Origin of the sequence: Hyphomonas oceanitis (assembly GCF_036964545.1) — a bacterium.
Classification (GTDB): domain Bacteria; phylum Pseudomonadota; class Alphaproteobacteria; order Caulobacterales; family Hyphomonadaceae; genus Hyphomonas; species Hyphomonas oceanitis.
Map to the genome: position 1 here is coordinate 230,412 of NZ_JBALTL010000004.1, position 209,336 is coordinate 439,747.

The 209,336-nt window shown below is 59.5% G+C and carries 193 protein-coding genes and 2 pseudogenes (1 of these 195 only partly in view); 82 read left to right on the plus strand and 113 right to left on the minus strand.

The features are described 5' to 3' along the window. The 18 genes from proS to V7651_RS12820 all read left to right on the plus strand — a co-directional run. On the plus strand, nucleotides 1-940 hold the 3' portion of the coding sequence (gene proS, locus V7651_RS12735; RefSeq protein ID WP_035540025.1) for a proline--tRNA ligase. It extends 380 nt beyond the left edge of the window; the window shows 940 of its 1,320 coding nt (coding positions 381-1,320); the start codon falls outside the window, past its left edge; the stop codon is at nucleotides 938-940. Beyond that, nucleotides 937-2,229: an ABC transporter permease gene (locus tag V7651_RS12740; RefSeq protein ID WP_035539978.1), complete on the plus strand. Its 1,293-nt coding sequence runs from the start codon at nucleotides 937-939 to the stop codon at nucleotides 2,227-2,229. The genes proS and V7651_RS12740 overlap by 4 nt, the downstream gene beginning before the upstream one ends. Continuing rightward, the gene (locus tag V7651_RS12745; RefSeq protein WP_035539980.1) at nucleotides 2,229-2,918 is read left to right on the plus strand and encodes an ABC transporter ATP-binding protein; all 690 of its coding nucleotides are present in this window, start codon (nucleotides 2,229-2,231) and stop codon (nucleotides 2,916-2,918) included. Before V7651_RS12740 ends, V7651_RS12745 begins: the two co-directional genes overlap by 1 nt. 79 nt (nucleotides 2,919-2,997) lie before the next feature. Continuing rightward, nucleotides 2,998-6,420 (plus strand): DNA polymerase III subunit alpha, encoded by a 3,423-nt coding sequence (gene dnaE, locus V7651_RS12750; protein WP_051624941.1) that lies wholly within the window; start codon nucleotides 2,998-3,000, stop codon nucleotides 6,418-6,420. A 145-nt stretch (nucleotides 6,421-6,565) separates the two neighbouring features. Then, the gene (rpsB, locus tag V7651_RS12755; protein WP_035539982.1) at nucleotides 6,566-7,366 is read left to right on the plus strand and encodes a 30S ribosomal protein S2; all 801 of its coding nucleotides are present in this window, start codon (nucleotides 6,566-6,568) and stop codon (nucleotides 7,364-7,366) included. A gap of 39 nt (nucleotides 7,367-7,405) precedes the next feature. Beyond that, nucleotides 7,406-8,308: a translation elongation factor Ts gene (gene tsf / locus V7651_RS12760; protein ID WP_035539985.1), complete on the plus strand. Its 903-nt coding sequence runs from the start codon at nucleotides 7,406-7,408 to the stop codon at nucleotides 8,306-8,308. Between the two features lie 112 nt (nucleotides 8,309-8,420). After that, a complete protein-coding gene (pyrH, locus tag V7651_RS12765) occupies nucleotides 8,421-9,176 on the plus strand; it encodes a UMP kinase (RefSeq protein ID WP_035539987.1) in 756 nt (251 codons plus the stop codon). After that, nucleotides 9,173-9,727 carry a ribosome recycling factor gene (gene frr, locus V7651_RS12770; protein ID WP_035539990.1) on the plus strand — a complete coding sequence of 185 codons (555 nt, stop codon included), beginning with the start codon at nucleotides 9,173-9,175 and terminating at the stop codon, nucleotides 9,725-9,727. The genes pyrH and frr overlap by 4 nt, the downstream gene beginning before the upstream one ends. Continuing rightward, nucleotides 9,727-10,488, plus strand: a complete 762-nt coding sequence (locus V7651_RS12775) for an isoprenyl transferase (RefSeq protein WP_035539993.1) — start codon at nucleotides 9,727-9,729, stop codon at nucleotides 10,486-10,488. The genes frr and V7651_RS12775 overlap by 1 nt, the downstream gene beginning before the upstream one ends. Then, nucleotides 10,488-11,306, plus strand: a complete 819-nt coding sequence (locus V7651_RS12780; protein ID WP_035539996.1) for a phosphatidate cytidylyltransferase — start codon at nucleotides 10,488-10,490, stop codon at nucleotides 11,304-11,306. The genes V7651_RS12775 and V7651_RS12780 overlap by 1 nt, the downstream gene beginning before the upstream one ends. A 3-nt stretch (nucleotides 11,307-11,309) precedes the next feature. Then, nucleotides 11,310-12,509, plus strand: coding sequence for a 1-deoxy-D-xylulose-5-phosphate reductoisomerase (gene dxr, locus V7651_RS12785; RefSeq protein WP_035539998.1), 1,200 nt, complete (start codon nucleotides 11,310-11,312; stop codon nucleotides 12,507-12,509). A gap of 5 nt (nucleotides 12,510-12,514) precedes the next feature. Next, nucleotides 12,515-13,684 carry a M50 family metallopeptidase gene (locus V7651_RS12790; protein WP_035540000.1) on the plus strand — a complete coding sequence of 390 codons (1,170 nt, stop codon included), beginning with the start codon at nucleotides 12,515-12,517 and terminating at the stop codon, nucleotides 13,682-13,684. 39 nt (nucleotides 13,685-13,723) lie between these two features. Beyond that, nucleotides 13,724-16,279 (plus strand): outer membrane protein assembly factor BamA, encoded by a 2,556-nt coding sequence (bamA, locus tag V7651_RS12795; RefSeq protein WP_335591841.1) that lies wholly within the window; start codon nucleotides 13,724-13,726, stop codon nucleotides 16,277-16,279. Between the two features lie 28 nt (nucleotides 16,280-16,307). Continuing rightward, complete coding sequence (locus V7651_RS12800) at nucleotides 16,308-16,898, plus strand: OmpH/Skp family outer membrane protein (protein WP_335591842.1); 591 nt, start codon at nucleotides 16,308-16,310, stop codon at nucleotides 16,896-16,898. Nucleotides 16,899-16,911: 13 nt separating this feature from the next. Further along, nucleotides 16,912-17,928, plus strand: coding sequence for a UDP-3-O-(3-hydroxymyristoyl)glucosamine N-acyltransferase (gene lpxD / locus V7651_RS12805; protein ID WP_335591843.1), 1,017 nt, complete (start codon nucleotides 16,912-16,914; stop codon nucleotides 17,926-17,928). A 47-nt stretch (nucleotides 17,929-17,975) separates the two neighbouring features. Continuing rightward, on the plus strand, nucleotides 17,976-18,764 hold the full coding sequence (gene lpxA / locus V7651_RS12810) for an acyl-ACP--UDP-N-acetylglucosamine O-acyltransferase (RefSeq protein WP_335613409.1): 789 nt from the start codon (nucleotides 17,976-17,978) through the stop codon (nucleotides 18,762-18,764). Between the two features lie 10 nt (nucleotides 18,765-18,774). Continuing rightward, a complete protein-coding gene (locus V7651_RS12815) occupies nucleotides 18,775-19,608 on the plus strand; it encodes an LpxI family protein (RefSeq protein ID WP_335613410.1) in 834 nt (277 codons plus the stop codon). Beyond that, nucleotides 19,605-20,762, plus strand: coding sequence for a lipid-A-disaccharide synthase (locus V7651_RS12820; RefSeq protein ID WP_335613411.1), 1,158 nt, complete (start codon nucleotides 19,605-19,607; stop codon nucleotides 20,760-20,762). Before V7651_RS12815 ends, V7651_RS12820 begins: the two co-directional genes overlap by 4 nt. On the opposite strand, the gene V7651_RS12825 is transcribed toward V7651_RS12820, so the two are convergent. Continuing rightward, complete coding sequence (locus V7651_RS12825; protein ID WP_035540033.1) at nucleotides 20,759-22,063, minus strand: citrate synthase; 1,305 nt, start codon at nucleotides 22,061-22,063, stop codon at nucleotides 20,759-20,761. The genes V7651_RS12820 and V7651_RS12825 overlap by 4 nt on opposite strands. Before the next feature lie 40 nt (nucleotides 22,064-22,103). Further along, entirely contained in the window at nucleotides 22,104-23,573 is a 1,470-nt protein-coding gene (gltX, locus tag V7651_RS12830) for a glutamate--tRNA ligase (protein WP_335613412.1), read from the minus strand. 28 nt (nucleotides 23,574-23,601) lie between these two features. Between gltX and V7651_RS12835 the strand changes: the two genes are divergently transcribed. Beyond that, entirely contained in the window at nucleotides 23,602-25,680 is a 2,079-nt protein-coding gene (locus tag V7651_RS12835) for a ComEC/Rec2 family competence protein (RefSeq protein WP_335613413.1), read from the plus strand. Here the strand turns inward: V7651_RS12835 and lexA are convergent. The 7 genes from lexA to V7651_RS12870 form a co-directional block, all read right to left on the minus strand. After that, the gene (lexA, locus tag V7651_RS12840; protein ID WP_035540013.1) at nucleotides 25,671-26,354 is read right to left on the minus strand and encodes a transcriptional repressor LexA; all 684 of its coding nucleotides are present in this window, start codon (nucleotides 26,352-26,354) and stop codon (nucleotides 25,671-25,673) included. The genes V7651_RS12835 and lexA overlap by 10 nt on opposite strands. 61 nt (nucleotides 26,355-26,415) lie before the next feature. Further along, nucleotides 26,416-27,219, minus strand: coding sequence for an indole-3-glycerol phosphate synthase TrpC (locus V7651_RS12845; protein ID WP_335613414.1), 804 nt, complete (start codon nucleotides 27,217-27,219; stop codon nucleotides 26,416-26,418). Next, a complete protein-coding gene (gene trpD / locus V7651_RS12850) occupies nucleotides 27,216-28,247 on the minus strand; it encodes an anthranilate phosphoribosyltransferase (protein WP_335613415.1) in 1,032 nt (343 codons plus the stop codon). Before trpD ends, V7651_RS12845 begins: the two co-directional genes overlap by 4 nt. Before the next feature lie 69 nt (nucleotides 28,248-28,316). Beyond that, a complete protein-coding gene (locus tag V7651_RS12855; protein WP_335613416.1) occupies nucleotides 28,317-29,075 on the minus strand; it encodes an alpha/beta hydrolase in 759 nt (252 codons plus the stop codon). A 10-nt stretch (nucleotides 29,076-29,085) separates the two neighbouring features. Then, nucleotides 29,086-29,667, minus strand: a complete 582-nt coding sequence (locus V7651_RS12860; protein WP_335613417.1) for an anthranilate synthase component II — start codon at nucleotides 29,665-29,667, stop codon at nucleotides 29,086-29,088. A 117-nt stretch (nucleotides 29,668-29,784) separates the two neighbouring features. Continuing rightward, a complete protein-coding gene (trpE, locus tag V7651_RS12865) occupies nucleotides 29,785-31,212 on the minus strand; it encodes an anthranilate synthase component I (protein ID WP_335613418.1) in 1,428 nt (475 codons plus the stop codon). Next, nucleotides 31,209-33,122, minus strand: a complete 1,914-nt coding sequence (locus V7651_RS12870; protein WP_335613419.1) for a peptidylprolyl isomerase — start codon at nucleotides 33,120-33,122, stop codon at nucleotides 31,209-31,211. The genes trpE and V7651_RS12870 overlap by 4 nt, the downstream gene beginning before the upstream one ends. An 87-nt stretch (nucleotides 33,123-33,209) precedes the next feature. Here V7651_RS12870 and tpiA point away from each other — a divergent pair, with 87 nt between their 5' ends. From tpiA to V7651_RS12885, 3 genes are all read left to right on the plus strand, one after another. Beyond that, on the plus strand, nucleotides 33,210-33,956 hold the full coding sequence (gene tpiA, locus V7651_RS12875; RefSeq protein ID WP_335613420.1) for a triose-phosphate isomerase: 747 nt from the start codon (nucleotides 33,210-33,212) through the stop codon (nucleotides 33,954-33,956). 80 nt (nucleotides 33,957-34,036) lie between these two features. After that, a complete protein-coding gene (secG, locus tag V7651_RS12880; RefSeq protein WP_051625005.1) occupies nucleotides 34,037-34,522 on the plus strand; it encodes a preprotein translocase subunit SecG in 486 nt (161 codons plus the stop codon). 63 nt (nucleotides 34,523-34,585) lie between these two features. Then, nucleotides 34,586-36,220, plus strand: a complete 1,635-nt coding sequence (locus V7651_RS12885) for a CTP synthase (protein ID WP_335613421.1) — start codon at nucleotides 34,586-34,588, stop codon at nucleotides 36,218-36,220. Here V7651_RS12885 and V7651_RS12890 read toward each other — a convergent pair. The 6 genes from V7651_RS12890 to V7651_RS12915 all read right to left on the minus strand — a co-directional run bounded on the left by V7651_RS12890 (nucleotide 36,217) and on the right by V7651_RS12915 (nucleotide 42,651). Next, nucleotides 36,217-36,930 carry an SDR family NAD(P)-dependent oxidoreductase gene (locus tag V7651_RS12890; protein ID WP_335613422.1) on the minus strand — a complete coding sequence of 238 codons (714 nt, stop codon included), beginning with the start codon at nucleotides 36,928-36,930 and terminating at the stop codon, nucleotides 36,217-36,219. The two genes, V7651_RS12885 and V7651_RS12890, sit on opposite strands and share 4 nt — an antisense overlap. 117 nt (nucleotides 36,931-37,047) lie before the next feature. Continuing rightward, nucleotides 37,048-37,710, minus strand: a complete 663-nt coding sequence (locus V7651_RS12895) for a hypothetical protein (protein WP_335613423.1) — start codon at nucleotides 37,708-37,710, stop codon at nucleotides 37,048-37,050. Between the two features lie 147 nt (nucleotides 37,711-37,857). Then, nucleotides 37,858-39,081 (minus strand): cyclopropane-fatty-acyl-phospholipid synthase family protein, encoded by a 1,224-nt coding sequence (locus V7651_RS12900; RefSeq protein WP_335591482.1) that lies wholly within the window; start codon nucleotides 39,079-39,081, stop codon nucleotides 37,858-37,860. Further along, the gene (locus V7651_RS12905) at nucleotides 39,078-39,884 is read right to left on the minus strand and encodes a DUF1365 domain-containing protein (protein ID WP_051625004.1); all 807 of its coding nucleotides are present in this window, start codon (nucleotides 39,882-39,884) and stop codon (nucleotides 39,078-39,080) included. The genes V7651_RS12900 and V7651_RS12905 overlap by 4 nt, the downstream gene beginning before the upstream one ends. After that, entirely contained in the window at nucleotides 39,881-41,197 is a 1,317-nt protein-coding gene (locus V7651_RS12910) for an NAD(P)/FAD-dependent oxidoreductase (protein WP_035540528.1), read from the minus strand. The genes V7651_RS12905 and V7651_RS12910 overlap by 4 nt, the downstream gene beginning before the upstream one ends. After that, a complete protein-coding gene (locus tag V7651_RS12915; RefSeq protein ID WP_035540527.1) occupies nucleotides 41,194-42,651 on the minus strand; it encodes a cryptochrome/photolyase family protein in 1,458 nt (485 codons plus the stop codon). The genes V7651_RS12910 and V7651_RS12915 overlap by 4 nt, the downstream gene beginning before the upstream one ends. Nucleotides 42,652-42,867: 216 nt before the next feature. On the opposite strand from V7651_RS12915, the gene rfaE2 reads away from it, so the two are divergent. The 3 genes from rfaE2 to V7651_RS12930 all read left to right on the plus strand — a co-directional run bounded on the left by rfaE2 (nucleotide 42,868) and on the right by V7651_RS12930 (nucleotide 46,363). After that, nucleotides 42,868-44,334, plus strand: a complete 1,467-nt coding sequence (gene rfaE2 / locus V7651_RS12920; protein WP_051625003.1) for a D-glycero-beta-D-manno-heptose 1-phosphate adenylyltransferase — start codon at nucleotides 42,868-42,870, stop codon at nucleotides 44,332-44,334. Continuing rightward, nucleotides 44,331-44,510, plus strand: a complete 180-nt coding sequence (locus V7651_RS12925) for a hypothetical protein (protein ID WP_035540526.1) — start codon at nucleotides 44,331-44,333, stop codon at nucleotides 44,508-44,510. Before rfaE2 ends, V7651_RS12925 begins: the two co-directional genes overlap by 4 nt. 77 nt (nucleotides 44,511-44,587) lie before the next feature. Next, a complete protein-coding gene (locus V7651_RS12930; RefSeq protein WP_335613424.1) occupies nucleotides 44,588-46,363 on the plus strand; it encodes an SLC13 family permease in 1,776 nt (591 codons plus the stop codon). A 20-nt stretch (nucleotides 46,364-46,383) separates the two neighbouring features. Here V7651_RS12930 and hspQ read toward each other — a convergent pair whose 3' ends face one another. Then, nucleotides 46,384-46,662 carry a heat shock protein HspQ gene (gene hspQ / locus V7651_RS12935; RefSeq protein WP_051615695.1) on the minus strand — a complete coding sequence of 93 codons (279 nt, stop codon included), beginning with the start codon at nucleotides 46,660-46,662 and terminating at the stop codon, nucleotides 46,384-46,386. Nucleotides 46,663-46,886: 224 nt separating this feature from the next. On the opposite strand from hspQ, the gene V7651_RS12940 reads away from it, so the two are divergent. Both V7651_RS12940 and V7651_RS12945 read left to right on the plus strand, forming a co-directional pair. Then, complete coding sequence (locus V7651_RS12940; RefSeq protein WP_035540554.1) at nucleotides 46,887-48,020, plus strand: Ppx/GppA phosphatase family protein; 1,134 nt, start codon at nucleotides 46,887-46,889, stop codon at nucleotides 48,018-48,020. Next, complete coding sequence (locus V7651_RS12945) at nucleotides 48,010-48,714, plus strand: RlmE family RNA methyltransferase (RefSeq protein WP_035540523.1); 705 nt, start codon at nucleotides 48,010-48,012, stop codon at nucleotides 48,712-48,714. The genes V7651_RS12940 and V7651_RS12945 overlap by 11 nt, the downstream gene beginning before the upstream one ends. A gap of 8 nt (nucleotides 48,715-48,722) precedes the next feature. Here the strand turns inward: V7651_RS12945 and V7651_RS12950 are convergent, their stop codons facing one another. Next, nucleotides 48,723-48,932, minus strand: a complete 210-nt coding sequence (locus tag V7651_RS12950) for a dodecin (protein ID WP_035540521.1) — start codon at nucleotides 48,930-48,932, stop codon at nucleotides 48,723-48,725. 72 nt (nucleotides 48,933-49,004) lie between these two features. After that, the gene (locus V7651_RS12955; RefSeq protein WP_051625002.1) at nucleotides 49,005-49,298 is read right to left on the minus strand and encodes a dodecin family protein; all 294 of its coding nucleotides are present in this window, start codon (nucleotides 49,296-49,298) and stop codon (nucleotides 49,005-49,007) included. 141 nt (nucleotides 49,299-49,439) lie between these two features. Here V7651_RS12955 and V7651_RS12960 point away from each other — a divergent pair, with 141 nt between their 5' ends. Further along, complete coding sequence (locus V7651_RS12960) at nucleotides 49,440-49,850, plus strand: GFA family protein (protein ID WP_035540520.1); 411 nt, start codon at nucleotides 49,440-49,442, stop codon at nucleotides 49,848-49,850. Beyond that, nucleotides 49,847-50,272, plus strand: coding sequence for a hypothetical protein (locus tag V7651_RS12965; RefSeq protein WP_051625001.1), 426 nt, complete (start codon nucleotides 49,847-49,849; stop codon nucleotides 50,270-50,272). Before V7651_RS12960 ends, V7651_RS12965 begins: the two co-directional genes overlap by 4 nt. 13 nt (nucleotides 50,273-50,285) lie before the next feature. Here the strand turns inward: V7651_RS12965 and V7651_RS12970 are convergent, their stop codons facing one another. Beyond that, nucleotides 50,286-51,611, minus strand: coding sequence for a serine hydrolase domain-containing protein (locus tag V7651_RS12970; protein WP_051625000.1), 1,326 nt, complete (start codon nucleotides 51,609-51,611; stop codon nucleotides 50,286-50,288). Between the two features lie 242 nt (nucleotides 51,612-51,853). Here V7651_RS12970 and guaB point away from each other — a divergent pair, with 242 nt between their 5' ends. After that, on the plus strand, nucleotides 51,854-53,311 hold the full coding sequence (gene guaB, locus V7651_RS12975) for an IMP dehydrogenase (protein WP_035540519.1): 1,458 nt from the start codon (nucleotides 51,854-51,856) through the stop codon (nucleotides 53,309-53,311). A gap of 141 nt (nucleotides 53,312-53,452) precedes the next feature. Next, nucleotides 53,453-53,959, plus strand: coding sequence for a DUF6680 family protein (locus V7651_RS12980; RefSeq protein WP_035540518.1), 507 nt, complete (start codon nucleotides 53,453-53,455; stop codon nucleotides 53,957-53,959). A 37-nt stretch (nucleotides 53,960-53,996) separates the two neighbouring features. Here V7651_RS12980 and V7651_RS12985 read toward each other — a convergent pair whose 3' ends face one another. Continuing rightward, on the minus strand, nucleotides 53,997-54,617 hold the full coding sequence (locus tag V7651_RS12985) for a GNAT family N-acetyltransferase (protein ID WP_335613425.1): 621 nt from the start codon (nucleotides 54,615-54,617) through the stop codon (nucleotides 53,997-53,999). Nucleotides 54,618-54,783: 166 nt separating this feature from the next. Between V7651_RS12985 and V7651_RS12990 the strand changes: the two genes are divergently transcribed. Next, a complete protein-coding gene (locus V7651_RS12990) occupies nucleotides 54,784-55,695 on the plus strand; it encodes an NAD(P)/FAD-dependent oxidoreductase (RefSeq protein ID WP_051624999.1) in 912 nt (303 codons plus the stop codon). A 5-nt stretch (nucleotides 55,696-55,700) separates the two neighbouring features. On the opposite strand, the gene V7651_RS12995 is transcribed toward V7651_RS12990, so the two are convergent. Continuing rightward, complete coding sequence (locus V7651_RS12995; RefSeq protein ID WP_035540515.1) at nucleotides 55,701-56,003, minus strand: DUF1330 domain-containing protein; 303 nt, start codon at nucleotides 56,001-56,003, stop codon at nucleotides 55,701-55,703. A 119-nt stretch (nucleotides 56,004-56,122) separates the two neighbouring features. Here V7651_RS12995 and V7651_RS13000 point away from each other — a divergent pair, with 119 nt between their 5' ends. The 7 genes from V7651_RS13000 (at nucleotide 56,123) to V7651_RS13030 (ending at nucleotide 62,547) form a co-directional block, all read left to right on the plus strand. Beyond that, nucleotides 56,123-57,430 carry an RsmB/NOP family class I SAM-dependent RNA methyltransferase gene (locus V7651_RS13000; RefSeq protein WP_335613426.1) on the plus strand — a complete coding sequence of 436 codons (1,308 nt, stop codon included), beginning with the start codon at nucleotides 56,123-56,125 and terminating at the stop codon, nucleotides 57,428-57,430. After that, entirely contained in the window at nucleotides 57,427-57,885 is a 459-nt protein-coding gene (locus tag V7651_RS13005; RefSeq protein WP_335613427.1) for a hypothetical protein, read from the plus strand. The genes V7651_RS13000 and V7651_RS13005 overlap by 4 nt, the downstream gene beginning before the upstream one ends. A 128-nt stretch (nucleotides 57,886-58,013) precedes the next feature. Beyond that, nucleotides 58,014-59,576, plus strand: coding sequence for a glutamine-hydrolyzing GMP synthase (gene guaA, locus V7651_RS13010; protein ID WP_035540510.1), 1,563 nt, complete (start codon nucleotides 58,014-58,016; stop codon nucleotides 59,574-59,576). Nucleotides 59,577-59,610: 34 nt separating this feature from the next. Beyond that, complete coding sequence (gene rpiB, locus V7651_RS13015) at nucleotides 59,611-60,060, plus strand: ribose 5-phosphate isomerase B (protein WP_035540090.1); 450 nt, start codon at nucleotides 59,611-59,613, stop codon at nucleotides 60,058-60,060. Between the two features lie 89 nt (nucleotides 60,061-60,149). After that, nucleotides 60,150-60,863 (plus strand): SAM-dependent methyltransferase, encoded by a 714-nt coding sequence (locus V7651_RS13020; RefSeq protein ID WP_035540087.1) that lies wholly within the window; start codon nucleotides 60,150-60,152, stop codon nucleotides 60,861-60,863. After that, nucleotides 60,860-61,687, plus strand: a complete 828-nt coding sequence (locus V7651_RS13025) for a TIGR03084 family metal-binding protein (protein WP_241767050.1) — start codon at nucleotides 60,860-60,862, stop codon at nucleotides 61,685-61,687. The genes V7651_RS13020 and V7651_RS13025 overlap by 4 nt, the downstream gene beginning before the upstream one ends. Nucleotides 61,688-61,749: 62 nt before the next feature. Then, entirely contained in the window at nucleotides 61,750-62,547 is a 798-nt protein-coding gene (locus V7651_RS13030; RefSeq protein WP_034744287.1) for a crotonase/enoyl-CoA hydratase family protein, read from the plus strand. Here V7651_RS13030 and mmsB read toward each other — a convergent pair. Genes mmsB through V7651_RS13050 form a run of 4 tightly spaced genes read right to left on the minus strand, consistent with a single transcriptional unit; the run spans nucleotide 62,544 to nucleotide 66,243 of the window. Next, nucleotides 62,544-63,434, minus strand: coding sequence for a 3-hydroxyisobutyrate dehydrogenase (gene mmsB, locus V7651_RS13035; protein ID WP_035540083.1), 891 nt, complete (start codon nucleotides 63,432-63,434; stop codon nucleotides 62,544-62,546). The genes V7651_RS13030 and mmsB overlap by 4 nt on opposite strands. A gap of 8 nt (nucleotides 63,435-63,442) precedes the next feature. After that, on the minus strand, nucleotides 63,443-64,219 hold the full coding sequence (locus V7651_RS13040; RefSeq protein WP_035540081.1) for an enoyl-CoA hydratase-related protein: 777 nt from the start codon (nucleotides 64,217-64,219) through the stop codon (nucleotides 63,443-63,445). 36 nt (nucleotides 64,220-64,255) lie between these two features. Then, nucleotides 64,256-64,741, minus strand: coding sequence for a hypothetical protein (locus V7651_RS13045; RefSeq protein ID WP_035540079.1), 486 nt, complete (start codon nucleotides 64,739-64,741; stop codon nucleotides 64,256-64,258). Between the two features lie 5 nt (nucleotides 64,742-64,746). Then, a complete protein-coding gene (locus V7651_RS13050; RefSeq protein ID WP_035540076.1) occupies nucleotides 64,747-66,243 on the minus strand; it encodes a CoA-acylating methylmalonate-semialdehyde dehydrogenase in 1,497 nt (498 codons plus the stop codon). A gap of 107 nt (nucleotides 66,244-66,350) precedes the next feature. Between V7651_RS13050 and V7651_RS13055 the strand changes: the two genes are divergently transcribed. After that, nucleotides 66,351-67,229 (plus strand): LysR family transcriptional regulator, encoded by an 879-nt coding sequence (locus tag V7651_RS13055; protein WP_035540073.1) that lies wholly within the window; start codon nucleotides 66,351-66,353, stop codon nucleotides 67,227-67,229. A 14-nt stretch (nucleotides 67,230-67,243) separates the two neighbouring features. Here V7651_RS13055 and V7651_RS13060 read toward each other — a convergent pair whose 3' ends face one another. The 5 genes from V7651_RS13060 to V7651_RS13080 form a co-directional block, all read right to left on the minus strand. Continuing rightward, entirely contained in the window at nucleotides 67,244-68,443 is a 1,200-nt protein-coding gene (locus V7651_RS13060; RefSeq protein ID WP_035540071.1) for a CaiB/BaiF CoA transferase family protein, read from the minus strand. A 130-nt stretch (nucleotides 68,444-68,573) separates the two neighbouring features. Then, nucleotides 68,574-69,305: a proteasome-type protease gene (locus tag V7651_RS13065; protein WP_035540068.1), complete on the minus strand. Its 732-nt coding sequence runs from the start codon at nucleotides 69,303-69,305 to the stop codon at nucleotides 68,574-68,576. Between the two features lie 38 nt (nucleotides 69,306-69,343). After that, a complete protein-coding gene (locus tag V7651_RS13070; RefSeq protein ID WP_035540066.1) occupies nucleotides 69,344-70,141 on the minus strand; it encodes a transglutaminase family protein in 798 nt (265 codons plus the stop codon). Nucleotides 70,142-70,144: 3 nt separating this feature from the next. Next, entirely contained in the window at nucleotides 70,145-71,086 is a 942-nt protein-coding gene (locus V7651_RS13075; RefSeq protein ID WP_035540064.1) for an alpha-E domain-containing protein, read from the minus strand. A gap of 4 nt (nucleotides 71,087-71,090) precedes the next feature. Next, nucleotides 71,091-72,518 (minus strand): circularly permuted type 2 ATP-grasp protein, encoded by a 1,428-nt coding sequence (locus tag V7651_RS13080; protein WP_035540061.1) that lies wholly within the window; start codon nucleotides 72,516-72,518, stop codon nucleotides 71,091-71,093. Nucleotides 72,519-73,161: 643 nt separating this feature from the next. Between V7651_RS13080 and V7651_RS13085 the strand changes: the two genes are divergently transcribed. From V7651_RS13085 to V7651_RS13095, 3 genes are all read left to right on the plus strand, one after another. Then, on the plus strand, nucleotides 73,162-73,569 hold the full coding sequence (locus tag V7651_RS13085; protein WP_035540058.1) for a winged helix-turn-helix transcriptional regulator: 408 nt from the start codon (nucleotides 73,162-73,164) through the stop codon (nucleotides 73,567-73,569). Nucleotides 73,570-73,683: 114 nt separating this feature from the next. Beyond that, nucleotides 73,684-74,751 carry an alkene reductase gene (locus V7651_RS13090; RefSeq protein ID WP_035540056.1) on the plus strand — a complete coding sequence of 356 codons (1,068 nt, stop codon included), beginning with the start codon at nucleotides 73,684-73,686 and terminating at the stop codon, nucleotides 74,749-74,751. Between the two features lie 619 nt (nucleotides 74,752-75,370). Further along, nucleotides 75,371-76,603 (plus strand): tyrosine-type recombinase/integrase, encoded by a 1,233-nt coding sequence (locus V7651_RS13095; protein ID WP_162174865.1) that lies wholly within the window; start codon nucleotides 75,371-75,373, stop codon nucleotides 76,601-76,603. A 116-nt stretch (nucleotides 76,604-76,719) separates the two neighbouring features. Here V7651_RS13095 and V7651_RS18700 read toward each other — a convergent pair whose 3' ends face one another. From V7651_RS18700 to V7651_RS13150, 12 genes are read right to left on the minus strand one after another with little or no spacing between them, the layout of a single operon-like run. Continuing rightward, nucleotides 76,720-76,914, minus strand: a complete 195-nt coding sequence (locus V7651_RS18700; protein ID WP_034744326.1) for a helix-turn-helix transcriptional regulator — start codon at nucleotides 76,912-76,914, stop codon at nucleotides 76,720-76,722. A 36-nt stretch (nucleotides 76,915-76,950) separates the two neighbouring features. Further along, nucleotides 76,951-77,178, minus strand: a complete 228-nt coding sequence (locus tag V7651_RS13100; RefSeq protein WP_035540054.1) for a DUF2274 domain-containing protein — start codon at nucleotides 77,176-77,178, stop codon at nucleotides 76,951-76,953. Further along, nucleotides 77,175-78,437 carry a TraB/TrbI/VirB10 family type IV secretion system protein gene (locus V7651_RS13105; RefSeq protein ID WP_035540052.1) on the minus strand — a complete coding sequence of 421 codons (1,263 nt, stop codon included), beginning with the start codon at nucleotides 78,435-78,437 and terminating at the stop codon, nucleotides 77,175-77,177. The genes V7651_RS13100 and V7651_RS13105 overlap by 4 nt, the downstream gene beginning before the upstream one ends. Further along, a complete protein-coding gene (trbG, locus tag V7651_RS13110) occupies nucleotides 78,434-79,450 on the minus strand; it encodes a P-type conjugative transfer protein TrbG (RefSeq protein WP_034744333.1) in 1,017 nt (338 codons plus the stop codon). Before trbG ends, V7651_RS13105 begins: the two co-directional genes overlap by 4 nt. 6 nt (nucleotides 79,451-79,456) lie before the next feature. Further along, nucleotides 79,457-80,146: a conjugal transfer protein TrbF gene (gene trbF, locus V7651_RS13115; RefSeq protein WP_034744336.1), complete on the minus strand. Its 690-nt coding sequence runs from the start codon at nucleotides 80,144-80,146 to the stop codon at nucleotides 79,457-79,459. Nucleotides 80,147-80,152: 6 nt separating this feature from the next. Continuing rightward, the gene (gene trbL / locus V7651_RS13120; protein WP_035540113.1) at nucleotides 80,153-81,481 is read right to left on the minus strand and encodes a P-type conjugative transfer protein TrbL; all 1,329 of its coding nucleotides are present in this window, start codon (nucleotides 81,479-81,481) and stop codon (nucleotides 80,153-80,155) included. Between the two features lie 5 nt (nucleotides 81,482-81,486). Beyond that, nucleotides 81,487-82,209 carry a P-type conjugative transfer protein TrbJ gene (gene trbJ / locus V7651_RS13125; protein ID WP_035540049.1) on the minus strand — a complete coding sequence of 241 codons (723 nt, stop codon included), beginning with the start codon at nucleotides 82,207-82,209 and terminating at the stop codon, nucleotides 81,487-81,489. After that, nucleotides 82,194-84,623, minus strand: coding sequence for a conjugal transfer protein TrbE (gene trbE / locus V7651_RS13130; protein WP_034744341.1), 2,430 nt, complete (start codon nucleotides 84,621-84,623; stop codon nucleotides 82,194-82,196). Before trbE ends, trbJ begins: the two co-directional genes overlap by 16 nt. Next, nucleotides 84,617-84,889 carry a VirB3 family type IV secretion system protein gene (locus tag V7651_RS13135; protein WP_035540046.1) on the minus strand — a complete coding sequence of 91 codons (273 nt, stop codon included), beginning with the start codon at nucleotides 84,887-84,889 and terminating at the stop codon, nucleotides 84,617-84,619. Before V7651_RS13135 ends, trbE begins: the two co-directional genes overlap by 7 nt. Beyond that, complete coding sequence (locus V7651_RS13140; protein WP_034744347.1) at nucleotides 84,889-85,200, minus strand: TrbC/VirB2 family type IV secretion system protein; 312 nt, start codon at nucleotides 85,198-85,200, stop codon at nucleotides 84,889-84,891. Before V7651_RS13140 ends, V7651_RS13135 begins: the two co-directional genes overlap by 1 nt. A 14-nt stretch (nucleotides 85,201-85,214) precedes the next feature. Next, a complete protein-coding gene (gene trbB / locus V7651_RS13145; RefSeq protein WP_156950505.1) occupies nucleotides 85,215-86,219 on the minus strand; it encodes a P-type conjugative transfer ATPase TrbB in 1,005 nt (334 codons plus the stop codon). Then, nucleotides 86,212-86,412, minus strand: coding sequence for a hypothetical protein (locus tag V7651_RS13150; protein ID WP_156950504.1), 201 nt, complete (start codon nucleotides 86,410-86,412; stop codon nucleotides 86,212-86,214). Before V7651_RS13150 ends, trbB begins: the two co-directional genes overlap by 8 nt. Nucleotides 86,413-86,533: 121 nt before the next feature. Between V7651_RS13150 and V7651_RS13155 the strand changes: the two are divergent. Next, nucleotides 86,534-87,363 (plus strand): annotated as a pseudogene (locus tag V7651_RS13155) (IS3 family transposase); the annotation flags it as partial. A 249-nt stretch (nucleotides 87,364-87,612) separates the two neighbouring features. Here V7651_RS13155 and V7651_RS13160 read toward each other — a convergent pair. Then, nucleotides 87,613-88,872 carry an IS110 family RNA-guided transposase gene (locus V7651_RS13160; RefSeq protein ID WP_035540783.1) on the minus strand — a complete coding sequence of 420 codons (1,260 nt, stop codon included), beginning with the start codon at nucleotides 88,870-88,872 and terminating at the stop codon, nucleotides 87,613-87,615. A gap of 109 nt (nucleotides 88,873-88,981) precedes the next feature. Here V7651_RS13160 and V7651_RS13165 point away from each other — a divergent pair. After that, nucleotides 88,982-89,302: pseudogene (locus V7651_RS13165) on the plus strand (integrase core domain-containing protein); the annotation flags it as partial. Here V7651_RS13165 and V7651_RS13170 read toward each other — a convergent pair. The 3 genes from V7651_RS13170 to V7651_RS13180 all read right to left on the minus strand — a co-directional run bounded on the left by V7651_RS13170 (nucleotide 89,281) and on the right by V7651_RS13180 (nucleotide 91,483). Further along, nucleotides 89,281-89,694 carry an AAA family ATPase gene (locus V7651_RS13170; protein ID WP_335613428.1) on the minus strand — a complete coding sequence of 138 codons (414 nt, stop codon included), beginning with the start codon at nucleotides 89,692-89,694 and terminating at the stop codon, nucleotides 89,281-89,283. The pseudogene V7651_RS13165 and the gene V7651_RS13170 sit on opposite strands and share 22 nt — an antisense overlap. Then, nucleotides 89,691-90,800: a metallophosphoesterase family protein gene (locus V7651_RS13175; protein WP_035542165.1), complete on the minus strand. Its 1,110-nt coding sequence runs from the start codon at nucleotides 90,798-90,800 to the stop codon at nucleotides 89,691-89,693. Before V7651_RS13175 ends, V7651_RS13170 begins: the two co-directional genes overlap by 4 nt. A gap of 338 nt (nucleotides 90,801-91,138) precedes the next feature. Continuing rightward, the gene (locus V7651_RS13180) at nucleotides 91,139-91,483 is read right to left on the minus strand and encodes a helix-turn-helix domain-containing protein (RefSeq protein WP_084146508.1); all 345 of its coding nucleotides are present in this window, start codon (nucleotides 91,481-91,483) and stop codon (nucleotides 91,139-91,141) included. Between the two features lie 137 nt (nucleotides 91,484-91,620). Here V7651_RS13180 and V7651_RS13185 point away from each other — a divergent pair, with 137 nt between their 5' ends. After that, the gene (locus V7651_RS13185) at nucleotides 91,621-92,235 is read left to right on the plus strand and encodes an RNA polymerase sigma factor (RefSeq protein ID WP_162174914.1); all 615 of its coding nucleotides are present in this window, start codon (nucleotides 91,621-91,623) and stop codon (nucleotides 92,233-92,235) included. A 10-nt stretch (nucleotides 92,236-92,245) separates the two neighbouring features. Beyond that, nucleotides 92,246-93,256, plus strand: coding sequence for a FecR family protein (locus tag V7651_RS13190; RefSeq protein ID WP_335613429.1), 1,011 nt, complete (start codon nucleotides 92,246-92,248; stop codon nucleotides 93,254-93,256). Nucleotides 93,257-93,747: 491 nt separating this feature from the next. Here the strand turns inward: V7651_RS13190 and V7651_RS13195 are convergent, their stop codons facing one another. Together V7651_RS13195 and V7651_RS13200 are read right to left on the minus strand one after the other, a co-directional pair. After that, the gene (locus V7651_RS13195) at nucleotides 93,748-94,686 is read right to left on the minus strand and encodes a nucleotidyl transferase AbiEii/AbiGii toxin family protein (protein ID WP_335613430.1); all 939 of its coding nucleotides are present in this window, start codon (nucleotides 94,684-94,686) and stop codon (nucleotides 93,748-93,750) included. Beyond that, a complete protein-coding gene (locus V7651_RS13200) occupies nucleotides 94,686-95,279 on the minus strand; it encodes a hypothetical protein (RefSeq protein ID WP_335591534.1) in 594 nt (197 codons plus the stop codon). The genes V7651_RS13195 and V7651_RS13200 overlap by 1 nt, the downstream gene beginning before the upstream one ends. Before the next feature lie 494 nt (nucleotides 95,280-95,773). On the opposite strand from V7651_RS13200, the gene V7651_RS13205 reads away from it, so the two are divergent. Continuing rightward, nucleotides 95,774-96,466, plus strand: a complete 693-nt coding sequence (locus V7651_RS13205) for a type IV toxin-antitoxin system AbiEi family antitoxin domain-containing protein (RefSeq protein WP_335613431.1) — start codon at nucleotides 95,774-95,776, stop codon at nucleotides 96,464-96,466. Next, nucleotides 96,459-97,316, plus strand: a complete 858-nt coding sequence (locus V7651_RS13210; protein WP_335594545.1) for a nucleotidyl transferase AbiEii/AbiGii toxin family protein — start codon at nucleotides 96,459-96,461, stop codon at nucleotides 97,314-97,316. The genes V7651_RS13205 and V7651_RS13210 overlap by 8 nt, the downstream gene beginning before the upstream one ends. Nucleotides 97,317-97,502: 186 nt before the next feature. On the opposite strand, the gene V7651_RS13215 is transcribed toward V7651_RS13210, so the two are convergent. The 9 genes from V7651_RS13215 to V7651_RS13255 form a co-directional block, all read right to left on the minus strand. After that, complete coding sequence (locus V7651_RS13215) at nucleotides 97,503-98,639, minus strand: GGDEF domain-containing protein (RefSeq protein WP_335613432.1); 1,137 nt, start codon at nucleotides 98,637-98,639, stop codon at nucleotides 97,503-97,505. 949 nt (nucleotides 98,640-99,588) lie between these two features. Continuing rightward, a complete protein-coding gene (locus V7651_RS13220; RefSeq protein ID WP_034742776.1) occupies nucleotides 99,589-100,254 on the minus strand; it encodes a hypothetical protein in 666 nt (221 codons plus the stop codon). Nucleotides 100,255-100,266: 12 nt separating this feature from the next. Next, the gene (locus V7651_RS13225) at nucleotides 100,267-100,923 is read right to left on the minus strand and encodes a HupE/UreJ family protein (protein WP_335594544.1); all 657 of its coding nucleotides are present in this window, start codon (nucleotides 100,921-100,923) and stop codon (nucleotides 100,267-100,269) included. Between the two features lie 61 nt (nucleotides 100,924-100,984). Beyond that, nucleotides 100,985-101,284 carry a hypothetical protein gene (locus tag V7651_RS13230; protein ID WP_035541531.1) on the minus strand — a complete coding sequence of 100 codons (300 nt, stop codon included), beginning with the start codon at nucleotides 101,282-101,284 and terminating at the stop codon, nucleotides 100,985-100,987. Nucleotides 101,285-101,323: 39 nt separating this feature from the next. Next, entirely contained in the window at nucleotides 101,324-102,652 is a 1,329-nt protein-coding gene (locus tag V7651_RS13235) for an MFS transporter (RefSeq protein WP_335613433.1), read from the minus strand. Between the two features lie 32 nt (nucleotides 102,653-102,684). Then, on the minus strand, nucleotides 102,685-105,858 hold the full coding sequence (locus V7651_RS13240; RefSeq protein WP_034742789.1) for an efflux RND transporter permease subunit: 3,174 nt from the start codon (nucleotides 105,856-105,858) through the stop codon (nucleotides 102,685-102,687). 12 nt (nucleotides 105,859-105,870) lie between these two features. Further along, entirely contained in the window at nucleotides 105,871-107,124 is a 1,254-nt protein-coding gene (locus V7651_RS13245) for an efflux RND transporter periplasmic adaptor subunit (RefSeq protein WP_034742794.1), read from the minus strand. Continuing rightward, on the minus strand, nucleotides 107,121-108,404 hold the full coding sequence (locus tag V7651_RS13250) for a TolC family protein (protein ID WP_034742796.1): 1,284 nt from the start codon (nucleotides 108,402-108,404) through the stop codon (nucleotides 107,121-107,123). Before V7651_RS13250 ends, V7651_RS13245 begins: the two co-directional genes overlap by 4 nt. A 67-nt stretch (nucleotides 108,405-108,471) precedes the next feature. After that, nucleotides 108,472-108,942, minus strand: a complete 471-nt coding sequence (locus V7651_RS13255; protein ID WP_155839373.1) for a hypothetical protein — start codon at nucleotides 108,940-108,942, stop codon at nucleotides 108,472-108,474. A 608-nt stretch (nucleotides 108,943-109,550) separates the two neighbouring features. Here V7651_RS13255 and V7651_RS13260 point away from each other — a divergent pair. Both V7651_RS13260 and V7651_RS13265 read left to right on the plus strand, forming a co-directional pair. After that, complete coding sequence (locus V7651_RS13260) at nucleotides 109,551-112,316, plus strand: TonB-dependent receptor (RefSeq protein WP_335613434.1); 2,766 nt, start codon at nucleotides 109,551-109,553, stop codon at nucleotides 112,314-112,316. A gap of 135 nt (nucleotides 112,317-112,451) precedes the next feature. Further along, nucleotides 112,452-115,007 carry an alpha/beta hydrolase family protein gene (locus V7651_RS13265; RefSeq protein ID WP_335613435.1) on the plus strand — a complete coding sequence of 852 codons (2,556 nt, stop codon included), beginning with the start codon at nucleotides 112,452-112,454 and terminating at the stop codon, nucleotides 115,005-115,007. Between the two features lie 27 nt (nucleotides 115,008-115,034). Here the strand turns inward: V7651_RS13265 and V7651_RS13270 are convergent, their stop codons facing one another. From V7651_RS13270 to V7651_RS13285, 4 genes are all read right to left on the minus strand, one after another. After that, on the minus strand, nucleotides 115,035-116,855 hold the full coding sequence (locus V7651_RS13270) for an asparagine synthase-related protein (protein WP_335594540.1): 1,821 nt from the start codon (nucleotides 116,853-116,855) through the stop codon (nucleotides 115,035-115,037). Between the two features lie 15 nt (nucleotides 116,856-116,870). Further along, nucleotides 116,871-117,569 carry a lasso peptide biosynthesis B2 protein gene (locus V7651_RS13275; protein WP_034742806.1) on the minus strand — a complete coding sequence of 233 codons (699 nt, stop codon included), beginning with the start codon at nucleotides 117,567-117,569 and terminating at the stop codon, nucleotides 116,871-116,873. A 91-nt stretch (nucleotides 117,570-117,660) separates the two neighbouring features. Then, complete coding sequence (locus V7651_RS13280) at nucleotides 117,661-117,807, minus strand: hypothetical protein (RefSeq protein ID WP_162174905.1); 147 nt, start codon at nucleotides 117,805-117,807, stop codon at nucleotides 117,661-117,663. A gap of 202 nt (nucleotides 117,808-118,009) precedes the next feature. Beyond that, on the minus strand, nucleotides 118,010-119,398 hold the full coding sequence (locus tag V7651_RS13285) for a tetratricopeptide repeat protein (RefSeq protein ID WP_335591544.1): 1,389 nt from the start codon (nucleotides 119,396-119,398) through the stop codon (nucleotides 118,010-118,012). A 436-nt stretch (nucleotides 119,399-119,834) separates the two neighbouring features. Between V7651_RS13285 and V7651_RS13290 the strand changes: the two genes are divergently transcribed. From V7651_RS13290 to V7651_RS13305, 4 genes are all read left to right on the plus strand, one after another. Beyond that, nucleotides 119,835-120,563: a helix-turn-helix transcriptional regulator gene (locus tag V7651_RS13290; protein ID WP_051625131.1), complete on the plus strand. Its 729-nt coding sequence runs from the start codon at nucleotides 119,835-119,837 to the stop codon at nucleotides 120,561-120,563. A gap of 75 nt (nucleotides 120,564-120,638) precedes the next feature. Then, nucleotides 120,639-121,289, plus strand: a complete 651-nt coding sequence (locus V7651_RS13295; RefSeq protein WP_335591546.1) for an acyl-homoserine-lactone synthase — start codon at nucleotides 120,639-120,641, stop codon at nucleotides 121,287-121,289. Further along, on the plus strand, nucleotides 121,286-122,302 hold the full coding sequence (locus V7651_RS13300; RefSeq protein ID WP_335613436.1) for a phytanoyl-CoA dioxygenase family protein: 1,017 nt from the start codon (nucleotides 121,286-121,288) through the stop codon (nucleotides 122,300-122,302). Before V7651_RS13295 ends, V7651_RS13300 begins: the two co-directional genes overlap by 4 nt. Before the next feature lie 233 nt (nucleotides 122,303-122,535). Beyond that, the gene (locus V7651_RS13305; protein WP_335613437.1) at nucleotides 122,536-122,883 is read left to right on the plus strand and encodes a helix-turn-helix domain-containing protein; all 348 of its coding nucleotides are present in this window, start codon (nucleotides 122,536-122,538) and stop codon (nucleotides 122,881-122,883) included. Between the two features lie 132 nt (nucleotides 122,884-123,015). On the opposite strand, the gene V7651_RS13310 is transcribed toward V7651_RS13305, so the two are convergent. The 5 genes from V7651_RS13310 to V7651_RS13330 all read right to left on the minus strand — a co-directional run bounded on the left by V7651_RS13310 (nucleotide 123,016) and on the right by V7651_RS13330 (nucleotide 129,906). Next, nucleotides 123,016-123,528: a DUF305 domain-containing protein gene (locus V7651_RS13310; RefSeq protein ID WP_335613438.1), complete on the minus strand. Its 513-nt coding sequence runs from the start codon at nucleotides 123,526-123,528 to the stop codon at nucleotides 123,016-123,018. A gap of 236 nt (nucleotides 123,529-123,764) precedes the next feature. Beyond that, nucleotides 123,765-124,625 carry a ribose-phosphate pyrophosphokinase gene (locus V7651_RS13315; RefSeq protein ID WP_035542105.1) on the minus strand — a complete coding sequence of 287 codons (861 nt, stop codon included), beginning with the start codon at nucleotides 124,623-124,625 and terminating at the stop codon, nucleotides 123,765-123,767. Nucleotides 124,626-124,628: 3 nt separating this feature from the next. Next, nucleotides 124,629-126,149 carry a thymidine phosphorylase family protein gene (locus V7651_RS13320; protein WP_335613439.1) on the minus strand — a complete coding sequence of 507 codons (1,521 nt, stop codon included), beginning with the start codon at nucleotides 126,147-126,149 and terminating at the stop codon, nucleotides 124,629-124,631. Continuing rightward, nucleotides 126,149-127,522: an MBL fold metallo-hydrolase RNA specificity domain-containing protein gene (locus V7651_RS13325; protein WP_035542101.1), complete on the minus strand. Its 1,374-nt coding sequence runs from the start codon at nucleotides 127,520-127,522 to the stop codon at nucleotides 126,149-126,151. The genes V7651_RS13320 and V7651_RS13325 overlap by 1 nt, the downstream gene beginning before the upstream one ends. Further along, complete coding sequence (locus tag V7651_RS13330) at nucleotides 127,519-129,906, minus strand: phosphoketolase family protein (RefSeq protein ID WP_335613440.1); 2,388 nt, start codon at nucleotides 129,904-129,906, stop codon at nucleotides 127,519-127,521. The genes V7651_RS13325 and V7651_RS13330 overlap by 4 nt, the downstream gene beginning before the upstream one ends. Before the next feature lie 194 nt (nucleotides 129,907-130,100). Here V7651_RS13330 and V7651_RS13335 point away from each other — a divergent pair, with 194 nt between their 5' ends. After that, on the plus strand, nucleotides 130,101-131,381 hold the full coding sequence (locus V7651_RS13335; protein ID WP_335613441.1) for a hypothetical protein: 1,281 nt from the start codon (nucleotides 130,101-130,103) through the stop codon (nucleotides 131,379-131,381). 520 nt (nucleotides 131,382-131,901) lie between these two features. Here V7651_RS13335 and V7651_RS13340 read toward each other — a convergent pair. From V7651_RS13340 to V7651_RS13350, 3 genes are all read right to left on the minus strand, one after another. Beyond that, a complete protein-coding gene (locus V7651_RS13340) occupies nucleotides 131,902-132,597 on the minus strand; it encodes a copper resistance protein B (protein ID WP_035542217.1) in 696 nt (231 codons plus the stop codon). 25 nt (nucleotides 132,598-132,622) lie between these two features. Beyond that, nucleotides 132,623-134,230 carry a copper resistance system multicopper oxidase gene (locus V7651_RS13345; protein WP_035542215.1) on the minus strand — a complete coding sequence of 536 codons (1,608 nt, stop codon included), beginning with the start codon at nucleotides 134,228-134,230 and terminating at the stop codon, nucleotides 132,623-132,625. 125 nt (nucleotides 134,231-134,355) lie between these two features. Then, nucleotides 134,356-134,814: a hypothetical protein gene (locus tag V7651_RS13350; protein ID WP_035542212.1), complete on the minus strand. Its 459-nt coding sequence runs from the start codon at nucleotides 134,812-134,814 to the stop codon at nucleotides 134,356-134,358. A 279-nt stretch (nucleotides 134,815-135,093) separates the two neighbouring features. On the opposite strand from V7651_RS13350, the gene V7651_RS13355 reads away from it, so the two are divergent. Genes V7651_RS13355 through V7651_RS13365 form a run of 3 tightly spaced genes read left to right on the plus strand, consistent with a single transcriptional unit; the run spans nucleotide 135,094 to nucleotide 136,436 of the window. Then, nucleotides 135,094-135,411, plus strand: coding sequence for a hypothetical protein (locus V7651_RS13355; RefSeq protein ID WP_335592461.1), 318 nt, complete (start codon nucleotides 135,094-135,096; stop codon nucleotides 135,409-135,411). A gap of 10 nt (nucleotides 135,412-135,421) precedes the next feature. Then, nucleotides 135,422-135,856, plus strand: coding sequence for a Spy/CpxP family protein refolding chaperone (locus V7651_RS13360; RefSeq protein WP_335592462.1), 435 nt, complete (start codon nucleotides 135,422-135,424; stop codon nucleotides 135,854-135,856). A 10-nt stretch (nucleotides 135,857-135,866) separates the two neighbouring features. Continuing rightward, entirely contained in the window at nucleotides 135,867-136,436 is a 570-nt protein-coding gene (locus V7651_RS13365) for an RNA polymerase sigma factor (protein WP_335613442.1), read from the plus strand. Here the strand turns inward: V7651_RS13365 and V7651_RS13370 are convergent. Beyond that, nucleotides 136,433-137,338 (minus strand): DMT family transporter, encoded by a 906-nt coding sequence (locus tag V7651_RS13370; RefSeq protein ID WP_335613443.1) that lies wholly within the window; start codon nucleotides 137,336-137,338, stop codon nucleotides 136,433-136,435. The genes V7651_RS13365 and V7651_RS13370 overlap by 4 nt on opposite strands. 127 nt (nucleotides 137,339-137,465) lie before the next feature. Here V7651_RS13370 and V7651_RS13375 point away from each other — a divergent pair, with 127 nt between their 5' ends. From V7651_RS13375 to V7651_RS13385, 3 genes are all read left to right on the plus strand, one after another. Then, the gene (locus V7651_RS13375) at nucleotides 137,466-137,864 is read left to right on the plus strand and encodes a hypothetical protein (RefSeq protein WP_335613444.1); all 399 of its coding nucleotides are present in this window, start codon (nucleotides 137,466-137,468) and stop codon (nucleotides 137,862-137,864) included. 285 nt (nucleotides 137,865-138,149) lie between these two features. Further along, nucleotides 138,150-138,704: a ubiquinol-cytochrome c reductase iron-sulfur subunit gene (gene petA / locus V7651_RS13380; protein WP_335613445.1), complete on the plus strand. Its 555-nt coding sequence runs from the start codon at nucleotides 138,150-138,152 to the stop codon at nucleotides 138,702-138,704. A 119-nt stretch (nucleotides 138,705-138,823) separates the two neighbouring features. Beyond that, a complete protein-coding gene (locus tag V7651_RS13385) occupies nucleotides 138,824-140,398 on the plus strand; it encodes an oleate hydratase (protein ID WP_335613446.1) in 1,575 nt (524 codons plus the stop codon). 177 nt (nucleotides 140,399-140,575) lie between these two features. Here V7651_RS13385 and V7651_RS13390 read toward each other — a convergent pair whose 3' ends face one another. After that, entirely contained in the window at nucleotides 140,576-141,277 is a 702-nt protein-coding gene (locus V7651_RS13390) for a GntR family transcriptional regulator (RefSeq protein WP_335613447.1), read from the minus strand. Continuing rightward, nucleotides 141,274-142,638, minus strand: coding sequence for a formimidoylglutamate deiminase (locus tag V7651_RS13395; protein WP_418887248.1), 1,365 nt, complete (start codon nucleotides 142,636-142,638; stop codon nucleotides 141,274-141,276). Before V7651_RS13395 ends, V7651_RS13390 begins: the two co-directional genes overlap by 4 nt. A 70-nt stretch (nucleotides 142,639-142,708) precedes the next feature. Here V7651_RS13395 and hutI point away from each other — a divergent pair, with 70 nt between their 5' ends. From hutI to hutU, 4 genes are read left to right on the plus strand one after another with little or no spacing between them, the layout of a single operon-like run. Next, entirely contained in the window at nucleotides 142,709-143,905 is a 1,197-nt protein-coding gene (gene hutI, locus V7651_RS13400) for an imidazolonepropionase (protein ID WP_335592468.1), read from the plus strand. Further along, on the plus strand, nucleotides 143,902-145,440 hold the full coding sequence (hutH, locus tag V7651_RS13405; RefSeq protein WP_335592469.1) for a histidine ammonia-lyase: 1,539 nt from the start codon (nucleotides 143,902-143,904) through the stop codon (nucleotides 145,438-145,440). The genes hutI and hutH overlap by 4 nt, the downstream gene beginning before the upstream one ends. Beyond that, nucleotides 145,437-146,234 carry an N-formylglutamate deformylase gene (gene hutG, locus V7651_RS13410; RefSeq protein WP_335592470.1) on the plus strand — a complete coding sequence of 266 codons (798 nt, stop codon included), beginning with the start codon at nucleotides 145,437-145,439 and terminating at the stop codon, nucleotides 146,232-146,234. The genes hutH and hutG overlap by 4 nt, the downstream gene beginning before the upstream one ends. Then, nucleotides 146,234-147,898 (plus strand): urocanate hydratase, encoded by a 1,665-nt coding sequence (gene hutU / locus V7651_RS13415; protein WP_035541469.1) that lies wholly within the window; start codon nucleotides 146,234-146,236, stop codon nucleotides 147,896-147,898. The genes hutG and hutU overlap by 1 nt, the downstream gene beginning before the upstream one ends. Before the next feature lie 117 nt (nucleotides 147,899-148,015). Here the strand turns inward: hutU and hutC are convergent, their stop codons facing one another. The 20 genes from hutC to V7651_RS13515 all read right to left on the minus strand — a co-directional run bounded on the left by hutC (nucleotide 148,016) and on the right by V7651_RS13515 (nucleotide 170,030). Beyond that, the gene (gene hutC, locus V7651_RS13420) at nucleotides 148,016-148,720 is read right to left on the minus strand and encodes a histidine utilization repressor (RefSeq protein WP_051625112.1); all 705 of its coding nucleotides are present in this window, start codon (nucleotides 148,718-148,720) and stop codon (nucleotides 148,016-148,018) included. A 247-nt stretch (nucleotides 148,721-148,967) separates the two neighbouring features. Then, nucleotides 148,968-150,809, minus strand: a complete 1,842-nt coding sequence (gene nqrF / locus V7651_RS13425; RefSeq protein ID WP_335592479.1) for an NADH:ubiquinone reductase (Na(+)-transporting) subunit F — start codon at nucleotides 150,807-150,809, stop codon at nucleotides 148,968-148,970. Then, nucleotides 150,810-151,523: a hypothetical protein gene (locus tag V7651_RS13430; RefSeq protein WP_335592478.1), complete on the minus strand. Its 714-nt coding sequence runs from the start codon at nucleotides 151,521-151,523 to the stop codon at nucleotides 150,810-150,812. A gap of 80 nt (nucleotides 151,524-151,603) precedes the next feature. Next, nucleotides 151,604-152,584, minus strand: coding sequence for a M78 family metallopeptidase domain-containing protein (locus V7651_RS13435; RefSeq protein WP_335592477.1), 981 nt, complete (start codon nucleotides 152,582-152,584; stop codon nucleotides 151,604-151,606). A gap of 50 nt (nucleotides 152,585-152,634) precedes the next feature. Beyond that, nucleotides 152,635-153,360, minus strand: coding sequence for a cupin domain-containing protein (locus V7651_RS13440; RefSeq protein ID WP_335613449.1), 726 nt, complete (start codon nucleotides 153,358-153,360; stop codon nucleotides 152,635-152,637). Between the two features lie 237 nt (nucleotides 153,361-153,597). Further along, nucleotides 153,598-156,333 (minus strand): TonB-dependent receptor plug domain-containing protein, encoded by a 2,736-nt coding sequence (locus V7651_RS13445; protein WP_035541456.1) that lies wholly within the window; start codon nucleotides 156,331-156,333, stop codon nucleotides 153,598-153,600. 477 nt (nucleotides 156,334-156,810) lie between these two features. Continuing rightward, nucleotides 156,811-157,956, minus strand: coding sequence for an NAD(P)/FAD-dependent oxidoreductase (locus V7651_RS13450; protein WP_035541454.1), 1,146 nt, complete (start codon nucleotides 157,954-157,956; stop codon nucleotides 156,811-156,813). 10 nt (nucleotides 157,957-157,966) lie between these two features. Continuing rightward, nucleotides 157,967-159,031 carry a fatty acid desaturase gene (locus tag V7651_RS13455; RefSeq protein ID WP_051625113.1) on the minus strand — a complete coding sequence of 355 codons (1,065 nt, stop codon included), beginning with the start codon at nucleotides 159,029-159,031 and terminating at the stop codon, nucleotides 157,967-157,969. 69 nt (nucleotides 159,032-159,100) lie between these two features. Next, nucleotides 159,101-159,976, minus strand: coding sequence for a patatin-like phospholipase family protein (locus V7651_RS13460; RefSeq protein WP_335592474.1), 876 nt, complete (start codon nucleotides 159,974-159,976; stop codon nucleotides 159,101-159,103). Nucleotides 159,977-160,078: 102 nt separating this feature from the next. Beyond that, on the minus strand, nucleotides 160,079-160,756 hold the full coding sequence (locus tag V7651_RS13465; RefSeq protein ID WP_335592473.1) for a methyltransferase family protein: 678 nt from the start codon (nucleotides 160,754-160,756) through the stop codon (nucleotides 160,079-160,081). Beyond that, nucleotides 160,753-161,004, minus strand: a complete 252-nt coding sequence (locus tag V7651_RS18705; RefSeq protein ID WP_418887246.1) for a DUF2933 domain-containing protein — start codon at nucleotides 161,002-161,004, stop codon at nucleotides 160,753-160,755. The genes V7651_RS13465 and V7651_RS18705 overlap by 4 nt, the downstream gene beginning before the upstream one ends. 27 nt (nucleotides 161,005-161,031) lie before the next feature. Then, on the minus strand, nucleotides 161,032-161,250 hold the full coding sequence (locus V7651_RS13475; protein ID WP_335613451.1) for a hypothetical protein: 219 nt from the start codon (nucleotides 161,248-161,250) through the stop codon (nucleotides 161,032-161,034). Next, a complete protein-coding gene (locus V7651_RS13480; RefSeq protein ID WP_335613452.1) occupies nucleotides 161,247-163,295 on the minus strand; it encodes a copper-translocating P-type ATPase in 2,049 nt (682 codons plus the stop codon). Before V7651_RS13480 ends, V7651_RS13475 begins: the two co-directional genes overlap by 4 nt. 22 nt (nucleotides 163,296-163,317) lie before the next feature. Further along, nucleotides 163,318-163,527, minus strand: a complete 210-nt coding sequence (locus tag V7651_RS13485; protein WP_335592532.1) for a YHS domain-containing protein — start codon at nucleotides 163,525-163,527, stop codon at nucleotides 163,318-163,320. A gap of 16 nt (nucleotides 163,528-163,543) precedes the next feature. Next, nucleotides 163,544-163,669 carry a hypothetical protein gene (locus tag V7651_RS13490; RefSeq protein WP_335613453.1) on the minus strand — a complete coding sequence of 42 codons (126 nt, stop codon included), beginning with the start codon at nucleotides 163,667-163,669 and terminating at the stop codon, nucleotides 163,544-163,546. A gap of 112 nt (nucleotides 163,670-163,781) precedes the next feature. Continuing rightward, nucleotides 163,782-164,972 carry a thiolase family protein gene (locus tag V7651_RS13495; protein ID WP_335613454.1) on the minus strand — a complete coding sequence of 397 codons (1,191 nt, stop codon included), beginning with the start codon at nucleotides 164,970-164,972 and terminating at the stop codon, nucleotides 163,782-163,784. Further along, nucleotides 164,959-166,023: a bifunctional enoyl-CoA hydratase/phosphate acetyltransferase gene (locus V7651_RS13500; protein ID WP_335613455.1), complete on the minus strand. Its 1,065-nt coding sequence runs from the start codon at nucleotides 166,021-166,023 to the stop codon at nucleotides 164,959-164,961. Before V7651_RS13500 ends, V7651_RS13495 begins: the two co-directional genes overlap by 14 nt. Beyond that, on the minus strand, nucleotides 166,020-167,258 hold the full coding sequence (locus tag V7651_RS13505; RefSeq protein WP_335613456.1) for an acetate/propionate family kinase: 1,239 nt from the start codon (nucleotides 167,256-167,258) through the stop codon (nucleotides 166,020-166,022). The genes V7651_RS13500 and V7651_RS13505 overlap by 4 nt, the downstream gene beginning before the upstream one ends. Beyond that, nucleotides 167,255-169,012 carry a DUF3141 domain-containing protein gene (locus tag V7651_RS13510; RefSeq protein WP_335613457.1) on the minus strand — a complete coding sequence of 586 codons (1,758 nt, stop codon included), beginning with the start codon at nucleotides 169,010-169,012 and terminating at the stop codon, nucleotides 167,255-167,257. The genes V7651_RS13505 and V7651_RS13510 overlap by 4 nt, the downstream gene beginning before the upstream one ends. 388 nt (nucleotides 169,013-169,400) lie before the next feature. Next, nucleotides 169,401-170,030: an RNA polymerase sigma factor gene (locus tag V7651_RS13515; RefSeq protein ID WP_335613458.1), complete on the minus strand. Its 630-nt coding sequence runs from the start codon at nucleotides 170,028-170,030 to the stop codon at nucleotides 169,401-169,403. A gap of 211 nt (nucleotides 170,031-170,241) precedes the next feature. Between V7651_RS13515 and V7651_RS13520 the strand changes: the two genes are divergently transcribed. The 5 genes from V7651_RS13520 to V7651_RS13540 all read left to right on the plus strand — a co-directional run bounded on the left by V7651_RS13520 (nucleotide 170,242) and on the right by V7651_RS13540 (nucleotide 174,737). After that, nucleotides 170,242-171,516, plus strand: a complete 1,275-nt coding sequence (locus V7651_RS13520; RefSeq protein WP_119377442.1) for an SAM-dependent methyltransferase — start codon at nucleotides 170,242-170,244, stop codon at nucleotides 171,514-171,516. Beyond that, nucleotides 171,482-172,285 (plus strand): polyphosphate kinase 2, encoded by an 804-nt coding sequence (ppk2, locus tag V7651_RS13525; RefSeq protein ID WP_273053908.1) that lies wholly within the window; start codon nucleotides 171,482-171,484, stop codon nucleotides 172,283-172,285. Before V7651_RS13520 ends, ppk2 begins: the two co-directional genes overlap by 35 nt. A 291-nt stretch (nucleotides 172,286-172,576) precedes the next feature. Then, entirely contained in the window at nucleotides 172,577-172,789 is a 213-nt protein-coding gene (locus V7651_RS13530; protein ID WP_035542146.1) for a hypothetical protein, read from the plus strand. Between the two features lie 103 nt (nucleotides 172,790-172,892). Next, complete coding sequence (locus V7651_RS13535) at nucleotides 172,893-173,933, plus strand: inorganic phosphate transporter (RefSeq protein WP_119377440.1); 1,041 nt, start codon at nucleotides 172,893-172,895, stop codon at nucleotides 173,931-173,933. A 33-nt stretch (nucleotides 173,934-173,966) separates the two neighbouring features. Then, nucleotides 173,967-174,737: a DUF47 domain-containing protein gene (locus V7651_RS13540; RefSeq protein ID WP_273053907.1), complete on the plus strand. Its 771-nt coding sequence runs from the start codon at nucleotides 173,967-173,969 to the stop codon at nucleotides 174,735-174,737. Nucleotides 174,738-175,828: 1,091 nt separating this feature from the next. Here V7651_RS13540 and nhaA read toward each other — a convergent pair. Beyond that, a complete protein-coding gene (gene nhaA / locus V7651_RS13545; protein WP_418887249.1) occupies nucleotides 175,829-177,007 on the minus strand; it encodes a Na+/H+ antiporter NhaA in 1,179 nt (392 codons plus the stop codon). Nucleotides 177,008-177,451: 444 nt separating this feature from the next. Between nhaA and V7651_RS13550 the strand changes: the two genes are divergently transcribed. Both V7651_RS13550 and V7651_RS13555 read left to right on the plus strand, forming a co-directional pair. Then, nucleotides 177,452-178,492, plus strand: a complete 1,041-nt coding sequence (locus V7651_RS13550) for a hydroxyacid dehydrogenase (protein ID WP_273183375.1) — start codon at nucleotides 177,452-177,454, stop codon at nucleotides 178,490-178,492. Further along, the gene (locus V7651_RS13555; RefSeq protein WP_335613459.1) at nucleotides 178,485-179,522 is read left to right on the plus strand and encodes a type II glyceraldehyde-3-phosphate dehydrogenase; all 1,038 of its coding nucleotides are present in this window, start codon (nucleotides 178,485-178,487) and stop codon (nucleotides 179,520-179,522) included. The genes V7651_RS13550 and V7651_RS13555 overlap by 8 nt, the downstream gene beginning before the upstream one ends. Nucleotides 179,523-179,585: 63 nt before the next feature. On the opposite strand, the gene V7651_RS13560 is transcribed toward V7651_RS13555, so the two are convergent. Then, complete coding sequence (locus tag V7651_RS13560; RefSeq protein WP_045698043.1) at nucleotides 179,586-180,266, minus strand: class I SAM-dependent methyltransferase; 681 nt, start codon at nucleotides 180,264-180,266, stop codon at nucleotides 179,586-179,588. A gap of 185 nt (nucleotides 180,267-180,451) precedes the next feature. Here V7651_RS13560 and V7651_RS13565 point away from each other — a divergent pair, with 185 nt between their 5' ends. The 8 genes from V7651_RS13565 (at nucleotide 180,452) to V7651_RS13600 (ending at nucleotide 188,868) form a co-directional block, all read left to right on the plus strand. Beyond that, nucleotides 180,452-181,825, plus strand: coding sequence for an alginate export family protein (locus tag V7651_RS13565; protein WP_335592525.1), 1,374 nt, complete (start codon nucleotides 180,452-180,454; stop codon nucleotides 181,823-181,825). A gap of 15 nt (nucleotides 181,826-181,840) precedes the next feature. After that, the gene (locus tag V7651_RS13570) at nucleotides 181,841-183,286 is read left to right on the plus strand and encodes a YfcC family protein (RefSeq protein ID WP_335613460.1); all 1,446 of its coding nucleotides are present in this window, start codon (nucleotides 181,841-181,843) and stop codon (nucleotides 183,284-183,286) included. Between the two features lie 66 nt (nucleotides 183,287-183,352). After that, on the plus strand, nucleotides 183,353-184,582 hold the full coding sequence (locus tag V7651_RS13575; RefSeq protein WP_045698049.1) for an arginine deiminase: 1,230 nt from the start codon (nucleotides 183,353-183,355) through the stop codon (nucleotides 184,580-184,582). Nucleotides 184,583-184,623: 41 nt separating this feature from the next. Then, entirely contained in the window at nucleotides 184,624-185,625 is a 1,002-nt protein-coding gene (gene argF, locus V7651_RS13580) for an ornithine carbamoyltransferase (protein ID WP_335613461.1), read from the plus strand. A gap of 3 nt (nucleotides 185,626-185,628) precedes the next feature. After that, the gene (gene arcC / locus V7651_RS13585; RefSeq protein WP_335613462.1) at nucleotides 185,629-186,564 is read left to right on the plus strand and encodes a carbamate kinase; all 936 of its coding nucleotides are present in this window, start codon (nucleotides 185,629-185,631) and stop codon (nucleotides 186,562-186,564) included. A 74-nt stretch (nucleotides 186,565-186,638) separates the two neighbouring features. Next, nucleotides 186,639-187,388: an AlbA family DNA-binding domain-containing protein gene (locus tag V7651_RS13590; protein WP_335592520.1), complete on the plus strand. Its 750-nt coding sequence runs from the start codon at nucleotides 186,639-186,641 to the stop codon at nucleotides 187,386-187,388. Nucleotides 187,389-187,393: 5 nt separating this feature from the next. Then, the gene (locus V7651_RS13595) at nucleotides 187,394-187,891 is read left to right on the plus strand and encodes an acyl-CoA thioesterase (protein ID WP_335613463.1); all 498 of its coding nucleotides are present in this window, start codon (nucleotides 187,394-187,396) and stop codon (nucleotides 187,889-187,891) included. 371 nt (nucleotides 187,892-188,262) lie between these two features. After that, entirely contained in the window at nucleotides 188,263-188,868 is a 606-nt protein-coding gene (locus tag V7651_RS13600; RefSeq protein WP_335592522.1) for a TonB-dependent receptor, read from the plus strand. Nucleotides 188,869-188,939: 71 nt separating this feature from the next. Here the strand turns inward: V7651_RS13600 and V7651_RS13605 are convergent, their stop codons facing one another. The 18 genes from V7651_RS13605 to V7651_RS13690 form a co-directional block, all read right to left on the minus strand. Next, nucleotides 188,940-189,629, minus strand: coding sequence for a DUF6629 family protein (locus V7651_RS13605; protein ID WP_335592523.1), 690 nt, complete (start codon nucleotides 189,627-189,629; stop codon nucleotides 188,940-188,942). 31 nt (nucleotides 189,630-189,660) lie between these two features. Beyond that, nucleotides 189,661-190,767 carry an ABC transporter permease gene (locus V7651_RS13610; protein ID WP_335613464.1) on the minus strand — a complete coding sequence of 369 codons (1,107 nt, stop codon included), beginning with the start codon at nucleotides 190,765-190,767 and terminating at the stop codon, nucleotides 189,661-189,663. Nucleotides 190,768-190,771: 4 nt separating this feature from the next. Then, nucleotides 190,772-191,914: an ABC transporter permease gene (locus V7651_RS13615; RefSeq protein ID WP_335613465.1), complete on the minus strand. Its 1,143-nt coding sequence runs from the start codon at nucleotides 191,912-191,914 to the stop codon at nucleotides 190,772-190,774. Then, nucleotides 191,911-193,644 (minus strand): ATP-binding cassette domain-containing protein, encoded by a 1,734-nt coding sequence (locus V7651_RS13620; protein WP_241767097.1) that lies wholly within the window; start codon nucleotides 193,642-193,644, stop codon nucleotides 191,911-191,913. The genes V7651_RS13615 and V7651_RS13620 overlap by 4 nt, the downstream gene beginning before the upstream one ends. Nucleotides 193,645-193,646: 2 nt before the next feature. Further along, nucleotides 193,647-194,648: an HlyD family secretion protein gene (locus V7651_RS13625; protein WP_035541803.1), complete on the minus strand. Its 1,002-nt coding sequence runs from the start codon at nucleotides 194,646-194,648 to the stop codon at nucleotides 193,647-193,649. 109 nt (nucleotides 194,649-194,757) lie between these two features. Then, entirely contained in the window at nucleotides 194,758-195,186 is a 429-nt protein-coding gene (locus tag V7651_RS13630) for a potassium channel family protein (RefSeq protein WP_035541800.1), read from the minus strand. Next, nucleotides 195,183-195,611: a hypothetical protein gene (locus V7651_RS13635; protein ID WP_035541797.1), complete on the minus strand. Its 429-nt coding sequence runs from the start codon at nucleotides 195,609-195,611 to the stop codon at nucleotides 195,183-195,185. Before V7651_RS13635 ends, V7651_RS13630 begins: the two co-directional genes overlap by 4 nt. A gap of 21 nt (nucleotides 195,612-195,632) precedes the next feature. Further along, nucleotides 195,633-196,964 (minus strand): APC family permease, encoded by a 1,332-nt coding sequence (locus V7651_RS13640; RefSeq protein WP_335613466.1) that lies wholly within the window; start codon nucleotides 196,962-196,964, stop codon nucleotides 195,633-195,635. Continuing rightward, nucleotides 196,961-197,458 (minus strand): DUF411 domain-containing protein, encoded by a 498-nt coding sequence (locus V7651_RS13645; RefSeq protein WP_035541791.1) that lies wholly within the window; start codon nucleotides 197,456-197,458, stop codon nucleotides 196,961-196,963. The genes V7651_RS13640 and V7651_RS13645 overlap by 4 nt, the downstream gene beginning before the upstream one ends. Before the next feature lie 17 nt (nucleotides 197,459-197,475). Beyond that, nucleotides 197,476-199,737: a copper-transporting P-type ATPase gene (locus tag V7651_RS13650; protein WP_335613467.1), complete on the minus strand. Its 2,262-nt coding sequence runs from the start codon at nucleotides 199,735-199,737 to the stop codon at nucleotides 197,476-197,478. Between the two features lie 109 nt (nucleotides 199,738-199,846). Beyond that, nucleotides 199,847-200,098: a DUF5676 family membrane protein gene (locus tag V7651_RS13655; RefSeq protein ID WP_335613468.1), complete on the minus strand. Its 252-nt coding sequence runs from the start codon at nucleotides 200,096-200,098 to the stop codon at nucleotides 199,847-199,849. Nucleotides 200,099-200,196: 98 nt separating this feature from the next. Beyond that, nucleotides 200,197-201,042 (minus strand): sterol desaturase family protein, encoded by an 846-nt coding sequence (locus tag V7651_RS13660; protein WP_335613476.1) that lies wholly within the window; start codon nucleotides 201,040-201,042, stop codon nucleotides 200,197-200,199. 79 nt (nucleotides 201,043-201,121) lie between these two features. Beyond that, entirely contained in the window at nucleotides 201,122-201,847 is a 726-nt protein-coding gene (locus V7651_RS13665; protein WP_335613469.1) for a helix-turn-helix domain-containing protein, read from the minus strand. Then, nucleotides 201,844-202,197, minus strand: a complete 354-nt coding sequence (locus V7651_RS13670; RefSeq protein WP_035541596.1) for a hypothetical protein — start codon at nucleotides 202,195-202,197, stop codon at nucleotides 201,844-201,846. The genes V7651_RS13665 and V7651_RS13670 overlap by 4 nt, the downstream gene beginning before the upstream one ends. A 296-nt stretch (nucleotides 202,198-202,493) precedes the next feature. Next, the gene (locus V7651_RS13675) at nucleotides 202,494-203,579 is read right to left on the minus strand and encodes a DUF2231 domain-containing protein (RefSeq protein WP_035541599.1); all 1,086 of its coding nucleotides are present in this window, start codon (nucleotides 203,577-203,579) and stop codon (nucleotides 202,494-202,496) included. Between the two features lie 10 nt (nucleotides 203,580-203,589). Continuing rightward, entirely contained in the window at nucleotides 203,590-204,423 is an 834-nt protein-coding gene (locus tag V7651_RS13680; protein WP_335613470.1) for a copper resistance protein B, read from the minus strand. Further along, nucleotides 204,423-206,432 (minus strand): copper resistance system multicopper oxidase, encoded by a 2,010-nt coding sequence (locus tag V7651_RS13685; RefSeq protein WP_335613471.1) that lies wholly within the window; start codon nucleotides 206,430-206,432, stop codon nucleotides 204,423-204,425. The genes V7651_RS13680 and V7651_RS13685 overlap by 1 nt, the downstream gene beginning before the upstream one ends. A 72-nt stretch (nucleotides 206,433-206,504) precedes the next feature. Continuing rightward, nucleotides 206,505-206,936: a copper-binding protein gene (locus V7651_RS13690; RefSeq protein WP_335592528.1), complete on the minus strand. Its 432-nt coding sequence runs from the start codon at nucleotides 206,934-206,936 to the stop codon at nucleotides 206,505-206,507. Between the two features lie 569 nt (nucleotides 206,937-207,505). On the opposite strand from V7651_RS13690, the gene V7651_RS13695 reads away from it, so the two are divergent. Continuing rightward, entirely contained in the window at nucleotides 207,506-207,781 is a 276-nt protein-coding gene (locus V7651_RS13695; protein ID WP_335592529.1) for a metal-sensitive transcriptional regulator, read from the plus strand. Between the two features lie 330 nt (nucleotides 207,782-208,111). Here the strand turns inward: V7651_RS13695 and V7651_RS13700 are convergent. Continuing rightward, a partial coding sequence (locus V7651_RS13700) for a heavy metal translocating P-type ATPase (RefSeq protein ID WP_335613472.1) occupies nucleotides 208,112-209,336 on the minus strand: 1,225 nt, incomplete at its 5' end.

Here is a 209,336-nt window from a genome sequence, read left to right on the forward strand (position 1 = left end):
GCTGCCGCTGAACCTTTATCACCAGCAGTGGAAGTTCCGCGATGAGGTCCGTCCGCGCTTCGGCGTCATGCGCGGCCGTGAATTCCTTATGAAGGATGCCTATTCCTTCGACCTGACGGAGGAAGACGCGCGCGTATCTTACCGCAAAATGTTCTGTGCTTATCTCAATGCCTTTGACCGCATGGGCCTCACGGCCATTCCGATGCGTGCCGATACCGGCCCCATCGGCGGCGACATGAGCCACGAATTCATCATCCTGGCCGATACGGGCGAAAGCGCCGTGTTCTGCGACAAGGCCCTGTTGGACCTGCCGCCGCCCGGACTGGACCTGGATTTCGACAGCGACCTGAACGCCGAAGTCGAAAAGCGCACGCAGTATTATGCCGCGACCGAAGAGATGCACGATGAGGCAGCCTTCGCGGCCATCCCGGCTGAAAGCCGGGTGTCTGCACGCGGCATCGAAGTTGGCCATATTTTCAACTTCGGTACCAAGTATTCGCTGCCCATGAACGCGGTTGTGCAAACGGCAGACGGCCAGATGGTGCCCGTGCAGATGGGCAGCTACGGCATTGGCGTATCCCGCCTTGTCGGCGGCATCATTGAGGCCTGCCATGACGAGAACGGCATCGTGTGGCCGGAATCGGTGGCCCCTTGGCATGTCGGCCTGATCAATATGCGCGTTGGCGATGCAGCCTGTGACGCCGCCTGCGACGACGCCTATAAGGCGCTGACGGACGCAGGCATGGACGTGCTCTATGACGACACGGACGAGCGCGCGGGCGGCAAGTTCGCCCGGATGGAACTGATCGGACTGCCATGGCAGATCGTTATCGGGCCGCGCGGCATCGAGAACGGGGTTGTCGAGGTCAAGCACCGCAAGACGGGCGAGAAGACCGAGATGCCCTTTGCGGAAGCGATCAAGAAAGTGGCGCCAAAATGAGCGAGCTGGGTCATCGCGCCGCGCCGTTCGGCATGCTGGAACGCACGCTGGCCTGGCGCTACCTGCGCGCCAAGCGGGAACATGGCGGGGCGTCGCTGATCTCGATCATTTCTTTCGTCGGCATCTTCTTCGCCGTGGCTGCGCTGATCATCACCATGTCCGTCATGAGCGGTTTCCGGGCGACCCTGCTGGATGCGCTGCTCGGTGGCCAACCCCATGTCTATGGCGTGGTCAGCAGCTATACGGAAGACGAGGCCAACGCCCTCGCTGCCAAGATCCGCGAGATCGACGGCATCACGAGCGTGACGCCCTATATAGAGGAATACGTCCTGATCACGGCCAATGGCCGCAAGACGGGCGCTGCAGTCCGGGCGATCCGCAATGAAGACCTGGCGACGATGCCCTTCCTCAAGGACGGTGGCAAAGCCGCCGTCGATGCTGGCTTCGGTGAGGGCCGCAATGGTGGTGACGTCATTATGCTGGGTGCCTTCCTCGCAGCCGGGCGCGAAGGCCTGGGCGTTCGTCCGGGCGACAAGGTTGAGATCATCACCTCGCAGCAAACTGCTGGTCCGATGGGCGGCACACCGCGCAGCAAGTCATACGTCGTCGGCGATATCTTCAAGACAGGCAGCGTCGAACTCGACAGCCTCTATGCCTTCATGCCGATGGAACAGGCGCAGATCCTGTTCCAGTCCAAGGGCCACTATTCCATGCTGGATATTAGGCTGAAGGACCCCGAAAAAACACACGAAGCCATGGCGGCCATCGCCAACGCGACCGGCAATGCGCTCTACACATTCGACTGGAAGAGCCAGCGCGAGAGCTATCTGAACGCATTGCGCGTTGAGCGCACGATGGTGCGCCTCCTGGTCATGGTCATCATGGCGATTGCGACACTTAACATCATCGTTGGCGTGGTGATGCTGGTGAAGAACAAATCCCGTGATATCGCGATCCTGCGCACAATCGGTCTCGGCCGGGGCGGCGTTCTGCGTGTCTTCCTGCTTGTGGGCACAGTGCTGGGCACGGCTGGGGCGCTTCTCGGCGTGCTTGTGGGCGTTCTCGTGGTGCTCAACATCCATTACGTGGAAGCCTTCATCAACCTGTTCGTCCAGGGCGAAGTCTTCGATGCGGAAACCTATGGCCTTGAAGGCCTGCCTGCGATCCTCGACTGGCATGAAGTGATCCGCACTGGTCTCTATGCCCTCTTCATGTCGATGGGCGTCTCGATCATTCCGGCCTGGTGGGCCTCCCGCCAGGATCCGGTCAGCGCCTTGAGGTTCGAATAATGTCCGGTCCCGTCCTCGAACTCATCGGCATCGACCGAACCTACCGGACCGAAGCGGGCGAACTGCCGGTCCTCCGAGGGACCGAGTTACGCCTGAATGCGGGTGAGCTTGTCGGCCTTGTCGGGCCATCAGGGTCAGGTAAATCCACGCTGTTACACACGGCGGGCCTGCTGGAGCGCCCGGAAGGTGGCAAGGTCATGCTCGATGGCATCGACTGCCTCTCACTCGACGATCGGGGCCGCACCGCTGTTCGGCGCAACAAGATCGGCTTCGTCTACCAGTTCCACCATTTGCTTCCGGAATTCAACGCGGCGGACAATATCGCCATGCCGCTGATGATTGCCGGCGTGAAGAAGAAAGCCGCGCGCGAGAAGGCTCAGGCGCTACTGGAAGTCATGGGTCTCGCTGATCGCGGCCATCACCAGCCGGGCCAGATGTCCGGCGGCGAGCAGCAGCGCGTGGCGATCGCCCGCGCACTGGCCAATGACCCGCGCCTCGTGATTGCCGACGAACCGACCGGCAACCTTGACCCTGTCACGACTGAGCGCGTCTTCGCGACCCTCATCAAGATGGTGCGCAATGAAGGCGCGGCGGTTCTGGTGGCAACGCACAATTTCGCGCTGACACAGCATATGGACCGCGTCCTCACCCTACAGGACGGCCAACTGGTCGATTACAAGCCGGAATAAGCTGTGGAACAGCCGTCGCTGACGGGTGGTCTGGTTGCGGCAGCAGCGGCATTGTACACTCTCCGCAGGAGAAATCGCTTTGCCTGAGTCGCCCTTCATCCACCTTGCCGTGCGGTCGAGCTATTCTCTGCTCGAAAGCATGATCACGCCCAAGGGCCTGAAAGGCTGGCTGCTGGAACACGGCATGCCGGCGGTTGCGGTGACGGACCGGAACAACCTCTTCGGCGCACTCGAAATCTCGCTCACCATGTCGGATGCCGGCATCCAGCCCATCATGGCCTGCTGCTTCGACCTGACGGACGGCGCTCATCGCAGCGAACCGAGCCGTATATCGCTCTACGCCCAGGACGAGACCGGCTATCAGCGGCTGATGCTGCTGTCGTCGCGCGCGTATCTCGATGCCGACGACGGTGTGCCGAAACTGCACCGCGACCTGCTGCTGAACGACACGGACGGCCTGATCGTTCTGACCGGTGGCTCCGAAGGAGAAATCGCCCGTCACTTGCTGAAGGGGAGGGTTGCCGATGCCCGCACTGAACTTTCGACGCTTGCGAGCGCCTTTCCCGGCCGCTGCTATGTCGAGATCACACGCCATGGCATGCCGGACGAGGTGGCCGTTGAGCCCGGACTGATCGATCTGGCCTATGAGCTGGACCTGCCACTGGTCGCCACCCACGACGCGCGCTTCATGAAGCCGACCGATGCCACGGCGCACGACGCACTGATGTGCATCGCCAATGGCCAGTATCTTGGTCAGGAAGACCGCAAACGGGTCTCCACGTCGCAATATCTCAAGTCTGCCGCTGAGATGACGGAGCTGTTCGCAGACCTGCCTGAAGCCATTGAGAACACGGCTGAAATCGCGCGGCGCTGCTCGGTCAAATCCGTCACCCGCGCACCGATCCTGCCTTCGTTCAGCAATGAGGGCCGCTCGGAGATCGAGGAGTTGCGCAAGCAGGCAACGGAAGGCCTCGAAGGCCGTCTCGAAGCGGCGAGCAAGCTCTACGCCGAGCGGGAGACCTATTTCAAACGCCTTGATTACGAACTCAGCGTTATCGAACGGATGGGCTTTCCCGGCTACTTCCTGATCGTTTCGGACTTCATCAAATGGGCCAAGGAGCAGGGCATCCCGGTCGGGCCGGGCAGGGGCTCGGGTGCTGGCTCGCTCGTCGCCTGGTCGTTGCTGATCACTGACCTCGACCCGCTTCGCTTTGATCTCCTGTTCGAACGCTTCCTGAACCCAGAACGCGTCTCGATGCCCGACTTCGACATCGACTTCTGCCAGGAGCGGCGCAGCGAAGTGATTCGCTATGTCCGCGACAAGTATGGCGCCGACAGTGTGGCCATGATCATCACGTTTGGTACGCTCCAAGCCAAGGCTGTGGTGCGCGACGTCGGCCGCGTTATGCAGATGCCGTATTTCCAGGTCGACCGGCTCGCCAAGCTGATCCCTTTTAATCCGGCCAAGCCGCCCAAGCTGCAGGAAGCCATCGACGACGAGCCGAAGTTCGATGACGAGATCGAGGCTGACCCGCGCGTCGGCGAGTTGATCAAGATCGCGCTCGCGCTGGAAGGGCTTTACCGGAACGCGGGCACGCACGCCGCAGGTGTGGTGATCGGCGACCGTCCACTGGTCGAGATTGCGCCACTCTACAATGATCCGAGAGCGGACCTGCCGGCCTCGCAGTTCAACATGAAATATGCCGAGATGGCCGGGCTCGTGAAGTTCGACTTCCTCGGCCTGAAAACCCTCACGGTGATCGACCGCGCGCTGAAGCTGATCCGCCGCGATGGCCGCGACGTGGGGCCTGAGTGGGAGAACCTCGACGACAAGGCGACCTATGACCTGATGGCAAGCGGTGACACGCTTGGCGTGTTCCAGCTCGAAGGCGCGGGCATGCGCGACACGCTGCGCAAGGTCCGCCCGAACAATATCGAAGACGTCATTGCCATCATCTCGCTCTACCGCCCTGGCCCGATGGAGAATATCCCGGTCTATGTGCAAGGCAAGGAAAACCCGGAGGGCGTGCGATATGCCCACCCGGACCTGAAACCGGTCCTTGAAGCCACCTATGGTGTTCCGGTCTATCAGGAACAGGTCATGCGGATGGCGCAGGAAATCGCTGGCTACTCGCTTGGTGAAGCGGATCTTCTGCGCCGCGCCATGGGTAAGAAAAAACTTGAAGAGATGATCGCTCAGCGCAAGCGCTTCGTTGAAGGTGCGGCAGCCAGCAAGGACATGGACGAGCCGCTCGCCAACGAGATCTTCGACACGATGGAGAAGTTTGCCGGTTACGGCTTCAACAAATCCCACGCCGCCGCCTATGCACTGATCGGCTACCAGACGGGCTACCTCAAGCGCCATTTCCCGGTCGAGTTCCTCGCTGCCTCCATGAGCCTTGATCTCGGGAATACTGACAAGCTCGCTGCCTTCTTCCAGGAAGCGCGAAGGCTGAAGATTCCAGTTCTGGCGCCGGACGTGAATTCCTCGACCGCGGACTTCGATGTCCGCGACGGCGCTGTGGTCTACGCGCTGGGGGCGCTAAAGGGCGTTGGCCTTGAAGCCATGCGTCATGTGGAAGCCATCCGGAACACAGATGGCAAGTTCGACAGTCTCTATGATTTCGCCGAACGGGTGGACCCGCGTCATATCAACAAGAAGGCCTTCGAATCCCTCTCCAAGTCCGGCGCGCTGGATGGGCTCGACGCAAACCGGGCCAAGGTGCTCGCGGCGGCGCCAATCCTGGCCCAGATGGCCAACAAGTCAGCCGAAGACCGTCAAGGCGGGCAGGGGGGCTTGTTCGGTGAGGCCGAGCCGGCCCTGCGGCCGTCGCTTCCCACGGCCAAGGCCTGGAACGGCCAGCAAAAGCTGGACGAGGAATTCAAATCCATCGGATTCTACTTCTCGGGTCACCCGTTGGACGATGTGCTCGAGGGCATCGACCGGGACCGTGTCACGCTCGCCATCGAGATTGAGGAACGCGCCAGCGACGGCAAGCCGCTCGAACTGATCGGCGTCGTGCGCATGCGTAACGAGAAACCGGCCCGCAATGGCGGCAAGTTCGCCTTCCTCACCTTGTCTGACCCAACGGGCGAAGTGGAGATGATGGTCTTTCCGGAAACGCTGCAGCAAAGCTATGACCTGCTACAGGTGGGCAATGCCGTGGCCATTACGGTCGGCGTGAAGCGCACCGGCGACGAGATCAAGCTGAATGCCGAGCGGATCGTCCAGCTCGAATCAGCGCGCCTGTCCAAATCCATGGGCGCCCTCAAGGTCCGGCTCGCTGTCGGGGCCAAAACCGACGATATCGTGGGTATTATCAGCCATCTGGGACGCCTGCAGGACCATGAACGGGGGGCGATTCTGGTCGAGATGCCGCTTGAGGATGGCCGGATTGTGCTCCTGCGCCTCGCGGATACATATACGATCGGCCTCAAGGCCCAGCGGGCCCTCAAGGATGCCCCCGGTGTCGAGCGCGTCGAACCCATGAAGGCCGCGTGACAAAAGCGCATCTGGGCGGCTTGCCGAAGGTGCGGTTTTCTGTATAAGCCGCCTCATCTGAAACCAATTCCCGGGTGCATCCGGTGCGGAAAGCCATTTTGGCCCAACGTTCCACCCGCGAAGGCTAACCGGATGGAGAAAATTGATGGCACTACCTGACTTCACAATGCGTCAGCTGCTCGAAGCTGGCGTTCACTTCGGTCACCAGACCCACCGCTGGAACCCGCGCATGAAGCCGTACATCTACGGCGAGCGTTCCGGCATCCACATCATGGACCTGTCCCAGACCGTCCCGTCGCTGCACCAGGCGCTCGTTTTCGTGCGCGACACGGTTGCCAAGGGCGGCCGCGTTCTCTTCGTCGGCACCAAGCGCCAGGCGTCTGATCCCGTGGCAGAAGCAGCCCAGCGCTGCGCCCAGTATTACATGAACCACCGCTGGCTCGGCGGCACGCTGACCAACTGGACCACCGTGTCCAAGTCGATCAAGCAGCTGAAAGAGCTGAACGCGATGTTCTCGACCGGTGGCGGCGAAGGCCTCACCAAGAAAGAGCTTCTCGACCTGGAGCGTCGCCGCGACAAGCTTGAGCGCGCCCTCGGTGGTATCTCGGAAATGGGCGGCCTGCCGGCTGCCATGATCGTGATCGACACGAACAAGGAAGCTATCGCCGTCATGGAAGCCCGCAAGCTGGGTATCCCGGTTGTGGCTGTTCTCGACACGAACTGCGATCCTGCAGACGCTGACTACGGCTTTGCCGGCAACGACGACGCGGCGCGCGCCATCTCGCTCTACTGCAACCTGTTCGCAGATGCAGTGCTCGATGGCCTTGCAGAGTCGACGGCTGGCCTCGGTGTTGACCTCGGCGCCCTCGAAGACCTCGATGGCCTGGCCGATGCTGATGTCGCTGCTGCTGATGGCGAAACCACGGAAGATGCAACGGGCGCCTAAGCCCTCCGAGTTGAACTCTTACACTGAAGGATAACCGCAATGGCCCAGATTACTGCTGCGCTCGTCAAGGAACTGCGCGAGAAAACCGGCGCAGGCATGATGGATGCGAAAAAAGCCCTCGTTGAGAATGACGGCGACGAAGAAGCCGCCATCGAGTGGCTGCGCGCCAAAGGCCTGTCCAAAGCTGCCAAGAAGTCGGGCCGCACCGCTGCTGACGGCCTCGTGGCTGTGAAAGTGTCGGCTGACGGCAAGTCCGGCGCGATCGTCGAACTGAACGCTGAGACCGACTTCGTAGCCCGCAACGAAGGCTTCCAGAAAGCCCTCGCCGGCATCGCTGAAGCCGCACTCGGCACCGGTGGTTCGGTTGAAGCTGTCGCCGCTGCGCCTGCACCAGACGGCAACGGCACGGTTGACGACATGATCAAGCGCATGATCGCCACGATCGGCGAGAACATGACGCTGCGCCGTTCGGCCAAGGTCTCGGCTGACAAGGTTGCTTCCTATATCCACAACGCCGAAACGGCTGGCATGGGTAAAGTCGGCGTCCTGGTGGCCCTGTCGGGTTCCGGCGATCTGGAAGATATCGGTCGCAAGATCGCGATGCACATCGCTGCAACGTCGCCGGCTGCTGCCACGACGGACGAGCTCGACCCGGCTCTGGTTGAAACCGAGAAGCGCGTGCTGACCGAGCAGGCCCGCGAAAGCGGCAAGCCTGACAATATCATCGAAGGCATGATCAAGGGCCGGATGCAGAAGTTCTACAAGGAAGTTGTTCTTCTCGAGCAGCCCTTTGTCATGAACCCTGACCAGACGGTTGCCGCCTATCTGAAAGATCAAGGCGCGACATTGACGGGCTTCGTTCACTTCAAACTGGGTGAAGGTATTGAAAAAGCTGCGGATAACTTCGCAGATGAAGTGGCTTCCCTCACAAAAGGCAGCTGATCGGGCTTGCCTTTAGCCCCACGTGAGGCCTTAAACAGTCCCGGCTGCCCATGACAGGCAGCCGGGAATCTTTTAGGAGCTCTATTCAGGGCTTCAAGTGACGGAGAAAGCTATGCCAGGCGAGAATCCGGAGACCAGCCCGCTAAAATACAAGCGTGTGCTCCTCAAACTGTCCGGCGAGGCCCTTATGGGCCCCGGCCAGTTCGGCATCGACATCCCCACCGTTGAACAGTTCGCCAAAGCCATTGCAGGGGCCCGCACAGCCGGAGCCGAAATCTGCCTCGTCATCGGGGGTGGCAACATCTTCCGGGGCATGGCGGGCGCTGCCAAGGGCATGGAGCGGGCGCAGGCTGACAGCATGGGCATGCTGGCCACGGTCATGAACGCCCTCGCCATGCAAAGCGTGCTCGAAAGCCAGGGCGTGCCAACGCGCGTCCAGTCGGCCATCAACATGGACCAGATCTGCGAGCCCTACATCCGTCGCCGCGCCCAGCGCCACATGGAAAAGGGCCGCGTCGTTATCTTCGCCGCCGGCATCGGCAACCCCTTCTTCACAACGGACACGGGCGCTGCCCTGCGCTGCATCGAAATGAATTGCGACGCGCTTTTGAAGGGCACACAGGTCGACGGCGTCTATACGGCCGACCCCAAGCTCGACAGCACCGCGACACGGTATGAGAAGGTGGCCTATCAGGAATTGCTGGCCAAAGACCTGCGAGTCATGGATTCGTCAGCCGTCAGCCTCATGCGTGACAACAATGTCCCGATTGTGGTTTTCTCGCTCAAGGAAGAAGGTTCGCTCCTGAATGTCCTGCACGGGCGGGGCACATCGACAACGATATCGAACGAAGGAGGGGTCGCGAAATGACCTATGAAAAGAAGGATCTTGAACGCCGGATGGAAGGCGCGCTGACGTCGCTGTCGACCGAGTTCAGCGGCCTGCGTACGGGCCGGGCTTCGGTAAACCTGCTCGATTCGATCAACGTGCCCGCCTATGGCTCGACCGTGCCCCTGTCCCAGGTCGCTTCGGTGTCCGTCACCGACATGCGCATGCTGTCCGTCAACGTGTGGGACAAGACCGTTGTTGGCGCTACGGACCGCGCCATCCGCGAGTCCGGTCTGGGCCTCAACCCGATCATGGATGGCCAGACCCTGCGCATTCCGATCCCACCGCTCAACGAAGAGCGCCGCGTGGAGCTGACCAAGATTGCTGGCAAATATGCCGAAGCCGCAAAAGTCGCCGTGCGCAACATCCGCCGCGACGGCATGGACAGCCTGAAGAAGATGGAAAAGGACGGCGAGATCAGCGAAGACCGCCTCCACAGCCTCTCCGATGAAGTCCAGAAGCTGACAGATGCCTTTGTTGGCCGTGTGGATGACGCGCTTAAGGCTAAAGAAACGGAGATCATGCAGGTCTAATGTCTGCCGTATCCGCCTCTGATGTCACCAATGTTGTATCGGGGCAGCAGCCGGGGCTCTCCCATGTCGCGATCATCATGGATGGCAATGGCCGCTGGGCCAAGGCGCGCGGCCTTCCGCGTGCAGCGGGTCATGAGCGCGGCGTTGAGGCCCTGAGGCGCACGGTTGAAGCAGCTGGTGAGATCGGCATCCGCTACCTCACCGTATTCTCCTTCTCCACTGAGAACTGGCGCCGTCCTGCCGCCGAAGTGAACGCGCTGTTCGGCCTGCTGAAAGCCTACGTCCAGCGAGATTTGGCCCGGCTGACACAGGAGGGCGTTCGCGTTCGCATCATCGGCCAGCGCGAAGGCCTGCCGGCGGATGTCGCAGCCCTCGTCGACAAGGCTGAGCGCACGACGGCTGCGAACACCAAATTCTTCCTGACAATCGCCTTCAATTATGGTGGCCGCGAGGAGATCACCCGCGCTGCCCGCCGCATGGCCCGCGCAGTTGAAGCGGGTGAGCTGAAGGCCGACGACATCGACGAAACGCGTCTCGGCCACTTCCTCGATACGGAAATGCTGCCAGACCCCGATCTTCTCATCCGCACCAGCGGCGAATACAGGCTCAGCAATTTCCTGCTCTGGCAGTGCGCTTATGCAGAACTCGTCTTCATGGATGTCCTGTGGCCGGACTTTGATCGTGCCTCCCTCGAGGAGGCTCTGGCGAAATATCAGGAGCGCGAACGCCGGTTCGGCGCGGTCACGCCTGGGGCCTACTAATGGGCGACTGGACGCCGCGCGACCGGCGGTTCTCAGAGCTTGGCCTGCGCCTGATGTCTGCGGCAGTGCTCATTCCCGTGGCCGTTGCGATGGTCTGGGCAGGCGGCTGGTGGCTTGGCATAGGCTGCGCCGTCTTTGCAGCAGCCATGGCCCATGAGTGGAGCCAGATAAGCGTTTTCCCGCGTCCGCGCGCCATGTCGGCTGCGGCGGCGCTGTGCCTGCTGTCGCTCCCGCTCGGCCTCGTCTGGGTCTCAGTGTTGGTTTTCGCTGCCGGGATGGTGTTTTGCGCCGTCGCAGCGGGCGGGACGCCGCGCTTTCGCAGTACAGCCATGTTCGGCCTTCTCTACGTCTCCGGCATGGCGGCCGGCCTCTATTTTCTCCGTTCTGGCCCATGGGATGGTCGCGCCGCGGCCCTGTTTTTCATGTCCCTCGTTTGGGCGTCTGATGCCGCCGCCTATTTCACCGGGCGCGGCCTCGGCGGACCCCGTCTGCTGCCAAGCGAGAGCCCGAACAAGACCTGGAGCGGTGCGCTGGGTGCCGTGACAGCCTGCGGCCTCTGCGGCCTCGCTATCGGCGACATCGAAATGGCGTCTTATCCTGTATGGATTGCAGCAGGCGTGGGCACGTCCATCGTGGCCCAGGTCGGGGATCTCTTCGAGAGTGGCATCAAGCGCCGCTTCAAGGTCAAGGATGCGGGCACATTGTTGCCGGGACATGGCGGCGTGCTGGACCGTGTGGACGGCCTGGGTGCTGTTTGTATTTTCGGATCGCTAGCGCTCTATGCCATACCGGGGTTCGCAGAAACGCTTGGATTCTAGTTTATGGCCCACCCCCGTCGTATTTCCATTATGGGCTCGACAGGCTCGATAGGGACGTCTGCCCTTGATGTCGTGGCGCAGGCCAATGCTGCAGGCGATACATCCTTTGAAATCGTCGTACTGGCAGCGGGCAGGGATGCTGCATCCCTTGCAGAGCAGGCGCTGGCCGTCAGACCGGAAATCGCCGTCATCGCTGACGAGAGCCAATTGCCGGAGCTGCGGGACCGTCTGGCGGGCACTGGCATTGAAACGGCCGGCGGAACCTCGGCCATCACAGAATCAGCGACACGTCCCTGCGACCGTATTCTGGCAGCCATCGTGGGCGCAGCAGGGCTGGCCTCGACGCTCGCCGCCGTGCGCCAGGGTACGGATGTCGCCATCGCCAACAAGGAAAGCATTGTCTGCGGTGGCAAGCTGATCCTGTCAGAAGCCGCCAGGTCCGGCGCGCGTATTCTCCCTGTTGATTCGGAACATAGTGGCATATTCCAGTCCATCGGCGACGGTCGGTCGCTCGAGAAGCTCAGCATCACAGCCTCCGGCGGCCCGTTCCGCACTGCGTCGCTGGAACAAATGGCCGGGGTAACGCCCGCTGAGGCGGCCGCCCACCCCAACTGGGCGATGGGCATCAAGAATTCCATCGATAGCGCGACCTTGATGAACAAGGCCCTCGAATTCATCGAAGCCGCTTACCTGTTCGACGTGGATGCGGCGCAGATTGAAGTCCTCGTGCATCCACAATCCATCATCCATGGCATGGCCCATTTTACGGATGGCTCGGTGATCGCGCAGCTGAGCATGCCCGACATGCGCGCCCCGATTGCTTATGCTCTTGGCTGGCCGGACCGGTTAACCACGAATGTCGCCCGGCTCGACCTGGCGGCGTTGGGGCGCCTCGACTTCGAACCTGTTGATCCTTCGCGCTTTCCGGCCATCGAACTCGCCCGCCGCGCGATAAGTCTCGGTACGGGCGGTACTACGGTATTAAATAGCGCTAATGAATCAGCCGTTTCTGCATTTATTGCGGGTCAATGCGGATTTCTGGACATAAGCTGGGTCGTAGAAGAAGCCTTGAGTCGCTTTTCTTCCGGTAATATGGCCTCTTTGGCCTGTGACACGCTGGACGAAATAGCTTATCTGGACCAGTTCGGCCGTGATACGGCGACCGAATTGTTAAGAATGGCCCCTAGCCGGGCAGGAGGGTAAGTCGTTTGGGTCAGCTGCTTAGCCAGGGTCCGCTCTTCATCGTATGCCTCGTCTTCATGATGGGCATCGTCGTGATCATTCACGAGCTTGGACATTTCCTCGTGGGCCGCCTCTTCGGCGCCGCCGTCGAGTCCTTTTCCGTTGGCTTTGGTCGTCCCATTTTCGAACGCAAGGACAAGGTCGGCACGCGCTGGCGCGTCAACTGGATCCCGCTTGGCGGTTTCGTGAAATTCGTCGGCGAAAGCCAGCTGGCCGGTGATGTCGGCAAGATGGAGCAGGGTCCTGTAGGGAAGGCGTATAAGAGCCTGACCGTCTGGCAGCGCATGCTCGTCAGCCTTGCGGGGCCGCTGGCCAATTTCGTCCTCGCAAGCCTGATCTTCGCACTCATCCTGGGTACGCATGGCCGGACGAATTATTCCATCGGCATCGCTGACGTGGTGGCAGACTCACCCGCTGAACGCGGCGGCATGAAGGCTGGCGACGCCTTTGTCAGTGTCAATGGCCATCCGGTCACGGATGCGAGCAGCATCACCATTCCGATCATGCTCAATCCGAATGAAGAAATGACGTTCGAAGTGCTGCGCGATGGCGCGCCCGTTGCCCTGAAAGTGACGCCGGACGAAGTGGTTCGCGAAAACGAATTCGGCCAGATGGTGCCGCAGGCAACCATCGGCATCGCCATGGCGCGCATCGCGGTTGGCGAACGTGTCAAATACAACCCCGTCCAGGCGCTTGGCGCTGGGGTGGTGGAAACCGGCGCTACGATTGACCGGACCGTGACCATGCTGTCGCGCATCGTGACGGGCAAAATGTCCGTGCACACGATGACAGGCCCGGTTGGGATCGGTGATATTTCGCGGCGTGTCGTCAACAAGGTCTGGGAACAGCCGGACGTCAGCCAGACGGCTAAGCTGGAACAACTGTTCTGGATGCTCCTCAGCATCTGTGCCGCCATTTCCGTGGGTGTCGGCTTCTTCAACCTTCTGCCACTGCCTGTGCTGGATGGCGGACACCTCGTCTTTCATGCTTATGAGGCGATTGCGGGCAGGGAACTGCCAGAGAAAGTGCAGGAGATGAGCCTGACATTCGGTCTGATCCTGTTATTGGGGATGGTAGTGGTGATCACATGGGGTGACATCATGGAGACCGGCTTGTTCGGGGGAACGGGCGGCTGATACGGCTGCCTCAGAAATAACAAGAAAGATTTGTCCACAATGCGTAAGTTCCTTGCAGCAACCCTTATGGCGACCAGCGTCTTTTCGTTTGTCGTCCTGCCGGGACTGACCAATACCGCCGAAGCGCAGGAAGACAGCCGCTATGGCGGTACGATCCGGTCCATTCTGGTTGAGGGCAACCAGCGTATCGAAGCGCGTACTGTGCAATCGTATCTCTTGGTCGAGCCGGGTGATCCGTTTGATCCGGAACGTATCGATCTCTCCCTGAAGACCCTGTTCGCCACGAACCTTTTCGCTGACGTCTCCATTGACCGAAGCGGGGATGACCTGCTCGTTCGCGTCGTTGAAAACCCCATCATCAACCGCGTGATCTTCGAGGGTAACAAGGCCCTCAAGGACGACAAGTTCAAGGAAGAGGTTCAGGCAGCCCCGCGCGGAATCTTCACCGCCGCACGTGTTCAGGCCGACGTTCAGCGCATTCTGGAACTGTACCGCCAGTCCGGTCGGTTCGCCGCCAAGGTCGAGCCGCAATACAAGCCGCTGGAGCAGAACCGCGTCGACCTCGTGTTCGAAATCACTGAAGGCCCCGTCACCGGCGTTCGCTCGATCAATTTTATCGGCAACAAGGCCTATTCCGACTCCCGCCTGCGTAGCGAGATCGTGACGCGCCAGTCACGCCTGTGGCGCTTCTTCAGCTCGAACGACAACTATGACCCTGGCCGTCTCGAATATGACCGCGAGAAGCTGCGCGAGTTCTACCAGAACAATGGTTATTACGATTTCCGCGTGGACTCGGCTGTCGCTGAACTGACGCCGGACCAGAAAGACTTCTACATCACGATGACCATCGATGAAGGTCGTCAGTATGATTTCGGCGAAGTGAAGGTCGAAACCGCGCTTGAGAAACTGGACGCTAACGCGCTTCGTGCGGCCGTGCCGATCCAGACGGGCGATCTCTTCCGCGGCAACCTGATCGAAGAAACAATCGATACGCTGACATATGCTGCCGGTATCGCAGGCTATGCCTTCGTTGATATCCGTCCGCAACTTGATGTGAACCCGGATACGGGCCGCATCGATGTCACCTTCGCCGTGGATGAGGGTCCGCGCGTTTATATCGAGCGCATCAATATCGTCGGCAATACGCAGACACTCGACCGCGTCATCCGCCGTGAACTGCGCATTTCCGAAGGTGACGCCTTCAACCGCATCCTGCTCGACCGTTCCAAGAACCGTGTCCGCGCGCTTGGCTTCTTCAAGGATGTTGAGATCGTCGAAAACCCGGGTGACGGTCCGGACAAGAGCATTGTCGACGTGAAGGTCACAGAGCAGCCAACCGGCGAGCTCTCCTTCGCAGCGGGCTTCTCTTCGGTCGACTCCTATCTCTTCGATCTGAGCGCCTCACAGCGCAACCTGCGGGGCCGTGGCCAGTCGGTCGTCGCCCGTGTGTCGACCTCCAGCCGCCAGCAGGTCGTTGACCTGCGCTTCACAGAGCCTCGCTTCCTTGATCGCAACCTGTCGGCTGGCGTCGATCTCTACGCCACAAAGCAGGACTTCAAGAAGTATGGCAGCTACACCGCCGAGACGATTGGTACCGGCCTGCGCGTCGGCTTCCCGCTCAGCGAGCGGATGCAGATGGGGCTCAGCTACAAGATCCAGTCTGATGACGTTCAGATCCCGGACCGCAACATTATCATTGATACGACGACCGGATTTCAGTCAGGTCGATTGGTCCAGACAGCGGGTGCGGACACACCTAACGATGCGACGGATGATAAATTCCGCCCTGCGACACCGGAAGATTTTCCAGGCGAGCTTCTGATCGTCGACCAGTGTGATCCGCTCTACCTTCTGCGCGATTCCAGCTGCCGCTCCGAGCGCAGCGAACTGTCCAGCATCCTCGGCTACAGTTTCTTCTGGGACCGCACGAACGATCCAATCCAGCCGACGCGCGGCTTTGACTTCCGCTTCAGCCAGGAAGTCGCCGGTCTTGGCGGTGATGTGAAATACCTTCGCACCGAAAGCAGCGCCTCACTTTACCGCGGTATCTGGAAAGACATCATTGCCAGCGCCCGTTTCTCGGGCGGCTATATCTTCCCGCTGGAAGACGGCCAGGGCATCCGGATCAACAACCGCTTCTTCCGGGGCGGCAGTACGTTCCGGGGTTTCGACGTGGCCGGCCTCGGCCCACGTGAGATCGTGCGGGTTTACGACCCGGAGACCGGTGAACTCCTGTCGACGCGTCGCGGCAACTCGCTCGGCGGCAACCTCTACTATCAGGGTACGTTCGAACTCACCCTGCCAAGCGTGTTCCCTGAAGAGTACGGCATCAAGAGTGCCCTCTTTGCAGATGTCGGTGCTGTGGGAACGCTTCGCGGTCCTGATGTCAGCCCAACCGTCTACTACGAGCCAGGCGACGGCACGACCGCTGTCCGCCTGACCAAGGATGCCACAGCCCTGCGGGCATCGGCCGGTCTGAGCGTCTTCTGGGATTCCCCATTCGGGCCCATCCGCTTTGACTTCTCGCAGATCCTTCGCAGGGAAGACTATGACCGAACCGAAACTTTCCGGTTCTCAACCTCTACACGTTTCTAATCCAGAAATGCCAAACAGGAGACGGACCATGTCCCTATTCAAACACATGCTTTTTGCCCTTTCGCTGGTTGTCAGCGCTGCGGCCGTTACGGCCCCTGCAGCGTCTGCCCAGAGCACGACCGTCGTCATGATCGACGAAGGCCGCATTCTCAGCGACAGCAAGGCTGGCAAGGACATCCAGACCAAACTGAAGAACCTTGAGACCCAGATGAAGAACGAACTGGAGCCAACCCGCGCCACGCTCGAAACCGACGGCAAGGCGCTTCAGGCCAAGGTCGAAGGCAAGACCCGTGAAGCGGTTGCTGCCGATACGGCGCTCGTCTCGCAACTCACCGCTTACCAGAACCGGGCCAATGCCTTTGCCCAGAAGCGCCAGACCGTCAGTCAGGAATTCCAGCTGACCGAGCGAGCCGCTCTGATCGAGTTCAACAAGGCGATCGAACCCGTCCTGATGGAAGTCGTGAAGGAGAAGAATGCCCAGGTCGTCATGTCGAAGTCCCAGGTCATCTACAGCTCGGATGCAATCGACGTAAGCGCTGCGGTTATCTCCAAGCTGGATGCCAAGACGCCGACGATCACGGTCACACGCCAGCGCGCGCCTGCCCAACCCGCACAATAGGACGAATGGCTAGGTGACGGTCGATCCACGCTTCTACGCACCGCAAGGCGCACTGACGCTTGGCAAGATCGCGGAGCTGACGGGCGCCGTCCTGAACGGTGATGCGTCAGTTGAGATCACGAGTGTCTCCGCAGCGGCCACAGGTCGCCGCGGAGACCTCGCCTTCCTCGATGGCGACGGCAAAGGCGACGTCTCCGTCGGTGCTGACGTCTCGGCGCTCATTCTCAACGAAGCCAATCTCAAGCATGCGCCCGAAGGTGTTCCTTGTCTGGTAACGCCGCTACCGCGCCACTTTCACGGCCTCGTGGCCTACGCGCTGTTCCAGCCGCGTCACCTGATCTGGTCGGGCGACGACCGGATTTCTCCTGAGGCCAAGGTGCACCCCGGCGCGATTGTATCGCCCGGCGCGGTCGTGGGGCCCGGTGCAACGGTCGGCGAAGGCACGGTGATAGGCGCGAATGCGGTGATTGGTCCGGGTGTCCAGGTCGGTCGAAATTGTCGTATCGGCGCGAATGTCTCGCTGATCTGCGCGCTTGTCGGTGATAAGGTCACGCTCCTGTCCGGCGTACGCATTGGCGAGGCCGGGTTCGGTGTCACCGGTGGCCCGGCGGGCATGGAAGACGCGCCCCATTTCGGCCGCGTCATCCTGCAGGACAATGTCACGATCGGCGCGAACTCCTGCATTGATCGCGGCGTGTTCGACGACACGATCATTGGCGAGCGCACCAAGATCGATAATCTCTGCCAGATCGCCCATAATGTCGTTTTCGGACGCAGCGTCGTCATGGCGGCGTTCGGGGGCATTTCCGGCTCCGTGACTGTCGGCGACGGCGCGCGGATCGGTGGACGCGTCGGCATTGCTGACCATGTCGTCATCGGTGACGGCGTAAACCTCGCTGCCTCGGCAGGTGTTTTCCGCAATATCGAGGCAGGCGAAACATGGGGGGGAACACCAGCCAAGCCCATCCGTCAGTGGATGCGGGAAGTTGCCTGGTTGCAGAAACAGGCAAATCCGAAGAAAACCTCCTGAACGCGGCTGCACCGATCTTCCCTCAACCGCAGCGCCCGGATCCGCCCATGCCCGTCGAAATCCATCCTACCGCCTATGTCGAAACCGGCGCCGAGCTTGGCGAAGGCACACACGTTGGCCCGTTCTGCCATGTCGGCCCGCATGCCGTGATTGGCGCTGGCAGCGAGCTGCGTTCGCATTCCGTTGTCATCGGACACACAACGCTGGGCGAGAACAGCATCCTGCACCCCCATGCGGTCGTCGGTGGCCCGCCGCAGGTAATCGGCTTTCAGGAAACGACTGAGTCGCGCCTGCAAATCGGCAACAATTGCACCTTCCGGGAATATGCGACGGCCCATACCGGCATCCCGAAATTTGGTGGCCTGACCCAGGTCGGCGACAATTGCTTCATCATGATCGGCGCGCACATCGCGCATGACAATCACATCGGCAACAGTGTCGTCATGGCGAACAATGTCTCGCTCGCTGGTCACATCACCGTGGGCGACAATGTCTGGTTCGGCGGGCTGGCAGCCGTGCACCAGTTCACGCGCATTGGCCGCAATGCCTTCATCGGCGGTGGCGCGATCCTCGTTGAGGACGTCATCCCTTTCGGCTCCGTCGTCGGCAACCATGCCAAGCTTTCCGGCCTCAACATGGTCGGCCTCAAGCGGCGTGGCTTTGACAAGGCCCAGCTTCAGGAAATCCGCGGCGCCTACAAGGCGGTCTTCACGGGCGAAGGCCTGTTCAAGGACCGCCTGGCGCAGGCTGCTGTAACCTTCGCGGGCAAACCGCTGGCCATGGAAATGATCGACTTCATTCGACAGGGCGGCGACCGGCCGATCTGCAAACCCTGATGTGCGCGTCATGACTGCCCCTCTCGGATTGATCGCAGGATTGGGCGACCTGCCTGTCAGCATCGCGGATAATGCCGTTCAGACGGGGCAGGGCGTCTATGTCCTTCGCCTCAAGGGCTTCGAGGAACCACGCCTCGCCGCCTATCCGGGCGATGTGGTCGGCCTCGGTGAAGTCGGCAAACTCTACACGCTGCTCAAGAAGGCTGGCTGCAAGGACGTGCTGTTCGCCGGCATCGTGAAGCGCCCAAACTTCAAGGACCTTAAGCTGGACCTTCGCGGCGCGGCTCTGCTCCCCAAGGTCATTGCCGAAGCCGGGAAGGGCGATGACGCCCTCCTGCGCCTGCTGGTCAGGGAAATGGAGAAACAGGGTTTCAACGTGGTGGGCTCCGATGAGGTCAATGCCGGCCTCCTGGCACCTTCTGGCCTGATCGCCGGCCCACAGCCGACTGAGACGGCCCTCGCTGACATCAAGCGCGGCGCACATGTCGTGGCCGCTCTGGGCGATCTCGATATCGGGCAGGGCTGCGTGGTCTGCGACGGCCTCGTGCTGGCTGTTGAGGCACAGGAGGGTACCGACGCGATGCTCGTGCGGATAGTAACCCTCCCGGAAGCGATCCGGGGCACGCCCAACGCGCGGCGTGGCGTACTCGTAAAACGGCCCAAACCCGGTCAGGAACGCCGCATCGACCTGCCCACGGTTGGTCTTTCAACGGTCGAGCATGTCGCAGCGGCGGGCCTTGCAGGCCTCGCGGTCGAGGCTGACGGCGCCCTTATGCTCGGGCGGGACAAGATGCAGGCCGCCGCTGAGCGCCTCGGCGTCTTCATCTATGGCTTCGAGGCATGACGGCGCCCCGGCTATACTTCGTCGCGGCTGAGTCCTCAGGCGACCTGCTGGCCCGCGAAGTGATTGAAGCTATCCGGACCCGCCAACCTGACGTGTATGTCTCGGGCATTGGCGGTACCGAGATGGCGTCCCTCGGCATCGTCTCGCCGCTGGATATCGCACCGCTTTCCGTGCTTGGCCTGCTGGAGGGCCTGAAAGCCTATGGCACAGTGGTGAAGCTGGCTGATGTGGCCGCTGACGCCATTATCGCGGATTCGCCTGACGCCGTCATCCTGGTTGATTCATGGGGCTTCATGTTGCGCGTTGCGCAGCGCGTCCGGGCGCGGGCGCCCCACATTAAACTGGTCAAGCTGATCGGGCCGCAAGTGTGGGCTACGCGCGCAGGCAGGGCGAAAACGCTCGCCGCGACCGTGGATCATCTCCTTTGCATGCACGAGATCGAGGCGCCGTATTACGAGCCGTTCGGTCTGAAGACGACGGTTATCGGCAACCCGGCCCTGTCTCGCCACCAATGGGGAAATGGCGAAGCCTTCCGCGCCGCCCACGGCATTCGTGCCGATGCGCAGGTCGTGCTCGTCTTGCCGGGCAGCCGCTCGAGCGAGATCAAGCGCGTGGCGCCGGCGCTCGTAGAGGCGGCGCGCATCCTCAAGGACTCCGACCCCGAGCGGACGATTGTCATGGCGCCCGCCGCCAGCGTGGCCGCTCAGTTCGCCGAGGCTTTTCCGGATGTCACGGAATGGGCAACCGTTTCAAGCAATCCCGCCGAGCGCTATGACGCGATGGCGGCGGCCGATCTGTCGCTGGCCTGTTCTGGCACGGTGACAAGCGAGCTGGCTATGCAGGGCACGCCAATGATCGTCTCTTACAAGACCGGCTGGGTGACCTGGTCGCTCGCGCGCGGGTTCCTCTACAAGAGACGTCATATCACGCTGCTGAACATCGTCAGTGATGACGAAGAGATCGTGCCGGAATTTGTCCAGACGCAGCAAAAGCCGGAGCTTATTGCATCCCAAGCGCTGCAATGGCTGACCGATCCGGACGCGCTGGCCGAACAGAGGGCCGAGCAGCAAATCGCCCTCTCCCGAATGAAAGAGGGCGATCGCGATGCAGCCGAAATTGCGGCTGAAGTGATCCTTGAGGAAGCTGGCGCCTAGCGCTTGTCCATCGGAACATAGTCGCGCATGGCGTGACCGGTATAGATCTGGCGCGGACGGCCGATGCGCTGCGTCGGGTCGTCGATCATTTCGTTGAGCTGAGCAACCCAGCCAACGGTGCGCGCGAGTGCGAAGAGCACGGTGAACATCTGCTTCGGGAAGCCCATCGCATCAAGGATGATGCCGGAATAGAAGTCGACGTTCGGATAGAGCTTCTTCTCGACGAAATACTCGTCTTCGAGCGCAATGCGCTCCAGCTCCATGGCCACTTTGAGGATTGGCTGATCGCGCAGACCGAGCAGGTCGAGCACTTCGTGAGCCGATTCCCGCATCACAGTGGCACGTGGATCGTAGTTCTTATAGACGCGGTGACCGAAGCCCATGAGGCGGAAGGGATCGTTCTTGTCCTTGGCCTTCTCGATATATTCCGGAATGCGATCAACCGTGCCGATCTCGTGCAGCATGTTGAGGCAGGCCTCGTTGGCGCCGCCATGGCTTGGGCCCCAGAGGCAGGCAACGCCTGCAGCGACAGCCGCGAACGGGTGTGCGCCCGAAGAACCGGCGAGGCGCACGGTGGACGTCGAGGCGTTCTGTTCGTGATCGGCGTGCAGGATGAAGAAGCGGTCCATCGCCTTGGCGATTTTCGGATCAACCTTGTAATCCTCGGCCGTGACCGAGAAGCACATGTTCAGGAAGTTCTCGGCATAGGAGAGCTCGTTACGCGGATCGACGAACTTCTGGCCCATATTGTACTTCAGGATGCGGGCGCAGAGCGTTGGCATCTTGGCGACGAGGCGGATCGAACCGAGGTGGCGCTCCACTGGGTCTTCGCTGTCGATGGCGCCAGGATAGAACGAGGCCATCGCGCCAACTGCGCCGGTCAGCATCGCCATAGGGTGGCTGTCGCGGCGGAAGCCTTCGAAGAAGCGGTCCATCTGCGTGTGGAGAAGGGTGTGTTGCTTGATTTCGGCGTTGAAGACGTCGAGTTCATCTTTCTTGGGCAAAGCGCCCTTCAGGATGAGGTGGCAGACTTCCGGAAAGGTCGACTGTTCGGCCAGCTGGCCAATCGGGTAACCACGGTGGAGCAGCACGCCTTCGTCACCATCGATGAAAGTGATCTGGCTTTCGCAGCTGGCTGTCGACGTGAAACCAGGGTCGAAGGTGAAATGGTTGGATTCTGCGTAGAATTTGCGGACATCGACAACATTTGGCCCGTGCGTTCCGGACAGGACCGGCAGATCATACGATTTGCCAGCGACTTCCAGCTTGGCGGTCCCGGCATTCTTAGTCTTGTTTTCCATCAGCATTTGCCCTTCATGTTCAGTGTCTGTCCGGCGTGGCCTAGCTGCCAGCCTGGACGAGTTGATCGTCAATTCGCCCGAGCGCTTCCTCTTTGCCGAGCCATTCCAGCACCGGCGCAATGTCGGGTGCGGGAAGGCCGCCAGTGAGCGCGGCGCGAAGCGGTTGACCTACCTGCCCCATAGATAGGTCTTGTGCAGTGCAATACGAAGTAATCGTTCCCGAAATTTCTTCAGCTGTCCACTGCGATATCGACGCCAGTTCGTGACGCAACCCGGCGAGCCGGTCAAGCCCTTCCGGGGAAAGCGCCTTTCGGGCGTTCTTGTTGAGATTGAGCGGTCGCTGGACCTGCAGGAATGCAAAAGCGGATGCCAGCTCTGAAAGCGTGCTGCCACGGTCCTTCAAATGCGGCAGTGCCCGGTGAATACGGGCTTCTTGATCCGGTTTCAGCGGGGCTCCGGCCTCGAACAGCGGCTTCAGTAGTCCGAACAGGCGGTCATCGTCTGCAAGGCGCATGAAGTGGGAGTTGATCTGGCCCAGTTTCTCCAGGTCGAGGCGGGCTGGCGCACGTCCGATACCGGCGAGATCGAAGAGGGAAATGGCCTCTTCCTCGGTGAAGATTTCCTGGTCGCCATGGCTCCATCCGAGACGCAGCAGGTAGGCTTTCATCGCTTCCGGCAGGTACCCCATCTCGCGATAGGCGAGTGTGGAGAGTGCGCCGTGGCGTTTGGACAGCTTGGCGCCATCCGGCCCATGGATCAGCGAGACATGCGCGAAGGCAGGAGCCTGCCACCCCATGGCCTCGTAAATCGGGATCTGGCGGAACGTGTTGCGCAGATGGTCGTCGCCGCGGATGACCTGCGTCACGCCCATGTCATGGTCGTCCACCACGACGGCCAGCATATATGTCGGCGTGCCGTCGGCGCGCAGCATGATGAGGTCATCAATCTCGCTGGCCTGAATGCGCACAGTGCCCTGAACACCATCTTCCACGACACGGTCGCCATCATCCGGCGCGCGCAGGCGGATCGTATAGGGGGCGTCTGGCGCAGGCGCGGCGGCGCCATCACGCCATGGCGAACGATAGGGCGCAAGCAGGTCATTAGCCTCGGCCAGCAGGGCCGCGCGTGCCTCATCGCTGAGGCCATCAGCCTTGGCGGCCTGGCGCTTCTCCTCGCCAAGGTCGCGGCGCGCCTGCAGCTCTTCCGGTGTGGCGTAGCATTTGAACGCAGTGCCGCGCGCAAGCATCTCGGCGGCCACCTCGGCATGGCGCGCTTCCCGGCTGGATTGCATCAGCGGCGCCTCATCGGCGTCTAAGCCGAGCCAGGTCATGCCCTCAAGGATGGCGGCTGTCGCTTCGTCCGTCGAGCGGGCGCGATCTGTGTCTTCGATACGCAGCAGGAAGCGGCCGCCATGGTGGCGGGCAAACAAGTAGTTGAAAAGTGCGGTCCTTGCCCCTCCAATGTGCAACATGCCGGTGGGAGAAGGGGCAAATCGCGTGACAACGGTCATAAGGGCGTCAGGCTCCAGGTAAATGCAGGTGGATACTTCATCTGTGGTGCACAAACACAAGGTTGCGCCGGAAGGCAAGGGGGCCGCCCCGGCCTGGCGCACCCGGTGGACAGGCATGTGGTCGCTGGCCGCGATTGATGCACGCCCGCTCCTCTTCGCGTTTTCCCTCTGCGCGGGAGCGGCGACCTATTTTCTGGCCCCCGAAGAGCCGTCGCTTTTGGCCTGTCTTGGCGCGTGGATTGGGGCAGGGCTGCTCCTGCTTGCGGCGCGGCGCTTAGTGACGTGGAGCTTCCTTTATGTGCTGATGGTGGCTGGTTTCGGGGTCGTCACAGGATTCACGGCGGGTGCCGTGCGTGCCCGTTTGGTCGATGCGCCGGTGGTGACTGAAGCGACGCGCCCGGTCATGCTGGAAGGCTGGGTGGCGGGCGTGGAGCCCGGCAAGAAGGGGCCACGTCTCCGCCTCGAAGTCCATGCCATTCAAGGCTTCGCGCCGGAGGACCAGCCACGTTTCGTGCGGCTGACGCATATGGCGCGGCTGGAAGTGGCGCCGGGTCGTTTCGTGCGCTGCTGGGCCGTTCTGAGACCGCCGCCAGCGCCTGTCCTGCCTGGCGATTATGATTTTCAGCGACAGGCCTATTTCGAGCAACTGGGCGCCGTGGGCTATGTGCAGGGCCGCTGCCGAGGCGGAACACTCGGCGCGCCAACAGGCATTGCAGACCGGCTTGGTATCAGCCTCTCGACCTTTCGGCGGAACCTCGCCGCACATGTGAATGTGGCGGCAGGCGAGCGCGCAGGCGGATTCGCGGCGGCGCTGATCTCGGGCGACCGCAGCTTCATGGCGGAGGAGGACCAGGAGGCGCTGAGAGGATCAGGTCTTGCCCACCTGCTGGCCATTTCCGGCCTGCACATGGGCATTGTCGGGGGACTTGTGTTCTTCCTGACGCAAAAGGCCCTCGTCCTGTTCGAGCCTTTGGCGTTGCGCGTGCCGGTCCAGAAGCCGGCGGCCGTGACGGCCCTGCTGGCAAGCCTTGCCTATCTCGTCCTGTCTGGGGCGAGCGTTTCGACGCAGCGGGCCTTTATCATGTCGGCGGTGGTGTTCGGCGCTGTGCTGTTTGACCGGGCGGCGATCTCGATGCGCTCCTTTGCGATTGCGATGATCGCTGTGGTGCTGCTGCAGCCGGAGAGCGTGATGACGCCGGGCTTCCAGATGTCGTTTGCAGCGTCGGGGGCGTTGATTGCGACCTATGAGGCGTGGTCGCACCGCAGGGCGGGGCGGGAACGCGTTCTGGGGCCGATCCCCTTTGCGTGGGCCTCGCTCGTGATGACGTCTGTTGTCGCTGCAGTGGCGACAGCACCTTTTGCACTCTACCATTTTGACAGGCTGGCGGGGCTGGGGCTGATTGCGAACCTTTTGGCCATGCCTGTTATCAGTTTCGTGAGCGCGCCATCTGCGGCGCTGGCACTGCTGCTGACGCCATTCGGGCTGGGCGATGTGGGGCTGAGGCTGTTTGGCTATTCGCTGGAACTGGTGCTGATAATTGCGCATGGGTGCGCCGATATGGCGCCGTCCAAAGTGTCCCTTCCGTCGGCGATGCCGGGGGCAAGCATGGCGCTGTTTGCGGTCTCGCTGGCCCTCGTGACGACCGCTCGCGGGGCAGGTCGGGTACTTCTGTGTGCACTCGCGGTCCTTCCGGCGGTCTATTTGTGGACAGCGAGCCCGCAACTGGTCCTGCACTGGTCTGCTTCCGGCGAGGTCTTCGCCAGAACCAGCGAGGGCGGGATGAAGCGCTTCGACTTCGCGGATGGCGATGGGCTGGCGCCGCTGCGCTACAGCACGCTGGATGCGGCAAGCTGCGGGGAGTTGCCTTGCGAACTGGAGACACCTGCCGGACGTCTTGAACTGAGCAACGAGGGCAATTGCCGGCCTCTTCATGAGGCGGTCCTGCAGTTGTCGCTAACGGCGCCCGGAGAGGCCTGCGCGTTCAACCACAATTGGGAACAGGTTAGCCGAGAAGGCGGGCTTTCCGTTTGGCAGGGCAAGTCTGGAATGGTTGTCCAGGCCGGCGCGGTATGCCGCGACCGGCCATGGAGGCAGTGTCAGTCGTAGCGGCGGACGAGGGCGACAAGGCGACCCTGAATCTGCACGCGGTCGGGACCGAAAATGCGGGTTTCGTAGGCCGGGTTGGCGGCTTCAAGGGCAACAGAGGCCCCTTTGCGACGCAGGCGCTTCAGAGTCGCTTCTTCGCCGTCGATCAGGGCGACAACGATGTCGCCCGTATTGGCGGCTTCGGTGCGGCGCAGGATGACGAGATCGCCCTCGAGGATGCCGGCCTCAATCATGGAATCGCCTTTGACCTCCAGTGCGAAGTGTTCTTCGCCCTCGGCAAGGTCATCCGGCGCAGTGATATGGCCATTGTCCTGCTGGATGGCGGAGATGGGCACACCTGCCGCGATACGCCCAAGAATGGGGATGGCACGGGGGGCACGCGCCTCGGTCGGCAGGCCGGTGGCGACGAGTGCGGGCTTGAAATCCTTGCGACCGCGAGCGGCCTGCGTGGGAATGGCGGACTCAGGCATCTTGAGCACTTCGAGGGCGCGGGCCCGATGCGCGAGACGGCGGATGAAACCGCGTTCCTCAAGCGCCGAGATCAGGCGGTGAATGCCGGACTTGGAAGCAAGATTGAGCGCTTCCTTCATTTCATCAAAAGAGGGGGAAACACCGGTCTCCTTGATCCGCTCATTGATGAAGAGCAGCAGCTCTTTCTGTTTACTGGTCAGCACGGGTGATTCCTTCCGTCCGAATCTATGTTCTCATATGTTCTACATGCGTTCATGTTTCGGGTCAATTGGAACGGGCTTTTCTTAACCCTGTTACCGCGCTTTCGCGTAATTGGTTCATTTTCATCAGGCTTTCCCCAATGAGGAAGCGCCGGGCGCCAGACGCTCGCAGCCGAATGATGTGATCTGTCGTGGATATGCCGCTTTCAGCGATCAGGTGGCGATCTGAGGGGACCAGAGAGGCCAGCCGCTCAGTGGTGGTAAGGTCGGTCACCATGCGCTTCAGGTCGCGATTATTGACGCCGATCAGGGGCGACGGAAGGCGCAGCGCACGTTCCAATTCGGCCTCGTCATGGGTTTCAATGAGAACATCCATGCCGAAAACGGTTGCGGCAGCTGAAAGCTCGCCGGCCAGCACGTCATCAACGGCCGACAGGATGACGAGGATGCAGTCGGCGCCATGGGCGCGGGCTTCGGCGACCTGAATGGTGTCGACGAGGAAATCCTTGCGCAGCATGGGCAGGCTGACGGCGCTGCGGATGGCGGCGAAGTCGGCGAGCGAGCCGCCAAAGCTCGGGCCATCGGTCAGCACCGAGAGACAGGCCGCGCCGCCCCTTTCGTATTCCGTGGCAATGGCGACAGGGTCAGCGCCGGGCAGGATCTCGCCGGCGGAAGGGCTCTTGCGCTTCAGTTCGCAGATCAGGGCGTTTTCATCCTGAGCGGCGATACGGTCCATGGCGGCGGCAAAGCCGCGAACCGGGCTGGCCTCGCTGGCCATGCGCGAGAAGCTTTCGAAGGATTCGGCCTGTTTCAGCGCGGCCACTTCGTCATGCTTGTAGGCGATGATGCGGTCGAGGGCGGTGCTCATGCCGGTTCCTGCCCGTTGGAGAGCGCGGCGAGGCGGCGCAGCGTGTCGCGGGCCTTGCCGGTGTCGATCGCTTCGGCGGCCATTGCAACGCCCTGCTTCAAGTCAGACGCGAGACCGAGGACATGGAGACCCGCAGCGGCGTTCATCAGGACGGCGTCGCGGAACGGGCCTTCCTGGCTATCGAGCAGATCTGTGATGGCCATGGCATTGTCCTGCACGCCGCTGCCTTCAAGGCGGGATAGCGGGCTGGTGTCGAGGCCGGCATCGGCGGGATGGATTTCGAATTCGCTTATGGCGCCATTCTCGACTTCGCAGACATGGGAGGCGCCGGCGATGGAGAGCTCGTCAATGCCGTCGCGGCCGTGAACAACCCAGGCTTTGGTTGTACCGAGCGCGGCGAGCGCCTCGGCCATGGGCCGGGTCCATTGCGGGGCGAAGACGCCGAGAACCTGGAATTGCGCGCCGGCCGGATTGGAGAGGGGGCCGAGCAGGTTGAAGATGGTGCGGATGCCGAGTTTCTCGCGGACCGGCGCGACATGGCGCATGGCGCTGTGGTGGGCGCGGGCGAACATGAAGGCGACACCGGCGCCATTGAGGCAGGCCTGGAATTCGCTCTCGTCGGTTTCGAGGTTCACACCCAGCGCTTCGAGCACGTCGGCCGAGCCTGTCTTCGGTGGCACGGACCGGTTGCCATGCTTGGCGACGCGGCCACCCGCAGCGGCGATGACGAGCGCGCTGGCGGTGGATGTGTTGAGGCTTTTCCATGGGAGGCCGCCGGTGCCGCATGTATCGAGCACGGGGCCTTCGACATGAACCTTGCGGGCGTGCTGGCGCATGATGCGCGCGCCGGCAGTCAGCTCTGTGGCCGTCTCGCCGCGCACCGCGAGGCCTGTCAGGAAAGCGCCGATCTCTTCCGGGGCGGCTTCGCCCGTCAGCAGGAGTTCGAACGCGGTTTCGAGCGTCTCGCCTTCCAGCGTCTCATTGCGGGCGATGGCCTTGATGGCGGTGGTGAGGGCAGTGTCAGTCATCAATCATTTCCAATGAAGAGCGACACCGATAGCGGCCTTGGGGACGCGGTTCAATGCGCCAAACCTGACTCAGTAGCCAAGAAAGGCCAGGATATCGGACAGGATACCCTGATCGAGAGCAAGATCGCGGTGGCTGAGTGTTTCCCGCTCGATCAGTTTGGCGCCCGGCAGGGTTTCGGCGAGGTCGCGGATAAGGCCGAGCGGGGAACTCTCGTCGGCATCTGACCCGATCAGAAGGATGGAGCCTGCATAGTCTGCTAGCGCACCGGTGATGTCCGTTTTGGACATAGGAGCGCCGGTTTTCTCTTCATGCAGTTCGAGCGCCCGTGCGATGACGGATTCATCCTCGCCCTTCATGCGCTGGTAGTCCGCCCAGCCGAGCAGCGGTGGGGCGATCATGACGAGATAGTCGGGCTCGGCGCCAGCAGCGATGGCGAGGGCCGCCGCTTCGCATCCGAAGGAATGGGCGATGATCGTGTCGATGGGGCCTTCAGCGGCGCAGACCGCTGCGACGGACGCAGCCGCCATAATGGGCGTGCAGGCTTCGGCCTTCGAGGCGCCATGGCCCGGCAGGTCCATCAGCAGGAGGGGCCGCGTGTTCTGGAGGAAATCCTGCGCGAAACGGCGCCAAACACGGTGGGTGTCGTCCCAGCCATGCACGAACAGCGTGGCCGGGCCCGTGCCTGCGCGCCAGACGGGCGTGTCGCCGGATTCGCCGGGAATGTCGCTGCGGGTGTTGGGCGGCAGGAAGTTCTGGCCCGGTGCGGCACTGGGGCTGATCGGCAGGGCACCCAGGAGGGCTTCAGCTCTGGCATCCAGATCGCTCATGGCGCGCCTTCTATTTCACCTTGCTGAGGAAGTTCTTCAGCAGGGCGTGGCCGTGTTCGGTCATGATGGATTCGGGGTGGAACTGGACGCCGTAGAGCGGGCGGCTCTTGTGGTGGAGGGCCATGATCTCGCCATCGTCCGTGTGGGCATCGGCGACGAGGCAATCCGGCAGGTCACTCTCACGGACGGAGAGCGAGTGATAGCGGACGACCGTGAAGGTTTCGGGCAGGCCCTCGAACAGGTCGCCGCCGGTCTGGTGGATGTCGGACAGCTTGCCGTGGCGGATTTCCTTCGCCGTGATGACGGCGCCGCCAAAGGCCTGACCGATGGACTGGTGACCAAGGCAGACGCCGAGAATGGGCATGTCGTCGGGCGCGGACTTGATGAGGTCGACGCAGATGCCGGCCTCGTTTGGTGTACACGGGCCGGGGGAGAGGAGGATGCCGTCGGGGTTGAGCGCAAGGGCCTCTTCCACCGTCAGCTCATCATTGCGGATGACCTGTGTGTGGGCGCCTAATTCTTCCAGATAGTGGACGAGGTTCCAGGTGAAGCTGTCATAATTGTCGACGACGAGGATGTGCGGCTTAGGCATGCTGACCTCCAGATGGCCCGGAGCGCTCACCCTGAGCGAAGTCGAAGGGCGGGCGCGGGGCGAACGGAACTCGTCCTTCGACTTCGCTCAGGATGAGTTCCTTGAGTGAGCGTGTCGTCATTGGTCGAACTCGTAGGTGGCGGCGAGTTCGGCGGCGCGGCGGAGGGCGCCCGCCTTGTGCAGGGTCTCGTCATATTCGTATTGCGGCACGGAATCGAGGACGACACCGCCGCCCGCCTGGATGTGGAGCTGGCCATCCTTGATGATGGCGGTGCGCAGGGCGATGCAGGTGTCGAGGTCGCCATTCCAGCCGAAATAGCCGACGGCGCCGCCATAGATGCCGCGGCTGGCGCTTTCCATCTCGTTGATGATCTGCATGGCGCGGATCTTGGGCGCGCCGGAGACCGTGCCCGCCGGGAAGCCCGCGAAGAGCGCGTCCACATTGTCGAGGCCTTCGCGGAGGTTGCCTTCGACATGGGAGACGATGTGCATGACGTGGCTGTAACGCTCGACGATGAAACGCTCGGTGACTTCGACGCTGCCATAGGCGGCGACGCGGCCGACATCATTGCGGCCAAGGTCCAGCAGCATGAGGTGTTCGGCGATCTCTTTCGGATCGGCCAGCAGGCCTTCGGCGCGGCGCGCATCCTCTGCGGCATCGCCCGAGACGGGGCGCGTGCCAGCGATGGGACGGATGGCGACACGGCCATCGCGGACGCGGACGAGGATTTCCGGGCTGGAGCCGACAAGACGGACGGTGCCGAGGTTCATGTGGAACATGAAGGCCGACGGGTTCAGGCGGCGCAGGGCCCGGTAGAAGCTGATCGACTTGCGGGTAAAGGGCGTCGACAGGCGCTGGCTCGGCACGACCTGAAAGATGTCGCCGGCGCGAATGTATTCGCGGCACTTCTCGACGATCTCGAAATAGCGCTCCTTGGTCGTGTTGGAGGTGAGCGTCACCTCGGTCGGCTTCTGGTCCTTGGGCGGTACGACGGGCAGGCGCTCGAGGCGGGCTTCGACTTCGTCCAGCAGCGTGTTGATCGCTGCCTCGTTGCCATTATGGACACGGCCGATGAGCAGGATTTCCTGATAGATATGGTCGAACACGATAACGACCTTGGGGATGACCAGCAGCGCTTCGGGCACGTCGAGCGTGTCTTCAGCGGTGATGGTGACCGGCTCCACGTGCCGGATCATGTCATAGCCGACATAGCCGAAAGCACCGGAGGCCATGGGGGGCAGGGGCGTGTCTGTTTCGGCGCGGGCGCTGGCCACGAAGGCGCGCAGGGCGTCGACGGGGGTGGCGTCCAGCTTCACGCCGTCGCTGAAGGCAGCGTCGGTGGCAGTTTCGGCCACGCCGTCCTGGATGCGGAACCATTGTTCCGGCTCGAGACCAATGAAGGAATAGCGGCCGAGGCGCTGGCCACCGGCAATGGATTCGAACAGGAAGCTGCCGGGCTGGTCGTCGCCCAGTTTCAGCATCGCGCCGACGGGCGTTTCAATATCCCCGATGCGCCTGCGAACAATCAGACGGGCTGTGCTCATTGATCGGAAGCAATCGTTCTCTTGTAGGCTTCAAGGGCGCCCGGATTGGTCTTCAGCTTGATGGCCCGTTCGATCTCGGCCTGAAGGGCGACTTGGAGGTCTTCGTTCAGGGCCTGATTGAGCGATGAGGTGGCGCGTGTGCCAAGCACTTCAAGCGCCTCATCCGACGGCGGCGTGATCTTGTCGAGGCGAACGACCATGTACTTGTCGCCAGCGCGGCTTGGATAGGCATAGACGTCGCCTTCCGCGCCACTGAATATGGCGGTGATGGCCGGCGTGGGCAGGCCACTTTGCTCGGCTGTGACACGCGTCAGCGGCATCGTCGGGGAGTCGACCGCGGAATCGGCAGCTGCGGCGGCGGCTGCGAGTGTCGTTTCGCCTGATTTGATGCTGGCGACGATATCGTCCGTGAAGGTTTTCATCGCCGTTGCGGCGCGCTGGCCGACCAGTGTCTGGCGGATGTCTTCCTTGACCTTCTCGAAGTCCGGCGTGCTCGGCGCGACAACGGTGCTTGGCGATGTCAGGTAAACAGCGTCATTGCCGTCGAACCGGATGGAAACATCACCGGCATTGATCTTGAAGGCATCGTTAAAGGCATCCTGCGCGGCGATCAGGCCGTTCATCATCGTGCCGTCTTCCGTCATGCCATTGGCATCGACCGGCTCGAAGCTGATGACCGGCACACCGAGTTCGGAGGCGATCTGGCTGAGCGGGTAACCGGCGCCGATGGCGCGGTCGAGCTCGTCGAGTTTCTCGTAGAACAGGACCTGGGCGCGCTCGCGGGCGAGTTCGCCACGGATCACGTCAGAGACTGTCTCGATCGGGTAGACCGCGCCGGGCTGGACAGACACCAGACGCGCAACTTGCCAGCGGCCGTCAACCTCACGCGGGTCGAGCAGGGCGCCGCTCTGCTTGCCGGGGCCGAACATGGCGTCGCGGAGGGCGGCGTCGGTGATGCTGTCCTTGTCGCCGGTCTTGGTCTGGCTGGAGAGGACGCCGGGCAGCGTGGCCGGGTCTGCGCCACCTGCGAGCAGGCCGAATGCGGCGCGGGCCGTATCACGGTCGGCGAAATAGAGTTCGATATAGGTGCGTTGTTCCGGCTCCGAGAAGCGCTCGGATTTTGTCGCCTCGTAAATGGTCGCGATTTCCTGTTCGGTAACCGTTACCTGCGATAGGAAATCGTCGGCGGACATTTGCAGGAGGTCAATCGCCCGGCGTTCCGGGTGCTCAAGCGCCGCAAGGTTGGCGTCGTAATAGGCGCGGATTTCCTCATCGGTCGGCGCATCCGGTGTCGGGGCCTTGGACGCATCGAGGATGAACCATGCGACGTCGCGTGTTTCTCCAATATAGAGTGCCTGAATGCCGGCAAGGACCTGCGGCGGGAAGAGCGCCGCTGTGGCGCCTTCGCTCAGCGTCTTGAGAATCAGGTCGTCGGAGACTTGTTGCTCGTATTCTTCCTTGGTCAGGCGGTTCTGGTAGAGGACTTCACGATATGTGTTGAGATCAAGCTCGCCCGTGAGGGGATTCTTGAACGCGTCGACCGTTTTAAGCTGTTCGACCACGGCCTGGGTCGAGGGTTTGATTCCAATGGCATTGGCATAACCGAGGCTGACGATGCGCGACTTTTCCAGTTCGAAGACCTGATCGACAATGCCTTGCTCGACGGCTTCCGACTTGGTGATCGGCTTGTCAGAATTCGTATTGATATTGCGCAGCAGGGTTTCGACACGGCGGTCGAGTGATGTTGCATCAATGCCGCGCGTACCGGCTCCGGCCAGATTGCCACCGAGTCCGGAATTCACCGCCGTCCATGCCTGATCGGCGCCCCAGAGCGCCATGCCTGCACAGATGATCATGACGACGATCTTGCCGAAGATCGAATTCATCAGGCTTTTCATCACGGCTAGCATATTTGACGCAGTCTTTCTGAGGGTTTGCGGGATGGCTCAGTGCTTGCTAGGCGACACGGCTTAGTCTTGCAAGATAGGGATGGCTGCATGTCACGGACACTGATCGCGGGAAACTGGAAAATGAACGGCCTGAAGGCCGGGATTTCGCAGATAGAGGCAGTCGCTGTTGCAGTTGGCGCCGGACGGGACGATGTCACGGCGCTGCTCTGCCTGCCAGCCACGCTGGTGGCACTTGGATCAGCGGCGAAGGGGCATTCTGCGCTGCGAATCGGCGGGGAAGCCTGCCATCCGAACGAAAAAGGCGCGCATACGGGCGATATTTCGGCTGAAATGCTGGCAGATGCAGGCGCGTCTCACGTGATCGTAGGCCATTCCGAGCGCCGCGCAGACCATGGCGAAACCGACGCCGTGGTTGCCTCGCAGGCCAAAGCCGCGCTGCGGGCAGGCCTCGTTCCGATCATTTGTGTCGGGGAAAGTCTCGAGGAGCGCGAAGGCGGACGGACGCTGGAGCGAATTGAAAGCCAGCTCGCGGGCTCGATTCCAGAGGGCATTGGCGCGGCTGATTTCGTGATTGCCTATGAACCAATTTGGGCCATCGGGACCGGAAAAGTGGCCAGTACGGAACAGATTGGCGAAGTACATGGCGCCATTCGGGCCTGGCTGTCGGGCCGGTTCGGACCTGATGCGGCGGTCACACTGATTCTATATGGCGGCAGCATGAACCCGGGCAATGCCGCCGAAATCCTTGCCGTAACTGATGTTAATGGCGGCCTGATCGGCGGTGCGAGCTTGAAGGCCGAGGATTTCCTCTCCATTTACATGTCAGCAATTTAACACAGACTGACGGGAGAGGCTTGGCGTTCGCCTTCATAGGCGATATGCGGGCCCCTTGATTTCAGGAAATTCGGTCCGCCATGCAGAATCTCATCCTCGTCGTCCACATCTTCGCCTGTGTCATCATGACCGGGCTGGTTCTGATTCAGAAATCGGAAGGCGGCGGTTTGGGAATGGGCGGCGGCGGCGGTGGCAATTCGCTGATGTCGGGACGTGGCGCAGCAGGTGCGCTGGTGCGCACCACGATCATTCTTGGCGGCGTGTTCTTTGTTACAAGCCTTGCGCTCACTGCGATTGCCAACCGGACCAGCGATACGCGCTCGGACGTCGAAAAGGCGCTCAGCGTCGACGAAACAGGCGCTCCGGTGGAGCAGAAAGACCTGTTTGACCCGACGACGTCGCTTCTGGACGGACAGGATGCCGGATCGGGAAGCCTGACGAACCCTGACGCGCCTGCGGATGACCTGGTCGATCCGACCGCATCCGAGCCTGTCCTGCCTCAAGGCGACGCGGCAGTAGAGGAAACCCCTGTTCCGGCTGATCCGGAAACGGGCAATCCCCAGTAAATTTGCGGCAAGGGCATTTTGCCCGCGCCAATCATCAACGAATCACGGCATCGGGATAGTCCCATGATCCGCTATATTTTCATTACGGGCGGCGTGGTGTCATCCCTTGGCAAAGGGATTGCTTCCGCCGCACTCGGCGCATTGCTGCAGGCACGTGGCTACAAGGTCCGCCTGCGCAAGCTGGACCCCTATCTCAACGTCGATCCGGGCACGATGAGCCCCCGCCAGCATGGCGAAGTCTATGTTACCGATGACGGGGCAGAGACCGATCTCGACCTTGGCCACTATGAGCGCTTTACCGGCGTCTCGGCACGCCAGTCAGACAATATCACGACGGGGCGCATCTATCAGCGCATCATCGAGAAGGAACGGCGCGGGGATTATCTCGGCGCGACGATCCAGGTGATTCCGCACGTCACCAATGACATCAAGGATTTCGTCCTGTCGGATCCGGGCGAGGACGTGGAATTCGTGCTGTGCGAGATTGGTGGCACGGTGGGCGACATTGAAGGCCTGCCTTTTTTCGAGGCCATTCGCCAGCTCGGCCAGGAACTGGGCCCGGAGCGCGCCTGCTTCATCCACCTGACGCTGCTGCCCTACATCCCCGCAGCCGGCGAGATGAAGACCAAGCCGACGCAGCACTCGGTGAAGGAGCTGCGCTCGATCGGCATCCAGCCGCATATCCTGCTGTGCCGCTGTGACCGGCCGATTCCGGAGACGGAAAAAGGCAAGATTGCGAGCTTCTGTAACGTGCGCCCTTCCTCGGTGATCGAGGCGCGCGATGTGGGCCATATCTATGACGTGCCGGCGGCCTATCATGCCGAAGGCCTTGATACCGAAGTGCTGGGCCATTTCCGGATCACGGACGCGCCTGAGCCTGACCTGACCTCGTGGAACAAGATTGCCAAGACGATCCGCAACCCCGACGGCGATGTCTGTATCGGTCTGGTCGGCAAGTACACGGACGTGCCGGACGCCTATAAATCGGTGATGGAAGCGCTGGTGCATGGCGGCCTCGCCAACCAGGTGAAGGTGCAGGTCCGGCTGATCGATTCCGAGCAGTTCGATGACGAACATGCGCCGCTGGACATTCTCGAAGGCGTGCATGGCGTGATCCTGCCGGGTGGCTTTGGCGAGCGCGGCGCGCATGGCAAGATGCGGGCGGCCCGGTTTGCGCGGGAGCGCCAGGTGCCATGTTTCGGCATTTGCTACGGCATGCAGCTGTCGGTCGTGGAAGCGGCGCGGCACATGGCGGGCATTGAAGATGCCTCGACCAGCGAGTTCGGCCCGACCAAGTCGCCGCTCGTCGGCCTGATGGAAGAGTGGACCAAGGGCAATGAGCGCGTCGTGCGTGACGAGAACACCGACAAGGGCGGCACGATGCGCCTGGGCGCGTATCCGGCCCGCCTGAAAGAGGGCAGCAAGGTCGCCGAGATCTATGGCTCACTGGATATTTCCGAGCGTCACCGCCACCGCTATGAGGTGAATGCTGGCTATATCAAGCAGCTGGAGAAGGCGGGCGTGCTGTTCTCGGGCATGTCGCCGGATGGCAGGCTGCCGGAGATTTTCGAGCTGCCGGACCACCCCTGGTTCATCGGCGTGCAATTCCACCCCGAACTGAAATCACGTCCGTTCGAGCCGCACCCGCTGTTTGCGAGCTTTATCGGCGCGGCGGTGAAGCAGAGCCGACTGGTTTAGGCCGGGATTTCCTTACCGGCCCAGTCGAAGCTCTTGCCGGTGTCGGCGGGGCTCAGGCCTTCAATCACTTTCAAGAGATAGTCGGCCGACTGGTCCGGGCTGAAGAGCTGTGCGTCGGGCACGTTTGACCGGAAAGGGCGGGAGAGGCCTGTGTCGACCGTACCGGGATGCAGGGTGACCGCGATGAACTGGTCGTTCACGCGGGCCTGTTCGATGGCGTAGTTGCGCACCAGCATGTTGAGGGCGGCCTTGGAGGCGCGGTAAGCGTGCCAGCCGCCGAGGCGATTATCTGTGATCGAGCCGACGCGGGCCGAGAGGGCGGCGAAGACGGCGCGCCCCTTGCGGGGCATAAGCGGCAGCATGTGTTTCGCAAGGAGGGCCGGGCCGAACGTGTTGGCGCGGAAGACCTGTTCGAAAGCGTCCATGGACTGGTGGCGGTAGGACTTTTCTGGCTGGAGGTCGGTTTCATCCGAGAGCAGGCCGGTGGCGACGATGACGAGGGCGATTTCGCCTGCGCCTTTGAGCGCGGTGGCAAGGGCGGCGAGATCGGCCTCGCTGGTGATGTCGGCCGTATGCGGCGTGATCTTTTCGGCTGCCTCAGTGCCGGAGCGCGAGACGGCGTGGATGTGGCTGATGCCAGGTCGCGCGGCGAGCTGGGCCACGAGGGCGCGGCCGATACCGCCGGATGCGCCGAAGATGACTGCCTGCATAGTGTTGCTCCTTCAGGCGGGAAGCTAAGGCATCGGCGGCGCAAGGAAAGACCCAGCACAGATAGCGCCACATGCGGGGGGCATGTCGCGTGAGGCGGAGTGGCGATGCAGTTGATATCAGGAGGAGTTCAGGTGCGGCACGAGGGCGGCGATTTCCGCCTGCAGGCCGCTCAGGTTCTCGCGTTCGAGCGTTGAACGGGCACGGGAGCGGAAGGCGGGCGGTGTGTCGGCGCGGACCGGGGCCGGAGCTTGCGGCTGTCCGAGGCGGCGGCGCATGGCGGTGATGTAGAAGAGCGGGTTCTCGAACACGTCATTCAGGGCGCGCAGGCGCTGGATCAGCGGCTTTGCTGGCAGAATGTCTGTCGGCTGCGGCGGATACGCGAAGGGCGCGGGTGGCGGGAGCGGCAGGTCCAGATAGCGAAAGCCGGGGCCGGTGGAGGCGACGCGGCGGGGCGGAAGGCTGTGGACCGCGCGCTTCGGTGGCTCGGCAATGCGGAAACGGGGTTTACGGAGGAAGCGGCAAGATTCCGGTGCGCTGTGTTTTGCGCCGCCTGATTTGGACGTCAGGTTTGTCTGCGCGCGCGGCGGCAGGGCACCGAGCTCAAGTGCCATGAGGAAGAGGAGACGACGAACGAGCGGCTCGAAGCGTGCAAGCTCTGCGGCGAGGCGGGCGCGGACGGGGCGCAGCAGGAAGGGGCGGCAGCCGGTGAGCCCGAGGGCGAAAGAGCGGTGGAGCCCTTCGACCAGATAGCCTGCCTGGTTCCACGCGAAGCGGATCATACTGGAGACTAGAGGAGTGGGCTGATAATGCATTCGGCGAGGATAGGCGCCGCGCCTGTGCGGTAGGACAGATTTTCATCAGGGCCAATTGCGACGGGCGCTTTCGCCCGGGTGTGCCGGGGAAAGCGCATCACCATTCCCGCAGGATCAGGCCTTTGAGACGGAGAACTGGCCGACATTGATGCGGCCGTCGAGGAAGCCCGCTTCGCAATAGGAGAGATAGAAGTTCCACATGCGCTTGAAGGGTTCGTCGAAACCGAAGGTCTGGATCTCGTCCCATTTGTCATTGAAGGTGCGGGCCCATTCATGGCAGGTGCGGGCATAATCCTGGCCGAAATAATGGACGCCGTCATGGCGCAGGCCCGCCTTGGCGAACTGTTCCTTGAGGACTGTTTCGCCCGGCAACATGCCACCGGGGAAGATATAGCGCTGGATAAAATCGACCCGGCTGCGATAGCTTTCGAAGAGGTGGTCATCAATGGTGATGATCTGGAGCGCGGCCTTTCCGCCTTGCTTCAGACTGTCGAAGATCTTCGCGAAATAGCTTGGCCAGTAGGATTCGCCGACGGCTTCGAACATCTCGATTGAGGCTACGCCGTCATAGACGCCCTGATGGTCGCGATAGTCTTCGAGACGGATATCGACACGTTCGGAGAGGCCTTCGCGCTGCATGCGCTCCATCGCGTAGTCGCGCTGGGACGGAGAGATGGTGAGGCAGGTGACCTTGCTGCCGCGATGCTTGGCGGCATATTCGGCGAAACCGCCCCAGCCGCAGCCGATTTCGAGGATGCTGCTGGAAGGGCCTGCGTCGATACGGTCGCAGATGCCCTGGTATTTGACCTGCTGGGCCTGTTCGAGCGACTGGTTCGGACTTTCGAAGATCGCTGATGAATAAGTCATGCTGGGATCGAGCCAGAGACGGTAGAAGTCATTACCCAGATCATAATGCGCCATGATGTTGCGACGCGCACCGGCCTTGGAATTCCGGTTGAAGAGGTGGCGGACCATGTTGGCCCAGCGCACGACCATGCCGCCGCGGGCAAGGCGTTGTGCGCTCTCGAAATTGGCGGAGAAGAATTGCAGGACCTTGGTCAGGTTTGGCGTCGACCACTGGCTGTCCATATAGGCCTCGGCAAAGCCGACATCGCCGCCCGCAAGGGCGCGTTTCACGAAGCCATAGTCGTGGACGATGATTTCGGCTTCGGGGCCGGGCTCGGCATTCTTGAAGAGGAGCTGGCGGCCATCCGGCAGGGTGAACTGAAGCTTGCCGCGCTGGGTGCGCAGGACAGCGAGGGCGACCAGCCGGAACGTGGTGGGTACGCCCTTGAGGCGGCCGATTGACTGCGTGGTGGCGATGATTGGGTCGGTCATGCGGCGTCCTTTACAACTCGTGGCAGATCGCATGCCGTTTCAACGGCAATTGTGGCACCGTTTGCCGGGGGCTTGGGTTTGGATCGGTATTTCGCGCCGCGCATCCAGAGGAGGAAGGCCTGCCAATGGATGCCGATCGTGACGCCGATTGTGGAAAGCGGCATCGAGACGGCCGTGCGGAGGAGGGCGGATGGCGTCGCTGCCACGCGCCGGGCGGTGATGTTGGCCATGTGCAGGCGGACATCATCCTTCAGGCTCTCCACCACGACGCCGAGGCGAACGTCAGGCTGGCGCAGCGTGAAACGGTAGGTGCCTGTCACGTCGAAGAAGGGCGAGACGTGGAAGGCCTTGTCAGCCACATGGCGCGAGCGGTCGCGCGACACGGCCGCGACATAGGAATGGCTCTCGCCGAACGTGTTGTTTACCTCGTAGATGATGCCGCGCAGGTCGCCTTCCGGTCCATAGCCATACCAGAGCGATATTGGCGCGAAGCGGTAAAGCAGGTGGCGCGGGAAAGTGACAAGGCGAATGGCGCCGCCGTTCAGCGCAACATCAGCTTGCGCGAACATGTGCTCTGCCCACGGACGCAAGGGCACGTCGATCCGGTCACCATGATCCTTGCGGTGGAAGGAGAAAAGGCCCCGCCGGTCAATGGAGAAGAAGGGTGTCTGCGCATCGGCCTCATCGAGTCGGTCAATGTCGATATCGATCATGGCGATCTTGTAGGCAAAGCGGCGTTCGAACGGCACATAGCGTGCGTGTGCCGTCTGACCTTTCCACAAACTGAGCGCTGGGACGGTCAAACCGACACCTCTGCTGCAATTTCCATAAAGCTAGTTTTGCGCGAGCCTGCATGAATGTCCACGCCTTTCGCTTCCCACGGGACCCGGCCCCCAAGGGAAAGGGCGGCGGAAAGGCCGGACTTGAGGCCATCCTCGTGGAAGCCGCGGCCCATCCATGCCCCAGCGAGCCACAGGCCATTTTGACCCTGGGTGCGCTTGAGTCCGCGTACAGCCGCTTCTGCAGCACCATCGAACTGAGGATGGTCGAATTCGTATTTATGGAAGGCCAGATGGTCCATCGGCGGCACTTCGGGGTTGAGTGTGATGAAGAGCGGGCGCGCATCATCAAGACCCTGAAGGCGGTTCATCCAGTAGGTGAGGCAGATGTCGCCATTGTCCTGCTTGATGACGTTCCAGCTGGCCCAGGCGCTTCGGCGGGTTGGCATCAGAGCCGGGTCGCGGTGCAGATAGATCGTGTTGGGACGATAGTGGACGGAGCGCAGCAGGAAGGCGCGATCTTCATAGCTGTCCTGCACGAGGCGCAGGGCTTGGTCGGAATGGCAGGCAAGGATGACGTCATCAAAGACTTCGGTGCGCTTGTCTGCTGTCAGGACAGTAACCTTGTCGCCGAAGGGGGCGACGCGGGTGACGGGCGAATTGGTGCGTACACGCTGGCCGAGCTCTGCGGCGACGGCGCGGACATAGGTCTGGCTACCGCCGGTGACGGTGCGCCATTTCGGGCGCTCCTTGTGCATCAGACGGTGGTTTTCGAAGAACTGGAAGAAGCTCTGGGCCGGATAGTCCAGCATATTAGCCTCGGGCGTCGACCAGATGGCTGCGCCCATGGGGAGGATATAGTTGCAGCGGAACGGCTGGTCGAAGCCGTGCATGTCGAGCCAGGCGCCGAGCGTGGTGTCGGCGATCTTGCCGGCGGCGAATTCGGCGCGGGCGAGGTCATTAAAGCGCAGAATGGTGCGCCAGAAACGGTGGAATTTAGGGCTGAGGAAATTACGCTTCTGGGCAAAGATGCCGCGCGCGGTGGACGCCCATTCCCAGCCATCGCGGTCGGACACCGCGAAGCTCATGTCGGAGGGCTGGGTGGCGACGCCGAGCGCGTCGAAGAAGCCGATCAGGTTTGGATAGTTGAGGCCATTGTAAACGATGAAGCCGAGATCGACGGCGGTTTCGTGGCCGTCATAATCGAACACGTGCGTGCAGGCGTGCCCGCCGAGCCGGTCGTCCGCCTCAAAAACGGTGACGTCGGCCGTGTCTTTCAGGGCATAGGCGGCGCCGAGGCCGGAAATGCCTGATCCGATAATGGCGATTCGTTTCATGCGGCGTTCCGTTTTTCCTTGAGGGTATCATAAGCGTCGAGTGCGCGCTGGCGGGCCGTAGCGTGATCGACGATCGGTTTGGGATAGGTCGTGCCGAGCGTGATGCCGGCCTCCTTCAGCGTGTCGCTGTCTGCTTCCCATGGCGTGTGGAGCACTTTGTCAGGCAGGAAGGAGAGTTCCGGGCACCAGCGGCGCACATAGGTGCCGTGGGGGTCGAACTTCTGGCCCTGCGTGATCGGGTTAAAGACGCGGAAATAAGGGGCGGCATCGGCGCCGCTGCCGGCGGTCCACTGCCAGCTGGCGGCATTGGCGGCGGGGTCTGCGTCGACCAGCGTGTCCCAGAACCAGTCTTCGCCAACCTGCCATTGCTGGAGCAGGTGTTTGGTGAGGAAGGATGCGACGATCATCCGGACACGGTTGTGCATGTAGCCTGTATGCCAGAGCTGGCGCATGCCGGCATCGACAATGGGATAACCTGTCTGACCCGCGCGCCATGACTTCACCGCGTCGCAATCTGCCCGCCAGGGCAGCAAGTCGAAATCGGAATTGTAGTTCTCCGTTGCGAGATCCGGATTGTAGTAGAGCAGGACGTAGGAGAATTCGCGCCAGACCAGTTCGGACAGGAAAGTCATGGCATTGGATTCGTCGAACTTTCCGGCACTGATACCGTGCTGGACAGCGCGCCAGACCTGGGCGGGGCTGATCTCACCGAAATGGAGGTGCGGTGAGAGGCGGGACGTGCCACCTTCAAGGTCAGGACGGTTGCGATCCTGGGCGTAGGTGTTGATCGAGCCTTCCAGGAATTCCCAGAGACGCTCGATGGCGCCGGCCTCGCCGGGGTGCCAGGTCGCTTCCAGACCGCCGGACCAGTCGGGATTGGTCGGCTGCAGGCCGAGCGACTCGATAGCTTGGGATTTGAGAACCGGGCCGCTCAGCGCTTTAGGCGCCGCGAGGACGGGCGGGGCGCGGTAGGTGGACTTCAGGGCTTTCCAGTAGGGTGTGAAGACCTTGTAAGGCGTGCTGGCGCCGGTGGTAATGTCCCACGGCTCTGTCAGCAGGCGGCCGTTGAATGTTGAAACATTCATTTCGCCTTTCCGCAGCATCGCTTTCAGGTCGGTGTCGATCGTACGCTCGGCGCTGCCATAGCGTCGGTTCCAGAACACGGACGTCGCGCCGGTTTCGGCGATAATATCGATCAGGACTTCTTCCGCTCCGCCGGCGCGTATCGTGAGACGCCCACCGGTATATTCGATTTGGCGTGCATGCTCTGCCAGGGACTTGCCGAGCCACCATTTGGATGCGCCGCCACGCGCCCGCAATCCGGGGGACACTTCGTCATGGATATAGAGCAAAACCAACGGCCGACCGGTCTTCACAGCCGCCGTGAGGGCCGGATTGTCAGCGAGTCTCAGGTCTTCTCGGAACCAGACGATGGCGGGGGCAGATTGAGTCAGGGCAGGCTCCGGATGGTTACGGGTTGGTGTATGCTTCTCTTACGCCGCTGAAGCGCATCTGGATCAGTTGATGCCACGATGGGTTTCGCGGGGCGCGACGGGCGGCTATATCCTGTTAACAAAGGGAGTCGCCAGCATGGCCTCGTATTTCGGGCTTGAGCCACATTACGTTGTAATTGCAACAGATTACGCAGCTTTTCTGGCGGACTATCGCTAATGGAAACGAGCGCACTGATGGCACTGGTCCGCGCGGCCGCAGGCAAACGCGTTGTTTGCGTCGGTGATGTGATGCTCGACCGGTTTGTCTATGGCCATGTGGCACGTATTTCGCCCGAAGCACCGGTGCCGATCATGCGGCGCACGCGCGAAGCGGCGATGCCGGGCGGCGCGGGCAATGTGGGGCGGAACCTCTCGACCCTCGGCATGAAGACCTCGCTGATCGGCGTCGTCGGCGATGATGCTGAAGGGCGCGCATTGGCCGAGTTGCTGGGGCAGATTGACGGGGTTGAAGCCGACCTGATCGTCATGCGCGACCGACCGACAACGCTCAAGACACGTTTCGTGGCAGGCGGGCAGCAGCTGCTGCGGGTCGATGCCGAGGATACGAAGGCGATTGACCTCTCGACGGAGGCCGACCTCGTCGTCTCGCTGGAAGACGCGGCCAAGGATGCCAGCCTGATCATTCTGTCTGATTATGCCAAGGGCGCGGTGACGCCGGGCGTGATCGAGGCAGCAATTGCGGCGGGACGTGCCCATGGCATTCCCGTAATTGCTGACCCTAAAGGGCTCGATTTTGCGCGCTATGGCGCAGTGGATGTGCTGAAGCCAAATGCTGTCGAGCTGAGCCAGGCCATGGGCCTGCCGGTGGAGACGGACCGCGACGCCGCCGAGGCGCTGGGACAGGCGCTGAGCATCCTGCCGGCCAAAGCGATTGTCGTGACACGAGCCGCCAAGGGCATGTCGTTCGCCACGCAGGGCGGAGAGGTCATGCACCGCTCAGGCGAGGCGCGGGAAGTTTATGACGTGTCCGGCGCTGGCGACACGAGCATTGCGGCGCTGGCGCTCGGCCTCGCGGCGGGCGGCACACTGGAAGAGGCAGTGGCGCTGGCAATTGCGGCGTCCGGGATTGCTGTTGGCAAGTCGGGCACGGCAACCGTGGCGGCGGTCGAACTGAGCCAGGCGCTGCAAATGGGCATGCGGAATGGCGGCGTGTCACATGTGCCGCTGGAGACCCTGAAGGACCAGGTGGAAGTATGGCGCGATGCGCAGCTTACGGTCGGGTTCACCAATGGCTGTTTCGACATCCTTCATCCGGGTCATTTGCGCGTGCTTGAAGAAGCCAAGGCGCGGTGCGGTCGCCTGATCGTGGGGCTGAATTCCGACGCGTCGGTGAAGCGCCTGAAGGGGCCAACGCGGCCGGTGAATGATGAAGTGTCCCGGGCGCGGGTGCTGTCCGGGCTGACGGCTGTGGATGCGGTGGTCGTATTTGACGAGGACACGCCGCGAGAGCTGATCGAGGCGCTGCAGCCGGATCTTCTGGTAAAGGGCGGGGACTATTCGATTGAGACGATTGTCGGCGCGGATACTGTGCTGGCGCGGGGCGGGACGGTACATATTGTGCCGCTGGTCGATGGACAGTCGACAACGGCCGCCATTGCACGAGCGAATGCGCAGGCCGAATGAGCGAGACAGCCGCCAGCACCGCCGGACAATTGATGCGCCAGTATGGCGAGGATGCCGCCGTGATCGCAACACTGCGGGCGGCCGAGGTGGCGGCGCAGGGCGATGTGGAAGCCTTGGCCCATTGGGATGCGGTGATCGCCCTGATCGAGGGAACGGATACCGGCCTGTCAAGCTGACAGGATCACGTGGCATCTGAGGCAACCAGCGCTGAAGCTACGCGTATGAACCTCACCTCACACAGCGGGACACATGAATGCAGGCCTTTTTGACCGACCACGCTGCGCTTATTTCACTTTCAATTCTCGGGCTGATGTTTGTCGGCTTTTTCATGGAGCGGCTGCCGGCTGCGGCTATGGCCATGGTCGGGGCAGGCGTCTTCCTGATGCTGGGCTTTCTCGATGAGAAAGGCGCCCTTTCGGCCTTTTCCAACAGCGCGCCGATCACGATTGGCGCCATGTTCATCCTCGCGGCCTCGCTGCGCCGTACCGGCGTGCTGGATGCGATGGCAGCCTCTGTGCTGCAGGTGGCGGACAAGTCGGCCGTCGGGGCCCTGCTGTTGCTGGGGACGATTGTATCGGTGGCATCGGCCTTCGTGAACAATACCGCCGTCGTGGTCATCCTGCTGCCTATCGTGATCGAGTTGTCGCAGCGGCTGAAGATTTCAGAGAAGAAGCTGCTGATCCCCTTGTCCTATATCTCGATCCTTGCGGGCACCTGCACGCTGATCGGTACATCCACAAACCTTTTGGTGGCGGGCGTGGCGCAGGAAAATGGTCTCGCGCCATTCGGCATTTTCGAGATTACGCCAATTGGCCTTGTGACGTTCGCCTCAGGGCTTGTCATCCTGCTCGGGCTTGGCTGGCTGCTGTTGCCGCGCTCAGAGGGCGACGTGGCGCGGCCTGCGCTCGATTCTTCCTACCTGACGGATGTCTATGTGCGTGAGGAATCGCCAGCGGCCGGAAAGCTGGTCTCAGATGTGCCGGAACTGGCGAAGAAAGGCATTAACGTCATATCGCTGTTCCGCGGTAACCGGCGGCTGGCCGTGGCGGATGAGGAATCCATCTTGAAGGCGGGGGACCGGATCACGCTGCGCGCGGACCTGCAGGAATTGCTGACAATGGTGGATTCCGGCCTGTTCCGGATCGGTATCAAGCTGCGCCAGCTGGAAGGCGGCGCAGAAGAGCACGCCCAGGCCACGGTGACGCCGAATGACCCCAATATCGGGCGGCGGGTTTCGGAGATGACCTACCTGTCGCGCCATGCGGTGACCGTGCGTGGGCTGACCCGCTTTGGCAGCCTGCCGGGGCCCGATCTTGCCAGCGCACGCGTAAAGGCCGGGGACCGGATGATCATTGATGGCACGCCCGGTGAGCTGCGCGACCTTGCGGCATCAGGCGCGCTTGTGGTCGACACCTCACTCAAGGTGGAGCCGTTCCGCCGCAAGCGGGGGCCGCTGGCAATTGCCATCCTTGTCGCGGTGATCCTGTCCTCAGCGGTGTTTGGCGTGCCGTTGCTGATCACGTCGCTGATCGGTGTGGGGGCCGTTCTGGCCTTTGGATGCCTGACGCTGAATGATGCGTTCGAAGCGATGGATGCGGGCGTTCTGACGCTGATCGTGGCGATGCTCATGGTGGGGCAGGGGCTTCAATCGGCAGGCGGCGTCGAGGCACTTGTCAGCGTGTTGCAGCCAGTGCTGGTGATGGCTTCGCCGTTCTGGCTTGTGCTGATGGTCTATCTGTTGACCTCGGTGCTGACGGAAGTGGTGACGAATGCGGCTGTAGCAGTCATCATGACGCCGCTGGTGATCGGAATCGGCACGCAGTTGGGCATTGATCCGCGCGCACTGGTCGTGGCGGTGATGTTCGGAGCAAGTGCGAGCTTTGCCTCGCCCATCGGCTATCAGACGAACACGATCGTGCATGCCGCGGGGAATTACAGGTTTTCGGACTTCCTGAAGATCGGCGTGCCCATGAACCTGATCGTCGGCGTAGCGACGAGTGTCGCGATCTATTTCTTCTATCTGGCCTGAGGGGACGCTTGAGGCAGAGCCTAGTTGGCGACGCCCTTTTTGAGTTCATAGGTGCCGCGGCCCGTCAGCGTGAACCATTCGTGGATTTCGGGATGGGTTAGCGGGGTCTCGGAATCGTCGGGCAGGAGGTTCTGCTCGGACACATAGGCGACGTAATGTGTGCGCTCATTCTCGGCGAACAGGTGGTAGAAGGGCTGGTCCTTGCGGGGGCGGACTTCTTCGGGGATCGACTCATACCATTCCGCCGTATTGGCGAATTGGGGGTCCACATCGAAGATTACGCCTCTGAAGGGAAACATGCGATGACGGACGACCTGGCCGATCTGGAACTTGGCATTGTGCCGGGATATCGCGTTGTATCGACGATTTCCGTCAATCGGATTGATCAATAGGAGAGGTTTTGTCTGCGCTTTCCTGCGCCGACGCCTGAATGGGTTTTTCAACCACGAGAAGAAGTTTGGTCCACTAGCCATTTCCCGCTCCTGTGATAACAATGCCCCAAGTCATCAATTTGGGCCACACCATGGCTGATAAAAAAGCGCCCGGTACCCGCGAAAAGCGAGGCGCCCAGCGCAACGGAAAGACGGCACCGCTTTTTGCGGCCGTCGACCTTGGGACAAATAACTGCCGCCTGCTGGTCGCTGAGCCACGGGGGAAGACGTTTCGCGTGGTCGATTCGCATTCCCAAATTGCACGTCTGGGGGAGGGGCTGCACGAGACTGGCCGCCTGTCTGACGCCGCTATTGAACGGGCCATTGATGCCCTCCGCAACATCCGCAAGAAGCTGAAGCAGCATGGCGTGGGCCGCGTGCGCTGCATCGCGACCGAGGCTTGTCGAAAGGCCGCCAATGGCGCCGAGTTCATTCGCCGTGTGCATGAAGAGACGGGACTGACCTTCAAGATCATCGGAGCGAAGGAAGAAGCGCGGCTGGCGACGATCGGGTGCCATGACCTGATCGAACCGAACGCTTCTTCCGTGCTGGTGGTCGATATCGGGGGCGGCTCGACGGAGCTGTCATGGGTCGATGCGCGGGCCGCACGCGAGAACGGGTTCAAGGGCTTGCTGGAGCATGCCCCGATCCTTGACTGGACGAGCCTGCCGCTGGGCGTGGTAACGCTGTCGGAGGCCTTTGCGCACTTGGACGAGGTGGAAGCCTATCCGCTGATGCTGGACCATGCGCGCCAGACAATTGCCAGCTGGCCCGGTATCGCCGCCGTGCGTGAGGCCATGGCGGAATCCGAAGCACACATGATTGGCACGTCCGGCACGGTGACTTGCCTGGCCGGTGTTCACTTGAAGCTCGACCGGTATCGCCGTGACAAGGTGGATGGAACATGGCTGAGCCAGGAGGATGGCCTCGCTGCCATCAAGCTGCTGCGGGATGTGGGCATGGATGGTCGCATAAAACTGCCGACCATCGGCAATGAACGCGCAGGGCTGATGCTGTCAGGCTGCGCGATCGTGGATGCGGTTTGGGAAGCCTGTCCGGCGGGCCGACTGCGTGTTGCAGACCGGGGCCTGCGCGAAGGCCTGTTGCTGTCGATGATGTATGGGCCCAAGAAGCCGAAACCGCGCCGGCGCGGACGGCGGGGCCGCAAGCCCGGACAAACACAGACCGGCGGCGATGATCAGAAGGGCATACAAGATGGCGGATGAAGAGAAGCGCCGCTGGAAGGGACCGACCGGCAAGGAAGGGACTTCCGGACGCCAGACGGGCGAGCGCAAGATACATGCCCACCACGCCAAGAGCGACAGTTCCAAGAAGTGGCTCGAGCGCCAGCTGTCGGACCCCTATGTGCGCAAAGCCAAGGACGAAGGCTTCCGGGCGCGGGCGGCCTACAAGCTGCTGGAAATAGATACGAAGATCGGCCTGCTGAAACGCGGCCAGCGCATTGTCGACCTTGGCTGCGCACCGGGTGGCTGGCTGCAGGTCGCGGTCGCCAAGGGCGCGCTGGAAGTTGTGGGCATTGACCTGCTCCCGGTCGATCCGGTCGAGGGCGCGCATATCATCCAGGGCGATGTAAACGAGCCTGACGATGTGGCGCGCATGCTGAAAGGCCTGACCGGCAAGCCCGATCTCGTGCTGTCAGACATGGCGGCGAACACGACAGGCCATAAGCAGACGGACCATTTGCGCACAGTTGCGCTGGTTGAGATGGCTGCGGCCTTTGCCGTTGAGCATCTGGCCCCGGGCGGGAGCTTTTGTTCGAAAGTCTTCCAGGGGGGCACGACGAAGGATGTGCTCGACATGCTGAAAGCAAACTTCAAGACCGTGAAGCACATAAAGCCGCCCGCAAGTCGTGCGGGCAGCCCTGAGATTTTTGTGATTGCCAAAGGCTTTCGCTGCTAGGCCGAACATCAGCCTTCGTATTTGAAGCCGAGCTCGATTGTGACCTGGTAAAATTTGACCTTGCCGTTTTCAATGAAGCCACGGGTCGATGTGACATCGAACCAGTCGAGGCTGCGCAGGGTCTTGCTGGCCGTGGCCAGAGCGCCGTCAATTGCGTCTTCGATGGATGTTTTCGATGTGCCAACGATCTTGGTGATGGCGTAGGTATCTGCTGACATGGTGGTCCTCCTTGTTGTGGAGACCAATCGTCTGAGCAGACGGAATGTTCCGTAACTTTCGGGATATACGCCTCAGAGACGCAGATCGACCGTATGGTACATTTCCGATTTGCGGCCGGAACAGGCAGCTGTGAAGTAACGGTCATCCTCCAGGGTTCCACGCTCTTTCGCGTAGCCGAGATCAAGGGTGACTTGATAGTGCGAGACATTGCCGTTGCTGAGGAAGCCACGGGCGGTAACGACGTCGAACCATTCGGGTTCGCTGAAGCGTTGGCGCGCAACATTAAGAGCGCGCGCTATCGCATCATCGACTGAAATATCGGACGTGCCTGTGATTTGGCGGGTGGTGTAAGTTGTCGATGCCAAACAAGTCTCCTTTCAGTTCATGTACGCGTTTATCCCTCCATTGGTTCTATGCATCGGGCATGCCATTCGTTCCATCTGGCGCTGCCTTGCCGTGCTTAACCAATCAAGCCACAATATTAACTACAGAACAGGGAGATCAGGATGAAAGCCAAAGGTGGGTGCTATTGTGGCGCGGTGCGCTATGAGGTTGACGGTGATACAATCTTCAATGGGCAATGCCATTGCCGTGAGTGCCAGTATTACTCGGGTGGACAGCCGAACATGGTGTTTGGCGTGCCTGCCGCAGCGTTCCAGCTGACATCAGGCGAGCCCGCCACTTATGCCCGGAGCGACCTTGAGGCGCCCGTTAAGCGGTCGTTCTGCGGTACTTGCGGGACCCCTTTGTGGTCAGAAAGCCCGTATATGCCGGGCGCATACCTGCTCAAGGCGGGCACGCTCGACAATCCCGCCGACTTTGGAATGGCGCAGATGGCCATCTACATGTGCGACGCTCAGCCTTTTCACGCAAAACCCGAGGGCATCCCCGTGTTCGACAAGGCGCCCGGTCAATGAGGGCGCTGCTGGCGGGGGCAACCGCGATGATATTGCTGGGCGCCTGTACTGGCATGGGCGGCACGGACATGGACGGGGCGGCGGAAGGACCGGCGCCAATGGCTGCATCCGGGCATGAGAAGATCCGGTTTGAGGGAAAGCGGGCCACGAAAGCCGAGCGCGCGGCATGTGAAGCGGCCGGAGGCGAGGTCGGGCCGGGCGGTATGCTTGGTTATGACCAGTGCGTTCGGCCCTATGCGGACGCCGGACAGGCCTGCAAGGGAACGGAAGATTGTGAAGGCCGCTGCCTCCTCTCCGCCGACTCGGATGATGAGATGGGACAGCCGACCGAGGATGGCATATGCCAAGCCAATGACAGCCCGTTCGGCTGCTATTCGGAGGTCAATGACGGGATGGCCCAATACACAATCTGCGTCGACTGAAGCTGGCGGAGCGCTATTCGCTATAGATCGCGTGATAGACGCTGCGCATGGACGACGCTCTCATGTTGACGCCGGCAGGCGAGAAATTCTGCTGCAGCCCAATGAAGATGACCTTGTTCCTGGGATCGATCCAGAACCAGGTTCCGCTGGCGCCGTCCCAGAAGTAGGTGCCTTCGGGCGCCGCAAGGCCGGACTGAATTGTATCGGTCACGACCCCGACGCCGAACCCGTAGCCTGTGCCGGCCTTGCGCTTGAACATGGTCTGCGGGGCCTCGGGATCGACAATCGGCAAGGCATTCGTGCGCAGGAGCGTGACAGATTCCGGCTTCAGCAAGGTCTGCCCGTCCAGCGTGCCGTCGTTGAGCAGCATGAGGGCGAAGCGCTCATAGTCTGCAAGGGTCGAGACAAGGCCCTGGCCGCCATAATCAACCGGCACGCTGGCGCGGTCCATTTTGGCGAGCGGTCCTCCAACGAGGTGAATCGGGGTGTCAGGCGTCCATGCGGTGGCGTCGGCGAGGCGGGCCTTCTGCTCAGGGCTGACGTAGAATGCGGTATCCGTCATCTTCAGGGGACCAAAGATGCGCTCCTGCATGAAGTCGCCCAGCGACTTGCCCGTGATGCGTTCAATGATGGCGCCCTGAAGATCGGAGGCAATGGAATAGGACCATGCCGTACCGGGATCGTATTTGAGCGGGATGGCGGCCGTGCGGCGTACGACTTCATCCATGGATGGCGCGGCCAGGACCTTGCGTTCCGTGAATTGGCGATTGATGTAGTCCTGCTTGCCGTCACCATAGCCGAAGCCCGCCGTATGGGTGAGGAGCTGGCGGATGGTGGGCGGCTGCGGGACCGGGTGCGTCGCTGACTTGGTGGCGCTGCCGGGGGAATTTGCCACCTGCAAAGACTTCATTTCCGGCAGGTATTTGGTGATCGGGTCATCCAGGTCGAGCTCGCCGTCTTCCTGCAACATGAGGATCGCGACGGCCGTGACAGGCTTGGTCATCGAATAGATGCGGTAGATGGTCTTGTCGCTGACCGGTTCCTCGCCCTCGAGTGTGCGGCTGCCGATAAATCCGCTTCTGACGCGCTCACCGTCCTTGATCAATGTATAGGAGAGGCTGGCGACACGGCCGCTCTTCACCGAGGCGGCGAGACTGTCATCCAGTTTGTCGAGAATGGGCGTGAAGAAAGAGTCTTCCGGATTGGACTTGGGGGCTTCGACGACAAGCGGTTCAACTGCCTGCTCGTCGGCTTTTGGCTTGCTATCCTGCGCGCCACAGGCCGCAACTGAAATGAGCAGGAGCCCGCTGCAAATGCGCAGAAGCGTTTTACGTGTCATGGCCTTGCCTTCCCAAATTCACCCTGTCTCGCTAATGGGGAAGGGGGAGGACTTCAATCCTTGCAGCGGAACAAATTCACGCACCGATAGAGATGTGGGCGCCTTCACATCAGGATATGCCCTGACAGGCCGCTCGCCGAACCCAATTGCAGCGCAGAGTGATTGTTCTGCAATTGTGACGAAACTACCCCCTTCACAAGACCCTGCGACTCCCTTACTAGGCCAAAAAGGGAGCTCCCCACATGAAAATCCGACAAGCCATTACCTTCGACGACGTGCTTCTGCAGCCCGGCGCGAGCGAGGTTTTACCTGCTGATGTGAACGTTTCGACGTTCCTGACCAAGTCCATCAGCCTGAATATCCCCCTTATTTCCGCTGCCATGGACACTGTTACCGAAGCGCGCTTGGCCATTGCGATGGCGCAATCGGGCGGCATCGGCGTCATTCACCGGAACCTGTCGATCGAGGAACAGGCTGGCGAAGTCGCCATGGTGAAGAAATACGAGAGCGGCGTGGTGATGAACCCCGTAACGATCTCGCCGACCGCGACACTGGGCGAGCTGCGCGAACTGAAGAAGCGGACCGGGTTTTCCGGCATCCCTGTGGTTGAGAAGAACGGCAAGGTTGTCGGCATCATCACGAACCGCGACACGCGCTTTGCTGAAGACCTGAACGAGACAGTTGCAAGCCTGATGACACGCGAGATCGTCACCGTGAAGATGGACACAGAGCCGTCGGAATCGCGCGCACTGCTGCACAAGCACCGGATCGAGCGCCTGCTGATCGTCGACAATGACGGACGCTGCATCGGCCTGCTGACGGTGAAGGACATGGACAAGGCGGCGGTGAACCCCAACGCGGCCAAGGATGCGGCGGGCCGCCTTCGCGTGGCAGCGGCCTCGACCGTGGGCGATGCCGGCTATGAGCGCACGATGGCGCTGATCGAGGCGGGCGTCGACGCGGTAGTAATCGACACGGCGCATGGCCACTCGATCAGCGTGGCGGACGCTGTGCGCCGGGCGAAGAAGATTTCGAACTCGGTGCAGATCATTGCCGGGAACGTGGCAACAGCCGAAGCAACCAAGGCGCTGATCGATGCGGGCGCGGATGCCGTGAAGGTTGGTATCGGCCCGGGCTCGATCTGCACGACGCGGATCGTGGCGGGCGTAGGCGTGCCGCAGCTGACGGCCATTGAGCAGTGCGCTAACATTGGCGCGAAGACGGGCATTCCGATCATCGCCGATGGCGGCATCAAGTTCTCGGGCGACTTTGCCAAGGCGCTGGCCGCTGGTGCGGCGACAGCGATGATGGGCAGCATGTTTGCCGGCACGGAAGAAGCGCCGGGCGAAGTGTTCCTTTACCAGGGCCGCAGCTACAAGGCGTATCGTGGCATGGGGAGCCTCGGCGCCATGGCGCGCGGCTCGGCAGACCGCTACTTCCAGAAGGATGCCGCCGCCGAGAAACTGGTGCCGGAAGGCATTGAGGGCCAGGTGCCGTTCAAGGGACCGATCGGGCCGATCCTGCACCAGATGGTTGGTGGCCTGCGGGCAGCCATGGGCTATGTCGGCGCCAAGGATATCGACGAGCTGCACAAGAAGGCGGAGTTCGTGCAGATCACCGGCGCGGGCCTCTCAGAGAGCCATGTGCACGATGTGATGATGACGCGCGAAGCGCCGAACTATTCGGTGAGCCGGGGGTAGGTAGCCTTTCATACCGCGACAGCAATTTTGCACCGTGCAATGGAATTCAGCTAACAGAAAATTTGAAATCACATTGCAAAAGCTTGCGTGTAATCCCATTCGATGGTCTGTTTTTGTTCAACTATCTTGCATAGGTGAACCATGGATCCGATCTGGGCTCAGACAATAGCAATCTCGGCGGCCACGATAATAGGTCCAATATCGGCTATTGTCGGCTCTATGTACCTTCAATCTAGGAAGGAAAAAAAGCGCGAAAAAGTCCAGATGGTGATGGATCTGGTCGCGAACCGGATGCATCCGTCGCGAGCCGAATTCGGTAAAATAATGAATATTGTCCCACTAGTCTTCCCACAGGACAAACTGGTTCTCACTGCTTTTGATCGGCTCCGGCTTTATCTTGAAGGGCCTAATCGCATATTGCGAGATGATCCAAATCTGCAAAATCTTGTCTCAGACATGCTCGTAGAGATGTCCAAGAAATGCGGACTAAAGTTTTCTCACATTCAACTTCGCGCTCTAAATTATTCATCTGGGGAATATGAATTGAGAGATACAAGGCTCCAACTCGCACTGGAATCTCTTCCCGCTATTGCACGAGCCTTAGAGGAAAATAGCACGTCACCCCATAAAGCTGGCGACGAGCTTTAGCGGACAGTCAGTAAAACTGGCGCGTTTCCTTAAAGTCTCAAGATTGCGAAGCGAAATTGCGTTTCGGCTTGCGCCACATCGCCTGCAAAGGTGGGGCGCCGGGGCCGACTTCCAAGTATTTCATGTGGTCGAAGCCGTGGCTCATGTAGAAGCCGGTATTGTCGGGGTTAGAGTTTTCGAGATAGGCGGGCAGGCTGTCGCGGTCGCAGGCCTCAAGCATTGGGCGGATGAGGGCCTTGCCGAGCCCTTTGCCGCGCGCAGCCTTCCGTGTGCCGATGGAGAAGAGGTACATGTGGGGTTCGTGCGGGTGGTTGGCATCCATCACTTCACCGGCCTTGAGGGCGCGGCCAACAGCACCTTTTGAACCCCAGCGCGCAACGCCCGCTGCGATTGAAAGTATCGCCATCAGCGGTGGGGTGCGGTTCGCATCCCCCTTGGACCACATGGTCGCGCCGCCATCGCCAGCGAGGTAGCAGAGGCCGTTCTTCAGATAGATATCGCGTGCGAGGACCGTGAAAGTGCTCTTGATGGCGCGGTTGCTGCCGAAGATCCACTTGTTCACCGGATCATCGAAAAAGGCCTCCGCCGTGATGTCGCCGAGCTGGCGCCAGTCAGCTTGCGTCGCGGCGCGCACATTGTCCGGAAGCTCTAATTGCATGTCTGCCAACCCCTATGCGTGAAGGCAGTATAGGTAAGATAAGTAGCGACGACTAGCTTTCATTTTTGCGCAATTGGCGGTCGCGCATTGAATAATTGCTACAGAAAGCGGGACATTGCGGGCGGGCGCCCTAGGTGAAGCCTCGTAGCAGGGAGAGGAGCATTGCATGATCCAACGCGTGGCTATCGTTGGCGCCGGTCTGGCGGGCCTGTGCGCGGCGCGTGACCTCAACGCGGCTGGTCTGAGTACGGTTGTTTTCGAGAAGAGCCGCGGACTAGGCGGGCGCCTGGCAACTCGCAGGACTGATCTGGGGCCGATTGATCATGGCGCACCGGGCGTGTCAGTGGATGTGGCTCAGGCGGCAGGCGGGAGTGTCTGGGCAGAGGGGCCTCAGGATGCGCGCGGGATCGGCATTCCGGGCATGAGCACATTGGCGCGCCATCTGGGGAAGGGGATCAATGTGCAACGCGAGATCTCCATTACTGATGTCGCCAGTACGGATGACGGGTTTAGTCTGACCGATGCTGACAGCCGTGTGCATTCGGGCTTCGAGGCGGTGATCCTGGCTGTTCCTGCGCCACAAGCCGCAGCATTGCTGGGGCATGAGGAGGGGATGAAGAAGGCTCTGGCGGACGTTCGCATGAATCCCGCCTGGACCCTGTTGCTTGGCTTTGATGCGCCGAGCGGTCTTTCCCAAGATGTGCTCACGCTTACGGAACCCTTGGCGATGGCCATTCCGATGCTGTCAAAACCGGGGCAGATTGCGACGGAGCGGTGGACCGTGCATGCTTCTATCGCGTGGTCGGTCGCCCATCTTGAGCTGGACAAGGATGCGGCGGCGAGCCTGTTGCTGAAGGCCTTCATGGCGGCGACAGGGCTTTCGGGTGCTCCGGACTATGTGGCGGGGCATCGGTGGCGGTATGCGCGGGTGGACCGACCGCTGGGCCAGCCCTTTGTGGTCAATGGCGCGGGCACACTGCTGGCAGGCGGAGACTGGGCCCTGGGACCGTTGGCGTCGGATGCTGTGGCCAGCGGCCGTGCGATGGCGCTGCGCGTGCTGGAAAACGGCCGAAGCTGAGGCGATCAGGCCGCTGGCGCGGGAAATCCGTTCAGGATGGCGATATGGGCCTTCGCGCCCTTGAGTCGGTGGGGGAGGATGGCCTGGTATTCGGGGCAATTATACCAGGCGAGCGCCATATCCCTGTCGGGAAATTCGGCCAGGACGGTGCGCGTGCAGGCCCAGTCGCCTTCAAGAACGTGGGGCGCCTCATCGACAGAGAGCATCTTTCCGTCGAAGAGATTGAACACCGGCATGAAGCCCTGTTCGTATTTTCCGTAGGTCTCACGGTCGGAAATTGTGATCTGGGCGACGATATAGACGGTCATGATGGGCCCCTCCTGCCTGAATGACCCTATCTAAGAATGCAGACATTCCAGTGTCTATTGGTTTCCTTGGAGGGAAAGCGCGCGTAAAGCGTCCGTCAGATCAAGAATGAGGTAGAATAATGCGCAATGGCGGTAAGATTTCGGCGGCGATTGATGTCCTGACGGACGTGCTGAACCGGCACCAGCCTGTGAAGTCGGCGGCCCGGGACTGGGGCAAGCGGGCGCGCTATGCTGGCAGCAAGGACCGCGCGTGGGTCTCTGGGCTCGTCCTGGACGCGCTGCGCAAGCGTAACTCGATTGCCTATCGCATGGATGACGAGAGCCCGCGGGCGCTGGTGCTGGGGGCACTGGCCTTTGCCTGGGGCTGGGATATCCGTCAAATCGACACGGCGATGGACGAGGAGCATGCGCCCTCGAAACTGACTTTGAGCGAGCGCGAGCATCTTGTGATGGCGCCGGATCCGTCCGCGCCGCCGCATGTGCAGGGCGATTATCCGGAATGGATGGCGCCGATGATGGCGCGCGTGTTCGGTGAGGAAGCGACGGTCGAGGCGCAGGCCATGGCTGTGCGCGCGGACGTGGACCTGCGGGTCAACACGCTGAAGGTGGATGCCGAGAAGGCCTCGATGCCGCTGAAGAGCGCCAAGGCCGAGCAATCGCGCCTGTTGCACAATGCCTTTCATATCCCCGCGAAGGACCCGAGCGAGCGTGAAGCGAGCCTTGAGAGCATTCCGGCCTATTCCAAGGGCTGGGTTGAGGTGCAGGATGCGGGCAGCCAGATTGCGGCTGCGGCTGCGAATGCGCAGCCGGGTGAGCAGGTGCTGGACTATTGCTCCGGCGGCGGCGGCAAGACGATCGCACTGGCGGCCCAGATGAAGGGCAAAGGGCAGATCTTTGCCTATGACATCGACGGCAAGCGCCTCAGCGCGCTGATCCCGCGCCTGAAACGGTCCGGCGCGCACAATGTGCAGCTGGTGCATCCGACAGAGCCGGTTCAGCTGGAGACGCTGACGGGGCAGATGGACTGCGTCTTCGTCGATGCACCTTGCACAGGAACGGGCACATGGCGCCGCCGGCCTGATTCCAAGTGGCGGATCAAGCAGGGCCAGCTGGAAAAGCGGATGTCCGAGCAGACGGAGATCATCGCCAAGGCGAGCGAATTCGTGAAGCCGGGCGGGCGGATGATATACGCGACCTGTTCCTTCCTGATGGAAGAGGATGAAGACCGCGTGGCCGAGTTCCTCAGCACGCACCCTGAGTTCACCGAGGAAGATGCCGCCGGGGCGGCGATTGCCTCAGGCCTGCTGACGGATGAGGGCGCCAATGTGGTGCAGCGCTTCCGTATGCCGACGGGCAGCGTACGCCTGACGCCGCGCCGGGCAGGGACGGACGGGTTCTTCTTCGCCGTGCTGCGCCGCGCGGGATGACAGTCGTTCTGGCCATCACGCTGTTCCCGGTTGCGTTCATCGCGATGTGGTGTGGCGTGATCTGGCTGCTTGGCCGGGTTTCCGGCTGGCAAAGGCTGGGCCAGCATTATGCCTATCGCGGTGAGATACGAGGTGTTTCACGGGGCTTCCAGAGTGCGATGATGGGCCATTCGCGCTGGCGGCTGGTGCGTTACCGCGCCTGCCTGAACGTGACGGTGGACAGCGGCGTGCTAATCCTGAAGCCTTGGTTCATCTTTGGCCTGTTTCAGCCGCCGCTTGGTATACCGCTGCATGATCTGGTGCGCGCGGAGCGGACATTCCTGTTCTGGACCTTCTGCGAACTGCGGGCGGCGCCTGAGCCGCGTATCAGGATACTCGTGTCGCTGAGGCTGGCGAACTGGATCGAGCGGCAGGCTGGCGGGCCCATCCTCTGTGCCAAGGCACGGGATTTCTAGCTGTTTCGCGCCTATCGGGCAGTAGCAGCCGGACGAAATAGGTCAGTTGCGCCGTTTGATGCAGGGATTCCGCGCTTTGCAGCGACTGGAGGCTTGCCCGAAAGGGCGGGACTCAGCTAAACGGCGCCATGACAGAGCAAAGACACGAACGCGCCCTTATCGTCGACTTCGGCAGCCAGGTGACGCAACTGATCGCCCGGCGCCTGCGCGAGAGCGGCGTCTATTGTGAAATCCACCCTTTCAACAAGGTCGACAAGGCCTTTGTCGAGGCCTACGACCCGCAGGCCGTGATCCTGTCGGGCGGGCCTTCCAGCGTCTATTGGGACGATGCACCAATGGCCGACATGGCGATCTTCGAGGCGGGCATCCCGGTGTTAGGCATCTGTTACGGCCAGCAGGTGATGATGCACCAGTTGGGCGGCCGCGTAGAAGGCGGCACGAGCCGCGAATTCGGCCGCGCGTTCATCGAAAAAGTGATCGATGATCCATTCCTCGAAGGTATGCTCGAGAGTGGCGAGCATGAGCAGGTCTGGATGAGCCATGGCGACCATGTCGCCGAGATGGCGCCGGGCTTCGGTGTCATCGCGAAATCGCCGGGCGCGCCCTATGCGATCATCGCGGACCCTGAGCGTAAGTTCTACGGCACGCAGTTCCACCCCGAAGTCGTGCACACGACGCATGGGCGCCAGATTCTGCGCAATTTCACGCATGGTGTCGCTGGCATGAAGGGCGACTGGACGATGGCGGCCTATCGCGCCGAGGCGATCGAGAAGATCCGCGCGCAAGTGGGCAAGGGCAGGGTGATCTGCGGCCTCTCAGGCGGCGTTGATTCCTCCGTGGCCGCGGTGCTGATTCATGAAGCCATCGGCGAGCAACTGACATGCGTGTATGTCGACCATGGCCTGATGCGTCATGGCGAAAGTGAGCAGGTGGTGAGCCTGTTCCGTGAGCATTACAATATTCCGCTGGTCCATGTGGATGCGTCGGAGTTGTTCCTCGGCAAGCTGGCCGGCGTGTCGGACCCCGAAAAGAAGCGCAAGATCATTGGCGGTCTGTTCATTGACGTGTTTGACGAAGAGGCAAAGAAGATCGGCGGCGCGGATTTCCTGGCGCAGGGGACTCTCTATCCGGATGTGATCGAGAGTGTCTCGGCCCTCGGCGGCCCCAGCGTGACGATCAAGAGCCACCACAATGTGGGCGGCCTGCCGGAACGCATGAACATGAAACTGGTCGAGCCACTGCGCGAGCTGTTCAAGGACGAGGTGCGCGCGCTTGGCCGCGAGCTTGGCCTGCCGGAAAGCTTTATCGGTCGCCACCCGTTCCCGGGGCCGGGCCTCGCCATCCGCATTCCCGGCGAGATTACACGCGAGAAGGCCGACACGCTGCGCAAGGCTGACCTGATCTATATCGACGAGATCAAGAAGGCGGGTCTCTATGACGAGATCTGGCAGGCATTCAGCGTGCTGCTGCCGGTGAACACGGTGGGCGTAATGGGCGACGTGCGGACCTATGAGGCCGTGCTGGCCCTTCGGGCTGTGACGTCTACGGACGGCATGACGGCGGACTATTACCCGTTCGAGCACGCTTTTCTGGGCCGCGTTGCGACGCGCATCATCAATGAAGTGCAGGGCGTGAACCGTGTCGTTTATGACGTGACCAGCAAGCCGCCCGGTACGATTGAGTGGGAATAGGCTGGATCAGGCCAAAGAGACGGACGACTTACAGATGACAGTGAATAAGCGGATCGTTCTTTCCAGCGATCATGGCGCGATTGAGCTTCGCCAGGCGATTGCCGCGCATGTCACGTCCAGGGGCTGGGTGGCGGTCGATATTGGACCGACGACAACGGAAAGCACAAACTATCCCACGCATGGTGAAGCGGCGGCGCGTCTCGTCACGTCGGGCGATTGCCAGTTGGGCATTGTTCTTTGCGGCACGGGGCAGGGGATCATGATGGCGGCGAACAAGGTGAAGGGCATCCGTTGCGGTGTTTGCGCCGACACGTTCTCGGCGCGGATGCTACGCGAGCATAATGATGCCAACATGCTTTCCCTCGGCGCACGCGTTGTGGGGCAGGGACTGGCGCTGGATATTGTCGATGCGTTCTTGGCCGCGGAGTTCGAGGGTGGGCGACATGCCCTGCGCGTGGACATGATCTCGGCGCTCGAGGCTTAGCGCCGCGACGTCGACCCAAACAAGGGGTAGTCTTTTCCCGCGCACAAGCCATGATGCATTCCTGCCATCAACAAGCGAGTTGCCGAGACATGCTGGAATTTATCAGGAAGCGCGACGTCGAAGGGATGTACCATGCCGGCATCCCGCAAAAAATGAAGTGGCAGGCTGACGCCGTACACCTCAAAACATGGCAGGACCTTGCCGTGTTCAAGGAGATCGCCGATGCCGACCGCAAGACGATCGGTGAGATTGGCGGCGGCGTTTCGCGCATTCTGCCTTTGTTGAAACGCTCCAATACATTGTTCAATATAGAGAAATTCGAAGGGGAGGGAAACGGCCCAAAATCCTCTCATTCCATCAAGGGCGTGAAGGTCATTGATGCCTACATTGGCGATTCCGCTGGCCTGATCGCCGACGAGACGTTCGACATCATGTTTTCCGTCTCTGTCATGGAGCATGTCCCCAATCCGGCCCTACCAGCATTCTTCGCCGATCATTTCCGGGTGATGAAACGCGGCGGACTGGCCTTTCACGCGATCGATTTCTATGTCGAGTCCGGCTTGGCAGAAGACAACAATACCGTGGCGCAGCGGCGCCTCGACCTCTACCTGAGTATCGTGAGCGAGAACCCGCAAATCGCGTTCATTCGGTCGCCAGCGGACACACGCGTTCGTTTTGCATCTGATTTTGCGACCAATCCGGACCAGGCCATGTTCAACTGGAACAGTTCTGTGCCCGCCCTGTCGGAAAAGCGCCGCGACGCCCAGTCCGTCTCGCTGATGCTGGGATTTCGCAAAACATGATTCAAGGAAACGACACATTAAACAAGCAGATGCCGCAGGCGCGGGATTTCCTGGATGAGAGCAAGGCCCTGCATGCACTGATCGCGCCGCTGGGCGATGCCGCATTCGGACAGGCGACGGCCTTCAAGGGCTGGACGATCAATGATGTGCTGCGCCACCTCCACTACTGGAACTGGATGGCCTGGCTGCAGCTCAATGACGAAGCGCTGCTGGTGGCCCAGATGAAGGCTATGGCGCGAGCAGGCGGTATGCGGCCGGTCGAGATCGCACACGTGGATGGCGCGGCAGGGCAGGACCTGGTGGCGATCTGGATAAAGCAGGCAGAAGCCACCGCAGCGGCCTTTACCGATGCAGATCCGAAGGCGCGCCTCAAATGGGCCGGGCCGGACATGAGCGCGCGCTCATCGATCACGGCGCGGCTGATGGAAACATGGGCGCATGGGCAGGAAGTGTATGACCAGCTGGGCGTCGTGCGGGAGAACGAAGACAGGATCCGCAATATCGTCGTGCTGGGCATCAATACGTTCGGATGGACGTTCCGGAACCGGAAGCTGGATGTACCCGAGCCAATGCCGTTTGTGTCGCTGACGGCGCCGTCTGGCGAGGTGTGGACGTATGGCGAGCCAGATGATGCAGAGCGTATTGAGGGGCGCGCTGATGAGTTTGCCCAAGTGGTGACGCAGACGCGCAATATTGCCGATACCAAACTTAAGGTGACTGGCCCGGTGGCCACGCAATGGATGGGTTTTGCCCAGTGCTTTGCAGGGGCGCCGGAGAACCCGCCTGCACCCGGCGCGCGGCGCACGATGGTGCCCCAGCAGTAGACAAACGCTGCGCTGCCTGCCAGCACAGCGGACAAAGCAAGAAACCAAGGGACCTGAAACACATGTCGATCCTCCTTCTCGAAAAACGCGGCCCGATTGCCGTTCTGACGCTCAACCGCCCGGACATGATGAATGCGCTGGGGCAGGCAGGCGATGGCCCGGCCGTTGCTGCCGTGTGCGCCGAAGTGGTGGCAGATGCCTCGATCCGCTGCGCCGTTCTGACGGGTGCAGGCCGCGCATTTTCGGCGGGCGGTGATGTGAAGGCAATGAAGGAGCGGTCGGGCGCGTTCGGTGGTTCGCCCTATGACGTGCGGAGCGGCTATCGCGACAATATCCATGTCATCGTGAAGTCGCTCTACAATATGGAAGTGCCGTTGATTTCGGCGATCAATGGCCCGGCCATTGGCCTTGGCTGTGACGTGGCATGCATGGCGGACATTCGCCTCGCGGCAGACCATGCAAAGCTGGGCGTGACGTTCCTGAAACTGGGCCTGATCCCGGGCGATGGCGGCGCGTGGCTGCTGCCGCGCCTGATCGGTGCATCACGTGCGGCGCAGCTGCTGTTCACCGGCGACGTGATCGATGCGGCGACGGCGAAGGAATGGGGGCTTGTCTCGGAAATCTATCCGGCAGACCAGCTGATGGACGAGGCGATGAAACTGGCCGAACGCATTGCGCAGCAGCCGCCACAAGCCCTGCGGCTTGCCAAGACGCTGATGCGTCAGGCCAACATGGCCTCATATGACACGATCATGGAACTGTCGGCCTCGGCACAAGCACTGATGCACGAGACCGAAGACCATATCGAAGGCGTCAATGCGATCCTCGAAAAGCGCAAGCCCGAGTTCAAGGGCCGCTAGAGCTCTCCGCGCACGTCCTTGATGACGCCGGAGAAGTCGAGACCGCCGAAGCCTTTTTCGTCCAGCTTGGCATAGATGGTTTCGGCCATCTCGCCGAGCCGGATGTCGGCGCCAGCTGCGTGGGCGGCATCGGCTGCGAGGTGGAGATCCTTCAGCATCATGGCGACGGCGAATCCGGGCTTGTAGTCACGGTTGGCGGGTGACGTTGGCACCGGACCGGGGGCGGGGCAGTAAGAGGTCATCGACCAGCACTGGCCGGACGCCGTGGACGAGATATCGAAGAATGTCTGCGCGTCGAGACCGAGCTTGTCAGCCAGGTTGAACGCTTCCGACGTGGCGATCATCGAGATACCGAGCAGCATGTTGTTGGCGATCTTGGCGGCCTGACCATTACCGCTAGCGCCCGCATGGAAGATGTTCTTGCCCATTTTCTCGAGAAGCGGCTTGGCGCGGGCGAATCCGGCATCAGGACCGCCGCACATGAAGGTGAGCGTGCCGGCCTCGGCACCGGCCGTGCCGCCGGAAACGGGCGCGTCGACCATCATAAAACCGGCAGCTTCGGCTTGGCGGGCGGCCTCACGAGCATCCTCGACGGCGATCGTCGAGCAATCGAGGAAGAGCGTGTCCTTCGGCGCGTTGGCGGCGACGCCGTCCGGGCCAAAATAGACACTGAGGACGTGCTTGCCGGCGGGCAGCATGGAGACGACGACTTCTGCGTCAGCGACGGCTTCAGCAACGCTCGCCGCGCCCTTGGCGCCGGATGCTTCGGCTTTGGCTATGGCGTCCTTGCTCAGGTCGAATGCGCGGACGGTGTGGCCTGCCTTGGCGAGATTGGCGCACATGCCGGCGCCCATGTTGCCGAGACCGATGAAAGCAATGCGTGTCATTTCTACTCCTAGCGATCCGTGAATTTCGGGTCGCGTTTTGCGGTGAAGGCTTCCATGCCTTCCTTCTGGTCTTTCGTGCCGAAGAGGCCCTGGAAGAGGCGGCGCTCGAAGCGGACGCCTTCCGTTGTGGGTAGCTCGAGCGCGCGGCCGACCATTTCCTTGGCGGCCATGATCGAGGGCAGGGAGTAGGTGCCGATCGTCTCTGCCACTTCCATCACAGTGCTCATCAGCTCGTCATGGGGCACGACGCGGGAAACGAGGCCGATGCGATCAGCCTCTGCGGCGTCGATCATGCGGCCGGTCAGGACCATGTCCATGGCCTTGGCCTTACCGACCGCCTTGGTGAGGCGGACCGAGCCGCCCATGCCGGGCGTCACGCCGAGCTTGATCTCGGGCTGGCCGAACTTGGCTTTCTCTGAGGCAATGATCAGGTCGCACATCATGGCAAGTTCGCAGCCGCCGCCGAGGGCGAAGCCATTAACGGCCGCGATGACGGGCTTGCGGCAGGCGGCAAAACGGTCCCAGCCAGCGAAATAGTCCTCGACATACATGTCGGAGAAGCCTTGGGGCTGCATCTCCTTGATGTCGGCCCCGGCGGCGAAGGCGCGGCCCTCGCCGGTGAGCACGGTGACCGCGATATCCGGGTTGCGGTCGATCTCGGCAAAAAGGGTCGCCACTTCGGCCATCACTTGCTGGTTCAGCGCATTGAGGCTCTCGGGACGGTTCAGTGTGACGAGGGCGACGCGCCCGTTATGCTCGAAGGTGATCGTGTCAAAGTTACTCATGATTTTGGACCGTTTTCAGTGATAATTGTTTAGACGTCATTCTTTCGGGAGCAGGCATTGTTCGCCATTTTGAAATTTGAACGCAATTGAAGAAGCGATTTCCGGCAAGTCCCTTTGAGAATACAGCCAAATATGAACGTATTGGGGCCAGTCATTTGAAGACTGCATCAAGAAACTAATCTGATCGTCACTGGATCCGACAGTTCGATATAAGCGAATACTACTGGGATTAGCGCAGGACACCTCTATCGTCTCCTCAGAGATCGACGGGGCATTGCCAACATATGCTCCACCTATGGTCGCGTCTTCACTGAGTATGGAGAGCAACGCAAAATCAATGACCGTTTTTGGATCGCTAACGGTCAGACTCCCTGAACTTTCGATCTGCAACTCACCTATGACAGTAATATTGCGCTCCTCTGCCCACGCGCTTGAAGCGTGGATAGCGAGGAAGAGAATCAAAAAACGCTTGAGCAGACCCGTGGACCAATAGTGAATTTTCCGCAGTTGATTCATTTGCATAAAGACTAGCCCATGGTCGGAATGATGAATGCCTGGTCTCCGATATCACCTTCGGGCCATCTTTGGGTAATTGTCTTGATCTTCGTCCAGAAACGGACGCCTTCGGGGCCGTGCTGATTGGTGTCGCCGAAGGCTGAACGCTTCCAGCCACCGAACGTGTGATAGCTCACCGGCACCGGGATCGGCACGTTGATGCCGACCATGCCGACATTGACCTGCGCAGCGAACTCGCGCGCGGCGCGCCCGTTGGACGTGAAGATCGCGCAGCCGTTGCCGTACTGGTGGTTGGAGGGAAGCGCGGCAGCTTCTTCCAGGGTTTCAGCGCGCACGACCTGAAGGACGGGGCCGAAGATCTCTTCCTTGTAGGACTGCATGTGCGGCTTCACATTGTCGAACAGCGACGGGCCGACGAAGAAGCCATTTTCGTGGCCCTGCAGTGTGTGGCCACGTCCGTCCAAAAGCAGGTCGGCGCCTTCATCGACACCCATCTGGATGTAGGATTCGATTTTGGCCTTGTGGGCCGCAGAGACGACGGGGCCGTAATGGGCTTCTGTGTCGGTCGAGATGCCGACCGTGAGGCCGCGCGCGGCATCCAGCATACGCTCAACGAACTCGTCACCGGTCTTCTTGCCGACAGTGACGGCGACAGGAAGGGCCATGCAGCGTTCGCCAGCGGAGCCGTAAGCCGCGCCAACGATATCCTTGACGGCCTGTTCCATGTTGCAGTCGGGCATGATGATGCCGTGATTTTTCGCGCCACCCATGGCCTGCACGCGCTTACCGTGAGCTGTGCCGGTGGCATAGACGTACTGGGCGATGTCGGACGAGCCGACGAAGCTGACGGCCTTGATGTCAGGGTGCTTGAGGATCGCATCGACGGAGACCTTGTCACCGTGGACGCAGTTCAGGACGCCAGCTGGCGCGCCTGCTTCCATGAAGAGTTCGGCGAGGCGCAGGGGAACTGACGGGTCTTTTTCGGAGGGCTTCAGGATGAATGTGTTGCCGCAGGCGATGGCGACGGCGGACATCCAGCAGGGGATCATGGCGGGGAAGTTGAAGGGCGTGATGCCGGCGACGACGCCGAGCGGCTGGCGCATGGAATAGACGTCGATGCCGGGGCCTGCGCCTTCGGTATATTCGCCTTTCTGGAGGTGCGGGATGCCGCAGGCGAATTCGACCACGTCGATACCGCGCTGAACGTCACCCTTGGAGTCCGCGACGACCTTGCCATGTTCGGAGGAGAGGAGTTCGGCGAGTTCGTTTATATTGGCTTCGAGCAGGCGCTTGAATTCGAACATGACGCGCGCGCGGCGCTGGGGATTGGTCGTGGACCAGCCGAAGAAGGCGGCCTGAGCGCTTTGGACGGCTGCGTCGAGTTCGGCTTCCGTTGCCAGCTGCACGCGCGCCTGAACCTCACCGGTGTTCGGATTGTAGATGTCGCCGAAGCGGCCCGATGTGCCGGTGACCTGTTTGCCGTCGATGAAATGGTGGACGTCGCGCATGCGTTGAATTCCCTTTGTCTTCTGATTTGGCCAGTCTAAGACCCGTGTATAGTCTGGTAAATGTACATAAATGCAGCTTGTGGCTGCGTTTATGCAGGTAGATTTTGATGAACTGGGATGACCTTAAACTCTTTCTTGTGGTGAGTCGGCAGCAGAAGCTCGACCTTGCGGCGGCCCAGCTCCAGCAGGATCCAACAACGCTGAGCCGGAGGCTGCGGCGACTGGAATCGGATGTGGGGCAGACTCTGTTTGAACGCACGCGACGGGGGCACGTACTCACACCTGAAGGTGAATCGCTTGCGGCGCGCGTGGAAGCTATGGAAGCGCTGGCACTGGCGGTCGGCGAGTCTGGTGATGGCGAAAGATCGTTGATCGGAAAGGTACGGCTTGGCGTGACGGAGGGCTTCGGAACGGCCTTCGTCGCGCCCGCGCTTGCGGATTTCGTGGCGGAGTGGCCCGGCATTGCGATTGACCTTATCGCCCTCTCTGGACTGGTCAGCGTGCCGAAGCGGGAAGCTGACATGTCGGTGCTGCTGACACGGCCCAAAGCGGGGCGGCTGAAGGTGCGTAAGCTGACCGACTATTCGCTACAGCTGTATGCCAGCAAAGCCTATCTGGCCGCGCACCCGACGATCAATTCCATCGACGAACTTGGCTCGCATAAACTCATCGGGTATGTAGACGATCTAATCTATTCGCCACAGCTGAGATATTTCGATGATGTGCTGCCGGGGCTAAATCATGCGCTCTCAAGCCCGAGCATCATCGCGCAGACGGAAATGACGCGGGCGGGCGCGGGGCTTTGCATCCTTCCAAAATTCATTGCGTCACGACACGCAGAGCTCGTGCCCGTTCTGGCGCATGAGATCGACGTCAAAAGGTCATTCTGGCTCGCCGTTCACGAGGATGTGGCGTCGCTGGCGCGGATCAGGGTCCTGTCGGACTATCTGGCTGACCTGGTGAAAAAGCGTCAGGCAGAGTTCTGATCCGCACCGGCCGATTACGCCACGACGGAGGACTTGAGCAGCGCGTCGATCCTGGCTTCCTCCATCCCAAGCCCCGCAAGCACTTCACGCGTATGCTCGCCCATGCGCGGGGAGGGCCCCTTGGGGCCATCGTCTGCGCCCGGGAAGCGGACCGGCGACGCAGGCGACGCATAGGTCGACCCATCACCTTTGGAACTCGGCGTTTGCACGATGGCGCCGGACGCAAAAGCCTGAGGATCTTCGGCAACTTCGCCCAGCGTCTGGACGGGAGCCCAGGCGATGGAGTTCGCGTCGAGCCGCTCGGAGATTTCCGCCTTGGTATATTTGGCAAAGCCTTCGTCGATGAGGGCGATTACTTCCCCCATGTTCTGCCGGCGAGCCTTGGAGGTGGTGAAACGCGGGTCTTCGGCGAGGTCTTCGCGGTCGATCACCTTGCACATTGGGACCCAGTCGACGTCGCCCTGACGAGCGACGGTACATATCCAGTGGCCGTCTTTCGTCTGGTAGAAGTTGGAGATCGGGACGATTTGCTCGGTGCGGCTTTTGGTAGAGGCAATGCGGCCGAAGAAGAGCTGAATCGCAAAGTCAGAGCCCATAGCATAAAGGCCGGTGCGGAAGAGGGAGGCTTCCACGAGGCGACCTTTGCCTGTGCGTTGGGCCTCGACAAGGGCGGCGCATATGCCCGCGGCGGCAGACATGGACGTGGTGTGGTCGCCAAAGGCGGTGCGCAGGGCGTAGGGATCTTCGCCCTTGGGAATGGTGAGACGCGCAACGCCCGTTCGGCTCCAGAAACTCGCGATATCGAAACCGGGGCGGTCTGCGTCCGGGCCTTCAAGGCCGTAGCCGGTAAGCGAGCAATAGACGAGCTTCGGGTTCAGGCTGCGTAGGCTTTCATGGTCCATGCCCGACCGTGCCAGGCCGCCGGGGCGCACATTGGTGAGGAAGACGTCAGCGTCGGAGGCAAGCTTGCGGACGATATCCTGGCCTTCTTCGGTGGTTGTGTCGACGACGATGGATTTCTTGCCGCGATTGTCGAAGTCGAAGACAGGATTGTCCTGGTAATCGGTGCCGATGGTGCGGAAGAAATTCCGGATCGGGTCGCCGCCCGGTGGCTCGATCTTGATGACCTCTGCGCCCCAGTCGGACAGAATGCACCCGGCTCCCGGCGCGGCCATGTAGGTCGCGTATTCAATGACTTTCAATCCTTCGAGCATTCCTCAATCCCTGTGCCGGTTCTCAATTTTCTGGCACGAGGTTGGACGCTCGGAAATGAAAAGGGAAGTCCTGTGCCCTCACACGAAGCGATTGACGCAGCGTTAGAAAGACAGAGCCAGGGGCAGATCGTCAGAATTTGAAATCGGGCAGCTTGTCGAAGGCTTCCTTCAGGGCTTCGCCCCAACCCGAGGAGATCACCTTGAAATAGGGATCTTCCGGCGGAATACGGCTCACAATACCTGTTTCAAATGTGTCGATACTGTAGGCGTGCATATCGAGGGGCATGCCGACAGCCAGATTGGCCTTCAGAGTCGAGTCGAATGAGACATAGAGCAGCTTGATGGCCTGTTCGAAGCTCATCGACGGATCAAAGGCGCGCAGGATGATGGGGCGGCCATACTTGGTCTCCCCGATCTGAAAGAAGGGGGTTTCCTCACTGGCCTCGATGAAGTTGCCCTCCGGATAGATCAGGAAGAGGCGTGGCTCCATGCCTCTGATCTGGCCGCCGACGATCATGGTAGCACTGAAGGTGCTTTCTGACTCCTGCTGGCCTTCGGCCTGAGAGTGGATGACTTCCTTCAGCGTGTCACCTACGAGACGCGCGACCTGAAACATGGTCGGCGCTGCCAGCAAGGTCTGCTTGCGATCAGCCGGGATCACGGATCGCTCATCAAGCAAGCTGATTACGGCCTGTGTTGTGGCCAGGTTGCCAGCGGTCATGATTGTGATGACGCGGTCACCTTCGACGGACCATGTGAACATCTTCTTGAATGTGGAGATGTTGTCGACACCCGCATTTGTGCGCGTGTCGGACATGAACAGAAGCCCCTCGTCGAGGCGCAGTGCCACACAGTAGGTCATACGATCCCCGCCGATTTTCCCTGATTGGACATCAAGGGTTACTGCTGGACCTGAAGGGTGACAAGCAGGGATTCCACGCCATCCCCAAAGACTATTCCCGCGATGGGAGCGGCTTCTTCATAGTCCAGGCCCGTCGCGATGCGCACGTAACGTTCGTCTGGCGAGATCACATTTGAGATGTCAAAGCCGATCCAGCCAACATCAGGCACAAATGCCTCGGCCCACGCATGGCTTGCCTCCTGATGGATACGGTCATTCATCATCAGATAGCCGCTGACATAGCGTGCAGGAAAGCCCAGAAGGCGCGCCGCACTTACGAAGGTGTGCGCGTGATCCTGGCAGACGCCATGACCGACCTTGAGCGCTTCCTCGGCGGTTGTACCTGTATCTGTCCGGTCCGTTTCGTAGCCGATGGCCTCCCGTATCGTGCTTGACAGGTCATGCAGACGTTCAATCGTATTGGGATTTTCAGGCATGTCGCTGGCGAGCTTGCGAATGAGTTTGCCGGGTTGGGTCAACGCCGTCTGGCGCTTGTAATACCAGAGGGGCGCATGCCCGGAATGAAGGCCGACCACTCCGTTAGTCGGAATTGTGTCGACATCGCCGGTACAGGTGATCGAAATGCCGTTCTCACCGGGGTCGAGGCTTAGTAGTTGCACGCGATTCCCGTGCTGGTCATTGAAAGCACATTCCTCGCGACCGCCTTCAATTTCGATGGTCCAATTGTCTATTGTCTGGCTGTCGCAGGGCTTTGGGGTCAGCCGTATCTGCTGCAGGCCGTACGGGACGGGCTGGTCATAGGAATAGCGTGTCGTGTGGCTGATATGCAGTCTCATGATTTACTCGTAGAACCTGTAATCCTGCTCCACCTGAGAGGCGAGCGCCGCATTGGCCTTGATGAACTCCCGGATGAATTCGTGGAGACCGGAGTCTATGATGTTATCGATCGTGCGACCGGTTAGGCGCGCTTCCAGTTTCGCCGCGAGATCGTGGCTTGGGCGCGTGTCGCCATATTCGACGCCAAGTTCCCGCAGTGAATCGATCAGCCCGTCATAGCAGAAAGCGAGCGAACGCGGCATCCGCGCGTCAAGTATAAGAAACTCGGCAATCGCCTTCGGTGTGACGTTGCCGGCGTTGAGCCAGTGGAAGGAGCTTTCGGCCGAGGCGGAGCGCAGGATCATTTCCCATTGCACATTGTCGAGCGACGAACCCACAGGGGCGCCAGTGGGCAGAAGAACATAGTATTTAACGTCAAGGATGCGGGCCGTATTGTCGGCGCGTTCAATCAGCGAACCGATGCGCGAGAAACTGAAGATGTCATTGCGAAGCATCGTGCCCTGGAGGGCGCCGCGCACAAGCGCGCTTTGCTGACGCACGGTGGAGAGGACATTTGGCAGGTCGGCCTGAGCGACCGGCCTCCGCAACATCTCCTTTAGCACCATCCAGCCATCATTCACCGCTTCCCAGACTTCGCGGGTAAGGGCCGTACGGGTCGCGCGGGCATTATCGCGCGCCATCTGCATAACACTGTAGACGCTCATGGGATTGGTCTTGTCGCGAAGCAAAAAGTCGACGGCGCTATTGGGCGCGATCGTTTCGTGCTTGGCCCTGTAGGCATTGAGACACCCGACCGTGGTCAGAACGGAGGCCCATTCGTCTTCCCCAGCGGCGGCGCGCGTCAGGGCCATACGAAACCCAGCTTCGACCAGCCGCGCCGTATTTTCACTTCGCTCAAGGTAACGGGAGAGCCAGAACAATCCACCGGCGGTCTTGCCTAGCATGACGTCATTCCTCCAGCACCCATGTGTCTTTGGTGCCGCCACCCTGGCTGGAATTGACGACCAGCGAACCCTGTTTCATCGCAACGCGGGTCAGCCCACCGGGCGTTATGTCAATATTATCCGGCGAGACGAGCACGTAGGGCCGTAGATCAACGTGGCGCGGCGCGAGGCCGCTGCGGGTCAGGACGGGCACCGTTGAGAGGGCCAGCGTCGGCTGCGCGATATAGTTTGATGGCTTGGCGATGAGTTTCGCGCGGAAAGCTGCGAGTTCACGCTTGCTCGCGGCTGGGCCAACAAGCATGCCATAGCCACCAGAGCCGTGAACTTCCTTAACGACGAGTTCGTGCAGGTTTTCCAGAACGTATTTCAGCGAGTCCGCTTCGGAGCAACGATAGGTCGGAACGTTCTTCAAGATAGCCGTCTGGCCGGTATAGAACTCAACGATATCAGGCATGTAGGAATATATGGCCTTGTCGTCAGCGATGCCCGTACCCGGTGCATTGGCAAGGGTAATACCGCCAGAACGATAGACGTCCATAATGCCCGGCACGCCCAGCATTGAGGACCGGTTGAAGTTCAGTGGATCAATATATTCGTCGTCGATGCGGCGATAGAGGACGTCGACCGGCTGGTAGCCTTGGGTGGTGCGCATGGCGACACGACCGTCCACCACACGCAGGTCGTGGCCCTCGACGAGTTCGGCGCCCATCTGATCGGCGAGGAAGGCGTGTTCGAAATAGGCAGAGTTGTGAAGGCCAGGCGTCAGGACCGCCACGGTGGGTCGCCCTTCACTGCGCACCGGGGCGCACTTGCCGAGCGAGCGCCGGAGAAGGGTAGGATAGTTGCTGATCGGCTGGACCTTGATCTGCGAGAAGAGTTCCGGGAACATCTTCAGCATGGTTTCCCGGTTTTCGAGCATGTAGGACACACCCGACGGGGTGCGGGCATTGTCTTCCAGAACGTAGAACTCGTTGGCCCCGGTGCGCACGAGATCGACGCCGACAATGTGGGTGTAGACGCCGCCGGGCGGGGTCACACCGATCATTTCGGGCAGGAAGGCCTCGTTATTGGCGATAAGATGTTCCGGGATCCGACCCGCACGGAGAATTTCCTGACGGTGATAGATGTCGTGCAGGAAGGCATTGATCGCCTTGACCCGCTGTTCGATGCCGCGAACAAGCAGGCGCCATTCCTTGCCATCTATGATGCGGGGAACCAGATCGAACGGAATAAGCCGTTCGTCAGCATCTTTCTCGCCATAAACATTAAAAGTAATGCCGGTGCGCCTGAAGAATGTTTCGGCTTCGCGAGACTTCTTGTGAAGCTCGTTTATTTTGACGGATTCGAGCCAGGCACAGTATTCAGCGTAGGGCTGACGTGCCGATTCATCCGGTCCACGCATTTCATCAAAGAAAACTGTACTGCCACCCATAGATCCACAACGCACCAAATACTTAATCGTTGCAAGGGGGGAGAACCATGAGCCCAAGAGAGCCATCAGCCTGAGCAGGTTTTCAGCAGGCTGATGCAGATGCGATTTAGAAGCGAGCAAGTATGCGACAGTTGGGAAAGAGTGCTGCCGGGCTCCTTGCAACTAAGGCGCCGATCTGACAGCCACCCGGCACTGATTGGAGTTCCGCTTTCTCCCGACCGAAGCGCCACTCATCATGTCTTGTAAATCTGCAACCGCCTTTTGCGTTATCTGAAATTTGTAAAAGGACTGCCGGGTATCCATAAGGCCACGTGGCGGGCCGCGCACTTGCTCCTTGGATCTGCCGGTCTGGCAAACCTGCGCGACCGCTTAATCAAACGGCAATAACTGGGACGAAGCCGTCATTCCGGCCTCTCCCATTGAAGGGCGGCTTCCGGCGAGAGCTGACGCTCCCGCCACCGGAGCATGGAGCTTAACGCGTTAGGCATCGGCGGGGGAGTCCGCCGGTATGAGAGTACAAGTGCTGACTCGGCAGGAACTCGACGTTCCAGATTCGAGCGGAGCGCCGAGATACAGAAGTTTACAATGTATACTAGGGCGCGTTAAATACTGATTTTGGATGAAACGTTAGGTGCACGCCCCCATGGAACTGGAATCGATCTGCTTTTCGTCGGACTGCCGCAGCCGGGGCCTTTTCGATCAGATTGCCGACAAATGGTCGGCAATGGTATTGGCGATCCTGTCCGCTCGGCCGCATCGGTTCAATGTAATTCGCAGGCGATTGGAGGGCGTTAGCCAGAAGGCGTTGACACAATGTCTCCGCCGGCTTGAACGCAACGGGTTGGTCAACCGTCGCGTCATCTCCCTCTCACCGGTGGCCGTCGAGTACGAGATCACTCCGCTGGGACGCAGCCTGCAAAAGCCGCTGGGCGCATTGCACCAGTGGACGCTGGACAATCTCGCGGAGGTCGATGCGGCACGCGAGACCTTCGATGATCGACAATCGGACGACGCTTTCGGCGGCGTCCAGGTGGGGAATCGCACGGACTAGAACCCGGCGGGTCGGATGTCAGGTTACCTCAGCCCTACCAGGTTACCTTATGGTTCCTAATTGACACCAGGTTTACAAGTTATACCTAGACGTCCAGATTAACTGGAGCGTCGAATGACTGAGCTGAAACTACTGTCCCCGCTGAAAACCGATACGTTCGAATTCAGAAATCGCGTCTTCATGGCTCCCATGACGAGAGGCAGGTCGCCCGACCGTGTCGCGAATGAACTGACCGCGCGCTATTATGCCCAACGTGCCACGGCTGGCCTCATCATCACGGAAGGCACGCAGATCAGTGAGCAAGCGATCGGCTGGACGAATACGCCCGGGATTTACACCGACGAACAGATCGAAGGGTGGCGAAAGGTCACCCAGGCCGTTCACGAGGCCGGAGGCCTCATTTTCGCGCAACTCTGGCATACGGGCCGCGCGTCGCATCCGGACTTTCACGGCGGCGCACTGCCCGTTGCGCCGTCGGCGCTCCCCTTCAACAGCCAAGCCTTCACGCCCGAGGGGCCGAAGCCTACCGTAACCCCCAGGGCGATGACCGTGGAGGAGATCCAAAGTACGATCCTAGACTACGAGATCGCCGCACGCGCAGCAAAGGCTGCGGGCTTCGACGGCGTGGAAGTGCATGGTGCCAATGGCTATCTGCCCGCCCAGTTTCTCGAAGACGGGCCCAACAAACGAACCGACGCCTATGGTGGCCCTGTCGAAAATCGAGCCCGTTTCCTGCTCGAAGCGACCGATGCCGCCATCCGGGTCTTTGGGCCATCCCGCGTGTCTGTCCGGCTTTCGCCCCGGATCCCTTATAACGACATGGGCGATAGCGACCTGGAAGGCACCTACATGTTTGCCGTCGAAGCCCTCGAGGCGCGGAAGGTAGGGATGCTCCACTTCATGGAACCGGCCCAACTTCCGGACGGTCTCGATCTGCTCGCACCCGAAGCAAGAAAGCGGTTTACCGGTAAGTTCATCGTGAACGTTGGATATGATCGCGACACTGCCGAACGGGCGATAGCCACCGGTCTGGCCGATGCAGTGACGTTCGGAACGCTCTTCATCAGCAACCCTGATCTCCCCGAACGCTTCCGTCGCGACGCCGCCTTGGCTCCTTCCGACACCGCGACCTACTATGTGGGTGGCGAGCAGGGTTACACGGACTACCCGCTTCTCGGCTGAGGCTTCTGCCGAGGCAGCCTTCTCGATCCAGCCGCCCCGTTGCAAACGGATAAAGCGAGCGGTCGGATCGAGATTTTTTAAAAGTCTTGTCCCGCCGTCACGTTCTGCCCAGAACATTTCCGCTCTGGGAAAGGCTAAGCTGTTGGCTCATATTTGGCGTCAATCGACCGGGGGGGCGGCAAGGCGCGGACGGCCGGTTTCATCAGAAGAGGTCGTTCGCTCGGACGTAAAGGGAGGTCTTGATCTGGTCGAAAGCTACCGCGCTGTCGGCCTGGACACGGAAGAGTCGGACAATAGCGCGGAAACAGCTCTTCGCTCTACCGCATGGTGGTGGTGCGCTGATCGGCGGCGATATCGGGTCATAGAGGGAAATCGCGGGGGTGGCGGAGGAGGAGGCCGTCATATAGGAACCTCATCCCATTCCTTGTTGTTCCAATATTAGACAATAAGCCAATAAATAACAATGCAGTAAAGGCCGTAGTGGGGAACTTTTGATGCAGCTTGTTTCATTTGATTTCATCCCGAACCAGCGTCACGAGTGCACTAGAAAATGCACTAGCAAAGCACTAGCAAAGCACTAGCGTGCCTAAACAGTTGCGACAAAATTACGAGAGTGGTGATGGCACAGGGGATAAATAAACTGAGTGACAGAGCGATCAATGCCAAAAAAGCGGCGGGTCGTTACGCTGATGGAGGTGGTCTTTATCTTCAGGTTCAACCCGGTGGGTCTCGAACCTTTATCTTCATGAAGACGTATGGCGGCAAACGCCAGGTCCTCGGATTGGGAGCGTATCCCGCAGTAACGCTCGCGGCCGCAAGAACAAAGGCATTTGAACTTCGAAAACAGTTCGAAGAGGGCGAATTGGCCGAACTGGTGACAGCTGAAACCTCGCTCAGCGAGGCTCATCACCAGCTACAGATGAGGCGACGCGAAGAAAAACGCCTGGCCGCACAAAAGGAGGAGGCTCGCGTTACGTTTTCCGAATTTTCGAAAGATTGGATGGATAAGAACCTGGTCAGCCTTTCCAATCCAAAGGCAAGACAGCAATGGTACAATACGCTTCGCGACTATGCGAAGCCGATTGCCGGTCTGCCTGTAGACGAGATCAAGACGGAACATGTGCTCAACTGTCTGAAGCCGATCTGGCAAACGAAACCGGAAACAGCCCGCCGTGTGCAACAAAGGATCGAACGCGTGCTTGCCGCCGCTGAGGTTCTTGGCCTCAGAGACGGCAAAAACCCAGCACAATGGCAGCGTAATCTCGATCTGCTCTTGCCTAATATGCGCTCGCTTCGACAGCACCATCCGGCAATGCCCTATTCAAAATTACCGGATTACTTCGCGGAACTGTCGGGCAGATACAGCTGCGCATCCCAGTGCCTGCGATTTATTATCCTGACGGCTGTCAGATCATCTGAAGGCAGGGGTGCACTCTGGTCGGAAATCGACTTTGAAAAGTCTGTCTGGACCATACCCCCAGAGCGGATGAAGGCCCGCAAGGAACAGCGCATCCCCCTGAGCTCTGCGTGTCTGGCGCTTTTGGTCGAGCGCCGCTCGCTGGATACCTCTGGTTTCGTTTTCAAATCGCCGACAATTGCGAGTCACGTGTCAGAAGCTGCCTTGCGAAATCTTATGAGCGGTACTGGCGCCAATGATTATACAATCCATGGCTTCCGAAGCACATTTCGTGACTGGGCGGGCAACGCGACATCCTTCCCGAGAGAGCTCGCAGAGGAAGCACTTGCGCACCAGCTCGGGTCTGTCGAAGCGGCCTATCGACGTGATCTTGCCACCGAACGACGTCGAGAGCTCATGGAATCCTGGTCACAATACGCCACGTCGGCGAAGTAGCCTAGTGTCGGAGGCGGGCCCCCCAGATCCAAAATCTTAGGTGCAAGTCGACTGTCCAGGTCAAAGACATACGGGTTGTTTTTGGCGCTGACTGTGTCGGTCACCAAAATTTTGATTCATTTGTCGGAATAGGTTTGGCGCGGTGCCCCCTCTATCCAGTCCTGCACTTCCTGCTCCCGCCACCGGACAGCGTCGCCGGGCAGCTTCACAGGTGCTGGAAAGACTTTTGCGCGCACCTTTCTCCAAAGGGTGGTCCTGCTCCTGTAGCCGGTCAGGTCGAGAACCTGCTTTGCTGTTATCAATCTGGCCATTCCTCACACTCCACTTGTTGAATTGATACTGTCGGGTCAGGCACCTTTACGCGCGCGTGCCTTCCGAAATCCACTGTCACTCGCAATGAACGCCTCGAGCATCAGCGGCACCAGCATCGCGACAGATGTCTCAGCCCCATAGGTGCCAGAATGCACCCGGGCGTAGGCATCGAGGTCTGCCGCCTGCGCCGGCTCCACGCTGATCGATAGTTTCTGCGGTGTTCGGTCCGGCAACGGCCCGATCTTTAAACTCACTTCACTCATGGTTGTTGGCCTCCTTCATAGGGCTTCAGGACAATGTCCTTGTTGACGACGATGCCGAGCCGCCAGCCGGGGCGGATGGTGATGGTCGGCTGGACGTCGAGATTGCGGCGCACAATGTCCTGACCCGCCTGGTTTGCGCCCGTCTGGGCCGACCGGCGGAGGGCGCGTGCGATGTCCCCCTCATCATCGCTCGCAAGCTCGGAGCCGACCCCGAGCAGCGTTGAGAGCGCAACGCCCTGCAGCAGGCGCCAGGAGTGATAGTCGACCTTGTCTTCAAGACCGGCATATCCGCGCGCATCGACACCAGCGAGATTGTCGATCCGGATCGACGTGCCGTCAGGCATGATGATACGCGTCCAGACAAGCAGGGCGCGTGACTGGCCGAATGCGATGACACTGTCATAGCGGCCGATCACGCGGGCGCCTTGCGGCACAAGCACCGTCTCGCCGCTCACCGTATCATAGACCGGGTTCGTCACTTGCGCGATGACCTGGCCCGGCAGGTCGGAGTTCACCCCCGTGAGCAGGGTTGCAGGGATCACTGTCCCGGCCATCAGCTGCCAGGGGGAGACGGGCGTCTCGAGCCGGTGCGGATTGTAGATCGACGTGTCATCCGTCTCGCCGAGGAAATCCATCTTCCGTTCCTGCCGGTTCGGATCTTCGCTGAGCGACGCGCCAAACACGCCAGACGCAGAGTTCGCGAACGCTGACAGGTCCGGCATTTGCAGCGCGGGACGCTTGTCATCGGCTGTTTCTGACACCGATGACAGTCTTGCCCCGCTTGCTCCAACGGAGAAGAACACGCCGCTGCCGCGTGCGGCTTCGGACATGGCCGCCTCCCGCGCCGCAAGTTCCGCTTCGCGCATCTGGCGGGCCGTATCGACCTCTGTCGGCGGTGCAGCATCATAGGCCTCATCAAACGTCATGCGTCCTTCGCGCCGGGCTTTCAGGATGGGGCCGCCAAGGTCACCCGGCAGCGGCGGCCCGAGTTCCGGCGCCTCGGGCTTCACGTCGCCATAGCTTGCCGGGAGCGCTTCCAGGCCTTCGGCCGTCGGCTTTCTCGCGGTCGCGTAGAGCTCGCGTCCGGCCGTGGCCTTGTCCCTCTCCGGGGATTGAAGCGCAAATGCCAGCGATCCGAGTATGACCGCACTGGCTGTCCCTAGCAGGATAGCAAGCGCGCGCTTCGAGAACCGCCGGACCGGCCGGGGCTTGCCGCGGATCTCCAGAGATTCAGAGGCTGGGGAAGACCTCTGGCTCATCGGCCCGCATCTCCCAGATCGGACCGTGCGATCCGCACGACATCCTGCTTCTTCTCGCCGAGGCGGAGCTCGGCTTTCGCAAACAGGCGGTCGACCACATAATAATTCCCCGACATGCGGTAGTTCACCAATTGGGAGCGCCCGTCGCGGCCAATCACGAACAGGGCGGGTGTATCGCCCTGGTCAAGCCGGGCGGGGAACTGGATATAGACCTTTCGGCCATCGTCGAATACGCGCTCCGGGCGCCAGTGCGGCCTGTCACCTGCAAGCTCGTAGCGGAACTTCAGGCGTTCCAGCTGGAGGCCCTGCGGTGCATGCGGCTCCGCAGCCCGGGACGTGGCACTGGCAACATGGGTCACGAGTTGCTGGTCCGCATAACGCCAGGAGACGGCGGCCATATATGTCTCCTGGAATGCCTGAAGCTCGAGGTGGTAGGCGCGGCGTGACGTCGTCACAATCAGGTTTGTCCGGAGGCCGGGCTGGATCGGTTTGACGAGAATGTGAGCCTGCGCTGCCGTGCCAGTGCCCGACACGGTGTCGCCAAGTACCCAGCGGACCGTGTCACCGGCCGACACTGACAAGAGCTCCTCGCCGGGTTCGAGCGCGATGTCGGTCACCTGTTCTGGCGCGCAATAAACCTGATAGAGTGCTCCGACTGTGTAGGGATAGACTTGGATCGCGTTCATGTAATTGTCGAGCGAGGGTTCGATGGACGCCTTGCTGTTGGCAGTCTCAATCGCCTCAAAGGGTTTGAGCGATGACGCGACAGCGGCAGCAACAGGCAGGGGCTTCAATTGTCCCGGCATCGGCACCGGGTGGTAGGTCGTCAGCACAACAGGTGATGGCACGCCGTCCAGGTCTTCTTCCGGTTCGAGAAAGAGGTCTTCGGCGAACGCTGTGTCATCCGGCAGCTCCGCATCAAGCAAGATGTCGGGCGCCCCAGCGCCAGAGGGAAAGGTTTCGCAAGCCGTAAGGCAAGTCGCACCGAGAAGGATCAGGGCAAGGCGTTTCATGGAAATCTACTCCTGTTTGTGGTCTTGCGACCAGTTGAGGCCATGGACGTAGAGTCCCAGCGGATTGGCTCGCAGGGTTTCCACATCGCGGGGCGGATCGATCACAATGGAAAAGATGCCCGTGTGGTGTGACCGGTCGATCTCGGCGCCATTTCGGAATGCCGTCTCGCGCCAGCGCACGGTGAAACTGTCATCGGAGGAGCGTACGACGCTGGTCACGTCGACCGAGACCGAGCGGTGTCCGATATCGGCGAACGGGTCATTGTCACGGGCATAATCGTTGAGTGTCGCGGCGGCCCGGTCGGTCGCATAGGCATAGGCCTTCAGCCAGTTCTGGCGCACCACGACCGGATCAATGGAAACCGAGCGCGTATTTGTGACAAAGTTCGCGAGATGATACGCGATCTGTGCATCGGTCGGCTCGTACTGCCCCTCGGCCGGGCCGACGGCGCGTACGGCGCCGTCTGTCGTCAGTTCAACCACATACGGCGTCACAAAAGACTGGGTCGAGCGCCAGACAAGCCCGCCTGCCAGCACGAACGCGAGCGCAATCGATCCGAGGGCCGCGAGGCGCCAGTTTGCGGCCTGAACCCGGTAGGAGCCGATCCGGTCGTCCCAGGCCTGAGCCGCGCGCTGGTAGGGTGTGACAGGTTCGGGTGTGTCGCCGTATCGGCAGGTTGTGCGTTTCCAAAGCATCTCTGTCTAATCCTCGTCTGATCGGAGCTGAACGGATGTGCCACCGCCTGGCTGGTCGCCGTCTCGGACGGCAGAGGCGGCCATCATGCCGGCATCACGGGTTGTCTGGCTGCGCCGGATGCGGCTTGCCCAATCGGGCGCTGACCGGTCATTGGCGGCTGGGGGCTCGGAAGGGCCGGCGCCTGTTCCGCCGGTCGCGGCAAAGGCAGCGCGGCTGCCCGCCTGAGCCTTTGCGCCAGGATTGCCGAAGGCGCGCTTGGCGAACCCAGCAGCACCTGACGCCACGGTCTGGACCCCTGCGCTTGCGACGCCGCGGGCGCCCGCAGCCGCGGCGCCCATGCCCGTCTTGCCGGAGCGCGCCGCGCCGAGCGAATAGGCTGTACGCGCGCCGCCTGCCATCGAGGCTGCGGCACCGACTGCGCTGCGGCCACCCCCGGCCACGGCGGAAACGGCTGACTTCGCAACCGTCCCTCCGGCCACCGTGCCTGCTGCAACCCCCGCCATCGTGCCGACCGCCGTGCCTGCGCCAAGCTGCGGTGCGCCGGAAACAAGGCCGGTCGCAATGCCGGGCCCGAACAAGCCGAGGGCGAGCAAGGCGAGCGACCCCAGGATAACGGAAGCCGCCTGCTCAAGCGTCACATTGTCCGGCTCGAACGTGGATGTGATGCTTGTGAAGATCGTGGATCCGATGCCGACAATGATGGCGAGCACCATGAGCTTGATGCCCGAGGCAATCACATTGCCGAGCACCTTCTCGGCGAGGAACGAAGTCTTGTTCCAGAGCGCGAAGGGAATGAGGACAAAGCCCGCCAGCGTTGTCAGCTTGAATTCGATGATGGTCACGAAGAGCTGGATCGCGAGGAAGAAGAAGGCGAGGAGCGTGATCAGCCAGGCGAGGAAGAGGACCGCGATGATCACGATATTTTCGAAGAAGGCGATCGGGCCTGTCAGTTTCCGGATTTCATCCAGCAGGGGATAGGCGGCATCAAATCCGGTCGCCGCGACGAAGCCGGGCTTCACGATGTCGTCTGCCGTCAGTGTCCCGCCGGTTGCATTGAGTCCAAGCTGGGCAAAGCTTCGGAACACGACGTCGGCGAGCAGGGCGAAATTGCCGAGGATCAGGGCAAAGGCGCCGACATAGAGGACCTTTTTCAGGAACCGGCCGATGACGTCCGTGTCCGGTCCCATGGCCCAGAAGAGACCGGCCAGCGTCACATCGATTGCGATCAGCACCGAAGTCAGCCAGGCGACATCGCCCTGTAGGAGGCCGAACCCGCTATCGATATAGGCGGAGAAGGTCGCGACAAACCGGTCGATGACATTGAGATCCTCCATGGCCATCAGTTCCGGGTGTAGGCGGCGCCGTCGCCGCGGAAGCGTTCGTGCCGGACCCGCGCCTGCTCTTCGAGCGCGGCGCGCCGGGAAGCCTCGACCGCCTCCATCCGGTACTGGGCCGCCATCAGCTGCTGCATCTGCATTTGCTGTTCGACAGAGAGGGCGATCAGCTGGTTGCCGGCCTGGGCCACAGAGAGATTGCCTGAAGCCGACTGGCTCTCACTGACAAGTTCGCTCAGCGTGCCTTGAGAATCAGCAATGGCCGACACGATCCCTGACTGGACCTGCACAGCGCCCGCAAAACTCCCCCGCGACAGACGCCACTGATCTTTTGCCTGCGCGGTGATCTCTGCGTTCGAGACGTCCTCGTAGCTCTCCGGGAAGGCCTCCTCATACCGGCGTTCTGACTCTTCAACTTCGTAGGAAATCTCGTCGGCCTCACGCATCAGCGTGTCGATCCGTTCTAGCAGGCGTTTCAAATGCTCGATGGACCCATAGTCGAGGCGTTTGAGGTCCTCGGCCTGGTTCACCAGCATTTGCGCCTCGTGCTGGAGCTGCGTGATCTGGTTGTTGATCTGCTCCAGCGTATTGGTGGCCGTCACGATGTTCTGCACCAGGTTCGTCGGGTCGATCACGACGTCACCGACACCGAGCAGGGCGTCTGCGCGCGGCACCGTCAGGGACAGTCCCAACATCCCCACGAGTACAGCGGTCACTCTGCGGCGCATGGCACGGCCTCCCTGTCAGCGATGAGGTCAGAGGCCCAATCGAGCCCCTTCGCCGCGAGCCAGGCGGCAGCGAACCCGTCCGGTCCCACGACGTCCATAACCTCATCCATCTGCACCTGATCGGCCTTCGACCCGGCCGCGCAGAATGCGAGCGCCACGGGACCCAGCTCCAGATCGAAGAGCCGGTTGCCCGCCGGGCATTGCAGGTAATAGTCCCGTTTCGGCGTTGCCCGCGCGATCAGCTGGGTCTGCCGGGCATTGAGACCAAACGCATCATAGGTTTTTGCCTGTCCGGGTTCTTCGGCCCGTGCATTGGCGAGGAATATCCGGGTGGGCGCGCTTTCGATCAGGGCCGGTGCAATCGCGCTCGAAGTAATGTCCGCCAGGCTCTGTGTCGCAAACACGACCGAGACGTTCTTTTTGCGAAGAGTCTTCAGCCAGTCCCGCAGGCGTCCTGCAAACAGCGGATGATCAAGGAAGAGCCAGGCCTCGTCGAGGATGAGCAAGGTCGGACGGCCGTCGAACCGCGCCTCCAGCCTCTCGAAGAGATGCGCAAGGACAGGCGCGGCAAGGCGCCTGTCCGACATCAAGGCTTCCATTTCAAAGCACGCCAGATCTGACGCTGCAAAACTGTCCGCATCTGCGTCGAGTAGCACGCCATAGGGCCCGTCCAGCGTGTAAGGCTGCAGCGCTTGCCTCAAAGCCGACGACTGGATCAAAGCCGTCAGCCCCGTCAGCGTGCGCTGGCGGCGCGGGGCTTCAGCCAGGCTCTTCAGCGCCGACCAGACGGCCTGGCGTACTTCCGGGATGATCGTGACGCCTTCCTGTTCGATCAGTGCCAGGATCCAGTTCTGCGCGGCAGCGAGCGATCCTTCATCAGATATTTCACTCAATGGCTGGAACGCGTGACTGCCGCCCAGGTCTAGGTCATACCAGTCACCGCCCAGCGCCATCGTCATGGCGCGCGCCGACTTTCCCTTGTCGAACACGAAGACCTGGGCGCCTTCATAGCGCCGGAACTGAAGCGCGAGCAGGGACAAAAGAACCGACTTGCCGGCCCCTGTCGGCCCGACAATCATCATGTGCCCGACATCACCCTGGTGCGCCACCAGCCGGAACGGGGTGGAACTGGCCGAACGTGCCATCAGGAGCGGCGGGCCATCCAGATGGTCATTGCGCTCGGGCCCGGCCCATTGGGTCGACAGCGGCGCCATATGGGACAGGTCGACCGTATTCAGGATCGGCTGGCGCACATTGGCATAGGCCTCGCCGGGCAGGGTCCCGAGCCAGGCATCGAGGGCGTTGAGGGTTTCCGGGGTGGCGGTAAAGCCGCGGGCATTGATGACGCGTTCGGCAGCCCGGATACGTTCTTCGGCAACCAGCGGATCGGCATGGGTGAGAACGAGCGTTGCCGTGTAATAGCCAAACGCGACATGGCCTGCGCCGAGCGCCTGCAGGGCGGCGTCGACATCAGAGGCCTGATTGTCGGCGTCCGTGTTGAACTGGGTGGCCGGTTCATTGGTCAGGATTTCCCGGACATACGACACGAGCGAACGGCGCTTGGCCAGCCAGGCCCGCATGTAACGGTTGAGGATCTTCTCCGCGTCCGCTTTGTCGAGCGGTATGAACCGCGTCACCCAGCGGTACGGGAACCCGAGCTGGTCAAGTTCCGCCAGGAGGCAAGGCTCGCTCGTCCCCGGGAACTTGCGCACCGTCAGGACTTTCAGCGTCTCGCCGCCGAGCATGGGGGCGAGCCCACCGGTCACGTCCGTGTCGGCAAGCAGGCCGTCGAGGAACATCGGCGCCTCCGGTGCCCGAACTGGATGCCGTTTCAGGGAGATGCAGCCATGCAGGTAGGTCAGCGTTTCATCGTCATCCAGAAACCGTGCCTCCGGCATAAGGTCCGCCATGAGGTCCAGCGCCCGTACTGTCTCGGTTTCGAAACGGTCAAGGTTTTCAGCAAAGAAGCTGCGCGGCGCTGCGGCTGGATCTTCGATGAACAGCTGCTCGACGCGGGCTGTCCGGTCGGCTGGTGGCATCCAGCTGAGGGTCAGATAGCAATCGGTTTCAAAATGCCGGCCCACCTCTTCGAACTGGGCGCGGCGTTCCGCGTCGACCAGCCAGGCGGCCGGATCACGCCAGCTGTTGTCCGGATACGAGGTCGAATCCCGCCGGTCTGCTTCGAACCAGAGCGCCCATCCGGACCCGAACCGCATCAGCAGATTATTCATCCGGGCAGAGATGGAGACCAGTTCTTCCGGCGTCGCGCTCTCAAGGTCAGGGCCACGATAGGCAATCGTCCGCTGCAGGCTGCCATCCTTGTTGAGGATGATGCCGGGCGCGATCAGCGCGGCCCATTTGAGGTGGTCGGCGAGGCGCGCCGGGCGGGCGCGGTATTCACGGAGGTTCAGCATGCGAGATACCCCTTGTGGCGGACGTGCCGGATCAGAACGTCGACAAATTGCGGATCACGCCGCGCCGCAAACACGCAGAGCCCGTGCGCGATCAGCCAATAGGCGAGCCCCACAATCCAGAGCTGGAGACCGAGCCCAAGTGCTGCGGCGAGCGTGCCGTTCACGATGGTCGCCATGCGCGGCGCACCCGCGATCAGGATCGGCTCGGTGAGCGCGCGGTGGACCGGCGTCACATAGCCTTCAGGGAGGGACGAACGGCCAGCCATCAGAGCGTCGCCCCGCCGCCGAACGAGAAGAAGGAAAGGAAGAACGAAGTGGCCGCAAACGCGATCGACAGGCCGAACACGATCTGCAGGAGCTTCCTCATCCCGCCGCCGCTTTCCCCGAACGCAAGGCCGAGGCCGGTCAGGATGATGACGATCGTGGCGAGGATCTTGGCGACCGGGCCCTCGATGGATTCCAGGATCGATTGCAGCGGTCCTTCCCAGGGCATGCCGGAACCCGCCGCATGGGCCGGCAGGACAAGAAGGGCAGCAAGCGCTGTCAGGCTGAGGGCTTTGCCCATATCTCGGTTCATCGGTCGTGTTCCTTTCAGTGGTGGAGTGCAGAAGGCTGGAGCGACGGCAGGTTCGGCAGGACGAGCTGTAGGTCGGGCACAATCGGGCGAAGGTCATAACCATGCCGACCGAGCCCGCAGAGCGAGGCGACGGTCTCGACCCGGCGAGACCCATGTTGGCGCGCGATGAACACGACACTGTCTATCGTCTCAGAAATGAGATCATGTGGCACGTTCACGGCCGCCTCGCCGACCAGCTGTTCGAGTCGGGAAAGACCCGCCAGCGCAGAGTTTGCGTGCAGGGTCGCGATCCCGCCCGGATGGCCGGTATTCCAGGCCTTCAGCATGTCGAGGGCTTCGGCCCCGCGTACTTCGCCAATTACGATCCGGTCGGGCCTGAGACGCAAGGTCGAGCGCACAAGGTCTGACAGGGAGACCGATCCCGGCTGCGTGCGCAGTTGCACGACATCCGGTGCGCCGCAGGAAAGCTCGCGCGTGTCTTCCAGGATGACCAGCCGGTCGCCGGTCTCGGCCATTTCAGCAAGGAGCGCATTGGCGAGTGTTGTCTTGCCAGACCCGGTGCCGCCGACGATCAGGATGTTTGACTTGTCGAGCACTGCGCGCCGCAGGGCATCGGCATGGTGGCCACTCATCACGCCGGAGGCGACATATTCATCAAGCCGGATGACGCGTCCGGCCGGTTTGCGGATCGAGAAACAGGGGCCCGGCGCGACCGGCGGCAGGACGCCTTCGAACCGTTCGCCTCCCATGGGCAGCTCGGCCGACACAAGCGGCGCGTCCGCCGTCGCGTCACGCCGCATATGGGTTGCGACCAGCCGGATCACGCGCTCGACCTGGGCCCGTGCCAACACCGCGCCGCAGGCAGTACGCCCCGCGCCATGCCGTTCGATCCAGAGCCGGCCATCGGGGTTGACCATGATCTCGACGACCTGGGCGTCGGCAAGCGCCGCCATGATGACGGGCCCGAACGCGGTGGCCAGCATGTCACGGGTGCGCGAAAGGCTCTGGGCTTCACGCATCGATCCCGCTCCGCACGCCAAGCCGGTCGAGCTCGGCTTCGCTGACAAAGTCGGACGGCGCAGCAACGAACTCCTCGATGGCATTTTGCAGGATCCTGTCGCCGGAGCGCACGCTTTCGGCCACCTGACGAACAAAGAAATCGAACTTTAGGTCACCCTTGGCCCGCGCCGCATCGAGCTGGTCGGCCGGCACCGGCGGCGTCACGGTCAGAAAATAGCGGACATAAGTCGAGACCGTCTCGCCGAGGTGGTCTGCCTCCCGAAAAGTGGTCCGTTATTTGAGTTAGTTCCGGCTTCAGATATGGAGCTGAGACATGGGCAAGAGAGCCAAGCCTGAAGAGATCATTGCGAAGCTGCGGGAGGTGGAGGTTCGCCTGGCCCGGGGTGAGACAGCTGCTTCGGCGGCGCGGGCCGTTGGTGTGACGGAACAGACCTACTACCGCTGGCGCAAAGAGTATGGCGGCCTGCAGGTCGACCAAGCCAAGCGCATGAAAGATATGGAGAAGGAAAACGCCCGGCTTCGGCGCGCAGTCTCTGATCTCACGCTGGACAACCAGATCCTTCAGGAAGTCGTGCGGGGAAAGTTCTAAGCCCTTCGCGTCGTCGTGCTGCAGTCGATCACGTGGTGGAAGAGCTTGGCGTCTCCGAACGCCGGGCTTGCCGTGTGATCGGCCAGCACCGTTCGACCCAGCGCAAGCAGCCCATACGGCGAGATGATGAGGACGCCCTGACATCGGCGATTATCCGCCTGGCCGAACGGTTCGGCCGGTATGGCTATCGCCGGATCACGGCGCTCCTCAGAAATGATGGCTGGCATGTGAACGAGAAGCGGGTTTACCGCATCTGGCGACGGGAGGGGCTGAAAGTGCCGATGAAACAACCAAAACGCGGTCGTCTCTGGCTGAATGATGGCTCGTGTGTGCGGCTGAGGCCGGCGCACAAAGGCCATGTCTGGTCCTATGACTTCGTGCAGGACCGCACCCATGATGGACGTGTGTTCCGCATGCTGTGTGTGGTCGACGAGTTTACACGGGAGTGCCTCGCCATCCGAGTCGAGCGAAAGCTGAACTCACGGGATGTCCTCGACACGCTGGGTGGGCTGTTCGTTCGGCATGGGCCGCCGGAGCACATACGCTCTGACAACGTCCTACGTACGGAGCGCGATCAGACCAGCAGGCAAAAAGCCTTCTATCCGCAGAATGTCTCCGCGGCTTGATTTGTCAATTGCCGAGGGACTTCCGCTTCTATTGGAAGAGCTCTCGGCCATAGCAAACACAGGATCCACACGAGCATATTTCGCTGGTCCTCACCGTCCTTAACACGGGATGCCGATCCGAGCGGAAGACCCGAACATTATCTACGAGGTCGCGTTTTCACGTGCCTCAACGGCCCTTCAGACAGGGGTTCTTCCTCTCGGCTCCGCCCCTTGGAAGAAGGGACGGTAGGGGGTTCCACTTTTGATGACGGCGTGAACCACGCGGGCCATCTTGGCGGTAACGGCTGTGAGCGCTTTACGCTTCAGATCCGGATTTGTCGGATCCTTAGCGATGTAGCGCGCGTACTTGTCCCGGAAACTGTTTTCCCTCTGACGAATGGCGACATTGGCGGCCATCCAGAGAGACCGGCGCAGGCGCGCGTTGCCGAACTTGGCAAGCTTGGTCTGTCCCCGGAATGTACCCGACTGGTGGGTTGCGAGGTCAAGGCCGCAAAATTTCAGGAACTGACGATGATGACCAAACCGGCGCAGGTCACCGGCTTCTGCCAGAATGGTCAACGCATTGATCGGGCCGATTCCAGGCACTTGCTTGAGTGCGACATAGTCAGGCGTGTCGCCCAGCAGCGCTTCGGCCTCGGCTTCGATCTGATCACGTTGACGGATCAGGCTTCGGATCTCGGCAAGGACCATGCGGAACATGACAACCGCCTTGCTGTCGATCGGAATCGGCAAAGCGATTGATTCTGTTGCTGTTTCGTAGATGTCCGCAATCAGGCGAGCCTTCGAGACCTTGCGTCCAACGACGTCCCATGCGGCGGAAATGAAGGCGTCCTTGTCATGCGCGATGACCGATGCAGGCGTCGGAAACTGCTCGAGGAAAGCAAAGAACCAGTCATTGCGCGATCCGTTCCGGAACCGTTCGATCTCAGGAAAATACAGAGGCAGGTAGTGGGTGAGGATGCGATGCAGCGTCTCAGTCTTGGCCTTCGAAACCATCTCATGCGTCTTCGACAGTTCCTGTATGTCGGAAATGCCCGCGACGAGTGGATCCTGATAGTACTGGCTGAGGCCGGTTGAGAGCATATGCAGGATGACCTGCGCATCTTTGGGATCATTCTTGTCCCATCCATTGTGGATCGCTTCGCGGGTTCGGGCGAGTGCCATGGATGAAATGAGCCGTGTATCAAACCCGGCATCGAGCAGGCGCCAGGCCAGCGCACGGTGATAGTTACCCGTCGCCTCGAAACCGGCGATGATCGGGCGATCGAATGAAGTCAGCATGTCAATGAAGCGATCATGCTCGGCGCGTGTGTTCAACACGACGAGCCGTTTACGCCGCTTGTTACCGCGCACTTCGATGAGCACATCATTGCGGGCTTTGGCAATGTCGATGGCGACAAGCACGGCGTCTTCTGGAATAATATGGTTGGTGATCATGGCGGTCTCGGTCTCCTTTCGTGGGGCTGGTACCTTCACAATAGAAGACCTTCAGTCTGCCATGGTCACTCCCTGTTCGAGCAAAATCAGATCGAACCAGGAAGCGTTCCGAACGTGCTATGGCCCTGAGTTCATTGCAACAGCCCTCCGTGACTGGCTTGAACGGATCGGAGTGAAAACGCTGTACATTACACCGGGATCACCCTGGGAAAATGGCTACTGCGAGAGCTTCAACTCCAAGCTCCGCGACGAGCTTCTGGCGAGGGAAATTTTCTTCGATCTGCGAGAGGCGAAGATCCTGATCGAAGCCTGGCGACATCACTACAACACCGCCCGTCCGCACTCTTCGCTCGGCTATAAGCCACCCGCCCCAAAAGCCGTCTTGCCCGCAGCGTTCATGCCGCCTTACTATGGGGAGGTGGCAGCATGAACGCTGCTACTTTGAAACCGCCGGGCTAATAAATCTGGTGGATCACCCCTGTGGGGCAGGCCATGGGCAATAATTCTACTCGTAGCAATATCTGTTATTACTGCGCTCTTACCATTGTAGTATTTCTTGCTAATACGAAATAGACCTTGATCTGTTTCCACATCAACTTCGATTTGAGGGCTACCTCCGCTGTATGGTCGCAGCATCTGGACAGGCTTAGGAGTTCCGGAAAAGCGCTGGAAGAAGACAGCATGCAATGCGTCAAAGCTTGTCGATTTCCCAAACTCGTTTTCGGCGGAAAGCACGTTCACGCCATTGCCGATGTTCTCGATCGCGACGCCACGTCCGGCAAACTTTCTGACATTCCATAGTCGCAACGCCCTAAGTCTCACGATTCCTCCACCGAAAAAGTGTACAGTAGGGATAAAGCCGATGCGGACACACCGTGAGGATCTGGGTCTAAACCTGCTTCATGCATCAAGCGTTCTGCTGCCTGCCTTAAGGCTCCGGCTTGATCGATTGTGTCCAAGTCCGATATCTCATATTCGGTTTCAAGCGCCTCAGACCTCATCTCGAACGAAGCGAAGTCAGGTGCCACGTCACCGATTGCTTCTTCAAGGAGAAGGCGATCCCGAACCCGAATTCGACCCTCCGCCGCGACCTGAAGTAAGGTGCTGCGTCTTAATGAAATTTCGGGAAGGATCTCTTCAAGACGCTCGTCAATACTTTCGCCTGACAAAAACTGCATCGTCTTTTTTTGCCAGTTGAAGCTTCCAGTTTCCAAAGGCCGCACCGCCGGCATAGCTCGTGAGCCGTCAATTTCAACCAAGAGAGCTTTGCCCGGCATACTGTGTTTGAACCGGTCTGGCTCGGGAGTGCCCGAATACCAAGTTCGATCATTGATTGAGATCTGACCGTGCCAGTCTCCCAGAGCAAGATAGTCGAGGCCTGATTGCTGGGCGCGATCTGGAGCGATGATTTCCGAAGCGCCATCCTCTCCAAAGCTCTGTACTGCCCCATGCGCTAGTCCGATGCAGATGCTGTCGCTCTCAATATCGGCGTCGGACATCCATTCGGTAAGGTCGCGTCCAGGCCTGCGATTTAGACAAGGGGCCGGTAAGACGACCGTTGCAGGAGCAATCTCAATAGGTCTGTTTTCGAGGCCGAGCAGTACGTTTTGGGGGCGATCATTTGCAACCTGCCTCCAAAGCTCATCTGAAGAAAGTGAATCATGATTTCCTGGGATAATGATCCACTTGATTTCGCTGTCAGCAGACATGGCCTGCATCGCTTGACGTATTACCGAAGGGGATGGCGTCCCCGTATCGAAAACATCGCCAGCTATCAGGATGAAATCGGCTCCATGGGTGCGGGCGAGATTTGACATTATGGGGATGGATTGATGTCGCGCCTCAGTAAGTCGCCCTCGCAAACTCTCTGGAAACTGACCAAATCGTTTCCCAAGATGAAGATCTGCTGTGTGGATGAATCGAACCATACAAGCACCATACCAAACAACACATTTCTTGCACTTGGTAATTTCAATTTTAGGTAATGAGCTTCAAATTTTCAAAGTCTACTGCTGCGCCCTAAAACGACAGGCAACTCGTGGGGTAGCCGAAGCTTGTACGATCGCATTTTGGGGATATTCCAGCGAGAGTTGTTTTGTCTGCTCTGGGGGGATTTCCTGCGCCAATGTTTATCACTGGTTTCTGGGTTTAACAGGTATAGAAAAGCTATGTGAATGAGCCTCGGACATGAATGCTTGGAAAGCAGGGAGAATGGTGCGTAGGCCATATCGGCCATAGCCAACTGCTTCATAGCTGATTTGGCTAATCATCTTCTTGTTGAAATAAGTGCTTCAATCTGTATCCGCGCTATTCGCAGATGGTCCGTTGAGAGGGAACGAATGAGTTCGATCAGCTCATTCTCATCACGAATTCTGGAACGTGATTTGCGCCCTTTTGTCGGCCCTTCAACGAGATTGCTGATCGGAACATCCAGAGCTGCTGCGATGAGGATCAATGTATCAAGCGAAGGAAGTGCCTGTGCTCGCTCCAAATTGCTAAGGCTAGCGGAACTTCTATTGATGCGCTCCGCCAGAGCCTCTTGGGTAAGGCCCTTCGCTCGCCGGGCCGCTCTTATCGCGGCCGCAATTTGCTCCTTATGGGCGCTTTCCATGAGCCCAAGTTGGCTTTATGTGACCAACTGCACCACAAAGTAGACTTTAAGTTTTTGCTGGAATTACAAGCAAACATAAACTATACGTTGTAAATCTGAGAAAACTCAAAGTTTCCGTTGAATTGGAGCAAGGCATTTTGAGGAAAGTTGCTGAATACGGCAAGGACACAGCGGCTTTCGAGAATCGTACGCTGGATTTCTGCCTTCCGCACGGTGTTCGGTCGATCGCACTGACCCACCTCTACCACCTCCACCATCCCGAACTCCTCCGCTTCAGCCGATCCCGCATCGGCAATGCAGAAGACGCCGAAGACCTGGTCCAGGAAGCCTTCATCTCCGCCAGCCGCGCCTATTCCGACAAGCCCGTGGAAGAGCTGCGCCCGCTATTGTTCACGATCCTGCGCAACCTCACGCGCGACTATCTGAAATCGGGCTATGGAAGGAGCCGGCACATGACTGCCGAGATCAGCGAGATGGGTGACAGGCTGGCCTGCCACCGGACAGCGACCCCTGAACAGCAGGTGATGGATGCGCAATTGCTGGCGATCGCCCAGGCGGCGATCGATACCCTGAAGCCCCGCCAGCGGGAGGCCCTTGAACTCCACCGGCTGGAGGGCCTGACCCATGACCAGATCGCCAGGCGCCTCGCCGTGTCGCCAAGGACCGTCCGGAGTGATATAGCCGAGGCGCTGGCGGCCATTGCGAAATCCCTCTCGCAAGCGGGCGCCCCGCGTCCCGACAAGGCTGAGTGATACCCACGTGATGAACGACAACGACGAGGAGACGGGCCGGCTTGATGCCGCGGCGCGCTGGTATAGCGAACTGCAGGACCCGGATGTGGACCTGGAGACGTGGGACGCCTTCCGGGCCTGGGAGCGCGACCCTGACAATGCAGAAGCCTATCGCCAGATCGAAGCCAGCCTCGCGATCGTGGACCGGGGCCTGCGCGCGGGCAGGGGAGCGGCGTTACCAAAACCCGCCCGGCGGACAAGGCTCCGCACCGCAGCCTGGCTGACAGGCCTCGCGGCAGCACTTGCCCTCGCCACCACAGTCTTCGCACTCGCCAATGCCGGCGCCAGCCCGCCGCCCCTGACCTATGCCACTGCCGTGGGGGAGCAGCGCAGCGTCACGCTCGCGGACGGAACCGTGATCACGCTCAACACGGACACGGCGCTGGACGTGGCCTACTCTCCCCGCGAGCGCCATGTCACCCTCCAGCGCGGGCAGGCCCTGTTCGAGGTCGAAAAGGCCAAGGCACCTTTTATCGTCGCGGCAGGTACAAGCCGTACGCGCGCGCTCGGGACGCAATTCGACATCTATGCGCAGCCAGCCGGTGTGGCTGTGACCCTGCTGGAAGGCTCGGTCAGCGTTTCGACATCTCCGGAACAGAAGAGCCTGTTCGGTTTCGGCAAGGCAACACATCCCGCCGATCCGAAGGGCAGGGTGCTGGCGCCCGGGGACCGGCTCGAGATTGCCGGCGATGGCAGCCAGACCGTGTCCAGGGTCGAACCCGGCGCCGCGCTGCAATGGCGCAGCGGTAGTGTCCAGTTCGACGATGTGACACTGGCCGACGCGGTCACCGAACTGAACCGCTACTCAACCACCCAGATCAGGGTGCCTAATCCCGACCTCGCAGCCGAGCGCCTGAGCGGAACATTTCCAACAGGAGAACCAGAGGCATTCGTCGCGAATATTGCCCTTTTCCTGCCGGTCCGGATTGAACGGTCCGCAAGCCTGATCACACTCGTACCGGACAACGCATCGGCGCCCTGACCCTGTCCGACGGCATGGCAGTCGGACAGGCAGAGGGGCTCCGGTGGCAGAGAATCATCCACGGCAAGCCGGCCGCAGCCAGCATCACTTCCTCAAGAAATCCGGTGCCGAGCAGCCGTTCGTGATGTGACCGGATCAGGTCGGCTGATTACATGGCGATTGCACCATCCGCCTGGAGTGCTTCCACGGCTTCAAACGGCCCGGCAAGTTTTTCCGGCGCGGTAGTCATGCCGGTTCATTTCTCAACTGCGTGTCGTGTGCAAAGCTTAGCTTATCAGGACGTACAAGTTTTAGCTTATTGCGCTCAACGCATCACGCATCTTCCGAAATGTCCAATTCTGGAAGTGAACGCTTAACCGGGTTCCACAGCTAATTACAACCTGACGCATATTGGCGTTCAAGTCTCTTTGTGGTCGTCTATTCCAACGCCAAGAAGCCAGGATGGAATGGGCTGGCGCTTATGGGGCGTCCGGTGTTAGGGTGCCAGCTTATCAAAGCCTTGGGGCAAACCCGGTGATGCGTTCAAGTATTGCATCGAAAGCGACCTGGTCCCGGTAGTAAAGTGCGCGCGTTCCGGCATAGGCAACTGCATAATTCTTTCGCGTTTCGGCATCGCTGAGGAGGAAGGCTTCATTCCTGGTGAGGTCTGCTTCATCATCTTGCCGAAAGCGTTTGGCCTTGTGTTCCAGATACGCCTCTGTGCCGATGAATTCCTGGACCGAATTGTCGCCAAGAAGGCAATAGACATCGTAATAGTGCCGCATGAAATTCATCGGCATGTCTCCGTTTTCCTGATGCAGGCGGTACTTGGTCGAAATCGTCTGGAGCTTTTCGACAAATGTATAGCCCGGCTCGTAACAGGGCACGTCGATCGCGCGGTTGTCGATGAGGCCTCCGATCCCGCTCGCTGCGGCAAGATCATAGGCCCAGGATGAGATCGCGCAAGGCCGGTTCGGCGCCACCTGGTCGAAGCCGGCTTCGAGCAATATGCCTTCTTTCAATCCGTCCGGCAGCGGATGGATTGGCTCATATAGGAGGCGGATGCCCGCACCCCGATATTGCGGCAAGTCGTCAAACCCGGTGTCACGCTCGACCGCGGCAATGCCCGCAATCCTGATCCGCGTGGCCAAGTCGTCGAAAAAGGCAAGGCGCGCCGCGGCATGGGCCGGCTTTCCATGGTTCGGTCCATATTTGAGGTCGGTCTCCGGGTGGATGAGGATGTCGATGTCTTCCGAGAACCGGTCAATCAGTCCGTAGCCTTTGGACAGGGACGTGCCGCCCTTCAGTTCGAAGGTGAAGCCGAGTTGCTGCAGGCCCCACAGGCCATGCATGATCCAGTAGTCTTTTTCGACAAGACCGGGATCGACCTGTTCCTGTCTCGCGGCGACCGCGATCAGGTCCGGAAAATCCGGGAGTTCATGCAGCAGCATCAGTCCGACGCCGCCATGTCGTCTGCAAGAACCGGTTCAAGAAGACGCGCAGCGCGTGCTGACCCGAAATCCTTCACGGCGCGTGCAAGCCGGGTCCGGTCCATGCTGCGGGCGCGCGACAGCGCTTTCGGCAAAACCGCCGCCTTGTCCTCCGCCAATCGGCCCAGATTGTGCAGGAGATCGACCAGGAGAAATTCCACGTTCAGGCTGGACGGCACAGATGCGCGCATCCGGAAGTCATAGGGACGTCCGTCCAGTTTGAAGTGTCCGTGGCGTTTGCGGTTGTAAACCACAGGTTCGTTGTAGAGCTGCGTCGTGCCGAGGCCGAGACTGTTATACGCGTTCGGTGAGACCATGAGAAACCGGTCATCTCCCAGGAATGTCTCCACCAGCTTTTCCGGACTGGCGGGTGCTGAGCCGAAACGGGTCTTGCGCGGCGCCATGTAGAGTCCCGGACCGACCTTTTCGAGCCTGCCTTCGTCCAGCAACAGGCGGAGATGCCGGTCGATGGCATTGGACCAGCGCGCAAGATCCTTGCGCCGGTACACCTGTCCCGGACGGAGCCGCTTTTTCAGTTCTGCCGTGGCCGTCATGTTTGCCTCCATCTGTGTCCATATAGGTGACCGCCCTCCTTAAATGCAAGTAATATCATTAAAAATTCATGCATATTGTGTGTGAGTATGGTCTTGTCTAAAGAGAGCATATTGCTAACAATCTGGAGCCGGCCTTTGCTGTCGCTCCTCTTCGGGCTGTCGATGCGACAGGGCAAGAAGAGTTGATCGGAATTGTTTCTTAAAAAATGCGCTGAACCGCTGCTCAACCCCCAAGATCAGGGGGCCTGATCCCGACCTCGCCGCCGAGCGGCACGTTCCGGGCAGGTGCGCCGGAGGAATTTGTCGCCAATATCGCACTCTTCCTGCCCGTCGGCCCCGCGCGGTCGGGCCAATACATCACGCTTGTGCCCACCCGTTGCTCCAGGCCCTGACGTATTTATCCTGCCCGGCCACTTCGGCTCTCAGCCATCCGGCTTCGCTAAATGATCTCAAAATTCTTGAAACTTTCACTATTTGCAAGTATTGAGAACTTTATGAGCAAGCTCGTCCAGACCCTGAAAGATGCCGGCTATGCGCACCGCCTGTTCACGGACAGGCAATTGGCGCGCCTTGTCGATGGTGGAGACGCGCGTCGGTATGGTCTCGTGAACCGCGCGCTCAAGGATGGATCGCTGACCCGTATCAAACGCGGGCTGTATGCGCTGGGCGGGCCGGACACGCAAAGCGCGCCGCACCCCTTTGCCGTCGCCCAGGCATTGGTGCCCGGCAGCTATGTCTCGTTCGAGACGGCCCTGTCCTATCATGGCTGGATTCCGGAAGCGGTCTACACGACCGCGAGCGTGAACACGGGACGCAAGACTCTGACCCGGGACACGGAGCGGTTTGGCCATTTCAGCTTCCATCCGCTGGCGATTGCGCCCTACCAGTTTCTCGTCTCGGTCGACCGGATCGGGATGGGCAAGTCTGTCGCCCTGGTGGCCCAGCCGCTGCGTGCCCTCATGGACCTGGTAGCCTTGCGAAAAGCGAACTGGGCCGGTCTTGACTGGATTGAGCAGGGCCTTCGGATCGAGCGGTCTCGGCTGACGGCGCTGCAGCGCAGTGATTTTGATGCGCTTCGCGATGTCTACAAGCACAGGCAGGTGCGACTGTTCCTGGGCGCATTGGAACAGGCCGTGATGGGTCTCAGACAATCGGGCAGCCTGTCCGGGAAAGGCACCGATGATTGACCTCATTCAGGAGAAGCTGCGATCCTATGGTGCGAAGAACCGCCTGGAAGAGGAGAATGCAACAAAGGAGATCATGCAGGAGATCGCCCTCTATGCGCTCTGGAAGGCGGATTTTTTCGATGTCGCCGTGTTCCAGGGCGGCACGAGCCTGCGCATCCTCCATGGATTGCCACGGTTTTCCGAGGATCTTGACTTCATGCTCCTGGCACCGGACCGGACATTCAACTGGACCCCTTATCTGGACGCCCTGATGGACACGTTTTCCACGTTTGGTATTCGCCCCGAGGCGAAACCGAAGGGGGACATGGACAAGCGTATTCGTGCTGCGCTGATCAAGGACACATCGATCGCCGGCCAACTTGACCTGGCATTCTCAGACCGCCAGCCTGACCAGAAAATCAGGATCAAGCTCGAGATCGATGTCGAGCCCCCGGCCTTCTCCACTGATACCTGGACGTTCCTTGATTTTCCGACAGACCATGAGGTGCGCCACCAGGACCTCGCGTCGAATTTTGCCCTGAAGATCCATGCGCTGCTCTGCCGGGAATACCTGAAAGGCCGGGACTGGTATGATTTCTCCTGGTATGTGGCCAGGGGCGTGTTCCCGAACCTGGCGCACCTTCAGGCCGCGCTCATCCAGTTCGGCCCCTGGCGTGGCCAGACGGACCTGAAGGTCGACACAGCCTGGCTGACCCGTGCGCTCGGAGACCGGATTGACAAGGTGGACTGGGAGGTCGCGCGAACCGATGTCCGCCGCTTCCTGCGTCCGGATGAGCTGAAATCGCTCGATCTCTGGAGCGCAAGATTCTTTGCCGCAAAGCTCGCAAAACTGGTCGCCAGCGCGGCTTAGGGAAACATCCCTGCAGTCCTCGTCTGCCGACTCGGTAGAACCTGCGGGTCAGGATGCCTGATGCACCCAAATCGAATGATATTTGGCCGGATCACATGCGCGGGGCGCGCTGACCGAGTTGCGAAGCCGGGCGCAAGCGCTGCATCGGCAACGCTATGCACCTGGCCCTGCATCGGCAAGTGAGCCCTATACGGCGAGGGCAATGCCCTTGCCGTGATTGATGACAAGCCGGTTCCGGCCCGATCTCTTGGCCTCGTACAAGGCGGTATCTGCCCGCGCGACGAATGCGCTCTGGTCGACATCAGATGACATCACTGCCAGGCCGATACTGGCCGTCGGGGTAATGATATTCCCATTTGACTGGACCGCTTTTGCCCCGATGGCGCGCCGCAGCCGTTCGGCGGTTTCGTGCGCCTGGGAAAGACCCGTCCTGGGCAAGAGAACACTGAACTCTTCCCCGCCGACGCGGAAGACCTTGTCGGAGGGACGCAGGCAGTGCCTCATCACACTGGCCACTGAGCGCAAGACCTCGTCGCCAGCGGCATGCCCATATGTGTCATTGACCTGCTTGAAATGATCCAGGTCGATCGCGAGAAGCGCTCCGGGCTCGCCAAATCGCTGATGCCGGGACCACATGTCATCCAGCGCGCCATCAAAGGCACGCCGGTTTGCAAGTCCGGTCAGACTGTCCTGAAGGGCCAGTTCGGCAAGGGCTTCCTCGGACGCCTGTATGCGCCCGATCATGAGATTGAATTCGACAGCGACGCGGTGGAGTTCAGGCGGAACGCTGACATTTATCCGGTGCAGGCGGTCGCCATCTGCAAAACGGATCGCGCCATCGACCAGACGATCGACGCTTTGCGACAGGACCCGGCCTATCATCACGACGCCGAAAGCAATCGACAGGAGCGACAGGCCGCCTGCGATGCCCGCCAGCCACATCGATCTCTCATAGGAGCGATTGGCCATATCATGATCGTCCATGATGGCCTGGCTGATCTGGGTATATGTCGCGGCCAGCAGGTCGGTCGTGGTGACGACGCTGCCATGGAAACGCTGCTGTGTTTCGATGACATGCCTATCTCCCGGCAATCCGACCACTGACAGCAATTCGGTCGCATGCTGGTCTGCGACCGTCCAGTTGTCCCTGGCGCGCTCGACGAGCCCGCGGGCTTGAGGCGTGCCGTCCAATGCCGAAATGAGCTCGGAAAATGCCACTTCGACCTGTCCGCGGATATTGCGATAGGTGTCCGTATGCACCGGGTCGCTGTCCTGCAGGTATTCATCGACAGGGATCAGGCTGTCCCAGATGAGCAGGCGCAAATTCTGGGCCGGAGCAATTTGGTCTCACTGGCGCTCGGCCACGTCCTGGAAGGGAGCGATCACGCCGTGATTCAACAAGACGTACCCGCCACCGGCTGAGAGCGCGATCGGTGCGAGGGCGAAAAGCATCCCCAGGGTCACCCAAAATCGCAGGGATTTTGTCCGCAAAGTGTCTCGAAAACGTGTGTGCATTTCAGAAAGTGTTTCGTTTATGGTTTGGATTCCGCCCCGACATGCATAGGCAGTCAGGGTGTCCGCCTTGTTAAGCATTTGGGTGCAATTTGAGCGTTCAGTGTCCGCGGCGTGCGCGAGTCGCGAGATCGGCGTCAAGACGCTAATACGTGTCCGGATCACAAGCGCAGACATTCCGTCTCGCAGCGATGCCTCTGGCCCTCGCTTCCCCTGCCAAACGCGCTGGACAGGCCGGCATGGCCAGGGTGGGCCGGAACGAGCAAACAAAGCACTGCCACATCCTCTCACCCACTCGATGAACAGTCTGAGCGTCCGGGGCGAACCCCTGACGCGGGTCAGGCAATCCGGAAGGGGCCATGTTCAACAATAAATTATTCAAAACGCGGCTGTTCAGCGCGGCGCCAGCATCCATCATCCTGGCGTTTCAGGATGCGCAGTGTCCAGGGCGAAACGCCGGAGGGTGCGTTCATCAATGGTGCAGGCATGTCAGGCGGCGCGCAGCGGGTTCGGCGCTCCGTCAAGCAAGTCCATCCTGTGTTCCGAGGCGCTGGTTGCCGGGCGCGCCGCGCCGGGCCTGAACGAAACCTTCGCGCCGGACGGCGCGTGGACCACCTCGAAGGGCAGGCCATTCTGGCTATTAGGGACAAGGCTCACAGAGGACTGTATAGCATGTTCTGCTACGCGATTGGTTGCTTGGGGGAGGGGCCATGGATTGACAATCGATTGGTATCGGTTGGCACCTGGAACGAACTTGCTCTCAAAGCATCCTCTTCAATTCGCTGTATGCACCCCGGGCCCGCAGCGTTACGGTTACAGACAGATCACTCCGGTTGCGCCAGTACCAACCATGCGCCCCATCGAAGACAGCGGTCAGCTCGCCTGTGTCGCTGGTTTCAGCGCGCCCCTGTCGATAGCTGACTGTATTGCCGTCTGTACCATCGGTATGGAGGTCTGAGTTCAGGTTTCCCTGATCGACGGTCCATTCGTAACTGGCTGTATCGTCCTTTTTCATCACCAGTTTGATTTCTGCCGATTCCCCTGGCCCGAGCGTAAGACTGACTTCGTCACGCCAGGCTGTATTTTCAGCGTCGGTCACCGAAGCGAGTGCGGAATCCGCACAGTCGGGACTTGTGACCTGGGTCGCACTGTCCGGAACGATCTCGCCCAGCTGCGCCGCAAGCTCCTGTTCGGGTGCTTCGACAACCAAATCCGCTGTTGCCTCGTCGGCGAGCTGCTGTTTGATTTCTCCCATCTGCGTAAGACCCAATATCCCCCCTATCCCGGTAGGGTCAACGGCATATTCTGCGGGAAGGATGACGGTAGCGAGCAGAGCGACAGCGGTGGTCACAGCGATCAGGGTAGAGCGCAAAAGCCGGGCACTACTGGGAAGTTCGGCACGCGTGGGCATATCTGTGTTGTACATACCTGGATCCTCTTATGAGACGAAGTAGCCGGTGAGTTGGTAGCCGATAAGCAGGAAGCCAGCGGCCATCACCACCATGTTCGCGGTATAGGCGTGTTTGAGAAAACTGGGTGTGCGCCGCCAAAATCCCATCACGATCAGGATCGCGCCGAGCGCCAGGAGCTGCCCCAGTTCAACCCCGACATTGAAGGCCAGCAGGTTGGGCAAAAGACCATCAGGAGAAATCCGGTAATCAAGTATCTTGGACGATAGTCCGAGTCCGTGGCAAAAGCCGAATATCAGAGTTGCCGCCTTGGTGTTTGGCTGAATTCCGAACCAGCGCTGATAGGCACCCATATTGTCGAGCGCCTTGTACACAATCGACAATCCAATGATGGCGTCGATGAGGTAGCTGTTGATGCCGATATTGAAGTACACACCTGCCAGCATTGTCGTTGAGTGGCCAACGGCGAACAGGCTGACATAAATGCCAATATCCTTCATCCTGTAGAGAAAGAAGATGACACCGAGGAGAAAGAGGATGTGGTCATAACCTGTCATCATGTGCTTGGCGCCTAGATAGAGAAACGCGACCAGATTCACACCTGTGATCTCTTGTATGTATCCCTTGTCACCCTCTGCGACCGCATGCGCGAATGCGTCACCAATGAGGAGCGACGAGACCAGCATAACCGCAGCGACCCGAAAGAGGGATGTTCTTGAAAAGCGGCCTGGATTGATGACTTGGAGGTTACGAGTCATTTGCGGTTTCTGGCTTTGCGTCGATTGTCTGAATGGTCGAGCGCCTGCAGATCCGGTACCGGATCTTTCGCGGAGACTCGCCGCTCTTGAGGCCGGAGACCGGATAGGGCCCGCAAGCCTGTTCTATGATTGCGGTTCGCTCGGCATTCGCCGGCTTGAGAATGTTGTTGGCAGATGTGCAGCCACCAAAACTAACCAGCGCACCGAGCAGGGCAAGCATTCCCGGGGTACATGGCACCGGGTATTTACCGTCGGCGCGGCCATCTGGCTTTGCGGAGATGTTTATCATGTTCGTTCCTTTCAACATTTTACTTCATCACAGTTTCGGTTAGGGCCAGCGTCGATGGAGATCATCCAGCACAAATTCATGCACCGGTTCTCCCAACTTGTGTCCTTCGCTCAAGTGAGGGTGATCCGCCGGCAAGTCAGAATGCGCGTGGGCAACCCTATCATCGGCGACCGACGGCCAGTATCGAAGAGCGAGTAACAGACCGGCGCCGGCAAGACCTGCGGACGCTGCGAGCGCGAAGGGTTGACCGAACCGGCTGCCAACCCACCCTGCGACTGGGTAGGCAATCAGCCAGCAAGCGTGGCTGAGGGCAAAGTGCGCGGCGAACAGGGCAGGGCGATTGTCGGGTACCGACGACCGGCGCAGCAGGCGCCCGCCCGGTGTTATCGCCAAAGAATAGGCTGCGCCAAGTACTAGCCAACCACCCAGTACGGTTGGCCAGCTCAGGCCGCCGGGCAATGCAAATGCGGCGAAAGTCAGAACTGAAAGGGTTCCGGAAAGCAGGGCGGACGCCATTAACATGACCGTTCGATCGCTGACCCGATCCAGGAGCGTTGGAAGCAGCAACGCGACAAGCATCGATCCGGCACCATAGGCGCCGAGTGTGATGGCGTAGACTTGTTGGTCGAGCCCCAACCCGTCCTGGACGATGACAACGGTATTGACGATTACCATGGCGCTGGCGGCGGCCGCCGACAGCGTGACGGCCAACATGCCGCGCAGACGCGGGGTGCCGAGATAGTTTCGTATGCCGCGCGTCATGCGGGTCAGAACTCTTTCCTGAGCTGACACAGACCCATGTGCCGGCAGAGACGTCGTGAAGACCAGGAACGCGGAGGCCATAAATCCAATCGCTGTCCCGCTGAACAGGGCGTGGAAACTCACGACTGTCAGAAGCAGCGCTGCCAGAAGGGGGCTGGTCAGGTTCTCCATATCGTAGGCAAGTCGTGAAAGCGACAAGGCGCGTGTATAGTCCTTCTCGTCTGGCAGGACGTCCGGGATCGTTGCCTGGAAGGTCGGCGTGAACGCCGCCGATGCTGATTGCAGGACGAATATCAGGACATAGACCTGCCAGATCTGGTCAACGAACGGCAGGCAGAGGGCAACACCCGCCCTCAGGATATCCATGGAGATGAGGAATGCCCTGCGAGGCAAATGGTTTGCAAACGCGCCGACCACAGGGGCAATTCCAATATAGGCGACCATCTTGATGGCAAGGGCTGTGGCCAACACAGCCCCTGCATTTGCCCCGGCAAGATCGAAGGCCAGCAAACCGAGCGCAACCGTCGCAAGCCCGGTTCCGATCAGGGCGATGACCTGAGCGGCAAAGAGGTGGCGATAGGTTCGGTTGGCAAGGATGCTCAGCATGCAGTTTTATCCGACGATTCCATGAAATGCCCTTATACGACTGTCGCCGGCCGGTTGTTGGCGGATGCGGAATTTCGGACCAGTCTGCCATCATGCACAATCCGGTAAAGCGCAGGCAGGACGAGTAGCGTCAGCAAGGTGGCTGACACGATTCCGCCGATTACAACGGTGGCAAGCGGGCGCTGGACTTCGCTTCCAAGACCGATATTCAGGGCCATGGGGACAAAGCCCAGGCTGGCCACCAGCGCAGTCATGAGGACCGGTCGCAGGCGTTGCAGGGCACCGTCGAAGATCGCGGGCTCCAGTGCTTCACCCGCCTCACGACGCTGCTTGATGAAGCTGAGCATGACAACGCCATTCAGCACCGCGATTCCGGACAGGGCGATGAATCCGACGCCTGCCGAGATCGATAGGGGTAGTCCGCGCAGCGCGAGGGCCGCAACGCCTCCGGTCAAGGCCAGAGGGACGCCGGTAAAGACGATTCCGGCATCCTTGAATGTGCCAAACAGTAGCAGGAGCAGACCGAAGATCGTCAGGAGCGCGATGGGCACAACGATCATGAGACGCCTGCTCGCCGAAACAAGCTGTTCCCACGTGCCGCCATATTCGATCCAGTAGCCAGATGGAAGATCGGTTCGGGCGTCCATTTCCGTCTGCAGATCTGTAATGAACGAGCCGAGATCGCGGTCGCGGACATTCGACGTTACGGTCAGTTTGCGTTTGCCATTTTCGCGGCTGATCTGGTTGGGTCCCGGAGCAATTTCGATACGTGCCACTTCCGACAATGGAACGAACATCAGTCCATTCCCGCCACTGCGGCTTTCCGGAAGGGGAACAGGCAGGCGTTCGATCGCGCGGACATCGGTCCGCAAGTATTCCGGAAACCGGACAACAATGTCGAACCGGCGGTCCCCTTCAAAGAATTGACCGGCGACCTCTCCGCCGAGCGCGATTCCGGCCACGCGTTGTACGTCCGCGATATCAAGCCCGTAGCGTGCCAGCGCGTCACGGTCGGGATGGATGGACAGTATGGGTAATCCGGTCACCTGCTCGGATTGGGCATCCGCCGAGCCGGGTATGCTGGCCACGACACCTTCAATGGATTTGGCGAGGTCCGCGAGCGTATCCAGATCGTCTCCATAGATCTTGACGGCAACATCAGCACGGACGCCGGAGATCAGCTCGTTGAAGCGCATCTCGATCGGCTGTGTGATCTCATATTTGCTTCCCGGGACTTCCTCGACGGCCGCCTGCAATTCCGCAATCAGCTGTGGCTTGGGTTTGCGAGGTTCAGGCCAGTCCTTGCGGGCTTTCAGAATAATGAATGTATCTGCCACACTGGGCGGCACAGGATCTGTCGCGATTTCCGGGGTGCCGATCTTGGCAAAAACGCGCTCGACTTCAGGAAGCTCTGTTATCCGTCGTTCCAGCATTTCCTGCATGTCGATTGCCTGGGTGAGACTGGTACCGGGTATCCGGAGTGCATGGAGCGCGATATCGCCTTCATCCAGGTTCGGAATAAACTCCGAGCCAAGTTTCGTGGCGCCCCAGCCAGCGAAACCGACCAGCACGAATGCCGCAATCACGATGGCGTAGCGTGCCCGCAATGCGAAACTCAATGCCGGACGATATAGCGATGTGGCCCCGCGCATGAGCCAGCTTTCCTTTTCGCTGATCTTGCCACGGACCAGCAAGGCTACGGCCGCGGGCACGAAGGTCAGAGAGAGCAGCAATGCCGAAGTCAGGGCAATGACCACGGTGAACGCCATGGGATGAAACATCTTCCCTTCGATTCCGGTCAGCGCAAAGATTGGCAGGTACACAACAGTGATGATGATAATTCCGAAGATCGACGGCTTGATAACTTCGCTTGATGCAGATGCGGCAAGCGAAAAGCGCTCATCGCGAGTCAAAAGACGGCCAAGCTGATGCTGAGCCTCGCTGAACCGGCGCAGGCAGTTTTCGACGATAATCACAGCGCCATCGACGATGAGACCGAAATCAAGTGCACCCAGGCTCATCAGGTTACCTGAAACCTTGTTCTCCACCATCCCGGTAACGGTCATGAGCATCGCGAGGGGAATCACGGCGGCCGTGAGCAGCGCGGCGCGAATGTTTCCCAACAGGAGGAAGAGAACGACGATTACGAGAAGCGCTCCTTCGGCCAGGTTCTTCTCGACAGTCTTGATCGTCGCGTCCACCAGGTTCGTTCGGTTATAGACCGGTGTGATCGTAACGCCATTGGGCAATCCGGGCCGGACCGCATCCACCTTGGCATCGACGGCGACCGACACAGTCCGGCTGTTTTCACCGATCAACATGAAGGCTGTGCCAAGCACAATTTCTTCGCCGTTCTGGGTTGCGGCGCCCGTGCGCAGTTCTTCGCCCTCACGAATTTCCGCGACATCACCAAGCCGGACACTGACGATTCCGGTATCCTTGATCGTAATCACACGCAGGTCATCAAGGCTCGTCGCCTGGCCTGGAACGCGGATGAGGTTCTGTTCTCCGCTCTTCTCAATGTAACCTGCGCCAGAATTGGCATTATTGCGCTCAACGGATTGCAAAATGTCGTCGAGGGAGATGCCGAAACCTGCCATTGCAGCCGGGTCAGGCAGAATGTGAATTTCTTTTTTGAAGCCGCCAATCGTATTGACTTCGGTGACGCCCTCCACCCTGCGCAACTGAGGAAGGACCACCCAATCATTGAGCGTGCGCAGGTCCATTGCGTTCCACGGCGTGCCGTCCTCCTTCAGGGCTCCGGGTTCTGCGGACAGAATGTACATATAAATCTCGCCGAGACCCGTGGAAATCGGGCCAGGCTCGGGCGTGACCCCGGCGGGCAGCACGCCCTGGACCGACTGAATGCGCTCCGTGACAAGTTGGCGGGCGCGGTAGATGTCGGATCCATCGTCAAAAACCACGGTTACCTGGCTGAGGCCGTAGCGCGACACGGATCGCGTATAATCGAGACCCGGCAGGCCGGAGATCGCGGTTTCTATCGGGAACGTGATGCGCTGTTCCATTTCGAGGGGTGAGTAACCGGGCGCCTCGGTATTGATCTGGACCTGGACATTGGTGATGTCCGGCACAGCATCGATCGGCAATCGATTGAAGTTCCAGATTCCGAGACCCGCAAGACCCAGAACAACAGCCATCACCAACCAGCGCTGGCGGATCGAGAATTCGATAATGTGAGCAAGCATGTTTAAGCCCCCCTAGTGATCGTGGCTGGCGGCAGACTTGTCGATGTCCGCCTTGATGAGGAAGGAATTTTCCGTGACATAGACCTCGCCGGACCGAAGGCCGCCGAGCACCTCAACGTATTCGCCATCCCGCCGCCCCAGCTCGAGCATTCTGACCTCGTACGTTTCGTCGACCTTGGCGTAGACAACCGTAAAGTCCCGGAAACTTTGCAGGCCGGTTTCTCTCACAGCGAGCGGGACGTCGGTTTCGGCCGTTATGACCTCCGCCATGAGACGCATCCCGGGTTGAAGGCCGGATCCGGCGGGAATTTTCGCAACAGCGACACGCGTTTGCGAATTCACCCCGGCCATTGGAAGGAAGCGTGAGATCGTCGTGTCGACGTTCAACTCGCCGCCAGCAACGCCGAGACGGACATCCTGTCCGGTCTTCACGCGTGAAACGTCTCGGGGAAAGACGTGCAGATAGGCCTCCATTTGGCTGAAGTCTGCAATCACGAACAATGCTTCAGTGCCAGCAACATCACCGAGATTGGTGTGGCGTTCGAGAATTGTGCCAGAACGTGGCGCGGTGACGGTATATTCTTGCAGACTGCTCGAGGATTCAATCCGCGCAATCGTCTGTCCGCGCTGGACGGTATCTCCGACATTCGCGCTGACGGCCCGCACGGGACCCGGATATGTCGCCCTGACTTCGGAGGTCGCCGACGGCGCAAGCGTCACCTCTCCGGACAATGTCAGGGCGTCTCGGATGGTCGCAGGTCCAGCCGCCGCAACTTCCACGCCCGCCTCGATCGAGACAGTGTCGGCAATCCTGGTGCGACCCTCGAAGGATTCAAAACGCCAGCTATGCGTTGCGTTCGCAATTCGCGCTTCCACCTCTACGTCGAAGGAATGCGGCTCGGTTACGACGCCGTCGCCCATCAGATAGTCCTGACGTGGCGTGAAGCTGAACGTGTCTGTCATCCCGCCCAGGCGGTGGAGGCGAATCGTCAAATCCACCTTTGAAGGATCGAGCGGCTGGCCGTCCAGGAACGGGTAGATGCGATACTGTGGAGGGACACCTGTTTCAAAAATCGTTACTTCGAGTCCGTATTGACCATCCTCAAGCAGTCGTCCGCCATGCGGGCCGCGGGTGTAACCATCTTCGGCGGCTTCGGCATTGTTTCCATGGCTGGACAATGGTGCGTTCACGTTTGAGGGGTCACCGCAGGCGACCAGGGTGGCTGCCGCTATGCCGACGTAGACAAATTGCAATTGATATTTCATTCTTGTATCTCCTCGCGGACGCCAGGTGTGTCGTTGACTGACGTCAGACGGGCCAATGCTGTTTCGCTCAAAATATAGGTTCGCAGGTGAGAGAGGCGTTCCTCGCGCAGCGCCGTCAGTGTGCGTTGCGCATCGATGATGTCGAGATAGGACAGCGCGCCGCGCGCATATCCTTCGGTCGCAAGATCCAGCGCGCGCCTGGCACCAGGCAGAAGCATCGCGTCGATCGTATCAATTTCAGTGAGCGCGCTGGCAGCAGAGCGCTGGTACTGCACGGCTCGACGTAACAATTGTTGTCGAAGGGCTTGGCTTTCTATGTCGATCCGACGCTGCTCGGCGCGGGCCTGGGCGACGCTTGCAGCACTCCGTACATGTGCGCCGAGGGGTATCGAGGCGCCGCCGATAACCGCGATGTCATCCTCGATACCGTATTTCCTCACGCCCACGCTCCAGGTCACATCCGATTTGGCCTGGGTGCGCTCAAGTTCAATTCGGGAGATTGCCTCCATACGCCTGGCTTCAAGGCGAATGATTTCCGGTGACTGCAAGGACCCTGGATCTACACTGCGGAGGGATGTGCGGGCTTCCAGAAAGTCGGGGTCAGTCAGAAATTCACCTTGCGCTCCCCAATAGGCCCCGAGCGCCGCAAGGAAATTGTCCGCCTGTATTGCGTAGCGTCTCGCATCCGCTTCCGCCTGCATTCTGTCAGACGCAGCGCGCGCACCGGAGAGGAGCGGGTCCCTGGCGGCATCAACCCGCTTCTTGACGGCGACTTCGCGATCGAGCGAGATTTTCACACGCTCGCAGGCGAGCGCAACCCGCTGCTGGGCGACCGCTGCTTCCACATAGAGTATCTGAACTTCTTCAGCGACGCTGTATCGGGCTGCCGCGAGAGACGCTTTGGCAACGCCCACGCCGCGCTTGGCGAGCATTTGGCGCGCTTCGCGCTTGCCGCCGCGTTCCCAGACGCGGGAAAACCGTCCCGTCACCTGAAGGCTGTCAATGTCTCCCGCTATTCCGATCCCGGGAAAGTCCTCAATATCGAGCGCGACTGTGTCCGCCGGACGCAGCGCAGCAATCGCTGTTGCAGTATGCGCGGTGGCGATTTCGGATTTAGCGGCATCGGACCTGAGGTCAACCGCCAAGGCCAGTTGGGTGGCTTCGGGCAGTGTCAGCGTCTGACGATCAGACGTTGCTGCGCCGCACGGATTGGATTGAGCCTGCGCGTGGGGCGCAGACCAGGCCATCGCTAACGCGAGGCCGGCATATTTGAGTGACATATAAGTACAAGCTCCTGACAAAGAACAACAAGCCGGCCTGCTCGGAAGCAGCCAGCGACGTTCCATGTCAGATGCGGTCGGGGTCCGGATCTGGAGGCAATAGTGGCGCCGGATAGTCCAGAATCGCCAGACGAGACCCCAGCTGCGATGCCGGAAACTGACGGGCTGTAGCTGGCGAAGGTAGCGTCACGCCAACAAAGTGCAGATCAGCGGCATGATCTTCGCTGTCTCCAGTCATATGGTCTTGATGGGCCGGACTGGCCCCTGCTTGGGCGTCAACAGGCATGAAGACGTGATCACTGCCGTGATCATCGTGGTTTGCCTGTTCCAGGGAGTCAGCTGCGCGTGTGTGCGCGGCGGCGTGCTCGACTGGAAGAAGAGCACCCGAGACGGAAAACATTATGCAAAAGACAAGTACCCATACCTGACGCATAGGGCCATGTAGGTGAATTGCGATGATGTGTAAACAAGCAGATCTATTTCCCGTCCGGTCGTATGCAACTAGAGCATTGAACGTGTTCTTTTCAGACTTATTCATAGGAAACAGTCATAGGATCCATGATATCTTGGGAGCGAATCTCGTTTTTCCACAGGCACAATCCGGTACGTCGTCATATCCTGCGTCGGCGGGGCCTATCACGCCAGATGCCGGGTCGTTCCACAGAACATACTCGATAAGGTGGGCTACAGTTTCCGGGCAGTCAGCGCCAAGAATCGGGCCGGCAAGCAGGGGCAATCCATGCGATCGACGGGGGTCAGATACTCCTGGCGGCAGTTTTGCCGCTGCACCGGATTCGTCTGAATAGATTGAGTTGACCAACAATACCGGCATCCTCGAACACGTTGTCGTGGCGGTACAGGGTTCGAGCAGTGCCTTTACTCGAAGGCGAGGTCAGCCCCCTTCTGTTTGAAGGAGAGTTGCGTAGCTAAACGCTGAGACTCGAGCCCGGCATGTTCCTTTTCAAGCGTCCCATCCAACGGAGAGTATCAATTGCATCCTAAACAGATGCCCGGCGCAACGTGATCTGATTGCGGACTTCCCCGGACAGGTAAAAACTGGACTGCCACTTCCGCTCACCCACTCGTTGAACAGGCTGAAGCGTCCGGGGCGATCCCTGACGCGGGTCAGGCAATCCGGAGGGGTCCATGTTCAATCCGTCACTATTCAAAACGCGGCTGTTCAGCGCTGCAGCTTCAACCATCATCCTGTCAGCCGGCATGGGCGGTGTCCATGCCGAAACGCCAGCGCCGGGCGGTGAGGTCGCGTTCAACATCGATGCACCCATGCTCGGCGACGCGCTGCGCGCGTTCGGCGCCCAGTCGGGCACGCCCATCCTGTTTTCCGAATCGCTTGTGGTCGGGCGCGCGGCGCCGGGACTGAACGGGACCTTCGCGCCGGCCGACGCGCTGGACCGCCTCCTTCAGGGGAGTGGGCTCGAAGCCGTGAAAGGGCAGGGCCAGGCGGTTATCATCCGGAAACGAACAGACGCGCCTGAGCCGGTCGTTCCGCCTGCACGTCCGCCGCGGGAGGAAGCGCCCGCCGAGACCCTGCCTGATTCATCCCGCGCCAAGGCTGACCCCGGCACACTGAGGATCGATACAGTCACTGTGACGGGCACCAGCCTGAGGGGCATTGCGCCGGAAAGCTCGCCGCTGCAGATCTACAGCCGGGAGGATATTCTCGGGTCGGGCGTGACGACAACAGAGCAATTCATCCGCACCCTGCCGCAGAATTTCGGCGGTGGGTCGACCGAATTCACCTCGCAGGGCCTGCCGACGGACGGCAATTCCCAGCGCAATTCTACCTATGGCTCCGGCGCCAACCTTCGGGGACTTGGCTCAGGCGCGACCCTGACCCTGCTGAATGGCAACCGGGTCGCACCGACCTCCACCATCGGCGATTTCGTCGACCTGTCGATGATCCCCGTGTCGGCGCTCGAACGGATCGATGTCCTCAGCGACGGCGCATCATCGATCTACGGTGGGGACGCTGTCGCCGGTGTCATCAACCTCGTCTTGCGCGACGATTTCGACGGAGCGGAGACAGGACTGCGATATGGTGCGGTGACGGATGGCGACATGGAGGAGGTCCGGTTCAGCCAGACGCTTGGCAAGAACTGGGCGGGTGGCAACATAATCGGGACCTATGAATATATGGACCGTGACGCCCTCGGTCTGTCGGACCGTCCGGATATTGCCGCGCCGACATTGCTGAACGGCGGTCCCATCAATGTCATTGATGCCTTCGACCTCCTTCCCCAGCAGACCCGCCACAGCCTGGTCCTGTCAGGACGTCAGGCCCTGGGCGACCGACTGGAGATCGCATCGACGGCGCTCTATTCCGACCGCAAGGTCGAAAGTTCCTCAGTCGGTATTGCCAATACGACCTCTGTTGCGAAAAGCTGGATTGAATCGGAAAGCCTCTCGGCGACGTTTTCTGCCGACTATATGCTCCGGCCTGACTGGAGCCTCACACTGGACGGGACATATAGCCGGATCCGGAATGACAATGTCCAGCAGATCATTCTTCCCGCCGTTGCTACGCCCTCCGAGGCAAAGACGAAGTCTTCCCTCTGGTCGGTTGGTCTTCTCACGAGGGGCGACCTGTTCGCACTGCCTGGCGGAACCATTCATGCCGCACTGGGCGGACAATTCCGCCGGGAGGACTTCGCGCTTCGCCAGGTCGGCATGTCGCCCCTGCGCGATGGCACGCGCGACATCTCGGCCGTGTTTGCCGAACTGCTCATCCCGCTTGTCGGGACGGAGAACCGGATTCCCGGAATTGACCGGCTGGAGCTGAACCTGTCTGGCCGGATAGATGATTATTCCGACTTCGGATCGACGGCCAACCCGAAGGCGGGCCTTCTCTGGGTCCCCGTCGACAGGCTCATGCTCCGAGGATCCTATAGTACGTCCTTTGCGCCCCCGACACTCGGGCAATCAGGCGCGAACGACCGGGCCGTGGGCGTTCTTTCCTATGACTTTATCCGCAACATACTCGCCATTCCGCTCCCCGATCCGTCACTGGCGGGCGTCAACTACATGATCACGATCGGCACGGCGCCTGATCTGGAGCCGGAAACGTCAACGACCTATACGGCCGGATTTGACTATGAGCTGATGCGCGGTCGCCAGTCGCTGACGCTGAGTGGCAGTTATTATGACATCCGTTTTGAAGACCGGCTCGGTGTGACGCCTGTTCCGGGAAATCTCAACGCGAATTATGCGCCGGGATTCGCCTTCGCCGATCCAGGTCTGTTCCCCGAAGGAACGGTTATCTTCTTCCCGAGCGAGGCTAAAATTGCGGCCGTGATTGACTCCCTCAGCCGTCCGGTAATCTTCGCGGGCGGTGCGACGGCGTTGGAAAATATCGGCTTCATCAACAATGTATCCCTGACCCGTAATCTGGCCTCGACAGAGACAAGCGGACTCGACCTGCAAGTGTCTTACGAGACGGACACGGATGCCGGCCACCTGTCTGCCTCGCTCAATGGCAACTATATCCTCGATTTCGTGCAGCGCGCGTCCGATACGACGCCTGCTGTGGAAACCCTCAACACGCTCTATTATCCGGTCGACCTTCAGATGCGGGGACAGGTGGCCCTTGCGCGCGGCAATCTCACCAGTTCGCTCTTCCTCAACTATGTCGACAGCTATGCGACCGACAAGACCGCTGCGGCGAGCCGGATCGATTCCTGGACGACTGTCGACCTGTCATTGTCATGGGCCTTCGAACCGTCAACGCCGGGCTGGCTCAGCGGCAGCGCGCTCAGCCTGTCGGTCACGAACCTGTTCGACAAGATGCCGCCCCGGACGCCGCCCCTGACAGGCTTTACCATTACCGGGTTCGACCCCGCCAATGCCTCGCCGCTCGGGCGGTTTGTCGCGCTCGAACTGCGCAAGACCTTCTAGATGCGCGTCCCGGTCCTGTCGCGATATCACCGGCCGCCGCGCCCCAGAATTCGGCAGCAACGCGGCGGCCGGCTCCGGCCCTGGAGTGTTCTCATCGCCGCGATCGCCGTGAGCCTGATCGGAGGGGCAGGGGCTTTGCGCGCAGATCCCGCGCCTGTCCAGCGCCACAATCTCAGGCTGGAGGATGTCCTCGCTACGGAAGGTATCGGCGCAGCGCAATTTTCGCCGGACGGGCACTGGCTGGCCTACAATCTGGTGCCGCCCTACGACCAGCTTTCGGATTATTCCTACTGGATGCGGGCCTATGGCCTCAGCGGACACCAGCTCTGGGTCAAGGCGATGGACAATGGCGCCGCGCCCTCCCTGCAGCCAGGTCTCGATCCGGGCGCCACCAGTTTCCTGATGGGCTTCTCGCCCGGCAGCACGCATGTTGTCGTCCTCGAGCACAAAAGCGGCCGCTTCCGGCTGGTGGCGTGCCGCACCGGCGAGGCCAGCTGCGTCCGGTTCGATCCCATGCCGGACATCCGGGACCGGTATGTCAGGGCAGAGGACTGGAATGCGCATCTGGTCTGGACATCGGAGGACACGTTCGTGATGCCGGTTCGCGATGACGTGCTTCCGGGTTCGGAAATGCGAAATCGTGCCGCAACCGGTACCTTTCTCTGGCAGGCGTGGAACAGGGCATGGTCGGGCCACGGGGCGACTGCGTCCGAAGCTATCAGCACGGGCCGCGACCGTTCGGCAGACTGGGCCGCAGGCGACCTGGTCGAATTCAGTATACGGACCGGCCGGGTGGCGATCCTCGCGGCGGGACGCTACACAGGCGTGCGGGCCTCGTCGGACGGCCGGTTCCTGCTGGCGGCGCGCGTCGCCGAGCGCGAGCGGCCCCCGGCGGACGCGCGCCCGATTGCAAGCGAAACCCACCCGATTTTCGACAGGCACTACGCGCTGAGCCTGATCGACCGGACGCGCGGTGCGGTAAGGCAGGCGGGGCAGCCATTCAACGTGGATCCGGGCTCCCTGACCTGGTTGGAAACGCCGGAACGCTTTGCCGTTTTTGGCTGGGACCAGGACGAAAAGCCGGAGGACGGGCGGTTTTACATTGTCGATACCGCAACACTCAATGCGCACCCGCTCAGCCATGCCGGTCTGGCCCTTACCAACAGAAGGCAGGATCCGGATTTCAAATGGTGGCCGGGTCCGGCCCGTGCCGCCCTCCTGGAATCGGGCCTCGCTGTTCTTGCCAGGCCGGTCGGGGACGTGCGGCAGGACTGGTACCTGTTGCGGGGCGGTGCCGCACCGCTCAACCTGTCGGCTGGGCTGGATGAGCCGTCCGGTGATCTTCTCACTGTCGACCGCAGCGGCATCACGCTCATGGCGGACGGCGCAATGTACCGGCTGACCGCCGATGGTGATCCTGCGCGTCTGACGCCGGAGGGGACCCGGTTTTCGGGTCCGGTTGCCGATGCGGCCAATCCGGCCGATGCCCGGTTCGTGGATTTCACGCCCACAGCGCCGCGGATCGGTGAGGACAACAGCGAGGACCTGATACTGGCGCAAAGCGAATCTCGCACCGGAGATACCGGAATCTGGTTTGGCGATGTCCGGCCTGGCTCGGCCTCCTGGCGCCACTTTGCCCTGAACATGCCAGCCGCTCATGTCCTCGCAGCGTCCGGGCGGGCGCAAGCGGCCGTCATCACGGTAAAGGAGGGGCGCGCGACGCGTCTCCTGCTGATCGGCAAAGACTCAGTCTCCACCGAACTGGCCCGGATCAACGCACACCTGAATGCGGTGCATTCGCCGGGGACGCGGACAATTTCCTACGCGCTTCACGATCCCCAGGGCGCGGCGCCGCCCCGGCCCGTGACAGCCTGCCTGCTCCTGCCGCCCGGTTATGATCCTGCCAAACGCTATCCTGTCCTGATGGAAGTCTATCCGATCGGGATTGGCGGGAACTGTCGCACGTACACGGATTATCCAGCACCGGGCGCCGTCGTTCCGGAGCTCTGGACCTCGCGCGGGTTCATCTATGTCCTGCCCTCAATTCCCCTCGATCTTGCAAGGACACCGGACGATCCGCTCGGCGGGCTGGGCGACCTGCTTGGCCAGACCGTAGACGCGCTTGCAGATACGGGTCTTGCCGATCCGGACCGGATCGTCCTTTTCGGCATGAGCCAGGGCGGCATCGCGTCGCTGGTTGGCGCCACCCAGTCGGACCGGTTTGCAGCCGTCATATCGATCAATGGCTGGGCAGACTATTTCAGCCATTACTTCGGGGCGCGGGGATTGATGCGCTATTTTCACCTGGATCAGAACGGGGGTGACAACCGCTGGCGCTACGAATGTGCCCGCGAGGGGCCCAGTCATGATTGCCCGTTCGGATTCGGGGTCACGGCACTCGCCGATCCCGAGCGTTATGCGCGCACGAGCCCCGTCGCGCGCGCAGACCGGGTCACCGCACCGGTTCTGCTCGTCCATTCGGATTTCGATTATTTCGGCATGGCCCAGTATGATGAAATGTTTGGCGCGCTCTATCGGGCGGGCAAGGACGCACGCTACGTACGCTATTGGGGAGAGGGCCACGGGCCTTCCTCGCCGGCCAATATCAGGGACCTGTGGATGCGGATCGATGCGTTCCTCGCCGAAAGCGGTGTGGCCGTCTCGCAGGCGGAACCGGACCGGTCGCACTGACCCGCCTCAGGCCTGGCGACAGGGACTTCACGGAGCGGTTTGCCGGCGCGTCCAGCGGCTGAGCCACGCCTCGATGACATAACAAACGAGGATCATGCGGCCGAATGTGTCGACCCCATAGGAACCCGGCCGCAAAGCCGCTTCGACGTCGGCACGGTCAATCAGTCCGTTCGCGACAAGGGCGCCGTTCATCAGCGTGTCTGCGAGCAAATCCCGGTTCGCCTTCAATTGTTCAATATAGAAGCGGGAGGCATCGCCCTTCGATCGGCGCAGGCGTATCTGGTCAGGAAGGCGTCCGGCAAAGGCCTGCCGGACCAGACCCCGCCCGCGACCTCCATGGCAGAGGAGATAGGCGGGCAGTTGCAGGCAGAGTTCGACCAGCGGCTGGGATATCAGGGGGTGGGCGGTCTCGTCCGTGCCGGGCAGGGCGAGGCTCTCGCGTATCTGGATCATGTGCGCGAGGCCAGAGACCTGGGCGAACTTGGCCGGGGGCAAGCTTTCAGGAACGCATGCCCAGACAGGCAGGAGATCGGAAGCATCGAGCCGCTCGTGGGTCAGCCGGTTGAGCCCTGTCTGGCGCTCCCTGATGCTACGGATCGCGGCGGTCTCACGCGGTCCTGCAACCAGGTGCGAAAGGCTTCCTGCGAGCACGTGCCAGACCGATTCGCCCGACAGGCGGGCTGCGGCGAGGAGTTCACGCGCCGCCCGCCGGCCAAGCCCGTGGCGGCGCAGATAGTCGGCGAAGATGAGCGGGTCGCGGGTTTCGAGAAACAGGTGGTCGCCGCCTTGTCCCGTGAAGACAGTGCGGCCTGCCAGGCCAAGGGCCTGTCGACGTTCGGCATCCGCGCGTCGCCCCAGGAATTCCCGGAAGGGCCTAGCTGAGAGCGGGTGACAGTCGGGGGGCGGTAGCGGGTCGGCAGGATCAATCAGGCATTCCGCGAGCTCAATCCCGAGATCGCGGGCGACCGCTCGTGCCTGTGCGGCTTCCGGTGGATCGCCGCCTCGCAGGATGAAATGCACGGCGCGCATGTCCAGCGCGCCAGGTTCCTGCATCAGGCAGGCGGCGACGATTGCGGAGTCGAGACCGCCCGACAGGTTTAGCGCGAGATGCGGACACGCCTGGCCCCAGGTCCGAACGACACAGGACGTCGTCTCGCGCAGGCATGCTGCGGCCTCCTCCGGCGCGGGCTCCAGTGCGTTCCGTGCGACCTGTCTCGGATCCCAGAGCGCTTCTTTCCGCACCCGGCCGCCAGATACATGTAACCGGCATCCGCCGGCCAGCTCACGGACACCCCTGAGGCCGGATTGGCCCGGCTGGATCTTGTCATAGGCCAGAAGGTTCGCGATGAAATCCAGGTCCGGGTCGAAGCGGATCCAGTCAGGCAGCGGGCAGACTTCGAGATGGGAGAAGACGAGGGTGACGCCCCGTGTCTGGCAGTAGAAACACGGAATGGAAGAGGTCGGCTCGGTCAGCACGACCGTGCCGTCACTGCAGGCCAGGAAGGCCAGGTATGCGCCCCAATAGTCCGTCATCAGGCTCGCGCCGCGGGAGCTGGCAATCCGCCTGCCTGCCTCCTGGTCAAGGATGGCCAGGGGCGGGACGGGGATGCGCGCGCAGGCGCGGCGAAACAGTCTTCCGAACACGGCGCCAGAGACCTCGCCGGCTGGAATGGACAGGACATGACGCCCGGTTGTACCCGAGGTAAGATCGTGGAGCACGCATCCGGCGCTGACAGCGTGGCGGGCGGCTTCCGGCGCGCCGCGACGAACGCAACGGTCAATGTCGCTGGCGGCGGCGGCTGCGTCCGGATCGGCTGGATCCCAGATGAGGGCAAGACAGGACGGCAAGGGCTTGCAAACCTCTCAGATCACCATGAGCGTCTGATAGTCGGCGCAGGTATCCCGCTCCTCGTTGAGGACGATACCATTGCGCGACACCCAGCAATGGGCCGCGAAGGGTGACAGGCGAACGCCGAAAATCCAGTCGGCATCGACCCCGTAATGCGCCAGGAACTGCAGGAGGAGCATGCTCCGAAGGAAGCAGGCATCGTGTATGCTGACGCAATAGGGTGTGAGGGCATGAAAGCTGCGGGCGAGATCGATTGCGCGCGCGTCAGAGCCGGACGCTTTCGCGCGAGCCGTCTGTTTCCACTGTTGGGCTGCTGTCAGCGTGGCCGCGAGGCGCCCGCCACGGACCCGTCGCGCAAGACCCCAGGCTGCCCGAAGCGCCACGAGGGTCGCGAGATGCCTGAGGGAAGGGGCATGGCCCTGGCCGATGTCAAGATCGTAGATAGAGGCGTGCACGCCACAGGGTGGGGTCAGATGGATGGGCTGTCCCAGATCCTTGCTCCGGGTGAGGACATGTTTGTCACAGAGCCGCTCGGCAAACTGGCCGGCGAGGCCGGACATTCCCGCCTTTGGCGCCGCGGCGATATCCGAAAACCACGCGGCTTGTGAGCCTGAGAGGTAAAGATAGCGATCAAGCGCGGTATCGAGGAGGACATAGTCGCCGCCGACAGCGCAGGCGTGAATGCCGTTGCGAAACAGATAGTCGTCCTGCATGGGCGGGTCTCCACCAGAGGGTTCCTGCTGCCCGGCGAGGCGTCCGATTTTGCGCCGCGCCGAAAAAGGGGGACCGAAGTCCCCCTTCCTGTCAGCCGATCGGGATGAGCCGCGAGTTCGGCCCCACGGCGAATTCGGCGCCCTGGTTGAAACCGCCCCGGGTCTCTTCCGACACCGATCCCAATTCGATCGGCTCGAATGCATCATCGTCAAGATGGTCGTCTGTCTGCGTATTCATGGCATTGACTCCTTTTGGTTTGAGGGTGTGTCGCTGGCCGGACGACACGTAGAAAATGCATCCTATCTAAAGTAGAGTCAACGGTGACAATATTAAAAAAGATATATAAAACAAATAGATAGCAAAGCACCACTGCCGCCGATCGCGCTTTGCGCGGCGTGACTTAGAATCCCTCTCTCACAGGCAGTCTGGCGCGCTCAGATCATGCGTCCTCCGCGTCATTGTCCGTGGAAGGGAAAGGCTCGTACTGGCCGGGAAGGTCAACGTGGACAGGTGATTGTCGCAAGAGGGCGCGCGCCTTTGCCGGGTCACCCGTCAGCCTGCACGTGTGCGCGCGTGACAGCGCATAATAGGCCCGTACATAAGGATCGACCTCGAAGAGCGCCGGCGAACTGAGAACCGAGGCAAACCCCGTATCCGGCGTCCGCCAGCGGGGTCCATAGGTCTCGGTGAGGTAGCGCTCCGGATCATCCGGGATGGGCCATTGCCGTCCCTGAAAACCAGCCGTCCTGACATCGAAGGATGTGAACCGCCAGGCCACGTCTCCGGAAAGCCGGCCGAGCCCGCACTGAAGGCCACCATCGCACGGCTCATAAAGGAATATGTCGACGGCAATGGCCTGGAACGTCAGGGCGAAATACCGGTCGCCCGGACGGGCCCGTCGATCGAGCAGGAGGTCCGGATGTTCGCGGATGACGCGGGCGAGGTCCGGTCCGCCACTCTCGTCGGCAAGGACGCCGACATCGATATCCCGGTCGTGGACCAGCGGCGCGCCGCTGCGGTGGACTCCCAGCAATGTTCCGGCCGCCAGAAAATATCGGAGGCCTGCGGCGTCCAGGATCTCCGCGATCCCGCAAAGGGCGCGCGCCGCTGCGACAGGGCTGAACGCGGGCGGCGATGGGCTGGCGGAAAAGTCATGCTGCCCGAGAGACAGGGCAGACTGCTTGGACTTGAGCGCCGCGCGATAGTTACCGGTCTCGTAGAAGGCACGGGCCAACTGGTCATGGACTGCCCCCGCGTCCTCGAACTTCGCGGCATTGCGGCGAATGAGAGCGACCGCTTCGGGGCCGCGCCGGGCATCGAGCAGGGCCTTTGCGCAGTCTGCAAAATTACGCGGACGGTTTTGCCCGCTGCCGCATAGGCGCAGGAGCGCATCAGCCGCGCACTGGATTGCGCCAATCCGCTCATCCTCATCCGGTGTGATGTCGGCAAGGGATCCCCATGACTGCCAGGCATCGGGATGGCAGTCGACGCTCTGGCGAAAGGCGGCGAGGGCCGCTGGCCGGTCCATGAGGGCATGCAGGGCCAGGCCGCGTCCGTGGAGGGCGCGCCCATCGACCGGATTGAGGGAAAGAAGCTGATCGAACCACGCCAAAGCCAGGTCTGGCGCGCCGGTGCGCAGGAAGGCCGCGCCGAGCGATTGCTGGACAGGGGCGTGCCCGGGGCGAAGGCGGTTCGCCGCCAGCAAAGGGGGCAGGGCGGCCTCAGATCGCCCGGCCGCAAGGCATTTCTGACCCGCCCGCAGGTAATACTGCCAGGACCCGGGCGGGTATTGATCGGCCGGCAAGGATTGGGAGATGCCGGGCTTCATGGGAGGTCTTGCGGGGCAGGCCAGAAACGGGAGGCGCGCATCCTGCGGCATGGGAACGCCGATTCAGCTGCCTCTCGTCGCACCTCGTACCGCCAGCAGTCACGGGACAATTCCGGATCATGGACTCTTGCAGGGAACACTCTGTCCTCTCGTGCCGTATGGGGTCGCAATCGTATTCGGATGCAGAAGCGTGACGCGATCGGATCAAGCGCCGAGCTCCGGGAATCCTGCGTTAAGGCTCTCGCGTCACCCCCGCGTCCATTCCCGCGGACGCGTAAAAAACATGTACATTTGAATACATACACGTTAAACCATAAGTAGGAATATTATGCAACATTAAAGAGGAGTTTGAAGGCAGTACGGGCAAGCCATACCCATGCCCGCGACGTGCCGGAAGGGTCAGCCAGAAGCGGTTTCCTGAACAGGAAAGATGTCCATGCATGATTATAACGGGTCTGCCGTCCTCCATGCCATCCGCCTGATTTCGGCGACCGTGACGAGTGCCGAGACGATCGAAGCCCTTGCCGTCTTCATTGAAGCCTATGGCTTCGAGAAAATATTCCTCGGCCAGCTCGTCAATCCGATGAATGTTCCGCTGAAGGACATACTTTACCTCTCCAACTGGCCTGAGGAACTCAAGGCGGCCAGGCGCACCCGGGCTGCCATCCTTCACGATCCGATTGCCTTCTGCGCCGTGCGTTCGAAACGGCCTTTCAGCTGGGCCGAAGCGCGCGCCCATGCCACGCGGGCTGGCCGGCGCACCGTCGACATGGTGCATGATTACGGCATCACCCATGGCATGATGTTTCCCATGCATGCCCTCGAGAGCGTATCGGGTGGTGTCTCGCTGGGCGGCGGCGTCAAGCCTGACCTGTCACCGACCGAGATCGCGGAACTCGAAATCGTCTGCCAGGTTGCCTATTATCATCTCGAAGCGATGCTGGGTCCCTTTCCTTATCAGAAAGTTGCCGAACTCACGCCCCGCGAGACCGAATGCGTCCAGTTCGCAGCCGCCGGCAAGTCCAATTGGGAGATTGCCCATATCCTGGGGATCCAGGAGGACACGGTCAAAAAGACATTGCGGCGGGCACGGGACAAACTTGATGCCGTGAACCGGGCGCACCTGGTCGCAAGCGCTATCGCCCGCCACCAGATTCTGCCCTGACCAGTCCCCTAAAGGGGACATTACCCGCACCCGCATCCGCGACATGCTCCTCATGCCCAAGGAGGAGTAGAGCGCATGTTCAAGATCATCACACCGGACAACTGCCATCAGTATTCAGACCTCATCGATGAGATGCACAAGATGCGCTACCGCATCGTGGTCGGCGAATGGGGGTGGGACATACCGGACATCGAACCGGGCTATGACAAGGACCCGTTCGATACCGCCGACACTGTCTACGTCATCGCCCTGACGACCGCAGGCGAGGTTGCCGGCACGTCTCGACTCAACCCGACCGTCGGGCCGCATATGCTGAGCGAACTCTTTGCCGACTATTGCGATCTCCAGCCCTATCCGGTCGGCCGCGATGTCTGGGAGTGCTCCCGGTTCGTGACGGACCGGTCCCTGGCAACCGATCCGGTCGACGCTTTCCGCGTCCGGTGCCGCCTCGGTCTCGGTCTGACAGCCTATTGCCTGGACAATCACATATCCCGGCTCAGCTGGCTGACACACCAGAAATTCTTCAACCTTGTCCAGCGGGTCTGGCAAACCGAGCCCCTCGGTCTTCCGAAGCGGGAAGGGGACAACTGGGCCTGGATACCTGCCGTGTCGACCATCGACGAGGCGACGTTCGACCGCCAGCTTGACCGCTATCGCAATGCCGAAGCGATCGTCGCGGCAAATGGTGCGGCACGGTCAGAGGCCCGGCGGGGCAAGGTCGCATGAGCCCCAGCATGCGCGGCAGGATGAGCGACGCCGAGCAGTCGGCTTTCAACCGGGATGGTGTCATTTGCCTGAGGAATGTCCTGACAGGCGCAGAGGTCGACCACCTGCGACACGCCGTTGCAGGACAGATGAGCCGGCTCGGTCACTCGCCGACAGGCTATGATTTCGAAGCGCTTGCAGGCCAGGTCTGGGACCAGAGCCAGAGCGTCGATACCGGCGAGGCGGACCGGTTCGACATGCAGGCCATGAAGGCACTCATCCGGTCCGACGCCGCGGCCCGACCACTGCTGGAGTCGGACCCGTCAGCCGAGACCGGCCTCTTCTTCTATGATGTTGCAGCCTGGCGGCATGATCGCGGGGTCCGGAAGGTGGCCTTCGACTCGGCCCTCCCGCAAATTGCCGCCAGCCTGCTCGATGCGCGCTACCTGAATTTCTGGGAAGACACGACATTTGTGAAGGCGCCCCATACGCGCCAGAAGACAGCCTTTCACCAGGATCTCGCCTATTTCCAGATCGAGGGCGACCAATGCGTGATCGTCTGGATCCCGCTTGACGCTGCAAGCCTGGACAATGGCGTCACCCAATATGTCAGAGGCTCGCACAAGTGGGGCCAGGTCTTCGCGCCGAACGTGTTCGTGTCCCAGACACCTTTCCAGTCATCTCCTGAAGGTCGCTGTCCGGACATAGAATCCGCGCCGGAGGACTATGACATTGTCTCCTTCGCGGTGGAGCCCGGGGATGTCATCATCCATCATGTGATGACGGTCCACGGCGCCGGCGGCAACATGTCCGATAGCTGGCGGCGGGCGGTATCGTTTCGCTATTGCGGAGACCAGGTCCGGTACCTGGACCGGAAAGGCGCCATCGCCCAGGTCGGAGTCACGCATGATCTCAGTGATGGCGACCGGCTCTTTTCGGCTGACTATCCAGTTGTCTGGCCCAAACCCTGGCCCGGATTCAGTCTCGCCGAGGCGTTTGACGCCCTGGATGGCGACCGGGCCGGCAAGGCGTGAGGGGCAGGTGCCTCCCGGACAGGTCTCCGGGCCAGCGATCAGCTCAGGCAGCAGATGCGCCTGTTCCTGCTCGCTCGGGAACAGCTTTTTTGTCTCGCCGTACCCGGAAGGACGTGTATTCTGTGACTGGAGGCAGCATTCAGGCCTGGTCTGAATGACATCTGGTCTGCGTCCAGAGGGTCCGGGGTAAGCGCTTGAAGAAACCCAAGCCAACAGGAAAAGCAGCACGGGCCGTGACAGATGTCGACCGCCTTGTGGGGGAGAATGTGCGCCGGTTCAGGAAGGCCCGGGGAATGACGCTCGCCGAGCTCAGTCTCGGGCTCGGCATCAGTCATCAGCAACTCCAGAAGTACGAGACGGGCATGAACCGTCTGAGTGCCGGCATCATTATGGATGTGGCGAAACGGCTCGATGTTTCCCTGGCCGAGCTGTTCGAGACGGGCGTCACCAAACAGGACCGCTCCCGCTCGCCGTCCGACACATCCCGGCGGATGTGCCAGGCCATTGTGAACCAGACAGACTCCCTTTCAAAACTCGAACTGATGGCCCGGATTCTCAAAGTCATTCGCGACAGCCCCTGAAATGATCAAACGCGATCTTGAAGGAGATGGTTTCAGCCGGGCGCGTGCCGCTGATGTGCTGAATAATGCCCAACGTTCGAGGGTTATGCGAAGTACGGGTATCCCAGTCCAAAGATCGACACCTGGCCGGGTTTAATCTTGTTCGCCAAACCCGGGCACCGGTCGTGCATCCGCCTCAGCAGGCGTTGTCGCTTCACCATTTGCGCGGATGTCGTCCAGCAGCCATTTCATTTCCCTGATCTCACGACGCTGGGCTTCGATGATGCTATCGGCCAGTTCGCGAACACGCATATCGTCGATATTGGCGCGCTCACTGGTGAGGATCGCGATCGAGTGGTGGGGGATCATGGCGCTCATCCAGGATTCGTCCCCAATGGTCGCCTGGCTCCGGACCAGGAACAATGCGAGGATGAACACCGCCGCGCTTGTGGCGAAGATGCCGATATTCGCACGCCGGTTCTTGTACATCCCAAGCATGAAGGCGAGCATGATAGCCGCCATTGCCGCGCCCATGAGGAAGGCCATGTAAAAACGGGTCTCGCTCCAGAAAACGTGTCCCCATTCGTATGTATTGAGATACATGAGGCCCAGCATCACGACTGTTGATGTTGCGATCATGGCGCCGAATTTTGTGTAATTATTCATTCGCTTTTCTTCTCCCGGAGTTTGCGTGTGGGGCCATGCTGGCTAAACGCCTGTGCGCTCTGGGGGTTCCCTGCGGTTCCCGACACAGGTGAGCAGGACACCTTGCCTTAAGTTCTGCCAGGCCTTTGGCCTGGACGTGACCGGGGCAGAGATTGAATCACTTGAAGATCAGACGGTCTTGAGTGTTCGTTGCTTCGACCGACTACGGGACCGGGAGGGCCTCTTCCACCGGCAGCCTAGCTGACAATCAACGAGGTGATCGAGATATCGGCGGATACATGCGGCACAGTATTTGTCGATACGACTCGTGATGATACCGCCTTGAGGGCTTCATATGCATCACCGGCAAACAGTGCATGGACCACGACGCAGACGGGTTTGGGAAAGCCTGTCGTTTCGAAATGGCGTGCTGCTTCAATCATGGTGCGGCCCGACGAAGCGATGTCGTCGACCAGAACAGGTTGGTAGCCGGTCCAGTTCTCGAGACCCGGTGCCGTGACTTCGACATTTCGGTCACCGTGGCGGATTTTCGAAAGCACAAGGTGAGGCGCGCCAATCCGTCCGGCAACATCGGAGACCCATTGCGCGCTTTCAGAGTCAGGCCCGATGATGAGTGGGTTTTCGACATGTGTCGTGATCCAGTCGGCGAGCGCTGGAGCGGCGTGCACGACTTTCGTCTTGATCGAAAAAACCTCGTCCAGATCATGAATGCGGTGCAAATGCGGGTCGACTGTCACAACGCGGTCGAACGCCTCGGACAGCAGTCTTGCAAAGTGCCGCGAGGAAACCGATTCACCATCAGAGAATCGCTTGTCCTGGCGCATGTAGGCGAGATAGGGCGCAATCAGCCCGACTGACGTTGCACCAAGTTCGCGTGCTGTATAGGCCGCGAACAGGAGTCCCGGCAATTGTGGATCGGGGCGGGCCAGTGTGCAGACCAGTTCTACGGATTTACCCGCCACATCCGAGGCAATCCGGACATAGGTCTCCTGATCCGGAAACCGGCGCAATTCCAGCTCACCGAGCGCGCTGTTCGTGATCTCAGCGAGTTGCGCAGCCATCGCTTCGTTTCCGGGAAGCGGAATGTAAATCGTCATGGATCAGTCCTCGATGGTGAACATGTCGGCGTTGGAGATGGCATAGGCCATCGCATAAGCGATCTCTCCTGGCGCCTCTGCATGGATCGTCACAACCGGCTCGCCGAATGCAACCTCATCGCCAAGGCGTTTGTGGAGTATCAGCCCTGCCGCTGGCCGTGCCGGAGCTCCGGCAAGTTTGGCGAGCCGAGACAGTTTGCGATTGTCAATCGCCGACAATCTGCCGGCTCGGATTGCCGTGACGGGTACTGTTTGCTGTGCTCTGGGCGGTTCGCGCATGCCGCCCTGAGCAGCGCAGATTGCCTGAAATTTCGTCCAGGCAGAGCCGCTGTCCAGTGCCTCGCGGGCGAGCGCAACGCCTGTTCCTGGTACAGCCGTGCCAGCGAGTTCCAGGGCTGTGCCGGCGAGTGATATTGCGCGCTCGCGAAGATCGGGCGGTGCATTCTGGCTCCTTTGCAGGACATGCAGCACGTCCCGGGCTTCGAGCGCGGGTCCGATGCCCCGGCCAACCGGTTGGAGTCCATCGCTGAATACACACCTGGTCTTCAGGCCAAATTCGCCTGCAACGATCGTCATGTGCTGGGCAAGCGCCCGGGCATCAGACTGGCTGCGCAGCTTTGCTGTCGGCCCGACGGGAAGATCCAGAACCACATGGGTTGCACCGGCGGCGATCTTCTTTGACAGGACTGATGCGATGAGCTGGCCTTCCGCGTCAATGTCGAGGGCGCGTTCGATGCGGATCAGAATGTCATCGGCCGGGCTGAGCCGCACGGCGCCGCCCCAGGCCAGGCATCCGCCCTCCGCATCGACCACCCGCCTGATCTCAGACAGCGAGAGGTCGACGGGTGTGAGCGTTTCCATCGTGTCGGCCGTCCCGGCAGGCGACGTGATCGCCCGTGAAGACGTCTTCGGAATGATCAGGCCAAGGCTGGCCAGGATAGCGACAACGATGGGCGTTGTGCGGTTGCCAGGCAGGCCGCCAATGCAATGCTTGTCCAGGACCATCTCCCGGTCCCAGTCGAGCTGCTCGCCCACCTTGACCATGGCTCCGGTCAGGGATGTCATTTCGTGAATATCGAGAGGCAGGGTCGAGCAGGTCGAGACAAAGGCGGCCAGATGCACATCGGAATACAATCCTGCTGCGACATCAGTGATGATGCGGTCATAGGCATCGCCTGGCAGGCGCTTGCCCGTCATGCGCTGACGGACATCGGAGAGCGAGGGTAGCGTCGGGGCATGGCTGATCTTGAGGGCCGAACCCGGCTCCGCGCCGAGCCGTTTCCAGGCCGCTTCTGAGAGTCCCGCTTCGGTAAGGGCGAGCCACTCATCTTCAATCTGGTGCAGAGTCGCGATCACTTCCGTCTCGCCACAACTAACCAGCACCCGTGAGCGCGAAGTCAGGCCTTCTGAGCGGCAAACCGGGCAGTCGGTCCGCATCAGGATAATCGCATCATCCTGGGTATGCCATTTGAGTCGCCGGGCGGTCAGTTGACCGGGGTGTTGTGAGCGGTTGTCGCGCCCCATCACATGTTTCCCCCCAGATCATAGGTTTTCTCGCTCTCGACGACGTCGCTGCTCCAACCAAGCTCATCCTGCATGCGCGCGCTCAGCGCATCTGACGCGTCCGGTTCGCCGTGAACAACAAAGGCGCGTGTCGGGCGCGTTTCAAACCCATCAAGCCAGGTCATCAGTTCATCCGCGTCAGCATGGGCTGACAGGGCGGGCAGATTGGCGATCTCCGCGCCGATATGAACATCGTGGCCGAACATTTTGACCGTGTTCGCACCTTTGAGAATCCTGTCGCCGCGCGTGCCGGCGGCCTGATATCCGGCAAACAGGATCGTGTTCTTCCGGTCTCCGCCGAAGGCCTGAATATGGTGCAGCACGCGTCCTCCCGTCACCATCCCGCTTGCCGCGATCACGACTTTTGGCATCTGGTCCTGGGTGATCGCCTTGGACGCTTCGACATCTCGGGCATATGTCGCGATCGAACAGGTTTCTTTGCAAACCTGCGGTGCAAATCTGTGGTCTTCGAGATGCGCGCAGAGCAGTTCTGTCGCGTTGATCGCCATTGGACTGTCCAGATAGATTGCAACATTCTGGAACTGACCCGCCTTTTTGAGCATCCAGATGTGGTAGAGGATAAGCTGGGTGCGCCCGACGGCGAAAGCCGGAATAATAATCGTGCCACCGCGTCTGACTGTACGATCGATCACTTCGCCCAATTGTTCCATGGGATCGACCTTTGGGTGGGTGCGATCACCATAGGTTGACTCCACGACGACATAGTCAGCTTTTCGCACGGGCTCGGGATCGAACATGAATGGATCGCCGTAGCGTCCGAGGTCCCCGGAAAAGACGATGGTTTTGCCGCCCCAGCGCACCTCGACTGTTGATGCACCGAGAATATGGCCGGCCCGCCGCAAATGGATATCGGCGCCGATGGCGAGATGAATGTCCTGATGAAACTCTATCGGCGTGAGCAGCTCTATGGCCGCCTCGGCGTCGGCGATCGTATAAAGCGGTTTGGCTGGAGTGTGCCGGGTATAGCGGTACCGGTTGGCTCGCTCGGCATCGCGCTCTGAAATATAGGCGCTATCACGTAGCAGGATTCCGCAAAGGTCCTTGGTCGCGCTCGAACAGAAGACCGGTCCACGATAACCTTCCCGGACCAGTTTCGGCAGGTATCCGCTATGATCAATATGAGCGTGGGTGAGTACGATCGCGTCAATCGATGCCGGATCGACTGGAAATGGCGCCCAGTTGCGTTCGCGCAAAGCCTTGTAACCCTGAAAAAGGCCGCAATCGATCAGAAGGCGCTGGCCGTTGCATTCGAGGAGATGGCGTGAACCGGTAACGGTTCCTGCGCCGCCAAGGCTGGTCAGGGTAAGGGTCATAGTGCGGTCTCCTCGCGGTGAATGGGTTTTGCATGTGTCAGCACAGACGGGTTGCCGGAGCCTTCAATGGCCCGGCGCTCATCTGCAGACAGAAGGTCTGAGGGTAATTCTTTCAGAACGGTGATGGCAGCATCAACGGCGTGAGCCCAGGTGCAGTGATTGGCGAATAGCATGCCATGCACATCCAGAGTCCCGCCGCGCGAGATATAGCCCAGCGCGCGCATTTGATCCGGACCGCCGTCGATTCGCCGGAGGATGCCGGTCATCGGCTCCGGCCTGGTATGGGTCAGTAGCACGCGCGGCAGTCCGACCGGAAACAGGGTGTGAAGCGTTTCGTCCGTTGCCGTGAAAGCGCGTTCCAGCGGGTCGCGCCCGGCGCGAAACTTGCCAGGCTCCAGGATAAGGGTGACGCAGCATGGCAGGCCGCGATCGGTCAGGCGCCGATGTGCGGCGAGGGCTTCCTGCGCCTGATAGGCGCCGATCGCGACCAGCTGGACACGCGCCGCTGTGACATCTCCGGCAATGTGAATTGCCCCGATATCCAGGGCAGCTGCAGCTTCTTCCTGAGACAGGATATCCGGGACATCTCGTTTCGGTGTCACGAGACAGGCTATTTCGCCATGTCCGCGATAGACGACGCGCAGGGCCTGCGCAGCGCTGCTTGCGTCGACCGGAAAGATCACACGGGCAGTCTCCGACATTTCACCAAGCAAGGCTTCGGGCAGGGTCGGATCCTGATGGGATTGCTCATTCTTGGCATTCTCCCAGGTATGCGAGGTTGCAATCAGCGGGACGCTGATCCAGCCCGGAGACTGACCAAGCTCTTTCTGGTGGCGGGCAAAGATGATCTCCTGGCGCAGCGCGCCCAGCATCTTCATCGCAAAGGCTTCATAGCTGACGGCAAGATTGAGCCCGCCCTTGTTTCCCAAGACCGCTGCAATTACCGCCTCTTCATTCAGGGCCGTAATGACACTGCCATTGACAGCCTCCGGCGTGCCAGGCTCTGGCGCGTTGACCCTGTGCTTCAGCATTTCAAGCGTTAGCGGCATATGATTTGATCGCAGCTCATCCGGGTTTGCAACGCGGACCCGCAAGCGTGGATTGGCGCGGACAATATCAGTGAAACAGCGGTCGATTGCGTCCATGGCGCAATTCGGGGCTGGGCTGCGCTCTGAAACCGCTGCAGGCGCGGGCAGGTCCGGGCTGGCTACATTGCGAACAGCAAGCGCGTTGTGGCTTTCAAGGGGACGGTTTTGCGCTGTGTGGACACTCAGGGTCCGGACAGCATCATCCAGGACTTCCGGCAGGGTGAAGAGTGTCCGCGCGCCTGCGTTGAAAGTCTCTCGTGCCGAAGCGTTCTCGTGTGGATGACCGTCGAGCGGAAGATTGTGCGCCCTGTTGCTGCCAGCCCCGGGAAAACCAAATCCTTTGATGCAAGGCGCGATCAGATAGGGCAGTCGCGCAGGGTAGGGGCCGTCGGTTTCGACCAGTTTTGCGAGCCGCGCCTCAGCCTCCAAAATGCCCCAGGCGTAAGACAGTGGATCATGGCCATCCACGATGATTGGGTCGAACCCGCTCAGCTCAAGATGTTTGACCAGCCAATCAAGCCCGCCCTCCTGGCTGATCTCCGTGCGCTGTTCGATCCGGCGACCGTTCAGCACCATGACGGGTATGGCGAAGCCGCTGTCGCTGGCCCGCCACCAGCGCGGCGCCCAGTCGGACCCGCGCTGCTCTTCAAACGCCCCGTCGCTCAGAAAGGCGACAAGGCGCTCGCCCGGCAAAGGCATGTGGACATACTGGAGACTGGCAAAGCCAAGATACCCGCCCTCTGACAGCCCTCCGGCCGTATTCGGGTTGACGTGACTACCCAGCGGAACACCAGGGCGGCCATCAGGGGTGATCGCATAACTGTAAAAGTCGCGGGCGAGCGCGTTCAGCCCGGCTTCGCTACGATCATAGCGACCACGCTGCGTCGCTGACACGTCACCTGTCAGCGCGTTGATGGCTTCGATGGCGGCAACGCAGTGACCCTGCCCAAGGGTCCAGGCGCGCGTATGGCCACTCAGTGCATTGGCGGCGAGATAGCCTGCAAACGCAACCGCCATGTTGAGCGATCCGCCCATATGCCCTTCAGGCGTTTGCTTGAAATCCTTGGCCTCCAGCGCCGCGCCAGTGAGGTCAAAACGGCGCGCATATGACATGTGTGCGATGAGCCACATTGCCGCATTCGCGAGCCTGTCTGTTGCGGAGAATATGTCCGGTACGTCAGCGGGTGTCAGCGCCAAGTCTCCACGCTCGGCAGCTTGCTGCACAATCTGAAGGCGTTGCTGCGTCTCTCTGGTATGGACAATCACGCCATATCCGCTGGGCCAGTGTGTTGTCATGATAGCAGATATCCCCTTTCCAGTTCGCGCGTTAAAAAATGAGGTGAGCGATTTTGATACGGCGCATGACGCTTAAACCCTCAGGATCAGACTGGCGCGAGATGAACCCGGCTTCCCCGCGCCTGGACCGGCGCCTATAAGAGGGAAACGGGTTGCATCTGCAGACGCAGATCATCGCCCAGAAAGGATTCGCCATGAGGTGCGATGAGACCTGCGAACTTGACGGCGCCACCGACCTGATCGCCCTCAACCAGTCCTGCTTTTGTATGACGCTTGGCAGGGCGGAACTTGATGCGGCTATTTTGGCGCATGCCGGCAATCATGAACTCGGCGCGCTGCTGGCCGCGCGGCCAAACCTGTTCGCCGCTACCGCTGTGTTCGTCTCGCCTGCAGACCTGGCCGCAATGCAGGCCCAGGTGGTGGCAATTGAAGCGGTGGCCGCACTTGCGCCCTATCAGGACGCGGCGCTGGCTCGGTCGGGCGACAGGATTACCAGAGTTCAGACGGGCACGCGCGGTCTGTTCATGGGGTATGATTTTCACATTTCTGAAGACGGGCCGAAGCTCATCGAGGTCAATACGAATGCGGGTGGGGCTTTCCTGGTCAACGCGCTCCAGCGTGCCGTCGCAGAACATGCGGTAGCTTGCGGGGATGCGCGCCTCACAAGCTCAGACGCGATCGATACACTCCTGATGGAGAGCTTCATCGCAGAATGGCAGGCGGCGGGGCGAGAAGGCCGCCCGGACACGCTGGCAATTGTCGATGAGGATGCCTCTGAGCAATACCTCTATCCGGACATGTTGCTCGCCCGGGATTTATTGACGCGCAATGGTATCGAAACCCTGATTCTTGGCCCCAAGGCGCTGACGTTCGAGAATGGTGTTCTGACCTCCGGCGGCAAGACGATCGACATGGTCTACAACAGGCTCACGGATTTTGATCTGTCTGAGCCAGGAAACGCTCACTTGCGCGCTGCACTTCTGGAGGACGCAGCGATCGTCAGTCCGGCGCCCCGCCATCACGCGCTCTATGCCGACAAGCAGAACCTGATCTGGCTTAGCGATGCAGATCTGCTTGAGTCCTGGAGCGCCGATGCGGTTCATCGCGCGGCGCTTTCGAAGATTCCCGGTACGCGGCGCGTCACAGAAGCTGTCGCCGACGAACTCTGGACCGATCGACGCGGATATTTCTTCAAACCCGCCGCTGGCTTCGGCAGCCGGGCGACTTATCGCGGTGACAAGCTGACGAAACGGGTCTGGGCGGATATTCTGGCTGGAAACTATATTGCCCAGGCGCTGATCGCGCCGACAATGCGAGCTGTCACTGTGGCTGGCGAGCGCATAACGCTCAAATATGATGTTCGGCTATATACCTATGCTGGGGAAACTCTGCTACTGGCTGCACGCGTTTACCAGGGACAGACGACAAATTTCCGGACGAGCGGCGGCGGATTTGCGCCAGTCTATCAGTTCTGATCTTTTGGTTTCGGATTGTCGCTTCTCAGGACGCGGCTACGAACGGCGAAGAGCGTCCAAAACCAAGCCGCTTCGCCTTCACCGGTGCCCCGCGACTTAACCGATCCAAAATCTCGGCACGTTACGCCGCCGAACATTATGTCCTCTGGCGTTGCTTCATGGCTTTCACTCCAGTTCTGCCTAAAACTTAAGTGTTGCGCCGTCCGATTGAACTCGCAACCAAACGCAGTCGTAAAACAGACAGTCGCAGCCTAACTAGCCATGGGCAGCAAAAGGCCAATATGGAAACTCAACGGTCCGAAACACGCCTTATTTTAAATCGCCCCCGCTAAGCGTGAGTATCGTAGCCTGTGATTGCCATATCCAGGAAAATCGCGGCATGTAGCCCACAATACATCACAGTAGAAAGTTTGAAACTCTTCCATAAAGGCCCGCACCATTCGATGCGAGCCGTCGTTTGGATCTGCGGATGCGCGCCTTGTTCGGCTTTGGCCGAGCAAGAGGTCACTTCCGAGCGGCGTCAGAACATTGTCCGCAGGCCAATTTTGAAAACAGTGTCATCATCGCTGCCTGTCGCGGCGCGTTGAAAGTCAGCCGTTTCCCCATAGGCTTTCTGATAAGCAAGCTCGACATACGGAGCGAGTTCTCGGGTGAACTCATAGCGCAGCTGGGCACTGAATTCAGCTGTCGAAAGGCCCGATCCGATTTGCCTAGACCGGTCGCGTTCTGCAAAGAAATCGAACGCCACACCGGGTTCAAGGATCAGACGCTGGGTAAACAGGAGTTCTCCTGTCGCGTCGAACCTTGCACTGACTTCTCCGCTTGAGGATACAAAGGCGGCTGCATCGACTTCGAAGAAGTAGGGGGCAAGCCCTTGCAGGCCGATAACACCATATGTCTCTCCTTTGGGCTCAAGATCGTAACGCACGCCAACCTGCGCATCCCAGAACCTGGAAATATTGCGCGAATAGAGGGCTTGTATCTCGGCGTCCTCAAAGTTTCCGTCGGTCAACGCGCCTTCGCTCTTCCACCAGAATCGATTGTAGTCGCCACCGATCCAGCCTTGGGCATCCCAGGCACCGACTGTTTCATTGTCGATTTCGGCGATGTCAGCTTCCATGAGGGTGTAATTGTAAACCGGATCGCCTTCGGCTGCGAAGGCAGGCGAGGCGGGCGCAGTAGCCAACACGCCTGCAAGCAGGAATATGTATTTCATTTGTCTTATCCTTGTTGGGTGGGAGCTATTGCGGGCCGCCAATGACGGTGACCTTCCGGAACATACCCGTCGCAGCGTGCTGCAGTATGTGGCAGTGAAAGGCCCATGACCCGGTCGCATCGACCGTTACGTCGGCGGAAATCGTTTCCCCGGGCCTGATCGTGATAGTGTGCTTGCGCGGGGCCATATCGCCTTCGCCATTGACCAGATCCATCCACAATCCGTGCAGGTGCATCGGGTGCTCCATCATAGTTTCATTCTTGAACGTGATGCGAACCCGCTCGCCATAATTGAGCTCGAGTGGGCCAGCATCGCCGAACTTCACGTCATCGATGGACCAGACGTATCGCTCCATGTTGCCCGTCAATCGCAATTCGATCTCGCGGTCGGGCGCACGGCGGTCCGTATAGGGTGTGAGTGCACGAAGATCGGCATAGCTGAGGACTATCGGTCCAGTTTCCATCGCCGACATGCTGCCGTATCCGGCATGATCGTCCGCGCTCATGCCCATTGCCATGCCCTCCATGCCCGTTTCGGCACTTTTGGGTTTGTCGTTCGTGATACCATGGTCACCGTGACTGCCGCCCATCGCAGTCATGGTTAGTTCTGGGCGCGGTCCAAGTTCAGGAATCGCCGCTTCGGCACCGGGCGTTTCGCTGATCGTGCCCCTTGCATAGCCTGAGCGGTCCTTGGCAGCCGCAAAAATCGTATAAGACTTGCCTGCTTCCGGTTCGACAATGACATCAAATGTCTCTGCAATGGCGATCGGGAACTCATCCACAGAAATGGGCTCGATATTCTGACCATCGGCCTGCACAACGGTCATCTTCAGCCCCGGAATTTTGACGTCAAAATAGGTCATGGCCGCTGCATTGATGAACCGGAGGCGGATCTTTTCGCCGGGCTCGAACAGCGCGTTCCAATTATCCTGAGGCGTTTCGCCGTTCACAAGGAATGTATAGCCGGTAATGTCGACGATATCGCTCGGGTCCATGCGCATCCGGCCCCAAGCCAGACGCTCTTTAATGACGTTAGTCTTCTGGGCCCCATCCGCATTCCTCCAATCACGCCAGAGGTCGAAGACAGTCCGCCGATTGTAATTGTAATAATTCGACCGCTTCTTGAGATTTGCGAGCGCTTTATAGGGACTGTCATTCAGCCAGTCAGACAGGATTACGACATGCTCACGGTCATACTGGAAGGGCTCCGGTGCGGCAGGTTCGATAATGATCGGTGCAAAAACGCCCTCTTGTTCCTGAAGTGCGGAGTGACCGTGATACCAATAAGTGCCCGATTGTTTGGCCGTGAAATGATACGTATAAGTCTCGCCAGGCGCGATGCCATCAAAACTGATACCTGGCACCCCGTCCATCTTGGCGTTCAGTATGATTCCGTGCCAGTGGAGGGACGTATCGACAGCCAGCGTATTGGTGACGTTGATCGTGACATCTTCGCCTTCATGCAGACGCAGCAAAGGGCCGGGGCTGGCCCCATTGATACTAACACCTGTCAGCGTCTTGCCCTCGACCGTACGTTCGAACTGATCGATTTTGAGATCGTAGACATCGGCCAGAGCGGCTGACGCACTGAGCGTGCTGGTGACGATTAACAGTCCCGCGAGTTTAAGACGCATGAGGTTCTCCTTTGAGCATGTAGCGTTTCGAATCAACGGAACGCTATTCAATGTCGGTTACGCCGGGCAGTTGTCGGCCCCTCAATTTCGGCGCAGGTATTGCGTGCGACAAAGTTGCAAGAATTTTAGGCCCGAGAAATCCGGTGCACGAGGGCGAACGCCGGCAAGGGCAGGATTGTCCATTGCAGGAGTGGGGCAAGGCCCGTTCCAAACGGCGGCACGAGCGGCATGATATCGCGGTAAGCCCAGCTGCCACGTATCGATACATTTTGCCATTCACTGAACACGGTATAGGCGACCCCGAACGCGGTTGTTGCGAGCGCCGTCGCCCAAAATCTTCGATGCGAGCATGGCCCGCGCCCGACCAGCACATATGCCAGCGTAAGTGAGACGGCCGCGATCATCACGTCGCCAATTGTGCAGTGGCTTATGGCGTAGATCTGCGCGCGAAACGACCCCTCGAGCCAAATCTGATAGAGCGGAAACTGCGCGATTTCCCAGACGGTATTGAAACCGGCCATTAATAACAGGTAAACGCCCGCTGTGCGCCATCGAGAGGCCGCGGCTTGAATATTCATCACCATGGGATCAGGCTATCGCAGATTGAGGAATGATCCCAGTGTGCTGAACGATCTTACCTGTTCAGATGTATCCAGCAGTGGGTCAATTGCAGTTTCTCTTGATCGGACCTAGAGCATGTCTGATTCAGTTCTTGAGAACAAAATGCGAGCGGAACGTACCATGCAATACGCAATAATACCTACAAATTGCACTTTCCTGAATCTTTTTTGAGGGCTCCGCTCAGGCGGAACGTACCAAGCAATACGCAATGATACCTAACGTTTGTGATATGAGGTGAATACATGTCCAAAGATCTCGACCAATTGCTCGCTCGGCTTAAATCGGATCCGATCGACAGGGATCTGCGCAATCTTGAGCCTCAGGTCTGGGACCGTATAGATGCCCGCCAGAAAGGCGTGTTCGCAGTGCTTCCCGCTTCGCTGCCTGCCAGCGGCGGGTTGATGGCCGCGCCCCTGATGAGCCGTATTGGCGCGATGACACTCGCGGTCGCGATTGGACTTTCTGTCGGTATATTGGTCGCCCCATCGGGCCCGCCAGCCGCTGAATTTGAAGTTTTTTCGACGCAGGCACCGTTTGCGCCATCGGCTCTCCTGGGATAATCACAGGCGGATGAAGCTGGAACACTGGATCATCGTCGCCTTCATCGCCCTGTGCGCGGGCATGACGGGAGTATTTTTGTCGGGACATCTTAATAACGCCCGTCCGTCCAACTCAGCGGCGGGACTGCATGATCTGGTCCATCACGACCTGAACCTGAGCAAGGATCAGGAAGTGAAGCTGGAAGTGACTGAAGAGAGGTTTGCGATCCATAAATCCCAACTTGAGGCCCGGCTCAAGGGGGCAAATCGGGCACTCGCAGAGGCGATCAGCGCAGACAAGACAAACTCGCCGAGGGTTCAGGCGGCGATCGAGGAGTTTCATCAGGCAATGGGGGAATTGCAAAAATTGACCATCGAACATGTATTTGAAATGCGAGAACTGCTTACAGAGGAGCAGGCGGCAGTCTTCGATGCAGAAGTCGTTCGGGCACTGACGGGGGACTAGGCTTAGCCAGGTGCATGAAACCGAGCGAAACGACGCGGAGCTTGCTCTAGCCGCAGCAGGGGGCGACGAGCGCGCCTTCACCGAACTCATGCGCCGGTATAAAGAACCTCTCTATCGCTACATACATCGTTGCATGCAGGGGAGTGACGACGCTTATGACGTGCTGCAGGATGCATTCGCGGCTGCCTGGAGCGGTCTGGCCCGTTACGACCCTTCGCGTAAATTCTCGACATGGCTCTACCATATCGCGCTCAACAAGGTGCGCGATCATGGTCGTAAACGCGCTGTGCGCAGCTTCTTCTTTACCGCCGCGCCGCTTGATGGGCCTGATCGCCCCGACATCGCCGACCCTTCGCAAAATATTTCGGAGGAATATGAACATCGTGACGAACTGGCAAGGGTGAGCGCCCTGATCGACGCGCTTCCAGGAAAGCTGAAACAGGCTTTCACGCTGCAGGTTCTGCAGGACTTGCCCCAGAGCGAGGTCGCCGACATCCTGGGTGTTTCGGTGAAGACCGTTGAGACACGCGTTTATCGCGCCCGGAAGAGTCTTCAGAGCCAGGTCAATGCCGATAATTAGGACGCAGGCGGTGTCAAAGCAGAGCGGGATCGCGATTTTCGCGGACGCGAAGCGAGGTACACGCCAATCGCGGCGAAGATCACTCCACTTATGACGCTTGCGGTTAACGGCTCGCCGAAGAAGCCGGCACCCAGGCTGACGCCAATGATCGGGACCAGGAAACTGAAAGCGGCCGCCTTTGAAACATCAAGTGACTTGAGAGTGGTTTGCCAAAGCCAATAGGCTAGAGCCGTTCCGGGCAATGCGAGACCAAGCAGCGAAAAGATGAAAACGGGCGACCAGTTGATTGCCGAGGGTGTTTCAGTTGACAGTGCCAGAAATGTGAGTGGAAGCGCCCCAACAAGGAGTTGAAGGCCCATGGCCATGGCGGCATCGACTTCGACCGACAGCATCTTTATTGCAATATTGCCGATAGCGACACCGCTCGTTGCGAGAACGACAAAGCCAATGCCAAGTGCTGTAGAGGCGCCACCAGGCGCAAAAATGCGCGGGCCGGCGATAAGTACGACACCAATAATGCCAAGGACAAGGCCAAACCACGCCGCCGGGCCGAGCCGTTCGCGCAAGAACACGATCGCCAGCAGCGAAGCCAGCAGGGGCTGGAGGCTTTCTATCACCGTTGCGAGGCCTGGCGACAGGAAGTCGGCTGCATGAAACATCCCAAAATAGCCAAGAGCTGTCATGCTCAGGCCTGCCAGGATGATCCAGCCCCAGGCGGCGAGAGTGCCGGGCAGCGGCGCGCGCTTGAGCCCGGCAGCTGCGATCAGCACGGTGCCAGCGATGACGGCTCTCAGGGCGGCGAAGGTCAGATGTGGCGCGTCATCAAGCCCCAGCGTGATCAGTGGATAGCATGACGCCCACAGAACCATGACAAACGCGGCGAGCAAACGGGGGTCGAGCATGGTTTGCCTTTTGAATCATTGTGCATGGAGCTGCTTCTTGTCCTGAGGGTGCTGCTCGTGAGCTGCGTAATACGTAGCAACCGCCCAATACCCCTTGGGCGGCAATCTGAAAAAGAGGATGACATCAATGAAACCAATCTGGATTACCGCCGTCGCTCTATTCGCCTTGTCGCCCGCAGCACTTGCGCAGGACGGTCACACCTCACACGACCATGCCGTCAAGCTTGCGGTCGAAGCCCCGGCCGATACGGCGAAATCCTGCATGCCAGGGCAGGAGGGATCAAAGGATTGTATGGCCGGCATGAAGGAGACAATGGCTGATGGTCACATGATGGAACACGGTGAGAGCGCAGGTCACGAAATGGGCGGCGCCGCCATGGACTCCAAGATGGACCATGCCAGCATGATGGATCATGACAAGATGAACGCCGAAGACTGCCAGGCCAAGCATGAGGCTATGGGACACAACCCCGACGATTATTGTCCGATGATGCCTGATGGTAAAGATGCTGTTCAAACCGAATAGGGCGGATGCCTGGCACCCGTAACGGGTGTTGCCGCCCCTGGCTTGGGGCTTTCATTGTGTCGCTCTCCCTTCCCCGTCAATGAAGGTCCCGAGCCAGAACCAGACCGTTGGGTTGTCTTCGCACAGGGCGAGAACGTGTTCCCCCGTCTTATCGGTATGGCTCCGCAGTTCGGTCGCGCGTTTTCCTATGTTTAGGCGACGCGAACGGGATTCTTACTCCGGCGTGCAACCGAATGCGTCCTACGGGGTCAGCTCAAGTGTCCATGAAAGACAAGGTGATATCCCATGACAGATTTTTCTTCTCCTGATAGCGAACGCCGCAATTTCATCTTCATTGCGACGGGTGCCTTTGCTTTCGGCGGGGCCTTCATGTCGGTATGGCCGCTTGTCGACCAGATGAATCCGGCTGGCGATACACGTGCCTCAAGTTCACTCGACGTGGATATTTCAAAATTGGAAGCCGCCAGCGAAATACGGGTGCTGATCGGTGGCTTGCCCTGGTTCATCCGTCGCAGAACCGATGCGGAGATTGCTTCCGCACGCTCTGTGAATATTGAACGCCTCCGCGATCCTGAAACGGACGAGGCACGGTTGCGCCCCAAACCCGACGGCACGCTAAACCCCCATATCCTGATCACATCTGGCGTTTGCACTCACCTTGGTTGCGTACCGCTCGGACCGAATCAGGGAAATGTCGGGGAGTATGGCGGCTGGTATTGCCCCTGTCATGGCTCGCAATACGATATTTCCGGAAGAATTCGGAAAGGACCGGCACCCCTTAACCTGCCTGTTCCCGACTACGTCTACGTGACCGACGACATCGTATCGATCTCAATCTGAGCGACAGATTCGCTCTTCGAGCGCTCTGTCATACGGACAATCGTCCTTCCGCAAACCGGTGAGGATACGGGCGTCCATATAGCTTCTTCTGCGTCCGGCGAATTTGAAAAGAACCTGTCATGACTCAATATATAAGGGCCTATCTGGTCGGAGGCGGGATCGGCTCGCTCGCCGCCGCAGCATTCATGATCCGCGACGGCGGCATGCAAGGTGAGAACATCACGATTTTTGAATCCTTGCCCCAGCTGGGCGGAAGCCTTGATGGCGCGGGAAATCCGCAGGACGGATACTCCATGCGGGGCGGCCGGATGCTGACAACCGACAACTACGAATGCACCTGGGATCTGTTCAAGACCATTCCGTCACTCAGCGATCCGTCAAAGACGGTTTTTGATGAGATTCTGGCATTCAACAGCCGCATGAAAGCCCATTCAAAAGCGCGCCTGGTGGACCGTAACCGCGCCATCGTGGATGTCAGCTCGATGGGCTTCTCTATGACAGATCGTATAGAGCTTTTGAAGCTCACTGAAGCGCGTGAGGAAAAGCTTGGAACCAGTGTCATAACCGACTGGCTGTCACCGGAATTCTTCACGACGAATTTCTGGTTTATGTGGCAAACGACGTTCGCTTTTCAACCATGGCACAGCGCAGTCGAGTTCAGACGCTATCTGCACCGGTTCATGAAAGAGTTCTCCCGGATCGAGACGCTCGCTGGCGTCAAACGGACCGTCTACAATCAGTACGACTCTCTTGTCCTGCCCCTGGTGCACTGGCTGCGGGAGAAGAATGTTCGCTTTCAGACTGACACGACCGTCACCGATTTCGAATTTGATGCTGATGCCGCCAAACTGACTGTCGTCGGCATCATGCTGAAACAGGCAGGCGAAGCGAAGCGCGTGGCAGTGGGAGAAAATGATCTCGTCATCTTTCAAAACGGATCAATGACCGATGCGTCGAGTATCGGCTCCATGACACGTGTGCCCACACCGCTCACAAAGGCGGATAGCGGCGGTTGGTCGCTCTGGGAAAAACTTGCTGATGGCAGGCCCGAGTTTGGCGATCCATCGGTGTTCAACTCAAGTATTCCTGAATCCTGCTGGGCGTCCTTCACTGTGACGCTCAAAGACACGGCCTTCTTTGAGCAGATGGAGGCGTTCTCCGGAAACAAGGCAGGTACAGGCGGGCTTGTGACTTTCAGGGATTCCAACTGGTTGATGTCGGTTGTACTGGCCTATCAACCGCACTTTGCAAACCAGCCTGATGATGTCCAGGTGTTTTGGGGCTATGCGCTTCATCCGGACCGTATCGGCGATTTCGTGGCGAAACCCATGTCAGCCTGTAGCGGTGAGGACATTCTTCGCGAACTTTGTGGCCACCTCAATTTCGACTTCGACAAAACATTTGCGGCCGCGAACTGCATCCCCTGCCGGATGCCGTACATCACCAGCATGTTCATGCCGCGGGCCCTGAGCGACAGGCCTCTTCCGGTGCCGAAGACGTCCGGAAACCTTGCGCTCGTCAGCCAGTTTGTCGAAGTGCCCGAGGATGTCGTCTTCACGGTTGAATATTCAGTGCGCGCGGCGCAAATGGCGGTCTATGAATTGCTCGATATTCAGCGCGAAGTTCCTCCCATCCGCCGCCATGACAAATCGATCAAGGTGAACATCGATGCAGTGATCAAGGCGTTCAAATAGGCTTTGTGAAAGCGGGTCACTCCGAGAGGAGCGTTATTTTGTTATCACAAAACGCCTGCTATCGGCAGTTTTACTTCCGGGCTTGATCGGTGTCCGGCACCTTCGATCGCTCCTTGACCGGGATATTGGCTCAAGTGGAGGCAGGCGCCGAGTACCTCAACTGAGGCCGAAGTTGACTCAGATTACCGTGTCAATGCGGTAGCCTGGGGCAAAGATGAGGCGAACTGTCGTGATTGTCCGTTCGTTGTTGCGGGTCGTCCGGTCAATGACGAACAAAGCCGCCCCCAATTCGCACCCGAGCAGGCCTGCCTCAAACGCGCCTGCAGATATGGCCGAAAAAGCAATGTCGCCTGCGGTGAACGGGACATGAGTGACGAGCCATTCATTGGGACTAAGGTGGGCAAAGTTGACCATATCGTCGGACGAAACCCAATCAGAACTGATCCAGCGATCCTCCACAACATAGGGTGTGTCATCTGCCGAATGAAGGCAGGCAATATGAATAACGTCGGTGCGTGGCTCCAAACCCATCAGAGCTGCGACGTGGGGGGGGGGCGTACTGCGCTCCGAAGAAATCAGGTCATATCCATACGCGCTTCCCCTGGCGATGATCTCGTTGCGGATCACGGGAATCGACATTGTCGCCTTACGCACCGGATGCATTGCGACGCGTGTGCCGGCCTTGCGCCGGCGATCAAGCAAACCGTCGTCTGCGAGGTTTTGCAGCGCGCGGTTCACTGTGGACCTGGCGCAGCCAAACTCCTGTGCCAGGTCGGCTTCATTGGGTATAAGTTCTCCGGGCTTCCATTGTCGCGAATGGATCCGGGAGAGCACTTCCTTCCGCACCGATTGCCAGTTTTGGAGCGTGTCACGCGTCATATTGCGTCTCCGAGTTCGCGCATGATTTCGCGGTAACGCCTGGTTATCTGGTCATGATCCCTGTGGTGTCCATTCTGCACCAGATGCCGACCTGCAGACCAGACATCCGTCACCAGACGATCATCACCGGCAAATATATAGCTGTCGAGCAGCGCATCCCCGGATCGGCTGCCCAGACAGGTACTTTCATCATCGAGCGCGACAAGGTCCGCCAGGACACCTTCCCGGATATCTCCGCTATCTCGGCCGGCGGCGATCGCTGCGCCCTGATTGACAATTTCGAACAGGTGCCGACCAGTTGATAAGTGCGGCGTTGCCAGCGCCGCGCGGGAATGATCGCGGAGGCGCTGAGAATATTCCAGCGCGCGGAGTTCTTCGGTAAGCGATATGCGGATATTCGAATCCGAACCAATCGCCAGCGCGCCGCCGGCGCCGAGCCAGCCGGTTGCATTGAAGATACCATCTCCGAGACTGGCCTCTGTCACCGGGCAGATACCAGCCACGGCGCCGGTCCGGGCGAGCCTTTCGGTTTCTTCGGCTTGCATCTGGATGCAGTGGATGAGGCACCATCTGGGTCCTGCATTACAATTGTCCAGGAACCAGGTTACGGGGCGTGCGCCGTAGCGGGCGATCACTTCATCGACTTCGGCCTGTTGTTCCGACAGATGCATGTGGATGGGCCCGTCGCCCGCCAGTCGCTCGACCGACTGAATGTCCTCGGCGGCCACGGCTCGCAGGCTGTGGGGCGCTACGCCGGTTCGACAGTCGGCTGGCAAGCTCGAAACGGATTTTGCAACATCTTCTACAAGACGTGTATATCGGTCGAAGTCGTTTCCGAAGCGGACCTGGCCGGACCCAAGCGGGCGCTTGTCGCAGCCGCCATATTGATAGTGAACGGGCAGGAGGGTCAATCCGATTCCGGTTGTCGATGCGGCCGCGATAATGCGGTCCGACATCTCTGCAAGTCTGTCATAGGGAGCACCGCCTGGCTGATGGTGCAGATAGTGAAACTCGACATTGGCCGAATAGCCTGCCTCAAGCATTTCCATTTGGACAAAGGCAGCGATGCCCTCGACATGGTCCGGATTCAGTCGATCGAGAAAGCGAAACATCAGTTGCCGCCAGGTCCAGAAAGTGTCCCGCGGATCGGGGCCCCGCCTTTCGGTCAACCCTGCCATGGAACGCTGGAACGCGTGCGAATGGATGTTGGCCGGCGACGGAAGGAGTATGCCGACTATCTGCCCTTGAGGAGACGCGTCTGCGGTCACAGAATGGATAATTCCGTCAAGTCCGGTTTCGATGCGAACCGCGTTGGCCCAGCCGTCTGAGAGAAGCGCTGTCCGAGCCCAGATCACGGCCATTATGTTCTTCCTTGACTCATTTTTATGTGCGTACATATAAAATGGCTGACGACAACAGGCAACAAGAATCATGCTATTGACCCATGCTACGTTAGCGACTCCTGACGGGGGTGCGCCTTACGGACTCGTCGCGGACGGGGCGGTCTGGATAAAGGGAGATCGACTGGCGTGGGTCGGCCGGATGGCGGACATTCCAGGCGATGCGCGCAGGGATGACGCTCTAGATTTGGAAGGCCGCCTGGTCACGCCGGGTCTCGTCGATTGCCACACGCATATTGTGCATGGCGGTAACCGTGCCACCGAGTTTGAGATGCGTCTCCATGGCGCGAGCTATGAAGAGATTGCACAGGCAGGCGGAGGTATTGCTGCGACCGTTGCTGCGACACGCACGGCGAGTGAATCGCGTTTGCTGGCATCCGCTCTGGAACGGGTAGATGCGCTCATCGCTGAAGGGATGACAACGATCGAGATTAAGTCGGGCTACGGACTGGATGTCGAGACGGAGCTGAAAATGTTGCGCGTAGCCCGAAGGATCGCAACGCTTCGCCCCGTATGTGTGCGCACAAGCTTTCTCGGCGCGCATTCTGTTCCGGAGGAATATGTCGGTCGCAGCGACGCGTATCTGGATGAGGTTTGCCTGCCTGCATTGGAAGCCGCCCATAATGAAGGACTTGTGGATGCGGTCGATGGGTTTTGCGAGGGCATTGCTTTTTCGACCGAGCAGATTCAAAGGGTTTTCGAAAAAGCCCGTTTGCTTGGGCTACGGGTGAAATTGCACGCGGAACAATTGTCCTGGCTGGGAGGCGCCGCCCTTGCTGCCAGCTTCGATGCCCTGTCATGCGATCATCTGGAATACGCGACACCGGCCGATGCCATAGCAATGGCACGCTCCGGGACGGTCGCCGTGCTCTTGCCCGGCGCCTTTTACTTCCTGCGTGAAACCAAATTGCCGCCCTTGGACGCCTTGCGCGCGAACGGTGTCCCCATGGCGCTGGCCACCGACTGTAACCCCGGATCGTCACCCGTGACGTCGCTATTGCTGACCATGAACATGGCCTGCACTCTGTTCAGGATGACACCGCAGGAAGCCCTGGCCGGTGTAACGATACATGGCGCGCACGCACTGGGGCTTGCCGATGTCGGACAAATCAAGCCCGGCCAAAAGGCAGACCTGGCAGTGTGGGATGTCGCGCACCCGGCAGAACTGTCATACCGCATCGGTTTCAATCCCTTGCACCTGCGCATGTTTGAGGGAGAGATCACATGATTGTTCTGCAACCTGGAACAGCATCATTGGCGCTCCTGGAAGAGATATGGCGACAGGGCAGGCCGGCCCGGCTGGCTGAGACGGCGCGCGGGCCTGTGGACCGCGCCGCAGAGCTTGTCGCAAGGATTGCGGCCGGGAGCGCCGCCGTCTACGGGGTCAATACCGGGTTCGGCAAACTGGCGAGCATCAAGATCGACCCGGCCGACACTGCGACACTCCAGCGCAACCTCGTCCTGTCGCATTGTTGCGGGGTCGGCGAGCCGCTGGATATCGCAACATCACGGCTCATGATGGTCCTGAAACTGTTATCAATCGGGCGGGGTGCGTCAGGTGTTTCATGGCCCGTCATTGCTCAGATCGAAGCCATGCTGGAAATGGATGTGACGCCGGTCATTCCCGTCCAGGGCTCCGTTGGAGCGTCGGGCGACCTTGCGCCGCTGGCCCATATGGCTGCGGCCCTGATCGGACAGGGGGAAGTCTTCTTCGGGGGCGAACGCATGCCCGCTAGCCAGGGCTTGGCTGCTGCGGGGCTGTCTGCGATCACGCTCGGTCCCAAGGAGGGGCTGGGCCTCATCAACGGGACGCAGTTTTCGACAGCCTGTGCACTCGCCGGACTTTTCGAAGCCAAAAACAGTGTTCTGCAAAGCCTCGTCTCGGCCACCCTCTCGACGGACGCCATTATGGGATCCACGGCGCCCCTGCTCGCTGAAATTCACGAACTGCGCGGACATCGCGGGCAGATACGGGTTGCAGGCGCAATGCGACAGATAATCGAAGGCTCGCAAATACGCGAAAGCCACAAGGTCGGTGATGCACGCGTTCAGGATCCTTACTGCATAAGGTGCCAGCCACAGGTGACGGGGGCAGCTCTTGACCTGCTGGACAGCGCGGGGCGAACCCTGGAGATTGAGGCGAACGCCGTATCGGACAACCCGCTCGTGCTCGTGGAGCGGGGCGAGATTGTGTCCGGCGGGAATTTTCATGCCGAGCCGGTTGCCTTCGCGGCGGACCTGATTGCTCTGGCCATCGCGGAAATCGGCGCCATCGCGCAACGGCGCGTAGCGGTGATGGTGGATCCGACCTTGTCCTTTGATCTGCCGCCCTTCCTGACCTCGGCTCCGGGTCTCAATTCGGGCATGATGATTGCCGAAGTGACGACCGCCGCCCTGATGAGCGAAAACAAGCACCTGGCCAATCCCTGTTCCACCGATTCCACGCCGACATCTGCGAACCAGGAAGACCACGTTTCCATGGCGGCGCACGGTGCGAGGCGGCTGGTCCGGATGAACCAGAATCTCAGCATGATCCTGGCTGTGGAGTTTCTTTGCGGCGCGCAGGGCGTCGAGTTTCGTGCGCCGCTGAAGACCAGCCCGGCCTTGCAGAATGTCGTCAGAGCAATTCGTCAATCGATCATGCCTCTGGATATTGACCGCTTCATGGCGCCTGATCTTGAGCGCGCATGTGCCCTGGTAAAGGGCGCCGTACTTTCCCGGGCCGCAGGACTGCCAGACAGTGTCGATGCGGTGACACTGTGAACCCCGTTGATGTCAAACGGGGGCAGGGACCGATCGTCCTTGGAATTCCCCATAGCGGTACATTTATTCCGCCGGATGTGTTCGCGCGGCTCACGCCGATCGGCCAGTCGCTCGCCGACACAGACTGGCACGTGGACCGGCTTTATTCGGATATCCTGCCAGGAGCCACATCTGTACGGGCAAACTTTCATCGCTACGTGATTGATGCGAACCGCGATCCGTCCGGCGCGAGCCTTTATCCTGGTCAGAACACGACGGGCCTGGTGCCTGTGACAAGCTTCGATGGCGAGCCCATCTGGACGAACGCGCCCGGCACCGAGGAGATCGAAGCGCGCCGGGTGCGTTGGCACGCGCCGTATCACGCTGCGCTGGCAGGCGAACTCGAGCGTGTCCTGGGGATGCATGGCGTGGCCGTGCTCTACGATTGTCACTCAATTCGTTCCAGAGTGCCGTTTCTGTTCGAGGGTCGCCTTCCGGATTTCAATATCGGGACGAATTCCGGCCGGGCGTGCGATCCGCGTCTCGCCGATGGCGTGGAGGATGTCTGTCGTCGGGCGCCGGGCTATACAATGGTGCGCGATGGCCGCTTTCGCGGCGGCTGGACGACGCGTCATTATGGGCGGCCTGCGCAAGGCGTGCACGCGATTCAGATGGAGTTGGCGCAATCGACTTATCTCGAAAGCGAGACGGCTCCCTTCCAATATGATGCCCGAAAGGCCGACAATTTGCGTGAGCATATCGGCGCGGTTCTCCGGGCAATAGAATTCATGACGATCAAACTGGAAAGCAGGTAATGATAAACAACCGACACAACCTCAGAGACATCTATCCCGCGACGGGTTCAGAGATTACCGCGAAGAGCTGGCTCACCGAAGCGCCGATGCGTATGCTGATGAATAACCTGCATCCGGACGTGGCCGAGAATCCGCATGAACTGGTTGTCTATGGTGGCATTGGCCGTGCGGCACGGACATGGGCCGATTTCGACAAGATTGTTGCAAGTCTCAAGGATCTGGAGCTGGATGAAACGCTGCTTGTCCAGTCCGGCAAGCCGGTCGGCGTGTTTCGCACACATGCCGATGCGCCCCGTGTCCTGATCGCAAATTCCAATCTTGTGCCCCATTGGGCAACATGGGACCATTTCAATGAGCTGGATCGCAAAGGTCTGGCCATGTACGGCCAGATGACCGCAGGGTCGTGGATTTATATCGGCTCCCAGGGGATCATTCAGGGAACGTACGAAACCTTCGTTGAGGCCGGGCGCCAGCACTATAAGGGAAATCTCTCGGGACGTTGGATATTGACGGGCGGCCTCGGCGGCATGGGAGCAGCGCAGCCGCTCGCGGCCGTGATGGCGGGGGCCTGCTGCCTGGCTGTGGAGTGCGATGAGACCCGTGTCGATTTTCGGATACGCACGGGCTATGTCGATGCCAAAACGGATTCCCTCGACGAGGCGCTGGAAATTATTGCAGACTGGACCGCGGCAGGTGAAGCGAAATCGGTTGCGCTTATCGGCAATGCGGCTGATGTTTTTCCCGATATTTACAGGCGCGGTGTCCGCCCGGATATCGTAACCGACCAGACCAGCGCGCATGATCCGTTGCATGGCTACCTGCCGCAAGGCTGGAGTCTGGCCGAATGGCGCGAGAAGCAGGAATCCGAACCAAAGGCAGTGGAGCTGGCGGCGCGTGCCAGCATGAAAGTGCACGTCAAGGCCATGGTGGATTTCTGGAACGCAGGCGTGCCGACCCTCGATTATGGCAACAATATCAGGCAGGTCGCCAAGGAAGAAGGACTTGAAGATGCCTTCGCTTTTCCCGGATTCGTGCCAGCCTATATCCGCCCATTATTTTGTCGCGGCATCGGTCCGTTCCGCTGGTGTGCGCTGTCGGGAGATCCTGAAGACATCTACAAGACCGATGCGAAAGTCCGCGAACTGGTCGACGATCCGCACCTTCACAAGTGGCTGGACATGGCGCGCGAGCGCATTGCCTTCCAGGGACTGCCCGCACGTATCTGCTGGGTCGGCCTTGGTGTGCGCCACAAGCTCGGCCTGGCTTTCAACGAGATGGTGAGGACGGGCGAATTGTCCGCACCTATTGTTATCGGGCGCGACCATCTCGATTCCGGCTCGGTTGCATCCCCCAATCGGGAGACGGAATCCATGAAGGACGGCTCTGATGCCGTATCAGATTGGCCACTCCTCAATGCTTTGCTCAATACCGCGTCGGGGGCAACCTGGGTTTCAATCCATCATGGCGGCGGTGTGGGTATGGGATTTTCTCAGCATTCCGGCATGGTGATCTGTTGCGACGGAACAGCGGACGCAGACCGCCGGATCGCTCGCGTCCTTTGGAATGACCCGGCGAGCGGTGTGATGCGCCACGCTGATGCCGGATATGAAACTGCCATTGATTGTGCTCGTGAACACGGTCTGAATCTTCCGGCCATATTGTGAAGACGCTCGGCAATGGCTGTTCAGGAACTGCCTGTGATCCAGGCCCACGGTGGCATCATCCGGTCGGCCGATGGCCTGAGAAACGATCGGAATGATAGGGTTGCAGCGTCCGGCCTGTCAGGACGTCGCCAGACGATCGAGGAACTCATATCGAGATCCCGGATAAATCATTCGGGCGAACGAAACGATCCTGCGGCAGCTCCAGGTTCGGCGAAGCAGCAAAAGACAGGGCTCGGTCTTGTTGATCTTCAGAAGCTTGCGCGATTCTGCATCAGGAATGATGGATTTGACCCTGTGTTCAAATTTCTGAAGCGGCGCGTGCTTCATCAGATACTCGTTCGGTGTCCCCTTGCTGAAATCCAGTTCTCCGTAGCCAGGCAATATGGCCTGGGGGACAAATCGCTCCTCAAGCTGAAGGGGCAGGCCATTCTCCTCATGTATGACGATCGAATGGAATACTTCCGAACCCGGTTCGATTTCGAGCTGCTGTGCAACGATGCGAGATGCGTGCTCGAGCGAATTTTGAACCATGATTGCAGAATACGAACTATTCCGACCGCGTATTTCGTCTGCGATATTATTGACAGTGATAAGCTGGCCGTGTGACTGCGCCTCGGCGACAAATGTTCCGACCCCCGCTATCCGCAATACTAAGCCGGAATCCTTCAGCTCCTTGATAGCGCGGTGGACGGTCATTCGGGCCACCTTGAATTCGGCAGCCAAATCCGTTTCCGACGGAACGCGATCATTCGGCTTCAACTCACCTGTTTCGATGAGGCCCGTAATATGACGCTTGATTTGTTCGTAAAGAGGGGCTGGCACGTGTGATCTATCCTCAATGAAAGTCTTGAACCGTTGAATCGCTTCGAAAGATATATGGCCATCATGACAAAATGCTATGTCGGATTGAATTGGGCAGAAGGAACGTCTGGTCCATTTATCGGGAGATTGAGCCGCGGCGCATCGAATTTTGTTCCTTTCTGGGCGAACGGATCATATCTGAAGTGTCGATATCTGGTATGCGCGGGCTAATTCAATGCAACTTCAGCAGCTCCACCGATCTGTCGCGTCAATTGCCAAAGTCGTCGAATGCAATCCTTTCTTCAGAAACGCCAAGTGAATTCAGCAGCGTCAGGACCGCTTCAAGCATCTGTGGCGGACCGCATACATAGAAGCTGCACTGACCGATATCTGGATGGGATGCGAGATACTGGTCACGCACAATTTCGTGAATCCACCCGCGCTTTCCGGTCCAGGCATCGGTTTCGTTCAAGTGCGAAAGCGCGACATGCCAGGAAAAATTCGGGCAAGTGTCCAAGAGGTGCTCGAACTCCTCCTTGTACACAATATCCTCTTGTGTCCTGGCGCCGTACCAGAACGAAACTTTCGACGTCCTGCTTCGCGATGCCAATTGGTCATGGATCATGGATCGTATGGGCGCGATGCCGGCGCCGCCGCCGATAAACACGATTTCGTTGTCATCGTCGTTGACGTGAAAGTCTCCAAACGGCCCTCTTAACCGGACTGTATCGCCCTGGCCAAGCGTGGACAGGTAGGCAGAACCAATACCGACAGGAACGCCCGACGTATCGGGCTTCGCAAGCGCGAGACGGATGTTCAACAAAATATCGCTGCCGAGTTCGCCGGGAGAGTTGGCAAGCGAATATGTTCGGTGGAGTGGTGTATCTGTTCCGAACGCTTTTGCCGTCCCCGACGCCTGCCACTGACCCCTGACGGTTTCAGGCAGGTCCAATTGGTCCAGATGCGATCTGAAAGGCGGAATTTCTACTTGAACATAGCTCCCCGCCCTGAATGCGAGAGGCTCCGGAAGCGCAATTCGAAGTTCGTACATGTCAGGTGCGATAAACTCAGAAGACACAATCGTTCCAGTAAATGTTTTCGCGTCGAGCAGACCGTGAGGAAGTATGACAGAAAGGGCTGTGTCGACCCGGTGCTGGCAAGCCAGACGATATCCCGAACCAAGTTCTGATTCCGGGATTTGTCTGCGATCAGCAGGCGTGATGGGCGTCTCGGGAGTGATCCGCACCCTGCAAAGTCCGCACGTGCCGCCGCCTCCGCATGAGGAGGGGAGGGGATAGCCCTGTTCTTCCATTGCGGCATACAAGGATTGCAGCGGCCTGGCATCGAACGCCCTGACGGCTCCGCCTTCACTGTCGGTAAGCGACAGAGTGAGGCGCTTCTTTCGGTTGCGCCATTTCGCAACCAGATTGAAGTCATGGCGCCGGAAACTGTCCCACCAAAGGACTATTCCGCTCAATCCCAACCAGAACACGACAAGCGCCGAGATCACGACAAGCGGGTTATTGAAATTGGACCGGTTCTGGTAGTCCATGATATGGAGCATCCACAAAGTATCGAATATTCGCCAATAATGGTTGCGTCTTTCCATGACCTGCCCGGTGGCGGTCGAAACATAGATGCTTGTACGCTCAGGATCATTGAAGTTGATCCGCCAGGCAGGGCCGGCATGAGTGCGGATTGCCAGCGTGGGTGTTTCTACATGTATGGCTTTCGAAATTTGTCCCGGTCCGGAATAATCGTTGCGCGCAATTTCGGTTGCAAGCGTTTCGTCTATGATGATGGGCAGTCCCGTCTCAGCATCCAACAGCGACGTGCCGTCCGTTGCAACGGTCTCGTAAACAGGCCGCCCATTGAAAGTCCGGAGCCGAATCTGGCGGATAGAACGGTCATCGACTGCCGGTGGGAGCCTGACCTCATCCCTTGTTGATTCCAGCGAGGCTGTTTCCGCATGTTCTGCCTTGCGGTGCTCGCCGGAGACCTTGTCGTGGGGCAGAATTGCCATACCAAGCCCGCTGAGCATCCAGAGAGCGAGCTGGAAGCCCAGAACGAGACCAATCCACTTGTGCGCCTGTCGAACGATCCCCATCATCTATCGGTCTCCCTGACGACGCTTGAAGCTGAACCAGAGCAACCACAATCCCAGAATTGACAGGGACAGGCCAAGTCCTGCCGCGATACGCAAGAGATTGTTGTTCACGTCAGCGCGTTCCTTGTAGTCCATGATGTGCAACATCCAGGCAAAATCGAATACACGCCAATAGGTGTGCCGCCGCGTGATCAGGGATCCGTCGTCAGGAGAGATATAAAAGGACGTCGAACCGGCGTCGGAAAAATCGATTTTCCACAAAGGCAGTTTCCGGGATTGAATCTCACTCGGAGCTTCGGCGTCATTTTCCAGCAGTGTGGCAGCGCTGACATCGCCAGATCGCGCATAATGATAGCGCGCCACGCTGATTGCATCAGCTTCCCCGAGCGGGGACTGTTCGTTCCCGGTCTCTGCGTTGACGAGATGCGCGCCCGCAGGCGAATATATCCTGTAGAAGGGTTTCCCCGTCCAGCTTGTCAGAATGACCTCATTTGCGTCGGGATGCTCAGCAAGGACATCCGAAAATGTGATCCGGGGCTGGTAGCCACTGGCGATCGTGTCTGACATGTTCCGGACCATATGGTCGCCATGTATGAAGTCGAGGCTCATGATGACCATATAGAGGCCTGTTGCCACCCAGATCATTGCCTGCGCGCCAATAATCAGGGACAACCATTTATGCCACTGGCGAACTCTGAACGCGATCATTCTGGTCATACGTCACTCTTTGTAATGGTGGCTCTGAAGGCCGAAGGCCGCAGAGCCGGAATGCAGGTCCGCGAGCGCCTCGCAAATCGTCAGTCGAAGGCAGTCGTGTAGTCTCCGTAAAGCGGGTCGTAATAAAACCCTCCCGCTTCATAATCGGAATTCCATATCCGTTTGCCGGTCTTGTCGAGGCGATAGAGATAAGGAGACAGCAACAGACGTTCCTGATGCCAACGCCCCTCCTTTCCCGAAGGGATCTGGGTGCCTGAACCGTAAAGCATCAAGCCGTCATCGGAACGTATCTCGTGCTGCGGACTAATCGTCATGTATTCATGACTTACATTCATCAGCTTGTGTCCAAGTTCATGGGCGATCGTAAGCTTGTTCTCTGAGTCATGCTTTGTGAGCGTTATGACCCCGCGGATGCGGTCCGGAATGCTGAACCCGTACATGTAGGACGGAAATGAAAGGCCGGACGTATTCACGACCCTGGGTGCCCAGTTGCGCTCCGAATCATCCAGATTTTCGAAAAAGGTCATGTAGACATTCTGTAATGCAAGGAGGTAAACCGTCCTGCTATTGTCTTCGGCTGGTTCGATAATGCCTTCGAAGGCCGCAAGCGCACCGTCTGACAATTCCGAGGGAGTTTGGCTGCGCTGGACATACATGTTGCCATAGCCGCCTGAAGGCATTTGCGAACGATCGCTCGCCGAGTTGATAGCAAGAAAGCCTGGATCCACTGCGCCGGTCTTTACCCACAGGAGATTGAGTTGGACACCCGTCGGCGCGAAGACCCGCTTCGCGTTCGCGAATTCCTCCAGGAGCCCTTCCAGGGGCAATATGGCTCTCGCATCCTCATGAAGATTGGACGGGTAGTATAGTCCGACATCCACTGTCGGCTTCCCGGCCTGCAAGTCAGCGTTCAAAGCGTTGATCTCGGCCTCCTTGATAACTGTCCAGATGATCGTCCGGGATTCTGCTACTGCGTCCGCTGGAGGTGGGGACACAGATGGTGACGTACATCCCGACGAAACCACCATCAGCAACACAGCACATATCAATTTATTGATCATGGGGACTTCCTAGTCAAAGTCACGAATTGCGCGTATCAAGAGCAGCCCTGTCATTCGACAGAGACTGTCCTGGATGCTTCAACCAGTTGATCGAATTCGGGATTGTGCTGCCTGGCAAATGCTATGGCAGGGTGATCGGCGTCGAGCTGGTGATAATAGAAAGTCTCACCCTCATTGTACTGTCTATCCAGATCCGCCGCCAGCGCGTGCATGCCATCGGTGAAGGATCGATAATTTTCACCTTCCCGCTTCTTCTTGAAAATCAGTATCTCTGCTCCCTCCGGAAACGCGGCTTCCCATCCTGTCGGCATGTTGGAACCGAAGTGAAAAATCGAGCCGGCCTGCATGACCTTGCGCTTACCTTCGCTGCTGAGGACCCATCGCCCTGCCATCGTATAGACAATGCTCTCAGTGGGGTGCGGATGCTCGGAAAGGAACATTCCGGGTTCAAGCCGCAAGGTATATGCGCGCAATTCTTCTCCGAAGAGCAGTGGCCCAAAAAAACCTTCATGGGTGAACGTGCTGCTGGCGTTCTGCATCGCCTCGGCAACGTCCTCGATGATCTCGACATTATTGGCCAGTTGGATATAGGCCGGCGCGACATGTGTGGCATCGACAATCCGCGGGTCCTGCACTTTCGAGCCAGAATGCCCGTCGGCATCAGGCATCACCTCGGACCCATGCGAATGACCATGGTCGTCACCGCGCTCAGGATGGGTTGCGCAGGCCGCCAGCGCCAACACGGATAGTGTCAAAAGCAGATGCTTCGTATACATAAATATCTCCCAGCTGAATTGGTCCGTTTCGGACGAAGGTGATGCTTGGACTACGTTCTTATCATTGGCCGGCGAGGCAGATCCGCCCCCGAACGCGGTGGCCTGGCGCGTCTGCGTGTCTTCGTTTCTGGTCTCGTCCTCCCCGTTCGTCCGAAGGATTGAAAACCGAAAGAGTTCGACTCGAGGGAGCGTCGCTGCGGACAGGCGAGAGGCCTGTCCGCAGGATATGCCTTCGGCCTACTTCCTGTAGCTCAGCCTTATGTAACCGCGGCGGCCAAGAAGGTCATAGGTCATCGTGTCCGTGTTTCCATCTGTCCAGCTGGCGACGAAAGGTGGATCATTCTGAAAGATGTTGTCCACTCCGGCGGTTACCCGGAAGGCTTCAGTTACATCGTAGGAAAACTGCGCATTGTGATAGAATTGCGCCGGAATGTGAGAACCCGGTCCTGATGTCGCATAGAAATCGTCACCTTCGCCAATCATCTGGACAGAATAGGTTCCCGACCACTTGCTCGATGTTGTCGTCCAGGAGCTTATTGCGCGCCACTCCGGGTAACCGCCATTTCCTCCGCCGATATAGCCGGCGATCATCGTGGGATCATCGCCCTCAAAAGCGACGGTTTCATACTCGGACAGATACGTCGCGTTGAAGTCGATCGAATGGTCGAGGCCGAATTTTTCAAAGCCATACACCACGCCGATATCAAGTCCTTTCATTGTCTCGCTGCCGGTGTTCGCATTCTGCGTCGACAGATAGTTGACATCACCATTCAACGGGTTGCGGGTATGATGCTCGGGAGCACAGAACTGATGGGACAGGTTTGACGATTCGTAGCAGAGCGACAGTTTGGTCGATCCCGGGGTCGTCCGTATGGCATTGTCAATCTTTATGTCAAAGTAGTCGAGCGTAACAGACAGTCCCTCGATGGGTTGAAGTACCGTGCCGATGGTGAATGATTCCGAGGATTCCGGCTCAAGGTTCGGATTGCCACCCGCATCTGTCAGGACTGTATTGCCAAGCTGGATATAATTGGTCGGCACGCCGGCCGCCTGGCAGTTCAGGTAGATATTGCTTGTCGGCGAAAGGGCCGCCCATCCAGAGCATGGGTCAACCGTTGTCAGATTGCCCTCTGACACGCCGCCAAACAGTTCCGGAATATTCGGAATACGAAACGCGGTTGCAAAGGTTCCCCGGAGCTTAACAGCATCGTTTATGCGCCAGTTCAGTCCGGCCTTGTAATTGGTATCGCTGCCAAAGAGATCGTAGTCGGAATAGCGGATTGCCCCATCCAGAGAGAGCGACTGGACGAGAGGAATATCCTTTATAAGTGGTACACTGACTTCGGCAAAGACCTCTTTCGCCTTCGTCGATCCGGAGATCGGATCCTGCTGGTTTCCAAGAGCGAGTCCTGCGACCGACAGGGAGTCCGGATTGCGCCATCCCTTGTCTTCGCGCCACTCGGCTCCGAAGGCGACGCCGAGCATGCCCGCAGGAAGCTGGAACACTTCGCCGCTCATGCTGGCGCTGATTGCCTTCTGTTCATTGCCGCCAAGTCCCGTCTCCGTGAACACGATATAGTCGAGGACGTCCTGCGTGACATCGCCGTATCCAAATAGATCGGCACACGGGACGCCACCCGTGCCACACGTGGCCGGATCCAGCGTTTGTGCCAGGCGTCCAGTATTGATGTTATTCAGTATCGAATCAGAGCCAGTGTTGCGGCCCCAGTTCAGGGATGCTTCGTAGCTCCACACGTCACCGAGGTTTCCCTTTAGTCCGGTTACGATCCGGAATGTATCCGTTTCCTGTTCGAATACGCGTGCGCCATTTTCAAGCAGCCTGCGACGCTCCAGGACGAAGTCGACGCCTGTCGGGTTGGTTGGATGCGATGCATCAAACCCAATATCGACAAGCGTGGCCGGAGACGCCGGCTGCGAGGACCAGCGTTTTGTATACAGGAGTTCGGCAAAAAGGTCGGTACTATCAGTCAGGTGATATGTGCCGAAGGTCGCAAAACTGAGGCGCTCAAGCGGGTTGGATGCGTTGAAATATGGGTTGTAGTTGAAGCCGTCGCGATTGCCGTCGTAAATCTGGAAGGAATCTCCGTCACCGCCGGGCATTTGATTGAAATTCACCCGTGTAGGGCCCGTCAGGACCGATCCATCAGGCATGACATAGCCTGCAGGCAATGTGCCACGTCCGCCGATTGTGGAAGAGCTCAGGCCATCACAGACAAATCCGTCCGGGCCCGGCGTCCCGGGGCAAGGGGCGCGGCTCTCATCCGAAAGCGGCGCGGCCCCCGTATCCTGATAGCTGACATTGAACATGACGTCGCCCTTGGAGCTCGTCGCGCCCCAGCTCAAATCCAGCAGTAATTCCTCGCCGTCACCTTCATCCGTCATGCCATATTTGGCAGATGCTTCGAACCCGTCATAGCCTTCTTTGGTTATCAGGTTGATCACGCCAGCAACCGCATCGGCGCCATAGGTGGCAGACGCACCATCTTTGAGGACTTCAACGCGCGACACCAGAGACATCGGGATCATGGACAGATCGACGGCGCTATTCGCGCCGGTGCCACCATAGACAATCCGGCGGCCGTTCAGAAGGACCAGGGTTCTGTTGACACCCAGACCGCGCAAGTTGATTTGCGGCGTACCCCAACCATTGGATACCCAATAGGCACTACTCGAATTCCCGCCGAATCCAGCCGACGATGGGAGGCGCTGGAGAAGCGTTTCGAGATTTGTTATCCCGGTCTGTTCGATCTGTACGCTGTCAAGGACAGTTACAGGGCCAACGCTTGTGAGGTCCTTGCGCTTGATCCGGCTACCGGTAACGGTGATCGTATCTTCGACTTTGGCCGCCTCATCTGCGGGCGCCTCCTGGGACGCCGCCGGCAATGAGGTCAAACACAGCGCTAGAGGAACAAGCGCTGCACTCATCAGGATACTGTTCTTAAGAGATTTCATAGTCCGACTCCCGCCATGTCTGATTGTCTAGATTTGGATTGTAGCGTAGCTTAAGTATGTACCTGTCTAGACAGCCGGTTCGTCGGGTCAACCCTGTTCTTAAACTATTGGTCATCTTTCTCGCGCTCAGAACAAAATGCAGGCATGCTGGTCGAGAATTGAGCTGATGCAGGGTTGCAACTTTATGGCTGATATGTCGAAGGCAACTTAGGATAGGCTTTCGCCGTACAGGCGCCGTTGACACGGCCCATCTGCCAGGGGTGATAGGCCGGCCGAATTTATGTCATGCCTGATCCTGACGGGTTGATTCATAGCGCAATTTTCATCCCGTCTTCGTCTTTTGGTTTAAAAAAGTGGGGCGTTTGTCCTGCGAGCTGAGTCTTGCATTTTCCCTCGGTGAGAGCCGGACGCTTCCCTCCGTATTCTTGATCACAATGCATGACGCGATCGAAAGGCAACTCGAAGGCGGCGTCCGCATCACCATTGCGTCGCCATACTGATGGTCCCTTGTTCGCCGTGTTGACACCAGACACAATCGCAATTTTGATGATTGCAGCTCGGATCGTTCATCTGTCCCCTAAAACGATGGCGCGCCATCGGGAACAATAGTCGCTTTGGAAGTGACGGGCCGTACGCACGGGCGAGCAAGCTGGGGGTCTGTGCGCGTCCCAGCTGCCTGATCAGAAAGTCCATGCCGCGCCGACCCGCAGCATTGAACAGGAAGCGGTTGACCACGCCTGTACGCAGGCCCGGTCGAAGCTCTTGCTGCCAGGCATCGGCATAGCTCGTCCCATTGATCAGGCTTTCGGCAGCCAGCCGGCCGGATCGTATGGCATAGCGCAAACCAAACCCGGCGAGAGCATCCTGAAACCCCGCATGCTCACCGATCACCGGATAGCCGCCTTGCAGGGCCGTGCGTGGCAGGCGGATATTACCAAAGCCGCCGAATGGCCTTGGGTTTTGCATGCGCAATCCGGCATGACGTTCGAAAAAGGCCAAAGTGGCCGCGAGGTGTTCCGCCTGGTCGCGGAAGCCAGAGAACATGCAGCTCGCCACCGTACCGCGACCCTCATGAACCAGAAGATAGGCGTATCCTTTCGGCGCCAGTTCGGACCCGAAGGCAAGCCAGGCACCGTCCTCCATGTCGGTATCGAAGATTTCCCCCACCGCAATGATGTCGGCGCGGCGCGGTCCACCAGCAAGAACCATTTCGCCGGACGTCAATGTCACGCGGTCATTAAAGCAAACCTCCACACCCGCACCGATTGCCTGGTCGAGCAAAGCGCGATCCAGCGTGCCTTCGCCAGCGCCACGTCGCAACAGGTAGAACAAGGGTCGCTCGCCGTGGACACGATGAGGTTTGGCCTGACTGTCAAAGACGACACCTTCGTTCATACCGTGATGGGCGAACCCGGTCGTGATGCCGGTTGATGCCAGTTCTTCGAGGGCATCCATAGAACCAGTCCAGTTCTCCAGGCCCTGAAAGTCATCATGAAACCGGTGGCCGATATCGGCGTGCCACTCGCGCACAATTACCCTTTTTCCAGCCTGCGCGAGCACAATTGCGCACGTCAGGCCGGCCGGGCCCGCGCCAACAATGGTGATGCCCTTTTGGTTCGCCATATCGCCGTCCTCAAGGCTTGACTGATCGGGGCGCCGCGTTTCTCCGCATGGCCCGCGCAGCTTCAAATGTGACAAGGCGCCGACCGAGCGTATCCCATAATTTCAATCGAGTAGTCTTGAAGCTCTCGCCAAGCTTCATGCGCCCGGTCTCTGCGAGGCGAGGGTGATCGCGCAACACATCAGGCAGCCGGTAGAAGGGAATGCGGCTATAAAGATGATGGACATGATGGATGCCGATATTGGCAGTCATCCAGCGCAATGGCGGCGGCAGGTCATAAAATGAGCTGCCATAAAGCGCGGCCTCGTGAAGCTGCCAGTTGTCGCTCGTGTCCCACACAGTGTCTTCAAACTGGTGCTGCACATAAAACAGCCACACGCCGATAATCGCGGCCATTGACGTGATGAGCAGATAGGTAACCAGAAACGGCAGCCAGCCCACAGCAACGATCCCCGTAATCAGGAGTATGGCGATAGCGATGTTCGTGCCCATGGCGCTCACCCAATATTTGAAACCGGCGCGCAGGAATCCCACCGGCAGGCGATGGTGTAACAGGAAGATGAAGATCGGACCGGCTCCGAAGAGAACGAAGGGGTTACGGTAGAGCCGATAGGCTAGGCGTCCTGCGAATGTGCGGCCATTGTACTCATCGACAGTCAAAGTCAGGATGTCCCCGACACCGCGCTGATCGAGATTTCCCTGAGCGCCGTGATGCACCTGATGTGAGCGCTTCCAAAGATCATAAGGTGTCAGCGTCAGAACGCCGATCAGACGGCCGGTCCAGTCATTTGCCCGACGCGATTTGAAAAATGCTCCATGCGAACAATCATGCTGGATCATGAACAATCGCACCAGAAATCCGGATGCGATCACGCTAATCGGGAGCGTCAGCCAGTAGCTGGCAGAGGTCGACCAAACCGCGGCGCCCCATAACAGCAAGATGGGCACCAGTGTCACGGTCAATTCGAACAGGCTGCGGACCGGAGAGGGGTGCCGATAGGCGGCCAAAATCTTTATCCAATTGCGTGCCGGGGCTTCTGGCGGGCCAGACCCCTGCGCCCTATGAGTATAATTCATGAACTGGTCCTCGTTTGTCATCGCGAAGCGAAATCGACTGCTCCCACAGGGTGGTACAATACACGTCGATCATTGCGCGCTCACGACTTGCCGGTTTTTGCAGACTGGCGTCAGAAGCGTTTCCAGTCGGGGCGCAGCACGTCGGACGGCGGCGACACCGGCAGCGATGCAGCGGCGTTTGTGTGCAAAGTCCAGCACCCCGACCGATACGCCATAATCGGGCCTGAGAACCAGGTCTGCCTCCTTGTCGCGCGATCTCGAAAATGCGTTATGGGTCACTTCAATTGATCTGAAAAACACGTCCAGACCGTTTTTAGGGGACTGGTCGACCTGTCGTTGGCCCGGATCGATTGTTATGACGCAATCAACGCCCGCCTCTCGTACCAGATCGACTGGCGAACTGTCTGAGTACCCGCCATCGATCAGGAGGTGAGGCCCATCTTTGAAGGGCGGCAGGATGCCGGCCAGGGCCGAACTTGCATAGACCGCATCGACGGCATTGCCACGTGTCTTGACGACCCGCTCGCCGGTCAGAATGTCGGTAGCGGTAATATACGTCCGAACACGTCCGGAACCGAGATCCTTGCCAAGTGTCAGCTCCTCGATGACAGAGCGGCCCCAGTCGACGGTATGCTCGCCGGCGCCCCAGCCAAAGGCAAGCGCGCGCAGTTCGCGTCCAGCGATCGCGAAGTTCTTGATTCTGTCCAGCATGTGCCGTGCCCTGAGATCAGGTACAGCAGGAAATCCCGACACGTCCATTGCGACCAGATCCCGGTACCAATCCCTGTTCAAAGAGTAGGTTGCCGCAATCAGCGCGCCTATCGAGACGCCTGCGATCGTATCCGGATAATAACCAAGATGATTGAGCGCCTTGAGCACACCGACATGGGCCATGCCCCGCGCGCCGCCGCCAGCGAGTACGAGTCCGAAGGGTTTGTGGTGCACGATAGTTCCTTTCGAACAAAGGGTTGAATGTCCCCGATACAAATTCGTTAGCTGTCTTTCAGTGAGGTGCCGCCAACGCGCGACGCTGTCCTACCGATACGACTAGAGGCCTGGGCCAGAAGCATTTCCAGAATGGGATGGCCGGCGCCAGCGCGGCCAGAAGCGCGGGGTATTAGCCGCATAGGCGCGGTATTCCTCGCCAAATTGAGCTTCGGCGTCCTTTTCCTCCCGAAGGGCGAGGCGCACGTACATGAAGACCAGGACCGGGAACATGACCAGAGTCAGAATGGTCGGCCATTGCACCAGAAAGCCGAACATGATCAGCACGAAACCGGCATATTGCGGATGGCGCATCCGTGCATAGATGCCGGTCGTCGCGAGTTTGCCCGAGCGCAGCGCGCCATGAAGGACCGGCCAAGCCGACGACAATACGCTGAAGCCCAGGAAGATAAGGGCCAAGCTTATAAAGTGAAACGGGCCAAAATGAGGATTGTCCTTCCAGCCAAAGATCATCTCCCAAAAATGCCCTGAATCGTGGGCAAACCAATTGACACTCGGGAATCGCGATTCAAGCCAGGGCGACAGGAAATATATCGACAGGGGAAAGCCATACATTTCTGTAAAAAGTGCAATGACGAAAGCACTGAACGCGCCGAAAGATGTCCAGTCCTTTGATTTGGATGGTTTGGCAAAGCTGAACGCAAAAATAATGAAAATGGCCGAGTTCAGAATGACCAGAAACCAGAGACCGTATTCGGAATAAGCCATTTCACCCTTCATTGGGGTGTGCCTTGATCATCATCGTCGCGGCTTGCGCCATGTCCGCCATGCCCTCCATGCATGAACAGGTGCATGCCACCGCACAAAAGCAGGAACCCTGCAGCGAACACGAGATTGCCAGGGATGTGAGCCCTGTGTTCATAGAGCAGCAGGAACCCAATAGCTGCGGCGAAGGCAATGACCGGCCACCAATACCTGTGCCCTTTGGGCTGATGCTCGTCCTGACTGGAATGGTTGTGATTATGCATTGCAGGAAACCTTCTGGTTGTGTCTTACTAGCGGTTTGACTTGGTCGACTTTGCGTCATGAAGAATTCGCCGGCAGGTTGCGACCAGTCCGAGAATGAGGCTAGCGAAAATGAAGCCCGAAATGACCCAGTCATCCCAGCGAAAATGCTTATAATGATCGATCGCGAGCAGCAGCATGGCCGCGATCCCAAACGGGCGCGCGTAAAGCTCGATAGAAGTCCATAAATCCGGTTTGACGCCATTCATGCCGACGCGGGCTTCCGGTTCAGTTTGAGGAGCTGGGCGTTGACCGCGCAAATTACCGTGCTGGCGGACATAAACACCGCGCCAAGCGCCGGCGTCAGGATCAGGCCCCATGGGAAGAAGACCCCCGCGGCCGCAGGGATAGCAAACGCGTTGTAGCCGGTCGCCCAGACGAGGTTCTGCATCATCTTGCTATAGGTCGCGCGGGCAAGTCCGATTATTGCCACAACATCGGATGGGCTCGACCTGACAAGTATGATATCGGCCGTTTCGATAGCGACATCCGTACCCGCGCCGATCGCGATCCCAACATTGGCCTGGGCGAGGGCAGGGGCGTCATTCACTCCGTCGCCAATCATCGCAACGATCAGACCGCGTGACTGGACGTCCCGAACCTTTTCCGCTTTCTGTTCAGGCAGGACTTCGGCGATGACTTCGTCGAGACCGATTTCCTTGGCGACCCAATCAGCGACCTGCTTGTTGTCGCCTGTGAGCATAATGCACCGAATGCCCATTGCCTGGAGTTGAGAGATGGCGCTTGCAGATTCTTCACGGATTATATCTGCAAGAGCGATAGCGCCGATCAGCTTTTCTTCTATCAGTACAAAGACCACGGTCTTGCCTTGTGCGCTCAGGGTCTCAAATCGCGGATCGTCCATGACCAGTCCCTTGTCACGCAGGTATCCCGGGCTCACGACCTTGACGTTCCGGTCCTTGACCATGCCTTCAGCGCCCTTGCCGGGGATCGCCTTGAACTTGTCGACCGGCCAGGCCTCCGGCGCGTCCCGGACAATCCCTTGAGCAATCGGATGTTCGGAATGGGCCTCGATCGAGGCGGCATAGGCGATAATCTCGTCTTCGGTAAACGTCGTGTCGAACACGAGTGTATCGGTGATCCCGAACTCGCCTTTAGTCAGCGTCCCGGTCTTGTCGAAGATGATCGCGTTGATTTTGCGCGCCTCTTCAAATGCGGTCCGGTCGCGGATGAGCAGGCCATTGGTCGCCGCGATGGCGGTGGAACGGGCCACGACCAGTGGCACGGCAAGCCCCAGCGCATGCGGGCAGGCAATGACCATGACCGTCACTGCGCGGGCCATTGCGAACGAGAATCCCTGACCCGTGAACAGGGTCCAGAACAGAACGGTCGAAAGGCCTCCGCCAAGCGCAATGAAGGTCAGCCATTTTGCGGCTGTATTTGCGAGATCCTGTGTCTTCGACTTGCTGGCCTGGGCTTCCTGGACCAGCTTGATGACACTCGACAGAAAGGTCTCGTCGCCGGTCTTGTCGACACGGATGGTGAGCGAACCTTCTCCATTGATCGAACCCCCAATGACTTCGGCATCAGCCCCCTTGAAGATGGGCTTGGACTCACCGGTCAACATGGATTCGTTGAGCGAAGACTCGCCTTTAATGATGATCCCGTCTGCAGGGACTTTTTCGCCCGGCTTTATCAATAAATGCTCGCCGCCGGTGAGGGTCGAGACCGACACATCGCTTACCGAGCCGTCTTTTGCCACAAGATGGGCTTCGTCCGGCATCAGCGCGGCAAGTTTCTCGAGCGCCCGGCCGGCGCCAAGGACCGATTTCATTTCGATCCAGTGCCCGAGCAGCATGACTGCGATCAATGTCGCCAGTTCCCAGAAGAAGGTCTCGTCGCTTCCGAGTGCAACCATGCCCATCGAATAGGCATAGGCGGCGGTGATCGCGACAGAGATCAGCGTCATCATGCCTATATCGCGGGTGGTAATCTCTCGCCAGAAGCCTTTCAGGAACGGCCAGCCGCCATAGAAAAACACGAGGCTTGAGAGCGCCGCCAGCACGTATCGGTCACCCGGAAAACGCAAGACGTCTGTCAGTCCAAGCCAACCCTGTATCATTGGCGCGAGCACAAGAATTGGCCCGGTCGCAGCCAGGACGACCCAGAAGCGCTTGCGATATTCCGCAATCATGCCGGTACGATCATGACCGCCATGCGGGCTGGGCTTCGTTTGCGGTCCTGAAACGGTCGCCGCTGGATCGGATTGAAGGGCGTGGGTGGTATGGTCCATGGCGGCGATCTTTTCCTACTGGTCAGGTCTTGTGAGACGAAGGATCGGGGGAGGCGGTGACAGGACTGGTCCGTGGTGGATAACTGGGCTCGCCATAGCGGCGCGGATTGGACTTGAAGACCTGATGGCACCGGCTGGAACAGAAAAAATAGGTCCAGCCTGCGTACGCCTCTGACGCAGCCGCTTCTTCCAGCGCAATCATGTTGCGACAGACGGGATCTTCGACAGTCATCGACGCGCTCCGATATTCAATGCAGCACCATGGCGTCGATCTGGACTACAGCATCGGCATGGACGATTTCACCGGTCACGCCGGTCGCCAAAGCGGTCGCGTGATGCGGAGACGTTTTTCCGGTCAGATCGCGATCAGGCATGCGAGAACAACTCCTTGACTTCTAATACGCAACGAAACCGGTCGCCCCTCATGAAAGCGCGCAGCGGCGCCCGTTCCAGCCTGGAGGCGTGATGAGCCGGCGTTTGCCATGATCAGGAGGGTAGCCGTTCAAGCGCGAGTGCGATGCCCTGTCCGCCGCCGATGCAAAGCGTCACGATCCCGCGCTTGAGGCCTTTGCGCTGCATCGCGTGGATCAAACGCACTGTTAAAATAGCGCCCGTCGCGCCGATCGGATGACCATGGGCGATGGCGCCGCCTTCGACATTGACAATATCTTGCGGGAATCCGAGTTCGTCGACGAGCGCGATTGCGATGGCAGCGAAGGCTTCATTAATCTCCACCCGCTCGACCGATGCCAGTGGCCAGGCTGCGCGCTCAAGGGCCTGCCTGACGGCCGGAACCGGCCCGAGGCCAAACAAACCCGGTTCGACCGCACCGACGCCCATGCCGGCGATACGGACCGCCGGCATCAGGCCGTGCGATTCGGCCCAGGCCCGATCGGCAATGATCATCGCGGCCGCGCCCGAGTTCAGGCCCGGGGCGTTGCCAGCGGTAATCGAACCGTCTGGTCGGAAGGCCGGTTTGAGGCGCGCAAGGCTTTGAAGCGTTGTACCGGGACGATTGTGCTCATCCGTATCAAACACGCTGGACCCCTTGCGTGTCTTGAGTTCAACCGGCGCAATTTCCGCTGTGAACCGGCCCTCCGTCTGGGCTTTGGAAAACCGGGATTGCGAGCGCAGCGCCCAGGCGTCCTGGGCCTCTCGGCTTATCTGGTTCTGCTCGACAAGGTCTTCAGTGTGCCAGCCGGAATGCTCGCCGGAAAACGCATCGTTTAGGCCATCATTGAGCAGGCTGTCTATCACAGCGCCATCGCCCAGCCTGTATCCGTACCGGGCCCTGCCCAGCAGGAACGGCGCCTGGTCCATATTTTCCATGCCGCCTGCGATGGCGCAATCGGCATGACCAAGCATCACCTCCTGGGCAGCGGTAATGACCGCTTGTGCGCCGGAGCCGCAGACGCGGTTGACTGTCATGGCCGGGACGCTGACCGGCAGGCCCGCGCCCAGCGCCGCCTGGCGTGCCGGGTTCATCCTGGCGCCCGCCTGCAGAACCTGGCCCATGATTACAGTGTCGATTTGGTCCGCCGCGAGCCCTGACCGGACAAGGGTTGCTCTGATGGCGGTTGCACCAAGGTCGGCGGCAGGAACGTCTTTCAGGCTTCCTCCGAACGTACCGATGGCGGTACGCATGGGCGCGCAGATAACGGGGTCAGGTCGCGGCATGAGGGCCTCCGATGTGCGAGTTGGTTGAGTGGCAATGATTTTCGGCAGGGGGACAGCAGAGCGCCTCGGGCAATGGCGAACTGCGCGACACGCCTTCAGGCAAGAAGACAGAATGCTGCCTGGTGAGGCTCTTGCGTTTCTTTGCCGCGACCACGAGCCGCGCAAGGGCGAGACCTGCAAGACGCGCTTCGGGCGGGTCGGCCCGCGATGGCAGGACGACCGGTGCGCGCAGGCCAAGCACCAGGCCGGCAAGCATCGCGTCTGCCATATATTCAAGATTCTTGGCGAGGATATTGCCGGAAACAAGATCCGGCACGAGTAGAATGTCCGCATCGCCAGCGACAGCCGAACTGATGCCCTTGATCTCTGCCGCTTTTAGCGAAATCGCGTTGTCGAACGCGAGCGGCCCGTCAACAATGCCGCCGTGTACCTGGCCGCGCTGGGCCATGACCGAAAGCGCCGCCGCGTCGAGACTGGACGCGATCAGCGGATTGACCGTCTCGACAGCGGACAATACCGCAGTCTTTGGTTTCTTGATTCCAATCAAGGTCATGAAGTCGATGACATTCTGCAGGATCGCGGCCTTGGCCATCAGGTCCGGCGCGATATTGACCGCGGCATCCGTAATCGCGAGCAGTTTGGGATAGGCCGGTATGTCAGCCAGAAAGACGTGGCTGGCACGCATGCCGGGCTCCCGGAGACTAGCTGCAGGATCAAGCAGTGCTTTCAGCAATACATCGGTATGAATGAGCCCTTTAATCGCAATATGGGTACTACCAGCTCTCAGGAGACTGGCGGCATGCTGGGCCGCTTCGTATTCGTTCCATGCAGGAAGAATCTGATCGGGGTTGACTGAGAGGCCGACCGCGTCGGCTTCGGCCTGAATCGCATCCGGATCGCCGATCAGGATCGGATGGGCCCAGCCTCGCTTGAATGCCTCGTCCGCAGCCATCAGGACGTCGCGTTGCGCAGCGCAGACGACTGCCACTTTCAAGGGCGGGCCCGCATCGGCTGCCGCTGCGAGCGCGGTAAAATCACGATACGCGATCATGTGGCCCTCTGATTCAGTTGCGCAGGGGCGTTTGCCAGGACAGCGCGACCCTGGCGCGCAATCGTCAGGGCTTCGTCGGTGTGAACCGCTTCGACAATCACCGCGCTCCCTGGTTTTGTGATACACGCAGCGCTCCGGTCATTGGCGTCGCTGTCAAAATCAATACCGAACAAATCGCTCAGCGGCTCACATATGGCTGCGCGGATCGAAGGCGCATGTTCACCGATCCCGCCTGTGAAGATTATCCGGTCAACGCCGCCCATGGCAGCGATAAGTGCCCCGGCCTGTTTGCGGGCCTGATAGGCAAATTGCGCAAGCGCTTCACCAGCACGCGGAGCATCCGTCCGCCTCAGAAGCGTGGCAACATCGCCGCTCAAACCCGAAAGGCCAAGCAGCCCCGCGCCGTGATAGAGCTGGTCCTGCAAGACTGACGGGTCCCAGTTTTTTTCCAGGATCATATAGAGCAGGAGACCCGGATCGACATCACCGCTTCGGGTCGCCATGGGCAAACCAGCCAGCGCGGAGAACCCCATGCTCGTGTCTACGGACTGCCCACCCCTGATTGCAGCCATGCTCGCACCGGCGCCAAGATGCGCAACCAGAAGGCGCTGACTGGCCGCCATTTTGCCCGCGCGTTCAGCAAGATCATCGACGACAAATGCGTATGAGAGCCCGTGAAAGCCGTAGCGACGGATGAATTCGCCTTCCATACCGGGCGGCAACCCGGTGCGTTGCGCTGCAATCGGCATGTCAGCATGAAAGCCCGTATCGAAACAGGCATAGTGCAGCGCATTTGGCAGACGCAGTCGCGCGGCAACGATGCCGTCAAGATTGGCGGGCATGTGCAATGGCGCCAGAGGGATAAGTTTTCGTAGATCCGACTCGACCCTGGGCGTTAGCCGCTGGGCATCAGTATAATACGGGCCGCCATGCACAACGCGGTGCCCGACAGCAGACACGCCGCTCAGATCGACATGGGTGGCCAACTTTTTCAAGAACGTGTCCAGGGCGACTGGATGGTTGATGCAACATGCGCGTGTGTCCCAGAGCATTTCACCAGAGGCGGTCCGGGCCGTCAGTCTTGCCTCTGACGTGCCAATCCCGGTCACTGCGCCTGACATGGTCTTGACCACGTGGTCGTCGATCCGAAAAATTGCAATCTTCAGGCTAGACGAACCGCTATTGAGGGTCAGAACAGTGTAGGATTCCCCGTGAGGCTTGTCGTGAGCGCTCATCTTTTGCCCGCCTCGCCTTCGGAAGAACCGCGTAGGCTGGGCCAGTCATACAGCCAGCTGAATGCCTGTTCGGCAGCGGCGTCGCGCGACTCGCGCATCCGGGTGAGGCCGGTTTCGACCCAATCGACGCTCGTCGTCTCGGCTTTGCGGAAACGGTTTTCCTCGCCGGGCTGTTTTCGATGGGCGCGGACCATTGGCGCGAACGCGGCGGCCATCGCCATGGCCGGGTTGAATCGTTCTGAGAACATATAGCGCGTCACCCGCATCGGATGAGACCATTTCAGCACCTCGGCCGTGACCGGATTGGACCAGGCGCGCACCCATGGACTGGCAAATGTCGCGTATGCCGCTTCCAGCCGAGATGAAAGACGTCCCACGCGCTCAAACGCGTCCGGCTGTGTGTTAAACACAAGATCTTCAACCCGGCGCGGCTCAAACCGAACAGTGTACTGGTCATGTCCGCAATCGGGATCGCCGGTCGGATTATCGATTCGCATTTCGTAAAGGCCTGGCTCCAGAGCCTCTACCTCACTGAGGCGCTCCAGGATGGCACGGTGCTCAAGTCGGGCGACACTGGCTGATACGAAAATGCCGAGATGCCCGGCATGCTGATTGATCAGATAGACAATGCGCTGATCGGCAGCGACGAGTTCTTTGGTGGTTTTGTAAACGGCCGGGATCCAGCCGAGCGCCTGGTGCGGCGGGGTAATATTGTCGCCGTATGAGGCGAAGATGACGAGCGGATTGCGAATACGTTTAAGATCGATCTCGCAATGCGGTCCGAGCTTCACAAGGCCTTGTTCGAGGCGGTTGCCGATGAACAGGTTTTCGACAATAGCAAGAATTTCTTCGCGGCTGAGACGGTAATAGCCGCCCCACCAGCGCTCGAAGTCGAGAAAGCGTTCCGCTGATGTATCGACGCTCTCAAACAGGTCGGCATATTTGCGGAATATTGCACCTTCCGGTTTGAGATTCTCGAAATTCTGTACCAGCCAGGCACCATCAAACTGGCCGTTTCCAAGATCAGACAACAAGTGATTGAGCCATGCACCGCCCAGAAAGCCAGCCGTCAGACGCATGGGATTCGTGCCGGGTTCGCCTGCCCAATAGGCCAGAGGCGATCCGTTCATGACAACCGGACCAGCGAGGCCTTCACAGTCTGCTGCCAGAAGCGCGGCTGCCCAGCCCCCCTGGCAATTGCCATAGAGAACCGGCGCTCGCCCATCGTGTCGTTTGCGGACGATCTCAACGAACTGGCGCAGGCTCGCCATTACATCGGCGAGTGTCTGGCCGGGCAGGGGGTCAGGAGTGAACACAACAAAATAGACCGGATAGCCTTCATGCAGGGCGATGCCGACTTCAGAATCTGTTTTGAAGCCGCCTATCCCTGGCCCATGCCCGGCCCGCGGGTCGATGATAATGACCGGTGGCTTTTCAGGATCAAGGCATTCATCCAGGCAGATATCGCCAACTTCGAGGATATTCAGGAGCTGATAGTTTGAGGCTGGCTCAAATGTGGCCGCGTCTGCCACCAGCTCATATTTGAACTTCAAGACCGGCGGCATGCCATCGCGCTCATGGGCAAGCATGATATTGGCCCGCTGGCGTAATGTGTCAAAGAAGAGAATCTGTCTCTGCATCAGATCGACGCCATATTCGGCAAACTCTTGTGGGTTTGGCCAACTGGCGGCATGCGCGGACGATATCTCGACAGGAGCGGTGTGACCCCGCTCGGGGCTCTTGGCCGCCTTCATTTTGGTGTCTGCCTTTCCAGGTTTGCTGGCTTTCTTGTTTGTCGCGCTTGGAGCATCGGGCATGACGGGGGCTTTCGCGGTTAGAGTAGAAATTGGGGGGATCAGGCCTTACCAGCAGTTCCTTTTGGCGCAGGTTTCACTTTTGGTGGATATTGGTTCTGACTGAAGCTGCCTCCACAACAACACCCGGTTCTGGCCGACGGCATTGCTCCTGACGCGCGCGTCTGGGCGCCCGTTTCGGCGGCGGCAACTTTGTTGTCAGGGTTCATGGCGATCTCCTTCGACTGGACCTGGGCAGTAAAAAGGCCGAGGCGGCCCCCTAATCGGAGCCTGTGAACAAGGACGAACGAAGCAGCGCGGCGTTACACCGGGGCGCTTCGGCGGGGTATCAGGGCGCAGCCCCATCTGACGTTTCTGGCAAACCGACTGACTGAACGCGCTTGCGCATCTCGTCAGCGCCAGGGCAGGCGCATTGGAAATAGCCTTGCTCGATGCAGGTCAGGCAGGTCTGTTCCAGGCGCTTGCGCATCGCGCGACGCGCGCGGTGGAGCTTAACCCGCAGCGCATTCTCGGTCAGACCGAGATCATCTGCGATAACCGACCGGTCCACGCCGATCAGGTCAGCCCGCCAGATCAGATCGGCATAATCAGGATTGAGGGTCGGCAACATCTTGTAGAGGCAAGCGCAGATGACAAAGTCGATCTCTTCATCATCGAACAGGAGCGCAGCTTCGGCAGCATAGGTGCCAAGCGCCTTGCTTGTGCGCGCTCTCGCCCGGAAATGATCAGCGATCGTCGAGCGAAGTATCTGAGATAACCAACCTCGCAGACGGTCTTCGTCATTCAGGTCCTCAAAGCGCGTCAGTGCTTTGACATAAAATTCCTGGAGCACATCCTTGGCGTCGGATTCATTGCGCAGTTTTCGCTTCAGAAATCTGAACATATCCTGATGCGACTCGATCAGCGCGGCTTCGATGGCGCGCTTTCGTCGGTCTGAAGGAGTTTGATATGACGTCATGACCGCTCTTGTGTCCTTGCAGTGGGCGCTACTGGACCTGATACGCAGGGTATCGTCTTTGCCCTCATGTGAGCGAGCCAATTCAGCCGACAAACCTCGGCAGGCCTTGTGCGGGGTGTAATGGTTCAGGGGTTGGACCGTCTTACCCGTATCAGAGGGTGTGGTGAGCGCCGCACGTTGCGCTTCCGCCAAACGAGAAGGATGTCCCCCTATGAGCCTTTGGAGTGCAATCGCCAGGAGCCGACTTGACCGATCTATTCGCAAAGGATGCCTGGAAGTCACGTTTCCAAATGGCGCGACGTCCCTCTTCGGCTCATACTGCGTTAGCCCGATCCGTATCGCAATCAAATCGGAAGCATGGCTTCGCCGCATCCTGCTCGATCCGGAACTGCAGCTCGGCGAGGCCTATATGGAGGGGGGGCTGGTGCTGGAAGCGGGCGACCTTTATGATCTGCTGGATATTTTCTGGACGAATATATTGTCTGATGGCAGCCCGAGTGCCTCGCTACCGGCATTCCTCAGAAAGACGTTTCGGGCGGTCGCGCAGTTCAATCCACGCGCACGCTCGGCTCGAAATGTCGCGCACCATTATGATATCGGCAACGATCTTTACCGCCTCTTCCTCGATGAGGACATGCAGTATTCATGCGCCTACTTCCCTGACCCGGAGACGTCTCTGGCCGATGCACAACGCTTCAAGAAAGATCATGTCGCACGCAAGCTGTGCCTGAAACCGGGCGACACTGTGCTCGATATCGGATGCGGGTGGGGCGGACTGGCCTTACATCTTGCCGGCCGTGAAAATGTCCGTGTTCACGGGGTCACTCTGTCATGCGAGCAGCATTGCCTTGCCCGCGAGCGCGCGGACGACATGGGCGTCAGCGACAGAGTGGAGTTCGAGCTTCAGGATTATCGCAATCTGACCGGGCGTTATGACCGTATCGTCTCGGTAGGCATGTTTGAGCATGTCGGTGTGCCGCACTATCGCGAATATTTCGATCAGATTGCGACGTGCCTGAAAGATAACGGCACGGCGCTCATTCACACGATTGGGCGGACCCCAGGACCGGGAGCGACGAATCCATGGATCGCCCGCCACATTTTTCCAGGCGGTTACATACCGGCGCTATCTGAAATCCTGCCTGCGATCGAAAAAGCCGGCCTGATGGTCCTCGATGTTGAAATCCTGCGCCTGCACTATGCAGAAACCCTCAAAGCCTGGCGATCACGGTTTCTCGCGCGAGCAGACGAGGCCAAAGCGCTCTATGATGATCGCTTTGTACGTATGTGGGATTTCTACCTCGTGTGCAGTGAATTGTCATTCCGGCATGGCGTCCACAACGTCTTCCAGCTTCAACTCGCCAAACGCCAGGATGCTGTGCCGCTGACACGCGACTATCTGTATCGGACTGAGCCCGCGCGTGGCCCCCTTCGACAGGTGTCGCCCGTAAATGATGAAAGACCGTTCGCCAATGCCCAGAGATGACAAAAAAGAGGCAGGACGCTCCAAGAAAGTCTACAAACATGACTTGCGTGAGCTGCAGATTGAGCTTGTCAAAATTCAGCGACGGGCAATAGCGCATAACCATCGTATACTAATAATATTTGAAGGACGGGATGCGGCTGGCAAAGACGGCATCATCAAGCGGATCACCGAACATCTCAGTCCGCGAGAGACGCGCGTCGTTGCGCTTGGAAAGCCGTCAGACCGGGACACGCGGAGCTGGTATTTCCAACGCTACGCGTCGCATTTGCCAGCCGATGGAGAAATCGTCCTGTTCAATCGGTCATGGTACAATCGCGCCGGGGTGGAACGGGTCATGGGATTTGCCAGTGATGACCAGGTTGAAGCGTTTTATGACAATGTTGGCGCGTTCGAAAAAATGCTGGTTGGCGACGGAACCCAGATTCTCAAATACTATCTCGACATAAGCAAGCCTGAACAGTCGCGCCGCCTCGCAGACCGTGATAAAGATCCGCTCAAACAATGGAAGAAAAGCCCGATTGATGCGGTCGCACTCGAAAAGTGGGATGACTATACGGCTGCGCGCGATGACATGCTGCGTCGTACGGACTTCACGCACGCGCCGTGGTTTGCCGTTCACACCGACGACAAGCGCCAGGCGCGATTGAATACGATCCGGCATATCATCAAATCGATTGATTGTCCGGAGACGGACAAGGCCCTGGCCGTTCCCGATGAAACAATTGTCTTGCAGGCCACAAAGAAAACCATTGCAGCCCTGCATCGATGATTCACTTCGTCTTCCAGCACACGATGCTAAACGCTGTAACCTGGAACAGGGGCGCACTCTCGACCCGGACTCTTGCCAGCATGGAAATGTCAGAGCAGCCCGTTCGGCTGATTTTCGATGCGGCCGCAGCTCGGTCCAAACAGTTGGAACTGTAACGTATGAGGGCCTCGCGCGTCATATGCGTATCATATCAGAGTAAACTAAAACGTTTGCATCCGTTTGATGTCGATCACCCTATCGCAGACGCGACAATCCGTTTTCCGCGTCGATCGCCGACCAGGAGGCCGCCAGATGACAGACAGTCAGGATCAATGTGACGGGCGACCAGTCATCATGGTCTATGTGCCAATCTTCCGGGAGAAACTGGCAAAGCTGGAACGTCGCGGGGACGGCCATACACCAGAAGCTGTGCGACTTCGCCGGACACTGGCGCGCATAGATCTCGGCCTGACCAAATCGAGATCTTGCGACGATCGCCAGATCCGGTTGACTGCCGCAGAATGAGCTGTCTCTCCCGGCCAAACGAACCCGCGACAGGGAAGCGATTGTGGCGTGTGCGCAGCGCAGCTGCTGTGTCTTCAGTCTCTTAAATCCTGCGGGCGGGTCGATGACCAACACTCTTGTCTTGTTGATCGCCGGAATTCTGATCGTGCTGGCCTATGATTATACCAATGGCCTCCAGGACGCCGCGAATATGCTTGCCACAATTGTCGCCTCGCGAGCAGCAACGCCAATACAAGCCGCGATACTTGTGTCCGTATTCACCTTTCTTGGCCCTGTTCTGGGTGGAACAGCCGTTGCCAATACGATCGGCAACTTTATTGATGTCACTGATCTACAGAATATCGCGTCGCTCACGATTGTGCTTTCAGGCTTGGGGGGCGCAATCGGGTGGAATTTAATTACCTGGTGGTTCGGACTGCCAGCATCCTCTTCTCAAGCGCTCGTAGGCGGTCTGGTTGGGGCTGTGCTGGTTTCTGCCGGACCAGAGCATGTCGTATGGGGGATGTCCGAGTTGAACGCAGGGCGCGTGAGCGGCGTCACCAAGGTCCTGGGTGCGCTGCTTATTTCGCCAGTCCTCGGATTTCTGTTCGGCTGGATTATCCACCGCTTGGTAAGATTTGCGCTGCGCGGCGCTCGTCCGGCCGTCAATCGTAACTTGCGCGGATTTCAATGGGTGGCGACCGCAGCGCTCGCCTTTTCTCATGGTACGAATGACGCTCAAAAGGGGATGGGGATTATCGCCATGTTACTTGTGATCAGCGGCGTCAATGCAGAGTTCACCGTGCCGATTTGGGTGATCCTCGCAAGCGCAACTTCCATCACTTTGGGCACGTTTTCAGGTGGTTGGCGGATCGTTCGAACGCTCGGCTTCGGGATATACAAAGTCAGACCCATTCATGCGCTTGATGCCCAGCTTGCATCGGCAAGCCTGATTCTGGCCGCGTCCATGACGGGCGCGCCGGTTTCAACCACTCAGGTCGTGAGCACGTCCATAATGGGCATCGGTGCATCTGAGCGTCCAAAGTCGGTCCGCTGGGGCACGGCGCAGCACATCATTGGCGCCTGGCTGATTACCATGCCCGGTGCAGCCGCGATATCGATCGCGCTGTATCTTCTTATGCAAGCGCTTGGCGCAATCGTTTAGCAGGACGCCCTCGGGGCACGCGAGAAAGGAAGTATGATGTCGAAACGCCCAGGTGATGTTAAGCGTCCTCCGAGCCTTGTTCGGATTTTGAACGGACTGTTTCCGCGCACGCCAGATTTTCATCAGTTGCTCAATGATCAATGTGAACTCGTCGTGCAGGGGATGGAGGTTTTTGCTGAATACATGATGACGGGGGACCAAGCCGCTGCCGACAGGGTTCGCCAGCTCGAACACGAAGGCGACAGTTTGAAAGCAAGAAACATCGATATACTGAACCGTTCCTTCGCAACGCCCTATGATCGTGAAGACATCTACCGCGCGATTACCGCTATCGATGATGGGCTCAACTATGCCAAAACCTCGGTGTGGGAGATGGATGTTCTTGGCGTGAGCCCCGACAAGCCTATGGCTGAAATGGCTGACTTGCTGCTGCAGGGCGCCAGATCACTGCAACGCGGATTCAGTGTTCTGAAAACCAATCCGGGGGAAGCGGAACGCGCCGCAAACGCTGTTCGCAAGACCGAGCGTCACGTTGAGAAAGTCTATCGGCGAGCGATAGCCGAATTATTCAGCCCGCAGCATTATGCCAACGATTTGGCGGCGCGACGCAAGGACCTCAGTGAGGATTTACGACCTTTGCTCGAACCGGACGATAAGGCGAGCTGCGACTCTGTCCTGAAAGGGGTTTCCTTTGTCATGGAGACGCTCAAGCGTCGGGAAATTTATCGCCACCTCTCAAATGCGGCCGATCACTTTGCGCATGCCGGCGATATTCTGCACGATATTACCGTCAAATCCGCCTGATATTGTCGGTCCCTGATATCCTGGCTCAAACCAATCCCCTTGCGCTTTTTGGACTTTGCCGCCCGCAAGCAGACGCGACATTCAGCGAAAGACGCGCGCAATCACTCTTTCTCGTCAACTTTGAACGCCTCGTCATGGCCGCTCCGTATTCCTTCAATGAGGTATCAATTGCCCAGGATCCATCAAAACCAAACCTTAAACAGGCGTAAAGTGAGCACGATCAGTATGGTCCAGCAGCTTAGATAGATTGCTGTGAGCCAAAGTTGCTGATCGGATATGCCTGGGCGTCTGTGGCGAACGCTGCGGATCAAGGCGACAAGGTGAACCGTCAGTCCGAGAAGGGCAATCAGCGCAGCGGTTTCTGCGATATAAGGTGCCACGATTGCACCTAGTCCCACGCCAAACAGGCCAATCCCAAGGCTGGATATGACGCAGGTCAAGACCTTGGGTAAAGTGTGGGAGGAGTGGCTTGAGCCATCGGAAGTTTGCCGGCGGGGACTTTGGTGAGAGTTCATCTTAAACTTTCCTGTATTGTGATGTGGTTCGCCGTCCGAGCCACATCGCAGCCAATAGGACTGCAAGACGAACAGACGCAGACCTTGGCCGCGCATTACACGTTTCAGTTTTTTTGCAGCTAAACGAAACAAGACGTCCAGCCCGCAGGCGCTTCCGCGACATTGCGAGACCCATTCTAGACTCACTCACGAGGCTGGGATCGCAGCCGTTCGCACCCTCGGAGTGAGCGTGCCAAGTCGGATGCGACGCCGCCCAATCAACCCTTGCGGGGTTACGCCCAGTATTCGGATATCGTTTCTATCCCAGCCGGCAGGTCGGCGTATCCTGGCTTGTAAGCGTTTCAGATATATCAGATGATTGTGTGGTCGATTTCATCTCCGGCGACTTCATCCATGCGAGATCCTGCCGGGAGAAATATGGGTTCATCGATTGGGACGGAGCGTGACGATGGCGACCTGGGCTGCATCACGCATTTTGCTCAGCCGTGTCCGGTCTTCATCGGTGGGGGCGCCAATTAGGTGGCAACACGATCGGCATCTCGGCAGTTGGTCAGTGAAGGCGCGCCAGCAACATTATCATGGAGCGAATGTCTCATCGGGTCTGAGTGGCTGGAGCCTTTGTCTGGCGGCAGCAAGCAGGCCGAGACCGGTCACCGCCGAAAGCGTGGACCCGATGATCACACTCAAAGTGACCGCTTGCAAAGCGGTCGGACTATCGAATGCAAGCGCCGCCACGAACAGGCTGATTGTAAACCCAACCCCCGCCAGAAAGGATGCGCCGAGCAAGTGAAGCCAGCTGACGCCGAGCGGTAATCTGCCTAACCCGCTCCAGACAGCCAGTCCGGCCGCGCCAAATACACCGAGCGGTTTGCCAAGGAAGAGGCCGAGCCCGGCGCCAAGGCTGGCTGGTCCGAGCAGGGAGGATGGTGTGATGCCCGCCAGATGAATGCCGGAGTTGAAAAAGGCGAAGATCGGCACAACCCCATAAGCGACCCATGGCTTCATACCCGCTTCGATAACCGTTAGAACAGGGCGCCCATTGATAGTCAGCGGAATGGTCCAGGCCACGAGGACACCGGCAATGGTCGCATGCACGCCTGATTCCAGAACCGCAACCCACACAAATATGCCTATCAGGACATAGGGCGTCATATTTGAAATGCGCATTCGGTTGAGCCCGATCAGGACGGCAAGGCCGAAACCAGCCATAGTCAGCGAGACGAGGCTCACCCCCTCAGTATAGAAGAGCGCGATGACAGCCAGCGTTCCGAAATCATCGAATACGGCGAGCGCCATCAGGAAGACTTTCAGACTGGCCGGAACGCGGGCACCAAGTACCGACAAGACGGCGAGTGCGAGTACAATATCGGTCGCGACCGGTACCGCCCAGCCATGTTCGGTGTCCGGGTTGCCCGCATTGAACATCAGATAGATTGCAGCAGGGGCGAGCATACCGCCCAGTGCGCCAATCGCGGGAAGGGCGATCCTGCGCGGCGATGCAAGGTCGCCGACCAAAACTTCTCGTTTGATTTCGAGCCCGATCGCAAAGAAGAAGAAGACCATCAGGCCCTCATTGATCCAATCGACAAGTGGTTTGGACAGCCCGACCTCTCCGAGTTGAATCGAGAAAGGCGTATGATGGATAAAATCGTAGGTCCCAACAGCTGGAGAATTGACCCAGATAAACGCGATGGACATGGCTGCGAAAACGCCAAGCGCAGCATGCCGTGTCGACGCGCTTGAATCGGCAGGCAGATGGCCAGCGGCTGCAATGGCTGCTTGCGCATCTGGAATGAAAGGGGCTTTGTCCACACAGTCAGATACGTCTGAATGGCATGCACCCCTTGGCCAAGCCAGCAATCGATCAACGTGTCCTGATATGCGCAAACTGCTCTGGTCGTATGAAACCACCACGATGCGTGCTGGTGATCACATCTGCGCACAATCATGCCTTGTGAAGAATTTCGTCTGCGTTTGAGTGGGCCGGACCACCGCCGCGTATCTGTATTAGTCGATCATGAAACATTCTGAGTTCGGGCGTCGAGAAAAACCGCCTTTACTTGGAGCCAAAAGAACGAACTCACACCGGCAAGGCACCTGATCGTCTGGACCGTATCTGCTCAGGAATGGGTGCAAACCGCTGCGGGACGGCTTCAATTGCGCACGGAGTATGGCCATCGAGGGGTATGAACCAGAGTGATGCAAATTACGTTTTTCGAAATCGATCCGCGTGACGCGGCAGCGTTTGACAGTCTGCAGCCGGACAACAGGATTAGACTGACAGATGAAACTCTGACCGCCGGAAATGCTGGCGCGTTCGTTGATGCTGAGATTGTTTCCACCTTCATATATTCGACGATTGATCGCGCGGTTCTGGATCAGCTGCCAGCGCTCAAATTGATCGCGACGCGATCGACAGGATTTGACCACATTGACACCGCCCTGTGCGCCGAACGCGGCATTATTGTGTGCAATGTGCCGGTCTATGGCGACAATACAGTCGCCGAACATGTCTTCGTCCTCCTTCTGGCACTTAGCCATCGACTTTTCGAGGCGGCAGAGCGTGCTCGATCTGGACCATTTTCACCTGCCGGACTGACCGGCTTCGATCTTGCTGGTAAAACGCTTGGCCTGGTTGGCACCGGCGCCATCGGGCGGCATGTTGTCCGCATTGCTCACGGGTTTGGCATGCACGTTCGTGCATTTGACATCGCGCCGGATTTCGATTTTGCGACGCGCGAGGGTTTTTCTTATCTGAGTTTTGACGACCTCCTGACGACCGCCGATATAATATCCCTGCACGTGCCGTCCACACCCCGGACCCGTCATCTTGTGTCTGCAGACGCCTTCAGGCGAATGAAAGATGGTGTCGTAATCATCAACACGGCGCGCGGCGACGTGATCGATACCCAGGAGCTGATCAAGGCGTTGAAAAGCGGAAAGGTGTCTGCCGCCGGACTTGACGTCCTGCCTGATGAACCCATGCTTCGCGAAGAGGCAGAGCTGATCTGTTCGGTTGATTGTGACGGACATGATCTGCGCACCCTGGTTGCCGACCAGGTTCTATTGCGGATGCCCAATGTGATCGTGACGCCTCACTCCGCTTTCAATACGCGAGAAGCCATCGCCCGCATTGCCGAAACCACAGTCGAGAACATCAAGACGTATCTAGCGGGCGAGCCGCAAAACCTGGTCGCAACGCAGCGAAATCTGTCACTGAAGGAGCAAGAGAATGCATGACAAGTCAATCCGGGTCGCCGTAAACGGTTACGGTGTCATCGGCAAACGTGTTGCCGATGCCGTGACACTCCAGGACGATATGCAGCTGGCAGGTATCGCCGATACCGCTGCTGACTGGCGGCTGCGTGTCGCAAACACGCGAGGCTACCGGGTCTTTGCGGCAACCTCAACGGCGCACAAATCGATGAGCAATGCGGGTATGATGCTCTCAGGCCATTTGGAAGACCTCCTGGACGAGGTAGATATTGTCGTCGATTGCACACCGAAACTTGTTGCAACCGGGAATGTTGCTCTCTACCGAAAGCGGGGGCTCAGATTCATCGTGCAGGGCGGCGAACCCCACGCCCTTACCGGGCATTCATTTGTCGCTGAATCGAATTTTGACAGCGCAGTGGGCAGATCCGAAACGCGAGTTGTCTCCTGCAACACGACGTCGATTGTTCGAACGCTGGGCGCGCTGAAACGGACAGGTTTGCTCAAAAAGGCGCGCGGCACGCTTTTGCGTCGCGCCACCGATCCCTGGGAAAGCCATCAGAGCGGCATCATGAACACGCTTGTCCCGGAACAACGCATTCCAAGCCATCAAGGCCCGGATGCACAAAGCGTTGATCCGGATTTCGATGTTGTGACGATGGCGGTCAAGGTGCCGGAAACACTTGCGCATCTGCATTATTGGAACGTTGAACTGTCGCGCGCCGCCGACCGAGAGGAGGTATTGGCGGCATTTCACTCTTCGACGCGTATCGCCATGGTCAGGCTGGACGAAGGACTGACGGGTATAAACAGTGTCAAGGAACTCATGGCCGACCTGAAACGTCCAAATGACAACCTATACGAAGTCGCTCTTTGGGAAGACCTGGTTACGATTCAGAATAATGAACTCTTTTATGCCTATATGGTCGACAATCAGGCGATCGTCATCCCGGAAACGATTGATGCGATCAGGGCGCTGACAGGGCTTTTGACAGATTCACAAAAATCCATCGCCAAGACCAATGCCGCCCTCGGTATTGGATCGGCACTGTATTGAAACGTGATGGCGTGGGTCGAGGCGTATGCGTTGCAAGATCGGCACGTGGCTCGAACATGTCCGCTAGCAGTGAGCCTGCGGTTTGGTGCCCGAATATATGGAGATTGATCCGGTCGGCGTAAGCGTGATGCTCTGCTCTTTGACATTAACAAATCCCGCACCCCGCATGAACTCTGGCAGCCGGCCGTCCTTGTTGGCTCTGGTGTCGGCATATCCATCGGTCAGGCGGACGAGGTTGAATGCGAGCTTCATCAGGATTGAGCGCTGCCGACCGTAATCAGCGATCAGCAGCTTGCCACCGGGTTTGAGGAGGCGAAAAGCGTTTGCGAGGATGCTTGTTTTCACCGGGATCGGGCATTGGTGCAGTACGAGACTGATCAGAATCTTGTCCGCGCTTCCCGGCCGGACAATGTGGTCAAGCTTTTCGTCGCCCATCGCGGTTACGAATTCGATAGCGGCTCCAGCTCTTACCGCTTTCGCTTCGGCGATCGTCCGTATGTCGGGGTCCGGATCAATTGCGACCATGCGAACGCCAGGCTGCGTTGTCTTGATCATACACGCCATGCTCGCGGTGCCCGCGCCAATATCGACGATTGTTTCTTCGTCCCTCGGCGCCAAAGCAACGAGCAGGCTGGCCCGCCATTTTTTCTCACGAGTCAGGAGAGTGATGACGCGATCATAAAGTTCTATCGAACCGCGAGGGCCGAGTGCAGGCGTGTAGGCAGGAGCTGGTAACCGGGTCATCGTTCGACCTTAGAGCGGAGCAACCCCACCAGTCTAGAATGTTTCAACGGTGTTGAAAAATGGCGGCTGTGTAAGTTCCTGGTGTAATGAGTGAGGGAAGGTGCCGTCCATGCCGTATCACCTTAGAGACTGGTTGCTGCTTATACGCGGCAGGCTTCGACCCTTACGCATTGGAGACACCGCTGATGAGACACCTCCAGGCCGACACGCATGCACCTTGCTCACACGCGCGTGCGCATTGTCCCCGGGGGCCCGCCTGCAGAGCCGCACTTCTGGCAATTGTCGGACTCGGCGTCGCGGCCCTTCCGGCCATGGCCCAGATCAATCTCTATGACAGTGATGCCGCAGCCATAGATGTTGGTCTCGACGCAGCCACCGTTACTTTCGTGCAAAGCAACCCCTGGTTTGGTGAGCCCGAAGCCAATATTGGCGTCGACACCAGCTCGTGGGCCGAGATCGCAATTGAGCCGCAGCTATACCTGACCTTGAAAAATGTATTCGGGGGGGAATTGTCAGCCGGCCTGTCTGCTGTCGGGACGAAGACATACGGTGAGAGCGCAGAAGGTTTCGCCGCCGGGATCAGTAACCCCGGCAAAGCGACGCTCGAAAAGCTCTATGTCGGCTGGAAAACACAACTTGGCGAGGATGATTTCTTCGAGGTCATCGGCGGAGACTTTGACTATGAAATTGGTACCGGATTCCTGATCAAGGATGGTGGCCGTGATGGCGGCGACCGAGGCGGCTTCTACCTGGGTGCCCGTTCGGCATCGCGCAGTAGCGGCCTCGTCCGCCTGAAGCAGGGAGATCTGCTGCTGGAAGGGTTCTGGCTTGGCAACAATCCGGGCCGCGCCGGTATCAAGGCGCATGTTGGCGGGGTCAATGCCGAGTATGACATCTCCGAGCGCGTCTCAATTGGCGCAACCTATGTCGAAGTCGCCCATTTTGATGACGCGGTCACCGCAAACACAGCCGAGGAACTTAAAACCTATGATGTGCGCGCCTCGATTGACGTCTCTGACCGGTTAACCATTTCTGGCGAGTACGCCCTGCAGAAAGGCGCCGGTTTCTATGAGGGCCAGGGCGGCTACCTTCAAGGCCGCTACAAGCTCGATAGCTTGCCATTTGAGCCGACACTGACCTATCGCTACGCCGTCGTCACAGGAGATGATCCGTCGACGCCGCAGAATGAAGAATTCGTGCCACTCGCTTATGGCTTCACCGATTACGGCCAATGGTATCAGGGTGAGATTACGGGCAACTGGATTTTCGGGAACTCCAACCAGAAAACCCATATGGTCAAAGGCTCTGCCACGCTGACTGACACCGTGTCGCTGACCGCTTCCTGGCTTAATTTCACACTGGATGAACCTGGCCTGATCGGTGTGGCCGATGAGGCATTCGGAGACGAAGTTGATATCTTTCTCGACTGGCAGGCGACCGATCGCCTGTTCCTGTCGGCCGCCGCCGCTGTGATGGTGCCGGGCGACGGCGCCAAACAATTTACGGGCGGTGATGAGGCCTGGTCTCACTTCATGCTTTACGCATCCGTTGCATTCTAGGAGAGGGGACAAAACATGTCAGACACAATAGAATCGGCAGACGCCCCGGTCCCATCGAAGGGATTCAAGTTTCCAACTGCCTACACAATCCTGTTCGCGCTCATTGCCCTCGTTGCGCTGGGGACATGGATCGTACCGGCAGGGCAATACCAACGAGCAGAGAATGCGGAACTGGGCCGAGAGGTTCCCATTCCAGGGACTTACGAAACCGTCGATGCCAACCCGCAAGGAATTGTCGAGGTTTTTCTCGCCCCGATTGGCGGATTTTACAATCCAGACAGCTATGAGGCGCAGGCTATCGATGTCGCGCTGTTCGTAATCATCATCGGCGGATTTCTCGGTGTTGTGACCCGGACGGGCGCCATCGACCACGCCATCGAACGCTCCATGTCGGCCTTGAAGGGGCGAGAGATCTGGATGATCCCGATCCTTATGGCCTTCTTTGCTGTTGGCGGTACGACCTATGGCATGGCCGAAGAATCGCTCGCCTTCTATGGGCTCCTGATCCCAGTCATGCTGGCAGCCCGGTTTGATGCCGTCGTCGCCGTTGCCGTTATCCTGCTCGGGGCGGGGATCGGCGTCCTTGGTTCGACGATCAATCCGTTCGCCACGGTTATCGCCTCAAACGCCGCCGGCATTGCGTTTACAGACGGGCTGACCTTGCGGGTCTTCATTCTGGTAACAGGCTGGGCGATCTGTTCGGCCTACGTGATGCGCTACGCCGTCAAGGTGAGAGCATATCCCTCCAAATCGATCATCGCCGACAAGAAAAACGAAATCGCTGCCCGCTTCAAGAGCGACGGCCATGATCCGGACGCGCCGCTCTCACGATCACAAATCCTGACCCTGATCATTTTCGCTGCGACCTTCGCCATCATGATATGGGGCGTATCTTCGCAAGGCTGGTGGATGGACAAGATGTCGGCCCTGTTCATCGCTGCATCTATCCTTGTCGGGGTCGCCTCCTGGATGGGTGAAGAGAGCTTTATCGACGCCTTCATGGCGGGCGCGAAAGACCTTCTCGGCGTGGCGCTCATAATCGGCATTGCACGCGGAATCGTGGTGATCATGGACGCAGGAAAGATGACGGACACGATCCTGCATGCGGGCGAAGGCGCCTTGAGCGGGCTCGGGCCCATCGGGTTCATCAACACCATGTTCGGGATAGAGCTTGGATTGTCCTTCCTGGTACCATCGTCCTCGGGTCTTGCCGTCTTGAGCATGCCAATCATGGCACCGCTTGCCGATTTCTCGGACGTTGACCGCTCGCTTGTGGTGACCGCCTATCAGTCGGCGAACGGGCTGGTGAACCTCATCAACCCGACCTTTGCGGTCGTCATGGGAGCACTCGCGATTGGCGGTGTGCCCTACCAGCGCTGGCTCCGGTTCATGTGGCCGCTCCTGCTCGGGCTGGTCGTCCTGGTTATGGGGTCTCTGACGATCGCAACCCTGATCAACTGAGCGGGCACAGTCTTCAACGCCGCATACAGAACCGCAATTCAACGTGTCTTTGAAAGGACCCCTCCAATGACAGGCTTCGGTGTACATTCTGAAATCGGCAAGCTACGCAAAGTCATTACCTGTCAACCAGGTCTCGCGCACTCACGGCTAACGCCCGCCAACGCCGATGCGCTGCTCTATGATGATGTTCTCTGGGTGCAGGAAGCCAGAACTGATCATGCCGACTTTCGCATGAAAATGGCCAATCGCGGGGTTGAAGTCTACGAATTTCATGACCTCTTGAGTGAAATTGTCGCGATGCCTGAGGCCCGCAACTGGATCCTCGACCGGCGGGTGACCGACGACCAGGTCGGCGTCGGCATGCCGGAGGAGTTGCGCGCCTGGCTGAGCGAACTTCCCCCCTATCAACTGGCGGTGTTTCTGATAGGCGGAATTGCCGTTCATGACCTGCCGTTTAAAGCCACTGACATGTTCGGCAGCTATCTGGGTCCAGACGGATTTGTCATCCCGCCACTGCCGAACACGCAGTTCCCGCGCGATAATAGTTGCTGGATTGGCAACGGCCTGACATTGAACCCGATGTTCTGGCCAGCCCGGCGCCCCGAAACGCTGCTCGTCGCCGCTGTCTACAAATTTCACCCGGCATTTGCTCATGGTGATTTCAAAGTCTGGTGGGGCGATCCGGATACCGATCACGGCCCCGCGACGCTGGAGGGCGGCGACGTCATGCCATGGGGCAACGGTACTGTCCTCATCGGGATGGGCGAACGCACCAGTCCGCAGGCGGTCGGACAAGTGGCCCGCGCCTTGTTTAAAAACGGGGCCGCGACCCGTGTCATCGCCTGTCAGATGCCGCGCGCTCGTAGTGCAATGCACCTGGACACGGTCTTTTCCCATTGTGACCGGGATGTCGCGACGGCTTTTGTCGAGGTTTGCGACCAGATCCAATGCTACACACTACAACCCTGCGACAAGCCGGACCACGTATGCGTTACAAAAGAGAGCCGTCACCTTTTTGTGTTAGCGGCTGAGGCGCTTGGGCTCAAAAAGCTGAACATCGTTCAAACTGGCGGCGACGCCTACAATCAGGAACGCGAGCAATGGGACGATGGCAACAATGTCGTCGCCCTCGAGCCGGGGGTCGTTGTTGCGTACGACCGCAACACCTCGACGAACACGCTCCTGCGCAAAGCCGGTATCGAAGTGATCACGATCCGTGGATCCGAACTCGGGCGAGGCCGCGGCGGTGGCCATTGTATGACCTGCCCGGTCTGGCGCGATCCGGTCGATTTTTAAGTGCCCGTTTGGCACCCGTATATTCATGATGAGGACGTATAATGGCCTATAATCTTCACGGACGCAGTTTCCTGAAACTGCTGGATTTCGACCAGCGCGCAATGCGCTATCTTCTCGATCTGTCGCGCGACCTGAAACGCGCGAAATATTCCGGCATCGAACACCAAAGCCTGAAAGGCAAGAATATCTGCCTGATCTTCGAGAAGGCCTCGACGCGTACGATGTGTGCGTTCGAGGTCGCGTCCATGGATCAGGGAGCGGGCTTTACCTATCTCGGGCCGTCCGGCTCGCACATCGGTCACAAGGAATCAATGAAGGACACGGCCCGGGTCCTCGGGCGAATGTATGATGCGATCGAATATCGCGGCTTTGGGCAGGAAAAGGTCGAAGAACTTGCCGCCTATGCGGGCGTGCCCGTATTCAACGGTCTGACGGATGAATGGCACCCGACCCAGATGCTGGCGGACCTGATGACGATGCACGAACATGCCGACAAGCCGCTCCGCGATATATCCTACGCTTTTGTCGGCGATGCCCATAGCAATGTGGGTCATTCCCTCATGATCGCCGGGTGTCTGATGGGTATGGATGTCCGCATCGCTTCGCCCAGGAGCCTCTGGCCAAGCGACGACTATTTGCAGCCTGCCAAAGAGCTGGCAGCCCGGTATGGAGCCCGGCTGACGATCACTGAAGACCCGGTCGAAGCCGTCAAGGACTGTGACTTCATCAATACTGATGTCTGGGTGTCGATGGGCGAGCCAGCCGAGGTCTGGGAAGAACGGATCAAATTGCTCAGGCCTTATCAGGTCAATGCCGATTTGATGGCGGCAACAGGCAAGCCGACAACCAAATTCATGCATTGCCTGCCGGCATTCCACAACGCAGAAACCGACGTCGGCAGGGACATGCTGGAGAAATTCGGGATATCCGAAATGGAAGTTACTGACGAGGTCTTTGAATCGCCCGCGGGAATCCAGTTCGAGCAGGCCGAGAACCGGCTGCACACGATCAAGGCCATTCTTGTGGCCACGATCGGCGGTTGATCCATGCGTATACTGGTTGCCCTTGGCGGAAACGCCCTGTTGAAACGCGGTGAAGCGCTGACGGTCGAAAACCAGCGCGCCAATGTGAAGATTGCTGCAAGAGCGCTTGCCCCCCTGGCTCGGGATCACGAGCTGATTATTACGCATGGCAATGGGCCCCAGGTCGGATTGCTGGCACTGCAGGGGGCGGCCTACAAGCCAGACGAAGCCTTCCCGTTGGATGTTCTCGGCGCCGAGACCGAGGGCATGATCGGGTACGTGATCGAGCGCGAGCTTCGAAACTGCCTGCAAGGGGACAAGGAGATCGCGACACTGCTCACCATGATCGAGGTCGATGCGCTTGATCCGGCGTTTGAAGCGCCGAGCAAATTTGTCGGACCGGTCTATTCCAGGGTTGATGCAGAGCGTCTTGCGGCTGAAAAAAAATGGCAAATCAAAGCGGATGGTCAGGATTGGCGCCGTGTTGTTGCTTCCCCCAAACCTCAGAAAATTCTTGAACTGAATCCGATCAAATGGGTGCTCGACCGCGGCGCAATTGTGATCTGCGCCGGTGGAGGGGGGATTCCGACAGTCCGGGGAGAGGATGGTCGACTCAAGGGAGTGGAAGCCGTCATCGACAAGGATTTTGCCAGCGCGTTGCTGGCCCGCGAACTAGAAGTGGATCTCTTCATCATGGCGACCGATGTCGATGCGGTCTATGTCGATTGGGGACAACCCTCGCAGCGCCGCATTGTAGAAGCGGAACCTGATGCTCTGGACGCGTATGATTTCCCGGCGGGCTCAATGGGCCCAAAGGTCAGAGCCGCTTGCGCGTTTGCGCGCCATAGCGGCGCAAAAGCAGCGATCGGGGCATTGAAGGATATCGAGGCGATTGTTGCAGGTACGGCTGGCACGCTTATCTTCAACTCGGTTCGCGGCCTGAGCGAGGAATCAGTTTGACACGCCGACGTGCTCCTGGGCGCTTTGGAATCGGACTTTACCGTCCTGTACGGCATTTTCTGCTTTATGCCTCCATGGGCGCGGTCATCGGCGTCATGGTCCTTCATCCCATCATTACGCTCGTCTTGTGGATGGAGTATGGCGCTCTGTTTTCACCAGAGTATTCTGACTTTGGCCGATTTGCCTGGGAGCGCGTGAGCGGAGCGCCAGTTTACCATCTCATGGCAATGAATGCCATTTTCGCTGCACTCGGCGCGGCAATCGGAGTGGTCTTTGCCGTTCTGACACGGGCCCTATCTGTTCAGTTGCGTAAAGCCGAAGGACTCCTTGAGGATCTCCAAACGGCATTGCCTAGCGTCATTGCCGGAGGTGAAAACGAGTTCACCGAGTTCAAATCCACTTTGCGGTGGGATATCAATGAATCGAGGACCAATAGAAGTCTTGAGCAAGTCATTGCCAAGACAACCGCTGGATTGATGAACCATGAAGGCGGTCGTCTCCTAATCGGCGTGACAGATGCAGGCGAGCTGACCGGAATTGAACAGGATCTTAAAACGCTTCGGCAGCCGTCAGTTGATGAATTCGAGCGCGCCTTGACGGGTATAGTAAAGACGTATCTGGGGGGTGTCGCTTGCACGCTGATCAGGTGCCGGTTCCTGAAGATCGACGACATGACAATATGCTGGGTGCTCGTAGAGCGCGCCGCAGAACCAGTCTTTCTCGTCTTGTCGGATACCTCGAAATATTATGTCCGCACCGGAAATTCGACGCGCGAGTTGAACGCCGCGGAAGCACATGATCATATTCAGCGAAAGGGGAGGTAGATGTCATGTCTGTCGATCAGCAGAGCGGCCTCCTGTTTCCCGATGCTTTTAAATCTTGCTTGACTGTCGCTGCTCCAGACATTGATGCGTTCAGCCATGTGAACAATGCAGTTTATCTGAAATGGATGTATGACTGCGCCATGGAACATTCGGCGTCGGTTGGACTTCCCGCTGAAGCTTGTGTCGATCTGGACCGGGGTATGGCAGTTCGGGAAACAAGGCTGGTTTATCAGCGGCCTGCCCGGCTTGGCGACGGGGTAATCATCGCGAACTGGGTAACGTTCAATGATGGCAGATTGCGGGCCAATCGGTATTTCCAGGTCGCGCGGGCAAGTGATCATCAAACACTGCTTCTGGGCGCATCCAAATATGTCTGTATAGCGCTTTCCACTGGCAAGCCCGCCCGTATGCCCGATGTGTTCGCGAAAGCCTATCAGGTTGAACCGGGATTGCAGCGGCGCCTCGTTGCGGATGCGGGGCTGCGCGCGGAGCTTATCATATAGGAGAACATGCCCCGATCCGGATTGTCAGCGATCCAGGAGACCGACCTGTTGTCACAATCGCTGAAAGCGAGACATGTGGCGTCCGACCCGGCAGAATGAATCAAGTCACCCGGCCAGACCATACCGGCCGGACCATCATACGCGCCGTCTGCCAGGCACCATGTCGTGCATGCGGAATAATGCCCGCAAAAGGGAATGCCTGCTGCTATGGCTGCTTCCAGGATCACCGTCTTCAATCAGCCAGGATACGCAAGGCGCGGTGTTCGGAATGAACTGACGACGACTGGCGTTTTGGTTGCAAATACGACTCACTTGCATTGAGGATTTGCCCAACACATTTGAATGCAACCCATTCTCAATATAGTGTACGTTTGGTAGACATATGGCGCACGGAAGCCATCGCGTATTTCAACGACTATTCGAACCTGCTCGGTACCTGCACGGCGTCGTTCGGCGGCGATTGTATTGTGGGTGACCAGTTCAACGGCGGTGAAGTGAACGTGCAAGGCCTGGAAGTCACAGCCAGATGGGACGCGGCAACCCTTTTGGGGACCGACTTCGCCCTCCCACTGGAGCTCGTCTACACGCTCACAGATGCAGAATGCCAGCGGAGTTTCGAGAGCGACTACGAACCCTGGGGTGATGTTGTCGCTGGGGACATGTTGCCTTATGTGGCCGACCAACAGCTGACATTGAACGCAGGTGTCGAGACCCACCGCTGGGGTGCGGACCTGTCGGCCGACTATGTGTCCGATATACGGGCACGGGCCGGGCAGGGCGCAATCCAGGCCGCGCAACTCATCGAGGCTCGCTGGGTGGCGGATGCTGCGATATGGATTGACCTGACGGATAGAATCCGCCTGCGGGCCAAGGCCGAGAACCTTTTTGACGACGTGTATGTTGCCTCAATAGACCCGGCCGGTCTTCGCCCGGGAAAGCCGTTTGAGTTCCTGATGGGCGTTGAGCTATCCTTCTGAGGGGGGCTCAGAAGGCGCCGGGCTTCACCCACTCCCAGAGCGCTGCACCTACGTCCGCCATCACGTCTGGCTTACGCAGGTATTGTTTGCGGCCGTGTGACGTGTTTCGATCCGTCACCCCGGTACATCATCCAGACCAGATAGGATGACATGACCGCCCCGCCGAAACAGAAGACCGAAACATAGGCGTATGCGAAGAACGTATACGTTGTGATGAGAACGCCAAACGCGAGAAAGCCGAAGATACGCACGCCGCGTACAGATGATAATAAGAGTGGCAGGATGACAACTGACACATAGATCGCATAGGTAATCTCGCGGCGTCCGACAAAATCGAGGAGTTCGGTGCCTTCATAGACGATCACATGCGACAGGAAGCGGGTATTGAGCCAGCCGTCGTGCGCAAAATAGGGAATGTATTGCAGTGCGCCCAACATCGCGCCGGCTATTACGAAGACGAGGAAATAGGGTTTACGCCGAGCCGGTTCGAGGGCGAAGGTCGAGACCGGAATCCAGACCGGCCAGGCCAACCAGGAAAAAAACATGTAAAGGAGAGAGGCGCTTGCGATCAGTTCGGTGTTCTGGCTGGACCCGGCGACCCAGACCACGCCTTCCGCCAATTGTTGAATTCCAAACAATAGCGGCAGGGTTGCGAGTGGCAGATAGCGCCGGTCGCCCCGCCAGGCTTGCCTCATGCTGAGCATACCTGCTGGAATGAGCCCTGCGGCGGCGATGAAACTGACTTCTGCTGATAGACACATATGATTTTCTCCCGGATTGCTTATTTGTAGTTCAGGACACGCGCCTGCGAAATAGCCAGGCACCTGCAGTGAGCGTTACGACCGCGATCACTGCCATGGGCCAGGTGTGATGGATGAAGAGTTCGGCAGGCGCGTCCTTCATGTAGACGGCCTTGCTAATCACGATGAAATGCATGATCGGATTGGTCTCGCTCAAAACCTGCAGCCAATCAGGCATGTTCGCGACCGGAGTTGCATAGCCCGACAACAACACAGCCGGCATCATATAGATGAAGAGGCCAATGATCGCTTGCTGCTGTGTCGCCGCCAGGGACGAAATGAACAGACCGATCCCAATGATCGCCGCAAGATAGACGACCATGCTGGCATAGAGGAGGATCAATGATCCGCGTAGCGGGACATCCAGCACCAGCCAGCCCAGGATCAGCATAGCCGTTGCGCTGGCCAGTCCGATCAGAAGTGCAGGAACCGCCTTTCCAATAAGGATTTCCGTCGGTCTCAATGGAGAAACCAGCAGTTGCTCGAATGTGCCAAGCTCGCGTTCACGCGCAATCGACAGCGCCGAGACCATGAACCCGACAATGGCTGTCAATACGGCGAACAATGCCGGTACCGCAGACCAGAGCGGGTCGAGATTGGGGTTGTACCAGACCCGGGTTACCAATTTTGCAAGCGGTGGAATGCCGAGTTCTGCAGCCTTTTCCTCATTGAAATCCTGCACGATCCGGCCTGAATACCCGGCCAAAATCTGCGCGGCATTGGAGGCGCGTCCGTCCAGGATCAACTGAACAGTTGCGTGTTCGCCGCGTTCGAGGGTCCGCGAGAAGTCGGGCCCGATTCGTAGCACCAGATCGACCGAGCGCGCGTCGATAGCCGCCGGGATTTCTGAGTCGCTGCGCAGATAGATGATATCCTCGAAAGTTGGAGACCCCTCGAACCTGCTGATCAGCGCACGCGCCTCAGCGCCGCGATCCTGCGTGTAGACGCCCAAATTCACGCTGGAGATTTCCTGGGTAATTGCGAAGGCATAGATAACTAGAAGGAAAGGCGGAGAGAAGAGAACGACCCACCGGGTTTGGGGATCTCGTGCGCTGGCGAGAAGTTCCTTGATGATGAGAGACAGGATACGCAGAAACATGTTCCTACTCCAGCCGCGTGCGCGTGGTCAGCGCAGTCAGACCGAAGACAATCAGGGCAAAGAGTCCGAGCCCGGCCAGATCCGTCAGGATAACGTTCCAAGCATCGCCCGCGAGAAACTCGGTTTGCAATGTCGATACATAATAGCGGGCAGGGACCGCGTAGCTGATGAGCCTCAGGGCCAACGGCATACTATCAATTTCAAATACGAAATTGGAGAAATAGAAGGCAGGCAGGAAGGCGGTCAGAACCGATGCCTGCGCCGCGACCAACTGGTTTCGGGTGAGGGTTGATATGAGCAAACCCTGGCCGAGCGAGCACAGCATGAACAAGGACGAAGACAGGACGAGGACGCCGAGAGACCCGCGGAACGGCACGTCAAACAGCCAAACAGCGGTAGAGACCGCAAGGGTCATTGAGCCCATCCCAAGCAGATAATAGGGCACCAGTTTTCCGATCAGCAACTCGAAAATCCCAACCGGTGTCGCAAGCAGCGCTTCCATCGTACCGCGTTCCCATTCGCGTGCGATGACGAGTGCCGTAAGCAGAGCGCCAATTGTCGTCAAAATGATCGCAACCGATCCTGGCACAAGATAGTTCCGGCTCGAGATTTCCGGATTGAACCAGACTTGCGGCTGAAGCTGCACGCTCGGCGGCAGGGCCGGGCGTCCCCGCCTAATCCATTCCTGTTCCAGCCAGTTACCCCATAAGAGCTCAACATAACCGCTGACGAGATAAGCGGTATTCGGGTCGCTCCCGTCAACGATGACCTGGATGGGTGCGCTGTCCGCGCGAAACGCCTTCGCAGAAAAATCGGCAGGCAGGACGATCAAACCACCAATCTTGCCAAGCGACAGATCTCTCTCAAACAGGCGTCGATCGGGACCGACTTCGATCTCGAACAGGGTCGAATTTTCAAGAGCCGCCTGAAAACTCGCCGTCTCGGATGATTGCTGCTCCACCACAAGCGCGACGTCGAGCTCGCGTGGATCGAAGGTCACGCCATATCCAAACAGGAACAGAAGCAAAAGCGGCATCACGCCCGCGATCAGAACCGAACTTGGATCGCGCAAAATCTGGCGCGATTCCTTGGTGATCAAACCCGTCAGGCGCCGCCATTTGTGCGAGAAAGGCGCGTGCGGTGTCATGCCGTTTCTCGCTCCCGATCGCTTTGTTCGACAAGCGCGATAAAGGCATCCTCGAGCGTGGGGTCTTCCAGACCATGGGCGCGGGCCCTGTCCTTCAGATCATCCGGCGAGCCGGAAGCGATCATCCGGCTGCGATAGATGAGAGCGATGCGATCACAATACTCGGCCTCGTCAAGAAAGTGCGTCGTCACCATAATGGTCACACCATTGGCAACCATAGCATTGATATGGGTCCAGAACTCGCGGCGTGTGCGGGGATCGACGCCAGATGTCGGCTCATCAAGAAACAGGACGTCGGGATCGTGCATCACCGCGCAGGCAAGCGCCAGACGTTGCTTATAGCCACGCGGCAGGCTGAGCGCATTCACGATCAGCTTATCGGATAGTCCAAACGTATCGATCATACGTTCGATCGCCGCCTTGCGGACCTGGCCGCGCAAGCCATAAACACCGGCAAAGAAGTCCAGATTCTGGCGCACGCTCAAATCGCCATAGAGCGAGAATTTCTGGGCCATATAGCCAATCCGCCCGCGCGCTTTGCTGGGCGCGTTTTGAAGATCGAGACCGACAACGCGAGCAGAGCCGGCACTTGGCCGAAGCAACCCGCACAGCATTTTGAATGTCGTCGACTTGCCAGCGCCGTTCGGTCCGATCAGGCCGAAAATCTCGCCGCGCCCGACGTCAAAACTTATATCGTCTGCGGCGATGAAGTCTCCGAACCGGCGGGTCAGCGCGTTCGCCTCGACCACTTTATCGACCGTGTGGGTGGCAGCGCCCTGACGTTCGGCAAAGGGCGAGTTGGCCTTGAAACCGCCTCCGATCAAATCCATGAATGCGTCTTCGAAGCGCGGCGGTGTGAGTGCCATTTCCGACTGATCGCCAGCATCCAGCAGGTCCAGGGCCGGCGGTTCAGCGCCGTCAGCCAGGACCAGTCGGACGCGACTGCCCTGAATGACGCCATCGATCACGCCGTCAAGCTTTGTCGCTTCGCTCAGAACCTTGCGCCGATCGGTGCTGATATGACGGATCTGGTAGGTTCGGCCCGCGACACGGTCGGTCAGCTCTTGCGGCGAGCCTGCATAAAGCAATGAGCCCTCATTCAGGAGCAATACGCGCGCGCACCGTTCCGCTTCATCGAGATAGGCGGTGCTCCAGACAACCCCGATACCCTGCTCGACCAGATCATAGACCATGCGCCAAAGCTCGCGCCGCGAGATTGGATCGACTCCGACGCTCGGTTCATCCAGCAGGAGCAGATCGGGTGTCTTGATCAGTGCGCAAGCCAGGCCGAGCTTTTGTTTCATGCCTCCCGACAGTGCTCCGGCCAGTCGTTTCTTGAAGTCCGTGAGGCCGGTAAAGCGCAGAAGACGTTCGAAGGCGTCATCGCGGTCCGCGCCTGTAACCGAGCGCAGGTCGGCATACAGCGTCAGGTTCTCCTGGACGCTGAGATCCTCGTAGAGACCAAACCGTTGCGGCATGTACGACACAATCCGATGGACGGCGCGGGCATCGCTGACGGGATCAAGGCCTTGAACGGTGATTTTGCCGGTACTGGGAACCAGCAGTCCGGCGATCAGACGCAGGAGCGTTGTCTTGCCGGCGCCGTCCGGGCCGACGAGGCCGGTCACTTCGCCAGCGCTGACGCTGGCTGTAACGGCGTCGAGCGCGACCAGTTCGCCCTTGGCAAAACGCTTGGTGAGTCGATCAATCTGGACGAGCGGACCGGGCACGCTCAATGAGTCCTGTCCGTGCTGAGCAATACGGTAACCGGCATGCCCTGTTTGAGGCGGTTTTCGGGGTCTTCGGCAATAATACGCATCCGGTAGACGAGGCTTGTGCGCAATGACCGCGTCTCGACTGTTTTGGGGGTGAACTCGGCAACGGGTGAGATGTAACCGATCTGGCCGTGATAGACGTGTCCGGAATCTGTGCGGATTTCTGCGTCCATCCCGGCCTGGATCAGATCAAGATCAGGTTCTTCGATGTAAGCGCGCACCCAGACCGGAGAGGTCAGGGTCAGGGTGTAGATTGTCTCTCCCGCGCCTATGATCGAACCTGGTTCACGGACGCGGGTCAGGATGACCCCGTCATTGGGCGCGGTCAGCACCGTGTCGGCAGCGCGTTGCTCAGCGAGTGCGAACGCTGCCTGTTCAGCCGCCAGGACCGAGCGCGCCTGATCAATGTCTTCAGCTCGCGGTCCGATCCGGGCGAGTTCGAGGCCTTCTGAGGCAGCATCGCGCTGGGCGACCGCGCCTCCGCGGCGCGCCTCCGCCTCCTCATGCGCCTGATGAGAGGCGATGTCGCGTTCAGCGAGGTAGATTTGCCGTGAAAGTGTCGATTCGGCCACTTTCAGCGCCGCTTCAGCCTCAGCCAGCAGCGCTTCGGCTTGTGCGATTTCCTGGGGCCGCGCGCCAGCGAGCAGCACATTCAGCGCTGCCTGTGATCTTGCGACGCGCGCCTGGGCCAATTTGACTTCATTATCATAGTCAACCGGTTCAAGCGCCGCGATCACGTCACCAGCGGCGACCTGGTCGCCCTCCTCAACCTTCATCTCGGCAAGCCGTCCGGGGATTTTGAATCCAAGATTGACCTGGCGCACATCGACATTGCCCAAGACTTCAATATGACCCTGCTCTTCGTGGGGGGACTGAATCCGTGTCCATCCGAGGATCGCCGCCGCAAGGAAGACAATGACGATAGCAATCAGGCCGTAGCGCTTGAAATGGCGAGTCATTCGCGTCCCCTTCTCCCCATAATACGTCTGGCTGCGGTCATTCCCTGAATGACGCAGAATCGGACAGAGCGTTTCAGGTTCTGGTGTACAAAAACGTGTTGCGAACGGTTCATGGTGATTTAGCCTTGTCCTCATCCATCATGAACAGGAACAGCATGGCTGCCGAGCAGCTGATAAGCAGGAACCCGTTCAGGGCTTCGACGCCTGCGATCAGCCGCAAGTGTCCGGTTGGGACGATATCGCCGAGGCCGAGCGAGGTGTAGCTGACCAGTGAGAAGTAAAAGACATCCATCGCGCTTGCAGGCGTCTCGCTGCTCAGATCGCCAATGCCCAACACGCGGCCTGCACCATATGCGAGGGCGTAAAGACTGGCCGCCACGACATGCGCGATACCAGACACGCAAAGCGCAACAACGAGTTTGCGGCCGCGATGCCAGGTGGCCGCACCAAGGTGCCGGATCGCGCTTGAGACGATCACGTAATGCAAGGCGCCTGACAGCACGAAGGTGAAACTGGTGATAAGAATAGCCAGGATCATGATGCGGGCCTCGTCATGCGCCGCGCCATCCAGAGTGTTAACAAGGGAACCATGATCCACATCAAGATTGGGACAATGCCGATATTCGTGCAGGGAATGACCGGCATGGCTTTGCTATAGCGCCAGCCCCAGGATGCGCTGACCATGACCTGTTCGACCAGCGCAATCGCGGCCAACCCGGCGCCGGCATAGATCAGGAGCGGCATGGGATTCGAGACGCCTGGCGACCCAAACCGCAGCGCAAGACCGTAAGCGAGCGCCATCAGACCGGCATCCGCGATAGATGCGAGGGCGCAGGTCATGATCATCTGCCGGTGACTAAGGTGATCCATTGCATAGAATGGCATCTGCAAAGCTTCCCACACAAATGCTGTGAGGGCGCCGAAGATCACAATCCAGATTATGGGGCGATCGAGCAGGCGCATCAGATATGTATCCCCGGAAGGTCACGAATCTGAGTGCGCATGATCGGGCGCCTCCTTGTCGCGGATCCGCCTCAGATAGAGGGCTTCGAAGGCAAAGATTGCCGCCATGGAACCCAGTGCGATGACGACGATCATCGGGTCAGCACTGGCCTTGATGAAGAGGAATGCGCCAAGCGCGATCAAGTCGAACAGAATGGCGGCGATCAGGACCCAGGCGCGGGCGCCGACATCCTCGCGCAAATACCGCAGCACGCCGTAATGGATGATGATATCCATGACCAGATAGTAGATCGCGCCGAGTGAGGCGATCCGGCCAAGATCGAAGAAGGCGGCCAGAAAGGCAGCGAGCACGACGGTGTAGACGAGCGTATGCGTCTGGATGCCACCGGACATGCCAAAATGCTTGTGCGGGATCAGGTTCATATTCGTCAGCATGGCGAGCATGCGTGAGACGGCGAACACGCTGGCCAGAAGTCCGGACGCTGTGGCTATGATCGCGATGATCACGGTAAACGCCACGCCACGATCGCCAAAGGCCGGGCGCGAGGCTTCGGCCAATGAAAAGTCCTTGGCCGCAACAATCTCTTCCAGTGTCAGCGAAGAGCCGACGGCCAGTGCCACAGCCATATAAACGACGAGGCAGATGGCCAGCGACCAGATGATCGCCCGGCCGACATTCTTGTTGGGGTTCTGGACCTCGTCGCCGCTATTCGTGATCGTCGTGAAGCCTTTAAAGGCCAGGATCGCAAGCGCGACACCGGCAAGGAAGCCAGCGGGGCCGGTCTGCTCAGTGGTCGCAGACGACGCCGCTTCGAAGGAGAGGCCTGACGCCCAGAGCGCTGCGCCAGCAAAGACCAGTATCCCGCCGACTTTGAGCACGGCCGCGACTTTGGACACGCCGCCGATAATCTTGTTGCCGGATATGTTGATCACAAAAGCAAAGACGATTAACCCGACTGCAAGCACCGGCACCAGAACGCTGTCTTTAGCGACATCGAAGAGCTGCAATGTGTAGGCCCCAAAGGTACGCGCGACGAGGCTTTCATTGATAATCATGGACATGGTCATCAGGAGCGCGCTGGCGGCGGCAATCGTGGTTGGCCCATACGCCTTCTGCAGGATCATCGCGATGCCGCCTGCCGACGGGTATTTGTTCGACATCTTGATATAGGTGTAGGCGCTGAACCCGCTGATGAAGGCCGCAATCAGAAAGGCTAGCGGGAAACCGGGACCGGAAAATTGCGCAACCTGGCCCGTGAGGGCAAAGATACCAGCGCCGATCATGACGCCGGTCCCCATCGCGACGGTGCCAGCGAGGCTTAGCGAACCTTTCTTATAGGTTTCGGACGTCATTGGTCCGCTGCCTGCTCGGCTGGGAAACGGCCAACATAGCTGGCAAATACGCTTTGCGCCTCACCATCGAACAGGATCACATCATAGGCATCGGGTGAATTTGGTGTTTCCATCCCCGGCGAGCCCATCGGCATGCCAGGCACAGATAGTCCCGCTGCGGCCGGACGTTCTTTCAGCAGCCTTCGAATGTCTGCGGCCGGGACATGGCCTTCGATCGCATACCCATCAATCTCGGCGGTGTGGCAGGATGCAAGTTGGTCGGGCACGCCAAGCGAGGCCCGCACTGGGGTCAGGTCCTCGCGTTCGATGACGCGGACGTCCAGGCCGTCGCGCTGAAGGTGTTTGACCCAGGCCGTGCAACACCCGCACCAGGGCGTCTTGTAGACCGTAATGGCCTGCGCATTCGCCGGACCGGCGGTTCCGACCATGAAGACAAATCCAGCCACGAGGGCGAAGACTGCCGCGCCCAGGGATCCAAGAATCCATTTTGACATGAGAGTAACCTTTCAAATTACAGTTTTACGGATCGCAAACGAAGCGCATTGGCGATGACCGAGACCGAGCTCAGGCTCATCGCAGCGGCGGCGATAACCGGACTGAGGAGCAGGCCGAAGAAGGGATAGAGAACGCCCGCGGCAACCGGCACACCAAGCGAGTTGTACACGAAAGCAAAGAACAGATTCTGGCGAATATTGCCCATTGTCGCGTGGCTGAGGCGTTGCGCGCGTGCAACGCCGCGAAGATCGCCTTTGACCAGGGTCACACTGGCGCTTTCCATCGCGACATCCGTACCCGTTCCCATCGCGATCCCGACATCAGCCTGTGCCAGGGCAGGGGCGTCATTGATCCCGTCGCCGCACATGGCGACAATGGCGCCCTGGGACTGGAGTTCGCGTATGATCCGGTTCTTGTCTTCTGGTGAGACATCCGCATGGACCGCGTCAATGCCAATCTGACGCGCCACGGCTTCGGCTGTCGCCTGGCTGTCACCGGTCAGCATGACGACTTTCATGCCAGCCTTGTGCAGGGCTGCAATGGCATCAGGCGTTGTCGCCTTGATCGGGTCGGCAACACCGATCAGCCCGGCCGGTTTGCCATCCAGCGCGACGAACATCACCGTCTGACCTTCGCGGCGATAGGATTCGGCGCGGGCTTTCAACGCGTCGTCAAATGCGCCGACCCGGCGCATCATCTTTGCATTGCCGATTGCAAGCAGTTTGCCATCGACGCGCCCTTGCGCGCCTTCGCCGGTGACGGATTCGAAGTCTGAAGCGGCGAGGCGTACCGCCCCGCGTTCTTCGGCGCCATTGACGATGGCCTGGGCCAGCGGGTGCTCGCTGCCGCGTTCAATCGCGGCGGCATAAGAGAGGAAGTCTGCCTCAGCGAGACCTTCGGCTGGTTCGACTGTCACGAGTTTGGGCTTGCCCTCTGTGAGCGTGCCTGTTTTGTCGACGACAATTGTATCGACTTTTTCCAGCGTCTCGAGCGCTTCAGCGTTCTTGATCAGAATGCCAGACTGAGCGCCCTTTCCGGTCGCGACCATGATCGACATTGGCGTCGCAAGACCCAGCGCGCAGGGACATGCGATGATGAGCACAGCGACCGCATTAACGATTGCGAATGCCATGGCCGGATGTGGCCCGAAAACCGCCCAGACGATGAAAGTGACAATAGCGGTCAGAACAACCACCGGAACAAACAGGCCCGCCACAGTGTCGGCGAGCTTCTGGATCGGTGCACGCGAGCGCTGGGCTTCGGCGACCATGCGCACAATCTGAGACAGCATCGTATCCGCTCCAACGCGGGTCGCCGCCATGACAAACGAACCCGTGCCATTCACGGTGCCGCCGGTGACCGGATCGCCTGTTGCTTTCTCCACTGGAATGGGTTCGCCCGTGATCATGGACTCGTCGACATTCGACCGGCCCTCAGCAACCTCGCCATCGACCGGGACTTTCTCGCCGGGGCGAACGCGCAGACGGTCGCCGGCCTGAATGTCATCAACAGAGACTTCCTCGTCCTGGCCATCCGCCATGATCCGATTGGCCGTTGGCGGCGTGAGTTCCAGAAGCGCACGGATCGCGCCTGACGTGGCACTGCGGGCCCGCAGCTCAAGCACCTGCCCGAGAAGGACAAGCGTCGTGATGACCGCCGCTGCTTCAAAATAGACAGAAACTTCGCCCGCTTCGTTACGGAACGCATGCGGGAAGATGCCCGGAAGGGCCGTCGCAACGAGCGAAAAGATGAAGGCAACGCCAACGCCGAGCGAGATGAGTGTGAACATGTTGAGGTTCATCGTCCGGAGGGAGCGCGCGCCGCGTTGGAAGAAGGGCCATCCGCCCCAGAGCACGACAGGAACCGCCAGTGCGAACTGGGCCCATTGCGCCCAACCGGCGGGCAACAGACCTTCGAGCGGTTTGCCCGGGATGAGGTCGCCCATAGCGTAGATGGCAAGCGGGACGGTGAAGATTGCGCTAATCCAGAACCGACGTGTCATGTCGTCGAGTTCGGATGTGTCCTCCTCACCGACGACGATGCCTTCAGGTTCGAGCGCCATGCCGCATATTGGACAGCCGGAATTGCGTACATCGCGAACGTTGGGATGCATGGGGCACGTGTAGACAGTGCCGGAATACGCCGGCGGCACAAGATCATATTTTCCGTCGGCACCCGCATCAGTGTCGCCCCCGGCATGACAGCAATCATGACCAGCGCCGTGATGTTGATGTTCATGATGTTCGTGCGCGTGATTCTTGTGATCAGTATCAGTCATGTCCGCCCCTCCGGGGTGTGGTTGAAGTGTTTCGTTGCGCGTCCCCTTCCTTGATCCAGCGCCTGAATATTGCGGGCAGTTTCAAAGAGGAGGATATTAAAGGTCCGCGCTAGGCACGTTGGCGATTGAACAGTCGGTAGAGTGGCACGAAGACGAGCGCGATATACCAGCCATAGAGATAGGCCTCGACAAGCCCGAGAAAGAAGCTCGACACCGATATGAATTTGAATCCCGGAAGCAACTGCTCCCATGCGCCGTGCATATGCAGATCAGCCGGGGCGACGAGCCCCCACGCGATACAGATCGTAAATGTCAGGGCGAGAAAACTGGACAGGGCATGTCCGGTCGGGATGAGGCGCATTGTAAATTCCTTCTTTGCCTGTGACGCTCCACTTGAGGCATGGAGCGGGCGACCTGGTATCAGGGTCGATACATACATAATACCCTATAGGGGTATATTCAACTCCGTATTTCTACTTGGCGAAAGGGTTCGACGAACTGAGCGGCATAGGCGGCTGGATAATCTGGCCGGCCATGGATCCCGATTGCGCCGGCACGTGCCCCGTCGCACGATGAGAAGCGCGCCGTGCCAAGCAGCAAATCCCAGAGTGTGAGGAAGAGCCCGAAATTGACGTCGCCGTCCTGCCCCGACGCGACATGGTGGTGACGGTGAACCGGGGCGACTGCCCAGACATATTTGAGAGGTCCGATCTTCATGTCGACATTGGAATGCTGCAACAGCAGCTGCACAGCGACTGCAAAGGTTGCTATCGCAGCGACTTCGGTCGGAATACCGAGCAATAGCCAGGGAAGGGTGCCGCCCATGATTTCCAGAGTTTGGCGGACGGGATGCTTGAGCTGGCCATTAAAGCCATACATGCGTTTCACCGAGTGATGAACGGCATGGAAACGCCAAAGCAAGCTCACCCGATGACTGGCGAAATGGACCAGCGTAATTCCGGTATCAAGCATAATGATCGACAGCGCGACGTCAGCCCATAGCGGGAGACTTGAAGGCCAGAGAGGTGCCCAAGGTATGACCGCCGCAAAGACCGCAAGCAGAACGACCAATACAATAATCGTGCCCTCATTGACCACGGCATGGCATATGTCGCGGACGCGGTCATGATCCGGCTTGTTCCAGACCGGTTCGTGCGGAGCGATCCTCTCGGCCAGGCAAGACGTTAAGATGGCCACGACCACCAGCGCGGGCAGCCAGATAAGCGATCCCCCCGTTCCCGCCAACGTCAGAGCGGCGGCGAGAAAGCCAAGAAAGAAGGTTGGGGCATACAGACGCTTGAACACGGACAAGATGGCGACTCTCCTTGATTTGGAGAGCGTCAGTGGCCTGAACGCCGAACCGGGTCTTGAATGGGTTAACGGTTCAGATGGGGTCATCAATGGAGACCTCCAGACCAGATAGGCCGACTTTCGGGGTCACGCCGAACCATTGCCGCAGTCGCCGCGTGAAATGCGCTTGGTCTGAGAACCCGCCCGCAGCAGCGGCATCAGCCAGGCTGGCCGACGCCTCAAGCGCTTTTGCGGCGCCAAGCAATTGCAGCCATTGCAGAAGCTTGCTTGGCGGCACCCCGAAATCTGACATCACGATGTCACGCAGCCGGCCTGGTGACAGCGACAGGGCGCGCGCCAGTGCCGCCGGGCTGACGAGCGCGTCGGCATTGTCAAACGCGGTCTGCAGGCGTGCATCTATCGCAGAGCCGGGCAAGCGTCCTGCAAACATTCTGGCCCAGTGGCGCGCCTGGTCTGCATTGCCAATATCTCTCAGAGCTGCAGACACATCATCATGAAGGAAGACCAGGGGACCGTCTTTCAGATCATTTCTGACCCCTGAGAACCGTGGATCAACATAGACTGAGCGCGTCTGGCGTCCTTTCGGACCGACCGCATGTGTTTGCCCTGCGGGGATCAGTACAGCTTTACCTTTTGGCGCGGTTATCTCGCTCGCGGCTGTGATCACGACCGCGCCATCCAGACCAAGTATGATCTGATGGGCTAAATGCGCATGCCCGTCATTTTCGCCGATCTGCGCGTCAAGCATTGCCCAGCCGACCCCAATCACCAAAGCGCCAGACCACGCGCGCGCACTCATGGGGATTGCGCCTGGGTGATCTTGCTGAGAAATTCGCTGATCGCGGTTTCGCTCATGTCGCATACGGCCGCGATGTCCTCCATATCCGATCCGCTCGTTCGACTGCCGGCTTGTTTCAAACCGGCGAACACGCCCGCTATCGCCTCGACCAGGGTGGCGGTATTCTCCGAGGCGGCGCCAGCAAAGAGACCCGGGGTCTCCGCAAACAGTACGCCGATATCTGCCGACATGAATCCCATTTCGCTGATCCTGCGATCCAGGGGCGAACTCCGGGGCGCCGTCATAACCCTTTGAAATACCGATTGCGCTGCCAGAAGGCTTGCATGAAGCGCGACCCACGGATCGGTCATCGAACGACGCCGACTGAATCTGAACACGGTCGGGACGTGGGCCTTCGAAACGTGTGCCCCTGTATTGATTGCCCAACGATTGGCCGGGGCATTGTCCGTGCGGCCAGGACGAAGAACCCGCTGATCGCAATCCATCCTCTGGCCCGATCAGGCGGACGATCGGCCTCTCGTCCCTTTGCCCGCAACAAAATGCGTTTCGCGGCGATAAAGCCAGCATGCAACGAACCCACCCCTATCAGGCCATGAACATCCGCATTCGGATTGTAGACGGAATTGCGATCTGCCTGCGTCATCGATCAGTGTGAATGATCGTCGGTGACCGGCGAAGACGACCAGTGGATATGGGTGATCTTCCAGGTGCCACCTTCGCGCTGCAGGACCATCGTTTCCATGGTTTGCATGTGGATCGCCTTGCCTTCGTAGGTGCCGGTGGCGTCGGACTGCGAAATCACCGTCGCCATGTCGCCGGACTGGAGCACCTGGCGGTCCTTCAGGTCAAACGAGACCGCCGCCGTATAGGCCATGTCGGCTGGCATATGGTGACCGGCATATACTTCCAGGGACCGTTCGACACTGCCCCCCTCTGCTATAATCACAGCTGGGTCTGTCAGCCCGCTTATGGTCTTGCTGTCACCGGATTTGAGCGCGCTGTGGAACGCGTCAACCACACCGGCAGGTGTGCCTGGTGTTTCCGGAACGATGCCGGCGGGAACAGAACTTTCGGTGTCATGATGGCCATCGCCAGCGTCATGCGCGGCGGGAGCCGGCGCGTGGTGGCCGTCAGAATTGTCATGGCCCGTCGTCCCGGCCATTCCGCCAGCGGCGCCATGATCATCGTCTTCTGGTCCAATGGCGTCCATCGTACTCATGTCGTGGTCTTCGGGCATTGTTGGCGTGCCGCCACCATGATCGTGGTCATGCCCGTCACCGGTTACTGTCGGTAGACTTTTAACGCCGAGACCATAGCTGTAGACAATCGTGCCGCCCCACCAGGCCGTTACGGTCAAAGCCAGCGCCGCTGCTGTCAGGCCTGCAATGAAAACAGCTGATGCAGCCTTTCCCCGGTTGGTCCAGCGCCATATCGCCAGAAGAATGATCGCGCTTCCTGAAGGGACGGCCCAGTTTCGATGGGTCGTCATTGCCGCATGCGATGGCGCGTCATGGTCCACCGTGTAGTAGGCCTGCAGCCCGGCAATGATCGTTGCGATGATCGCAAGCGCGCCAAAGGCCAGCATCCAGTCGGCAGCAGGCGCGAGCGTATCGCGCCATCTGGAAGCGGGGGGAAACCTGGAGAGCAGGTAGGCGGCGACTGCCGTAATCGACAAGGCGTATGCAAAGTGAACCAGAATGGGGTGAATATTGGGTTCGATGAGACTGTTCATTTTGGTTCTCCTAAAACCAGGTTCGAACGCCAGCGACAAAGACGGTTTTGTCCGTCTCGCCTCCAGTCGCTTGGATGAAATTTTTCGTGTCGCCGAAATTGCCTTGCCATTCGACGCCGATATATGGCGCGAATTCGCGTTTGATCTCGTAACGAAGCCGCAGACCCGCATCTATGTTGTTGAGGCCCGCTCCCAACATTCTCTCGGGAATGTCCTGTAGGGAGAGATTGGCCTCAATACGGGGCTGGAGGATGAGCCTCTGCGTCAGAAGCAGGTCATACTCGATCTCTGCTCGCGCCGAGACATCCCCTTCAGTGCTCAGGAACGCAGACACATCTATTTCGAAGAAGTATGGAGCCAGGCCCTGCACGCCAATGACAGCATAATCCAGGCCGTCCGGTTTGAAGTCGTGCCGAAGGCCTGCCTGGAGGTTCCAGTACGGGGCAATCGCCCGGGAGTAGAGGGCCTGTAATTCAGCATCCTCAACATCGCCATTGTTCAACGACGACTTGCCTTCTGTCTTGAACCAGATCTTGTTGATATCGCCCCCATACCAGGCCTGTCCATTCCAATAGAGGTCATCGCGGCCGTCAGCGCTCTGAGCTTCCAGCTGGTTGAACAGAACGTAATAGGTTGGCTGAGCGCCGCCCTCGTCCAAAACGTCTTCGCGGGCTTTAGCCATCTCCAAAGCGTCATAATAGGCATCTGCCTGCGACCAGAGCGGCTCTTTGCTGGTCTGCATCCCTTTTTGATTGCCTTCTTGTTGGGCGAATGCGGGCATTCCGAATGTAAAACTCGATAAAGCCACACCGGCAGCGATGGTAGAAACGATCTTGATACGCATCAATTTTTCTCCCCGGTGTGCATATCCGGCATATCCATGCCGGTCATTCCAGAGTGATCCATCTTGCTATGGTCCATGCCTTCCATCTCCATTCCTTCCATATTCATCATGTCCGGCATTGAGCTCGCATAGGGATTTGGCTCGTCCAGAACCGAGACGACCTGCATCATGCCGGCGTGCATGTGGTAGAGAAGGTGGCAGTGGAACGCCCAGTCGCCGACATGCTCGGCTGAGATGTCGACCGAGAGTTTCTCACCGGGTTTGACAACGATCGTGTGTTTACGCGGCTTGTGATCGTTTCCCCCGTTCACGACATCGAAGAACATGCCGTGCAGGTGGATCGGATGGGGCATCATCGTATCATTTATCATGGTCAGCCGCAGCCGCTCACCCTTGTAGAACTTGATCGGCTCCTTGATGTGCGCAAATCTGACCCCGTCAAATGACCACATATACCGTTCCATGTTGCTGGTCAGATGCAGTTCGATTTCGCGTTCAGGCGCACGAAGATCAGGATTGCGATCGAGGCTACGAAGCTGTGAATACCGCAGAACGCGATGGTCGACATTGCCGAGCCCCTGTCCGGGCTCATCAAGGCGGTTGACCGGGTTCATGGCAATTCCAACCACACCCGGACCGCGCTCCACGCCGGATGCCAGGTTGTCCATGGACCCCATGGGTTCCATGCCGGACATCCCGCCATGTTCCATACCCGGCATCGCGCTGTGGTCCATCCCTTCCATCCCGGGCATCGCGCTGTGGTCCATCCCTTCCATCCCGGGCATCGCGCTGTGGTCCATCCCCGGCATCATACTGTGGTCCATGCCTTCCATTCCTGGCATGGGGGCAGGGTCCATGTTCTGCATGTCTGGCATGGCACCATGATCCATGCCGCCCATTCCCATGTCCTTCATTGTCAGCAAGACGGGCTCACGCATTTCCGGCGGGGCCGCGCGCATGCCCTGTTGCGGCGCAAGCGTCGCGACGACCTGGCCCGACCGGTCAATCGATTCCGCGACCATTGCAAAGGCCCGCGCTTCTGTCGGTTCGACGATCACATCGTAAGTTTCAGCTACGCCAATCTGGAACTCGTCCGTCTCCACCGGCTTCACGTTCAGACCGTCAGACGCAACGACAGTCATCGCCAAACCGGGAATTCTGAAGTTGAAAATCGACATGGCCGATCCGTTGATGATGCGCAAACGCACGCGTTCGCCAGGCACGAATAAGGCGTCCCAGTTGTCCTGAGTGGAGCGACCATTGATCAGATAAGTATAGGTCGCCGCCGTGACGTCTGCCCAGTCGGTCTGTGACATCCGCATCTGGTTCCACATGGCGCGATCCTGAAGGGTCTGACCAAATCCCTTTTCCGAAACGTCTTCGAAGAAATCGCCGACCGTTCGCTGCTGGAAGTTGTAGGTCGGTCCTGCTTTTTTCAGTTTGGAGAAGATCCGGTGCGGGCTTTCGAAACTCCAGTCGGAGAGGACAAGTACGTATTCGCGGTCATAGGCCACCGGATCGGCATCCTTAGGATCGATGATCAAAGGCCCGTAATGACCGAGCTGCTCCTGAAGTCCGGAGTGTGAATGATACCAATAGGTGCCGTTTTGAGCGAGGTTCCATTTGTAGTTAAAGGTCTCTCCGGGCTTGATGCCTGGGAAGGCAATGCCGGGAACACCGTCCATATGGAATGGGACAAGCAGTCCGTGCCAGTGAATTGACGTATCCTCCGTCAGCATGTTCGTGACGTTGACGCTGATATCGTCACCCTCCCTGAACCGGACAAGCGGGCCAGGGACTGAGCCGTTAATGCCCGTCGCCATGCCGGTTTTTCCATTAATCCGTACCGGGAATGAAGAGATCGAAAGATCGAAGTCCTTGCCTGAAAGTGCGGGAATTCCGAGATTGCCTTCGCGCGCGCTCCGAGCCCAGGCAGGCAGTATACCGGATACGCCGAGCGCCAGTCCCGCGCCCACACCTGATTGGAGCAGATTCCGTCTGTTTATCATATTGTACGCCCTGATTTCATTTGTCTGACAATAGTGTGCATCGCCGGAGCCGCCGTGATGGCCGTCGCCGGTCTAGTGTGTGGCATGACCGGCCCGGGGCTCTGCCGCACAGAGGCCGGGACTGATCTCCGTGTTGCTGGTCAAGCATATCTCAGCGATGGGATAGGGGCCGTTCTCGACTTTATGCAGCGTAAACTGAACCCGGTCACCCGGTTTGACCGAGGACAGGTCGACACTGTCGAGCACGCTGAAGGCCATCTTCATCGCAGGCCAGTGAAGGGCAGGGACGGGACCGTGATCCAGACCGATCTTTCGGTTTTCGAGATCAATTGCGACGACGTTTCCGACACCTTCAAACATATGGGATGTGCGCAGGTCTGCGCTTGCCGGCATATCCATCCTGGCATGATCCATTTTGTCGCCTGGCATCTGCGCATATGCGGCCCCGGCGAACATCGCGAGCGCCGTTGCAAGGTAACTGATCGATTTGAGTTGTTGGTTCATCAATGTCTCCAGGGTGAGAGCAGGGGAGGGGGAAGGAACTCGGGAAAGTCAAAACCGTCGCCAGAAAATCCATCACAGCAGAATTCGCTTAGATATGCAGGTCGGCAAGGAAATATGTATCTATGATGCGGGAGCAAAGCGGGTTTCCTGTTCCGAAGAGCTGGCGATACGCATTATTACGTAAGAGAAGCCCGTCCCCCTCAAGACAATCTGCCAATTCCACCGAGAGGGGCCGTGTCCCTTCCTGCGGCATGAGGGCTTGCGTCTCATCAGCTCCATATATGGGGCGCGCCAAAAAGAGGAAGGGCCTTTCCAGGTTGCCAAAATCGAACCGGAATCCGAGCGTATGAAGCGCCAATGGACAAGGCGTTAATGCCAACTCCAGAGCTTCGACACGTCAGCCTTCCGTGAAACGCAGCATCGATTGTATTGCCGGGCGTCCCCATCAGTAGATTCTGCCGCGCTCAACGGTGTCTGGTGCATCTGCAAAACGCTGCGCTCTTCGCAGTGCCGCCATCACCATTGTCATGGAATTATTCGGTCCTATATACCCTGCGGAGGTATATTTCATGAAAGACGCTACACGCGACGCTGCCACAAAGCGCCTCGCCCGGATTGAAGGTCAGGTACGCGGCGTATCGAAGATGATCGCAGAAGACCGGTATTGCATCGATGTCGTACGCCAGGTTCAGGCGATCAAGGCCGCGCTTGGGGGAGTGGAAAAAGCGATCCTGGAGGATCATCTGGCGACGTGCGTCGAGACAGCGCTCACCGGTGACAATCTCGCCGAACGACGGGAGAAGGTTCAAGAACTGGTCGCTGTTCTCGGCGGACGCAGGAAGTAAGTTGTATCAACCCCGCCGATGTCCACAGATCGGCTTAGTCAACAATTGATGACGCAGCTGTTTGGCCGCTCTCGCGGTCCAGAACGGTCTGTTTGCAGGCAAGGTAGCGATACTTCCTGCCGGCGCCGCCAGCGCGAATTCGCGATACCGGATAATTTCCACATTCGGTGCGTATAGCCGCTCGCTCAAAATCTGTCAGAGGCTTGGTGCTGCCTGCAATTGTAGCACACCCACTGATCCCGGCACCAAGGCCGACCCATGTCGCGAGCAAAAGCAGCGTCGTTCGCCATTGTGACGCCGACGCGTGAAACAGTTTCCTGCGAACTCTGATCATGCCTCTGGTTCCTTTCGCTCTTTGAACGCAAGAAGCCGAAGCGCATTGAGGACAACGATCAGGGTTGATCCTTCATGCGCAATAACGGCTGGGCCGATACCGAGACCAAGTAAGGTGGCTGGCACCAGAAACGCCACAACGCCAAGACTTGCCCAGAGATTCTGTCGGATGATCCGGCGCGTTGCACGGCTGAGGCCCACCGCGAACGGCAGTGTTTCCAAATCATCAGCCATCAAGGCAATATCGGCCGTTTCGAGCGCGACATCTGATCCGGCTGCACCCATGGCAATACCGACAGTCGCATTGGCCATCGCGGGCGCATCGTTCACGCCGTCTCCGACCATGGCGACACCGCCTTCGGCTTTCAGGGCCCTGATCCTTGTCACTTTGTCATCTGGCATCAGGTCGCCAAAGGCCTCGTCAAGGCCGACACTTCGTGCAACGGCACCGGCGACATTCTGATTGTCGCCGGATATCATCATCATACGGCGTATACCGATATTTCGTAGTCGCGCGATCACGGCTTTGGCGGACGCGCGCGGGGTATCCATCAGGCCGATGGCGCCAAGATAACGATCGCCCTGCCTGACAATCATGGTCGTGCGGCCTTGAGCGGCCATTTCGGTGACACGGGAAGCGAGGTCAGATGGTACCGGCGGTCCATCAATTTCATCAAACAAAGCGGACTTTCCGATATGAACGGTCTTGCCCTCAAACTTTGCTGAAACGCCACGTCCGGTGACACTGGAGAAATCTGTCGCCGCGCTGAAGACGGTGTTCAGGCGTGTCCTGGCATCGCGCACAACGGCCTGGGCGAGGGGATGATCGCTGAGCGCTTCCACGGCGGCGCTCACCGTCAGCAATTCCGCTTCGGTCGCGTCGCCATAGGGCGCGATATCAACGAGGCGGGGATCGCCCTCGGTAAGGGTGCCGGTCTTGTCAAATGCAATGGCATCGACGCGTCCAAGCGCTTCGAGCGGTGCTCCGCCCTTGATGAGAACGCCTCCACGCGCCGCACGGGCGACGCCAGACAGGATTGCGCTTGGTGTCGCGATCGCCAGCGCGCACGGACTGGCCGCAACCAGAACGGCCATGGCGCGGTAGAAGCTGTCCGACGGCGCTTCATCCAGAAACAGAAAAGCGAGAGATGTGATGACGGCCAACAGGATGATCAACGGCACGAAAATCCGCTCAAACTGTTTCGTAAAGCTTTGGGTTGGC

Excerpts from the sequence above, each read along its gene's own strand:
- V7651_RS12740 (WP_035539978.1), top strand. The coding sequence starts at position 937 with ATGAGCGAGCTGGGTCATCGCGCCGCGCCGTTCGGCATGCTGGAACGC.
- V7651_RS12745 (WP_035539980.1), top strand. The coding sequence starts at position 2,229 with ATGTCCGGTCCCGTCCTCGAACTCATCGGCATCGACCGAACCTACCGG.
- rpsB (WP_035539982.1), top strand. The coding sequence starts at position 6,566 with ATGGCACTACCTGACTTCACAATGCGTCAGCTGCTCGAAGCTGGCGTT.
- tsf (WP_035539985.1), top strand. The coding sequence starts at position 7,406 with ATGGCCCAGATTACTGCTGCGCTCGTCAAGGAACTGCGCGAGAAAACC.
- pyrH (WP_035539987.1), top strand. The coding sequence starts at position 8,421 with ATGCCAGGCGAGAATCCGGAGACCAGCCCGCTAAAATACAAGCGTGTG.
- frr (WP_035539990.1), top strand. The coding sequence starts at position 9,173 with ATGACCTATGAAAAGAAGGATCTTGAACGCCGGATGGAAGGCGCGCTG.
- V7651_RS12775 (WP_035539993.1), top strand. The coding sequence starts at position 9,727 with ATGTCTGCCGTATCCGCCTCTGATGTCACCAATGTTGTATCGGGGCAG.
- V7651_RS12780 (WP_035539996.1), top strand. The coding sequence starts at position 10,488 with ATGGGCGACTGGACGCCGCGCGACCGGCGGTTCTCAGAGCTTGGCCTG.
- dxr (WP_035539998.1), top strand. The coding sequence starts at position 11,310 with ATGGCCCACCCCCGTCGTATTTCCATTATGGGCTCGACAGGCTCGATA.
- bamA (WP_335591841.1), top strand. The coding sequence starts at position 13,724 with ATGCGTAAGTTCCTTGCAGCAACCCTTATGGCGACCAGCGTCTTTTCG.
- V7651_RS12800 (WP_335591842.1), top strand. The coding sequence starts at position 16,308 with ATGTCCCTATTCAAACACATGCTTTTTGCCCTTTCGCTGGTTGTCAGC.
- lpxA (WP_335613409.1), top strand. The coding sequence starts at position 17,976 with ATGCCCGTCGAAATCCATCCTACCGCCTATGTCGAAACCGGCGCCGAG.
- V7651_RS12815 (WP_335613410.1), top strand. The coding sequence starts at position 18,775 with ATGACTGCCCCTCTCGGATTGATCGCAGGATTGGGCGACCTGCCTGTC.
- V7651_RS12820 (WP_335613411.1), top strand. The coding sequence starts at position 19,605 with ATGACGGCGCCCCGGCTATACTTCGTCGCGGCTGAGTCCTCAGGCGAC.
- V7651_RS12825 (WP_035540033.1), bottom strand. The coding sequence starts at position 22,063 with ATGGAAAACAAGACTAAGAATGCCGGGACCGCCAAGCTGGAAGTCGCT.
- gltX (WP_335613412.1), bottom strand. The coding sequence starts at position 23,573 with ATGACCGTTGTCACGCGATTTGCCCCTTCTCCCACCGGCATGTTGCAC.
- V7651_RS12845 (WP_335613414.1), bottom strand. The coding sequence starts at position 27,219 with ATGAGCACCGCCCTCGACCGCATCATCGCCTACAAGCATGACGAAGTG.
- trpD (WP_335613415.1), bottom strand. The coding sequence starts at position 28,247 with ATGACTGACACTGCCCTCACCACCGCCATCAAGGCCATCGCCCGCAAT.
- V7651_RS12855 (WP_335613416.1), bottom strand. The coding sequence starts at position 29,075 with ATGAGCGATCTGGATGCCAGAGCTGAAGCCCTCCTGGGTGCCCTGCCG.
- V7651_RS12860 (WP_335613417.1), bottom strand. The coding sequence starts at position 29,667 with ATGCCTAAGCCGCACATCCTCGTCGTCGACAATTATGACAGCTTCACC.
- trpE (WP_335613418.1), bottom strand. The coding sequence starts at position 31,212 with ATGAGCACAGCCCGTCTGATTGTTCGCAGGCGCATCGGGGATATTGAA.
- V7651_RS12870 (WP_335613419.1), bottom strand. The coding sequence starts at position 33,122 with ATGCTAGCCGTGATGAAAAGCCTGATGAATTCGATCTTCGGCAAGATC.
- tpiA (WP_335613420.1), top strand. The coding sequence starts at position 33,210 with ATGTCACGGACACTGATCGCGGGAAACTGGAAAATGAACGGCCTGAAG.
- secG (WP_051625005.1), top strand. The coding sequence starts at position 34,037 with ATGCAGAATCTCATCCTCGTCGTCCACATCTTCGCCTGTGTCATCATG.
- V7651_RS12885 (WP_335613421.1), top strand. The coding sequence starts at position 34,586 with ATGATCCGCTATATTTTCATTACGGGCGGCGTGGTGTCATCCCTTGGC.
- V7651_RS12890 (WP_335613422.1), bottom strand. The coding sequence starts at position 36,930 with ATGCAGGCAGTCATCTTCGGCGCATCCGGCGGTATCGGCCGCGCCCTC.
- V7651_RS12895 (WP_335613423.1), bottom strand. The coding sequence starts at position 37,710 with ATGATCCGCTTCGCGTGGAACCAGGCAGGCTATCTGGTCGAAGGGCTC.
- V7651_RS12900 (WP_335591482.1), bottom strand. The coding sequence starts at position 39,081 with ATGACCGACCCAATCATCGCCACCACGCAGTCAATCGGCCGCCTCAAG.
- V7651_RS12910 (WP_035540528.1), bottom strand. The coding sequence starts at position 41,197 with ATGAAACGAATCGCCATTATCGGATCAGGCATTTCCGGCCTCGGCGCC.
- rfaE2 (WP_051625003.1), top strand. The coding sequence starts at position 42,868 with ATGGAAACGAGCGCACTGATGGCACTGGTCCGCGCGGCCGCAGGCAAA.
- V7651_RS12925 (WP_035540526.1), top strand. The coding sequence starts at position 44,331 with ATGAGCGAGACAGCCGCCAGCACCGCCGGACAATTGATGCGCCAGTAT.
- V7651_RS12930 (WP_335613424.1), top strand. The coding sequence starts at position 44,588 with ATGCAGGCCTTTTTGACCGACCACGCTGCGCTTATTTCACTTTCAATT.
- hspQ (WP_051615695.1), bottom strand. The coding sequence starts at position 46,662 with ATGTTTCCCTTCAGAGGCGTAATCTTCGATGTGGACCCCCAATTCGCC.
- V7651_RS12940 (WP_035540554.1), top strand. The coding sequence starts at position 46,887 with ATGGCTGATAAAAAAGCGCCCGGTACCCGCGAAAAGCGAGGCGCCCAG.
- V7651_RS12945 (WP_035540523.1), top strand. The coding sequence starts at position 48,010 with ATGGCGGATGAAGAGAAGCGCCGCTGGAAGGGACCGACCGGCAAGGAA.
- V7651_RS12950 (WP_035540521.1), bottom strand. The coding sequence starts at position 48,932 with ATGTCAGCAGATACCTACGCCATCACCAAGATCGTTGGCACATCGAAA.
- V7651_RS12960 (WP_035540520.1), top strand. The coding sequence starts at position 49,440 with ATGAAAGCCAAAGGTGGGTGCTATTGTGGCGCGGTGCGCTATGAGGTT.
- V7651_RS12965 (WP_051625001.1), top strand. The coding sequence starts at position 49,847 with ATGAGGGCGCTGCTGGCGGGGGCAACCGCGATGATATTGCTGGGCGCC.
- V7651_RS12970 (WP_051625000.1), bottom strand. The coding sequence starts at position 51,611 with ATGACACGTAAAACGCTTCTGCGCATTTGCAGCGGGCTCCTGCTCATT.
- guaB (WP_035540519.1), top strand. The coding sequence starts at position 51,854 with ATGAAAATCCGACAAGCCATTACCTTCGACGACGTGCTTCTGCAGCCC.
- V7651_RS12980 (WP_035540518.1), top strand. The coding sequence starts at position 53,453 with ATGGATCCGATCTGGGCTCAGACAATAGCAATCTCGGCGGCCACGATA.
- V7651_RS12985 (WP_335613425.1), bottom strand. The coding sequence starts at position 54,617 with ATGCAATTAGAGCTTCCGGACAATGTGCGCGCCGCGACGCAAGCTGAC.
- V7651_RS12990 (WP_051624999.1), top strand. The coding sequence starts at position 54,784 with ATGATCCAACGCGTGGCTATCGTTGGCGCCGGTCTGGCGGGCCTGTGC.
- V7651_RS12995 (WP_035540515.1), bottom strand. The coding sequence starts at position 56,003 with ATGACCGTCTATATCGTCGCCCAGATCACAATTTCCGACCGTGAGACC.
- V7651_RS13000 (WP_335613426.1), top strand. The coding sequence starts at position 56,123 with ATGCGCAATGGCGGTAAGATTTCGGCGGCGATTGATGTCCTGACGGAC.
- V7651_RS13005 (WP_335613427.1), top strand. The coding sequence starts at position 57,427 with ATGACAGTCGTTCTGGCCATCACGCTGTTCCCGGTTGCGTTCATCGCG.
- guaA (WP_035540510.1), top strand. The coding sequence starts at position 58,014 with ATGACAGAGCAAAGACACGAACGCGCCCTTATCGTCGACTTCGGCAGC.
- rpiB (WP_035540090.1), top strand. The coding sequence starts at position 59,611 with ATGACAGTGAATAAGCGGATCGTTCTTTCCAGCGATCATGGCGCGATT.
- V7651_RS13020 (WP_035540087.1), top strand. The coding sequence starts at position 60,150 with ATGCTGGAATTTATCAGGAAGCGCGACGTCGAAGGGATGTACCATGCC.
- V7651_RS13025 (WP_241767050.1), top strand. The coding sequence starts at position 60,860 with ATGATTCAAGGAAACGACACATTAAACAAGCAGATGCCGCAGGCGCGG.
- V7651_RS13030 (WP_034744287.1), top strand. The coding sequence starts at position 61,750 with ATGTCGATCCTCCTTCTCGAAAAACGCGGCCCGATTGCCGTTCTGACG.
- mmsB (WP_035540083.1), bottom strand. The coding sequence starts at position 63,434 with ATGACACGCATTGCTTTCATCGGTCTCGGCAACATGGGCGCCGGCATG.
- V7651_RS13040 (WP_035540081.1), bottom strand. The coding sequence starts at position 64,219 with ATGAGTAACTTTGACACGATCACCTTCGAGCATAACGGGCGCGTCGCC.
- V7651_RS13045 (WP_035540079.1), bottom strand. The coding sequence starts at position 64,741 with ATGCAAATGAATCAACTGCGGAAAATTCACTATTGGTCCACGGGTCTG.
- V7651_RS13050 (WP_035540076.1), bottom strand. The coding sequence starts at position 66,243 with ATGCGCGACGTCCACCATTTCATCGACGGCAAACAGGTCACCGGCACA.
- V7651_RS13055 (WP_035540073.1), top strand. The coding sequence starts at position 66,351 with ATGAACTGGGATGACCTTAAACTCTTTCTTGTGGTGAGTCGGCAGCAG.
- V7651_RS13060 (WP_035540071.1), bottom strand. The coding sequence starts at position 68,443 with ATGCTCGAAGGATTGAAAGTCATTGAATACGCGACCTACATGGCCGCG.
- V7651_RS13065 (WP_035540068.1), bottom strand. The coding sequence starts at position 69,305 with ATGACCTACTGTGTGGCACTGCGCCTCGACGAGGGGCTTCTGTTCATG.
- V7651_RS13070 (WP_035540066.1), bottom strand. The coding sequence starts at position 70,141 with ATGAGACTGCATATCAGCCACACGACACGCTATTCCTATGACCAGCCC.
- V7651_RS13075 (WP_035540064.1), bottom strand. The coding sequence starts at position 71,086 with ATGCTAGGCAAGACCGCCGGTGGATTGTTCTGGCTCTCCCGTTACCTT.
- V7651_RS13080 (WP_035540061.1), bottom strand. The coding sequence starts at position 72,518 with ATGGGTGGCAGTACAGTTTTCTTTGATGAAATGCGTGGACCGGATGAA.
- V7651_RS13085 (WP_035540058.1), top strand. The coding sequence starts at position 73,162 with ATGGAACTGGAATCGATCTGCTTTTCGTCGGACTGCCGCAGCCGGGGC.
- V7651_RS13090 (WP_035540056.1), top strand. The coding sequence starts at position 73,684 with ATGACTGAGCTGAAACTACTGTCCCCGCTGAAAACCGATACGTTCGAA.
- V7651_RS13095 (WP_162174865.1), top strand. The coding sequence starts at position 75,371 with ATGGCACAGGGGATAAATAAACTGAGTGACAGAGCGATCAATGCCAAA.
- V7651_RS18700 (WP_034744326.1), bottom strand. The coding sequence starts at position 76,914 with ATGGCCAGATTGATAACAGCAAAGCAGGTTCTCGACCTGACCGGCTAC.
- V7651_RS13100 (WP_035540054.1), bottom strand. The coding sequence starts at position 77,178 with ATGAGTGAAGTGAGTTTAAAGATCGGGCCGTTGCCGGACCGAACACCG.
- V7651_RS13105 (WP_035540052.1), bottom strand. The coding sequence starts at position 78,437 with ATGAGCCAGAGGTCTTCCCCAGCCTCTGAATCTCTGGAGATCCGCGGC.
- trbG (WP_034744333.1), bottom strand. The coding sequence starts at position 79,450 with ATGAAACGCCTTGCCCTGATCCTTCTCGGTGCGACTTGCCTTACGGCT.
- trbF (WP_034744336.1), bottom strand. The coding sequence starts at position 80,146 with ATGCTTTGGAAACGCACAACCTGCCGATACGGCGACACACCCGAACCT.
- trbL (WP_035540113.1), bottom strand. The coding sequence starts at position 81,481 with ATGGAGGATCTCAATGTCATCGACCGGTTTGTCGCGACCTTCTCCGCC.
- trbJ (WP_035540049.1), bottom strand. The coding sequence starts at position 82,209 with ATGCGCCGCAGAGTGACCGCTGTACTCGTGGGGATGTTGGGACTGTCC.
- trbE (WP_034744341.1), bottom strand. The coding sequence starts at position 84,623 with ATGCTGAACCTCCGTGAATACCGCGCCCGCCCGGCGCGCCTCGCCGAC.
- V7651_RS13135 (WP_035540046.1), bottom strand. The coding sequence starts at position 84,889 with ATGGCTGGCCGTTCGTCCCTCCCTGAAGGCTATGTGACGCCGGTCCAC.
- V7651_RS13140 (WP_034744347.1), bottom strand. The coding sequence starts at position 85,200 with ATGAACCGAGATATGGGCAAAGCCCTCAGCCTGACAGCGCTTGCTGCC.
- trbB (WP_156950505.1), bottom strand. The coding sequence starts at position 86,219 with ATGCGTGAAGCCCAGAGCCTTTCGCGCACCCGTGACATGCTGGCCACC.
- V7651_RS13160 (WP_035540783.1), bottom strand. The coding sequence starts at position 88,872 with ATGATCACCAACCATATTATTCCAGAAGACGCCGTGCTTGTCGCCATC.
- V7651_RS13175 (WP_035542165.1), bottom strand. The coding sequence starts at position 90,800 with ATGGTTCGATTCATCCACACAGCAGATCTTCATCTTGGGAAACGATTT.
- V7651_RS13180 (WP_084146508.1), bottom strand. The coding sequence starts at position 91,483 with ATGGAAAGCGCCCATAAGGAGCAAATTGCGGCCGCGATAAGAGCGGCC.
- V7651_RS13190 (WP_335613429.1), top strand. The coding sequence starts at position 92,246 with ATGAACGACAACGACGAGGAGACGGGCCGGCTTGATGCCGCGGCGCGC.
- V7651_RS13195 (WP_335613430.1), bottom strand. The coding sequence starts at position 94,686 with ATGCTGCTGCATGAACTCCCGGATTTTCCGGACCTGATCGCGGTCGCC.
- V7651_RS13200 (WP_335591534.1), bottom strand. The coding sequence starts at position 95,279 with ATGACGGCCACGGCAGAACTGAAAAAGCGGCTCCGTCCGGGACAGGTG.
- V7651_RS13205 (WP_335613431.1), top strand. The coding sequence starts at position 95,774 with ATGAGCAAGCTCGTCCAGACCCTGAAAGATGCCGGCTATGCGCACCGC.
- V7651_RS13210 (WP_335594545.1), top strand. The coding sequence starts at position 96,459 with ATGATTGACCTCATTCAGGAGAAGCTGCGATCCTATGGTGCGAAGAAC.
- V7651_RS13220 (WP_034742776.1), bottom strand. The coding sequence starts at position 100,254 with ATGTACAACACAGATATGCCCACGCGTGCCGAACTTCCCAGTAGTGCC.
- V7651_RS13225 (WP_335594544.1), bottom strand. The coding sequence starts at position 100,923 with ATGCTGGTCTCGTCGCTCCTCATTGGTGACGCATTCGCGCATGCGGTC.
- V7651_RS13230 (WP_035541531.1), bottom strand. The coding sequence starts at position 101,284 with ATGATAAACATCTCCGCAAAGCCAGATGGCCGCGCCGACGGTAAATAC.
- V7651_RS13235 (WP_335613433.1), bottom strand. The coding sequence starts at position 102,652 with ATGCTGAGCATCCTTGCCAACCGAACCTATCGCCACCTCTTTGCCGCT.
- V7651_RS13240 (WP_034742789.1), bottom strand. The coding sequence starts at position 105,858 with ATGCTTGCTCACATTATCGAATTCTCGATCCGCCAGCGCTGGTTGGTG.
- V7651_RS13245 (WP_034742794.1), bottom strand. The coding sequence starts at position 107,124 with ATGAAATATCAATTGCAATTTGTCTACGTCGGCATAGCGGCAGCCACC.
- V7651_RS13250 (WP_034742796.1), bottom strand. The coding sequence starts at position 108,404 with ATGTCACTCAAATATGCCGGCCTCGCGTTAGCGATGGCCTGGTCTGCG.
- V7651_RS13255 (WP_155839373.1), bottom strand. The coding sequence starts at position 108,942 with ATGAATAAGTCTGAAAAGAACACGTTCAATGCTCTAGTTGCATACGAC.
- V7651_RS13260 (WP_335613434.1), top strand. The coding sequence starts at position 109,551 with ATGTTCAATCCGTCACTATTCAAAACGCGGCTGTTCAGCGCTGCAGCT.
- V7651_RS13275 (WP_034742806.1), bottom strand. The coding sequence starts at position 117,569 with ATGCAGGACGACTATCTGTTTCGCAACGGCATTCACGCCTGCGCTGTC.
- V7651_RS13280 (WP_162174905.1), bottom strand. The coding sequence starts at position 117,807 with ATGAATACGCAGACAGACGACCATCTTGACGATGATGCATTCGAGCCG.
- V7651_RS13285 (WP_335591544.1), bottom strand. The coding sequence starts at position 119,398 with ATGAAGCCCGGCATCTCCCAATCCTTGCCGGCCGATCAATACCCGCCC.
- V7651_RS13290 (WP_051625131.1), top strand. The coding sequence starts at position 119,835 with ATGCATGATTATAACGGGTCTGCCGTCCTCCATGCCATCCGCCTGATT.
- V7651_RS13295 (WP_335591546.1), top strand. The coding sequence starts at position 120,639 with ATGTTCAAGATCATCACACCGGACAACTGCCATCAGTATTCAGACCTC.
- V7651_RS13300 (WP_335613436.1), top strand. The coding sequence starts at position 121,286 with ATGAGCCCCAGCATGCGCGGCAGGATGAGCGACGCCGAGCAGTCGGCT.
- V7651_RS13310 (WP_335613438.1), bottom strand. The coding sequence starts at position 123,528 with ATGAATAATTACACAAAATTCGGCGCCATGATCGCAACATCAACAGTC.
- V7651_RS13315 (WP_035542105.1), bottom strand. The coding sequence starts at position 124,625 with ATGACGATTTACATTCCGCTTCCCGGAAACGAAGCGATGGCTGCGCAA.
- V7651_RS13320 (WP_335613439.1), bottom strand. The coding sequence starts at position 126,149 with ATGGGGCGCGACAACCGCTCACAACACCCCGGTCAACTGACCGCCCGG.
- V7651_RS13325 (WP_035542101.1), bottom strand. The coding sequence starts at position 127,522 with ATGACCCTTACCCTGACCAGCCTTGGCGGCGCAGGAACCGTTACCGGT.
- V7651_RS13330 (WP_335613440.1), bottom strand. The coding sequence starts at position 129,906 with ATGACAACACACTGGCCCAGCGGATATGGCGTGATTGTCCATACCAGA.
- V7651_RS13335 (WP_335613441.1), top strand. The coding sequence starts at position 130,101 with ATGAGGTGCGATGAGACCTGCGAACTTGACGGCGCCACCGACCTGATC.
- V7651_RS13340 (WP_035542217.1), bottom strand. The coding sequence starts at position 132,597 with ATGAAATACATATTCCTGCTTGCAGGCGTGTTGGCTACTGCGCCCGCC.
- V7651_RS13345 (WP_035542215.1), bottom strand. The coding sequence starts at position 134,230 with ATGCGTCTTAAACTCGCGGGACTGTTAATCGTCACCAGCACGCTCAGT.
- V7651_RS13350 (WP_035542212.1), bottom strand. The coding sequence starts at position 134,814 with ATGGTGATGAATATTCAAGCCGCGGCCTCTCGATGGCGCACAGCGGGC.
- V7651_RS13355 (WP_335592461.1), top strand. The coding sequence starts at position 135,094 with ATGTCCAAAGATCTCGACCAATTGCTCGCTCGGCTTAAATCGGATCCG.
- V7651_RS13360 (WP_335592462.1), top strand. The coding sequence starts at position 135,422 with ATGAAGCTGGAACACTGGATCATCGTCGCCTTCATCGCCCTGTGCGCG.
- V7651_RS13370 (WP_335613443.1), bottom strand. The coding sequence starts at position 137,338 with ATGCTCGACCCCCGTTTGCTCGCCGCGTTTGTCATGGTTCTGTGGGCG.
- V7651_RS13375 (WP_335613444.1), top strand. The coding sequence starts at position 137,466 with ATGAAACCAATCTGGATTACCGCCGTCGCTCTATTCGCCTTGTCGCCC.
- petA (WP_335613445.1), top strand. The coding sequence starts at position 138,150 with ATGACAGATTTTTCTTCTCCTGATAGCGAACGCCGCAATTTCATCTTC.
- V7651_RS13385 (WP_335613446.1), top strand. The coding sequence starts at position 138,824 with ATGACTCAATATATAAGGGCCTATCTGGTCGGAGGCGGGATCGGCTCG.
- V7651_RS13390 (WP_335613447.1), bottom strand. The coding sequence starts at position 141,277 with ATGACGCGTGACACGCTCCAAAACTGGCAATCGGTGCGGAAGGAAGTG.
- V7651_RS13395 (WP_418887248.1), bottom strand. The coding sequence starts at position 142,638 with ATGGCCGTGATCTGGGCTCGGACAGCGCTTCTCTCAGACGGCTGGGCC.
- hutI (WP_335592468.1), top strand. The coding sequence starts at position 142,709 with ATGCTATTGACCCATGCTACGTTAGCGACTCCTGACGGGGGTGCGCCT.
- hutH (WP_335592469.1), top strand. The coding sequence starts at position 143,902 with ATGATTGTTCTGCAACCTGGAACAGCATCATTGGCGCTCCTGGAAGAG.
- hutU (WP_035541469.1), top strand. The coding sequence starts at position 146,234 with ATGATAAACAACCGACACAACCTCAGAGACATCTATCCCGCGACGGGT.
- nqrF (WP_335592479.1), bottom strand. The coding sequence starts at position 150,809 with ATGATGGGGATCGTTCGACAGGCGCACAAGTGGATTGGTCTCGTTCTG.
- V7651_RS13430 (WP_335592478.1), bottom strand. The coding sequence starts at position 151,523 with ATGACCAGAATGATCGCGTTCAGAGTTCGCCAGTGGCATAAATGGTTG.
- V7651_RS13435 (WP_335592477.1), bottom strand. The coding sequence starts at position 152,584 with ATGATCAATAAATTGATATGTGCTGTGTTGCTGATGGTGGTTTCGTCG.
- V7651_RS13440 (WP_335613449.1), bottom strand. The coding sequence starts at position 153,360 with ATGTATACGAAGCATCTGCTTTTGACACTATCCGTGTTGGCGCTGGCG.
- V7651_RS13445 (WP_035541456.1), bottom strand. The coding sequence starts at position 156,333 with ATGAAATCTCTTAAGAACAGTATCCTGATGAGTGCAGCGCTTGTTCCT.
- V7651_RS13450 (WP_035541454.1), bottom strand. The coding sequence starts at position 157,956 with ATGGCGAACCAAAAGGGCATCACCATTGTTGGCGCGGGCCCGGCCGGC.
- V7651_RS13455 (WP_051625113.1), bottom strand. The coding sequence starts at position 159,031 with ATGAATTATACTCATAGGGCGCAGGGGTCTGGCCCGCCAGAAGCCCCG.
- V7651_RS13465 (WP_335592473.1), bottom strand. The coding sequence starts at position 160,756 with ATGAAGGGTGAAATGGCTTATTCCGAATACGGTCTCTGGTTTCTGGTC.
- V7651_RS18705 (WP_418887246.1), bottom strand. The coding sequence starts at position 161,004 with ATGCATAATCACAACCATTCCAGTCAGGACGAGCATCAGCCCAAAGGG.
- V7651_RS13475 (WP_335613451.1), bottom strand. The coding sequence starts at position 161,250 with ATGAATGGCGTCAAACCGGATTTATGGACTTCTATCGAGCTTTACGCG.
- V7651_RS13480 (WP_335613452.1), bottom strand. The coding sequence starts at position 163,295 with ATGGACCATACCACCCACGCCCTTCAATCCGATCCAGCGGCGACCGTT.
- V7651_RS13485 (WP_335592532.1), bottom strand. The coding sequence starts at position 163,527 with ATGACTGTCGAAGATCCCGTCTGTCGCAACATGATTGCGCTGGAAGAA.
- V7651_RS13490 (WP_335613453.1), bottom strand. The coding sequence starts at position 163,669 with ATGCCTGATCGCGATCTGACCGGAAAAACGTCTCCGCATCACGCGACC.
- V7651_RS13495 (WP_335613454.1), bottom strand. The coding sequence starts at position 164,972 with ATGCCGCGACCTGACCCCGTTATCTGCGCGCCCATGCGTACCGCCATC.
- V7651_RS13500 (WP_335613455.1), bottom strand. The coding sequence starts at position 166,023 with ATGATCGCGTATCGTGATTTTACCGCGCTCGCAGCGGCAGCCGATGCG.
- V7651_RS13505 (WP_335613456.1), bottom strand. The coding sequence starts at position 167,258 with ATGAGCGCTCACGACAAGCCTCACGGGGAATCCTACACTGTTCTGACC.
- V7651_RS13510 (WP_335613457.1), bottom strand. The coding sequence starts at position 169,012 with ATGAAGGCGGCCAAGAGCCCCGAGCGGGGTCACACCGCTCCTGTCGAG.
- V7651_RS13515 (WP_335613458.1), bottom strand. The coding sequence starts at position 170,030 with ATGACGTCATATCAAACTCCTTCAGACCGACGAAAGCGCGCCATCGAA.
- V7651_RS13520 (WP_119377442.1), top strand. The coding sequence starts at position 170,242 with ATGAGCCTTTGGAGTGCAATCGCCAGGAGCCGACTTGACCGATCTATT.
- ppk2 (WP_273053908.1), top strand. The coding sequence starts at position 171,482 with ATGATGAAAGACCGTTCGCCAATGCCCAGAGATGACAAAAAAGAGGCA.
- V7651_RS13530 (WP_035542146.1), top strand. The coding sequence starts at position 172,577 with ATGACAGACAGTCAGGATCAATGTGACGGGCGACCAGTCATCATGGTC.
- V7651_RS13535 (WP_119377440.1), top strand. The coding sequence starts at position 172,893 with ATGACCAACACTCTTGTCTTGTTGATCGCCGGAATTCTGATCGTGCTG.
- V7651_RS13540 (WP_273053907.1), top strand. The coding sequence starts at position 173,967 with ATGATGTCGAAACGCCCAGGTGATGTTAAGCGTCCTCCGAGCCTTGTT.
- V7651_RS13550 (WP_273183375.1), top strand. The coding sequence starts at position 177,452 with ATGCAAATTACGTTTTTCGAAATCGATCCGCGTGACGCGGCAGCGTTT.
- V7651_RS13555 (WP_335613459.1), top strand. The coding sequence starts at position 178,485 with ATGCATGACAAGTCAATCCGGGTCGCCGTAAACGGTTACGGTGTCATC.
- V7651_RS13560 (WP_045698043.1), bottom strand. The coding sequence starts at position 180,266 with ATGACCCGGTTACCAGCTCCTGCCTACACGCCTGCACTCGGCCCTCGC.
- V7651_RS13565 (WP_335592525.1), top strand. The coding sequence starts at position 180,452 with ATGAGACACCTCCAGGCCGACACGCATGCACCTTGCTCACACGCGCGT.
- V7651_RS13570 (WP_335613460.1), top strand. The coding sequence starts at position 181,841 with ATGTCAGACACAATAGAATCGGCAGACGCCCCGGTCCCATCGAAGGGA.
- V7651_RS13575 (WP_045698049.1), top strand. The coding sequence starts at position 183,353 with ATGACAGGCTTCGGTGTACATTCTGAAATCGGCAAGCTACGCAAAGTC.
- argF (WP_335613461.1), top strand. The coding sequence starts at position 184,624 with ATGGCCTATAATCTTCACGGACGCAGTTTCCTGAAACTGCTGGATTTC.
- arcC (WP_335613462.1), top strand. The coding sequence starts at position 185,629 with ATGCGTATACTGGTTGCCCTTGGCGGAAACGCCCTGTTGAAACGCGGT.
- V7651_RS13590 (WP_335592520.1), top strand. The coding sequence starts at position 186,639 with ATGGGCGCGGTCATCGGCGTCATGGTCCTTCATCCCATCATTACGCTC.
- V7651_RS13595 (WP_335613463.1), top strand. The coding sequence starts at position 187,394 with ATGTCTGTCGATCAGCAGAGCGGCCTCCTGTTTCCCGATGCTTTTAAA.
- V7651_RS13605 (WP_335592523.1), bottom strand. The coding sequence starts at position 189,629 with ATGTGTCTATCAGCAGAAGTCAGTTTCATCGCCGCCGCAGGGCTCATT.
- V7651_RS13610 (WP_335613464.1), bottom strand. The coding sequence starts at position 190,767 with ATGTTTCTGCGTATCCTGTCTCTCATCATCAAGGAACTTCTCGCCAGC.
- V7651_RS13615 (WP_335613465.1), bottom strand. The coding sequence starts at position 191,914 with ATGACACCGCACGCGCCTTTCTCGCACAAATGGCGGCGCCTGACGGGT.
- V7651_RS13625 (WP_035541803.1), bottom strand. The coding sequence starts at position 194,648 with ATGACTCGCCATTTCAAGCGCTACGGCCTGATTGCTATCGTCATTGTC.
- V7651_RS13630 (WP_035541800.1), bottom strand. The coding sequence starts at position 195,186 with ATGATCCTGGCTATTCTTATCACCAGTTTCACCTTCGTGCTGTCAGGC.
- V7651_RS13635 (WP_035541797.1), bottom strand. The coding sequence starts at position 195,611 with ATGCGCCTGCTCGATCGCCCCATAATCTGGATTGTGATCTTCGGCGCC.
- V7651_RS13640 (WP_335613466.1), bottom strand. The coding sequence starts at position 196,964 with ATGACGTCCGAAACCTATAAGAAAGGTTCGCTAAGCCTCGCTGGCACC.
- V7651_RS13645 (WP_035541791.1), bottom strand. The coding sequence starts at position 197,458 with ATGTCAAAATGGATTCTTGGATCCCTGGGCGCGGCAGTCTTCGCCCTC.
- V7651_RS13650 (WP_335613467.1), bottom strand. The coding sequence starts at position 199,737 with ATGACTGATACTGATCACAAGAATCACGCGCACGAACATCATGAACAT.
- V7651_RS13655 (WP_335613468.1), bottom strand. The coding sequence starts at position 200,098 with ATGCGCCTCATCCCGACCGGACATGCCCTGTCCAGTTTTCTCGCCCTG.
- V7651_RS13665 (WP_335613469.1), bottom strand. The coding sequence starts at position 201,847 with ATGAGTGCGCGCGCGTGGTCTGGCGCTTTGGTGATTGGGGTCGGCTGG.
- V7651_RS13670 (WP_035541596.1), bottom strand. The coding sequence starts at position 202,197 with ATGACCGATCCGTGGGTCGCGCTTCATGCAAGCCTTCTGGCAGCGCAA.
- V7651_RS13675 (WP_035541599.1), bottom strand. The coding sequence starts at position 203,579 with ATGAACAGTCTCATCGAACCCAATATTCACCCCATTCTGGTTCACTTT.
- V7651_RS13680 (WP_335613470.1), bottom strand. The coding sequence starts at position 204,423 with ATGCGTATCAAGATCGTTTCTACCATCGCTGCCGGTGTGGCTTTATCG.
- V7651_RS13685 (WP_335613471.1), bottom strand. The coding sequence starts at position 206,432 with ATGATAAACAGACGGAATCTGCTCCAATCAGGTGTGGGCGCGGGACTG.
- V7651_RS13690 (WP_335592528.1), bottom strand. The coding sequence starts at position 206,936 with ATGAACCAACAACTCAAATCGATCAGTTACCTTGCAACGGCGCTCGCG.
- V7651_RS13695 (WP_335592529.1), top strand. The coding sequence starts at position 207,506 with ATGAAAGACGCTACACGCGACGCTGCCACAAAGCGCCTCGCCCGGATT.